This window comes from Streptomyces sp. NBC_00691, from assembly GCF_036226665.1.
Classification (GTDB): Bacteria; Actinomycetota; Actinomycetes; order Streptomycetales; family Streptomycetaceae; genus Streptomyces.
Genome location: NZ_CP109007.1, coordinates 1,149,173 through 1,373,059 on the forward strand (window position 1 = coordinate 1,149,173; position 223,887 = coordinate 1,373,059).

The window sequence follows — 223,887 nt, forward strand, 5'->3', positions numbered from 1 at the left end:
ACGGCGGCCGAACTGCTCCTCGAGCACGGTCAGCCGGCGCCAGTACTCGTCCTCGTCGATCTCCCCGGCGGCGAAGCGGTGGCCGAGGAGGGCGATGGGCGAGCTGTCGTCGGGGCCCTCGGTCCGGCCGGGGCCGACGTCGCGCCACGGGCTGCGGCCGCGGCGCCATCCGGCGCGGCGGGCGACCGTGACGGCGCCGACGATCACCGCCGCCCAGACGAGGGGGAAGAGGAGGACCCACGGGCCGGGGCCCGCGTGGGCGAGTGTGTTCATGGGATTCAGCTCCTTCGTCAGTGGTTCGAGACTCCCTCCGGAGGGGGGCCGGGCGCGTCGTACGGGCAGCGGCATCGCACGTACGACGGCGGGAGTACGTGGTGGCTCCGCCCCTCCTTCCGTTCTGTACCTACTGGTATGTACAGTGCGGTCATGAACACCTCCGAGCGGCTGATCGAGGCGACCCGCGAGCTCCTGTGGGAGCGCGGGTACGTGGGCACCAGCCCGAAGGCCGTGCAGCAGGCGGCGGGGGCGGGCCAGGGCAGCATGTACCACCACTTCGCGGGCAAACCCGACCTGGCGCTCGCCGCGATCCGGCGGACGGCCGAGGAGCTGGGTGCCGCCGCCGAGGCCGTCCTGGGCGGCGACGGCACGGCGTACTCCCGCATCGAGGCCTATCTGCTGCGCGAGCGGGACGTCCTGCGGGGCTGCCCGGTGGGACGGCTGACGATGGATCCCGAGGTCGTCGCCGATCCCGTGCTGCGCGCACCGGTCGACGAGGTGCTCGGACGCCTGCGGACGCGCCTCGCGGAGGTTGCCCGGGAGGGCCTGGAGAAGGGCGAGCTGAGCACCGCCCTCGACGCGGAGGACATCGCCGCGACGGTCCTGGCGACCGTGCAGGGCGGATACGTGCTGGCGCGCGCGACGGGGACGCGGGAGCCCTTCGACAGCGCGGTCCGCGGACTGTTGAGCCTGCTCGCCCCCGGTACCGGCACCGGCTGAACAGATCTTCCGCGAGGGGAGAGAGGAGCCTTCCGTGCACGCCATGCAGTACGAGATCACGCTGCCCGCCGACTACGACATGGGGATCATCCACGAGCGGGTGGCGACGAGGGGCCATCTGCTCGACGCCTTCCCCGGACTCGGTCTGAAGGCGTACCTGGTGCGGGAGCGCGGGGACGCGTCGCCGGTCAACCAGTACGCGCCGTTCTATCTCTGGGCCACCCCCGAGGGCGTGAACTCCTTCCTCTGGGGCCCGGGCTTCCAGGGCATCGTGAACGACTTCGGCCGGCCCGTGGTGCAGCACTGGACGGGCCTGTCGTACGAGGAGGGGCCCGCGTCCGGCGCGGTGCCGGGAACCGCGACGCGGCGCAGGACACCGCTCGGGGAAGCCGGGGAAGGGGTCCCGCCCGGCGAGGCCGTGGCGGACGCGGTGGCCCGGCACGCGCGCGAGGCGCGGCGGGAGGGGGTGGTGGCCTCCTCCCTGGCGATCGATCCGCGCCACTGGGAGCTGCTCACATTCACCCTGTGGGCCGGTGCGGAAGGGCCCGACGGTGCGGAAGTGGCCACCGAGGCGGAAGCGCCCGCCGGTGAGGGCGAGCGCTTCCGGTCCTGTATGTCTCCGCGCCGGAGCGGGGGCGGTTGGGGGCGGGACGGCAGTGGTGAGCCGGGACCCGACGGCCCCGGCTCGGCCGGTCCATGGGCCGTCGGCCCCGCGCCCGAGGAATCAGGCGACGGCGACGAGCGTCAGGTAGGCCATGCCGAGCACGCGCCGGTAGCCGTTCACCCACGTCGAGCGCTGCCGGTCGACGCGCTCGCGGGTCTCGGCGGCGAGCGGGTGACCGGGGTGGGCGGCGAGCCAGAGTTCGGTGTCGTACCGGTAGCCCGACTCGAACTCCTCCCACTCCTCCGCGGTAGCCGTCTCGATCCACGCGGGACGGAATCCCGCCTCGACCGCGAGGTCGACGAGCGTACCGAGGGACGTGTGCTCCCCCTCGTTCGCGCCCGGCCACATCCCGGCCAGTTCCTCGTCCGTGGGCGTGCGGTCCCAGAAGCACTCCCCGAGCACCACATGTCCTCCGGGCCTGACGAGGCGGCGGAGTTCGCGCAGCGCGGCGGAGAGGTCGTGCGGCTGCTCGGGGTCCAGGAGAGCCTGGCTCGATCCGTGGCAGAGGACCACGTCGACCGGTCCCCGGCCGGTAGCGAACGCCGACTCCTCGACGAACTCGACACGGTCGGCGAGGCCACGGGCCTCGGCCAGGGCCCGGCCGCGGGCCAGGTCCTCACCGTTGATGTCGATCCCCGCACCCTTGGCCGCCGGTGCGGCCTCGACGACGCGGAGCAGCAACTCGCCCCAGCCGCAACCGATGTCGAGCACATCGGCGGGCTCGACGGCGGCGAGCCGCGCGACCATACGGGTCGCCCGGGCCTCGGAGAGCGGGCTGTGGAAGGTGAGGCTGCCGAGACGCGGAGGAAGGTCGGATTCAGAAGTGATCATGAGGGGGAACGGTACGTCGTACGACCTGCGGGGGCCAGAGGGTTCCGGCCGCCCGGGGAGCACCGGGGGGTCGTCCCCTCGGCGTCGCGACGGCGACACCGGGCTCTCGACTCGTCGGCGTCGTGGTGACACCGGGCCTCCGTCCTGTCGGCGTCGTGGTGACACCGGGCCTTGCACCCGTCGGCGTCGTGGTGATTTCGGCAAGAAGCCGTCACCGAGCCGTGAACTTTCTTCGGGACCCTGGGATTCGGACCGGCCGAGCCCGGCCCGGGGCAGATCGGATCGATGAGATCCGGTCGGTTCGTTCGGCACCGCGCCGTGCGCGCGCTTCTCATCGGGGGACACCATCATGAGCACCGTCCGCAGATCCGCCGTCGTTCTCGTCGCGCTCGCCGCCGTCACGCTCACCGCCTGCGGGCCCGGCGACGACGGAGCGGCAGCCGGTCCCGAGGCGCCGTCGGCGACTCCTTCGAAGCCCGTGACGCCGACGGGGGCGCCGACGGCGGCCCCCACGGGCACGCCGACCAAGGCTCCGACGAGCACTCCCGCGAAGCCCCCGGCCCCCTCGAAGCCGGCGTCGCCGTCGGTCGACCCCGACTACGACGTGTTCCCGTGCAGCACGTTCGACCTGACCTTCACCGCGACCCTGGCGGAGCCCACCACCAGCAGCTATCTGCTGAAGATCACCAACAAGGGCAGCAAGCCCTGCCGGGCCCTGGGACACCCCGTCGTCACCTTCGGCGACCTCGACGGGCACGCCGTCGAGCGCGGTCCGGCCCCCGGCATCGAGGACGCGATCCGGCTCGCGCCGGGACAGTCGGCGTACGCGGGGCTCATGGGCGGCCTCAAGGACGGCAAGGGCACGACCGTCCCCTCGATCGCGATGACGATGACCACCGACTCCGACCTGGAGCAGAAGCCGCTCAAGGCCTCGACCCCCGGCCTGTACGTGTCGCCCGGCAAGAACTCGGTGACCGCGTGGATGACGAACGCGGAGGACGCGCTCAGCCTCTAGCCTGGAAGACGTGTACACCACGCGCGTGTCCCAGCATGTCGACGCCCCGCCCTCGGCCGTCTACCGGGCCCTGCTCGATCCGGAGGCCGTCGCGCGCTGGCGCGTGCCGTACGGGATGACCTGCGAGGTGCACGAGTTCGACGCGCGTGAGGGGGGCGCCTTCCGGGTCTCCCTCACGTACGACACCGCGGACGGCACCGGCAAGTCGGGAGCCCGGACGGACACGTACCACGGGCGCTTCGTGGAGCTGCTTCCGGACGAACGCGTCGTCGAGATCACCGAGTTCGAGACCTCGGAACCGGGGCTCCAGGGCCCCATGACCCTCACCACGACCCTGATCGCCCTGGCGGGCGGCACGGAGGTGGTCCTCGTCCACGAGGGAGTGCCCGACGGCGTTGCCGCCGCCGACAACGAGGCCGGTACGCGGATGGCCCTGGAGCGGTTGGCCGCGCTGGCCGAGGGGCGGCCCGACCCGCAGGCGTGACGTCTGCCGGTGGAGCGCCCGGGTGCGTGACGCCCGCGGCGCCGACCGTCAGACGCGCTCGCGGGTCAGCGCCGCCAGCGGGTCGTCCAGGACCGGCTGCCACGCCAGCTCGGCGGCACCGACGAGGCTGTTGTGGTCCAGGGTGCAGGGGAGGATCGGCACCCCGCCGCTGCGGCCCCAGAGGCTGCGGTCGGCGACGACCGCGCGGAGGCGCTCCGGGTCCGCGTCGAGGAGCTCGCGGTGGAGGCCGCCGAGGATGATCCGGTCCGGGTTCAGGATGTTCACCAGGCCCGCGAGGCCGAGGCCCAGACGGTCGATCAGCTCCCCGACGGCGACCCGTACGCCCGGGTCGTCCGGGCTCGTGCGCAGCAGGTCGCGGGCCTGCTGGAGCAGGGACAGCTCGGGGCCCGGGGCGCGGCCCGCCGCCGTGAGGAAGGCGAGCGGGTCGGTCTCCACGTCCAGGCAGCCGCGGCTGCCGCAGTGACACGCGCGGCCCTCCGGGTTCACCGTGAGGTGGCCGACCTCCAGGGCGAGGCCGGCGCTTCCGGTGTGCAGGCGGCCGTCCAGGACGAGCGCGCCGCCGACGCCCCGGTGACCGGTGGCCACGCAGAGCAGGTCGCGGGCGCCGCGGCCCGCGCCGTGGCGGTGCTCGGCCAGGGCCGCGAGGTTCACGTCGTTGCCGGTGAAGGCGGGTCCGTCGATGCCGGCGGCCCGTACCCGCTCGGCGAAGATCTCCCGGACCTGCGCACCGGCGGGCCAGGCGAGGTGCAGCGGGTTCAGCGCGGTGCCCTCGGGCTCCGCCACCGCCGAGGGGGCGGCGAGTCCGGCGCCGACGCAGCGGCGGCCGCTCTCCCTGAGCAGGGTGACTCCGGCTTCGACGACCTCGCCGAGGACCTGGGCCGGGTCGGCGGAGACGGTGACGCAGCCGGGGACGGTGGCCACGATGGTGCCGCCGAGGCCGACGAGCGCTGCGCGGAAGCCGTCGGCGTGCACCTGGGCGGCGAGGGCGACGGGGCCCTTCTCGTCGACGGCGAGACGGTGGGAGGGGCGGCCCTGGGAGCCCGCGGCGGCACCGGGGTTGGAGTCCACGCGGATCAGGCCGAGGGCCTCCAGTTCGGCGGCGACCGCGCCGGCGGTGGCACGGGTGACGCCGAGTTCGGCGGTGAGGACGGCCCTGGTGGGAGCCCTGCCGGTGTGCACCAGCTCCAGTGCGGGGCCGAGCGCGTTGCGCCCCCTGTCCAGCCGTGTCCGGGTCGTCGTCGCCTTGCCGTTCATGGGGGCGAGTCTCCCATGATCGGAGGGTGGGGTGTTCCCCTGGGCGGCCCGCCCCGGAGGTCCGGGGCGTTCGCCGGGCGAGCGGCGTCCGCAGCCGCCGGACGGCGAGGCGAGGCCCCCGGCCTCACGGCTGGGGGACGCCCCGGGGCCGCCGTACGGCCGCGGCGTCATCGAGGGACAGCTCGGGCGAGGGCTGCGTCCTCGCCCGAGCCGGGTGGCATCAGGTCAGTGGGCGCCGAGGAAGGCACCCTCCGGGCCCTTCTCCCAGCCCTTCTCGTGACACGAGCCGGTGAAGATCGTTCCGTAGACGGCCGGAACGCCGGCCACCGAGCAGTGCGAGCTGAAGCCCGCGCCACCGGCGGAGAAGTACCCCGCCCCGAATCCGTCGTCGGCGAGCGCGGAACCGGCGCCGCCCAGCAGGATGCCCACGGCCAGGACGGAAGCGGCGAGAGAACGCATAGCTACTCCTCAAGATCTCGGAATGACGTGCCAGAAGGTGCCCGTCTGCCGGTCAAACGCCTTCGGAAAAGGCGAGACACGGCGTCTCACTCCAATGCCGAATCACCGGATCGCGGGGTCACGCCGACGCAGAAACGATGCTTTCCCGTAGCCCCTTGGGGAGCGGCCTCACTGCGATGACCTGGCGTTTGTCACCCGTACAGCGTCCTCGGCATCACCCTTCGGGGGTACGCCACCGAGGTGGGAGCGGTCGTCCCGGACGCCGGGCCGGACCGTGGCCGTGGGCGGCTTCGCGGGCGCGGCCGTTCGGTGGGCCGGGTGCCACGAGGCCGACGAGCCGGAGCTGCCCGCGGGGGCGACCGCCGCTCGCTTGATTACGGCCGGGAGATCCCCCTATCCTGAGTTTGTGCCGCTACTAAACAAAGTACGGACGGCCGTTCCGGGGGGCTCCGGCGGAGACACCGCCACCCACTCCCTGTCCCGCCTCCGCGTCGCCCTGACCCTCTTCTTCGCTCTCGACGGTTTCCTGTTCGCCGGCTGGGTCGTCCGGATCCCCGCCGTCAAGCAGCAGACCGGCGCCTCGGCCGGCGACCTCGGCCTCGCCCTGCTCGGGGTGTCCGCCGGCGCCGTCGTCACCATGACACTGACCGGGCGGCTCTGCCGTCGGTACGGCCCCCATGTCGTCACCGTCGCCACCGCCGTACTCCTGTCGCTGTCGGTGGCCCTGCCGGCCCTCACCCGGTCGCCGCTCGCCCTCGGTCTCGTCCTGCTCGTGTTCGGCGCCGCGTACGGCGGGATCAACGTCGCCATGAACAGCGCCGCCGTGGATCTCGTGACCGCGCTCCGGCGGCCCGTGATGCCCAGCTTCCACGCGGCGTTCAGCCTCGGCGGCATGATCGGGGCGGGGCTCGGCGGACTGCTCGCCGGCGGACTGCCCCCGACCACCCATCTGCTGGGGCTGACCGTGGTGGGACTGGCGCTCACCGCTGTCGCCGGGCCCGTCCTCCTGCGTCACCCCTCCCCCGCCCCGGCACCCGAATCCCTGGCACCCGTGGCCAGGACGAAGGGCGGGCCGTCCGGCGGGTCCCGGCGCGTCGTCCTCGTCTTCGGCGTGATCGCGCTGTGCACCGCGTACGGCGAAGGGGCACTCGCCGACTGGGGCGCCCTCCACCTGGAGCAGGACCTCGGCGCGCACCCGGGGGTGGCCGCCGCCGGGTACTCCGTGTTCGCGCTGACCATGACCGCCGGGCGCCTCTCCGGCACCGCCCTCCTCGAACGGCTCGGCCAGACCCGGACCCTGGTCCTCGGCGGCGCCACGGCCGCCGCCGGCATGGTGCTCGGCGCGCTCGCACCGAGCGTCTGGGCCACGCTGCTCGGCTTCGCGATCACCGGTCTCGGGCTCGCCAACATCTTCCCCGTCGCCGTGGCCCGCGCCGGTGCCGTCGCCGGTCCCGGCGGGGTGGCGACCGCGTCCACGCTCGGATACGGCGGCATGCTGCTCGGCCCGCCGTCGATCGGGTTCCTCGCCGACTGGTTCTCGCTGCCGGTGGCGCTCACCACCGTCGCCGCACTGGCCGCGGGTGCCGCGGCCATGGGCTACTGGGCGCGGAACGCCGGTTCTTCCCGGGCGAGTTGAGCCCCCGGCGCGTCCACGGCTGCGAGAATGCGCCCATGGACGCGTCGCATGCGGGAACGCCGAAGGTCGCCGAGTACATCGACGCCCTGGAGATCGCCGGCCGGCGCCTCGCCGCGGCGGCGGCCGAGGCCGGGCCGGACGCGGAGGTGCCGACCTGCCCCGGGTGGCGGATCCGGGACCTCCTCCGGCACACCTCGATGGTGCACCTCTGGGCCACGGATCTCGTGGTCCAGGCGCACACCACGTACCAGCCGGGCGGCGGCGAGACCTCGCTCGACGGCGAGGAGCTCCTGACCCACTTCCGCGAGGGGCACGCGGGCCTGGTCGCGGCCCTCCGGGAGGCGCCGGAGTCCCTGGAGTGCTGGACCTTCCTGCCCACCTCCTCGCCGCTCGCCTTCTGGGCTCGGCGTCAGGCGCACGAGACCACCGTCCACCGCGCGGACGCCGAGTCGGCGCTCACGGCGGGGCCGGGGGCGGTGGAGCCGTCCCTCGCGGTCGACGGCATCGACGAGCTGCTGTTCGGTTTCCACGGACGGGGCCGCAGCCGGGTGCGGACGGCCGAGCCGCGGATCCTGAGGCTGCGGGCGACCGACACGGGCGACGCGTGGACCGTGCGACTCTCGGCCACCGAGCCGCCGCGGACCGAGCGGGACGACCGGGCGGCGGGGCCGGGGGACACCGAACTCGCCGGGGCCGCCGGCCGGCTGTACCTCGTGCTGTGGAACAGGCTGCCCGTCGACGCCGTGACCCTCACCGGCGACGAGGAACTCGCACGGGTGTGGCGCGAGACCTCCGGGATCACCTGGTCCTGAACCCGGTGCGGTTCAGGTCGCCCCGTCCAGCATCCGGATCAGCACGTCGCGCTGGAGGGGCCTGACCTCGGCGTGCCGGGCGAGGCCCTTCTCTGTGAGTCTCACCTGGACGCCGCGCCGGTCCTCGGCGCACATCCCCCGGACGACCAGGCCGTCCTTCTCCAGACGCGCGACCAGCCGGGACAGGGCGCTCTGGCTGAGATGGACCCGCCCGGCCAGCTCCTGGACGCGCCATGAGCAGGGGCCGCCCTCGGTCGCGCCCTCCGCGAGCACGTCGAGGACCTCGAAGTCGCTGGCGCCGAGGCCGTACGGATGGAGCGCCCGGTCGAGCTCACAGGTCGTACGGGCGTGCAGGGCGAGGACGTCACGCCACTCGTCCACGAGCGCGCGTTCGGACTTGTTCGCTGCCCTGGCCATCTACACCACCTGCGCCGCCACCGGCTTCTCGATGGGCCTGGTCCTGTCCGGGCTCCTCACCGAGCTGAGCTGGCGCTGGACGATGCTGCTCCCCGCCCCCGTCGCCCTGGTCGCCCTGGTCTTCGCGCTCCGCCTCATCCCGCACAGCCCCCGCGAGAACTCCTCCGGCGGCTACGACCTGCCGGGCGCCGTCACCGGCACGGCCGCGATGCTGCTGCTCGTCTTCACCGTCGTCCAGGCCCCCGAGGCGGGCTGGACCTCCGTGCGCACCCTGCTGTCCTTCGTGGTGGCCGCGGCCCTGCTCGTCTCCTTCGTCCTGATCGAGCGCCGCAGCGCGAGTCCCCTCGTACGCCTCGGAGTGCTGCGCTCCGGCTCACAGGTACGGGCCCAGCTCGGCGCGGCGGCGTTCTTCGGCTCGTACGTCGCCTTCCAGTTCATCGTGACCCAGTACATGCAGTCACTGCTCCACTGGTCCGCGCTCCAGACCGCGCTCGCCTTCCTGCCGGCGGGTGTGCTCGTGGCACTCTCCTCCACGAAGATCGGCGGCATCGTGGACCGCTTCGGTACCCCCCGGGTGATCGCCGTCGGCTTCACGCTGCTCGTCGTGGCGTACGCGCTGTTCCTGCGGATCTCCCTCACCCCGCAGTACGCCGCCGTCATCCTGCCGTCGATGCTGCTGCTCGGCGCGGCCTGCGCGCTGGTGTTCCCCTCGCTCAACATCCAGGCCACCAACGGGGTCGACGACCACGAGCAGGGCATGGTGTCGGGACTGCTCAACACCTCGATCCAGGTCGGCGGCGCGCTGTTCCTCGCCGTCGTCACCGCCGTCATCACCGCGGACGGCGGCGAGGGCACCGCCTCGCCGCAGGCGGTCCTGGACCACTTCCGTCCGGGACTGGCCGTGGTGACGGTCATCGCCCTGGCCGGGCTCCTCATCACCCTGCCGGGCCTCCGCGGGCGGCGGAGGCAGGACGGCGAGCCGTCGGTCGTCGTCGCCCGCTCCACACCGACGGGGTCGAGCGCCACGACCACCGGGACCGGTACGGCGGCCGAGAGCGCCCCGGCGAAGGTCGCGGTCCGCGACTAGGACCTGTCGTCCGCAGGTCCGGGCGGGGACGTTCGCGCCGAACCGGCTGTGCTCCGGCGGGCTCGCGGGGTCAGTCGAGCCATCCGGGGCGCACAAGGCCCGACTCATAGGCCAGCACGACGAGTTGGGCACGGTCGCGGGCGCCGAGTTTCACCATGGCACGGCTGACATGGGTCTTGGCGGTGAGGGGGCTGACGACCAGTCGGCGGGCGATCTCCTCGTTCGACAGGCCGATGCCCACCAGGGCCATCACCTCCCGTTCCCGCTCGGTCAGGGCACCGAGGGACTCCGTCGCCCCCGGAGCCTTGGAGCGGGCCGCGAACTCCTCGATCAGGCGGCGGGTCACGCCCGGGGAGAGCAGGGCGTCCCCGTGGACGACGGCGCGCACGGCCCGCAGCAGTTCCTCCGGCTCGGTGTCCTTGACCAGGAAGCCGGACGCGCCCGCGCGGATCGCCTCGAAGACGTACTCGTCGAGCTCGAAGGTGGTCAGCATGACGACGCGGACCTCGGCGAGGTCCGCGTCGTCCGTGATGCGGCGGGTCGCTTCGAGACCGTCGAGCCGCGGCATCCGGATGTCCATGAGGACGACGTCGGGCCGCAGGGCGCGCACCTGCTCCACGGCCTCGCCGCCGTCGGCGGCCTCCCCCGCGACCTCGATGTCCGGCTGGGCGTCGAGCAGCGCGCGGAACCCCGCCCGGACCAGCGACTGGTCGTCGGCGAGCAGCACTCGGATCACGGGGTCTCCTGCGGTGACGGGGGCTCTTCCTTGGGGGACGGGAGTACGGCGTGGACGCGGAAGCCGCCGTCGGGGCGGGCGCCCGCCTCGATGGTGCCACCGAGGGCCGCGGCCCGCTCCCGCATGCCGGCGAGTCCGTTGCCGCTGCCGCCCGCCTCGGTGCCGGTGGCCGGGCCGTCGTCGTCGACCGTCAGGTCCAGCTGCCCGGAGCCGTACCCGATCCGTACCCGGGCCGTACGCGAACCGGAGTGGCGCACCACGTTGGTGAGCGCCTCCTGCACGATCCGGAAGGCGGCGAGGTCCGCGCCGGGCGGCAGGCCGACACGCGGTCCGGCGGTCGCGACGGTGACGGTGAGGCCCGCGGCGCCGGCCTGCTCGACCAGTTCGGAGAGCCGGCCGAGTCCGGGGGCGGGCGCGCGCGGCGCGTCGCCGCGGGCACGGAGGGTGTCGAGGACCTGACGCACCTCGCCGAGCGCCTCCTTGCTGGCCGCCTTGATGGTGGTCAGCGCGGTGCGGGCCTGCTCGGGGTCGGAGTCAAGCAGGGCGAGGCCGACCCCGGCCTGCACGTTGATCACGGAGATCGAGTGGGCGAGCACGTCGTGGAGCTCCCGGGCGATGCGGAGCCGCTCCTCGTCGGCGCGCCGCCGCTCGGCGGCGGCCCGGTCGGCCCGTAGCTGCGCCCGCTGTTCGCGGCGGACGCGAACCGTCTCGGAGGCCGCCAGGACGGCGACGGCGAACGCGGCGGCGGGAAGCTCCTGCCCCCAGGGCGCCGGCCCGTCGCCCGCCGGGGGCAGCCAGCGGTAGAGCCAGTGCGAGAGCGCCAGATGGCCAGCCCAGAGCAGACCGAGGGCCCAGGCCGCCGCGGTCCGGTGCCCGTGCACGACGGCGGCGAAGCAGGCGACGGCGATCAGGACGAACACCGGGCCGTACGGGTAACCGGCCAGCAGATAGCCGAGGGTGACGGCCGCGACGCCGAACACCACGGGCACCGGCCACCGGTGACGGAACACCAGGGGGGCCGCTCCGAGGAGCAGCAGGACGCGACCGAGCGCGTCGAGGGCCTCCCGGTCGGGCTGGTTCCTCGCGGCGAACCCGGTCCCCGCCATGACGACCACGGCGATCAGCAGCGTCGACCGCCAGGGCAGGCCGCCGCCGGCATCTCCGCGCTGCCACCGGCCCCAGGCGCGGCCGGCCGGCCGCCCCGGGAGCTCGTCCGTCCGGAGCCGGTCGGTGCGGCGTTCGTCCGCGGGGTGCTCGTCCGTCCGATGGCCGTGCGACCGGCGCTCGCGCGACCGCCGCTCCCCCGGCCCGCGCGCCGGCCTCGCGTCGCCGCGCCCGCGCCCCTGTCCGCGCACGTGCCCGCGCCTCCGCTCCTGGTCCATGTCCGCCACGCTAACCGTGAGGGCCCGGCGGAGACGTCAGCCCGGCGGGGTGGTCACCCGTACTCCCGGCGGAGTAGGCCGCTCCCGTCCGTACGGGTGGGGCGGCGCTCCCGTCCGTACGGGTGGGGCGGCGCCCCCGTCGTACGGGTGGGGCGGCGCCCCCGTCGTACGGGTGCGGCCGTGGGTCAGCGACCGACCGTCCCGCCGGGGCGGGTGGGGGGCTCAGCCGCGCGGCAGCAGGCCCACGTCCTGGCCGAGGCGGCGGGCCGCGGTGGCGAAGAACGCGTCGCGGTCCTCGACGATGTTGTGGAAGTGGCCGAACACCTCGAAGGAGATCAGCCCGAAGAGCTGCGACCAGGCGGCCACCAGGGTGACCGCGAGGGCGGGCGGGAGGTCCGGGGCGATGTCGGCGGCCAGCCGGGCGGCCTCGGGACGGAGTCCTTCCGGGAGCGGGGGCAGGGCGACGCCCTCGCCGGCGTGGGCGCCGCGCACGGTCTCGATGAGGACGAGGCCGACGCGGGAGGCGGGGACGATCGTGTCCTGCGGCGCGCTGTAGCCGGGGACGGGGGAACCGTAGATCAGGGCGTACTCGTGGGGGTGGGCGACGGCCCAGGCGCGAACGGCCCGGCAGACGGCGGTCCACCGGTCGAGGGGGCGCTGCCCGGCCGCCTCGGCGGCGGCCTTCTCCGCCGTGGCGCCGATCGCGTCGTACGCGTCGACGATGAGGGCGGTGAGCAGGTCGTCGCGGCTCGGGAAGTAGCGGTAGAGCGCGGAGGAGACCATGCCCAGCTCGCGGGCGACCGCCCGCAGGGACAGCTTGGCGGCGCCCTCGGCGGCGAGCTGGGTGCGGGCCTCGTCCTTGATGGCGGCGGTGATCTCGATACGGGCGCGGGCGCGGGCTCCTCGAACGGTCGTCATGGAGAGCAGTGTGCCACTTTCAGATCGGCGATACGAAATGAGAGCAGTGCTCTTGCTTGCGAGCACCGATTCCGGCACACTCGAATCAAGCGAGAGCAGTGCTCACACTTTGCTCCCGCCGGCCACCGCACGGCACCGCCCCATCCCACAGGAGGAACCCATGTCCGCACGGCCCACCGGCTCCGGTCCCGCCGCCCACGTCATGAAGCCCGGCTGGTTCACCGTGAACGTCCTCAACCCCTCCGTCGCCTGGGCGACCCGCCGCGGCGTCAGCGTCTGGGGCTCCCGCGTGCTCGCCGTCCGCGGCCGCAAGAGCGGCGAGTGGCGCCGCACCCCCGTCAACCTCCTGACGGTGGACGGCGTGCGCTACCTCGTGGCCCCGCGCGGCCACGTCCAGTGGACCCACAACATGCGGGCCGCCGGCGGCGGGCAGCTGATCCTCGGCAAGGCCGTGCAGGACTTCACCGCCGTCGAGATCGCCGACGACGAGAAGCCCGCGCTGCTGCGCGCCTACCTCAAGCGCTGGAAGGCAGAGGTCGGCGTCTTCTTCGGGGGCGTCGGTCCCGACTCCACCGACGCGGAGCTGCGCGCCATCGCGCCGAAGCACCCCGTCTTCCGCGTCACGCCGACGGGCCCCACCACTCCCGCCGCGTGAAACCGGCCGGAGCGGCGGAGCCCGTCCGCTGCGCTCACTCCATGGATGTCCGGCGCGCCGGGCGCGCCGGTCCGAGGGGTCAGACCACTCCCGGGGACTCGGGCGCCTCCGGCTTCACGGAAGTGCCGGTCTCCGGGACGTCCTTCGCGTCGTCCCGCGCCTCCGCCCGCATGTCGGGCTTCGCCACCGCCCGCACCTCGGCCTGCGCCTCCGTGTCCGCGTCGGCCTCGGGCGCCGAGCGCTCGCCCTTGCCGACACCCCGGCCCGCCGGGCCGACGCCCGACGAGGTGTCCATGCGCTTGTCGAGGATCTCCAGGGCCCGCCGGGCCATGCCGTTCGAGCGGACCATGCCGCCGAGCGTCGCCGAACCCCGGGTGATGTCGGCGAACGCGTTCCAGGCGGGACGCAGCCCCGTCAGCGTCGCGTGCAGCAGCCCCGGCCGCCGCTCGAAGACGGCGAGCATCCGCCGGCCGACGGCCATCTCGACACCGAGCCCCGCCTTGATGGCGAAGGCGTAGTTCAGGGCCTGGCGCCGGGCGTCGACCGCGTCGTTGGCCTCGGCGACCCGCACCGCCCACTCGCCGGCCAGCCGGCCCGAGCGGAGCGCGTACGAGATGCCCTCGCGCGTCCACGGCTCCAGGAGTCCCGCCGCGTCACCGCAGACCAGGACCCGGCCGCGGGAGAGCGGCGAGTCGTCGGTGCGGCAGCGCGTCAGATGACCGGACGAGATCGTGGGCTCGAAACCGGACAGGCCGAGCCGGGCGACGAAGTCCTCCATGTACCGCTTGGTGGCGGCGCCCTCGCCGCGCGCCGAGATGACGCCGACCGTCAGGGTGTCCCCCTTGGGGAACACCCAGCCGTAACTGCCGGGCATCGGACCCCAGTCGATGAGGACGCGGCCCTTCCAGTCCTCGGCCACGGACGGCGGCACGGGAATCTCCGCCTCCAGCCCCAGGTCGACCTGGCCGAGCTTCACCCCGACGTGAGCACCTATCCGGCTGGCACTGCCGTCGGCGCCGACGACCGCGCGCGCGAGCACGGTCTCGCCGTCGGCGAGGACGACGGCGACGGTCCGCCGGTCCGGCACCGCCGGGCCGTGCTGCTCCACGCGGGTCACCGTGACCCCGGTCCGCAGCTCCGCGCCGGCCTTCTGGGCGTGCTCGACCAGCTGGGCGTCGAACTCCGGGCGGTTGATGAGCCCGAACAGCATCTTCCGCGAACGGCGGGTACGGGCGAAACGGCCGTCCAGGGAGAAGGTGACGGCGTGCACCCGGTCCTGGAGGGGCAGTTCGAAGCCGGGCGGGAGACAGTCGCGGGAGGGGCCGATGATGCCGCCGCCGCAGGTCTTGTACCGGGGCAGCTCGGACTTCTCCAGGAGCAGCACCCGTCGCCCCGCCACCGCAGCCGCGTAGGCCGCGGACGCGCCGCCGGGCCCGGCGCCGACGACCACGACGTCCCACACCTCGGTGTTCTCGCCGTCAGCTCCGTCCACGCCGTGCGGGGCCGTCACGGCCTCGGCGTCGGCGTCCGCGGTGTCCGAGGCCTCCTCCGACGGCGCTCCGTCGTGCGATACGTGGGACGCTCCGGCGCCCGTGACCTCGTCCGACATCTCGTCCGACACCGCGGCCGGCACCCCCTCCGTGATGCGCTCAGGAGCCGCGCCTTCGGGCGCGGTGTTCTCCGGACCGGCGTTCTCCGCTTGCTCGCTGCTCACGATGTGCTTCTGCTCCTGATCCGACCGGTGGTCTGCTCCTGACGCATCCTACGGCGCGGTAGCCAGAGGCCCGCGCCGTAGGATCGGCGGTGCGTTCGCCGTACCACGACATACGCCGAACGCCGTCCTTACGTCGTAAACGTCGCACCCATCAGGAGCGTGCCCATGACCTCGAATCCGATCGCCGAGACCGTCCGGTCCCTGATGCCCCGCGCCAAGGCCGAGCTCACGGAGCTGGTGGCCTTCGAGTCGGTGGCGGACGAGGCCGTGGCGCCCCGCGGCGAGTGCGAGGGCGCCGCGAACTGGGTCGCGGACGCGCTGCGCGCCGAGGACTTCCAGGACGTGGCGCTGCTCGACACCCCGGACGGCTCGCAGTCCGTGTACGGCGTCCTGCCCGGTCCGGCCGGCGCGCCCACCGTCCTTCTCTACGCGCACTACGACGTGCAGCCGAAGCTGGACGAGTCCGCCTGGCTGACCCCGCCGTTCGAGCTGACGGAGCGGAACGGTCGCTGGTACGGGCGTGGCGCGGCCGACTGCAAGGGCGGCTTCATCCTCCACCTGCTCGCGCTGCGCGCCCTCAAGGCGAACGGCGGCGTCCCCGTGACGGTCAAGATGATCGTCGAGGGTTCGGAGGAGCAGGGCACCGGCGGTCTCGAGCGGTACGCGGAGCAGCACCCCGAACTGCTCGTCTCCGACGCGATCGTGATCGGTGACGCGGGCAACTTCCGCGTGGGGCTGCCGACCGTGACCGCGACCCTGCGCGGCATGACGATGATCCGGGTGGCGATCGACACCCTGGAGGGCAACCTGCACTCCGGTCAGTTCGGCGGCGCCGCGCCGGACGCGCTGGCCGCGCTGATCCGCGTACTGGACTCGCTGCGCGGCCCGGACGGTTCCACCGTCATCGACGGGCTGCCGGGCGACCAGGTGTGGGAGGGGCTGCAGTACCCGGAGGAGGACTTCCGCCAGGACGCCAAGGTCCTCAGCGGAGTGGCCCTGCCGGGTGCCGGTACGGTCGCCGACCGGATCTGGGCGCGTCCCGCCGTCACCGTCATCGGCATCGACTGCCACCCGGTGGCCGGGGCGACCCCTTCGATCCCGTCGTCGGCACGCGCCCAGCTCAGCCTGCGGGTGCCGCCGGGCATGGACTCGGCCGAGGTGACGAAGCTGCTCTTCGCGCACGTCGAGAAGCACACGCCGTGGAACGCCCGGGTCTCCCTCGAGCAGGTCGGCCAGGGGCAGCCGTTCCAGGCGGACACGTCGAGCCCGGCGTACGCGTCGATGGCCGAGGCGATGCGGATCGCGTACCCCGGCCAGGAGATGCAGACGGCGGGCATGGGCGGCTCGATCCCGCTGTGCAACACGCTGGCCTCGCTGTACCCGGAGTCGGAGATCCTGCTGATCGGTCTGAGCGAGCCGGAGGCGCAGATCCACGCGCCCAACGAGTCCGTCTCGCCGGAGGAGCTGGAGCGGCTCTCGGTGGCGGAGGCGCTCTTCCTCCTCAACTACGCCCGCTCGAAGCAGAACTGACGTCCGGGCGCGTTCAGCGTTCGGCGAAGCTCGCCGAGAGCGTAGAAGCATGCGGCGGACCTGCGGAGATCCGTAGGTTCGCCGTATGGCATCCATCGAGCTCACCAGGGTCACCCCGCGACTGCACCTCCTCGACTACTCCATCGGCCAGGCCTACCTCTGGCAGGACGAGGAGGACCTGACCCTGATCGACGCAGGCTGGGCCGGCATGGCGGACGAGACGGCGGCGGCGATACGGTCCACCGGCCTGGACCCGGACCGGCTGGGCCGGATCGTGCTGACCCACTGCCACCGGGACCACGTGGGCGCGGCGCAGGAGCTGGCGGACCGGCACGGGGCCGAGATCCTCGCCCACCGGCTCGACGCGCCGGTGATCCGGGGCGTGGCGCCGGTGCCGGAACCGCACCTCCTGGACTGGGAGATCCCCCTCTTCGAGCACGGCGTGACCGCGCCCGAGGCGCCGCCGACCCGGGTCGACCGGGAGGTCGAGGACGGTGAAGTGCTCGACTTCGGCGGCGGCGCGGTGGTGGTGCACACCCCGGGCCACACGCCCGGTTCGATCGGCGTCCATCTGCCCCGCCACGGTGTGCTGTTCACCGGGGACACGGTGGCGTCGGTGCCGGACGTGATGTTCGGCGTGTTCCATGTCGACCGGGCGCTCGCGCGGGACTCGATGCGGCTGCTCGCGAAGCTGGGTCCTTCGGTGCTGTGCTGCGGTCACGGGGCGCCGGTGACCTCGGACACGGCGGCGCGGCTGACCGGGGCGGCGGCGACGGCCACGGCCTGAGGCGGGCGGCGACGGTGCGGCGGCAGGCCGGCGGACGTGGCCGGGTGTCGCCGTCAGCCCACCGGGTCCCCGGCCTCCAGGTTGAGCACCGTGCCGCGCTCGCGGGCGCGCAGGGCCCAGCGGAGGCGGCGGTAGCGGACCGGGGGCAGGAGGTCGGCCGCCTCCTCCTCGGTGACGAAGCGCCAGTCGCGGAGTTCGGCGCCGGGGAGGTGGAGGCGTTCGGTGTCGGCGGGGCCGAGCGTGCCTCCGTCGAAGAGGAGACGGAGTCCGCCGTAGCCGGGCGGCACCGGGCGTTCCCAGTCGACGAGCAGGAGGCGTGGTACGGCGTCGAGTGCGAGGCCTATCTCCTCGGCCACCTCGCGCACTCCGGCGCGGGCCGGGGGTTCGCCCGCCTCGACGACACCGCCGGGGAACTCCCAGCCCGGCTTGTAGGTGGGGTCGACCAGGAGGAACCGATCCCGCTCGTCGAAGAGCAGGACTCCCGCGGCGACGGTCTCGCCGGTGGGTTCGGGGGTCTGGACGATGCCGCAGGGGGCGGCGTGGCCGGCCTTGACCGCGTCGGCGACGGTCCGGGCGGCCCCGGCCACGGTGAGTGCCGAGGTGTCGACCACGAACGCGTCCTCGGCGAGCCAGTCGAGCGCGGCCCGGTACGGCGCGAGATGGCCGTGACACCACTCCCGGACGCGGGCGTCGACGTCGGGGTCGTCGTACTCGGACCGGTCGTCGATGCGCTGCCGCAGGATCGTTTCCTCCGGTGCGAGCAGCACATGGCGGACATCGATGCGACGGGCGGCGAGCCCGCCGAAGATCTCGTCCCGGTAATCCTGGCGCAACAGGGTCATGGGAACGACCAGGACGCCGCCGAGTTCGGCGAGCAGGGCGGCGGCGGTGTCGACCACCAGACGCCGCCAGATCGGCAGGTCCTGGTAGTCCTCGACCTCGGCGAGCCGCTTGGCCGGCAGCAGGCCGCGAAGGCCGCCGCCGGTGACCTCGGGGTCGTACAGCGTGCTGTTCGGGATCAGATCGACCAGCTCGCGCGCGGTGCTGGACTTCCCCGCGCCGAACGCACCGTTGACCCAGACGATCACGATTCCCCCTCTTCGACAGCCCCCTGTGGATTGCCCCCAACACCCTGCCACGAAAACCACGAACGCATGTCCTGGCATATGCGTCCCCTTGGGCATGAGCGTGACACTTCCGCCCGGGGGTCGTTGAGAACGGCAGGCACGAGGGGGTGCGGAGAGATGAGTCGTAGGGTTCTCGAACGTTTTCCGGCCGGCGGCCCGCGGGGCAGCTGGCCGGCGGAGGAGTTCGCCGGGGCGCGACGGGACGAGGGGGTGCCGGCCCGGGTCGTCATGGACCTGGAGTCCGACGCCTTCCTGGTGATCGTCGAACAACGGACGGCCGAGCGGGCACGGGAGGAGTGAGCCGTGGGGCCTCCCCGTCGGCCGGTGGCGTCAGGCCACCGCCGCCGCGGCGGCGCCCAGGAGGCCCGCGTCGGTTCCGGTGAGGGCCGGGACGACCGTCAGGTTCCGGACGAAGTCGAGGGTGGCGTACGTGGCGAGGCCGCGGCGCAGCGGGGCGAAGAGGACCTCCCCGGCGCCCGCCACCCCGCCGCCGACGACGGCGATGTCGATCTCGACGAGGGTCGCCGTCGCGGCGATGCCCGCCGCGAGGGCCTGGGCCGCCCGCTCGAACGAGGCGACGGCGACCGGGTCCCCCGCGCGCGCCGAGGCGGCCACGGCGGCCGCGGAGGCGTCGCCGTCGGGCCCCGGGCGCCAGCCGTTCTCCAGGGCGCGGCGGGCGATGTGCGGGCCGCTGGCGAGGCGTTCGACACAGCCGCGTCCGCCGCAGGCGCAGGGCTCGCCGTCCATGTCCACCACCATGTGGCCGATGTGACCGGCGTTGCCGGTGGGGCCCGGGTGCAGTCGGCCGCCGAGCACGAGGCCGCCGCCGACACCCGTGGAGACCACGAGGCAGAGGGCGTTGTCGTGGCCGCGGGCGGCGCCGAGCCAGTGCTCGGCCGCCGTCATGGCGACGCCGTCGCCGACCAGGGTGACGGGCCGTCCGCCGGTGGCCCTGTGGACCCGCTCGACGAGCGGGAAGTCGCGCCAGCCGGGCACGTTGACCGGGCTGACGGTCCCCCGGTACGCGTCGACCGGGCCCGCGCTGCCGACGCCGACGGCCCCGGCGGCCTCCCAGAGGGGCGAGCCCGCGAGTTCGGTGAGCACGTCCCCGACCGCGCCCATCACCGTCTCGCCGTCCTCACGCGCGGGCGTGGGCCGCTGGGAGCGGACGCGGATGCGTCCCTCTCCGTCGACCAGGGCGCCTGCGATCTTGGTGCCCCCGATGTCGAGGGCGACGACGAGACCGTCGAGGGGGCCCGTGGCGGGATCGGTCTGCATGGGCGCGGGATCTCCAGTCGGGGGCGTGCGGACGGAACGGTGTCTATGGTGTCCCGTTCCGTACAGTCTCCCCTCCGGTGACAACGTTGTCCAGGCCCTATGATTTCGGCAGGAGTCCCCCAGACACCGCTGTACGACCGGCCGCAACCGCGCTCCGGCCGGACGACCCGATCTCCGACGGAGGAACCGCGCACCGTGGCCGACATCGCCCGCCGCACCGAGCACCGTTACGGCAACCGGCCCACGATGAAGGACGTCGCCGCACGCGCGGGCGTCGGCCTGAAAACGGTGTCCCGGGTCGTGAACGGCGAGCCAGGAGTCACCCCGGACACCGAGCGACGGGTCCAGGAGGCCATCGAGGTCCTCGGCTTCCGGCGCAACGACAGCGCGCGGGTTCTGCGCAAGGGCAGGACGGCGACGGTCGGTCTCGTGCTCGAGGATCTCGCCGACCCGTTCTACGGGCCGCTCAGCCGGGCGGTCGAAGAGGTCGCGCGGGCGCACGGGGCCCTGCTCATCAACGGGTCCAGCGCCGAGGACCCGGCCCGTGAGCAGGAGTTGGCGCTCGCCCTCTGCGCGCGCCGGGTCGACGGCCTGATCGTCATCCCCGCCGGCGACGACCACCGGTATCTGGAGCCGGAGATCAGGGCGGGCGTCGCCACCGTCTTCGTCGACCGCCCCGCCGGGCTGATCGACGCCGACGCCGTGCTGTCCGACAGCTTCGGCGGGGCGCGCGACGGGGTGGCCCATCTGATCGCCCACGGTCACAGCCGGATCGGCTTCATCGGCGACCGGCCCGGTATCCACACCGCGTCCGAGCGGCTGCGCGGCTACCGCGCGGCGATGGAGGACGCGGGCCTGCCGGTCGAGGACGCCTGGGTCTCGCCGGGCTCCACGGAGCCGGAGCGGGTACGGACGGCGGTACGGGAGATGCTGGATGCGCCGGAGCCCGTCACGGCGCTCTTCGCGGGGAACAACCGGGTGATGGTCACGGTGGTCCGCGCCCTCGCGGGGCACGCGCGACCGGTGGCTCTGGTCGGTTTCGACGACATGGAACTGGCCGACCTGCTCGGCATCACGGTCATCGCGCAGGACGCGGCCGCGCTGGGGCGGACGGCCGCCGAGCGTCTGTTCCGGCGTCTCGACGGGGTCGACGACGCTCCGGAGCGGGTGGTGCTCGGCACCACGCTGCTGGCCCGCGGTTCGGGCGAGATCCCGCCGGCCGTCTGAGCACCGGCCGTTCGCCCGGGGCACCGTCCGGAGCGCGGCCGGTCGGAGCGGCGGGCATCCGCGCGTCGGCGGCCGGGAGCGGCTGACCTCAGGGCGGCGCCCTCCCGGGCGAACGGTCGTCCTCGGGGCCGCCGGCACGGCGGCCCCGATCGTGTCCGCCCGCTACTCGGCCGAGGCCGTCAGGTCGCCTCGGCGGGGAGCCGCGAAGCGGTCCAGGGCCGCGCGGTTCATGCCGGTGAGCGCGTCGACCTCGGCGGTGTCGAGGGCTCCGCAGTCGATGCCGCGCAGCAGGTAGGAGCTGAGGGCCTTGGCGGTCGCCGGCTCGTCCATCACGTCGCCGCCCGCGTGGTTGGCGTACGCGGAGAGGCGCTTGGCGGCGGCCTCGAAGCCCTCGCGGTAGAAGGCGAAGACGGCGGCGTACCGGGTGGGGATGTGGCCCGGGTGCATGTCCCAGCCCTGGTAGTACGCGCGGGCGAGCGCACGGCGGGTGAGGCCGTAGTGGAGGCGCCAGGCCTCGTGGACGTGCTCGGTGGAGCCGACCGGGAGGACGTTGGTCGAGCCGTCGGAGACCCGTACGCCCGTGCCCGCGGCGGCGACCTGCATGATCGCCTTGGCGTGGTCGGCGGCCGGGTGGTCGCTGGCCTGGTAGGCGGCGGAGACGCCGAGGCAGGCGCTGTAGTCGAAGGTGCCGTAGTGCAGTCCGGTGGCGCGGCCCTCGGCGGCACCGATCATGCGGGCGACGGCGGCGGTGCCGTCGGTGGCGAGGATGGACTGGCTGGTCTCGATCTGGATCTCGAAGCCGAGACGGCCGGCGTCGAGCCCGTGGGCCTTCTCGAAGGCCTCCAGGAGGCGGACGAAGGCGGAGACCTGCTCGGGGTAGGTGACCTTGGGGAGGGTGAGGACGAGCCCGTCGGGCAGGCCGCCGTTCTCCAGGAGGCCGGTGAGGAAGACGTCGGTGGTGCGGATGCCCCGGTCGCGTACCGCGGACTCCATGCACTTCATCCGGACGCCCATGTACGGGGCGGCGGTCCCGTCGGCGTACGCCCGCGTGATCAGCCGGGCGGCGCGGGCGGCGTCCTGGTCCTCGTCCGCGCCCGCGTAACCGTCCTCGAAGTCGACCCGGAGGTCCTCGATCGGCTCGCGCTCCAGCTTCGCGCGCACGCGGCCGTAGACATCCTCGGCGAGGTCGTCCGAGAGGCCGAGCACGGCGGCGAAGGACGCGGCGTCGGGGGCGTGCTCGTCGAGGGCGGCGAGGGCCTGGTCGCCCCAGGAGCGGATGGTGCCGGCCTCGAAGACGTTGCCGGGGACGTAGACGGTGTGGACGGGCTGGCGGGTGCCGGGGTCTCCCGGGTAGCGGCGGTCCAGCTCGGCGTCCACCGCTGCGAGGGAGGCGCTGATGCCCTCGCTGACCGCGCCCGCGAGGCTCGTCGACACCTTCTCCTGCTGACCCATCCCACATCCTCCTATTTTCCGCTTCACGGAATCAACAATCCGTATGGCGAAGTTAGTAGCCCCTCGGGACCTGAGTCAATGGTTGTCCGAAACGACCGGGGGCCGCGCGGTGATCATCACCACGCGGCCCCCGGGCCGTACAGAAGCGCAGGTCACGCCTGCACCGCGAGATCAGCCCTTGCGGGACTTGACCTCTTCGGTCAGCTGCGGGACGACATCGAAGAGATCGCCCACGACGCCGTAGTCGACCAGGTCGAAGATCGGCGCCTCGGCGTCCTTGTTGATCGCGACGATCGTCTTCGAGGTCTGCATGCCCGCGCGGTGCTGGATCGCGCCGGAGATGCCGGAGGCGATGTACAGCTGCGGCGAGACCGACTTGCCGGTCTGGCCCACCTGGTTGGAGTGCGGGTACCAGCCGGCGTCGACGGCGGCACGCGAGGCGCCGACGGCGGCACCGAGCGAGTCGGCGAGCGCCTCGATGATGCCGAAGTTCTCGGCACCGTTGACGCCACGGCCACCGGAGACCACGATCGCGGCCTCGGTGAGCTCCGGGCGGCCGGTCGACTCGCGCGGGGTGCGGGCGGTCACCTTGGTGCCGGTGGCCAGCGCGCCGAAGGAGACCGCGAGGGCCTCGACGGCACCTGCGGCCGGGGCGGCCTCGACCGGGGCCGAGTTCGGCTTGACGGTGATGACCGGGGTGCCCTTGGAGACACGGGACTTGGTGGTGAAGGAGGCCGCGAACGCGGACTGCGTCGCGACCGGGCCCTCGTCACCGGCCTCCAGGTCCACGGCGTCCGTGATGAGGCCGGAGCCGATGCGGACCGCGAGGCGGGCCGCGATCTCCTTGCCCTCGGCGGAGGACGGGACGAGCACGGCGGCCAGCGAGCCGGCGGCGGACACCGAATCGTGGGCGGCCTGGAGGGCGTCGACCTTCGGGACCACGAGGTACTCGGTGAACTCGGGGGCGTCGGCCGTGAGGACCTTCACCGCGCCGTGCTCGGCGAGGACGGCCGCGGTGTCGGCGGCGCCGTTGCCCAGCGCGACGGCGACCGGGTCGCCGATGCGGCGGGCGAGGGTCAGCAGCTCCAGGGTGGGCTTGCGGACGGCTCCGTCGACGTGGTCGACGTAGACGAGAATCTCAGCCATGGGACTTCAATCTCCTGCGAACGAAAGGGGCGGTCTGAGCGGCTCGCGCGAGCCTTAGATGAACTTCTGGCCCGCGAGGAACTCGGCGAGCTGCTTGCCGCCCTCGCCCTCGTCCTTGACGATCGTGCCGGCGGTGCGCGCCGGACGCTCGGCGGCGGAGTCGACCGCGGTCCAGGCGCCGGCGAGGCCGACCTCGTCCGCGTCGATGTCCAGGTCGTCCAGCTCCAGGGACTCCACAGGCTTCTTCTTGGCGGCCATGATGCCCTTGAAGGACGGGTAGCGCGCCTCGCCGGACTGGTCGGTCACGGAGACGACGGCCGGCAGGGAGGCCTCGAGCTGCTCCGAGGCGGTGTCGCCGTCACGGCGGCCCTTGACGACGCCGTCCTCGACGGAGACCTCGGAGAGCAGCGTGACCTGCGGGACGCCCAGACGCTCGGCGAGGATGGCCGGGAGGACACCCATGGTGCCGTCGGTGGAGGCCATACCGGCGATGACGATGTCGTAGCCGGTCTTCTCGATCGCCTTGGCGAGCACCAGCGAGGTGCCCATGACGTCGGTGCCGTGCAGGTCGTCGTCCTCGACGTGGACGGCCTTGTCGGCGCCCATGGAGAGCGCCTTGCGGAGCGCGTCCTTGGCGTCCTCGGGTCCGACCGTCAGCACGGTGACCTCGGCGTCGTCCGCCTCTTCGGCGATCTGCAGTGCCTGCTCGACGGCGTACTCGTCGAGCTCCGACAGCAGGCCGTCGACGTCGTCGCGGTCGACCGTCAGGTCGTCCGCGAACTTACGGTCTCCGGTCGCGTCGGGCACGTACTTCACACAGACAACGATCCTCAAGCTCACGCCGGCTCTCCTACTGCATCGTCATAACTGGGCTGCCTTGTTGCTCGCAGCATAGGCGCCTGAAGGGCGGGTTTCCGGTCGGGGCGCCGGACGCCCCGACCAAAATATTACTCGCCAGTACACCCAGTCCGTTACCAGTAAGCAAGCGCTCAGCGATGTGATCTGCCCAACGCGCGGAGAGCGGCGCGCACGGGAACTCTCAGTCGCGCAGCGCGTTGAAGCGGCCGTGGTGGTAGAGGAGCGGCCGGCCGGCCCCGTCCGGGTCCCCCGCGACGGCCTGCGCGATCACGATCCGGTGGTCCCCGGCGGGCACGCGGGCGACCACGCGGCAGACCAGCCAGGCGAGAACGCCGTCGAGGACGGGCACGCCCTCGGGTCCCACGCTCCAGCGGGTCTCCTCGCCGAAGCGGTCGGCGCCGCTGCGGGCGAAGGTGGCGGCGAGGTCCTGCTGGTGCTCCCCGAGTATGTGGACGCCGATGTGCTCGGCCTCGGCCAGCACGGGCCAGCTGGAGGAGGAGGTCCCCACCCCGAAGGAGACGAGCGGGGGTTCGGCGGCGACGGAGTTGAGCGAGGTCGCGGTGAATCCGACGGGTCGCTCCCCGTGCGCGGTGACCACCGCGACACCGGCCGCGTGCCGGCGGAAGACGGAGCGGAGCAGATCCGGGGATGCCTGGCGGGGTGCGCCGATGGTGGGAACGGTGCCGGGTCGGAGGTCGGGCGTGACCGTCATGGAGTTGTCCTTCTGCGAGGGCGGCATGAGAGGGGTCCGGGGGTTGTCAGACACCCGGACAGCGCGCGCTCGCGTTGCGGGCCAGGTCCACATGGGTCCGGCCGTAGAGAAGGAGTTCTTGGGGCACCCCGTCAGAGTGGCGATCGTTGCCGCGTGCAGTCAAGTGCGTACCGGGATGTGGGAGAAGTGTCACCGCGTCAGACCGCCCGCCCCAGGGCGGCGATGACATCCGCCTTGCGGGGCTGTCCCGCGGCCCGCCGGACGACCCGCCCCGTCCGGTCGAGGACGAGGACGGTGGGGGTCCTGGCGATGCCGAGGGCGCGTACGAGATCGAGCCTTTCCTCGGCGTCGATCTCCACGTGCCCGACGCCCGGCACCATCGCGGCGACCTCGGCGAGGGTGCGCCGGGTGGCCCGGCAGGGCTGACAGAACGCGGTGGAGAACTGCACGAGGGTGGCGCGCTCCCCCAGTGCGACGCCGAGCGCCTCGGCTCCCAGCGTGTCGGTACCGGGTATCCCGGGTATCTCGGTCACCCCTGTTTCCCTTCTCTCTCGGCCGTCCCACCTGGTGCAGCGTCGCACGGAAGGGTTCGATTCCCGCCACGACCACCGCGAGTGACGAGAATCTCCCTGTACGAAGCCGCCTGGACTGGTCACGGCGGCCCACATGGGGCACGATCTGCCCAAAGCCGAAAACCTACGGCTGCGTAACTTCGCCGGGAGAACCCTCCCCAGGCACAGAAGAAGGGTTCCTCTCCGATGGCAGAACTCGTGTATCGGCCGGTCATCGGCGCCGCTCTGACCATGTTCAAGGCGCTCGACCTGAAGATCGACACGCAGGGTTCGGAGCACATCCCGCGCACGGGTGGCGCGGTGCTCGTCTCCAATCACATCAGCTATCTGGACTTCATCTTCACAGGCCTGGCCGCGCTCCCGCAGAAGCGTCTCGTGCGCTTCATGGCGAAGGACTCGGTCTTCCGGCACAAGGTCTCGGGGCCGCTGATGCGCGGCATGAAGCACATCCCGGTGGACCGCTCGGCGGGCGAGCACGCCTACAAGCACGCGCTGGAGTCGCTGCGGGCCGGCGAGATCATCGGCGTCTTCCCCGAGGCGACCATCTCCCAGTCGTTCACGCTCAAGGGCTTCAAGACGGGTGCGGCGCGGCTCGCCCAGGAGGCCGGGGTACCGCTGATCCCGATGGCTCTCTGGGGTACGCAGCGCGTCTGGACCAAGGGCCGTCCGCGCAACTTCAAGCGCAGCCACATCCCGGTGACGATCCGCGTCGGCGAGCCCCTGGAGGCCCCCGCCGACCAGTACGCGGGCGCGATCACCCGCCGGCTGCGCGAGCGCGTCCAGGAACTCCTGGAGGCCGCGCAGCGCGCCTACCCGGTGCGCCCCAAGGACGCGAACGACACCTGGTGGGTGCCCGCGCACCTCGGGGGTACGGCTCCGACGCCCGCCCAGGTCAAGGACGCCGGCTGACGGCGGGGCGCAGCCCGGCGACACCCCGCCGAATCGTCACTCCGGGTCGCGGACGGCCCCGTCCCGTCCGGGCCGCGGACGGCCCGTCATTCCGGGTCGCGGACCGTGATCCGGGCTCCCGGGCTGAGCTTCTCCAGCGACTCCGCCAGTTCGGTGCCCGCCGCGAGTAGCTCCTCCCGGGTCATCGGGGCGAGCGATTCGAGCAGGAAGAACGCGTCGACGGTGTCGTCGTCGATGCGGGTACGGGGGCCCTGGCGCCAGTTCCAGCGGCGACACGTCACGCCTTCCTCGTCGCACCAGACGACCTCCCCGGCCTCGGGGTGCTCCACCGTCTCCGCCCCGCCCGCCATGGTGACGAAGGGCTCGTCACCGAGGGCCCGGACGAGGCGCATGGCGCCCCGGATCCTGCCCAGGTCCTCGCCGCCGACCGGGATGAGGTGGGCGACGCTCACCGCGTTGTAGGCGTCGACGAGCCTGTTGATACGGGGCAGGCCGCCGTCCGCGAGCGCCCGCCTGGCGAGCGCCTCCGCGGAGTTGCGGGTACGGGAGGGCTTGGCGCCGAACGCGGAGTAGGCGGCGCGCCAGGCGGCGATGTGCGGGTCCTGGTCCGGCGTCCGGCCGTCGAGCCGCTCGGCGAGCCGGCGCGCGGCGTCGTCGAGGAGGGCCGAACCGGCTTCGTCACTGGGCCCGTTGACCAGGCCGTGGGCCTCGATCACCAGGGCGGTGAAGCCGGGTACGAGGGTGCGCACCTCGTCGGAGACGGTGAGCGTGAGGTTCATGGTCCGCCGTTCGCTGATGTCCGGGGTCAGAGCTCCGTGGGGAGCGTCCGCCAGAGGGACGGCCGGTCGGGCGCGGCGCGCAGCGCGTCCAGAACAGCCGCAGGTGGTTCAGTGTAGAGCACTGGATAATCCACTTCATTGAACTCTGGGCGTACGGTCCAGGCCAGCCGCTCCTCTCCCAGGGAGAAGTGGGCGTCGACGCCGGGCTTGTTCCCGCGCACGTCCTGACGGGCCCAGGCATGCTCCCCGGGCAGCAGCACGGCCACGAGACCATGGATCACCGGGTTCGAGCCGTCGTCGTCGGCGAGCCGCTGGTAACAGAGGGCGGCCGGGATGCCGTGCGCCCGCAGGAGTGCGGCGTACGCGATCGACTTGGCGTAACAGATGCCGGTGCGCCGCTCCAGGACGTCGGAGGCGCGCCAGGTCACGCGCGGATCGTCGGCGTCGGCGGAGTGAGGGACGGTGTCGCGGACATGGCGGTAAGCCGCTTCGGCGTATGCGTATGCGCCGGGGTGTGCGTCGGCGAGGCGGCGCGCGACCGACCGGACCACCGGGTGGTCATGGTCGACGGCCTCGCTCGCGGCCAGATAGGCGGCGATGTCCGGGTTCTGCTGGATGAGTTCCCTGCGTTCCATGCACGGGGAGCGTACGGATACGGCCGGACGGAAGTCAATGACTTTCCGTCCGGCCGTATATTTATGCAGAGCCTGTGCGGCAAGGGCTAGCGGGCCAGCTCTTCCTTCAGGGCCTGGAGGAAGGCGTCCACGTCGTCCTCCGTGGTGTCGAACGCGCACATCCAGCGCACGTCGCCGGCCGACTCGTCCCAGAAGTAGAAGCGGAACCGCTCCTGGAGCCGCCGGGTGACCTCCTGCGGGAGCCGGGCGAAGACCGCGTTGGCCTGCACCGGGTAGAGGATCTCCACCCCGTCCAGCTCGCGCACGCCGGCCGCGAGGCGCTGGGCCATCGCGTTGGAGTGGCGGGCGTTGCGCAGCCACAGGTCCTTCGCGAGGAGGGCCTCCAGCTGCACCGACACGAAGCGCATCTTCGACGCGAGCTGCATGGACAGCTTGCGCAGGTGCTTCATGTGGCTGACGGCGTCGGGGTTGAGGACGACGATCGCCTCGCCGAAGAGCATGCCGTTCTTCGTGCCGCCGTACGAGATGACGTCGACGCCCACGGCGTTGGTGAACGCGCGCATCGGTACGTCGAGCGAGGCCGCGGCGTTCGCTATCCGGGCCCCGTCGAGGTGCACCTTCATGCCCTTGGCGTGGGAGTGCTCGACGATCGCGCGGATCTCGTCCACCGTGTAGACGGTGCCCAGCTCGGTGTTCTGGGTGATCGAGACGACCTGCGGCATCGCCCGGTGTTCGTCCTCCCAGCCCCAGGCCTGCCGGTCGATGAGCTCGGGGGTGAGCTTGCCGTCCGGGGTGGGCACGGTGAGCAGCTTGAGGCCGCCCATGCGCTCCGGCGCTCCGCCCTCGTCCACGTTGATGTGCGCGGACTCGGCGCAGATGACGGCGCCCCAGCGGTCGGTGAGCGCCTGGAGGGCGGTCACGTTCGCCCCGGTCCCGTTGAACACCGGGAAGGCCTCGGCCGTGGGGCCGAAGTGGCTGTGCATGATCCGCTGGAGGTGGTCGGTGTACTGGTCCTCCCCGTAGGCGACCTGGTGGCCGTCGTTGGCGAGGGCGAGGGCCGCGAGGATCTCGGGGTGGGCGCCGGCGTAGTTGTCGCTGGCGAAGCCCCGGACCGACGGGTCGTGGTGACGACGTGCGTCGGTCCTGGGGCCGAGGGCCGCGGTCACGGCTTGGGGGTCAGCCACAGACGCTGTCCATTCACTTCCTGGGCGGGCCTGCTCCACAGCCCGGCGACCTCGTCGGCCAGGACGGTGACGTCGGTGAAGCCCGCGAACTTCGCGTTGGGGCGTTCGGCGCGCATCGCGTCGTGCACCAATGCCTTGATCACCAGGATGGCAGCCGCCGCCTGCGGACCGTCGTCGCCCCCCAGCTTGCGGAACGAGTCGGCCATGGCGAGGGTCCACGCCTCGGCCGCCGCCTTGCCCGCGTTGTACGCGGCGTTGTTGGCGAGCGGCTTGTGCGCGCCGACCTGGCTGATCAGGGCGTAGCGGCCCCGGCCGCCGGCCCGCAGCAGCCCGTCGTGGAAGGCGAGCGAGGTGTGCTGAACCGTGCGGATGAGGAGCTTCTCCAGGAAGTCCCAGTCCGCGAGGTCGGTCTCCATGAACGAGGAGCTGCCGCGCCAGCCGCCGACGAGGTGGACCAGGCCGTCGATCCGGCCGAACTCCTTCTCGGTCTTCGCGGCCCAGTCGCGCGTGGCGGCCAGGTCGAGCAGGTCGACGGTGTCACCGACGACCTTGGCGCCACCGTGGGCGTAGCGGGCGGCGTCGACGGCCTCCGCGAGGCGCACCGGGTCGGCGTCGGAGCCGACGACGGTCGCGCCCGCCTCGGCGAGGCGCATCAGGGTCGCGCGGCCGGCCGGGCCGGCCGCACCGGCGACCGCGATGACGGCGCCGTCGAGCGGCCCGCCGTTTCCGTTGGCGGTCATGGGCGACGCCTCCTCCGTGTCGTCGGTACGAGCGCTCACGCGGCAGCCCGCTCGGCCTGCTCGGTCCGAGAGACGCCGGCGGCGGTGATCCCCTTGGTGTCGGCGATCACTCCCTTGAGCTTCTTGGCGAGGGCCTCAAAGAACATGCTGAGCGGAAACTCGTCCGGAAGCACGTCGTCGACGAGCTTGCGGGGCGGGAGGGAGAGGTCGAGGGCGTCGGGACCCTTGGCCCACTTCGAGCCCGGGTGCGGGGCGAGGTAGGCGGAGACGAGCTCGTACGCCTTGAACCAGTGGACGAGCTTGGGGCGGTCGATGCCGTCGCGGTAGAGCTTCTCGATGTCGGCGCAGAGCTGGTTGGTGACCTCGGGGGCCCGCTGCCAGTCGATCTTGAGGGTGTTGTCCGTCCAGCGCACCACGTCGTTCTTGTGGAGGTACGCGAAGAGGAGCTGGCCGCCGAGACCGTCGTAGTTGCGGTTGCGGTCGCCGGAGAGCGGGAAGCGGAACATCCGGTCGAAGAGGACCGCGTACTGCACGTCACGGCCGTGGGTGTTGCCCTCGGCCTCCAGCTTCACGGCCTCCTTGAAGGCGGTGAGGTCGCAGCGGAGCTCCTCCAGGCCGTACATCCAGAAGGGCTGGCGCTGCTTGATCATGAAGGGGTCGAAGGGCAGGTCGCCGTGGCTGTGGGTGCGGTCGTGGACCATGTCCCAGAGAACGAAGGCCTTCTCGCAGCGCTCCTGGTCGTCGATCATCGCGGCGATGTCGGCGGGCAGCTGGATGCCGAGGGTGTCGACGGCGGCCTCGGTGACCTTGCGGAAGCGGGCGGCCTCGCGGTCGCAGAAGATGCCGCCCCAGGTGAAGCGCTCGGGGGCCTCGCGGACGGCGATGGTCTCCGGGAAGAGGACGGCCGAGTTGGTGTCGTACCCGGCGGTGAAGTCCTCGAAGGTGATCCCGCAGAACAGCGGGTTGTCGTAGCGGGTGCGCTCCAGCTCGGCGAGCCACTCCGGCCACACCATGCGGAGCACGACGGCCTCGAGGTTGCGGTCGGGGTTGCCGTTCTGCGTGTACATCGGGAACAGCACGAGGTGCTGGAGCCCGTCCACGCGGTCGGCGGCCGGCTGGAAGGCGAGCAGCGAGTCCAGGAAGTCCGGGACGGTGAAGCCGCTCTCGGCCCACTTGCGCAGGTCGGAGACGAGCGCGCGGTGGTAGGCGCCGTCGTGCGGGACAAGCGGGGAGAGCTGCTCGACCGCGGCGACGACCCGGTCGAGGGTCAGCTCGGCCAGGGCCCTGGCGGGCGCGTCGTCGCGCTCGAAGTCGATGGAGCCGTCCGTGCTCTGCCAGGCGCGGATCTCCTCCACGGCATTCTTGAGCTCGGGCCAGGCGGGGTGGTCGATCACCCGGGCGGCGGTGGATATCCCCCCACCAGTCACGTCCTGCACAAGAATTTCCGTCATGCCTCTTCCTTCACAGGAGAACCTCGCGTCAAGACACCGTAACCATGGACGGTTCTCGGCCACAAGAGGGGGCAAGGGAAATTATCCTGCGCGACCCCCCTGATCGCAGAAGTTTTTCCTGTCACGCAGGGGGGAAGCCACCCTTCCGTCGCGTTGTTCAGCTCAGCGGCTTGACCAGGAGCTCGAACTCCAGGTCGTCGCGCTGAGGCAGGCCGAAGCGCTCGTCGCCGTACGGGAAGGGGGTCATCCGTCCGGTGCGCCGGTAGCCGCGGCGCTCGTACCAGGCGACGAGCTCCTCCCGTACGGAGATCACCGTCATGTGCATCTCGCGGACGTCCCACAGCTCGCGCACCCGGCGCTCGGCCTCCGCGATGATCTGCTTGCCGAGACCCGCCCCCTGGAGTTCGGGGCGGACGGCGAACATCCCGAAGTAGGCCGCCTCGCCCCGGTGCTCCAGCTGGCAGCAGGCGACGATCGCACCGTCGCGCTCCACGACCAGGAGGCGGCTGTCCGGCGTGGTGATCACGGCGGCGACGCCGTCGGGGTCGGTGCGCTGCCCCTGGAGGATGTCCGCCTCGGTGGTCCAGCCGCCCCGGCTGGAGTCGCCCCGGTAGGCCGACTCGACGAGCGGGACGAGGGCCGGGACATCGTCCAGGACCGCCTCGCGGTAGCTGATCCGGCCGGTCTCCTGCGACGTGGCGGTGTCCATGTGAACGGGGCTCCCCTCAGGTGCTGACGATCGTCGTGCGCGATCGTCCCGAGCCTAACGCCCGTCCCTTTCACTCCCCCTCGTACGCCTCTGCGCGCCCGTGCGCCTGCGTGTGCCCGGCCGGACGCGGGCATCCTCCGGGGAGGGGACGGCGTCGAGGGGGTGGTGTGCCGTGCACGGACCGGCCCTGTCCGGGTGGCTGATGGTCGCGCTCTGCGCGGTGACGGGCGTGTACTGCCTGCTGCGCATGCGCGCGTGCACCGGGGAGGAGCGGCGGGCGGCGGGCCGTGAGGCGGTGATGGCCTTCGGGATGGCGTCGATGGCGCTGCCCGCGGCGGCGCTGACACCGCCGGCGTGGAGCTGGGCGGTGTACGCGGCGGTGTTCGGCGTCGCGGCGCTGCACGGGCTCGCGTCGGTCCGGCGCGGCGGACACCATCTGCACCACCTCGTCGGCTCGCTCGCCATGGTCTACATGGCGGTGTCGATGGCCGCCCCCGGCACGGGGGCGCACGCGGGGCACACGGCGGGCACGGCGGGCGGTGTGCCCGTCCTCACGACCGGCCTGCTCCTCTACTACATGGCGTACGTGCTGCACGCGGGCACGAGACTCGTCCCGGCCCCGGCCCCGGCCCCGGTCCCGGCCCCGGCCCCGGCCCCGGTCCCGGCCCCGGCCCCGGCCCCGGCGGCGGTGACGGCGGGCGGCCCGGGCCCCGGGCCGCGGTCCTCCTGGGCGGCCCGCCCGGAGCCCGCCCTGGCGTGCCGGCTGTCGATGGCGCTCGCGATGCTGGCCATGCTGGTGACGCTGTGAGCTCCGTCCGGCGCCCGGCCGGGCGGTGAGGGCCGGCGGGCCCGGCTCAACCAAACCGTGGCGTACGTCACTTGCCGTCCCTATGCATACCCCCGACCAGTACCGCGCTCATAGGCTGGCGCCATGTGGGTCTCCCTCGCGCTGTTCCTGCTCGGCGTTCTGACCGCCCTCGCGGCCCCCCGGCTGCTGTCGCGGGCGGACTGGGTCGAGCGAGAACCCGTGGTGGCCCTCTGGGTGTGGCAGTGCGTGATCGCCGCCGTCCTGCTGAGCTTCGCGCTCTCCATGACGTTCAGCGCGTCGACCGCCTGGCAGGCCGTCCGGGGGCAGATCTTCGCGCCCGCGCCCCGCGCGGTGATCGACGCGTACCAGCTGGGGACGACCGGGCCGTGGTCCGCGGTGCTCGCGGTGGCCCTGGCGGCCGGCGGGGTGTGGACCGGGGCGATGCTGGGCCGGGAGTTCAGCCACGCCAGGTCGCGGCGCAGACAGCGCCGCTGCGATCTGCTCGTCCGCGCACCCCTGCTCCCCGGCGAGCAGCCGGGCGGTGAGCGCCTCGTGGTCCTGGAGGGCGAGCGGGCGAACGCCTGGTGGCTGCCGGGGAGCACTCCCCAGCTGGTCATCACGACGGCGGCGCTGCGGCGCTTGAAGGGGCGTCAGCTGGACGCGGTCCTCGCGCACGAGCAGGGCCACGCGCGCGCCCGGCACGACTGGCTGCTGCACTCGTCGGCGGCGTTGGCCGCCGGGTTCCCGGGGATCCCGGTCTTCGCCGCCTTCCGCGAGGAGATGCACCGGCTGGTGGAGCTGGCCGCCGACGATGTGGCCTCGCGCCGGTTCGGGCGGCTGACGATCGCGCTCGCGCTGGTCGAACTGAACGAGGACCGGGGTGTGTTCGGTCCGCACCAGGGCCCGTACGGCGATCTGCCGCGCAGGGTGAACCGGCTGCTGACCGCGGCGCCCCGGCTGACCGCGGGCCGCAGGCTCCGGCTCACCGCGGCCGCTTCCCTGGTGCCGGTGGTCCCGGTGCTGGTGGCCTTCGTCCCGGCGCTCAGCGCGCTGGGACAGAGGTGACGGCAGACGCACCGGTCCGGTCGCGCGCGGCGCGCGCGGGGGGCGGGAAGGATCACGCGCGGCCGATCCTGGGGCAGGATCGACGCATGCGCTCCTCCGCCGTGATCTCCGGCGCCCTGGCCGTTCTCCTGCTGGTCCTCGTGGCCGTGGGGTGGACCCCTCTGATCTCCTTCGACCGGTCGGTGGCCGAGGCACTCCACCGTGACGCGGTGGCCGAACCCGGGCTGACCCAGGTGCACCGGTTCCTCAGCGACTGGGTGTGGGACCCGTGGACGATGCGCGCGCTGGCCGCCGCGACGGTGGTGCTGCTGTGGTGGGGGCGGGAGCGCCGCCTCGCCCTGTGGGTGACAGTGACGAGCCTGGCGGCCGTGGGGCTCCAGCAGGGCCTCAAGACGCTCGTGGGGCGGGACCGGCCGGAGTGGACCGATCCGGTCGACTCGGCACGCTTCGCCGCCTTCCCGTCCGGGCACGCGATGACGGCCATGGTCACCTGCGGGCTGCTGCTCTGGGTCCTCGCGCTGCGGTGGCGCGGCGAGTGGCGCGGCTGGGGTGCGCTCACGGGCCTGGCGGTCGTCTCGGTCCTCGGCGTGGGGTGGACGCGGGTCTACCTCGGCGTGCACTGGCCGTCGGACGTGGTCGGGGGCTGGCTGCTCGGCTGGTTCTGTGTGGCCGTGGCCGTCCTGACGTACCGCTGGAGCGAGCGGCGCTTCCCCCGGACCGGCCCGGCGGACGCGGCCGGCCGGGAGAACAGAAGCGGAGAGACGGAATGAAGCCGCCTGTTCTGGACGATCCCCCGTGTCGCCCAGAACAGACGGCATTCCCGGCGGCCTGCCACACGGGCACGCCGACGGGATGCGCCGAGTATACTGGCTGGCAGCCAGTCAACGCAGGAGTCCAGCATGTCCCCGCGTAGCCCATCGGTCAATGAAGAGCTTCGGCGCAGGTCACGTGAGCGCATTCTGCAGGCCACGGTGGAGCTGGTCGACACACGTGGTTACGAGGCGACGACGCTCGGCGACATCGCGGAGCGGGCCGGCTCCGCGCGGGGGCTGATCTCGTACTACTTCCCGGGCAAGCGGCAGCTGCTGCAGGCCGCGGTGCACCGGCTGATGCACCTGACCCTGGAAGGGGCGCTGGAGCGCGAGCCGCGCTCGGAGGACGGCCGCGAGCGCATGGCGCGCGCGATCGACGCGATCCTGGGGCTCGCCGCGACGCGCCCCACCCTGATGCGCACCCATATGGCGGGCATTCTGCAGGCCGAGGGGTTCGTGCAGTGCGAGGAGCAGCAGCGGCTGGCATTCCTGCTGCGCGACACGGTCACGCGCTACGGCTCCGCGGACGTCGACACGGACTATCCGATGCTGCGCGCCCTGCTGATGGGCGCGGTGGTGGCGGTGCTGCTCCCGGGCGCCAAGATGCCGCTGGCGCGGCTGCGTTCGGAGCTGTTCCACCGCTACGGTCTGGACTGGGAGGCCGGCACGCCGCCGGACGGGGGTCCGCCCGACGGCACGCCGGTGGTCAGACCGTCAGCCGGCCGTCGTGCACCGACGGCCGGCGGTCAGGACTCCGGTCAGTCGTCGAAGTCGAAGTAGTCCGGCTGGGTCTGGACGTTGAGCTCGTCCATCCGGATCCGCTTCGCGGGGTCGGTACGGCGGTCGGAGAGCTTCAGGACGTCGAAGCCCTTGGCGATGTCGTTCGAGTAGATGTAGCCGTTGTAGTAGTACGCGGACCACGAGCCGCCGGTGGCGATGGTGGTCGCGGACAGAGGGCCGCGCTCGAAGTAGGCGATCTCCTTGGGCTTGCGTGAGTCGGTGAAGTCCCAGACGGAGATGCCGCCCTGGTACCAGGCCTGGACCATGATGTCCTTGCCCTTGACCGGGATCAGAGAGCCGTTGTGGGCGACGCAGTTCTCGGTGTCGGCCTGGTGGCGCGGGATCTTGAAGTAGCTGCGGAAGACGAGCTTGCTCCGCTTGCCCTTGCCGACGATGTCGTAGATGCCGTCGGCACCGCGGTTCGGGCCGACCTCGGCGTTGCAGGTGGCCGCGCCGCCGCCGCCGAGCTCGTCGGTGAAGACGACCTTGTTGGCCTTCTGGTTGAAGGTCGCGGAGTGCCAGAACGCGAAGTTGACGTTGTCCTGGACGCGGTCGATCACCCGCGGGTGCTCGGGGTCCTCGATGTCGAAGAGGATGCCGTCACCCATGCAGGCGCCGGCCGCGAGGTCCTCGTCGGGGAGCACGGTGATGTCGTGGCAGCCCGTGGTCTTGGAGACGCCCGGGTTGGTCGGGCCACCCGGGTTGCCGCCGCCGTCCGGGCCCTCGCCCGGGAAGAGGACGGGGAAGCCGACGAGCGCGGCCTTCTCGGGCGCCTTGCGGGACACCTTGATGACCGAGATGCCGTCGTGCGGGGGCTGGCAGTCCGGGAAGGCGGCGTTGGGCGAGTACGACGAGACGTAGATGTAGACGTCCCGCTTCTTGGGAACCAGCGTGTGGGTGTGCGAGCCGCACGCGGTCTCGACGGCGGCGACGTACTTCGGGTTGCGGACGTCGCTGATGTCGAAGATCTTCATGCCCTCCCAGGATTCCTTCACCGAGGCGGGCTGCGTCGTGCTGGCGCACGAGTTGTCGCTCCGGGAGGAGTCCGTCGAGAGGAACAGCAGGTCCCCGGAGACGGAGATGTCGTTCTGGGAGCCCGGGCAGAGGACCTGCGCGACGGTCTTCGGGGACTTCGGGTTGCTGATGTCGAAGATCCGGAAGCCGTCGTAGTTGCCGGCGAAGGCGTACTTGCCCTGGAAGGCGAGGTCCGAGTTGGTGCCCGGGAGGGCGTCCTTGGGGATGTTGGCGAGGTGCTCGATGTTCGAGCTGTGGACGATCTCGTCCACGCCGGGTATCTCGCCGCTCTGTATCGCGGCGCGCGCCTCGGCCGCCTGCGCCGAGGAGACCTTGCCCTGCGCGGGGGCGTCTCCCGGGTCGGGGGTCGCGGTGGCGGGGCCCGCCATGAGCATGGTGGCCATCAGTCCGGCCGCGGCGGATGCCACGCCAAGGCGTCTGAGCCTGGCACGCGGGTCGCGCGTGATGGACGTGGTACGCGGGGTACGCAACGAAGTCACTCCGTCCTCCCTGGTATCCGTTCAGCGTTGAACGGGTGTTGGACCCCGGCAGTATCTTCCTTGCCGTGCACATCTCAACAGATGGCAACACAGACGTAATGAAGGTTTTTGATCGGTAGCCCCGAGAAAAGTGCTAGGAACGGTCACTGTCCCCGCAAGAACATCTGGAGGTCGCGTTGTTGATCCGCCGTCAGCGTGCCGTCGTCGCCGTGGCCCTGTCCGCCGTCGCCGTACTCGCCCTGAGCGCCTGCGAGTCGGGGCCCGACAAGGGCGCACCGGAGGCCGGGGGATCGGCCGGGACCGTGGTCGCGCCGGGAAAGCCCGGCGAACCGGCCAGGCGGATATCGCCCGAGGAAGCCGCGAAGCTGCTTCCCGACCAGAGCCCGAACAGCGCCGACTTCGCCTACGCGCAGATGATGATCGTGCACCACCGGCAGGCCCTGACCATGACCGCGCTGGCCCCGCGGCGAGCGGCCTCGGCTCAGGTGAAGGGGGTCGCCGAGCGGATCGCGGCGGCGCAGAAGCCGGAGATCGGCGCGATGGAAGGTTGGCTGAAAAACAACGGTGGTCCGCGCGAACAGGCGGGCCACGACCATCATTCGATGCCGGGGATGGCGAGCGAGGCGCAGCTGAAGGAACTCGCCGACGCGAAGGGCAAGGCCTTCGACGAACTCTTCCTGAAGCTGATGATCACGCATCACGAGGGAGCGGTGACGATGGCCGCCGAGGTGCTGACCGAGGGCAACAACGTCCTCGTGGAGGAGATGGCGAACGACGTGATCGCCCAGCAGTCGGCGGAGATCGGGAGGATGCGGTCCCTGTAGCCCGAGGTGCGCCCAGGTCCGTCCGGGCCGGTGCCGGCCGTCCCCTCCCCGTGGGGGCTGAGCGCCGAGTTCGTGGTCGCGGACGGCCCGGGCTCCGGGCGCACCTCTCAGGCGGCCGGGGGCTCGGGGGCGTTCTCCCGTACGGCCTGGGCGGCCGCCGCCGTGAGGACCGTGGCGAGCAGGCCCGGGAAGAGGGCTTCGAGGTCTTCCTCGCGCAGGGCGTTGAGCTTGGCCGTACCGCGGTACGTCTGCCGGATGACTCCGCCCTCGCGCAGCACCCGGAAGTGGTGCGTCGTCGTGGACTTGGTCACCGGCAGGTCGAAGTACGAGCAGCTCAGTTCGGCGCGCTCGCGCGCCATGTCCCGCACGATCCGCAGCCGTACCGGGTCCGCGAGCGCGTGCAGCACCGCCTCCAGGCGGATCTGGTCGCGCGTGGGGTGTTCGAGGGCGCGTGGGCTGGTGGCGGTCGTCATGGCGGCGGCTCCACTTCATCCGGGGTACGGGCCATTGTACGAGAACCCTCGTAGTTTGACAGATGCCGTACTACGATGGTTACCGTACTAGCGTCCTTCGAGGCACCCCGAAACGGAGTCCGTCATGAGCGTCGCCCTGTTCGAGCCCTACACCCTGCGGTCGCTGACCGTCCCCAACCGGGTCTGGATGGCGCCCATGTGCCAGTACTCGGCGGAGATGACCGGACCGAACGCGGGCGTCGCCACGGACTGGCACTTCGCCCACTACGCCTCCCGGGCCACCGGCGGCACCGGACTGATCCTGGTCGAGGCGACCGCCGTCAGCGCCGAGGGCCGGATCAGCCCGGCGGACCTCGGCCTCTGGAACGACACCCAGACCGAGGCCCTCCGCCGGATCGCCGGCTTCCTCAAGGACCACGGCACCGTCCCCGGCATTCAGATCGGGCACGCGGGACGCAAGGCATCGACCAACCGCCCCTGGGAGGGCCGCGGGCCCGTCCCCGAGGGCGGTCCCGGCTGGCAGCCCGTCGCGCCGAGCCCGGTCGGGTTCGCCGAGGGCTACCCGGTGCCGACCGAGCTGACCGTCGAGAAGATCCGGGAGATCACCGGACAGTTCGCGGACGCGGCCCGCCGCGCGCTCGACGCCGGCTTCCAGGTCATCGAGGTGCACGGCGCCCACGGATATCTGATCGGCGAGTTCCTCTCCCCGCACAGCAACCACCGCACCGACGCGTACGGCGGCTCCTTCGAGAACCGGACCCGGCTCGCCCTGGAGATCGTCGACGCCGTACGGTCCGTGTGGCCCGAGGAGCTGCCCGTCTTCTTCCGGATCTCCGCCACCGACTGGCTGGAGGAGCAGGGCTGGACGGTCGACGAGACCGTACGGTTCGCCGCGCTCCTCCGCGAGCACGGCGTCGACCTCCTCGACGTCTCCAGCGGCGGCAACGGCGGGCCGGCCGAGATCCCGGTCGGCCCCGGCTACCAGGTGCCCTTCGCGGCCCGCGTCAAGGCCGAGACCGGGCTGCCGGTGGCCGCCGTCGGTCTGATCACCGAGAGCGGGCAGGCCGAGAAGATCGTCGCCAACGGTGAGGCCGACGCGGTCCTCCTCGGCCGCGAGCTGCTGCGCGACGCCTCCTGGGCCCGCCGCGCCGCCCGTGACCTGGGCGCGCCGACCCACCCGGCGCCGCCGCAGTACGCCTGGGCGATCTGAGGATCGCGCGGCGCCCGCCGCCGCCTGGCACGCGGGCGTACGGCAGGGGCGCGGGTGTCTCCGGGAGTGTCCGGGAGCCGTTGTCAGTGGCCGGGTGCAGACTGGCCCGTATCCGCGACAACGGCGTCCTGGAGGTAGGCAGCCATGTCCGACGTACTCCTCACCGTAGGCACCCGCAAGGGGCTCTTCATCGGCCGCAGGCACGACGGCCGATGGGAGTTCGGCGATCCGGCCTTCCCCGCGCAGGCCGTCTACTCGGTCGCCATCGACACCCGCGGGCCGACCCCGCGGCTGCTCGTGGGCGGGGACAGCGCCCACTGGGGGCCGTCCGTCTTCCACTCCGACGACCTCGGCACGTCCTGGACCGAACCGGCGCGGCCGGCCGTCAGGTTCCCCGAGGACACCGGCGCCTCCCTGGAGCGCGTCTGGCAGCTGCACCCGGCACCCGAGCACTCCCCCGGCGTCGTGTACGCGGGGACGGAGCCGGCCGCGCTCTTCCGGTCCGGGGACGGCGGTGAGTCCTTCGAGCTCGTCCGGCCGCTGTGGGAGCACCCGACCCGCTCCCAGTGGGTGCCGGGCGGGGGCGGCGAGGCCGTGCACACGGTGGTGACCGACCGGCGCGACCCGGCGGCCGTCACCGTCGCCGTGTCCACCGCCGGGGTGTTCCGCTCGCAGGACGGCGGGGCCGCCTGGGAGCCCTCCAACGAGGGCGTGTCGGCGGTGTTCCTCCCGGATCCGCACCCGGTGTTCGGGCAGTGCGTCCACAAGATCGCCCAGGACGCGGGCAATCTCGACCGCCTCTATCTGCAGAACCACTGGGGCGTCTTCCGCAGCGACGACGCGGGCGGCAGCTGGACGGACATCGGTTCCGGCCTGCCGTCCGACTTCGGCTTCGCCGTCGCCGCGCACCCGCACCGCCCGGACACCGCCTATGTCTTCCCCATCACCGCGGACTCCGACCGGGTCCCGGCCGGCCGCCGGTGCCGGGTCTACCGCACGACCGACGCCGGAGCCACCTGGGAGCCGCTGAGCCGGGGACTGCCCGAGGGCGACCACTACGGCACGGTGCTCAGGGACGCGCTGTGCACGGACGACGCGGACCCGGCGGGCGTGTACTTCGGCAACCGCAACGGCGAGGTGTACGGGAGCGCCGACGACGGCGACAGCTGGCGACTCCTCGCCGAACACCTGCCGGACGTGCTGTGCGTGAGGGCGGCGGTGGTCTGACCCGGCCGGCGGCCTGCGGGGCCCCCAGGGTCAGGGCAGGCGCCAGTCCACCGGCTGGGCGCCCTGCTCCAGGAGGAGTTCGTTCGCGCGGCTGAAGGGGCGGGAGCCGAAGAAGCCGCGGTCCGCCGACATCGGGGACGGGTGCGCGGACTCGATCGCCGGCAGGTTCCCGAGGAGCGGGCGGGCGTTGCGCGCGTCGCGGCCCCAGAGGATCGACACCAGGGGCTTGCCCCGGGCGGCGAGCGCGCGGATCGCCTGCTCGGTCACCTCTTCCCAGCCCTTGCCGCGGTGGGCGGCCGGCTTGCGCGGGGCGGTGGTCAGCGCCCTGTTGAGGAGGAGGACGCCCTGCCGGGTCCACGGGGTCAGATCGCCGTTCGACGGCCGGGGCATCCCGAGGTCGGTGTGCAGCTCCCGGAAGATGTTCTCCAGGCTGCCCGGCAGCTGACGGACCTCGGGCGCGACCGCGAAGCTCAGCCCGATCGCCATGCCCGGTGTCGGATAGGGGTCCTGTCCCACGATCAGGACCCGCACGTCGTCGAAGGGCTGCTGGAACGCCCGCAGTACGTGCTGTCCGGCCGGCAGATAGGTCCGGCCCGCGGCGATCTCCGCCCGCAGGAAGTCACCCATCTCCGCCACCCGGCCCGCCACGGGACCGAGAGCCTCCGCCCAGCCGGGCTCCACCAGTTCCTTCAAAGGTCGCGCTGTCACGGTCCGTCACTCTACCGGCCTACTGTGACACCCCGGTGCGGGCGCCTTCACGGGCCGCCCCCTAGACTCCGCCCACTCCCCCGCCCCACTCGTCACGAGGACGGTGCACCGTGACCCCGGTCGACTCCGCGGCATCCGTGAACGACTCTTCCGGCGCTCTGGTCGTCGGCATCGACTCCGGTGGTTCGGGACTCCGGATCGCACTGGCCGAGGCGGCGGGCGGGACCGTGCTCGGCACCCGCTCGTCGCGCGAACCGGTGCGGACCGGCCCCGGTGGCATCTCCGCCCGGCACTTCCTCGACCAGGTCCTGCCTGCCGTCCGGGCCCTGACGGAGCACCACGGCCCGCGGCCGATCACCGCCGCGGCCGTGGGAGCCGCCGGGATGGCGACGCTCGGGGAGGAACTGCGGGCCGAGCTGCCGAGCGCCTTCGCCGAGGCCTGGGGCGTCCGACGGCTCGCGCTGGCGGCCGACGCCGTCACCGCGTACGCCGGTGCGCTCGGGCAGCGACCGGGCTCCGTCGTCGCCGGCGGCACCGGGATGATCGCGCTGGGCACGGATCTGACGTCCTGGCGGCGGGCGGACGGCTGGGGGCATCTCCTCGGCGACTGCGGCAGCGGCGCCTGGATCGGCGGGGCGGGGCTGGAGGCGGCCATGCGCGCGCACGACGGCCGGCGCGGCGGGTCGACGGCGCTCCTGGCCCGGGCGGAGAAGCTGTTCGGTCCGGCGTCCGGCCTGCCGGGCGTGCTCTACCCCCGTACCGACCGGCCCGCCGTGCTCGCCTCCTTCGCCCCCGAGGTGGGCCGGTGCGCCTCCGGGGACCCGGTGGCGGCGGAGATCCTGGCGCGGGCGGCCCGGCACATCGCCGAGGCCGCCGAGGCGGCGTGCCCGGCCGGGCCGGGGGCGCTGGTGGCGCTGACGGGCGGCCTGTTCAAGATGGGCGACCCCCTCCTCGTACCGCTGCGCGCGGCCCTCGGGGAGCTCGTCCCACACGCCCGGACGGCGGCCCCCGCGGGAGATCCACTGGCCGGGGCCGTCGCGCTCGCTGCGGCACTCGCCACCGGGACGCTGCGACTGCCGGAGGACCCCGCGCTGCTGCGCGTGTTCGAGGAAGGTGCCCCGAAGGCGACCTCATCCGCCCAGGTGGGAGGCGGTGCGTCGACCTCCGCCGAGACCGGGAACCGCATTCCGGACGCTTCCCAGGGGGGACATAGAGGGGCAGAAGGCGCATGATCGTACCTCAGCCGACGCCGCCCCGGGCGAAACCAGTAGCATGCGGCGCCATGAGCTCCCCCACTGGGCCTGCTTCCGGCCTGCCTGTACGAATGCCTCGACCCCGTCAGTCCGGGCGGCACCGTCGCCCCGAACCCGCGGCGGCGCCCGAGGGCGCTCCCGCACTGGTTCTCGCTGTGCCCGGCGTGCCGTCCGCCGCCATACGCTCGCTGGCCGAAGAGGTCGTGAGCATCGCCCGTTCCGAGCTGCCCGGCCTCGACGCCCTGATCGGCTTCGTCGAGGGCGACGACAGCGAGTACCCCTCGCTCGCGGCCGTGCTGACGGCCGCAGCCACGCTGCGCGCCGAGCGGTACGAGCTGGCCGTGGCCGCCGGCCGCGAGGTCAGCGCCCCCACGGGCCCCGCCTCGGTCGTCGTGCCGCTGCTCGCGGGTCCCGACAGCGCCCAGACGCGCCAGGTCCGCCAGACCGTCATGGACGCCGGCAACACCGCCGAGCTCACCGACGTCCTCGGCCCGCACCCGCTGCTCGCCGAGGCGCTCCACGTGCGCCTTTCCGAGGCGGGGCTGGCGCGCGCCGACCGCGCCCGGCTGTTCACGGTCGCGACGGCCGCCGACGGCATCATCCTCGCCACGGTCGGCGGCGAGGAGGCCGTGCAGGCCGCGGGGATCACCGGCATGCTGCTGGCCGCGCGCCTCGCCGTGCCGGTCATCGCCGCCGCGCTCGACCAGGAGGGCTCGATCGCCTCCGTCGCCGAGCAGCTGCGCGGCTCCGGTTCGGAGCAGCTCGCGCTCGCCCCGTACCTGATCGGCCCGGAGCTGGCCGACGGTCTCCTCGACGAGGCCTCGAAGGAGGCCGGCTGCGCCGCCGCCGAGCCGCTGGGCGCCTACCCGGCGATCGGCAAGCTCGTGCTGTCCCAGTACACGGCCGCGCTCGGCATCCCGCCGCAGCAGCCGCAGGGCGCGCCCTCGCTCTGAGGCCCGCCACCCCGCCCGTACGCCGAAGGGCCCGCACCGGATGTCCGGTGCGGGCCCTTCGGCGTATCGGCGCTTAGGTGCACGGCCTCCCGGGGGTCTCGCGGGGGCTCAGCCGAAGACGACGCAGGAGGCGGCGGGGGCCTCGATGGCGCCCGCGCGCACGGGGATCCCGGTCTCGGGGTCGAGGCCGAACCAGGTGACGTCGCCGGAACGCTCGTTGGCGGCGTACAGATGCCGACCGGAGGGGGCGAGCGTCAGGTCGCGGGGCCAGACGCCGCCACAGGGCACGGAGGCGACCAGGTCGGCCTTGGTCCCGTCGGGGTCGAGGGCGAGCACGGCGAGGGTGTCGTCCCCGCGCACGGCGGCCCAGAGGAAGCGGCCGTCGGGGGCGACGACGACCTCGGAGGGGTAGCTGGGGCCGGAGGTGCCCTCGGGGACGACGGGGGTCTCGCCGAGAGGTTCGAGGACACCGGCCTCGGCGTCCCAGCGGCAGACGGTGAGGGTGGGTTCCAGCTCGTTCAGGACGTACGCGTGCGTGCCGGCCGGATGGAACACCAGATGCCGCGGCCCGGTGCCGGGGCGCAGTGCGGCCTCGCCGTGGAGGGTGAGGGCCCCGCTGCCGGGGTCGAGCAGGCAGACGCGTACGGAGTCCGTGCCGAGGTCCACGCTGACGATCCAGCGGCCACTGGGGTCGGGCACCACCTGATGGGCGTGCGGCCCGGCCTGCCGGGAGGCCACGGGGCCGCTGCCCTCGTGCCGGAGGACGCTCGCGGCGGGCCGGGCGGTGCCGTCCTCGCCCAGCGGCAGGGCGGTGACGCTGCCCGAGGTGTAGTTGGCGGTGAGGAGGTGTCCCGCGGCGAGGGAGAGATGGGTGGGCGCCGCGCCGTCCACGGGGACGGGCACGCCGAGGAGCCGGGGTGCGGCCCCGCTGACGTCGAAGGCGGCGACGGCCCCCGCCCCGGTCTCGGACACGGCGTGCAGCACGGGGCCCGCGACCGCGAGGAACGAGGGGTCGACGAGGGCCTCGCTGCCGCCGGTGACGGTCAGCCCTCCCGTCTCCTCGTCCACATCGGCGGCGAGGACACCGCGCCCGCCCGCCGAGGTGAAGGAGCCGATGTACGCACGTACGGCGCTCCGGTCCCGAACCGTCCCTGTGCCGCCCACGGTGCCTCCCCTGTCCCCGCGGCCGGTCGCGGTCGACCGGCCTGCGTCCGGCCGACGGTAGCAGGCGGTCTAGACCAAAGAGACGGGTGGGCCGACGAGGCGGCCCGGGCGGGCAGGACCGGACGGTCAGGAGCGGACGAGCAAGGAGCCCGGCGGCGTCCGCAGCGGCTCGTCGAGCGCGGCGAGGAGCTTCTCCAGACCGCTGACGTGACCGAGCGCCGCCTGACCGCCGGCCGGGGCGAGCGCACCGTCCGCCGCCACGCGCTCCCCGGCCTCGCGGCCGCCCTGGGGTGAGGTCAGCCGCTCCACCGCGGCCTCGACGCGCCAGCAGGCCGCGGCCAGGCGGGCGTCGTGGCTCGCGGCGGGGTCGGCCGCCACGGCGGCGAGCCCCCGCACCTCGTCGGCGCACTCGTCGAGGAGCGCCAGGACCCGCCGCGCGCGGGCCTTCCGGCCGCGGAACGGGCTCAGCGGGTGGACCAGAGGAGCGAGGGAGAGCCGCACGCGTCCGAGCAGCAGCTCCAGCTCGGCGGCGTGCGGGGTCGGGTCGGCGTCCTCGTCGCCGGACAGGCGCCGCAGCGACGCGGAGGTCGCCGACCGCACGCCCCGGAGCGCCCGCTGGATCCAGGCGTCGTTGATCGCGTGCGTGGTGACCGGGAGGATCAGCAGCACGGCCAGCGCCGCGCTCGCCGCGCCCACGGCGGTCTCCTCGAGACGGAGCACCAGCAGCGCCGGGTCGAGCACCCCGAGGAGCCCGTAGAGCAGACCCGCCATCACGGTCACGGCCAGCATCATCCAGCTGTACGAGACGGGCGCGGTGTAGAAGATCCCGAAGACGCAGAGGGCCACCAGGGCGGCCGTGGGGACCACGGCCCCGTCGAGCGGGATGGCGACGACCATGCCGACGGCGATCCCGATCACCGTGCCGAGGACCCGGCGGAAGCCGCGAACCAGCGTCTCGCCGCGGGACACGGTGTTGACGAAGATCCACCACGTCGTGCCGACGGCCCAGTACCAGCGGTCCTCGGAGAGCACCTGGCCGATCGCGAGCGCCACGGCGCACGCGGCCGCGGCCTGGATCGCCTGCCGGGTGGTCACACGCGAGAGCCCGGTGCCGGGCAGCGGGGCCGGCGCGGCGGGCGGAGGGGTACGGCGTTCCAGCGGCCAGAGGAGGAAGCGCACGGCGCCGGCGGCGGCGAGGGCAATGCCGACGGCCGCGTACAGCTCGGGGAGCTGGCCGGGGACGGCGTGCAGGAACTGGGTGGTGAAGAAGTTCATGAACGCGAAGATCCCCAGCGCGTGCCCGCGCGGGCCCCAGCGCCGCGCGTACACCCCGCAGAAGACCACCGCGAGGAAGGCCATGTCCCGCAGCAGGGTGATGTCGTGCAGCGCGGTGGCGAGGGCGAGGACGGGGAAGCCAGCGGCCGGGAGGAGCAGGGTGGTGACGGCCTGCGCGCGGACGGTGGAGTCCATCACGGTGAAGAGCGCGAGCAGCGCGGCCAGACCGCCGGTGATCGACGCGGTCAGCGAGAGGCCGGCGAGCTCCGCGAGCGCGACGGCGAGCGCGATGCCCATGACGGCGCGCAGCGAGTTCTTCAACCTGACGTGCCCCGGATCCGGTGCCACGAACATCCTCTTCACGGCTGTGAACCGCCCCCTCGTCTTGCCTTCCGCCCTGCCTCGCGGCGTCCCGGGGTGGTGGGAGCTCGCGGACATGACGAAGGCGCCGCGGTCCGGACCGGCCTCGTCGCCGCCCCGGCGCTGCGCGGCGCCGAAAGTACCTGGATACGCCAAGGAAACCATCCGGGGTGCCTCTGGCTCAACTCAAGACCCATCGGGTGGGCCATTGGCCCAGTGGAGGACGGTGACCGTCGGCCGCCGGGCGGCCAACGGACCACCGCTCCACTCCGGTACGCGGCGCCCCGGCCGGGCCGGCACCGGCCTCGCGCGTGTGGCGCCGTCCCCGGTGCGTGGCACCGTGTGCGTACGGACCGGTCAGGCCTTGCTCGTGCGCTCCAGGTCCCGAACGGCCCGGGCCGCCTGTGCGGCGGCGCCGCGGGCCTCGCGCAGGGCGTCTTCGGCCGTCGTCACCGCCTTGCCCGCCGCCGCGGACGCCGTCCGCGCCTCCTGCCTGGCCTGCCGGCCGTCGTGCAGGTCGCGCTCCAGACGGCTGACCAGTTCGGTCGCCTCGTCGGCCGCCTCTGCGGCGGCCTGGCGCGCGTCGCGTGCCTCGGCGAGCTCCCGCTCGCGCAGGGCGACCTCGCCGTCGGCCGCCTCCGCCGCCGTCCGGGCGTGGTCGAGCTCGCGCAGACGGGCACGTTCCTCGCGCAGCCTCCGCGCGTCCTCGCCGCGGACCGGCTTCTTCCTCGGCGCCCGCTCTGCGGCGACTCCGGCCGCCTCGGTGCCGTGGGAGGCCTCGGCGGTCCCGGTGTTCTCGGCCGCTCCGGCGGCCTGGGCTGCGCCTGTCGCTTCGGTGGCCGGGCCCCGGCGGGCGGGTACCGCCTCCGGCGCGACCGCGGGAAATCCGACCGCCGCTTCGGGCGTCTTGACGAGCCGGCCCCTCGACCACTGTTTCGCGACGACCTGGTCGGCGAGAACACCGTGCAGGGTCTGCTCGATCTCGTGCAGCACCGTGTCGCTCACCGACAGCCCGGCCTCGCCCGCGAGCCCGGCGGCCGTGCGGGCGAGCGCGGCGATCAGCTGCTGCCGTTGCCCGCCCGCCGCCCGCAGCTGCTCGGCGTCGAGCGTCCGGTGGGCCTCCCTCAGAGTCTCCCCCAGGGCCAGGAACTGCTCGGCCTCCCGCCGGCGCTGCCTGGCCAGCCGGTTCGCCGCCCACGCGGCGAGCGACGGGCGCCGCAGGGCGGCGATGGCCTTCGCCGACCTCGCGTCCTTCGCCGCGCGCGCCCGGGCGACGTACGTGTCCCGGGCGGCCACGAACTCCGCCGGCCTCAGCCCGTACAACTCCTCGGCGACTTCCTCGACATCCACGCCGCCCACTCTGCGCCGACCGCACGCGGGGACCGGGATCCCGCTCGCGGCCTCCGCCGGATGCCCGCTCCGATCACCCGCACGGGCGCCCCGGTAAGAGCGGTGCGGCCCTTCGTCCGGCGCCTCTTCCGGTTCTTACCCGGAGCCATCGGGCGCAGTCGCCTTCCGGTCCGCCGGGCCGCGCGGGCGAGGCGACCCCGGAGGGGCGGATTCCGTACCGGAATGAAACGATTCCGAACCCGGGGACACCCGTGCCCGAACCCGGGGACCGTGGCAAACCGGGCGGCACGCAGGCAGAGCAGAGGCAGAGGAGGCCCGCGGAGCATGGCCGTGGACGAACTCGACACCAGGATCCTGCGGCTGCTCATCGAGCAGCCGAGGACGAGCGTGCGCGAGTACGCGCGGATCCTGGGCGTGGCGCGGGGCACCGTACAGGCCAGGATCGACCGGCTGGAGCGCGACGGAGTGATCACCGCGACCGGTCCGGTCCTCTCTCCGGCCGCGCTGGGCCACCCGGTCCTCGCCTTCGTCCATGTCGAGGTGACCCAGGGGCACCTCGACGAGGTCGGCGACGCGCTCGCGGCCGTGCCCGAGATCGTGGAGGCCTTCTCCATCACGGGCGGCGGCGATCTGCTCACCCGGGTGGTCGCGCGCGACGCCGGACACCTGGAGGACGTCATCCAGCGGCTCATCCAGCTGCCCGGGGTGGTCCGCACCCGTACCGAGATCGCACTGCGGGAGCGGGTGGCCCACCGGCTGCTGCCGCTGGTCGAGGCGGTCGGACGGCGGTCGGCTTCCATGTGAAGTGAGAAACTTGCCCCACGGTACGAGATATGCGCCTTTTCCTTGCATATGCGAGCCGTGGGGGCCTAATCTCTCGCACATGCAGTCCTACACCATCGGGCAGGCGGCGCGCCTGCTGGGCGTGAGCCCCGACACCGCACGCCGCTGGGCCGACGGCGGCCGGTTCGTCACCCATCGCGACGAGAACGGCCGGCGACTCGTCGCCGGCCCCGATCTGGCCGCCTTCTCCGTCGAGGTCGCACAGAGCGGCCAGGGCGACGACGACGTGGCCCACACCTCGGTGCGCAACGCGTTCCCCGGCATCGTCACGGCCGTCAAACTCGGCGACATCGCCGCGCAGGTGGAGATCCAGGCGGGTCCGCACCGGCTCGTCTCCCTCCTCACCCGGGAGGCCGTGGAGGAGCTGGGGCTCGAGGTCGGCATGCAGGCCACCGCACGCGTGAAGTCGACCAGCGTGCACATCGACCGGATCTGATCCCGCTCGGCCCCGCACCCGTACACCGGCGGCGGCCGATTCGCCGGCCGCCGGACCACGATCGGTCCGCCCCGCCCCTCCCCCTGCGATCCGGAGCCCTCGATGGCGACACCCGCACGACTCGCCCCTCTCCTCGACCAGTTCGACTTCGCCCGGCGTCGGTTGACCGACCGCATGGCGGGGCCCGTGATGGACAGCGGGAACGGCACGGACGTCGAGGTGGGGCCGATGACCGACGCGGAGTTCCTCTGGGAGCCCGGGCCAGGCTGCTGGTCCGTCCGCCGCCGCGCCGACGGTCCGGGGCCGCGCGCCACCGTGCTGACCGGCTCCGGCGCCTGGGGCCGGGACGCGACTCCGGCACCGCACCCGACGCCGCCGCCGTTCACGACGATCGCCTGGCGGCTGAGCCACCTCAGTGAGCTGCTCGCCCTCAGGGCCGACCACACGAACGGCAGCCACGGCCTCACCCGCGACGACTACGAGAGCACCGGCGACGTCACGTCGGCCGTCGCCGCGTTCGACACCGCCGCAGGTGCCTGGCGCGACGCGCTGCTGTCCGCCGACGACGCGGCACTCGACACCGTCGGATACAGCACCTACCCGCACGGCAGCGACCCGGAGGATCCCTTCCTGGAGACCGTCTGGTGGGTGAACCAGGAACTCCTGCACCACGGGGCGGAGATCGCCCTCCTCCGCGACCTGTACCGGATCCGGCAGAGCGGAGCGGCCTGAACCCGGCCCGTCCCTACCGGCCCGACCGGCCACGCCTGCCGATCCGCGGAGAACCCCGTTCCCCGTGCGGGAATTCAGCTGGTCGTACGGGCGAGCAGCATCGCCACGTCGTCCTGCGCCGGCGCCGCGAGCAGCTGGTCCAGGATGTCGTCGCACAGCTCGTCCAGCGGGCGGTCGAGGCGCCGGAGCGCCCGGGCGAGCCGGCGCATCCCCTCGTCGAGGTCGCGGTCGCGGGCCTCGACGAGGCCGTCCGTGTAGAGGACGAGCAGCCCGCCCGCGGGCAGGGTGAACTCCTCGGTGCCGAAGTCGTGGACGCCCGTGCCCAGCGGGGTTCCCGGCGGGCCGTCGAGGAAGGTGACGGCCCCGTCCGGGGTGGCCACGGCCGGCGGCGGATGACCGGCGCGCGCGATGACCCAGCCGTCGGTGGCCGGGTCGTGGACGGCGTACACGCACGTCGCCATCGTGTCCTCGCCGAGGTCGGCGACGACGGCGTCGAGGGAGCTGAGCATCTCGACCGGCGGAATGTCGTGGCTGGCCAGGGTCCTCACGGCCGTGCGCAGCTGGCCCATCACCGCGGCCGCGTGGATGCCGTGGCCCATGACGTCACCGATGACGAGGCCCGTCCGGCCGCCGGGCACGGCGATGACGTCGAACCAGTCGCCGCCGACGTCATGGGCGCTCGCGGGCAGGTAGCGGCCGGTGAGTTCCAGCCCGGTGACGGCGGGCAGCGCGCTGTTGGTGAGGCTGCGCTGGAGGGTGAGGGCGGCCTCCCGCTGGGTGGTGTAGAGGCGCGCGTTGTCGATGTTGAGGGCCGCCCGGGCCACGACCTCGTCGATGAGGACGCAGTCCTGCGCGTCGAAGGGCTCGCGGGTCCGCAGCCGGGTCACCGTGACCGTGCCGAGCACCTGGCCTCGGGCCACCATGGGGATGAGCCGGGCCGAGCCGATGCGGCTGGCGAAGTAGCCGCGGAGCGCCTCGGTGCGCGGGTCGGTGAAGAGTTCCGGCAGATCGGACGTGAAGAGGTTCGTGGGCCGGCCGCGGGCGACGACCTCCTCGTACGCGGAGTCCAGCGGGATCTGGAAGGTCTGCCCGGGTGCGAGCAGCGACGTCGGAGCCGTCGGGTCCGGGAAGCGGGCCGCGAGCCGTCGCAGCACCCCGCGCGTGGAGGCGACCGGGTCGTCGGGAGCGAGGACGGACTCCAGCATCTGCACGTCCGCCGAGTCGGCCAGCTGGGGGACGAGGAAACGCACCGCCTCCTCGGCCGTCTGTTTCAGATCCAGGGTCGTGCCGATCCGTGCCCCGGCCTCGGCGAGCAGGGCGAATCGGTGGCGGGCGCGTTCGACCTCGGTGTGCGCCTCCTGGCTCTCGGTGATGTCCACGAGGGACGCGATGAGTCCCAGGGACCGCCGGTCGGTGCGGTCGATGAGCGGGGCGTACGAGCAGGACCAGATGTGGTCGCGATCGGGGTCGGCGGGTGTACGGCCGACCCGGCGGGCGTCGACGACGGCGTGGCCGCTCTCCATGACCTGGAGCATCAGGGATTCGAGGGAGGCGGCGTTGACCCCGGGCACGACGTCGGTGAGGCGATGGCCCAAGTGCTCGGCCGCCGCCACCCCGTTCATCCGGGCCAGGGCGTCGTTGACCCGGAGGAACCGCAGGTCCGGTCCGAGCAGGGCGAGACCGATGGGCGACTGGGTGAAGAGGCTCTCCATCGCCGCCAGGTTCTCCCGCATGCGGAGGACCTCGGAGGTCTCCACGGCGATGAGCAGGGCGCCCGGGCGGCCCTCCGGGTCCGCGGCGGGCACGATCCACATCTCCATGTCGATCGAGTGCCCGTCGCGATGCCGGACCGGGAGGGTGCCGACCATGGTCTCGCCGGCCTGGACGCGATGGGTGAGCCGTTCGGCGAGCTCGCGGTTGGCGTCGGGGACGAGCAGCGGCGTGGCGAGCCGTCCGAGCACGTGCTCGGGACGGTGGCCGAGCAGGTCCTGCGCGGCGAGCGACCACTCGACGATGTGCCCTTCGGCGTCCTCCCGCCAGAGGGCGATCGGCAGCAGCTCCCGGAGCACACCCGCGTCACCGACGGCCGCCCGGGGCGGCTGCGGAAACCTGCTCGACGACTGGTCAGTCTCCAACGCATCGACCTACGCATCGGCCCGGCCCCGGGGGGCATTCCCTGTCGAATCACCCTATCCGAGTACTTGGAGGCGGGCTCTGCTCAGTGCGGCCGATCGATGCGACGGGGACGCACGGGGAGGGGGAGGGGCCGGAGCGGAGCGGGAGTACCAGGGCCGCGGATTCCGTAGTTCTACGGATGTGCGGGCGGCCCGGGGCTGCGAAAGTCGGTCCGACCTTTGTGTTCGCGGGTTCCGCCGGGTGTGCAGTGCCCGCTCCGCGCCTCCTCCCCTTCTCCCCGGAGCACCCCCCGCATGAGCAGCCGCTCGCCCGACGAGTTCCGCCTCGGTGTGCGTCCGTACGACCGGGGGGCCGGCGGCGACGACGAACCGGAGGATCCGCACGAGCTGCTCCACCGGGCCCGCCGGCTCACCGCCCAGGGGCATCCCCGGGCCGGCAGCGCGTGGGAGCGGGCGGCGACGGCCCTGCGGCGTGCGGGCGGGGCCCTCACCCCCGGGGATCACGCCGACGCCCTGGACGCGACCGCGCTCGACTGCCGGGGTGCGGCCCGGCCCGCCGCGGGGCCGCTCTTCTTCCGGGCCGCCGACCTGCACGAGCAGGCCGGGCAGCGGGGCAAGGCCCTGGTCTCGCGGGCACGTGCCCTCGTCGCCGGGCCCGGCGCCGGAGCGACGGCCCGCGTCCGGCTCGCGGAGCTGTGCGAGCGGGCCGCGGCCCTCCACCGGATCGGGCAGGCCGGGGTCGCCGAGACCGCGACGGTGCGGCTGCTGCACGGTGCCGCCCGCGCCGATCTGCTCGACACGGCGCCCGACCCGGCGGCCGAGGCGGCCGCCCTGCGCGAGGAACTCACCGGTCTGATCGCCTTCGCCGCCCCGCACCGGGCGGATCCCGCCGTACTCGGCGTGCTCGCCGACACGCGCGCGCTGCTCGGCCGGATCACCGCGCCCGACGATCCGGCCGCCGCACTGGCCCAGCTGAGGACGGCCCTCGAGGACCACCGGGCCGGGGGCCGGCGGTGGCCCGCCACCGAACATCAACTCCTCCTCGCCGGACTGCTGCGGGCCGCCGGCGCGCACGAGGAGGCGGCCGCACTCCTCCGAGGCGCCCTCGCCTCCATGGCCACGGGCACGCCGCCGCGGGCCACCGACCGGGCCCGCCTCTGCCTGGCCCTGGCCCGGACGGTCTCGGGGGCCGGCGAGCAGGGGCGTGCGCCCGGGGGCACGAATGGGGTCGTGGAGGACGACGACGAGCGGCTGCGGCTGCTCGCCGAGGCCGTCCGTCACAGCGGCGGGCCGACCCAGGACGCCCTGGTGGGCGCTCTCGCCCGGCACCTGCTCGGTGTCGCGCACGCGGAGCGCGGACACTACGGCAAGGCCCTCGGCCTCCTCGAACAGGCGCTGCCCCGGTTCATGGAGGACGGCGACACGGCGGCGCGCGTGGGGGCCAGGGCCTGGCGCGCCGAGTGCCTGCTGCACCTGGGCGAACCCGGCCGGGCGGCGCGGGAGTACGCGCTCGCCGCGGCGGAGGCCGGGCCGTGGGACGACCGGAGCCATGGCGCTGCCCTGGACCGGCGGGGGGCGTACGCGCTCGGCCTGGCCGGTGAGTCCGTGAAGACGGGCCACGCGTACGACCGGACGGCCCGCGGCGACGCCTCCGACATGGGCGCCGCGGAGGCCCGCCCGGTGCCGGACGTCCCCCGCGCGGGCGGTACGGTCGACGCCGACACGAAGGCCGGGACCGAGGCCGGGGCGGATGTCGGCGCCCCGGGCGGGGACGCGCAGGGGCCGTGGCCGGGCCTGCGCGCGCTGCCGGAGCCGTGCGGACCGCCGGGGCTTTACCAGGTCGACGTGTACGGCGAAGTGGGCGGGGCCGGGCCGCAGGCCGCCACCGCCCGGGGGACCCGAGTACAGGGGTGCGAGTGAACAGAGTGATCGACGGCCGTTTCGAGCTGGTGGAGCGGCTGGGCGGTGGTGGGATGGGAACGGTCTGGCGCGCCCGCGACCTGGTCCTCCACCGTGACGTGGCGGTCAAGGAGGTGCGTCCGCCGGACCCCGCGCTCGCCGAGCACGACGTCGAGGGCGCCCGGACCCTGCGCGAGCGCGTCCTGCGCGAGGCACGCGCCCTCGCCCGGATCGACCACCCCAACGTGGTGACCATCCATCACATCGTCGACGCCGGCGAGGGCACCTATCCCTGGCTCGTGATGGAGCTGGTGACCGGCGGTTCCCTCCAGGACCGGCTCGACCGCGGCCCGATGACCGCGGTCGAGGCGGCCGTACTGGGCCGCGAGCTGCTCTCGGCCCTGCGGGCCGCCCACGAGCGGGACATCGAGCACCGTGACGTCAAACCCGCCAACGTCCTGCTGCGCCCCGACGGGCGGCCCGTGCTCACCGACTTCGGCATCGCCGCGATCCGCGAGTCCACCGTCCTGACGGCCTCGGGCTCGATCATCGGCTCGCCCGACTACATGGCGCCCGAGCGGATCCGCGGCGGTGGCGGCAGCAGTCCGGCCGCCGACCTGTGGTCGCTCGGCATGGTGCTGTACGTGGCGGTCGAGGGCCATCACCCGCTGCGCCGGGAGAACACCCTCGCGACACTGGCGGCCGTCCTCTCCGACGACGTACCGCCGCCGCGGCACGCCGGCGCGCTCACCGGCGTGCTGACCGGGCTGCTCGTGCGGGAGCCGTCCGACCGCCCGGACGCGGAGGAACTCGACCGCGCGCTCGCCGCCCTCGTGTCACCGGACCGGTCCTCCCGGCCGGCCTTCCCTCAGGACGCCGACGCGGTACGGGATCAGGCGGCGGCTCCCGGGTACGGAGCCGGCGCGGGGGCCTTCGGCGGACCGGGCACCGGAGCCTTCGGCGCGCCGACCGCGGCCAACGGCGGCGAGGGCGGGGCGACGTCGTTCCACCTGGCACCCCCGACGGCCGCACCTTCCGGCACGACCGCGGCGGGTGCCGCGACGGCGTCGCAGGGCGGCCCGCCCTCGGGCGCCTCCCCGTGGGCCGCTCCGCCCGCCGCCGGGTTCGCCCCCTCCGGGGCCTCCTCCTCCACCGCTCCTTCCTCCGCCGCCGCGGCCCGTGCCGGCGGCCGAGGGCGGAGTCGTAGCGCCCGGTTCCTGGGTTCCGCCGCCGTCGTGGTGCTCGCCGTGGGGATCCCCGTCGCCGCCATGTCGTGGGACTGGCGGCCGGGCGACCCGGGAAGCGGGCCGAGCAGCGCGCCTCCGTCGCAGCGGGGCCCGGTCGCCCAGGGACCCGACGCGTCGGGCACCCCCACAGCGACGCCGACGCCGTCCCAGGTGCCTTCGAAGGGCGCCGAACCGGTGAAGGGCAGTCTGCTGACGCCGGCCGGGGTCCGGTCCGCCGTCGCCGCGATCAAGGAGGCCTCGGGCGGGACCGTCGTCACCAGCTTCGTCGTGTACCCCGACTACGCGATCGCCGAGTCGGTCGTGAAGGGCAGCACGAAGCTGTACGACCGGTACATCTACCGGGGCGAGGACGCCGCCGTCCGCCAGGGATCCGGCACCGCCTTCCCCGGCTCGGTACCGACCGACCTGAACGACTTCGACTGGGACGCCCTGCCCGCCCTGATGCGGCGCGCGGACAAGGAACTGGGTGTCGACAAGCCGACCAGCCGCTACCTCGTGCTCACCATGCCCTCGTCGATCTTCGGGACCGAGGCGGGCATGAGCGTCTACCTGTCCGACAGCTACGGCTCCGCCTATCTGACCGCGGACGCGAAGGGCCGGGTGACGAAGACCTATCCCCGCGAGAGGTGACCCTCCCCGACGCCGTCCCTGACCACGAGGGAGGCGAGGGCCGCCCGGGTCTCCACGCCCGTCTTGCGGTAGACCCGGGCGACATGGCTCTCGACCGTCCGCGGGCTGAGACAGAGCCGGTCGGCCACGGCCTGGTTGGTGAGGCCTTCGGCGACCAGGACCGAGATCTCCCGTTCCCTCGGGGTGAGGACGGCGAGCCGTCCCCCGGCCGCGCCCTCCGGAGGGGCGGGACGGGTGCGGTCGGCCAGATCGACCAGCATCCGGGCGCCTCCCTCGACGGCCAGCCGCCGGCCTCTGCGCCACTGGGCGGCGGCCCGGGTGCCGTCGCCCGCCGCGTGGGTCTGCGGCGCGGCGAGGAGGAGGCTGTGGGCCTCCCGCAGGACAGCCCCCGAGCGGGCGCTCTCCCGTGCCGCGTCGGTGAACGCCCGTGCGGCGGAGGCCGATTCGCCGCGCCGGGCCAGGACCTGCCCCCAGGCGCGCAGTGCCGCGGCACGCTGGACGGGCAGCCCGAGCGGCTCCGCCTCGGCGAGGGCCCGGCGCGCGACCCGCTCGGCCTCCGCCGGGTCCCCGGTGGCGAGGGCGGCGCCCACGAGCAGTTCGAGATATCCGGGGCGCAGCGAGGGCTGGAGCCGGGAGAGGTTCCGGTCGCCGCCCGCCCGCACGAGCACCTCGCGCACCCGGTGCGGGTCCATGGGGAGCGGCAGGGCGTAGCCGAGCAGGGACCGGGTCTGGGTGGCCCACCACCCCTCGGCGGTCCCCACCGTGGCCGCTGCCTCCTCGGCGGCGGCCGACGGCTCGGGGTCGCCCAGGGGCCGGGCGTGGAGGAGGACGACGGCCCGCATCGCCCCGCTGAAGCCGACGAGTTCGGCACCGCCCAAGGCGCGGGCGACGGCGAGCGACTCCTCGGCCAGGTCGAGCGCGGGACCGACCCTGCCGGTGAGGAAGTGGACGTACGCCGAGCAGAGCAGCAGTTGCGAGAGCGCGAAGGGCCGTCCGGCGCGCCGGGCCATCCCGATGCCGCGGGTGGCGTGGCGCTCGGCCTTCCCGTACTCCTCCAGGAAGACCTCGGTCCAGCCGAGGCGCACCAATGACTCCGGGTGGGCGGCCAGTTCGCCGTCGGTGAAGGTGTCGGTGAGCGCCGCCGCCTCCGCCGCGTGGCCGCGTGCCGCGGCGGTCTCGCCCTCGTACACCTCACCGAGCGCGGCCAGCGTGAGGACTTCCGCCGTGCCCGGCTCGTCGCGCCGTCGCCGGGCCTCTTCGAGGGTCCGGGCGACGACGGGACGGACCTCGGGGTAGCGGGCGGCGAAGAGGGCCCGGCAGCCCCACTCGACGACGAGCCAGGTCCGCAGGTCGGGGCGGGGTCCGGGGGTGCGCTCCAGCTCGCGGCGGAGCAGTGCGTCCGCCTCCGGGTAGCGGCCGAGATGACGCTCCATGAAGGCGCAGAGCAGGACGGCGGAGGTCCGCAGCTCGGCCGTGTCCGGCGCGCGGCAGGTGTCGATGAGGTGGTGGAGGAGGTCCCGGCTCTCCGCCACCCGGCCGGCGGACCCGAGGGCCTCGGCCCGTCGGAGCGTCAGGTCGCGCCAGGTGGCGCGGTGCCCGGGGGTGTCGGGAAGCAGAGCGAGGACCGCGCCCAGCCAGTCGGCGGCGCGCGCGGGGTCGGCCACGCCGATCCGCTCGGCGGCCTCGACCAGTTCGGCGGCGACATCCGGGTCCCAGGCCGTCACGGCGCGGACCAGGTGCGGAGCACGTTCGGTCACGGGTGCCCCGGCGGCGGCGAGCGCGTCGGCCGCCCGCCGGTGCAGTTCGCGGCGGCGCCAGGGGTCGAGCGTGCCCCGGAGGAGTTCGGGCAGGGCGGGGTGGCGCAGCACGAGGATCCGTCCGTCCTCGTCGGGCCGGACGAGGTCGCGGTGGGCCAGCTCCCGCAGGACCCCGTCCAGGGCCAGGGGGTCCGTCGCGCGGAGGCGGTGCGTCGGGTGCGGGGCGCTCCGGTGCGGGGTGTCGGTCGGGTGCGGAGAGGACGGCGGGTGCGGGGAGGCCGTCGGGTGCGGGGCTGTCGGGTGCGGGCCGGTGGGGGGCATGGCCGCGGTGGCGGCGAGCAGTTCGGCGGTGGCGCGGCCGTCGAGTACGGCGAGCGCCTCGACGACCGCCCGCTGCGCGCTGTCGAGCGGGGCGAGTTCGTCCAGCACGACCGCGACGGGCCCGGTGCCGGGCGCCCCTCCCCCGCGGGTGCGCGCGTGGGCCAGGGCGCGGTGGTAGAGCGGGTTGCCGAGGCCGGCTGCGTGGATCTCGCGGGCGAGGCCGGGCGGCAGTCCGGGGACGAGCCGTTCGGCGCAGTCGTCCGGGGTCAGGGGCCCGAGGGCGACCCGGGCGAGGTCGCCCGAGTCGGCGGCACGGGCGAGGACGGCGGCGAGCGCGGGAGCGGTCTGACGCTCGCGGCGGGCGAGGACGAGCAGGACGGGCGCCCGGAACGGATGCCGGAGGAGATGGTCGACGAGCGCCACGGAGGCGGGGTCGGCGACGTGGAAGTCGTCGAGGGCGAGGACGAGCACGGGTCCGTCCGCCGGAACGCGTCCGAGCGCCGACGCGATGCGCCGCACCTGGCCGGCGTCACCGCCACCGGACCGCACGGTCCCCGCCCCGGACGCCCCGCCGGAGGCGTGGAGGTCGTCCGGGGCAGCGCCCACGCCGTCCGCAGGGTCCGTCCGCGCCGATGTGCCGCCCGGAGCGACCGCGGGGATCGGCGTCGTCGAGCCGGTCGTGGGCGCCGTAGCGGCTGCGGAACCCGCCCCGCCGTCCGCGCCGGGCGCCTGTGGCGGCTCGACGAGTTCCGCGAGGGCGGACAGGGCCGGGGAGAGCACGCGATCGTGAGGGTCCAGGTCGGCGAAGGCGTCCGCGAAGGCCTGGAAGGCCGGGCTCGGTTCCCGGCCGACGGGGGCGGCGGTGCGGCCGGATCCTGCGGGGAGGACGGACACCGCAGCGCCGACGGGGACGGCTGAGGCGGTGGGTCCTGCGCGGCCGCGCAGGACCGTCGCCCCGTGCCGCCGCGCCCGCGCCGCGAACTCGGCGAGGAGCCGGGACTTGCCGATGCCCGGCTCGCCCACGACCTCCACGACCAGCGGACCCGTGCCTTCGGCACGGTGGCGCAGGGGCACGTCGAGCCGGTCCAGTTCGCGGGTCCGTCCGACGAAGGGCGACCGCCCGACGAGGGGCGCCCGCCCGGCACTCGCCGGATCCGCGAAAGTGTCCACGTGCCGTCCCCCTCGTGCGGTCGTCCTCTTCCCCGCTCCCAGTTGTACGGCACGCCGCCGACATCGGTGTGTCAGCCGGTGGACAAGGGCCTTGAAGGCATGGGTCCTCCCGGGGCCGCTCAGGGGCTCCCGGGAGCTCCCGGGTCGGTCAGGGGTGCATCCGGGCGCCCTTGAGCACCTTGTCGACGGCGTTTCGCGGCCCGTACACCGCGAGGCCCGCCAGATCCAGCCCGTCGGTCCCGACGGCCCGTACGGCCGCTCGGTTGTCGCGGTCGTTGCCGGTGGTGAACAGCTCGGTGGTGAACACCGCCCGCGGGAGAGCGCGGGAGAGCGCACGTGCGTGCGCCGCCTTCACGGTCTCCCCCGTCCCCTCGAAGACGAGCACGGGCTGCCGGAACATCGGCAGGTACGGGGTGCCGTCGGCGTCCGCGTACGGTTCGCCGATCACCTCGGGCAGCTCCGAGCCGAGGCCGCTGACCAGGAACGCGGTGACGTTCAGGCGCTGCCAGGTCTCCAGGTCCTCCCGCAGGAGTACGGCGATCTTGGTGTCGAAGCGGACGGGGGCGGTGTCGGTGGTCGTCATGGTCCGAGACTGCCGTCCGGCCCTCGGTGCCGTCTTGTACATTCCTTGCATGGTGGCAGGTCAGCGGGTTTCGGCATGGCGCCCGCACGTGCCGGGAGTCGTGGAGGTCTTCCACGCCCACTTCACCGCGCACGCGTACCCGATGCACGTCCACGACGTGTGGACCCTGCTCATCGTCGACGACGGGGCCGTCCGCTACGACCTCGAACGGCGTCGGCACGGCACTCCGGGCGACACGGTGTCGCTGCTCCCGCCGCAGGTGCCGCACAACGGCTCGCCGGCGACCCCGCAGGGCTTCCGCAAGCGGGTCCTCTACCTGGATCTGACCCAGCTGGACGAGAGCTTCATCGGAGCCGCGGTGGACGGGCCCGATCTCGTCGATCCCCTGCTGCGGCGTCGCGTCGGTCAGCTGCACGCGGCGCTCGCGGACCGGGGCGGCGAGCTGGAGGCGCAGAGCCGGCTCGCCCTGATCCGCGAACGGCTCCGCGCCCACCTGCGGCCCCAGGCGATGGCACGCGTGCGACCCGCCGACCCCGGGGTGGCCCACCGGCTCCGCGAGCTCCTCGACGCCCGGCTGCTCGACGGGGTGACCCTGGAGGAGGCCGCGCGGCTCCTGCACGCCCATCCCACCCATCTGGTACGTGCGTTCAGCGGTGCCTTCGGTATCGCCCCGCACCAGTACCTCACCGCGCGCCGGCTCGACCGGGCCCGTCGGCTGCTGCTGGACGGACTGCCGCCGGGGGAGGTGGCGACGGCGACCGGCTTCTACGACCAGTCGCATCTGAGCCGCTCGTTCAAACGGCTCGTCGGCACGACCCCGGGGCGCTTCGCCCGGAGGCCTTCCGGGAACGTCTCCACCCCAGCGCTCGTTATACCCCCCACGGGTATGACGAGGAGACATGATGACCGTGAGAAGACTGACCGCGCTCACCCCCGAGCAGGCACCGGGCCGGGCGGGTGAGCTGCTGACCGACATCGCCCGACGGCACGGATCCGTCGGCGAGATGGTGTCGACGATGGCGCACTCACCGGCATTGCTGGACGGCTATCTGAACCTCTCCCGGGCGATGAAGCGGGTGAAGATCCCCCGCGCCCTGAGCGAGAAGCTGTCCCTCGCCGTGCAGGAGTGGATCGGCTGCGGCACCTGCGCCGAGGCGCACCGCGCGGCCGGCCGGGCGGCGGGCCTGAGCGAGACGGACATCGAACTGGCCCGCCAGGGCACGTCCACCGACCCGCGCGAGGCCGCCCTGATCGGCCTGGCCCTCCGGGTCCTGGCCGAACCGGGGTCCCTGTCGGACGAGGACGTGACCGAGGTACGGGCACACGGCTGGAGCGACCGGGTGATCGCGGAGGTGGTCGGCGTGGTCACCCTCAACCTCCTGACCGGAGCGTTCAACCTCCTGGCGGGCATCCAGCCGGACACCGAGGCCGGAGCCCGCACCTGAGCCACGGGGTCGCGTCCCCGTGGGGACGCGACCGCCGCGCCTGTCCGGGCGTGGGTGTGTCCGGGCGGGCGGGGACGTCCGGGGGCGCGCGGGGACGTCCGGCAATGGGGATGCGGGAAGGGGGTGTTCGCGGCTCAGGAAGGGGTGTTCCCACGGTCCGAGTCGCTGCGGAGGACGCAGAACTCGTTGCCCTCCGGGTCGGTGAGGACCGCCCAGCCCGAGCCGTCGGGGTTGCGGTGGTCGCCGGCCAGGGCGGCGCCGAGGGCCAGGAGGCGCTCGATCTCCTCCTCGCGCGAGGTCGTCGGGCGCAGGCACAGGTGGAGGCGGTTCTTGAGCGTCTTCCGCTCCGGGACCTCGGCGAAGTAGAGCACCGGGCCGTCCTTGAGGATCACCTGCGTCTCCGGGTCGCCCGGGCCGCTCCCGGGATCCAGCGGGCTGCCGGTCACCTCGCTCCAGAACCGCGCCAGCCCATAGGCGTCCGCACAGTCGATCGCCACGTTCTGCACCACTGCATACATGCGGCTCAGCCTGCCGGAGGAGCGGACGGAACGCCACCATGATCCCGGCGGGGGCGGCGGGGCGGGGGACCCACGCCGCGAGCCCGGCCTGGTCGACAAGACCCCCTAGTGCTCTGACCGGATCGGTTCGCCGGGTTTCTGTTCGCGTCGGGGCTGGGGCCGGTTGGATGGGCGTCGCAGCCGATCCAAGTTGGCGCAACGCCAACGCCCGCCACCCGGACGTCCTGGCAGCCCAGCGCAAGGAACGCGCCCGCATCCGCAGCGAGAAGGCCACCCGATGGGGCGGACGCCCTTGGTGCGGCGTGAACGGTCGTCCGGCAAAGCCGGGCCGGTCAGACTGACGAGGTCATCTCCGTCGGGCCATAGAGGGCCGCGGTCTCACCGGTGATCAGAGCCCAGTATCGGTCGCCGAAGGACCAGTGCCACCACTCGGTGGGGTAGTTCACCAGCCCCGCGGCGGTGAGCACGGAACCCAGCAGTTTCCGGTTGGCGCGGGCCTCCGTGCCGATGTTGGCGGCGTGGGTGTAGCAGGCACCCTCGCTCTCCTCGGGGTCCGCGTTCATCCGGGTGCCCAGGTCCAGCTCGCCCCCCTCTGCATCGGCCAGGGTGAGGTCGACGGCCGCGCCGGCGCTGTGCGGAGCGACGTCGGGCGGTGATACGTACCGACTCGCCGCCGAGTGGATCTGCTCGGCGGACCAATCGGCATGGACGGCCCGCAGCTGGCTGGCGTACTCCTCGAAGTACGCGCGCTGGAGCGAGGGTGGCCGGTATCCCTCAACGAACAGCAGTCGCAAGCCCTGCGGGAGCAGCGCCTGGGCCTTCATCAGCCGCTCCAGTACACCGATCCGCAGGTATGCGAAGGCATCTACCGGATCCCGCTTGCGCGAGTCGACCAGCAACCAGCCGTCCCGGCGGACGTCTACGAGACGTTCGCCGCACTCCGCGACGGGTATAGCGGCAACGTTCGGATCTGACATCAAGACGATCTCACTCATGACGCGATCATCTCGCAGGACTCACCCGGTGAACCTTCCCGGTCACAGCACTAGGGCCTGTCGTCAAACTCCCGTCGTCGCCCGGAGGGCGGCCCCGCGGCGTCTGGTGCGTGCTCTCGGTGTGCCGGGAGGAAGCCCTCGTACTGGACGTACTCGGGCTTTCGCCCGGTGCGGCGAGAGTGCGTGCCAGGCGTCGCGGGGCAGACGGGAGTTTGACGACAGGCCCTAGAGGCGTGTCGCGGTGCGGACGAGGTCGGCGACGGCTCTGGACCGGCTGTGCGGTGGCCAGGCGATGACGGTCGTGACGGCCGGTGCGTCCGGCACCGGCACCGTCGCGTGGTCGTCGCGCAGATGGGCTCGGAGGGACTCGGGCACGACCGCGCAGGCCCGTCCGAGCGCGATCAGCTGGAACAGCTGGGTGTGGTCGCGCACCTGCGGGCCAGGTCCGTCCGGACAGCTCCCGTCCCGTCGGGGCCAGCGGGGCAGGGGCAGGCCGGTCAGGGTGGTGACCTCGGCCATGGTCAGATGGGGCCGGTCGGCCAAGGGGTGCCCCGCGGGCAGGACCACGACCTGCTGTTCGGTGTGCAGGTCCTCGGTGTCGAGTCCGGCCGTCGTGTCGAAGGGCCGCTGGAGCAGGGCGACATCGGCCCGCCCGTCGCGCAGCCGCCCCTCCTGCTCGCCGGGACCGCAGAGCATCACCTCGACGGCGACCGCGCCGGGCTCGGCGGCGTAGGCGTCCAGCAGCTTCGACAGCAGTTCGCCGGCCGCTCCGGCCTTCGTGGCCAGTACCACACCGGGCGGCCCGGCGGCCGCACGGCGGGTGCGGCGCTCGGCGGCTTCGACGGCGTCGAGTGCGGCCCGGCCCTCCCGCAGAAGCACCGACCCGGCCTCGGTCAAGGCGACCGCGCGGGCGGTGCGGTGCAGCAGGGCCACTCCGAGCCGCCGCTCGAGCTGCTGGATCGCCCGCGACAGCGGTGGTTGGGCCATGGCGAGCCGCTGCGCCGCCCGCCCGAAGTGCAACTCCTCCGCGACGGCGACGAAGTACCGTAGCTCCCGCGTCTCCACCGCGTCATCGTATCCGGCGCTCACCACGGGCCATATCCGTGCGGTATCGCCGCCCACCCAGTCGGTCTTGGACGTCCCACCCGGGTCCGCACCAGGCTGGACGGCATGAGTGAACAGACGATCGCGCTGGTGACCGGCGCGAACAAGGGAATCGGATACGAGATCGCGGCGGGCCTGGGCGCCCTCGGCTGGCGGGTCGGCGTGGGCGCGCGGGACCGACAGCGCCGTGACGCCGCGGTGGAGAAGCTGCGCGCGGCCGGGACGGACGCGTTCGGCGTTCCGCTCGACGTGGCGGACGACGCGAGTGCGGCCGCCGCGGCCGAGTTGATCGCCGACCGCGCCGGAGGGCTCGACGTCCTGGTCAACAACGCCGGGATCACCGGCGGTTCGCCGCAGACGCCCACCACGGTCGATCCCGCGACCGTTCGCGCCGTCGTGGAAACCAACGTGATCGGGGTCATCCGCGTCACCAACGCGATGCTGCCCCTGCTGCGCGGCTCGGCATCGCCGCGGATCGTGAACATGTCCAGCAGCGTCGGCTCGCTCGTCCTGCAGACCACGCCCGGCATCGACATGGGGCCTGTTCCCGCCGCCTACCTGGCGTCCAAGACCTTCCTCAACGCCGTCACCGTCCAATACGCCAAGGAGCTGAGCGACACCGGCATCCTGATCAACTCCGGCTGCCCCGGCTTCACCGCCACCGACCTCAACGGCTTCCGGGGCGTCCGCACTCCCCGGCAGGGCGCGGCGGTCGCGATCCGCCTCGCGACCCTGCCCGCCGACGGACCGACCGGCGGGTTCTTCGACGACGACGGAACCGTGCCCTGGTAATGGGCCCCCCACTAGGGCCTGTCGTCAAACTCCCGTCGTCGCCCGGAGGGCGGCCCCGCGGCGTCTGGTGCGTGCTCTCGGTGTGCCGGGAGGAAGCCCTCGTACTGGACGTACTCGGGCTTTCGCCCGGTGCGGCGAGAGTGCGTGCCAGGCGTCGCGGGGCAGACGGGAGTTTGACGACAGGCCCTAGGGGGTCTTCTCCCGGGGCGCCACGGTCCGGAGGCCGGACTGCATGTCCGCCTGTCCCGCGGGGACGCCGGCGAGGATCGAGCGGGCGATCAACAGCAGTTCGGTCACCTGATGGCTCGTCAGGGCGTAGTACACGGCCGTACCCTCGCGCCGGGCGACGACCATGCTCGCCCGGCGGAGCACCGCCAACTGCTGGGAGAGGTAGGCCGGTTCCACACCCGTGTCGCGGAGCATCTCGGCGACCCCGTGTTCGCGTTCGCTCAGCAGCTCCAGGACGCGGATACGGACGGGGTGTCCCAGTGTCTTGAAGAACTCGGCCTTCAGTCGGTGGAGGGGCGTGCTCATCGCACCCACCCCGCGCGTCGCGTCGACCCGGCACTCAGCAGCATGCCCCCATCCTCGCGCCTGCCCGGACGGAAACGCACCGGGGACGGGTCAGGGGCCGATCATGGCCGGAACCTGCCAGGGCGGTCCGGCACTTGGGCCGCACACGGACCGTACGAGGGCGGTACGTGAGCGGTACTGGCCCCGCAGGAGGATCAGGTGGTCGGCCAGGCGTCGCTGCGCCAGGCGCGCTGCTCCTCGCCGGCGTCGCGGTGCGCGGCGAGCGCCGCGGCGAGGTCGCGGTGGATCGGCACCGGGGGGCCTTCGCCCGCCGGGACGAGGGAGCCGTCGGCGGGGATCGCGGCCAGTTCGAGGGCGCGGCCGGCGGCCCGCAGCCGCAGCGCCGCCTCCGCGACGGCGAGCTGACCGCCGACGGACCAGCCCCGCAGCCGGGTCAGGTCGAGGACGACGGGCCCCGTGCCCCGCGCCACGGCCCACCCCACGGCCCCGGTGAACCGTCCCACGGCGTCGGCTCCGAGGAACCCGGCCAGGGACAGTACGCCCAGGTCCTGCTGGACGGTGTAGCGCCATTCGATGGTCATGTGCGTCGTCATCCTTCTCGTACGGCGATCACTGCGGAAGCACGGGCTGCGGAAGCACGGGTGGGAGGCAGGACTGCGGGCCGGAGATCTCGGTGAGGATCCTCCGTGCGGCCTGCATCAGCTGGGTGACGTCGCCGCCGGCGAGCGTGTAGACGACGGTGGTTCCTTCACGGGTGGCGGTCACGATCCCGAAGCGGCGGAGCACCGCGAGCTGCTGCGAGAGGGCCGCCGGCTCGATCTCGATCCGCGCGAGCAGTTCCCGTACCGGCGTCGGCCCGTGCTGAAGCAACTCCAGGACCCGGACGCGTACGGGATGGCCCAGCATGCGGAAGAGCTCGGCCTTGGCCTGGTGCAGCGGGACCGGCACGGTCTGTCCTCCGGGGGCGCGGGTGCGCGGGGCGGGTCGCCGCGGCCCGGTGGACACTCATGGGCACGGCCTGACCAGGATGTATCGAATTGCAGAAATGTGCAATTTCCCTATTTGCTTATTTCACCCTCTGAGACGGCGCCCCACGCACCCCTCGCAGCTCGTTCTCGCCACGCGTCACGGAGCCCGCTCCCGAGCCCGCTCCAGAGGTCGTTCCCGAGGCCGGTCCCGAGGCCGGTCCCGAGCCCGGTCCCGGACAGCGGGAACAGACTCCGGGTTCAGGCGGCTGCAACAGACAGCTCGAAGCGACAGCCGGAACGGACAGAAGGAAGCACCATGAAGATCGGCATCATCGGCGCCGGCCACATCGGCGGCAATCTGACCCGCCGCCTCACCGCCCTCGGTCACGACGTGTCCGTGGCCAACTCCCGCGGCCCGGAGACCCTCGCGGCGCTCGTCGAGGAGACCGGCGCCACCGCCGTCACCGCCTCGGAGGCCGCGCGGGGCGCCGAGATCGTCGTCGTGACCGTCCCGCTGAAGAACGTCCCCGACCTGCCGGCCGGGTTCCTCGACGGCGCGGCGGACGGCTTCGCCGTCATCGACACCGGCAACTACTACCCGCGCGAGCGCGACGGCCGGATCGCCGCGATCGAGGACGAGGGTTTGACGGAGAGCCGCTGGACCGAGCTCCGGATCGGCCACCCGGTGATCAAGGCCTTCAACGGCACCTACGCGCAGGACATCCTCGACCGGCCGCGCCCGGCGGGCGACCCGGAGCGCCTCGCCCTGCCCGTGGCGGGTGACGACGCGGGGGCGAAGGAGAAGGTACGGCTCCTCATCGACCAGCTGGGCTTCGACTCCGTGGACGCGGGCGGGATCGACGACTCCTGGCGCCAGCAGCCCGACACTCCGGTCTACGGCCTCCGGGAGGGCGTGGAGGCGGTGACGAAGGCGCTGGGCGCGGCCTCCCCCGAGCGTCCCGAGGGCTTCCGGGGCTGACCCGGTCGGCACGGCGGCCACCCACCCGGCCCCGCTCCCCGGCCGTGCCGCGGCCCGGCCGGCCCGGCCGGCCCGGGCGGTCGGCCCCCGAGCGTCAGTCGCGGGCCGGGGCCGTGAACGTGACCTCGGAGGCTCGTACGGTGACCTCCGCGTCGCTCCCCAGGGCGTACGCCGCGACCCGGGAGACCGTGGCGGCCGGGACGGCCTCGCTGATCCCGGGCGCCGCCGGGACGTCCTGGGTGGCATGGGCGTCGTGCGGCACGACGACGCGGTAGCCGCGTGCCAGGGCCGTACGCGCCGTCGCCTGCACACACATCTCGGACATCACGCCGCAGACGGCGACCGCACGCACGCCCGCTCCGGTGAGCACGCCGCCGAGCCGGGTCTCCGCGAATCCGTCGTCCTGCGGCTTGCGGATGACGAACTCCCGCGGCCCGGACTCGACGGCGTGGTGGAGCTCCCAGCCGGGCGTGTGCGGTTCGTCCTCCGCGCCGGGCGGTCCGTCGTTCTGGAGGTGCACGACGAGCGCGCCGTCCCGCCGGGCCCGCGCGAGGAGGTCCGTCGTGCGGTCGACGAGCCGCGCGGCCGCGGGCACGGCCCCCTCACCGGTGACGAAGGCCGACTGCACGTCCACGACGATCAGCGCGTCCACGGGCGGGAGGGCCGGGACGCCCACGGCGGGCGGGGCGGTCACGACGGTCGAGGTGTTCCCTGCGGGCGGGGCGGTCTCCGCGTGCTGGCTCATCCGACCATGATCCCGCCCGCCCCACCTCGGCTGCCAGGGGATTTCGGACCGCAGGGCGGCCGGTTCGCGGCGCCGGTGTCCATGCGCCCGTGCGCCCGTGTCTCCTCCCGCCACGCCTCCCGTCCGCCCCCACGCGCGTCCGTGTATCGCGGGCGTATCGAAAATCCCATACGCCCTGGGAACCGGCCTTTCCCTTCAATGAGGGCATGACAGCCCGCGCACCCCTGCCCTCGTCGCTCCGCCGCACACGAAGGATCGTGCTCATCGGCCTCGCGGTCCTCGCAACGGCGGGTGCGCTGTACGTCGTGCGCATGCCGCTCATGATGTCCGCTCCGCGGTGCGTGGCCGGGCGGTGGCACGGCTGCTTCGACACGTTCAACGGCGTGGTGCTCATGACGCTGGTCGCGGTGCCGCTGTCCCTGCTCGTGGCGGGGGCCCTGACGCTCCGGCGGCGGGCCGCCGGTGTCCCGTCCGCGTGGCGGAGGTCGCTGGCCGAGGTGGGCATGGTCCACGGGACGGTGCCGTTCCTGTGGCTGACCCTGATGCCGGGCGCGGCGCCCGGCATCGCCCCCGCCCGGGTGAGCCTGGTGCCGCTGCGGGACCTGGTCACGATGGGGACGCTCGGGATCGTGGGCAATCTTCTGGTCTTCGCCTCGCTGGGCTTCTTCGCCCCGATGCGGTTCAGGGCGCTGGCGTCCGTGCCACGCGTCGCGGCGCTCGGCGCCGCCTGTTCCCTCCTCGTCGAGACCGCCCAGTACGTGTTCCGGCTCGACCGGGTGTCCTCCGTGGACGACGTCCTGGTCAACACCACCGGTGCCGCACTGGCCGCCCTGGCCTCACGGCACTGGTGGCGCACCACGGCGGACGCGCCGACGGACCGGCCCCGCCCCGCCATGGCGTCGGCGGCCTGAACCGTGAGTGCGGTGCGCCCCCGACCGCGCGTGCGCCGGCGCCGAGGTCCGCTGCTTAGGCTTCAGCCATGCGCGTACTGATCGTGGAGGACGAGCCCTACCTGGCCGAAGCCGTCCGTGACGGGCTGCGGCTCGAGGCGATCGCCGCCGACATCGCCGGGGACGGCGACTCCGCCCTGGAGCTGCTCAGCGTCCACTCCTACGACCTCGCGGTCCTCGACCGCGACATCCCCGGCCCCTCCGGTGACGAGGTGGCCCGGCGCATCGTCGCCTCCGGGAGCGGCATCCCGATCCTCATGCTCACGGCAGCCGACCGGATCGACGACAAGGCCTCCGGCTTCGAGCTCGGCGCCGACGACTACCTCACCAAGCCGTTCGAACTGCGGGAGCTCGTCCTGCGGCTGCGGGCTCTCGACCGCAGACGCGCGTACGCCCGGCCGCCGGTCCGCGAGCTCGCGGGCCTGCGGGTCGACCCCTTCCGCCGGGAGGTCTTCCGGGACGGGCGGTACGTCGCGCTCACCCGGAAACAGTTCGCCGTCCTCGAAGTCCTCGTCGCCGCCGAGGGCGGGGTCGTCAGTGCCGAGGAACTGCTCGAACGGGCCTGGGACGAGAACGTCGACCCCCTCACCAACGCCGTACGCATCACCGTGTCCGCACTGCGCAAACGGCTCGGCGAACCATGGATCATCGCCACCGTGCCGGGCGTCGGCTACCGCATCGGGACCGGCCCGGACACGCGCCCCGGCCTGACGCGTGGATAGACGCCGAGGGCTCAGCGCCCGACTGAAACTGACCCTGAGCTACGCCGGGTTCCTCGCCGTCGCCGGCGCCCTGCTGCTCGCCGTGGTGTGGGGCTACCTGCTGCGGTACGTCCCCGACAACTCGCAGGGCCTGCTGGGGATCTCGCCCAACCGTTATCTCCTGACCCGGACCTTCCTCCCGCCGGCCGCCGTGGCGATGGGCTTCCTCCTCGTGTTCGGGCTCGTCGGGGGATGGCTCCTCGCCGGCCGGATGCTCGCACCGCTCACCCAGATCAGGGAGGCGGCGCGCAGGGCCGGGGACGGGTCGCTGTCCCACCGGATCCGGATGAAGGGCCGCCAGGACGAGTTCCGTGAACTCTCCGACGCGTTCGACTCGATGCTCCGGAGACTCGAGTCGCACGTCGACGAACAGCGGATGTTCGCCGCGAACGCCTCCCACGAACTGCGCACCCCCCTGGCGATCTCGCGGGCGCTCCTCGACGTCGCCCGCAAGGATCCCACCCTCGACCGGGAGGAGCTCGTCGAACGACTGCAGGCGGTCAACACGCGGGCGATCGATCTCACCGAGGCCCTGCTCCTGCTCAGCCGCGGCGACACCGGCACCTTCACCCGCGAGGGCGTCGACCTCTCCCTCCTCGCCGAGGAGGCCGCGGAAACGCTGCTCCCCCTCGCGGAACAGCGCCGGATCACGCTCGCCGTCTCCGGCGACGCTGCCCGGACCAGCGGCTCCGAGGAGCTCCTGCTGCGGATGGTGACGAACCTCGTCCAGAACGCGGTCGTCCACAACGTCCCCACCGGCGGAACGGTGACGGTCCACACCGAGACGGTCCGCACCGAGTCCGTCCGTACCGGGACGGGCGGCGCCGCGAGCGTGCTGCGGGTGGAGAACACGGGCCCTCCGCTCCCCCCGGAACTGGTACCGACCCTGACCGAGGCGTTCCGGCGGGGAGCGGACCGCGTACGCACCGACGAACACGCCGGCGTGGGGCTCGGGCTGGCCATCGTGCAGAGCGTCGTCCGCGCCCACGACGGCTCCCTCGACCTCACCCCCAGGCCCGGCGGCGGCCTCCTCGTCACGGTCCGGCTCCCCGGCGCACCCTAGGGCCTGTCGTCAAACTCCCGTCTGCCCCGCGACGCCTGGCACGTACTCTCGCCGCACCGGGCGAAAGCCCGAGTACGTCCAGTACGAGGGCTTCCTCCCGGCACACCGAGAGCACGCACCAGACGCCGCGGGGCCGCCCTCCGGGCGACGACGGGAGTTTGACGACAGGCCCTAGCCGCCGTTCGCCGCCCGCCCGGCCCGAGGCTGGGCGGGCCGGCGGTCGGGCGGGCCGGCGGTCGGGCGGTCGGGCGCCGCGAGCAGGCGGGCGCGGCGCGCAAGGCGGCGTCCCGTCTCGCGCGACATGCGGACTACTCCTGGGCCAGTTCCGCAATTCTGAGATCTACGTATTCCACGGCGAAGTCCGCCTGCAGTCCGCTTCCTCCGACGTGGAGATCCAGGAAGTGCATGACTCCACCGCTTATGACCCCCTGAAGGTCGTTGACCTTGGCCTTCTTGGCCTTCACGAGACTCTCCCTGATCTCCTGAAGCTGGGCCGGTCCGAGATTCCGGATCTCGTTCTTGAAGATCGTGTCCCCTCCCGGCTTTCCGATCTGCCAGCGCGTTCCGGTGACGAAGTCCATTCTGACGGCCCAGCCGAGTTTGTCCTGCCCGCCTGCGGAGTAGGTGAGGCGCCCCGCCGCCTGGGCACCGGCAATCTGGTCGCCCAGGCCCTGCTTTCTGAATTCTTCCAGAGCCTTCACTGCCTTGGTGTATCCCGGCGGGGGTTTAATCGGGGAGCCTCCGCCGAATATCTTGTAGACGTGATCGCCCACCTTGTGCACTCCCAGTGACGCCTCTCGCGAGTCGTATGTCTCGCCGATCACCTGCGGCTGCTCGTCGGGGAATTTGATCGTCTTCACGGAGGGAGTGGTGACGGCGGGGGTCCGTTCGGCTGCTTTGCTCTTCTTCCCGCCTTTTCCGCCTGCTCGCTGAATCGATGAGGCCGAGGCTTCCGGTGAGTCCCCGGTCGACCGCACCGCCGAGGGGCCACCTGCCATGACTCTCGTCGCATTGGCTTCGGCTTCGCGTTCGAACCGGTCGCCGGGGTCGGAGATGCTGAGGCCGCTGCCGTTGTCGGTTCCGGAGACGGGGCCCTGGCGCTGCTGGACGACATGGGTGAGTTCGTGGGCGAGGGTGTGTTTGTCTCCTCCGCCGTCGCCGATGACCACGTTGCTGCCGCTGGTGTAAGCGCGAGCGCCGACTTCGGCGGCGGATGCGCGGGCGGCGCTGTCGTCGTGGATGCGGACGTCGGAGAAGTCGGCGCCGAGGCGGGCTTCCATCTCCTCGCGGAGCGGGGCGTCCATGGGGCGGCCGCTTCCGGCGAGGACCTCGTGGACGGCGGAACGCTGCACGGCGGGCCGGCCGGGGGAGGTCTCCTGGTGGCCGCAGCCCGCGCCGTGGACGTGTTGTTCCCGCGCTCGGTCCTCGCGCTGGACGGAAGGCTGGGCATAAGGGTGACCGGAGCGCTGGAGCGTCCGCAGAACGGCGGTGTTGCCCGCGATCCGCTGAAGCGCCTGGAGGCCGGCGGCATCCACCGGCTCGGGCTTCCGGGGGCCGGGGGCCGGGGCGGCGGCCGCCTGATCGGAGCGGCGTTCATGCTGTACCAACTGAAGCACCTTTCAGCGAAGTGACAGGCCCACAACACCCTGCCGCATCCCCTGTCGCCAGGTCTGGAAGGGCAGTCGCCCGGGCACATGTCCCCGCCGTCCGAACACCCGGCGCATCCCTTGCACACGTTCCGGACGACGGCGCCCGGAGCAGGTCGACGGCCGCCCCGCGGGCGGGCCGCGGCGGATCGCCCTCAGCCGGCTCCGGTCTCGGGCACGGCACCTCCCTGGGTATCGATCTCGGGCACGGCAGCACGCGCGGTCTCGGGAGCGGCGGAGTCGCCGCGGTCGGCCCGGGAGAGCAGCCAGTGGCCCGAGGCTCCCGTCGCGAAGAGGCCGACGACGAGCGCGAGGAGTGAGACGCCCGGGCCCGAGACCCAGTCGACCGACCGGAAGTGGACCGCGAGGACGACCGCCGTGGCGAGCGCGATCAGCGGGACGGCCCGCAGCGCCGGGCGGATGCGGGTCAGGTCGTCCTCGGCCAGCGCGCCGAGGACGCCCACGCCCAGCGCGAGCGCCCACACGCCGAGGCCCTGCGCGTCCGCGCGGTTCACCGTCCACGGCACGAGCGAGCCCCAGAAGCCGGGGAAGGTGATCAGCCCCGCGCCGATGCCGAGCCATCCCGAACCGACGACGGCGAGCGGCGGCTTCGACCAGCCGGGCAGTGGAACGGCCGGCTGCCGCGGCGCCGTGCCCACGCGTCCCGCCGGCCTCCGGTACTGCGCGACGAGACAGCCCGCCGCGCCGAGGGCGAGCAGTCCCAGCGTGGCGACCCAGCCGAGGCTGAAGAGGGCGAGGAACAGCGGGCCGCCCTCGACGACCTGGAGGGAGCCGCCGTTCAGCAGGCTCACCGTGAACAGGCCGGCCAGCACGATCACCAGCGGCAGCACCAGACTCCGCACGTCCTCCCAGAGGCGCGCCCGTCCGATCGTGAACAGCGCCGGGGCCACTCCGGCCATCGCCGCTCCGATGAGCCCGGGGCTCAGCGCCTCGGGCGAGACCCAGGCGCCCGCCGCGTACCCGAACAGGCTGGTCACGGTCAGCAGAGCGCCGGTGGTGAGGCTGATGCCGCCCACGACGGCGCTCAGGACGACGACGCCGGGCGACAACTCCTTCGTGCCGGCCATCAGTTGCTCCCGTCCGCTCCGATGAACTCCCGCTGCCGTGCGAGGACTTCGCGTCCGTGCAGGATCCGCAGACTCACCAACGCGACCGCCGCGTACGACAGCATTCCGGCTCCGACGCCGACTCCCGCGATGAGGGAGGTGATCCGGTCCAGGCCCATGGTCCGCTCCAGTACGGGCACGGTCGCCGCCGAGAACGCGGGCGCCAGGCACTGGGCCGCCAGGTGCAGCCGCCACTCCTCGCGCGCCCAGACCGCCCCCCGCTCGCGGGCGCGCCGCGCGCGGACCGCGACGACGGCGTAGGTCAGCACGTACGGGACGAGGTACGCGAGGAACAGCCGCCGTCCCTGCGCCCCCTGGTCCAGCAGGGCGCCCGTGGTCCAGCCCAGGCCCGCGGCGCCCAGGACGTGGGCGGCGACGAGGACCGGGGCCGGGACCCAGGTGCCGGTCAGGCCGGGAACCTCGGTCCGGCGGTCGAGGGCACGGGAGGCCAGGAGCGCGCCGAAGGCGACGAGGGCCCCGAGGTGCATGATCGCGACACGGTTGACGTCCTGGAGGGAGAGGCCGGGGTACAGCGCGGGCAGGACGCCCCATTCGATCCGCAGCAGCGGAGCGGTCATCAGGAAGCCGTAGCAGAGCAGCAGCCAGCGCTGGTGCAGGTCGGGGAAGCCGCGCACGGCGGCGAGGACTCCGAAGGTCACGCTGCCGACCGTGCCCACCAGGATCGTCGCGAGGACGATCCAGAACGCGGCCCCGCTGAACGCCTCCGCCGGCGGGGTGCGCAGGAGGTAGAGCGCGGCGCCGGCCATCGACACGTACACCGTGACGGCGAAGACGGTTCCGAGGACGCGGTGCAGCCGGATGCGGCGGCGAACCGCGGAGAGCAGCTGCACCGGACCGAGCAGCATCAGGAGGCCGCCCAGGACCGAGTGGACGATCAGCGGGATCAGGCTGCGGGTGTACGGCCCCATCCGGTCGCGGACGGCGTCGGCCACGAACTCCGCGGAGACGGACCGGCCGAGGAGCCACTCGCCGATGGCGGGCGCTCCGGGCGTGGCGTACGGCCAGAGTTCGGTCATGGCGATCGGCGCGTACACGAGGCACACCACCGTCACGGCGAGGGCGGACACCCGCCCCCACCTGATGCCGCGACCCGCGCCGGTGCCGATGACGGTGGGCGCCCCCGGATCCTGACGGCTGCCCTCGCCGGTCACCGAGCCCGTGCTCGTGTCCGTGCTCGTCGTACGTCCCACGGCGCATCCCCCGTCCACCGTCCACGGCACCCGTCGGCCGCGATAGTCCTTTCTGGACTATGGAGGAAGGTAGGGCGGGGCACCGCCGGGGTCAACCGGTCAGTAACAGGAATCAGGACTCGGAGAAGGAGAATCAGGATTCGCGGCTCTCGACCCAGTGCCAGAAATCGACCATCATCCGCTCGTACCGGATGCCGAACTCCAGGGCCTCGCGCTGTCCGCGCGTCAGCGACTCGCCGACTTCGCCCGCGAGTTCCTCGTACTCGTCGAGGGTCCGCCGGTGCTCCTCGATCTGCACCGGGGCGTGGACGCGCGGACTCGCCCCGAACCACAGCTTGAGGATGCCTCGTTCGCGCGCCTCGACCGGGACGAAGGCGGGGTCGGCCAGCCAGCCGCGGAGCGCCTCCGTGCCCGCGTCGGTGAGCTTCATCAGGCGACGGTTCCGGCCGCCGGACTGCCTGACCTCCGAGAGCAGCCCCGCCTCCAGGAGCCGGTCGCACTGGGCGTACACCTGCGCGTGCGGCATGGACCAGAACGGCGCCACGGTCCGCGCGGCCTCGCCCTTCACGTCGTACGGGCTGGCCTCGCCCAACTTGTCGATGATGCCCAGCACGAGGAAGGAGGGCGTGGTCAACCGGACGTCAGACATACGTCCGACGGTATCGCGCGGGCCCCGCCCCGCCCCCTCCCTCCGCGGCCCTACTCCGCCCGCAGGGCCCGCGCCGTCGCCGCCCCGGCCGCCCAGCCCGCCGGGAGCAGAGCGCCGGCCGTCGCGATGACCACGCCGGCGGCCGCGAGGAGCACCAGCAGGGGTGCGCCGTAGACGTCGATGTCCGCGGCCGGGATCGTGGTGCCGACCGCCCGGCCCATGGCCGGCATGACCTGGCGGTGGAGTGCCACGCCGAGCGGCACGCCGACCGCGCCCGCCACCAGGCCGATGGCGCCGACGGAGGCGAGGACCTGCGTGACGGTCTGCCGCGGGGTCATCCCGAGGGCCTTGTACACACCCAGGTCCCGGACGCGGTCGCGGGTGTCGAGAACGACCGTGGTGAGCACTCCGAGGCAGGCGACGACGACGAGCATCAGCGTGAGCATCACGATCAGCGCCTGCATGGCGCGGATGACGCTCGACCTGCCCGCCTCCGTGACCGCCGCCTCCGCGCCGAGGGGGGAGACGACGGCGTCGAGCCGCTCGGCGTAGCCGGCGGCGTCCGCTCCCGGTGCGAGGGTGACGGCGAAATCCGCCGGCAGGTACGGGGGGCGCAGCGCGGCCACGGACGCGGCGGTGCTGCGCAGGGTCATGCCGTCTCCGCCCAGGTCGAAGACCTCCCCCACGATCCGTACCCGGACGGTGCGCCGCTGCTCGGACAGGGTGACCGTGTCCCCCACGCTTACCCCCGTGGCCCGGAGGAAGCGGGTCGGGGCGACCGCCTCGCCCGCGGCCTCGAACCAGCGGCCGGAGACCATCGTGTGGGGGCTGCCGGCGGTGTTCCCCTCGTACGCGACGAGCGGCGCGCCGCCCTTGAGTCCCGCCACCTCCACCTGGGTCCGGGCCGTCCGGTACACGGAGTCGGCCCCCGGGAGCGCGGCGATCGCCGCCGCCACGGCCGCCGGGTCGGCGGGCTTGCCCGGCAGGGGCACGCCCGCTCCACCGTCCCCGGCGCCCGGCTGCCCCGGCGGCGGGTCGTCCGGCCGTGCCACCGTGCGGACGGTGACGTCGCCGCCCTTGTCCGGATCCCCGTCGGTCTTCACCGCGACCAGCGTGCTCCCGAGTCCCACCGCGAACGTCACCGCGAGGGCCCCGAAGGCCACCGCGGCGGCCGTGCCCGCCGTTCGCGCCGGGCGTGCGAAGGGCGCGGCAAGGCCCAGGGTCACGGGGCGGGGCAGCGGCAACCGTCCGATCAGGCCGCGGACGGCGGACACCCGGACGCGGCTCCCCCGCCCGTCCCCGGCGGCCGCGCCCAGCCGGAGCACCGCGGCGGTGGGCATCCGGGCGGCACGCAGCGCGGGGCCGAAGGCGGCTCCGGCCACCACCGCGAGGGCGGCCGCGGGGACCGTCACGTCCACCCAGAGCGGGATGAGGACGGCGGTCGTGTCGTAGGCCTCCGCCACCTCCGCCATGAGGGGTACGGCGAGCGCGTTGCCGAGGGCGACGCCGAGGAGCGCCCCCACGGAGCACGGGATCAGGGCCTGCGCCACGTACACCCGTCCGATCTGCAGCGGGGTGAGGCCGAGGGCCTTCAGGATGCCGATCCGGCGGGTCGCGGCGCCCACGGCGCCGCTCACCACGATGCCGATCACGAGGACCGACATCGCGAGTCCGAGGAGGGCGAAGGCGGTCACGAAGGGCACGAAGGCCGCGGTGTTCTCCTGGGCTGTCTCACGGACGTCGAGGAAGGACCGGGTGCCGACGACCGCACCCGCCGGGGCGGCGGCGGCGATCGCGTCGCGGCCCGCCGCGACCTGCGCGCGCGTGTCGGCGGCGGTGAGCCGGTAGAGCATCTGGAACGCGGCGGGCCGCTCCCCCGCGAGCGCTGTGAGCTGTGACGGTACGACCCAGGCGTCGGCGCTCTCCCCCGCGGACCCGGCGACGCCGACCACGGTGAGGGCGACGTTCCCGGCGGTCAGGCGTGTCCCCACGCCGGCGCCCGGCGGGCGGGACCTCCGTTCCAGGACGACCTCGCCGGGAGCCGCCGCCCACCGGCCCGTCACCAGGGTCACCGCGTCCACGCGCCCGGCGGCGGACGCCCGGCCGACCATCGTCAGCGGCGGTGGCTCGAACCCGGGCGGCGTGGCGCCGTCCGTACGGAGTCGTACGGAGACGAGGGCGAACGGCCCGGCGGCCGCGGCGACTCCGGGCGCGTGCGCCGTCGCGGCGAGCCGGTCGGGGTCGCTCCCCGCCGACCCGTCGAACCGCACGGTGAGATGCGCCCCGCGCTGCTGGGCGAAGGCCCGGTCGAACGGGGCGCCCGAGGCGACGAGGAGACCGACCGCCAGGACGGCCGAGGCGACGGTCAGCAGCGCGGTCAGCACCATCACCGCGGTCTGGGTACGCCGCCGCGCGACCCCCGCGCGCACGACCCGGCCGAGAGCACCACCGGACGACCGGCCGGGGAACCCACCGGACGGCTCGCCCGAGGTCCCGTCGGACGGCCTGCCCCCGGTGCCGCCGCGCGGCGCGCTTCCTCCCGGGCCACGGCCGCGCTTCGCGCCGCCCTCGCTCATCGGGTCGCCGTTCGTCCGGTCGCCGCTCATCGGGTCATCGCTCATCGGGTCGCCGCCAGGACGTCCCGGGCGACGCGGCCGTCGACGAGTTCGAGCGTGCGGGTCGCGCAGGCCTCGGCGAGCGCCAGGTCGTGGGTCACGAGCACGATGGTCTGTCCCTCGGCGTTCAACTCCCGGAGGAGGTCGCGGACGTCCGCCCCGGACGCGGAGTCCAGTGCCCCGGTCGGTTCGTCGGCGAGGAGCAGCGGCGGCCGGTTCATCAGGGCCCGTGCGACGGCGACGCGTTGCCGTTCGCCGCCGGAGAGGCGACCCGGATGCACGCGCGCGTGGCGGGCGACACCGAGCCGGTCCAGGAGTTCGGCGGCCCGCGCCGCCGCGCGGGCCCGCGGCATCCCGGCCAGCTGGGCCGGGAGCAGCACGTTGTCGGTGACGGTGAGGTCGTCCAGGAGGTTGAAGAACTGGAACACCATCCCGATCCGGTCGCGCCGGTAGCCGGCGGAGGCGGTCTCGTTCATCCGGTCGACGCGCAGCCCGTCCACCGTCACCCGACCGGTGGTGGGCCGGTCGAGGCCGGCGAGGAGGTTGAGCAGGGTCGACTTGCCGCTGCCGGAGGGGCCGAGGACGGCGAGCGCCTCGCCGCGCCCCACGTGCAGCGTCAGCTCCGAGAGCGCGGCACGGCCGTCCTCGTACGTCCTCCCGACATCGCTCAGTTCGATCAGGGGATCGGATGCGGACACGGGCCCTCCAGGGTTCGGCTCCCCTCGGGGACGAGGGATGCGGCGGGGTGTGTCCCGACGCTAGGAGGGGCACCGCCGCGCACGCGTCGGCCCTGGTGGCGAAGATCCGTACCGTCCGCGGTGGAGGCACGCGCGCGTCATCCGCGCGATGTACTCCTCCGGAGCGGCGTCCTGGTCCCACGGGTTGATCCGCCGGTGGCGGGCCGTTGGCACACTGCAGCGGTGAGCAGGTACGAAGAACTCGTCGACCGCATGCGCGGGCCCCGGACCCTGGGCGCGCCGCCCCCGATGTCGCGCTGGGCGGGGGTGGCCGACGGGCTGCTCGCCCTGGCGCTGGTGGTCGCCACGATCGCCGGTGATCTGAACCGCTCGTACGTGGAGGTCCGGCCGGAGCTCGACGGCGCGCCGTTTCCGCTGCCCTTCCCGCCCGGGCTTCCGGCACCGGCGGGGCCTCCTCCGGTCCTCGACGCTTGGCCGTATCCCCCGTCGGCCGTGGAGCACGTGCTGCCGCCGGTGGAGGCCTGGGAGCTGATGGCGGCCACGCTGACGGCGTTGCCGCTGGTGCTGCGCCGGCGCTTCCCGCTCGCCGTCTACTGGGTGGTGACGGCGGCCGCGGTGCTGCTGCACCTCGGCGAGGTCGCCGCGGACGCGACGACGGTCACGTTCGCCTCGGGTCTGGTCGCGGCGTACAGCGCGGCGATGTACAGCCCGCACCGCAGGGCCGTGGCGGTCTCCCTCGCGGCGGGCGTGGCGCTGTACGCCGTCTTCCCGCTGGTTCCGGACGTGGACAGCGGTCTCGTCCCGGTCCTCGTCCTGCTGCCGGTCGCCCTCGCCTCGCACGGCGTCCATCTGTGGCGACAGCGGGAGCGGGCGCTGCGCGCCGAGCGGGACTCCGAGCTGCGGCGCGCCGTGGAGGCGGAGCGGTCCCGGATCGCGCGGGAGCTGCATGACGTGGTCACCCACAACGTCAGCATGATGACGATCCAGGCCGGTGCGGCGCGCACGGTCCTCGCCACCTCCCCCGACCTGGCCCGCGAGGCGATGCTCGCGGTGGAGGCGGCGGGGCGGACGGCGATGTCGGAGCTGCGGCACGTGATGGGGCTGCTCACGATGGCGGCGGACGGCGACGACCCGGCCGTCGACGTGGACCTCGCCCCGCAGCCGGGCCTGGAGCGGCTGACGGAACTGACGGAGCGGGTGCGGGCTTCGGGGGTGCCCGTGGAGCTGGCGGTGGCGGGCGAGCGCGTCGCGCTGACGGCCGGTGTGGACCTCGCCGCCTACCGGGTGGTGCAGGAGGCGCTGACGAACGTCGTGAAGCACGCGCCGGGCGCGCGGGTCTCGGTCACCGTGGCGTACGAACCGGAGCGGCTCCGTGTGGAGGTCTCCGACACGGGCGCTCCGCGCGGCGGCGCCTCCCGGGACCGTGGTCCCGGGAGGCGGTCGCCGTTCCCCACGGGCGGGCACGGCCTGCTCGGACTGCGGGAACGGCTGGCGGTCTACGGCGGTACGCTGCGGGCGGGTCCGGTCCCGGACGGCGGGTACCGGATCCGGGCGGTGATTCCGTGGGAGGCTCCGTGACCGACGCTCCGCGTACGACCGACGCGCCGCGGGTGGTGATCGTCGACGACCAGGCCCTGGTGCGGACCGGTTTCCGGATGATCCTCGCCGCCGACGGCGTCGACGTGGTCGGGGAGGCCGGCGACGGGGACGCGGCGGTGGCCGTCGTGCGGCGGACCCGGCCGGACGTGGTGCTGATGGACATCCGGATGCCCGGCACCGACGGTCTGGAGGCCACGCGCCGCATTCTCGCGGACGGGGCCGGGACGGCGGGCGGGCCCCGCGTACCGGCGCCGCCCAGGATCGTCGTCCTCACCACCTACGACCTCGACCAGTACGTGTACGCGGCGCTCGGCGCGGGGGCGAGCGGCTTCCTGCTCAAGGACGTGACCCCCGAGCATCTGACGGCGGCGGTACGGCTCGTCCGGTCCGGGGACGCGCTGCTCGCGCCGTCGATCACCCGTCGTCTGGTCGAGCGCTTCGCGACGGCCGGTGGGCGGTCCGCCGCTCCGCACCGCGAACTCGCCACGCTGACCCCGCGAGAGCTGGAGGTGCTGGAGGCCTTGGCCCGCGGCCACAGCAACGCCGAGCTGGCCGAGCGGTTCCGCCTGAGCGAGGCGACGGTGAAGACGCATGTCGCGCGGATCCTGTCGAAGCTGCGGCTGCGCGACCGGGCGCAGGCCGTGATCGCCGCCTACGAGACGGGTCTTGTCACCCCGGGTTCCGACCGCGGGGGGCCCGCCGGGTCCCAGTGAGGGGCTACCCCGTCCGGCGGCGCGCCCGACGGCACCGCGTCCCACCCTTCCGGGAACTCACCCTCCGGGTCCCCCGCCGATTCCGCGTCCGGCTCCCTCTCCGGGCGCAGGACGTCGTCGAGTTCCGTGAGCCGGATGAGCCGGAGGATCCACGGCTGGTCGCAGACGAGCCGCCAGCGTGCGCCGCGCTGCCGGGTGCAGCGGGCGCAGTGGGCGAGGAGGCCGAGCCCGGTGGCGTCGCAGAAGGTGAGGCGCCGGATGTCGACGGTCAGGGCGTCGGACTCGCGCACGAGGGCGTCGAGCTCGGGCCGCAGGTGCCGTACGAGGACGAGGTCGAGTTCACCCCGGAGGGCGGCGATCGTGACGCCGCCGGCCGAGCGGACGGCCAGGTAGGGGTCATGACGGGGGATCAGCTGCATCGGGCGCTCCACAGGGTGGCTCCATGTGTCGCTTCGAGCGTGGACGCCCCCCTTCCGGGAGGGACGTTTCGCCTCGGCCGCTGTCACCTGAATCGGTGAATGTTCGAGCCATTGCCCCTCGTACGGACGACCGATGTGTGTACGTACGACCACGCCCTCCGGTCGCCGCTTCCTCTCATACGTCCAGTTCCACGTCCGTCAGGGGATACGCGACGCACGCGTGCGCGTACCCCGAGTCCGGGTCGGAGAGCCGGAGCCGGGCCTCCTCCGCGTGGTGGACCTCGCCCTTGAGCACGCGGACCCGGCACAGGCCGCACTCGCCGGAGCGGCAGGCGGACTCGGGGCGGATGCCGGCGTCCTCCAGGGCGTCCAGGAGGGGGCGGCCCCGCGGGGTGCGGAAGGCCGTGGCGCGGGTGGCGACCGTGACCCGCTCCGCCGGGTCGGCGCCGGTCGGCCAGTGCGGCTGCCGGGTGGGATCGGCGGGGGCGCCGTTGGCCTCGAAGCGGATCCGGCGGCGCGGGTGTCCGAGCCCCTCGGTGAGCTGGCCGAGGGCGTACGGGTAGAGCGCCTGGGGCCCGCACACGTACACCATCCGCCCGGCGAGGGACCCGGCGAGCTCGGTGACGCGTGCGGCGGTCAGCAGTCCGGTGGGACCCGGCCACCGCGGGTCCGGTTCCTGGAGGACGTGGTGGACGCGGATGCCGGGGTGGTCGTCGGCGAGCGCGTCGAGTTCCGCGCGGAACAGGATGTCGTCGAGGGACCGGGAGCCGTAGAGAAGGTGGAAGCGCCGGTCGAGGCCCCGGTCGGCGATCTCCCGGACCATGCTCATCGCGGGTGCGACGCCGGAGCCGCCCGCGAGGAAGACGACGTCCTCGCCGTGGAAGAGGGGGTTGTGGTGGAAGGTGCCCTGGGGGCCGGTGGTCGTCAGGGTGTGACCGGTGGCGAGGGTGTCGAGCAGATGGTTGCTGATCCGCCCGCCGGGCACGCGGCGCACGGTCAGGTCGTAGTGGCTCAGGTCGGCCGGGCTGGAGGAGAGGGCGTACGGGCGGTTCGTGCCGTCCGCGAACACGCCGACGTACTGCCCGGCGAGGAAGGGCGGCAGATCGGTGCCGTCGGGGCGGCGAAGCCGGAAGGTGCGGGTGCTCGGCGTCTCGTAGACGACGCGGTCGACCCGGAGGTCGAGCCGGCGCGGGTGGTACGTGTCGACGGTGCGGCGGGTCCGCGCGGCGTGGTCGACGGTGTCGGCGGGGCGGCCCGCGATCTCGTCGCGGATACGGTCCGCGCCGGCGAAACGCGCGGTGAGGTCATGAGGCGTCACAGGTGTCTCCCGGGTCTGTTCAGGCGGCCTTGGACCGCAGCAGGCGCCGGGCCACGCGCGCGCCCGCTTCGAGGGTGGGCTGGAAGCCGCCCATGCCGGACCAGGATCCGGCGAGGTGGAGGCCCGGCACGTGCGGGCGGAGTTCGCTGTCGCGGAACTGCCAGCTCTCGGTGGCGTCCTGCTCGTAGCCGTAGATCGCCCCGCCGGGGTGGCCCAGGTAGCGGCTCATGGTGAGGGGGGTGGCGACGTCCACCTCCTCGATGACGCCCCGGATGCCGGGGGTCACGGCCTCGACGAGGTCGAGCAGTGTCTCGGCGTAGGCGAACTTCTCCCGGGCGTACGCGGCCGGTTCGACGCCGTCCCAGGCGGAGCCGTACTGGAGGGTCATGAGGCTGACGTGGGTGGCCCCGCGGGGCGCGAAGCCGATCGGCTCGACGTCGTACGAGGTGACGCAGATGCCCCGGGCCGGTTCGCGGGTGCGCCAGGAGGCGGACGTGCGGTCGGCGTCCAGATCGGTGTTGACGAAGGTGGTGCTCGTGGTGAAGCCGAGCTCCGCCGGGGTGGCGTCGAGGCCCATGTGCAGGACGAAGCCGGAGACGCCGATCCGGCGGGAGGCGAGGTCGGCGCGGACGGCGCCGGGGACTTCGAGGCCGTCGAGCATGCCGTAGGTGAGGGGCAGGGAGGCGTTGGAGACGACGTCGGCCGCGCTCACCTCCTGGCCGTCGTCGAGGCGGACGCCGACGACCTTGCCGCCGCGCGTCAGGATCGCGTCGACGGCGGTGTGGAACCGCACCTCGCCGCCGGCCGCCAGGAACGCGTCGAGGATCGCGCCGGACATGGCCTGCGAACCGCCGCGGAGGTGCCAGGGTTTGAACTCCAGGTACGCGAAGAGGACCAGCGCCAGGTCCTGGAAGGGCAGCCGGGACGGGGGCTGGCCGAGGTAGCCCCAGTAGGAGGCGAGGACCGCCTTGAGGCGCTCGTCCTCGAAGTGCTCGTCGAGGACGTCCCGCGCGGGCCGCAGTCCGTGCCGGAAGAGGAGCTCGTCCACCTGGTCGGCGGGAGTGCCGCGCATCGCGGCGATCTGCCAGAAGGTGAGGTCCCGCACGAGGGCGAAGAACCGTTCCACGCGGGCGCGGTTGCCGGGGAAGTGCGCCTCCAGCGTCGCGGTCGCGCCCTGCCAGTCGGCCGGGAGGGTCACGTCGAAGGAGCCGGGCACGACCGTGCGGTAGAGGTCGGGTTCCCTGACCCAGGTCAGCCGGTCGCCGATGCCCAGGTCGTCGAAGAGGGGCCGCAGCGTGAACGCCTGCCCCTCCGCGCCGATGCCGGAAAGCTGGTGCAGCGCCACCTCGAACTCGAACCGCCCCCGGCGGAAGGAGGTCGCGCAGCCGCCGGGCACGCTGTGGCGCTCGACGAGCAGCGTGCGGGCGCCGGCGCGCTGGAGGGTGGCGGCGGCGGTGAGCCCGGCGTTGCCCGCGCCGACGACGACGGCGTCGTAGTCCGCGCCGCTCACCGCTCGCCCTCGGCGGACGGTCCCGTGTCCGCCCCGGCGAAGGCCTCGGCCTTGATGCGGTCGAACTGGGCGCCCATGGCGGCGGAGAGCGCCTGCGCGGCGGAGAGCGGCCGGACCATGACCATGAAGTCGTCGATCCTTCCCTCCTCGTCGAAGTGGAGGAAGTCGCAGCCGTTGATCTCCATGTCGCCGACCTTCGCGGTGAAGACGAGGGCGTGGTCCCGGCCGTCGTCGCTCCCGATCTCGCGGACGTACGTGAAGTCGGTGAAGACGCGCATGACCCCGCGCAGGATCGCGGCGGTGATGGCCTTGCCGGGGTAGGGGCGGAAGGCCACCGGGCTGGTGAAGACCACGTCCTCGGCGAGCAGGTCCTCGATGGCGGCGTGGTCCCGGTTCTCGACGGCGGCACGGAACGGATGCATGACGGCTCCATATGCAACTTGTTGATTAGGTGCAAGTGCAGCTAACCGCATCCCCCGGGAGACGTCCAGGGGCCACCCGCACTCCCCCGCCCCTGCCTCCTCACCCCTCGAACCCCTGCCGCCTCCCGCACATGATCGACAGGACGCTCCCCAGGGCCCGTCACCGCGGACAGCGGGACGCGGCGGAACTCCACCGTCTCGTACGCGCTCCCGGTGCCGGTCTCGTGGAGGAGTCCGATCGTCGCCGCGTCCACCCGCACGAGGTCCGAGTACGCCGCCTTCCGCACGGACACGGTCAGCCTCCTCGCGAAGGTGCGACCGCCGTCCTCGCTGCTCCAGAGGGCCGGCTCGGCGCGGGCGGTCGGGACCGACGGGGCCGAGAGCACCAGGCTGCCGCCGGCTTCGGCCACGTACAGCACACTGCCCTGGACCACGGGGACGCCGTCCAGGCCGGGTTGGGGCGCGAAGGGCCTCAGCAGTCGCGTCCCGCCCCGGACGGCGAGGGCGCCGGCACGGTTGCCGAGGCTGGTGCCGAGCTGGTCGCGTGCACTGAAGTACAGCCTGCCGTCGGGAAGTTCGGCTGCCGTCGACTCGTTGGCGTTGACCACGCCGTCGTACGTGTCGTCCACGAAGCCCACCCGCCAGGACCGGCCGCCGTCGTCGCTGTAGAGCGCGTGCGCCCCGTAGTACCGGGGCTCGCGGCCGGTGTCGCCCGAACCTTCGGGGGGCGCGGCCGAGTGGTTGGCGGGGACGACGAGCCGGCCGGCGTAGGGAGGGCGGGTCAGGGCGACGGCATGGCCGGGGCCCGTGGCGTACCAGCGCCACTCGGGGCGCTTGACCGTCTCCGTGATCTCCCGCGGCGCCGAGAACGTCCACCCGTCGTCGCCGCTCCGCTGGACGAACACCCGCCGGCTCCGCGCCGCGGGGACCTCGCCGCCCAGGATCTGCGCCTCGGTGGCCCCGCCGCCGTTGTACGAGCTCAGCAGGACCACCTCGCCGGAGCGCGGGTCGACGACGGGTGCGGGGTTGCCGCGGGTGTCGCCGTGCCCGGCGGCGGCCACACGCGTCGGCCCCCAGGTGCACCCGCCGTCCTCCGACCGCCGCACCACGAGGTCGATGTCACCGCTGTCCCCGGCGCCGCCGACCCGCCCCTCGGCGAAGGCCAGCAGGGTCCCGGCCGGGGTCCGTACGACAGCCGGGATGCGGTAGGACGCGTACCCGCCGACGCCCGCCGTGTACGGGACGGAGGTCTCGCACAGGACCCCGTCCGCGGGTTCACCCGCCGTCCGGACGACGCGTTCCGGGACCCTCTCGCGCGCGGCGGCCGACGAGCCGGGCGCCCAGCCGGCGGCGCCCAGCCCCGTTACGGCCACGACAAGCCCCGCCACGGTCCCTGCGGTCACACGTCTCACGGGGGTCTCCTCCGGTGCCGCTCACCACCGACGCCCTCGCCCGGCCGGACAGCACCGGGGGCGAACTCCGGTCGCCGACTGTAGCCCCGCGGACTCCCGTCCCCCGGGCCGCACCGCCGGGCCGTGCCGCCGCGTCAGCCGGCGAAGCGGGCCATCCAGGACTCGACCTCGGCCGAGGAGCGCGGGAGGCCCGCCGACAGGTTCTCGTGGCCGTCGTCGGTGACGACCAGGTCGTCCTCGATCCGGACGCCGATACCCCGCCACTCCTCCGGCACGGTCAGGTCGTCGGGCTGGAAGTACAGCCCGGGCTCGACCGTGAGCACCATGCCCGGTTCGAGGACGCCGTCGACGTACTCCTCCGTGCGGGCCTGCGCGCAGTCGTGGACGTCCAGGCCGAGCATGTGCCCGGTGCCGGCCATCGTGAAGCGACGCTGGAGACCCAGGGCGTACGCGCGGTCGACGGGGCCCTCGATGAAGCCCCACTCGACCAGCCGCGCCGCCAGGTGCCGCTGGGACGCCTCATGGAAGTCCCGGTACGGGGCCCCCGGCTTGACCGTGGCCATGCCGGCCTCCTGCGCCTCGTACACCGCGTCGTACACCTGCCGCTGGACCGGCGAGAACGTGCCGCTGATCGGCAGCGTGCGGGTGACGTCGGCCGTGTAGAGGGAGCGGGTCTCCACGCCGGCGTCGAGCAGGAGCAGCTCACCGGGCCTGACCGGGCCGTCGTTCTCCGTCCAGTGCATGATCGTGGCGTGCTCGCCGGCGGCGCAGATGGAGCCGTATCCGACGGCGTTGCCCTCCAGGCGCGCCCGGCGGAAGAAGGTGCCCTCGATCCACCGTTCGGAGGAGGCGACGGCCCTCGACAGCTCGCCGACGCAGTCGGTGAACCCGCGGACGGTCGAGTCGACCGCCTTGCGCATCTCGCCGATCTCCCAGGCGTCCTTGACGAGCCGGAGTCCGGAGAGCGCCGATTCCAGCTCCTCGTCGCGCTCCTCGTCCGTGGTGACCGCGGCTTCGAGGGCGGGGTCGACGCCGCGGACGATCCGGGTGGGCGCGCCGGTAGCGGCGGCCAGGTCGTCGACGGCGGTCCGGACGTCGCGGCAGGGCAGCCCGAGAACGACCTCGGCCTCGGCGAGCGAGCGGCGCCGGCCCATCCAGAGCTCGGCCGTGTAGCCGATCCAGAACTCGTCGTTGTCGCGGCTGTCGCGGGGCAGCTGGTAGCAGTAGGCGTCGTGGCCGCCGTCCGCGCGGGGTTCGAGCACGAGGGCGCCGTCGCGCGCCTGGTCGCCCGTCATGTGCACGTATCCCGTGTACGGACGGAAGGGGTACGTGTCGTCGTTGGAGCGGGTCTTGAGGTTGCCGGAGGGGATCACGAGGCGCTCGCCGGGGAAGAGCGCGGAGAGCGCGGCGCGGCGGCGGGCCGCGTACGGGGCCTGCTCGTCGGGCGCCAGCCCGTGCCGCTCGGTGTCCGCCCACCCCGACCTCATCAGGGTGGAGAGCTCCTCGGAGACGCCTTCGTAGAGGCCGTTCTTGCGACCCTTCGCCACGTCCTGCACCTTCTTCCGGATGTGTTTCCTCGACCGCCGTGGGCCGGCGACGTCCGGAAGGTACTCCGCGACGCGGGCGCCGGTTGCCGAAGACCGCCAGTGGCACGGATCGGCCAACCGGACAGCGTCCGGCGCCGTGCGTCCGTCGGCGCCCGGCGCTCACGAGCGGCGCGGACCGACGGCCTCGAACCGACGACGCCGATAATCGGTCCATGGCGAACGAGAGACTCAGCGAGGCACTCCGGCTTCTGGGCATCGGAGAGGAGGGCGCCCGGGTCTACCGGACGCTCCTGGAGTGCGGGCCGGCGCCGCTGCGTGCGATCGGCGCCGAGGCCGGACTCGGGAAGGAGGCGCTGGCGGAGGCGTACCGCGAGCTGGTCGACTGCGGTCTGGCGAGCACCGCGGAGGAGGGTTCCGACGTCGTGGCGCCGGTGCCGCCCACCGCGGGTCTGGAGATCCTCGGGCGGCGCCGGGCGGCCGAGCTGGACGCGTCCAGGATCACCGTGGGGGGCGCGTTCGAGTCGTTCCGGCGGCATCGGCTCGCCGGGTACCACGACCCGCTGGTGGAGGTCGTGACCGGTGACGCCATCGGGCTCCGGATGCGTCAGGCGTGGACGAGCGCCCGGCACCAGATCCGGCAGTTCGACTCGCCGCCGTACTTCCCTCTGGTCGGCGCCACGGACGACGCGCTGGCCACGCTCGCGCGGGGGGTGACCCAGCGGGTCGTCTACTCCCGGGAGTCCCTCGAACATCCCGGGCGGTTGGAGCACTCGATCGAGCCGTGCATCGAGGCCGGTGAGCAGGCGCGGGTGCTGCCGTCGGTGCCGGTCAAGCTGGTGCTCATCGACGACGCGTACGCCCTGGTCGCCCTGTCGATCAAGGAGACGGACGTGTACAACACGATGCTGGTCGTGCAGCCGTGCGGCCTGCTCTCCGCGCTCGTGGCGCTGTTCGAGCAGGCTTGGCAGAACGCGCTGCCGTTCCACGGCCGTTCGGCCCGGCCGGCGGGACTGCTGCCCGCCGACCGGCGTCTCCTCCGGCTGCTCGCGGCCGGTGCGAGCGACGAGGTGATCGCCCGGGAGATCGGTGTGAGCCGTCGTACGCTCTTCCGCCGCGTGCAGGTCCTGATGGCCCGGCTCGGCGCTACGAGCCGGTTCCAGATGGCGCTGCAGGCGCAGCGGTCGGGGTGGCTGTGAGCGGTCCGGGGATGGTGGGCGCCTTCCCTCCCGCTCCCGTGAGCTGCTGCCACAGATAGGTGTGGACGAGCGCGCTGTTGTGGGCGGCCTGTTCGTTGTCGCCCGCGCCCGCGTGCCCGCCGCCGGTGTTCTCGTGGAAGAGGACCCGGTGGCCGAGTTCCCGGAGCCGGGCCGCCGTCTTCCGGGCGTGCCCGGGGTGGACGCGGTCGTCGCGTGTCGAGGTCATCAGGAGGACCGGCGGGTAGTCCCGGTCCGCTTCGAGCCGGTGGTACGGGGAGAGGTCGAGCAGGTGGGGGCGGTCGGCCTCGTCGTCGGGGTCGCCGTACTCGGCGATCCAGGACGCGCCGGCGAGGAGTCGGTGGAAGCGGGTCATGTCGAGGAGCGGCACCTGGGCGACGATCGCGCCGAAGAGCTCGGGGTGGCGGGTGAGCATGGCGCCCATGAGGAGCCCGCCGTTGCTGCCGCCCTTGGCCCCCAGCATGGCCGGGGTGGTGATGCCCCGGGTGACGAGGTCCTCGGCGACGGCGGCGAAGTCCTCGAAGGCCCGGGGCCGTTCGGCGCCGAGCGCGGCCTGGTGCCAGTCGGGGCCGTACTCGCCGCCGCCTCGGATGTTCGCGATGACGTAGGTGCCGCCGCGTTCCAGCCAGGCCCGGCCGGTGACCCCGCCGTAGAAGGGGGTGAGGGAGACCTCGAAGCCGCCGTAGCCGTAGAGCAGGGTGGGACCGGGGCCGGGCGCGGTGGTGCGGTCGGGGCCGACGACGAAGTACGGGACGCGGGTGCCGTCCCGGGAGGTCGCGAAGTGCTGGTCCACGGTGAGGCCGGTGGGGTCGAAGTGGTGCGGGGCCTGTTTGAGGGGCTCCGAGCCGGCGCCGATCCGCCCGTGGTGGAGGGTGGACGGCTGAAGGAACCCGGACACGTCGAGGAAGTACTCGTCGGACACGTCGGGGTCGGTGTCGACGACGCTGACGGCGGACAGGGCGGGGACGCCGACGAGGGGCTCGCGCGTCCAGCCGCCGCCGTCGCGGGCGGGGGTGAGGACCTCGATGTGGGTGCTGACGTCCCGCATGGTCTCCAGGAGGAGGTGGTTGCGGGTCCATCTGTGTCCGGCGAGGGCGGAACGGGGATCGGGCGTGAACAGCACCTCGGGTGTCCGGTCGCCGGCGAGGAAGGCGTCGAAGTCGAAGGCGAGCAGCGAGCCCGTCGGCTGCCCGAGCCACGCGGACTTGAGGGTGACGATCAGATACCGGCGATGGGCGTAGACGCTCGCGTCGTCGGGCACGTCGATCCGTACCCGGGTGCCGTCGGGCCGCAGGAGGTACGTCTCGCTGTGGAAGAAGTCCAGGGAGCGGCCGACGAACTCGCGCTCGAACCCGGGCGTGCTGTCCCGGTAGCCCCAGGCGGCCACGTCCGCCGGGTCGGCCTCGTAGACGAGGGTGGAGTCCTCCACGGGTGTGCCGCGCCGCCATCGGCGGACGGTCCGCGGATAGCCGGAGTCGGTGAGCGAGCCCGGGCCCAGATCGGTACCGACGAGGAGGGTGTCGTCGTCGGCCCATCCGATCCGGGTCTTCGCCTCGGGCAGCCGGAATCCGTCCTCGACGAACTCCTTTGTGCCGAGGTCGAATTCACGGACGACGACGGCGTCCCCGCCGTCGCGGGAGAGCCGCACCAGGGCCCGGTCGTGCTCCGGGCGGCGCACCCGCGCCCCGTCCCAGACCCACTTCTCGCCCTCGGCGGCGGCGAGCGCGTCGACGTCGAGGAGCACCTCCCACTCGGGGTCGTCCCGGCGGTACTGCTCCAGGGTCGTCCGCCGCCACACTCCGCGCAGGTGGTTCGCGTCCCGCCAGAAGTTGTACAGGTGGTCACCGCGCCGCACGGTGTACGGGATCCGGTCAGAGGCGTCGAGCACCTGCCGCAGCCGGGTCTTCAGGACTCCGAACCCGTCGCCCTCGGTCACCGCTCCCGCCGTCTCGGCGTTCCGCTCGGCCACCCAGGCCAGCGCGGCCTCTCCGGAGACGTCCTCGAGCCACAGGTACGGGTCGTCGTCGTGCGGGTTCCCCATGGGTCTACTTCCCGTCCTCGCGTCGCAGGTGTACCGAGAGGTGGTGCTGGAGCCGCTGCCCCACGGCCGCCAGGTCGTGGACGAACTCCAGGGTGCCGGCGTCCGTGAGGGTGTAGCGGCGGCGGGTGGCCTCGACGTGCTTGGCGGTGGGGGCGAGGGCGACGGTGTGGGTGGTGAGGTCGATCGCTCCGTGCTCCACGCGGCCGACCATGATCTCCACGATCCCGGTGGGCTGGGTGATCAGCGCCTCGATCGTGCCCTCGGGCTTGAGGCGCCACCAGCCGCTCTCACGGGCCGCCGGGCGCAGCGGGGTGCCGTCGTCGTCGATCAGCCAGGCACGGGCCTCGTAGTGGAGGAAGGGGCGCCCGTCGTGGCTGAAGGTGACCTCCTGCGCGTACGTGAAGTCCTCGTCGAGCGTCGGGTACCCGCCCCGGCCCTCGCCGGTCCAGGTGCCGAGCAGTGCCGTGACGGGCGCGAGGAACTCGTGCGGGGCGGGTGCCGCGTCCGGCCGGAGGGAGTCGGGGTACGGATACTGCCGGTCGCGGTCGGTCATGGTGCGTGCTCCTGGGTCGAAACCTGTGCCGGAGGGCAGCTTAGGGGGTGCCCCGTCGATCGGGCCGGACCAGGGAGCGGCGTCCAGGCGCGGGGCGGGATGCCGAGGGCCCGGCCGGTCGACCGGACACCCCGTGGGTCGTCCGCCGTCCGGCCGGGCCTCGTGGCGCTCCTGGCACTCCTCAGCCGCGGCGGCTCCGCACCAGCAGGTACAGGAAGTACGGCGTGCCGATCACCGCGGTCATCAGGCCCGCTCCGAGCTGCGCCGGGGCGATCACCGTGCGGCCGAAGAGGTCGGCGGTGCAGACGAGGACCGCGCCGAGGATCACCGAGACGGGCACCACGCGCGCGTGCTGACGGCCGACCAGGGCGCGGGCCGCGTGGGGTGCGACGAGGCCCACGAAACCGATCGTGCCGGCGGCGGCGACGGCGGTGGCGCTGAGGAGGACGGCGAGGGCGAGGAAGCCGAGGCGGCCGCGGCCCAGGTTCAGGCCGAGCAGGCGCGGGGTGTCCTCGTCGAGCGACACCAGGTCCAGTTCGGTGCGCCGGACCGCCGCGACGACCACGCCCACGGCGAGGACCGCCGCGAGGGGCACGACGTCGGGCGTGGTCCGCCCGTACGTGGAGCCCGAGAGCCAGGTCAGCGCCTTGATCGCGTTGAACGGGTCGGTGAGGATGACGAGCAGGCTGATCAGCGCGGACGCTCCGGTGGCGACGCCGAAGCCGACGAGGACGAGCCGGTTCTGCCGGAAACCGCCCTTCGCCGCGAGGCCGAAGACGAGGACGGAGCTGACGGCGGCACCGGCGAAGGCGGCGCCGGCCACGCCCCACGATCCGGCCGCCGGGACGGTGGTGACCAGGAGGACCGCGCCGAGCGCGGCTCCGTTGGAGACGCCCAGGATGCCGGGTTCGGCGAGCGGGTTGCGGGTCACGGCCTGGACGAGCGTGCCGGCCAGGGCGAGCGCGGCTCCCGCGAGCAGGGCGGCGAGGACACGGGGCACGCGGGTGTCGAGGACGAACGCGGTGGTCCGGCCGGCCTTGCCCTGGGCCCAGTTGAGGACGTCGCCGAACAACAGCTTGGCGTCGCCGAGGAGCAGGGCCGCGATCACCACGCCGACGAGGACGACGACCAGGACGGCGGTGGTGGTGAGGAAGACACTCCGGCTGCGGATCCGCAGCCGGTCGGGCGCGGCGGCCGCCGCGGTGTCCCGGGTCCGGGTGGCGATGACGACGAGGAAGAGCGCGCCGACGAGGCTCGTGACGACTCCGGTGGGGACGGCGACGGCCACGTCCGCGGGGACGAGGACCCGCAGGACCACGTCGGAGCCGAGGACCAGGGCCGCGCCGGTGAGGCCGGCGAGAGGCAGGCTGCCCCGGGTGCGGGTGAAGCCTCGGAAGCGCCGGGCGAGCGGCCGGACGAGCGCGGGCGCGCACAGGCCGACGAAGCCGATGGGTCCGGCGAGGGTGACCGCGGCCGTGGAGAGCAGGGCGGCGAGGACGACGGCGGTGAGCCGGGTGGCGCGGACGGGGACGCCGAGGCCGCGGGCGGCGTCGTCGCCGAGGGCGAGGGCGTCGATCCGGCGGGCGAGGAGCAGCAGTCCGACGAGGCCGACGACGGCGAGCGGCAGCATCTGGAGGACGCCGTCGAAGCCGTTCTGGGCGATGCTGCCCTGGTTCCAGTGGCGCAGGCCGTCGGTCTGCAGGGGGAACAGCAGGAGCAGGCCCTCGGTGACGGCGGTGAGGCCGAGGGTGAGGGCGCTGCCGGCGAGGACGAGCCGGACGGTGCCGGTGCCGAGGCCGGAGAGGCCGAGGACGACGGCGGCCGCCGCGAGGCCACCGGCGAACGCGATGCCGGAGGAGGCGAAGAGCGGCAGCGAGACACCGGTGACGGTGACCACGCCGAGGGCGAAGTACGAGCCCGCGTTGACCGCGAGGGTGTCGGGCGAGGCGAGGACGTTGCGGCTGACGGTCTGGAGGGCGGCGCCCGCCATGCCGAGCACGGCGCCGACGAGCAGACCGGCGGCCATCCGGGGCAGCCGGGAGGCGACGACGACGGACGCGTCCGCCGGGTCGGCCCGGCCGGTGAGCGCCTTCCACACCTCCGGGACGCCGACCGAGGCCGTGCCCTGGGTGATGTCCACGACCGCGAGTGCGACGACGAGAAGGAGGAGGGCGGCCGTCACCGGGGCCGCGCCCGTCCGGGACGTGGCCGCCGGCGGACGGGTGGCGGGGGTGGTTGCGGTGACGGCCATGGCGCTACTTCGTCAGGGCGGCGACGACGGAGTCGACGTACTTGCTCATCGAACCGGGACCGCCGAACATCCAGACGCCGTCGGGCAGACGGTGGACGTCGCCCTTCTTGACGAACGGCAGCGAGGTCCACACCTGGTCCTTGGCGAGGACGCCCGCGAACGGGTTGCTGGAGGCGTCGCCGTCGTTGCCGATGTAGGCGAACTGCACGTCGCCGATCGTGGTGAGGCCCTCGACGTCGGTGGTGCCGAGGCCGTAGGCGGGGTCGCCCTTGACCGTCCAGGCGTTCTTCAGGCCGAGCTTCTCGTTGACGGCGCCGATGAGCGAACCGCTGGTGTAGGGGCGGATCGAGACCTGGTTGGAGACGACGTACCCGTCGGCGAAGGCGTACTTGGCACCGGCGAGCTTGGCGTCGGCCAGGGCCTTCCTGCCCTCCTCGAGCTTCGTCTCGAACTGCTTCTTGAGCTCCGTGGCCTTGTCCGTGGTGCCGGTGGCCTTGGCGATCAGGTCGAGGTTCTCGGTCATCCGGCCGATCGGGTCGGCGGCGTCGGCGGCCTTCACCTCGAGGACCGGGGCGATCTTGCGCAGCTGCTTGACGGCGGCCGGCGGCAGGTCGGAGGTGGCGAGGATGAGGTCGGGCTTGAGGGCCGCGACGGTCTCCATGCTCGGCTCGCCGCGCGTGCCGATGTCCTTGGGCTCGTTCTTCAGCGGGACGGCCGTGTCCCAGGTCTTGTAGCCCTTGACGTCGGAGACGCCCACCGGGTCGACACCGAGCTCGATGAGGTGCTCGACGACGTTCCACTCGGTTCCGATGACCTTCTTGGCGGGGCCGTCGAGCTCCACCTTGGTGCCCGTGGCATCGGTGAGGGTGATGCGCTCGGTGGTCTTCTTCGCGTCGTCGGCGGCCGGCTCGGTGGTGCCGCAGGCGGTGAGGGTGAGGGCCGCGGTGGTGGCGACCGCCGTGGTGAGGAGGAGGCGTCTCATGAGGTGGTGCTGAGCCTTTCGCTTCGCGAGTGGTGCCGGCCCATCGCACGGGTGCGGAGCCGGCCGGTGAGGGGATCGGTGTCGACCTCGATGCGGATGCCGTACGTCTCGGTCAGCCGCTCGGGCGTCAGGACGTCCGAGGGGCTGCCGTCGGCGACGACGCGTCCCGTGTCGAGCAGGACGATCCGGTCGGCGACGGCCGCCGCCTGGTCGAGGTCGTGGAGGACGGCGCCGACGGCGATGCCGTGGTCGTCCGCCAGGTCACGCATGAGGTCGAGGAGTTCGACCTGGTAGCGCAGGTCGAGGTAGGTGGTGGGCTCGTCGAGCAGCAGCACGCCCGTCTGCTGGGCGAGGCAGCCGGCGAGCCAGACGCGCTGGAGCTGGCCGCCGGAGAGGTGCTCGGCGCCGCGTCCTGCGAGTTCGGTGACGCCCGTCATGGCGAGCGCGTGGTCCACCGCCGCCCTGCCGTCCGGGTCGGCCTTGCCCCAGCGTCCCCGGTAGGGGTAGCGGCCGAATTCGACCAGGTCCCGGACCGTCAGCCCACTGGGGGTGGGGCGTCCCTGGGTGAGCAGGGCGACATGGCGCGAGAACTCACGGGGGCTCAGCGCGAGGCCGTCGACGGCCCCGTCGAGCAGGAGCGTGGCGGTGCGCGGCTGCTGGAGCCGTGCGAGGGTGCGCAGCAGCGTCGACTTGCCGCTGCCGTTGGGTCCGACGAGGACGGTCACTTCGCTGGGGCGCAGCGTCATGGAGGCGTCGTGGACGACATCGACGCCTTCGTACGCCACGGTGACACCCGTGGCCGAGAATTCATGACCGCGGGGACGGTGAGTCGCGTCGGTCTGTTCACCTGCTTCTTGCACGAAGCAGAGGTTAGCCTAACCTTACCGATGCGCAAAAGGGGGTCCTGAGACGCGGACACAAGATGCAATCCGGCCAAGCTGATCCGCCGATACCGCCTCCCCTCCACCCGCCTTTCCCGCTCCGCCTCCTTCACTCCCGGAGCACCTCCGAACGACCCGAAGCCCGTCCACGCTCCGAGACACCGTTGACCCGGGGCGTGAGCGTCGCTACCTTCGCGCCATGTTGCGTACAGCCCTGCTCACCACGCGCGGTCACATCGACCTGCTGCGGGTGGCCTCCGCCGCGTGTCGCCGCGGCTGCTGACGCCCTTTCACGTCTCCGACGCGCCGCCGCCCCTCCGACGCCGCGCGCCGTACCCGTACCCCCACTGACGCCCTGATCGCCGTGTGCCCGCGCTCACCCCGCGCCGCCCGCGGTCGCTGACGCGTACCCGCACGCCCTCTCCCACCCCACTCCCCCGGAGTTCCGCCATGACGGTCGGCCATGCCCCACCCCAATCCGCGCCCGACATATCGCCTTTGCCGGATGTCGAACCCCTCACCCCCGACCGCGGCCCCGGCCGCGCCCCCGCCGTCCCGCGCTGGCTGCGCCGCACGGTGGGACCCGTCCTGCTCCTGGCCCTGTGGCAGGCCCTCAGTACGACAGGGGTGCTGCCGGCCGAGGCGCTCGCCTCGCCGGGGACCATCGCCCGCGCCGGTGGCGAGCTGATCGGCGACGGGACTCTCCCCACCGCGATGGGCGTCTCCCTGCGCCGGGTCGCCGCCGGTCTGCTCATCGGCGGGATCGCCGGCATCGCGCTCGCCCTGCTGTCCGGGCTCTCCCGGCTCGGCGAGGACCTCGTCGACGCCCCCGTCCAGATGCTGCGGACCGTGCCCTGGGTCGGCCTGATCCCGCTCCTCATCATCTGGCTCGGTATCGGTGAGGCCCCCAAGGTCGCGCTGATCGCGCTCGGCGTCGCCTTCCACCTGTATCTGAACGTGTACGCGGGGATCCGCGGCGTCGACGCCCAACTCGTCGAAGCAGGACAGTCCTTGGGGCTCGGCCGCTGGGGTCTCGTCCGGCACGTCGTACTGCCGGGCGCGCTCCCGGGAGCGATGACCGGGCTGCGGTACTCCCTCGCGACCGCCTGGCTGGCGCTGGTCTTCGGCGAGTCCATCAACGCCGACGCCGGCATCGGCTTCCTCATGAACCAGGCGCGGGAGTTCTTCCGCACGGACGTGATCGTCGTCTGCCTGGTCGTCTACGCCTTCCTCGGCCTGCTCGCCGACGCCCTCGTCCGTACTCTCGAAAGGCTGCTGCTGCAATGGCGACCGACCTTCACCGGGCAGTGACCGTCCAGGGCCTGACCCGTTCCTTCGACGGGCGACCGGTCGTCGACGGCCTCGATCTCACCCTGTACGCAGGGCAGTTCACGGCACTTCTCGGTCACAGCGGCTGCGGCAAGTCGACCCTCCTCCGGGTCCTCGCCGGGCTCGACCGGGAGATCTCCGGCTCCGTCCTCGTCCCGCGCCGGCGTGCCGTCGCCTTCCAGGCTCCGCGTCTCATGCCGTGGAAGCGGGTCTGGCGCAATGTGCTCCTCGGGCTCCCGGGGAAGCCGGGCCGCGCGGTGGCCGAGAAGGCCCTGGCGGAGGTCGGACTCGGCCACCGCTCGGGCGCCTGGCCGAAGACCCTCTCCGGCGGCGAGGCCCAACGGGCCTCCCTCGCCCGCGCCTTGGTACGGGACCCGGATCTGCTGCTGCTCGACGAGCCGTTCGGCGCGCTCGACGCGCTGACCCGGATCAAGGCGCAGCGGCTCGTGGCCGAGCTGTGGCAGCGGCGCGGCTGCACGGTGCTGCTCGTCACCCACGACGTGGACGAGGCGCTGCAGCTCGCGGACCGCGTCCTGGTGATGCGGGACGGCGTCATCGGGTACGACACCGCCGTCGGCCTGGACCGGCCCCGCGCCGCCGGCGAGCCCGCCCTGGCCGCACTCCGGACCCGCCTGCTCACCGAACTGGGCGTCGGCGAAGGCACGTTCGCCGAACAGGCTGCCTGACCCACGGACCCTGCCGAACCCCCCGCCCCGCAGCGGCCCCCGACTCCTGTCGGCCCGCTCTCCCCGCCATCTCCCTTCCCCCCGCCATCTCCCCAAGGAGCTGTCAACTGTGAAGTCCTTCCGACTGTCCACCGCGGCCCTGCTCGTGCCGCTCGCGCTGCTCGCCTCCGCCTGCTCCGGCGCCTCCGCGGCCGGTTCGTCCTCGAACTCCGACGGCAAGGGCTCCCTCGTCCTGAACGTCGGCGACCAGAAGGGCGGCGCCGAGGCGCTGCTGCGAGCCGCCGGCGAGCTGGACGACCTGCCGTACCGGGTCACATGGTCGACGTTCACGTCAGGACCACCCCTGCTGGAGGCGGTGAACGCCAAAGCCGTCGACATCGGCTCGGTCGGAAACACACCGCCCGTCTTCGCCGCGGGCGCCGACTCGAAGATCACCGTGGTCGCCGCGACGCACGGCGACTCCGCGGGCGAGACGATCCTCGTCGCGAAGGACTCGCCCCTGCGCTCCGTGGCGGAGCTGAGGGGAAAGCGGGTCGCGGTCGCCCAGGGCAGCTCCGCCCACTTCCAGCTGATCACCTCGCTGGCCAAGGCCGGTCTGAAGCCGAGCGACGTCCGGGTGACGCTGCTCCAGCCGGCCGACGCCCTGGCCGCGTTCACCAGCGGCAAGGTGGACGCCTGGGCGGTCTGGGACCCGTACACCTCACAGGTCCTGCTGAGCGGCAAGGGCCGGGTCCTCGCCGACGGCCGCGGCCTCGTCAACGGCCTCGGCTTCCAGGTCGCCGCCCCCTCGGCGCTCGCCGACCCCGCGAAGGCCAAGGCCGTCGCCGACTTCGTCGAGCGCCTCCGGCGCGCCCAGGACTGGGTGTTCGACCACCCCGAGGACTGGGCGAAGGTCTGGGCGAAGGAGACCGGGCTGCCGTACGACGTGGCGCTCGCCGCCGTGAAGCGCAGCAACGGCACCCGTATCCCGGTCGCCATCGACGACGCGGCCATCGCCTCCGAGCAGAAGATCGCCGACACCTTCGCCGCCCTGGGGCTCATCCCGCGCACGTTCCGCTTCGCCGACTACGTCGACACCCGTTTCAACAAGGACCTGCCGCCGTCCACCACTCCGGCGCGCAGCTACGGAAAGGGCTCCTCCTCATGACCGTCCATCTGCACTGGTTCCTGCCCACCGGCGGCGACGGCCGGACCCTCGTCGACCGGCACGCCTACACCGACGGAGGGATCACCCGCGACCGCGCCGTCTCCGGGGTACGCGCGCCCGACATCGACTATCTGATCCAGATCGCCAAGGCGGCCGAACAGCTGGGGTTCGAGGCCGTGCTGACCCCGACCGGTACATGGTGCGAGGACGCCTGGCTCACCACGGTCGCGCTCGCCCAGCACACCGAACGGCTCAAGTTCCTGGTGGCGTTCCGGCCGGGAGTGATCTCGCCGGTCCTCGCGGCCCAGATGGCGTCCACGTACCAGCGGATCACCCGCGGCCGACTCCTTCTCAACGTGGTGACCGGCGGGGACTCCACCGAGCAGCGCCGCTTCGGCGACCATCTGGACCACGACCGGCGGTACGCGCGCACGGCCGAGTTCCTGTCGGTCGTACGGGGGGCCTGGAGCGGGCGGCCGTTCGACTACGAGGGGGAGCACTTCCGGATCGAGGGCGGGCTCACGGCGCTGCCGCCGGACCCGCTGCCCGAGATCTTCTTCGGCGGTTCGTCCGCCGCGGCCGGTCCGGTGGCGGCCGAGCACGCGGACGTCTATCTGACCTGGGGCGAGCCGCCGTGGCAGGTCAAGGAGAAGATCGACTGGATCCGGGGCCTCGCGGCGGAGCGCGGCCGCACGGTCCGCTTCGGCATCCGGCTGCACACGATCTCCCGTGACTCCTCGCGCGAGGCCTGGGCGACCGCCGACCGGCTGCTGGCCGATCTCGACGCCGAGACGGTCGCCGCCGCGCAGCAGGTGCTGGGCCGGAGCGAGTCGGTCGGCCAGCAGCGGATGCTGGCGCTGCACGAGGGCGGCTCACTCGGCCGTGACCGGCTGGAGATCTCGCCGAACCTGTGGGCGGGGGTCGGTCTCGTGCGGGGCGGGGCGGGCACCGCGCTCGTCGGCAGCCACGCCGAGGTCGCGGACCGGATCGAGGAGTACCACGACCTGGGCGTGGAGCACTTCGTCCTGTCCGGCTACCCGCATCTGGAGGAGGCGTACTGGTTCGGCGAGGGCGTGCGGCCGGAGCTGGCGGCACGCGGTCTGCTCCCGACGGCCCTGCCCTCCCCGCTGCTCGGGGTCCCCGCCGCGAACGGCCGCCCGGCCTCGGCGCCGGGGGGTGCCCCGCTGCTGGTGGCCGGCGGGCGGTAGGACGCCGCCGGCCCACCGGCCGCGGGGGCGGGGGTGCGGGAAGATCCGCGCCCCCGCCTCGGTTGGTAGAACCGTGAACGATTTCGGGGTCGAAGAGACAGGGACCGGGGCGGCGGCCGGGCGGCCCACGCCGGTGGACGTCGTCGTCATCGGGGCGGGACAGGCCGGGCTCTCGGCCGCGTTCCACCTGCGCCGCACCGGCCTGGAGCCGGACCGGGACTTCGTGGTCCTCGACCACGCCCCGCGGCCGGGCGGCGCCTGGCAGTTCCGCTGGCCGTCGCTCACGTACGGCAAGGTGCACGGGATGCACGCGCTGCCCGGCATGGAGCTGACCGGCGCCGACCCCGCGCGTCCGTCGTCCGAGGTGATCGGCGCGTACTTCGACGCGTACGAGCAGACCTTCGGCCTGCGGATCCACCGTCCCGTCGACGTCACGGCCGTCCGCGAGGACGCCGGCGGACGGGAAGGCGAGGCCGGGCGGGAAGGCGAGGCCGGGCGGGAGGGCGAGGCCGGGCGGCTCCTCGTCGAGACCTCCGAGGGCGTGTACGCCACGCGGGCCCTGATCAACGCCACCGGCACCTGGGACCGCCCCTTCTGGCCCCGCTACCCGGGCCAGGAGACCTTCCGGGGCCGTCAGCTGCACACCGCCGGGTACCCGGGCCCGGAGGAGTTCACCGGGAAGCGGGTCCTCGTCGTCGGCGGTGGAGCCTCCGGCACCCAGCACCTCATGGAGATCGCGGACGTCGCCGCCGACACCTTCTGGGTGACCCGACGCGAGCCGGTCTGGCGCGAGGGGCCGTTCGGGGAGATGGAGGGCCGGGCCGCCGTCGCCATGGTCGAGGAACGGGTACGGCAGGGGCTGCCGCCGCAGAGTGTCGTCTCGGTCACCGGGCTCCCCCTCAACGACGCGATCCGCGCGGCACGCGCGCGCGGGATCCTGGACCGGCTCCCGATGTTCGACCGGATCACCCCGACCGGGGTGGCCTGGGACGACGGCCGGACCGTCGACGTGGACGTGATCCTCTGGGCGACCGGTTTCCGGGCGGCGATCGACCATCTCACCCCGCTGCGGCTGCGCGAGCCGGGCGGCGGCATCCGGGTCGAGGGCACGCGCGCCGTACGGGACGAGCGCGTCCATCTCGTGGGATACGGGCCGTCGGCGTCGACGATCGGCGCCAACCGGGCCGGACGGGCGGCGGCCTCGGACATCCGGCGCCTGCTGGGCCGCGAGACGGCGTCCGCGGCGACCGTGACGGGATCGGCCCCTGCGGCCCTCACGGCGACCGCCCCCACGGCCGACCCGGTGTCCGCCCCCGCGCCGGTCGCCGCCTCCGTGTGATCCGGCTCAGCCCTTCTCGGCACCCCGGTTGGCGTTGAACTCGGCCACGTTCGTCCGGTGGACCGCGTAGTCGGCGGTGAACCGCGTGTCCCCGGGGGCCACGGTGACGAAGTAGAGCCAGTCGCCGTCCGCCGGACGGATGACCGCGTCCATCGCCTCGTCCCCCGGATTGCCGATGGGTGTCGGCGGAAGGCCCTTGCGCTCGTAGGTGTTGTACGGGCTCTTGAGCCGGGTGTCCTCCGCCGTGGTGTCCACGGTGCTGCGTCCGAGCGCGTAGTTGAGGGTCGAGTCCATCTGGAGGGCCATGCCCCGGGCGAGCCGGTTGTGGACGACCCGGGCGACCTTGGCCATGTCCTCCGGGTTGTCGGCCTCGGCCTGGACGATGCTGGCCGCGATCACCGTCTCGTACACGCTCATGCCGTGCGCCCGCGCGCCCTCGACGATCCGGGCCGCCCCGAAGCGCTTCCCGGCCGTGTCGACCATGAAGCGGAGCAGCTCCTCGGGGGTCGTGGCGTCGAGCACGGGATACGTGGCCGGGAACAGGTAGCCCTCGGGGTTGCCTCCGGCGGCCGCGGGCAGCGGGAGGGCGGACGCGGACGCGGCCTTCCGTGCGGCGCCTTCCGGCAGGCCGAGCGCCCGGTCGACCGCCGTGTAGACCTGGCGGGCCCGCCAGCCCTCGGGGACGAGGAACGCGCGCGGCTGCTCGACGGCCGGTTCGTCGCGTGTCAGGAACAGCGGCACGGTGACGGCGACGGCCACGGCGACCAGCGCGCCGAGGAGGAGGGCGAGGCGGCCGCGCCGGGTGAGCCGGGGACGGCGTCGGGACGGACGGAGGCGCGGCGGGAGGGAAGGGCGGCGGTGCGGGGGTGCGTACGGGGAGGGAGGCCGGTACGTCATGGCCGCACGCTAACCCGCCGCCCCCGGGAATCCCGGGAGCCCGCGCACGCGGCGGCGCCGCCGCTTCCCTGGGACGGGGAACCGACGGCGCCGGGGCACTGCGATCGTCAGACGAGCCAGCCCAGGAAGTGGACGACGCCGGCGAGCAGGTTGGTGATGACGTTCATGGTGGTGCTTCTCCTCGTACAGGTACGCCGGTGGGACCGACGCTTGAGTGGGACCGCGCGGTCACGGTCTGCAGCCCGTCGATCGCGCACCGCAATCATCTGACGCCGTAGGGGAGTTGAGCAACGAATCCCGGAACGATCACACGTTCTGGGGAACAACCGCTCCCGCGTTCGTCTGTTCGGTGGGCCCGGTCGATCCCGTCGCACCCGTCGACGCCCGCGGCGCCCCGGCACCCGCGACTGCCGCGCTCCGCGCGTCCCGCCGGACCAGGGCCGCGTACTTCCCGTCCCGGGCGAGCAGCTCGTCATGCGTGCCGCGCTCCGCGATCCGGCCCGCCTCCAGGACGACGATCTGGTCGGCGTCGCGGACGGTGGAGAGCCGGTGGGCGATGGTGATCGTGGTCCGGCCGGCCGACAGGGCGTCGATGGCCTGCTGCACGGCGTGCTCCGTACGGGTGTCGAGGGCGCTGGTGGCCTCGTCGAGGATCAGTACGGGCGGGTCGCGCAGGATGGTGCGGGCGATGGCCAGGCGCTGCTTCTCGCCGCCCGAGAAGCGGTAGCCCCGCTCGCCGACCAGGGTGTCGTACCCCTCGGGCAACGAGGCGATGTGGTCGTGGATCTGGGCGGCGCGGGCGGCCGCCTCGATCTCCTCGTCGGTGGCCTCCGGCTTGGCGAAGCGGAGGTTGTCGGCGACGGAGGCGTGGAAGAGGTAGGTCTCCTGGGAGACGACGCCGACCGCGCGGGCCAGCGTGTCGAAGTCCAGGTCGCGCACGTCGACCCCGTCGAGGGTGACGCGGCCGCCGGTGACGTCGTAGAGCCGCGGCACCAGGTAGCTGAGGGTGGACTTGCCGGAGCCGGTGGGGCCGACGACGGCCAGACTGCCCCCGGCGGGCACGGTCAGGTCGACGTCGTCGAGCGTCGGACGGCCGGCGCCTTCGGGGTCGTAGCGGAACGCGACCTTCTCGAAGGCGACCTCGCCGCGCACCTCGGCGATCCGGACGGGCTCGGCGGGCTCGGTGATGTCCACCGGCAGATCGAGGTACTCGAAGATGCGCTGGAAGAGCGCGAGGGACGTCTGCATCTGCACGCCGGTGGAGAGCAGGCTGACGGCGGGCCGGAAGAGGCCCTGCTGGAGCGAGACGAAGGCGACGAGGGTGCCGAGCGAGATGGCCGCCCCGCCGGAGCCCAGGGCGATGCCGGCGGCCCAGTAGATCAGGGCGGGCATGGCGGCCATGACGATCCCGATGGTGGACATCCGCCACCGTCCGGCCATGGAGGAGCGCACTTCGAGGTCGACGAGGCGCTCGGACTCCTCGGCGAAGGACCTGGTCAGGGAGTCGGCGCGGCCCATGGTCCGGCCGAGCAGGATGCCGCTGACCGAGAGGGACTCGGTGACGGTCGCGGCCATGGCGGCCATCTGCTTCTGACGCTGGGTGGTGATCCGCTTGCGCTCGTTGCCCACGCGGCGGCTGATCCAGACGAAGACCGGCAGCAGGAGCAGGGAGACGAGGGTGAGCCGCCAGTCGAGGGCGAGCATCGCGGCGACGGTCGCGACGACGGCGGTGAGGTTGGAGACGAGCGAGGTGGCCGTGGAGGTCACGGTCGCCTGCATGCCGCCGATGTCGTTGGCGATGCGGGACTGCACCTCGCCCGTACGCGTGCGCGTGAAGAAGGCGAGCGGCATCCGCTGGAGCTGCTCGTAGACCCCGGTGCGCAGGTCGTGCATGACGCGCTGGCCGACGGTGGTGGAGATGAGGGTCTGGAGCACGCCGAAGACGCTGGTCAGCACGGCGGTGGCGATCATGCCGAGGGCGAGCAGGCTGAGCAGCCCGGTGCGCCCCTGGGGGATCGCGGTGTCGAGGATCTCCTTGAGCAGGAAGGGGGAGGCGACGGTGACGAGCGAGGCGGCGCCGACCAGCAGGCCGACGAGCACGAGGCGGGCACGGTAGGGGCGGAAGAGCCGCAGGATGCGCCCCAGCTGCGCGGGCTCCTTCGGCTGCGAGGAGTCGCGGGGCGGGGGCGTCCAGTCGGACTGGTCGTGGGGGCGCATGGGCTCCTTCGAGGGTTCGGCGATGTCGACGAGAGCTTAGCTCATTGTTACCTATACTCACAATGAACAAGGTCCTGATATTGTTCCCGCATGAGCACCTCCGCCGTCCCGACCGGACCCGGCCGTTCGAGGGAACCCGACACCGAGGGCGCCGACGGCCTCCTCGCCGAGCAGCTGCTGCGCCTCACCCGGCGTCTGCACCGCATCCAGAAGCACCACCTGGAGCCGGTCGGCATCACGCCCGCCCAGTCCAGGCTGCTCCGCACGGTCGCGCACTTCGGGGAGCCGCCCCGGATGGCCGATCTCGCGGCCCGGCTCGAGGTCGTCCCGCGTGCGGTGACCAGTCTCGTCGACGGCCTCGAGGCCGTCGACCGGGTGCGCCGGGTGCCCGACCCGGGCAACCGCCGGGTGGTGCGCATCGAGCTCACCGACGCGGGCCGCGCCACGCTGCGGGAGCTGCGCAGCGCGCGCCGGGCGGCCGCAGAGGACATCCTTGCTCCATTGACCGCCGCACAGCGCGAGGTGCTCGGAGGTCTGCTGACCGCCCTGGTCGACCCCGGCCCGGAGGGCGGCTGCTGACCCCCGGAGGCGCGGACGCGCGAAGGGGAGCCGTGACATGCCGCTGTTCGAGCCGAACCCGCAGGCCCTACGCCCCGGTACGAAGCGGAGTCCGTCCCCGGACCGCGTGCCGGAGCTCCAGGCCCGGGGGACGCCGAGGCGGCTGCGCGAGGAGCTGACCGAGTTCCTCGGCCCGGAGAAGGTCCTCTCGAAGATCTCCGACCTGGTGCGGTACGCCTCCGACGCCAGCCCGTACCGCTTCGTCCCACAGGTCGTCGTGGTCGCCGAGGACATCGACGACATCTCCACGATCCTGTCGTACGCGCACGGCAAGGGCCGCGAGGTCGTCTTCCGGGCGGCGGGGACCAGCCTCAACGGGCAGGCGCAGGGCGAGGACATCCTGGTCGACGTGCGCCGCCACTGGGCGGGCGTCGAGGTCCTGGACGGCGGTGCGCGGGCCAGGATCCGCCCCGGCACCACCGTCGTCCGGGCCAACGCGGCGCTCGCCCCGTACGGACGGGTCCTGGGGCCTGATCCGGCCAGCGCCATCGCCTGCACGATCGGCGGGGTCGTCGCCAACAACGCTTCCGGCATGACGGCCGGGACGACGAGGAACTCGTACCGGACGGTCGCCTCGCTCACCTTCGTCCTGCCCAGCGGGACCGTGGTCGACACGGCCGACCCGGCCGCCGACGAGGAGCTGGCGCGCGCCGAGCCGAGGCTGTGCGCCGAGCTGATGCGGCTCAAGGCGGAGATCGAGGCGGACACCGCGCTCACCGAGCGGATCCGCGCCAAGTACGCCATCAAGAACACCAACGGCTACCGGCTGGACGCCTTCCTCGACGGGGACACCCCCGTGCGCATCCTGCGGGGGCTCATGGTGGGCTCCGAGGGCACCTTCGGTTTCATCTCCGAGGTCGTCTTCGACACGCTGCCGCTGGACCGCGAGGTGTCCTCGGCCCTGCTCTTCTTCCCCTCGCTGCCGGCGGCGGCCGAGGCCGTCCCCCGCTTCAACGCGGCGGGGGCGCTCGCCGTCGAGCTGATGGACGGCAACACCCTGCGGGCCTCGGTGAGCGTGGCGGGCGTCCCGGCGGACTGGGCGGAGCTGCCCAGGGAGACGGCGGCGCTCCTGGTCGAGTTCCGGGCGCCGCACGCGACGGAGCGGGAGGCGTACGAGCGGGCGGCGGAGGAGGTCCTCGCCGGTCTCGACCTGGTGGCCCCGGTGGCCTCCGTGGAGAATGCGTTCACCACGGACCCGAAGCGGATCGCCGGCTACTGGAAGGCCCGCAAGGCCTTCGTCACGGCGGTCGGCGGCTCACGCCCCTCCGGTACGACCCTGATCACCGAGGACTTCGCGGTGCCCCCGGCCCGGCTCGCGGAGGCCTGCGAGGCGCTGCTCGACCTGCAGTCCCGGCACGGCTTCGACGCCGCCGTGGCCGGTCACGCCGCGCACGGCAACCTCCACTTCCTGCTCGCCTTCGACGCGGGCGACCCCACCGACGTCGAGCGGTACGCGGCCTTCATGGACGAGTTCTGCAAGCTGACCGTGGAGCGCTTCGACGGCTCCCTCAAGGCGGAGCACGCCACCGGCCGCAACATCGCGCCGTTCCTGGAGCTGGAGTGGGGGACGCGGGCGACCGACCTGATGTGGCGGGTGAAGGAGGCCATCGACCCCGACGGGGTGCTCGCCCCGCGGATCGTCCTGGACCGCGATCCGCACGCCCATCTGCGGGGCCTCAAGACGATCCCGACCGTGGAGCGCATCGCCGATCCCTGCATCGAGTGCGGATTCTGCGAACCCACCTGTCCGAGCGGTGATCTGACGACCACTCCGCGCCAGCGGATCGTGCTGCGCCGGGAGATGATGCGGCAGCGCGACGGCTCGCCGGTCGAGGCGCGTCTCCTGGAGTCGTACGGCTACGACGCCGTCGACACCTGCGCCGGCGACTCCACCTGCAAGCTGGCCTGCCCGGTCGGGATCGACACGGGCGCGCTGATGAAGGACTTCCGGCACGAGCGGCACACCTCGGGCGAGGAGCGGGTCGCCGCCCTGGCCGCGAGGAACTTCCGGGCGGCGGAGGCCTCCGCGCGGCTCGCGGTCGCCGCGGCCGACCGGATCGGCGACCGCGTCCTGAAGTCGGTGACGGGCCTGGCCCGCCGGGCGGTCAGCACCGACCTCGTACCGGAGTGGCTGCCGGAGATCCCGGGCGCGGCGGCGCGGCGGCTGCCCCGCACCCACCGTCCGGCGGCGGTCGCCGTCTACTACCCGGCCTGTGTGAACCGGATCTTCGGGAACCCGGACGGCGAGCGGGGTCCCTCCCTCCCGGAGGCCGTGGTCGCGCTGTCTGCGCGGGCGGGGAAGCCGGTGTGGATCCCCGACGACGTGGCCGGGACCTGCTGCGCGACGATCTGGCACTCCAAGGGGTACCAGCGGGGCAACGAGGTGATGGCGAACCGGATCGTCGAGGCGGCCTGGGGGTGGACCGCGGGCGGAACGCTGCCGCTGGTGGTGGACGCGTCCTCGTGCACGCTGGGCATCGCGCACGAGGTCGTGCCGTACCTGACGGAGGACAACCGGACGCTGCACGCCGAGATGACGGTGGTCGACTCGCTGGTGTGGGCTGCGGACGAGCTGCTCCCCCGGCTGGACGTCCGCCGCCGGGTCGGCTCCGCCGTGGTCCATCCGACCTGCTCGATGCGGCACCTGGGCGATGAGGAGAAGCTGACGGAACTCGCGCGGGCCTGCGCGGATGAGGTCGTCGTCCCCACCGACGCGGGCTGCTGCGCCTTCGCGGGCGACCGGGGCATGCTGCACCCGGAGCTGACGGCCTCGGCGACGGCGCGGGAGGCGGCCGAGGTGACGGCACGGCCCTTCGACGTGCATCTCTCGGCCAACCGGATGTGCGAGATCGGGATGGACCGGGCGACGGGCCGCAGGTACGGATCGGTGCTCCTCGCCCTGGAGCACGCGACACGGCCCTGACGCCCTGCCCGTTCCTGACGGCCCCTCACCCCCTGGGGTGGGGGGCCTTTCGTACGTTCGGGTGAGGCTGGGTGCCCGGTACGGCTCGGTCCGAGATCCGGAACAGTACAGTCCAACCACCCCTCACAGGTGACCCATCGGCGCCCTTGCGCACCGTCGGTCACCGGGGCCGGGTTCCTGAGCGGGATTCATGAGACAGCCGTGCCCACAGCTCCGGGAGGTTCCATGAACGAGCAGCCACCGCACGACCCGAGCCGCCGCAAGGTCCTCAGGACCACCGCCGCCGTGGCCGGGACGGGAATCGGTCTCGGCGCCCTCGGCGTCCCGGCCGCGGAGGCGGCGACCCCGGCGGCCGCTCCGGCCGCCGCCCCCGCCGCGGCGGCGCCGAAACGCCTCGGCGCCACCATGGCCGGGGTCCCCTTCGAGGGCCGCTCCACCGTCCGGGTCGGCATCGTCGGTTTCGGCAACCGGGGCGCCGGCATGATCGGCCACTTCCTCTCGCTCCCCGGTGTCCGGGTCAACGCCGTCTGCGACCCGGTGCGCGACAAGGCCGAGCGGGCGGCCGCGACGGTCGTCGCCGCGGGGCAGCCCGCCCCCGCCGTCTACGCGAACGGCGAGAACGACTACGAGAACCTCTGCGCCCGCACCGACCTCGACCTCGTGTACGTGGCCACCCCCTGGGAGACCCACTTCCCGATCGCCCGCGCGGCGATGCTGGGCGGCAAGCACGTCGGCGTGGAGTGTCCGGTCGCGATGCGGCTCGAGGAACTCTGGGAACTCGTCGACCTGTCGGAGCGGACCCGCCGCCACTGCATGCAGCTGGAGAACTGCTGCTACGGCCGGAACGAGATGCGTGTGCTGCGGATGGCGCACGCCGGGAAGTTCGGCCGGCTCCTGCACGGAGCGGGGGCGTACAACCACGACCTGCGCGGTCTGATGTTCTCCCCGACGTACTACGAGGGGCCCTGGCGGCGGCGCTGGCACACGCAGTTGAAGGGCGACCTCTACCCCAATCACGGCTTCGGTCCCGTCGCCAACTACATGGACGTCAACCGGGGCGACCGGGCGGTGAGCATCAGCAGCTTCGGGACGCCGGCGCTCGGCCTCGCCGAGTACCGCGAGGAGCACATGCCGGCCGGCGACCCCAGCTGGAAGGAGACGTACATCGGGAGCGACCGGACGATCAGCCTGATCCAGACCGACCAGGGCCGGGTCATCCGCCTGGAGCACGACGTCTCCACCCCGCACCCGTACAGCAGGATCAACAGTCTCGGCGGCACCCGGGGCGTCTTCGAGGACTATCCGGCGCGGATCTACCTGGAGCCGGACCACAAGGACGACGAGTGGGCCGACTTCTCGGCGTACGCGGGCGCGTTCGACCACTGGCTCTGGAAGGACCACGCCGACCCGCCGGGCGGTCACGGCGGCATGGACTACATCATGGTCTACCGGCTGATGCAGTGCATGCGGCTCGGGCTGCCACCGGACTTCGACGTCTACGACGCCGCCACCTGGACGGCGCCCGTGCCGCTGAGCCACGCCTCCATCAAGGCGAAGGGCGCGCCGCAGGAGATTCCCGACTTCACGCGCGGGGAGTGGCGCAAGGCCCGCTCGGGCGTGGACTCGGTGAGACCGGCCTGACGTCGGCTCTCCCGGCGTCGCGACGACCGGCCTCCCCGTGCATGGGGGCCGGTCGTCGCGCACGGGCCGGGCATCGCGCACCGGGGCCGGGCCCGCCCCGTTCAGCAGCGGCGGAGGTCCTGGGTGAGCGTGCCCTGAGCGGTGGTCAAGGTCCGGTCGTGGCAGCCCCCGGAGCCGTACAGCCGGTAGCGCTCGCGCGTGGTGCCGACCGCGTGCCGCTGATCGCGCGGGACGCCGGCGGTGTACGTGGCGTCCCCGGTGTACGTGTCGTCGAGCCGGGACCAGGACAGGCGCCGTCCGTCGCGCAGCACGACGGTGTCGGCGCGGTCCCCGAGGGTGAGGACGGTCCGCAGCCGGTCGCCCGCGCCGATCGTGGTCTCGCCGTCCATCGTGTACGTCCGGTCCGCGTGGGTGACGGTCCGGCCGCTGGTCACGGTCTCGCGGTCGGTCCAGCGCGCGGTGAACGCGTCCGGGTTCTCCCCCTCGCCCCAGCGGTGCGCGGAGGTGTGGGCGACGGTCCGGTCGACGGTGGTGGCGACCCGGCCGTGCGAGGTGTTCAGGTGTCCGGCGACGGTGAGCCGGTGGCCGGCGTCGGTGTCGACCCGGTGGAGGGAGTCCGGGGTGCCCGGCGTGTGGACGGAGGAGTTGCGCGGGGTGGTCTCCTCGTGGCGGTCGAGTCCGCCGGTGACGACCCGGCTGCCCTCGTCCTGCCAGAGGAGCACGTTGGCGGGGGTGGACCAGCCCGACTGTCCGGCCGGGACCCCGGCGACGGCCACCTCCACGCGGTGGGCGCGTCCGTCGTTGAGGACGGCGGCGAAGGGGGTCAGGTCGTACAGGATCGGCTGGACGTCGAAGGCGCGCGGCCCGGGGGTGACGTACCAGAGGAAGGGGTTCGACCAGCCGCCGGTCCAGACCGTGGGGAAGGGGGCGGCGATGCCGGCGAGGCGTCCGTCGACCGAGACGCGGACCTCCCGGTGAGGTCCGTCGGTGGCCCGGCAGGAGTAGGGCGCACCGTCGGGGACGGAGAGGTACCAGTACTCCTCGCAGCCGCCGCCGGAGCCGGTGGCGTACACCTCGGCGAGGACGCGCTCGGTGTTGCGCGGGGTCGTGAGGGTGGGTCCGGTGAGGGGGATCACCCGGTCGGGCGTACCGGCGGCGGGCTTCACCCGGCCCTGGGCGGTGTGGAAGGTGAGGGTCACGCGGACGTCGAGGACACCGGTGTAGGTCTCGTTCACGACATTGCCGATGAGCATCTCGACGGCGCCGGGGCGGCTGAGGGTGTCGCGGTACCGGGTGACGTCCTTCTCGACCGACCAGGTGATGCCGTCGGGTGAGGGCTGCGGTGTGGAGGTGCGGAGGATCTCCACACCGCCGACGGTGAGGTGTCCGAGGCGGTCGTACTGGCGGCCCTTCACGTTTCCTTCGAGGCGCAGGACGACCTTGTTCCAGCGGGTGCCGCACTCCTTCGGCGGAGCGTATCGGCCCTGGTAGGGCGTGAAGTCGCGGAACTGGGCGGCGGCTAGGGTGACCTGACAGCTGCGGGTGCCGGGGGTCTCGACGGGCGGGGCGGCGGTGACCGGGTCGTGCCAGTCGTTCGCGAACTCGGCGGGGGGCGTCGGGCCGTTCGGACCCTCGGCGGCGGCCGGTTGGGCGGTGAGGAGCGCGCCCGCGGCGAGGACCAGACCGCTGAGCATGCTCATGATCTTGAGTGATCTCATGGGGCTGGAGTGAAGCGCGCCCGGAGCCGTGCGGTCCAGAGGACGATGAGCGGACATGGCGCGATCTGTTCCCCTGTGGGGAAAATCGATTGCCGCTCCTGGGGGAAGACGCGAGCCTTGCACGGCCTTCCCCGCCGTCGCACACCCCCGGCGCGCGTTCCCCCCGACGAGACCCGGAGACCCTGGGACGCCATGCAGATTCGAGATCTTCCCTACGCCGACCCAGGGGTCCCCGACGTCCGCTCGGGCACCCGCTTCCTCGTGTGGCTCGGCCGTCAACAGCTCGGCGGACAGGTGAAGTCCATGCTGTGGGGGCTTCTGCACCACCTGGGCATCGCCGGACTGCCCCTCGGCATCGGCATCGCCGTGCAGTCGGTCGTGGACCGCGACGGCGGGCGCCTCGGGCTCGCCGGTGTGCTGCTCGTGGTGCTCGGCGCCGCGATCTCGGTCGGTGACGTGATGCTGCACCGCACCGCCGTCACCAACTGGATCACGGCCGCCGCCCGTGTCCAGCAGCTCCTCGCCCGCAAGACCGCCGAGCTGGGCTCGGTCCTCACCCGGCGGGTCGCAGCGGGCGAGGTCGTCGCCGTGTCCACCGGCGACGTCGAGAAGATCGGCTGGTTCGTCGAGGCCCTGTCGCGGTTCGCCGCGGGCGCCGTCGTGCTCGTCGTCATCTGCGTCGGCCTCGTCGTCTACCAGCCCGCCCTGGGCGTCGTCGTGGCCGTCGGCATCCCGGTCCTCGCCCTCGCCGTGCTGCCGCTGCTCCCCCGCGCCACGCGCCGGGCGGACGTCCAGCGCGAGAAGGCGGGCAGAGCCACCGAGCTCGCCTCCGACACCGTCGCCGGGCTCCGTGTGCTGCGCGGCATCGGCGGCGAGGAGCTGTTCCTCGGCCGCTACCGCGCCGCCTCCCAGGAGGTCCGCGCGGCCGCCGTCCGCAGTGCCCGCATGTGGGCGCTGATCTCGGCGATCCAGGTCGTGCTGCCCGGCATCCTGCTCATCGTGGTGGTGGCGTACGGCGCGCGGCTCGCGTTCGACGGGCGGATCACCGTCGGCGAACTGGTCACCGTCTACAGCGCGGTGGCCCTGACCTACCACCCGCTGCGCAACTTCGAGGAGATCGCCATGGCCTTCTCCTTCTCCCGGCCGTCCGCGAAGCGGGCCGCCCGGGTCCTGGCACTGGCCCGCACGACCGGCACCACCACCGGCGAGGTCGGGGCCGGGGACCGCGAGGCCACCGGCGACCTGTACGACCCGCTGACCGGGCTGCTCGCCCCGGCCGGTCGCTTCACCGCGGTCGTCTGCGGCGACCCGGACGTGGCCGGACGGCTCGCGGACCGGCTCGGCGGCCACCCCGCCGAGCCGGGTGAGGACCACACCTCGGTGCTGCTCGGCGGAGTCCCTCTCGACGAACTGCCGCTGGACACCGCCCGTACGGCCGTCCTCGTCCAGGACAAGGAGCCGGTGCTGCTCTCGGGCACCCTCCACGAGCTGCTCGACGTGCCCCGCTCCGGCGAGGTGCTGCCGGACCGGGCCCTGGCCGCCGCCCGGTGCGACGACGTCCTCGACGCGCTCGCCCAGGCGTCCGTGGACACCGACGGCGATCCGATGCGCACTCGCATCACCGAGCGGGGCCGGTCGCTCTCCGGCGGCCAGCGTCAGCGGCTCGCCCTCGCACGCTCCCTGGTGACCGACCCGGAGGTGCTCGTCCTCGACGAGCCCACCTCGGCGGTCGACGCGCACACCGAGGCCCGGGTCGCCACCGGCATCGGCACCTTGCGCGCGGGCCGGACCACCGTGGTCCTGGCCTCCTCGCCGCTGCTCCTGGACCGCGCCGACCGGGTGGTCCTGGTCCACGAGGGCCAGGCCGTCGCCGTCGGCACCCACCGTGAACTGCTCGCCCGTGAGCCCCGCTACCGCGCGGTCGTCACCCGCGAGACCGATGACGAACTCGCCGCGGCGACACCGTCCGCCGACGTGCCCGGCCCGCTCGACGCGGTCACCGGTGGCGGTCCGGCCGACGCGCTCGACGCGGCCGATGAGCTCGAAGCACTGGAAGGGGAATCGGCATGATCGGCCTGGCGCCACCGGAGTACGACCCGGCGGCCCCCACGACGGCGACGACACTGCCCGTCGCCGCCGACGCGACCGTCCGCGGCTACGTACGCGAACTGCTGCGCCGCCACCGCAGGGCGTTCGCGCTGCTCGTCGGGGTGAACGCGGTCGCCGTGGTCGCCTCGATGGCCGGCCCCTACCTGCTCGGATCGGTGGTGGACGGGCTGGCCACGGGCGCGCGTGAACTCCATCTGGAGCGCACGATCGCCCTGTTCGCCGCCGCGCTGCTCGTCCAGACCCTCTTCGTCCGGCTCGTCCGGCTGCGCGGGGCCATGCTCGGCGAGGAGATGCTCGCCGACCTGCGGGAGGACTTCCTCGTCCGCGCGGTCGGCCTGCCGCCCGGCGTCCTGGAACGGGCCGGTACGGGTGACCTGCTCTCCCGTATCACCACGGACGTCGACCGGCTCTCCAACGCGATGCGCGAGGCCGTGCCCCAGCTGGCCATCGGCGTCGTGTGGGCCGGACTGCTGCTCGGTGGCCTCGCGGTCACGGCGCCGCCGCTGGCGCTCGCCGCGCTGCTCGCCGCGCCGCTGCTCATCGTGGTCTCCCGGTGGTACTTCCGGCGGGCGCCGGCCGCGTACCGGTCGGAGTCCGCGGGGTACGCGGCGGTGGCCGCGGCCCTCGCCGAGACGGTCGACGCGGGTCGCACGGTCGAGTCGCACCGCCTCGGCGCGCGCCGGATCGCGCTGTCGAACCGGCGGATCTCGGAGTGGGTCGCCTGGGAGAGGTACACGCTCTTCCTGCGCTCGGTGCTCTTCCCCGCCGTCAACCTCACCCATACGACGGTGCTGCTCGCCGTGCTCCTCCTCGGCGGGGTGTTCGTCCTCCAGGGCTGGATCGACGTCGGGCAGCTGACGACGGGAGCACTGCTCTCCCAGATGCTGGTGGACCCGATCGGCATCGTGCTCCGCTGGTACGACGAGCTCCAGGTCGCGCAGGTGTCCCTGGCCCGGCTCGTCGGCGTCCGCGACATCGAGCCGGAGGCGGGCGACACGGAGGTACGGCCCGAGGGCCGGGCCGTCCGGGCGGACGACGTCCGGTTCGGCTACCGCGAGGGGGTCGACGTGCTGCACGAGGTGTCCCTGAAGGTGGCACCGGGCACCCGGCTGGCCCTGGTCGGCCCGTCCGGCGCGGGCAAGTCGACCCTCGGCCGCCTCCTCGCGGGCATCTACGCCCCGCGGACCGGCTCGGTCACCCTCGGCGCGGCCGAGCTGGCGCGGATGCCCGCCGAGCGGATCCGTGAGCACGTGGCCCTGGTCAATCAGGAGCACCACGTCTTCGTGGGCTCGCTCCGCGACAATCTGCTCCTGGCCCGGACCGGGGCCACGGACACCGAGCTGTGGGCGGCACTCACGGCGGTGGACGCGGAGGGCTGGGCGCGGGGCCTCGACGAGGGCCTGGACACCGAGGTCGGCTCGGGCGGCCGGGCGCTGACGCCGGCGCAGGCCCAGCAGATCGCCCTGGCCCGACTCGTCCTGGCGGATCCGCACACCCTGGTCCTGGACGAGGCGACCTCGTTGCTCGACCCCCGGGCGGCCCGGCATCTGGAGCGGTCCCTCGGCCGGGTCCTGGACGGCCGGACGGTCGTGGCCATCGCGCACCGGCTGCACACCGCGCACGACGCCGACCTGATCGCGGTGGTCGAGTCCGGCCGGATCAGCGAGCTGGGCAGCCACGCGGAACTGGTGGCGGCGGACGGGGCGTACGCGGCGCTGTGGAGGTCCTGGCACGGGTGACACCGAACGGGAGGGGGCCGGGCCGGGGCGTCGGAAGACGTACCGCCCGGCACCCTCCCGTCGGCTCCGGTTCAGTAGCCGATCGTGAACCGGCGCTGGACGAAACGGGGCAGTTCCGCCTCGTCGACGAGGGCCACGGCCGCGTCCTCCGCGGAGACGCGGCTGCGTCCTTCGGCGTCGCGGACCGGCTGGTCCTCGCCGACGCGGAAGCGGCCGGTGCGCTCGCCGGGCGCGATGTCCTCGGCGGGGCTGAAGTAGGTCCAGCGGCGGTTGGAGGTGCGCAGCACGTTCAGGGCGTCGCGGTGGCCGCGTACCGCCGCCGCGTAGGCGCGGGGCAGGCCGACGCCGTCGAGGGTCTCGTGGAGACGGTCCTCCGCGTCGGCGAGCACCACGCCGGGCTCGATCTCCAGGCTGCCGGCGCCGCCGATCACGATGAGCCGGGTCCTGGGGTGGCTTTCGAGGGCCTTGAGCAGGGCGCGGGCCGCGGTGGCGTAGACCCCGGCGTCGGCGATCGAACGCCGGACGGTGTCCGCCATGTCCTGGGCGGCGTTCCCGGGCTGGAAGGCGCTGATGAGGACGTCCAGTCCGGGCAGGACGGCGGCGACGGCGGCCGGGTCGAGGACGTCGAGGCTCTGCCAGGTGATGTTCTCCCGGGCCTCCCGGGCCGCCGCCTCCGTGGCGTCGCGGCTGAATGCCCTGATGTGGTGCCCGCGTCCCAGTGCCTCCGCGACGACGCGGCTGCCGATGGTGCCGGTGGCTCCGACGACTCCGATGTGCATGGCTCTCCCCTGTGCTCGCACGCTTCGGCGCGTCACTGACGTAACGCCGTGCGAAAACTATACGCCGTGAAGTTCACGGCGTGCAGTTTCCGTACGGCCACCAAGGGAGGGATAGGCTGCCCGCATGACCGGGACATCAGGAACACGGACGGGGGCCACCCCGGCCGGGCGGGGCCGTCGTGAGCGGCTGCGGGCCGAGACCACGGCCGAGATCAAGGACACGGCCCTGCGCCTGATGGCCTCGGGCGGCCCCGACGCGATCACCCTGCGGGCCATCGCCCGGGAGATGGGGATGACGGCCAACGCGATCTACGGCTACTTCGCCACCCGCGACGACCTGGTCACCACGCTCATCGACGACGTGTACTCGGCGCTGGCCGACGCCGTGGAAGCGGCCTGGGCCGAAGCGGCCGACCGGGGCCCCGCCGACGCGGCGCCCCCGAGCCCCGCCGGAGCCTCCGTCCGAGCCCCGGCCGAATTCTCCTCCGAAGCCCCCGCCGGGGACCCGGCCGCGCGGATCCTCGCCTGGGCCCGCGCCTTCCGCGGCTGGGCCCTGAACCACCCCGAGGGCTTCCGGCTGGTCTACGGCGACCCCGTGCCCGGCTACCGGGCCCCGGCAGAGGGCCCCGCGCCGGACGCGGCCCGCCGGGTCTGCACCGGCCTCGCCGGACTCGCCGCGGCGGCCTGGCCGTACGCCGAACCGCTCTACCGGGACAGCGCGTTCACCTGGGACGACTTCGACGCCGGGCTGCTCGACAAGGTGCGCCCGGCCTTCCCCGACCTGCCGCCGGCCGGCGTCGCCCTCGCGCTACGGCTCTGGGGGCACCTGCACGGACTCGTGGCCCTGGAGGTGTACGGGCATCTCGGCCGGCAGACCACGAGCCCGGACAAGCTCTTCCAGGAGGAGCTGACCCGGCTCGTGACGACGCTGGGCGTCCCCCGCACCGCCTGAACGCCGCGATCCCGGCCTGATCGACGGGACAGCTCCTAGAAGAAGCCGAGCGCCGAGGCTCCGCCCACCCCGCCGAGCACCATGAAGGCGGGCATCAGGACCTTCAGCTCGACCCAGCTGCCGGCCCGGAAGCGCATGGCCTTCGGCGGGCCGATCGGGTACCAGCGCTTCCGGCCGACCGGGATGGGCCAGAGGATCGGGCAGCCGGAGACGGTGAGCGCGTCGCCGATGTCGTGGACGAGGGCACCGACCACGATCGGCAGCCCGAGCCACAGGTACTCCTGACCGGGGCCCGTGAAGAACCAGTCCGAGCCGTTGCCCGGCTTGTCGAGGACGCCCGCGAGGATCCACGCGCTGGTCGCGCCGAGCAGCCAGACCAGCACGTCGCTGGACATCCGGGCGGCCCGCCACAGCAGGCCTTCCACGGCCAGGACCAGGTGCACGAAGAGGATCGCGAGCACCGCCCACCGGCCCCCGGTGACCGCCGCGACGGACGCGCCGCCGCCGATCAGGACCGCCCAGAGCCAGGTGTGGGTGAGGGTCCGGTGACCGCCGGACCTGCGGGGGTCGGCGGTGGAGCGGGTCGCCTTGTAGACGGCGTACGACAGCTTGTCGACGATCTCGCACAGGAGCTTGGAGACCGGTCCGAAGGCCCGCGAGATGGTGGCCGACTTGTGGTCCAGGTCGGGGGCCAGCGCCGCGCCCGCGCAGATGAGGGCGCCGACGACGAGAACCGGCCATGGCATCGGGCGGTCGAAGGCCGCGGCGGCCGCTCCGACACCCAGCCAGGCCGCCGCTCCGGACAGCGAGTGTGCCGGTCCCATCATGGTTGGCCCGCCCCGTTTCTCCCCTGCCGGCGCTCAGTTGACGACCGGTCGACGGACGAGCCTATCGTCCGTGATCTTCGAACCGGTGGCCGGTTCCCTCATCCGAGCGGAATCCAGGCAAGATGGGGGGCGTGACCCTTATCGATCAGCTGCCGCCGACCGCCGACCCCGACGCCCTCTTCGAGGCCTTCTCCTCCTGGGCCGAGGACCGGGGCATCACGCTCTACCCGGCCCAGGAAGAGGCGCTGATCGAGGTCGTCTCCGGGGCCAACGTGATCCTCTCCACGCCCACCGGATCGGGAAAGTCGCTGGTCGCCGCGGCTGCCCACTTCACCGCGCTCGCGAACGACCAGGTGACCTTCTACACCGCGCCGATCAAGGCGCTGGTGTCCGAGAAGTTCTTCGACCTGTGCAAGATCTTCGGCACCGAGAACGTCGGCATGCTGACCGGCGACGCCTCCGTGAACGCGGACGCCCCGGTGATCTGCTGTACCGCCGAGGTGCTGGCCTCCATCGCGCTGCGGGACGGCAAGTACGCCGACATCGGCCAGGTCGTCATGGACGAGTTCCACTTCTACGCCGAGCAGGACCGCGGCTGGGCGTGGCAGATCCCGATCCTGGAACTCCCCCAGGCGCAGTTCGTCCTCATGTCGGCGACGCTCGGCGACGTGTCGATGTTCGAGAAGGACCTGACCCGGCGCACGGGCAAGCCGACCTCGGTGGTCCGCTCGGCGACCCGGCCGGTGCCGCTCTCGTACGAGTACGTGCTCACGCCGATCACGGAAACCCTGACCGAGCTCCTGGAGACCAGGCAGGCTCCGGTGTACATCGTGCACTTCACGCAGGCGCAGGCCGTCGAGCGGGCCCAGTCGCTGATGAGCATCAACATGTGCACGCGCGAGGAGAAGGACAAGATCGCCGAGCTGATCGGCAACTTCCGCTTCACCACCAAGTTCGGCCAGAACCTGTCGCGTTACGTGCGCCACGGCATCGGCGTGCACCACGCGGGCATGCTGCCGAAGTACCGGCGGCTCGTCGAGAAGCTGGCGCAGGCCGGTCTCCTGAAGGTGATCTGCGGGACGGACACGCTCGGCGTGGGCGTGAACGTTCCCATCCGCACGGTCCTCTTCACCGCCCTCACGAAGTACGACGGCAACCGGGTGCGGACCCTGCGCGCGCGTGAGTTCCACCAGATCGCGGGCCGCGCCGGCCGGGCCGGCTTCGACACCGCCGGTTACGTGGTCGCCCAGGCCCCCGAGCACGTCATCGAGAACGAGAAGGCGCTCGCCAAGGCCGGCGACGACCCCAAGAAGCGCCGCAAGGTCGTCCGCAAGAAGGCACCGGAGGGCTTCGTCGCCTGGAGCGACACCACCTTCGACCGGCTCATCGACGCCGAGCCCGAGCCGCTGACCTCGCGCTTCAAGGTCACCAACATCATGCTGCTCTCGGTGATCGCCCGCCCGGGCAACGCCTTCGAGGCGATGCGCAAGCTCCTGGAGGACAACCACGAGCCGCGCAAGGCGCAGCTGCGGCACATCCGCCGCGCCATCGCGATCTACCGCTCCCTGCTCGACGGCGGTGTCGTCGAGCAGCTGGACACGCCGGACGCCGAGGGCCGCACGATCCGTCTGACGGTCGACCTGCAGCAGGACTTCGCACTGAACCAGCCGCTGTCGACGTTCGCGCTCGCCGCCTTCGACCTGCTGGACCCGGAATCCCCCTCGTACGCCCTGGACATGGTCTCGGTCGTCGAGTCGACGCTGGACGACCCGCGCCAGATCCTCGCCGCCATGCAGAACAAGGCGCGCGGCGAGGCCGTCGGGCAGATGAAGGCGGACGGCGTCGAGTACGAGGAGCGGATGGAGCGGCTCCAGGACATCTCGTACCCGAAGCCGCTCGAAGAGCTGCTCTGGCACGCGTACAACGTCTACCGGACGTCGCACCCGTGGGTCGGCGACCACCCGGTGTCGCCGAAGTCGGTCATCCGTGACATGTACGAACGGGCGCTGACCTTCACCGAGTTCACCTCCTGGTACGAGCTGGCGCGGACCGAGGGCATCGTCCTGAGGTACCTCGCGAGCGCGTACAAGGCGCTCGACCACACCATCCCGGACGACCTCAAGACCGAGGACCTGGAGGACCTGATCGCCTGGCTGGGCGAGATGGTGCGCCAGGTGGACTCCTCGCTGCTCGACGAGTGGGAGCAGCTCGCCAACCCCGAGGTGCAGACCGCCGAGGAGGCCCAGGAGAAGGCCGACCAGGTCAAGCCGGTCACGGCCAACGCCCGCGCCTTCCGGGTCCTGGTGCGCAACGCCATGTTCCGCCGGGTGGAGCTCGCGGCCCTCGACAACGTGAGCGCGCTCGGCGAGATGGACGCCGAGGCGGGCTGGGACGCGGACGCGTGGGGCGAGGCGATGGACGCGTACTGGGACGAGTACGAGGACCTCGGTACCGGCCCCGACGCCCGTGGCCCGAAGCTGCTCTCCATCGAGGAGGACGCGGCCCACGGCCTGTGGCGCGTCCGGCAGACCTTCGCCGACCCGAACAACGACCATGACTGGGGCATCAGCGCGGAGGTGGATCTCGCGGCCTCCGACGAGGAGGGCCGCGCGGTCGTCCGCGTGACGTCCGTCGGACAGCTGTAGAGGAGAGGGCTGACGTGACCAATCCCGCCGAGAGGCTCGTCGATCTGCTCGACCTGGAGCAGATCGAGGTCAACATCTTCCGCGGGCGGAGCCCGCAGGAGTCGCTGCAGCGGGTCTTCGGCGGGCAGGTCGCCGGGCAGGCCCTCGTCGCGGCCGGCCGCACCACCGGGGGCGACCGGCCGGTGCACTCGCTGCACGCCTACTTCCTGCGGCCGGGGCGGCCCGGGGTGCCGATCGTCTACCAGGTGGAGCGGGTGCGGGACGGGCGGTCCTTCACGACCCGCCGCGTCACGGCGGTCCAGGAGGGCCGGACGATCTTCAACCTCACGGCCTCCTTCCATCTCCCGGAGGAGGGCGGCTTCGAGCACCAGCTGCCGCCGAGGCACCTGACGGACCCGGAGAGCCTGCCGAACCTCGCGGACGAGATCCGCGAGCACCTGGGGGCGCTGCCGGAGGCCCTGGAGCGGATGGCCCGTCGCCAGCCCTTCGACATCCGGTACGTGGACCGGCTGCGCTGGACCCGGGACGAGGTCAAGGGCGCGGACCCGCGCAGCGCGGTGTGGATGCGGGCCGTGGGGCCGCTCGGCGACGACCCGCTGATCCACACCTGCGCCCTGACGTACGCCTCGGACATGACGCTCCTGGACGCGGTGCGCATCCCGATCGAGCCGCTGTGGGGCCCGCGAGGCTTCGACATGGCGTCGCTGGACCACGCGATGTGGTTCCACCGGCCGTTCCGCGCGGACGAGTGGTTCCTGTACGACCAGGAGTCCCCGATCGCCACGGGCGGCCGGGGACTCGCGCGGGGCCGGATCTACGACCGCGAGGGACAGCTCCTGGTGTCGGTGGTCCAGGAGGGCCTGTTCAGAAAGCTCTGAGCGGGAGGGCGGGGGCGGGCCGGACCGCTCCCCCGGCCGGCTTCCTCGGCCCGTTCCCCCGGCCCGGTCACTCGTACTCGGTGCCGCCCTTGCGCGTCAGGTAGGCCGGGCTGACCGCCTTGGCGATGGCCCGGCCGCCGAGGACCGGGCTGTACCGCTCGGTCGCGGGCCGGATCACGACGCCCTCCCGCAGGTGGGCCTCCCGCCCGGAGACGGTCTCGCGGCCGCTCGCGTGGGCGAGGACCGTGTCCAGGTCGTACGGGCCGGAGTACAGCCGCGGGACGAGCGGGACCTCGCCCGCCTCCAGGACCTCGGCCGGGTCCAGCCACCGGACCCGGCCGTCGATCTCGGCCGAGACGTCGAACAGCGCGTAGCCGACGGTCTGTGAGCGGGCGTCGGCACCGTAGGCCAGGTCCTGCACCCCGGAGCCGTAGACCTCGCCGAAGAAGCCGACCCGGCGGGCGCCGAGACGTTTCGCCAGCCGCTCGGCGACGGCGGGCAGGCCATGGCCGTGGACGGCCCGCCAGTACAGATTGCGCGGGTCCTCCTGGAGGGCCAGGCCCTTCGACCCGAAGCCCTTGGACGAGACCTGGACGCGTCCCTCCTCGGCGAGGAAGGTCAGCAGGCAGGCCGAGCCGTGGAGCTTCTCCGTCAGGACGACGGGCTCGCCGGGCTCGAAGATCTCCGGATAACGCTGGAGGTTCTCGATGTCGACCCAGGGCAGCAGGTCGGGCGCGACCTCCACGTCACCGCTCATGGTCGGCGGTATCGGCGGCACCCACTTGGTGATCCCCAGCGTCTCGGCGAAGTCGGCCCCCTCGGCCGCCGCCCGCACCAGATCGGTGCCGGCGAGCGCGCCGGGCCGGCACACGATGCCCTGCGACAGCTCCCCGCGCAGCCGCACGGCCTTGACCCGGTCCGCCTTCCCGCCGGCGAGCCGTCCGGTCAGGCCGAGCTCCTCGATGAGCGCGGCCGGCAGCACGGCCTGCTCGGGGATGTAGACGGCGGCCTCCCCGGTCCGATACGCCCCCTTGGCGACGACGGCCCGGTAGAGGCCCACCTGGGCCAGCTCCAGGGCGTCGGCGTTCGGATGGGGATGGACGGTCAGGACTTCGGCGGTGACGCGCAGGGTCGACATTCTCAGGACTCCGGTTGCTCGGGTTTCGGTCTCATCGGGCCCACTGTGCCGACCCGGGAATCGGCTGGGCCAATGATTTGCCGCCTGATAGCGTCGTGATCTTCGCCGGATCGGTGCCCTGGTCCGAGCCCCGTCGGGCCGGCTCAGCCGGTGGCCGACGGGTCCATGCCCGGAAGGGTGTCCTGGTCGACCTCATGGCGCCGGGTGCGGATGTCCGGGGCCGGAGGATGCAGTTTCGCGTCGCAGGTGGGGCCCAGGCCCGTGCGGCGGGAGTCGGCCCCGGTGAGGGGTCGGCCGCAGAGACGGCAGGCGATCCGGCGCGGTCGGGCCCCCGGTTCTGCCTCCGGCGCGGAATCGATCGGGATTGCCAGTGGTTCGTCTCCCATGCTGAGATCAAACCCTATTCCGACGAGGAGCAGTCCATGAGCCTGTACGACATCCCGCTGAAGACCCTGACCGGCCAGCCGGTCTCCCTTGCCGACTACCGGGACCGCGCGGTCCTGGTCGTGAACGTCGCCTCCAAGTGCGGACTGACCCCGCAGTACGAGGGGCTGGAGAAGCTGCAGAAGGAGTACGGCGATCGCGGCTTCACCGTGCTCGGCGTGCCCTGCAACCAGTTCGCGGGCCAGGAGCCCGGCAGCGCCGACGAGATCCAGACCTTCTGCTCGACGACGTACGGCGTCTCCTTCCCGCTCCTGGAGAAGACCGACGTCAACGGCGAGGACCGCCACCCGCTCTACACGGAGCTGGTGAAGGCCGCCGACGCCGAGGGCGCGGCCGGTGACGTCCAGTGGAACTTCGAGAAGTTCCTGATCGGCCGCGACGGCCAGGTCACGCGCTTCCGTCCGCGCACCGAGCCCGACGCCCCCGAGATCGTCGCCGCGATCGAGTCTCAGCTTGTCTGACGTCGCGAACGGCATGGGGGTCGTCGAGCGGCTGCGGGCCGCGGGCTGCGTCTTCGCCGAGGAGGAGGCGGAGATGCTCCTCGCGGCCGCGGCCGGGCCCGCCGAGCTCGACCTGATGGTCGAGCGGCGCGCCTCGGGCCTGCCCCTGGAGCACGTCGTGGGCTGGGCCGCGTTCGCCGGGCTGCGCGTCGTGGTGGACGGCGGGGTGTTCGTCCCCCGGCGCCGTACGGAGTTCCTGATCGAGCACGCCGTGGACCTGGCCCGGCCGGGCGCCGTCTGCGTCGACCTGTGCTGCGGCTCCGGCGCGGCGGCCGCGGTCCTGCTCGACCGGGTCGAGGGCGCGGAGGTGCACGCCTCGGACATCGAGCCGGCGGCCGTGCGCTGCGCCCGCCGGAACGTCGAGCCGCGCGGCGGCCGGGTGTACGGGGGCGACCTCTTCGCCCCGCTGCCCCGGGAACTGCGGGGCCGGGTAGAGATCCTGGTCGCCAACGTGCCTTACGTCCCCACCGGGGACATCGGGCTGCTGCCCCCGGAGGCCCGCGACCACGAGCCGCTCGTCACCCTCGACGGCGGTCCTGACGGCCTCGACGTGCTGCGCCGGGTCGCCGCCGAGGCCCCGGAGTGGCTTGCGCCGGGCGGGCGGCTGCTGGTCGAGACGAGCGAGCGGCAGGCCGAGCGGGCGGTGGCCGCGGTCACCGCTCACGGAATGGAGGCCCGCGTCCTGAGCTGCGAGGAGCGGTACGCGACGGTGCTCGTCGCGACCTGGGCGGGCTGACGGGCTGACGGGCTGACGGGCTGACGGGCTGACGGGCTGAGTCCACCGAGGGGCTCGGCCGCCCGGACGTCCGGGCTCTCGCCGACGCCGGCCGGTTCCCTGCCTCAAGCGCCCCGGCGCCCGCCCGGATCCTCAGCGGCCGAAGGTGTCGATGTTCTCCACGAGCCAGCGACCGTCTCGGCGCACGACGTCGACGGCGAACATCGCGCCCGCGTAGACACCCTGGTCCTTGGCCTTGGCCGCCTTGTCCTTCGACGACCCGCCGGCCGTGCTCACGCTGCTCTGGTCGGCGTAGACCAGGACGCGGGCGCGGTCCCCGTCGATCCGCTCCACCGCGCTGTCGGTGACGGTCGTGGTGATCACCGTCTTCTGCTGGGCCGCCTGGGCGAGCACCCCGCCGAGCAGGGTCCGGTGCTGGGCGACGGCCTTGCCCGTCAGGAGCGTCTTGCCGGCCCGGTCGAAGGGGCCGGTGTCGGCGTGGTCGTACGAGAAGAGCGCGGCGACGGCGGCGCCCGTCTGCCCCTTGATCTCGCTGGTGCGGGCGAGATCCGTGAGGGCCGTGTTGCCGCGCGCGGGGTCGTCACGGAGTTCGCTCGCCCTGCTGTACGCCCATCCGGCGAAGCCGCCGAGCAGGAGCGTCAGGACGCAGAGGACGGCGAGGGGGACGCGGCCGGAGTTCCCTGCGCCCGTCTTCTCGCGGCCGGTGTTCCCGGCGCCGGCCTTCGCACTGCCGGAGTCCCCGGCGCCGGCCTTCGCACTGCCGGTCTTCTCGCCGCCGGGCCTCTCTCTGCCCCTGGGTTCCCCCTTCGGCTCCGCGGCCGTGTCCCGTACGGGCTCCACCGCCGGTCGTTCACCGGTGCGCGGGGCGGGTTCCGTGAGCAATCCCGCGGGCGTGCGGGACCTGCCGCCGGGTGCCTGCTGTTCGGCGAGAGCGGCCCGGCGGCGGCGCTGGCGGTTGAGGTGGTGGCGGGGCGTGGGCATCGTGCGTGTCCTTTCGGGTGCGGGCGGCTGTTCGCGGTACGGCCCGGTCAGCCGGCCGCCGTGCCGCCCACCGGGGCCTGCCCCAGCGCACTGAGCTTCCACTGGCCGTCGGTGCGGGTGAGTTCGCCGAGCATGCGGCTGTCCTTCTCCGTGCTCTTGCTGTCGGGCGTCGTGACGGTGATGCGCAGGGCGACGAGCAACCGGGCCCGTCCCGCCCGGTCGTCCAGTTCCGTGACGGCCCCGGACAGCACCCGGGCCGTGGTCACCGTCCGTGCGGTCCGCACCTGCCCGGTGAACTCCTCGCGTCCCTCCACCAGTTGTTTGTGGAGGTCACCGGTCGTGGAGGACTCCCAGAGGTCGAGGCCCTGCTCCACCCGCTGGTGGTCCAGGGTGTTGAGGTTCTGCACGGCCTGCTCCCCGGCGGCGAGCGCCTCGTCACGCTGCACGGCGTACGCGGCGGAGTCGTCGTGGGCGGCCGCGTACCAGTCCTGGCCGGCCCAGGCCGCGGAGGCCCCCGCGGCGAGGGTCAGCACGAGGGCCACGGCCAGGGCCGGGCGGATGCCCGCCGTGGTGCGGACCGGGCGTGTCATGGGGTGCTCCCGTCTCCCGCTCATGGTCAGCGGGCCTTGATGTCGACGATCAGCCACCGGTCGCCCTGGAACGTCGCGGTGACGGTGAGCTGGGCCGCGGCGGACGTGGCGGTGGTCTCGTCCTGACCCGCCTTGTCCTGACGCGCCTTGTCCTGGCCCGCGCCGGACCGACCGGTGCCCTCCCGGCGCGAGGTCTGGTCGAGGAACACGAGGAGACGGGCGGTGTTCCCGTCGAGTTCGATCACTCCGGTGCGGACGGTCTGGGTGCTGAGGGTGATCCGCTGCTCTACCAGCTTGGCGCGGACCTGGGCGAACAGGTCCGTGTACTGGCGGGCGGCGCGTCCGGCGAGGATCGTTCCGGCGGAGCGCTCGACGCCGTCGTTGTTCGCGGGCGTGTACGAGAAGATCCGGGCGAGGCCCTCTCCGACGTCGCCGCCGACGCGGGCGGTGGCCCCTGCGTCGGTGAGCGCCGTGTTGCGCGCCGAGGGGGTGGACCGGAGCTGGTGGGCGGCGTGGAAGAAGGCGCTCCCGGCGAGGAGCAGGACGGCGACGGCCGCGGCGAGGGCGGCCCTCCGCCAGGTCGCGGGGAAGGACCGGGTGGCGGGACCCGCCGGGACCTCGCCGTCCCCATCCCCGTCCGCGCCCGCGCCCGCCGGCTCCCGGTCCCCGTCCCCGTCCGCTGCCCCCGGCTCGCCCGCGCCCTCGGTGTCGGAGGCCGCGTCGGGCGCGGCTTCCGGCGTCGCGTCGGCCGCGGCTTCCGGCGTCGCGTCCGCCGTGGGTTCGGCCGTCGCCTCCGGACGCTCCGGTGCCTCTCCCCCGTCCGTCGCGGGTACGGGGGCCCGGCCCGCCGTCGTCCCGCGCAAGAGTCGCGTCATTCGCCCTCGCCCTCCTCGGCACCGGCGACGGGGACCGCGCTCAGCGCCGCGACCTTCCAGGTGTCCTCGCCGGTGCGCGTCAGGACCGCCTCCAGGCGCTTGCGGTCGGTGGTCGCGACGCCGCCTCCGCGCGGGGTGACGTCGACGCGGACGGTCGCGATGAGTTTCGCCGTACCGGCTCTCGCGTCGAGCGCCGTCAGGGCGGCCTCGGTCACCGTGGCGCGCGCCGAGGCGCCCACCGCGGGTGCGGTGCGCCCCAGTTCGGAGCGGAGCGGTCCGGTGGACGCGTCGCGCCAGGCCAGGATGCCCGCCTCGGCCTGTTCGCGGGTCGAGGCGTCGAGGGAGTTGAGGACGGTGAGACGGGACCGGCCCTCGGCGAGTGCCGTGTCCCGCTCACGGCCGAAGGCGAGGCCGTCGTCGGTACGGGCCTGCGCGTAGGTCCAGGCCCCGGTGCCGCAGAAGCCCAGGGCGACGACGAGGGCGCCCGCGCCGAGGATCCGGCCGCGCCTCATCGGGTGGCCCCGGTGTCCAGGCCGAGGAGACCGGCCATGTCCGTCGGTCCGCCGTTCTGGCCGGGGAGCGCGAGCGCGCCGGGCAGTGCCTGTCGCGTGTCCGTGGCGGTGGGCGCGCTGCCCGAGGGCAGGGACCCGGGCCGGGCCGGTACGGGGACGGCGCCGCCCTTCGGCGCGTGGGCCGAACCGCGGACGTTGACCCCGGCCGCCGCGGAGCCCGTACAGGAGGCGCCGGTGTTGAGGGCGGGCGCGGTGCCCAGGTCGAGGCCGTTGCGGTAGCGCGTCGCGCCGTATCCCGAGGTGCAGGGCAGTGGTGTGAAGAAGGTGACGGCCATGCCGAAGTTCATGCGGCCCCCTTCGACGGTGGTGGCTCCGGCCGAGACGGCCGCCGGGTACTTCACGAACAGTTCCTCCATGCCGCGCTGCCGGGTGACGGCGATCTCCGAGGTGGTCAGGAGGTTGGCGAGGACGACGCTCAGGCTCGGGTCGAGGTCCCGCAGGAGCCCGCTGACCTGTCCGGTCGCGTCGGGGGTGACGGCGAGGAGGCGGCGGAGGTCGCCGTCGGAACCCTTGAGGGTGGTGGCCAGGGTGCGCGCGCCGGTGGCGAAGTCGCGGATGGCGCGGCTCTCCTGGGCCTGGGTGCGCAGGACGACCTCTCCGTCGTTGATGAGCCGGGTGGTGGCCGGCATCGAGGTGTCGGCGGCCTGGACGAAGCGGCTGCCGCTGTCGAGGAGGACCTGGAGGTCGTCGCCGTGTCCCTGGAAGGCCTTGCCGAGTTCGTCGACGACCGTGCGCAGGGACTCCAGGGGTACGGAGCCGGTCAGGTCGTTCATGCTCGCGAGGACGTCGGTGACCGGTGCCGGGACCTGGGTGTCGGACTGTTCGATGCGGGCGCCGTCGGCGAGGAAGGGGCCGTCGTCGCTCTCGGGGCGGAGGTCGATGTACTGCTCGCCGACGGCGGAGAGTCCGGCGACCACGGCCCGCGCGTCGGCGGGGATCTTCGGGGCGGACCTCTTGATGCGCAGGTCGGCCACGACGCCTTCGGCGGTCAGACCGATGTCGCCGACCCGCCCCACGGAGACGCCCCGGTAGGTGACGTCGGAGTGGGTGAACAGACCTCCGGTGCGGGCGAGATGGACCTTCACGGTGTAGTGGTCGGCGACGCCGGCGTAGCGGCCGAGGTCGGCGTAGCGGACGCCGACGAAGCCGAGGACGAGGACGGCGATGACGAGGAAGGCGAGGTTCTTGAGCCGTACGGTACGGGTGATCACCGGGTCTCGCCTCCGTCCTTCGGCGGGGTGGCCGGGGGCAGCGGCAGCGGCGGGTTCGGGCTCGGGCTCCCGCTGCTCGTCCCGGTTCCCCGGCGCGCGGCGGGGCCCGGGTCGGTCGGGGTGGGCGTGGGGGTGGGCGTGGGCTCGGCCTTGGGGATGAGCGGCGGGATGACCTCGGTTCCGGGGGCGGCCGCGAGGTGCAGATAGGTGTTGAGGTAGTCGCCCTTGATGCCCCGCAGCACCTCGTCGGTGAAGGGGTAGGTGAGCAGCACCTGGAGCGATTCGGGCAGGTCGGCACCGGCGTCCGCGAGTGCCGTGAGGGTGGGCGCGAGGGCCTTGAGGTCGGCGACCATGTCCTTCTTGCTCGCGTCGATGGTGGTGACGGCGACCCCGGACAGGGTGTCCAGGGCGCGCAGCATGGTCAGCAGGGAACCCCGTTGGTTCTCCAGCGTCTTGAGGCCGGGCGAGAGTCCGGTGAGGACCGTCTCGACGTCCTTCTTTCGGCCGGCGAGGGTGGCGGAGAGCCGGTTGAGGCCGTCGAGGGCGCGGGTGATGTCGCCGCGGTGGGCGTCGAGGGTCGTGACGAGGGTGTTGACGCGCCGGAGCATCGAGCGGACCTCGGGTTCGCGTCCGCCGAGTGCCGCGTTGAGCTCGCGGGTGATGGTCTTGAGCTGGTTGACGCCGCCGCCGTTGAGCAGCAGGGACAGGGCGCCGAAGACCTCCTCGACCTCGGTGTTGCGGCTGGTGCGGGCGAGCGGGATGACGCTGCCGTCGGTGAGCCGGCCGCCGGTGTCCTTGGGCGGGGCGACGAGCTGGATGTACTTCTCGCCCAGGAGGCTCGACTGTTCCAGGCGGGCGCCCGCGTCGGCGGGCAGCCGGACGTCGCCGTTGATCTTCAGGGTGACGCGGGCGGACCAGGTGTCGGTCCCGAGGTCGATGGCGGTGACGCGGCCGACGGCGACGTCGTTGACCTTGACCGCTGACTGCGGCACGAGGCTGAGCACGTCGTCGAGTTCGGCGGTGACCGTGTAGGGGTGGGAGCCGAGGTCGGCGCCGCCGGGCAGGGGCAGGTCCTCGATGCCGTCGAACCGGAAGGGGTTCCCGGGGGTCACGCCGAGGACGACGGCGAGTCCGACTCCGAGCGCCACCACTCCGACGGCTCCGGCTCCGGCCGCCCGCCGGGCGGGCAGCGTGGGGCGTCTCATCGCTTCTCCTCCCCGGTGGTCGCGGAGTGGGTACCGGTCGGCGAGGAACCGCCGGGGCCCATCGGGCCGCCGGCGCCCGCGGGTCCGCCGGTCGAGGCACCGCCGCCGGTCACCGGCAGCGGGAGCAGCGGTCCGCCCATGCTGATCTCGTTGAGGTTGGCGCGGCCGTCGAGGGTGCGGGTGTCCTTGTTGTAGGCGTTGACGACGTTGCCGGCGGCGAGCGGGGCCACGTCGAGGGCTTCGGCGAGGGAGGCGCGCTGGTCGACGAGGGTCTGGGTCAGGGGGACGAGCCGGTCGACGTTCTTCTTGAGTTCGCCGCGGTTGTCCTTGATGAACGCCTTGACCTGGACGAGGGCCTTGCCGAGTTCCTTGAGGGCTCCGGCGAGGTCGTCCTTGTTCTCCGCGAAGTAGCCGACGACCTCGTCGAGGCGCTCCTGCGCGGTGCGGACGTCGCCGTCCTTGTCCTTGAGCATGGTGGTGAAGGTCTGGAGCCGGCCGAGGGTGGTGAAGAGGTCCTCGCTGCTGCCGTCGAGGGTCTTGGCCGCCTTGCCGAACTCCTTGATGGAGGTGCCGATGGAGGTGCCGTTTCCCTTGAGGTTCTTCGCGCCGGTGTCGAGGAGTTCGGACAGGGCGCCGGTGGAGTTGGCGCCGTTCGGTCCGAGGGCTCGGCTCAGTTCGGTGATCGAGTCGTAGAGCTGGTCGATCTCGACGGGGGTGCGGTTGCGGGCGGCGGGCAGTTCGGCGCCGTCGGCGAGGGCGGGGCCGGTGCTGTAGGCGGGGGTGAGCTGCACGTACCGGTCGGCGACGATGCTCGGGGCGACCACGAGGGCCCGGGCGTCGGCGGGGACGCGGACGCCCTCGTCGAGGAGGAGCCGGACGCGTACCCGGGTGCCCTGCGGCTCCACGGATTCGACCTCGCCGACGCGTACGCCGAGGACGCGCAGGTCGGAGCCCGCGTAGATGCCGACGGTACGGTCGAACCAGGCGGTGATGCGGGTGCCGTCGTCGTCGAGGACGCGGACGGCGACGAGACCGCAGGCGGCGAGCAGCGCGAGGGCGAGCCCGGCGGCGAGGGGTTTTCCGGGTCTGGTCATCATTCACCGCTCCCCTTGGCCGTCGCCTTCTGTTTCGGCGGCAGGCATCCGGTCGTGGGCTGCGAGGTCTCGGGCAGATAGGCGCGGGGCACCACGCCGCACAGGTAGCTGTCGAACCAGCGGCCGCTGCCGAGGGTGTTGCCGACGAGCCGGTAGTACGGGCCGATGAGTGCGAGGGTCTTGTCGAGCTGGCCGCTGTTCTTCTCCAGGACTCCGGTGACGCGGCTGAGGGCCTTGAGGGTGGGGCCGAGCTGCCGGTCGTTGTCGCCGACGACTCCGCTGAGTTCGGTGCCGAGCGCCCTGCTGCCCTTGAGGAGGGCGCGGATGGCGTCGCGGCGCTTCTGTAGTTCGCCGAGCAGGGAGCCGCCGTCCTCGATGAGGGTCTCGAAGCTGGACTTCTTGTTCTCCAGGGTCTTGGTGAACTTCGCGCTGTTCGCCAGGAGCCGGGCGAGTTCGGTGTCGCGCTTGGAGACGGACTTCGACAGTTCGGAGAGGCCGGTGGCGGCGTTGCGGACGTGCGGGGGCGAGTTCTTGAAGGTGTCGGAGATCGTCTCGAAGCTCTCCGCGAGCTGGGCGGTGTCGATGGCGTCGACGGTGCCGCTGAGGTCCTGGAAGGCCTGGGTGACGTCGTACGGGGAGGTGGTGCGCGACTGCGGGATGCGGGTTCCCGGGTCCTGCCGGCCGGAGCCCAGCGGGTCGAGCGCCAGGTACTTCTCACCGAGGAGGGTCTTGATGGCGATGGCGGCGGTGGACCGGTCGCCGACCCAGGCGTCGCCGACCTCGAACGTCACCTTGACCTTGGCGCCGTCGAGGGAGACCTCGGTGACCTGGCCGACCTTGACGCCGGCGATACGGACCTCGTCGCCGGTGTCGAGTCCGGCGGCCTCGGAGAAGTCGGCGCTGTAGCTGGTGCCGTCGCCGACGAGGGGCAGCCGTTCCACGTTGAACGCCAGGGCGGCGAGCAGGGCGAGGAGGACCAGTCCGGCGACGGCGACCGGGTTGCGGTCCTTGACCGGCTTGAGCCGGGGGCGGGGGCTCATCCGCGGCACCTCGGTTCGGTCACGGCGATCCCGGTCGGCGGCTTCGAGCCGTCGGAGGTTCCCACGCCGGTCACGCGCGCCTCGCAGAGGTAGAGGTTGAACCATGATCCGTACGAGGAGAGCCGGGCCAGGGCGGTCATCTTGGCGGGGGTGTTGGCGAGGAAGGACTCGATGGCGGGGGTGTGCTCGCCGAGGGTCCCGGAGAGCCGGCCGAGTTCGCGGATGTCCTTCTTGAGGGGGGCCCGCGCCTCCTGGAAGAGGCCCGCGGTCGTCGTGGTGAGGGCGCCGATGGCCTGGACGGCCTCACCGAGGGGCTTGCGGTCGGTGTTGAAGCCGGTGACGAGTTTCTGGAGGGTGACGACGAGGTCGTCGAAGGCGGCCTCGCGGTTGTTGAGGGTGGTGAGGACGGTGTTGAGGTGGGTGACGACCTGGCCGATGACCTCGTCCTTGGCGGCGACCGTCCGGGTGAGCGAGCCGATGTGGCGCATGAGGCTGTCGACGGTGCCGCTCTCGCCCTGGAGGACCTGCACGAGCGATCCGGCGAGGTCGTTGACGTCGGCGGGCGAGAGCCCCTCGAAGAGCGGCTTGAATCCGTTGAAGAGCAGGGTCAGGTCGAGGGCGGGGGTGGTGCGGTCGAGCGGGATGGTGGCCCCCTCCGCCAGGCTTCCCGCCAGGTCGCCGCTGCCCCGGCCGAGGGAGACGTAGCGCTGTCCGACCATGTTGAGGTACTTCACCGCGGCGGTCGCCGAGCGGGGCACGGAGCGGTCGTCGCGGACCGAGAAGGTGACCTGGGCGGTGCGCCGTTCGACGACGCGGACGTCGGTCACCTCGCCCACCTTCACTCCGGCGATGCGCACCGAGTCGCCCTTGACGAGCCCGGTGACGTCGGTGAACAGCGCCTTGTACGAGTGGGTGGCGGAGCCGACCCCGGTGTTCGCGATGCTGAGGCCGAGGAGGGTGGTGGCCAGCGCCGTGACCAGGACGAACGCGAGGGACTTCAGGAGCGTGCCGGTCAGTCCGCGCCGGCGCGTGTGGGTGGGCCGCTTCGTCATCGGAGGGTCACCTCCGCGCCGCGGAACGCCGGGCCGACCAGCGTGCTGCTCCAGTCGGGCAGGTCGCCGGGCCGCTTCTTCGCCCCGGGGGCGAGGAGTTCGTTGAGGAGGTCGTTCTCCTGCGGGGAGTTGGCGGGGCCGAGGTCCTGGTCGGCCGCGGCGGAGGCCCGTGCGGCGGGTGCGACCGGGATGCCGAGGTAGGGCACGGGGTAGCAGCGCGGGCCGCCGCCGGAGCCGTACGACGGTGTGTCACGGCCGGGGACGTACGCGCCGCGCGCGGGCACGGTGGTGACGTCGACGTGGAGTCCCGGCTGGTTCGTGCCCTTGCCGAGGGCCTTGTCCATGGCGGGTACGAACTGGGCGAGGGTGCGCAGGGTGCAGGGGAAGGACGGCGCGTACTCGGCGAGCAGTTCCACGGTGGGACGGCTGGTGGCGCTGAGCCGGATGATGTTGTTCTTGTTCTGGCGCAGGAAGGCGGTCAGGTCCTGGGCCGTCCTCGTGGTGGAGCCGAGGGTGCCGGCGAGGTCGGCCTCCTTCTCGGCGAGGGTGCCGCTGGTGGTGGTGAAGTCGGTGAGCGCCGTGACGATGTCCGGGGCGGCGTCGGCGTAGAGGTGGCTGACCTTCACGAGTTCTTTCAGGTCGCGGGTGAGGGCGGGCAGTTGGGGGTTGAACTCCCGGAGGTGGGCGTCGAGCAGGGTGAGGGTGTCACCGAGCTTGTCGCCGCGCCCCTCCAGGGCCTGGGAGACGGCCGACAGGGTCGCCGAGAGCTTCTGCGGCTGGACGGCGGTGAGCAGGGGCAGGACGTTGTCGAGGACCTGCTGCAGTTCGACGGCGTTGCTGGAGCGGTCCTCGGGGATGACGGCGCCGGGGCCCAGCGGGCCGGCGGTGGAGTCGCCCGGCGGTACGAGGGCGACGAACCGTTCGCCGAAGAGGGTCGTGGGCAGCATCTGGGCGCGCACGTCGGACGGCACGTGGCGCAGGGTGCCGGGCCGCATGGCGAGGGTGAGGCGGGCTCCGCCGTCGATGGCGTCGATGGCGCGGACCTCGCCGAGGACGACGCCGCGGAGCTTCACCTCGGCACCGAGGTGCATCTCGTTGCCGACGCTTCCGGTCTCGACGACGATCGGGTCGGAGTCGGTGAACTTCTTGTCGTAGACGGCGACCGCGAGCCAGGCGAGCAGGGCGGGCACCAGCAGGAAGACGACGCCGGCGAACCGGCGGCGCAGGGTCTCGGCACGTGAGTCGCTCATCTCACCCCGCCACCTTCACGGTCGTGGTCGCGCCCCAGAGGGCCAGCGACAGGAAGAAGTCGGTGACGCTGATCAGGACGATGGCGTTGCGTACGGAACGGCCGACCGCGATGCCGACGCCGGCGGGGCCGCCGGAGGCCCGGAAGCCGTAGTAGCAGTGGGCGACGATCACCATCACGCTGAAGATCAGCACTTTCAGCACCGAGAGCAGGACGTCCGTCGGTGACAGGAAGAGGTTGAAGTAGTGGTCGTACGTGCCCTGGGACTGGCCGTTGAACAGGACCGTCACATAGCGCGAGGCCAGGTAGGAGGAGAGCAGGCCGATCGCGTACAGGGGGACGATGGCGACGACGCCGGCGATGATGCGGGTGGTGACCAGGTACGGCATGGAGCGGATGCCCATGCCTTCGAGGGCGTCGACCTCCTCGTTGATGCGCATGGCGCCGAGCTGTGCGGTGAATCCGGCGCCGACGGTGGCGGAGAGGGCGAGCCCGGCGACGAGCGGCGCGATCTCGCGGGTGTTGAAGTAGGCGGAGACGAAGCCGGTGAACGCCGCGGTGCCGATCTGTTCCAGGGCGGCGTAGCCCTGGAGCCCGACGACGGTGCCGGTGAAGAGCGTCATCGCGATCATGACGCCGATGGTGCCGCCGATGACACCGAGGCCGCCGGAGCCGAAGGCGACCTCGGCCAGCAGCCGTTGCACCTCCCTGAGGTAGCGGCGCAGGGTCCGCGGGACCCAGAGCAGGGCCTTGACGTAGAACAGGAGCTGGTCACCGGACCGGTCGAGCCAGACGAACGGGGAGGCCATCGGTCTCAGCCTCCCTTCGGCGGGACGATCTGCAGGTAGATGCCCGTCAGCACCATGTTCACGAAGAACAGCAGCATGAAGGTGATGACGACGGACTGGTTGACGGCGTCGCCGACCCCCTTGGGGCCGCCGCGGGGGTTGAGTCCCCGGTAGGCGGCGACGATGCCGGCGATGAACCCGAAGATCAGGGCCTTGAGTTCGCTGATGTAGAGGTCGGGCAGCTGGGCGAGGGCGGAGAAGCTGGAGAGGTAGGCGCCGGGGGTACCGCCCTGGAGGATGATGTTGAAGAAGTAGCCGCCGAGCGTGCCGACGACGGAGACCATCCCGTTGAGCAGGACGGCGACCGCCATGGTGGCGAGGACGCGTGGGACGACCAGCCGCTGCACGGGCGAGACACCCATGACCTCCATCGCGTCCAGCTCCTCCCGGATCTTGCGGGAGCCGAGGTCGGCGCAGATGGCGGAGCCGCCGGCGCCGGCGATCAGGAGGGCCACGATGAGGGGGCTGGCCTGCTGGATGACGGCGAGGACGCTGGCACCGCCGGTGAACGACTGGGCCCCCAGCTGCTGGGTGAGCGAGCCGACCTGGAGGGCGATCACGGCGCCGAACGGGATGGAGACGAGCGCGGCCGGCAGGATGGTGACGCTGGCGACGAACCAGAACTGCTCGACGAACTCCCGGAACTGGAAGGGTCGCCGGAAGACGGCCCTGGTCACTTCGGCGGCGAGGGCGAAGAGCCGGCCGGTCTGCCGCAGCGCACCGGTGATCACGAGCCGCTCCCGGTGAGCCGCTGCCGCTGGGGCAGGGTGTACGCCGCGTCCCTGGCGTAGGTGTCGCGGATGGCGGCCTGGGCGGCGTGCGGCAGCCGGTCGAGCATGCCGAGGACGCGCTCGCGGCGGCGTCCGACCGCGGCGCGCGGCGGGAGGCCGGGCGAGGGTTCCAGCTGCGGGACGATGACGCGGGGCGCCGCCGGGAGGGTGGCGGGGTTGTCCAGCTCGGCGGCGAGCAGGGCGGCGTCCTTCTCCTCGGACATGCCGATCGGGCCCTCGCGGCGGCCGGCGAGGAACTGGGTGACGACCGGTTCGTCGCTCGTGAGGAGGACCTCGCGCGGCCCGAAGGTGACCAGGTTGCGCCGGAAGAACATCCCCATGTTGTCGGGGACCGTGGCGGCGATGTCCAGGTTGTGGGTGACGATCAGCATCGTCGCGTCGATGCGCGCGTTGAGGTCGATCAGGAGCTGCGACAGGTAGGCGGTGCGGACGGGGTCGAGGCCGGAGTCCGGTTCGTCGCAGAGGACGATCTGCGGGTCGAGCACCAGGGCCCGGGCCAGGCCGGCGCGCTTGCGCATGCCGCCGCTGATCTCGCCCGGCAGCTTCCCCTCCGCGCCCAGCAGGCCGACGAGTTCGATGCGCTCCATCACAATGCGCCGGATCTCGGACTCCCGCTTGCGGGTGTGCTCGCGCAGCGGGAAGGCGATGTTGTCGAACAGCGTCATGGAGCCGAAGAGAGCGCCGTCCTGGAACATGAGGCCGAAGAGTTTCCGGGTCTCGTAGATGTCCCGTTCCGGGCTGCTCACCATGTCGACGCCATTGATGAGAACACGGCCCTGCTGGGGTTTCAGCAGCCCGATGAGTGATTTCAGGAAGACCGTCTTCCCGGTTCCGGAGGGGCCGAGCATCACGCTCACCTCTCCGGCCGGCAAGGTCAGGTTCACGTCCTGCCAGATATTCTGCTTGCCGAAGGACATGGTCAGACCCTCAACGACTACTTCGATTCCCATCCCACCTCCAGCAAGCGTGCGTCGGGGGTGCGCCGCGGGCGCACGTTAAGTCGGTGCGGATCACTTGGACAAGAGGCGTGGCGCAAAATCCTTGATCCGCTTCTGTATTTGTCACCACGGAGACAAAGACTGGGTTCGACTTTGTCTGCTCGGAGACACACGGATGGGCCGACCTGCGACTCTGATCGTCGCCACGGGAACGTTACGGCCGAGTAACCTCCCCCGGCAATACCGGATCCGGAGTTTTCGGGGACAGCGGCGAGGCGGCCCGGCGTTTATCAGGCGGGAGACAATCTCATTCCGCCGCTTGTCACCGGCGAGAGTAATGCAGAATCCAGCCATCCCTGATCGATCATTATTGTCGACATTGCGCACCGTGGAACCAAGGCGATTCCGGCCACCGCTCACCCGCTTGACAGGCGATGAGGCTTCTTCAAAGAATCATGGACTGCGGCATTGTTCAGCTAAGTTTCTCGCAAGTAACGTCAGGTTTCGCGGCCGAGAAATACCGGGCCGCCGGCCGCTACCCCCACCGCGGCCGCACCCTCAGCTGGTCAATCCTCAAGGAGAGTCCGGGACCCATGAAGAAGCAGATCAGAAACTTCGCCGTCGTCGCCGGGGCGGCCACCGCCGCGTTCGCCCTCGCCGCCGGCCCGGCCTCGGCCGTGCCCTCGACGGTCTGGACCGTCAACCCGACGCCCGCCAGCTTCACCGCGGCCAACAGCGGCAACGTCGTCCTGAGCGTCAACGGCATCGCCATGACGTGTACGAACTCGAAGGCCTCGGGCACCATGGCGAGCGCCACCGGCAACCCGGCGACCGTCGCCTCCATCAGCGCCATCGCCTTCGGCGCCACCGGCGCGCCCTGCACCAGCGTCCTCGGCAACGTGACCACCGTCGCGACCACCCCGTGGACCCTCGTGGCACAGGACTACACCGCCGCGACCGGGGTCACCAAGGGCTACGTCGGCAACGTCGACGCCAAGGTGACGGTCGGCGCCTGCGTCTTCCGCGTGACGGGCAAGGCCTCCGGCACGTACACCAACTCGACGGGCAAGCTGGCGGTCAACAGCGTCACCGGCGAGCTCACCGTCGTCTCCTCGACCAACTGCGGCTCCGCCGTACCGGTCGGCGCCAAGCCGCTCTTCAAGGGCGACTACCTGGTCAAGGTGGCCAACACGACCACCATCCCGACGATCGTCGGCTCCAACCCGTAGGGCGCGAGAGCCCGCGTCCGCACCCCCGACGGCCTTCCTTTCGCGCCCGCGCACCCGACGCTCGCGCGCACGATCCGAGCGGAGCACCAGATGAGAGGCCAGCGAGCCGCCCTGCGGCCCTCCCGCGCCCAGACGCGCGGCGCGGCGATCGCCGCACTCGTGGCACTCGCCCCCCTTCTCCCCGCGGCTGCCGTGGCCCTGGGCTCACACGAGGTCGACACCCGGCTCCCCTACCTGTGCACCCTGCCCTCGGGCCCCCAGACCGCGACGGTACGGATCAGGGCGACCGTCCCCGACCGGGCGACCGTCGGCGAGACGATCGTGGCCGCCGACGTCAGCACGACCCTGGAACTCCCGGCCGCGGTCGCGGCCGAGCTCACCGCCCTCGGGGCCGCGACGGTACGGGCGGAGACGACGCTCACGGTCGGCGTGGGCCAGAACGGCGCGCGTACGGACGTCACTTGGCTCGGCACGGCCCAACCCGCCGCCGTCCCCGCCGAAGGCCCGCTCACGCTCACCGGCACCGGCGACGTCCCCGCCCTCACGACGGGCACCGCCGGCGACCTGACCCTCACCGCCGGAAACCTCGCTGTCGGCCTCGCCCCGAGCAAGGCCGACGGCACGCCCACCACTCCGGCGTCCCTCTCCGTCAGCTGCGTCCCCGCGCCGGACGCGGAAGGCCGGACGGCGCTCGCCGCGATCCCCGTGACGCCGGGCTCCGCCGCCACCACGAGCCCCGGCACGCCGTCCGTTCCCCCGACCGCCCCGTCCTCCTCCGCGCCTTCCTCCCCCTCGTCCTCGGCCGCCCCCTCCGGACAGCCGTCGTCGACTCCGGCGGGCCGGGAGACCGCGGGCGGGACAACGGGAGCACCGCCGGACCCGGCGTCCGTCACGGACGCGGGCAAGGGCCCGAGGGTGGCCACCAAGAACCCGCCCGGCACCGCCGGACGCCCGAAGGCACCGCCCTGCGTCACCGAGAAGCCGACCTCCACCTCGCTCTCCGCGTACATCACCGGCTACTCCAACGTGCGCAAGCTCGACGGGGCCTCGCTCATCCCGGTGTCCTGCGTCCAGCTCGAACAGGGCGAGCCGGTGATCGACTTCCGCCCGGACGGCACCCTGCACCTGCTCCAGAAGTCGGAGGGCTCACTCCGGTACCAGGGGCGCAAGCAGACCCCGCCCTTCACGTCCACCTTCCTGACCTTCGGCTTCGCGCCCACCACGGCGACCCTGGTGCTGGAGCAGGCGGGACCCCTGGTCGTCGAGTCGGACGTCCTCCTCGTCTTCCCCGACAACATCGCGGAGACCTACACCCGGGTCCCGCTCGTCCTGCGCGTTCTCGACGTCGAGGTCAACGGCACCCCGCTGGACGTCGGCCCCGACTGCCGCACGGTCACACCGCTCAGCTCCCCCGAGCCCCAGCCCTCCAAGTACCCCGGCGATCACCTGGTGCTGCTCGGCAAGGGACAGCTCCTCAACGGCACCGACGCCACCGGCTACGTCCTCACCAGTGGCGGCCCGCTCACCGGCGAGGTCACGGTCCCCGCGTTCAAGGGCTGCGGCACCGGCGGCGAGAACCTCGACCGCCTCCTCACCGCCTCCATCTCCGGCCCCGGCAACCACATCCGGCAGATCCAGGGCCAGACCTGCGCGGTGGGCGTGGAGGTGCCCACCGAGGGCCAGTGCACCGCGGACCGCCAGCCGTACGTGGTGCCCAAGCCGGAGCGCTGAGCCCGTACGCCCGCACCCCCGTACGTCCGCACTCCCCGTACGCCCTTGCCCCCCGTACGCCCGGCACCCTCCCGCGTTCCCACCCGTCGCACCCCCTCAACGGAAGGCATCGTCATGCCCCTCGTCTCCTCCCGCACGCGCCTCGCCACGCTCTCCGCCCTGACGGCGCTCGGCGCCTTCGCCTCCATCGGATCGGCGACGGCCGCCGACCCGCAGCTGAACGGCGGTTGGGGGCCGTCCACCCGCTGTCCCGTCGACGCCGGGGCCATGCTCGCCGCGGACGGTCTCGACACCTCGCCCCAGTGCGTCGCCTCCTCCTCCGCCAGCGGCTCCATCAAGCTGGGCAACACCGTCGTGCCCACCGGGAGCACCAACCTCCAGATCGGCGTCGTCCAGAACCCCGACGGCACCAGCACCGTCGCCGCCCCCGCCGGCGGCGCGCTCATCGCCGCCCCCGCCAACGTCCCCGGCGGCCTCCTCGGGCTGATGTGCCCCAGTGACATCCCGTTCATCTCCGACATCTGCCGGCAGCTGACCGACGCCAAGCTCAACAAGATCACCGCCACCATGGAGTCGGTCGGCACCCCCTCCGACTTCGACCAGATCGCGGGCGTCCTCACCGACAAGCCGATCGTGTCCATCCCGGTCCGCATCCACCTGGAGAACCCGTTCCTCGGCAGCAACTGCTACATCGGGACGAAGGCCAACCCGATCATCCTGCGCCCGAGCAACCTCACGTCGCCCGACTTCGGCGTCGAGCGCTTCAACGGCGACGGCTCCCCGAACGAGGAGGGCGACATGAGCCGTCTCAACCTCCTCGGCTCCACCCAGAGCGACAAGACCTTCGCCGTCCCCGGCGCCAGCGGCTGCGGCCTCGGCTGGTTCGGCCTGATCGACGCCGCCGTCAACCTCAAGACCGGGCTGCCCTCCGCCGCAGGGAAGAACAGCCTCACCCTCAACAACACCCGGACCCACCTGACGGGCCTCTTCGCCCCCGGTCTCGCCGCCCCCGACGCCGGCAAGGTCCTCTCCCGGAACTGGCACTCCGCGGTCCGGTAACAGCCACCCAGGGTCGATTCCCGGCCTACTAGGTAAGCGCGTACCCCTCCGGCACGCCAACTCTTGCTCAACGTGTGTACAGCACACAGCGGTTGACTTAGCTTCATCAGTCCACGTAGGTACGCACCTGACGACCACGGCGGCGCCCACCACGCCAGGCTGGGCTCCGCACCGTCGCTCCCCCACCGGTCGCGTAGGAGAGCAAGGGATCGGTTCATGCCCGCAATCGCCCATTCACCGGACATCGGTGAACCGCTCGAACCGCTCCCCAGGGAGTTCGCCGCCCTGATGAGGCCGGAGATCCCCGGCCTCATCAAGGAGATCGGCATGGAGGTCCAGCGGACCTATCCCGTGTACGCCCATCTCTTCAACGGGCCGCACTCGGACGCGATCCGCCAGGGTGTGGAGCAGGCGCTCGCCGCCTTCGTGGAACGGGTCGCCGACCCCGGGACCAACTCGGCCCTCAGGGACGAACTGCTCCGCAAGTTCGGCCGGGTGGAGGCCTACGAGGGGCGCGACCTCGACACGCTGCTGGGCGCCTACCGCCTGGGCGCGCGCGTCGCCCTGCGCCGGGCCAAGATCATCGGACGTACGTACAACCTCTCCCCCACCCTGATCCTCGCCTTCGCGGACGCCCTCTTCGCCTACGTCGACGAGCTGGAGGCCCTGTCCCGCGAGGGCTACGTCATGGTCCAGACCCGCGCGGTGTCCGATGTCGCCGCGCTGCGAAGACAGTTACTCCACCTGGTCGTCGCAGGGCCGCCGCTGCCCCGGGCGACGATCGCCGAGCTGTGCCGGGACGCCTCCTGGCAGCTCCCCGCGGAATGCACCCTGGTCGCCCTGCGCCCGCCGCTCGCCGAACTCGTCCAGGCGGGGCTCGACCGGGACGTCCTCGCCGACCTCACCCTTCCCCAGCCGTATCTGCTCATCCCCGGCCCCCTGACCGCCGACCGTCTCACGATGCTCGGCTCCGCCCTGGCCGGCACCTCGGCCGTCGTCGGACTGACCGTGCCGCCCTCGCAGGCCGCCCACTCGATCCGCTGGGCCCGGCGCGTCCTCCAGCTCATCGACGACGGCATCGTCGCCGACGCGCCCCTCGTGCACTGCGAGGACCACCTGACAACGTTGTGGCTGCTGTCCGACCCGGCCCTGGTGACCCAGCTCGCCCAGCGTGAACTCGCCCCGCTCGACGAGCTGTCCGGCACCCGGCGCGACCGGCTGATCGAGACCCTGCGCGTCCACGTCTCCACCCGCGCACCCGCCGAGCAGGTCGGCGAGATGCTGGGCGTGCACGCCCAGACGGTCCGCTACCGGCTGCGGAACCTGGACAGCCACTTCGGCGACCGGCTCGTCGACCCCGACCACCGCTTCGCGCTCGAAGCGGCCCTGCGCGCGCTCCACCTCGGCCGGAGACGGACGGACTGACCCGGGCACGCACGCGTTCCTCCCGCGTCGCGGCCCCGGCGGTACGTGCGCCCGCCTACGCCGTCCTGGGTGTGAGACGGCAGCGGGCCGGGCCCGCCGCCTGCAGGGTGATCGCGGGCGCGACGGGCACCACGGTGTCGACGGCCTCGAGGTCATAGCGCTGGAGGAGCATCGCCAGGGCGATCACCGACTCCAGCATCGAGAAGTGCTGACCGATGCACGCGCGCGGGCCGCCGCCGAAGGGGAACCAGGCGTAGCGCGGACGGGCGGCCTCCGCCTCGGGCGTGAAGCGGTCGGGGTCGAAGCGCTCCGCGTCCTCCCAGTAGTCCGGGTGACGGTGGGTGACCCAGGGGGCGACGATCACGTCCGCGCCCGCCGGGATGTCGACGCCGTCGATCCGGGTCGCCTCGACCGCCCGGCGCCCGATGACCGCGGCCGCCGGGAAGAGCCTCATGGCCTCCTTGAGCACCTGGGTCACGTACGGCAGCGCGTCGAGGTCGGCGGCGCCGGGGGTACGGCCGGCGAGGACCCGGTCGACCTCCTCGTGGGCCCTCTTCCGCTCCTCCGGGTGGAGGGCGAGCAGATGGAGGGCGAAGCCGAGGGAGGTGGCGGTGGTCTCGTGGCCGGCGAGCAGGAAGACGAGGACCTGCTCGCGCAGCTCGGTCGCGTCGAAGCTGCCGTCCTCGGCGCTCTCGGCCTCGACGAGCAGCGTCAGCAGGTCCTGGCCGTCGCCGGGGGCGGCCGCGCCGGAGCCGCGCCGCTCGGCGATGATGCGGTCGCAGACCTCGTACAGCGCCCGGTGGACGGCGGCCGCGCGGCGGTTGCCGGGGGTGGGCCAGTCCCGGGGGACGTTGAGCGGGGAGTAGCCGCGCCGGAGCACGTACGCGCCGACCTCGGGGAAGGCGGTCGCGACGATCTCCACGGCCGCGTCGACGTCCGTACCGAAGAGGATGCGGGCGACGGCGCGCAGGGCGAGGCGGGCCATGTCCTCGAGGACGTCGACGGGCTCGGTGCCGGCGTCCCGCCACTCGTCGGCGAGGGTGGCGACCTCGGCGGCGACGGCGGCGGCGTAGCCGTCGACGCGGCGGCGGGTGAAGAGGGGCTGGACGAGCCGGCGCTGGCGGAGGTAGTCCTCGTCCTGGCTGGTGAGCAGCCCGTTGCCGAAGGACTCGCGGACCTCCTGGTAGAAGGCGTTGTCCTTGCGGAAGTTGGCGGAGTCCCCGGCGAGGACCTGCTGCGCCCCGGCGGCGGAGAAGACGCCGTACATCGTGGCGCGGACGCCGGGCGGTCCCGCGGTGATCCGTACGACGTCGCCGTGCTCGCGGCGGGCACGGAGGAAGGTGTCCAGCGAGTCCTTCTTGAGGTCGAGCAGGGAACCGAGCAGGGGCAGTCCCGCGAGTTCGGGTGCTTCGGTGCCGCTGTGGGCCATGGACGGTTCCCCCTCGGTCGTCGGTCGCGGGGCGATTGTCCCGCAGGAGGTGACTCACGGGTAGGGATGCCCGAACGCGCGACCGGATCTGGCCTGTTGGCTTGATCCGGGCGACTGTCAGTGGGGTCTGAGAGGCTCGTCCCATGGAGCGACCCGAGATGACCCTGCAACTGACCATCGACTGCGCGGACCCGCAGCGCCTGGTGCCGTTCTGGCTGGAGGCCCTGCGGTACATCCCGGACCCGCCGCCCGAGGGCCACGCCAGCTGGCGGGCGTACTGGGAGGCGATCGGGGTCCCGGAGGACGAGCTGGGCGAGGACGCAGGGGAGCTCCCGGAGTCGATCGTGGACCCGAAGGGCATGGGTCCCCGGGTCTGGTTCCAGCGGGTCCCGGAGCCGAAGACGGTCAAGAACCGCGTCCATCTGGACCTGAAGGTCGGCGGAGGCCGCGGGGTGCCGCTCGCGCTGCGCCGCGAGCGGGTGGACGGCGAGGTGACACGGCTCACGGCCCTCGGCGCGACGATCCTGTACGCGATGGACGAGCCGAACGGCATGGACTACTACGCGGTGGTCCTCCAGGACCCCGAGGGCAACGAGTTCTGTCTCGTCTGACGCCCCGGCCGGGAGGGCGTGGCGGGGGCGGGGGGGGAAGCCGGCAGACCGCTTCGCGCGGACGACGAGGAACAGGAGGCCGAGGTGGCCGAGACGACGGTGGCCGAGGTGATGGCCGAGCTGGCCGCGCTGGAGGACCCGAAGGCGCGCGCGGTGAACGAGAGGCACGGTGACGACCACGGGGTGAACCTCGGCAAGCTGCGCACGGTCGCTAAGCGGCTCAGGACGCAGCAGGACCTCGCGGAGCGGCTCTGGGAGACGGAAGACAGCGCGGCGCGGCTGCTGGCGCTGCTGATCTGCCGGCCGAAGGCCTTCGGCCGGGACGAGCTGGACGCCATGCTCCGCGGGGCGCGCACGCCCAAGGTGCACGACTGGCTCGTGAACTACGTGGTGAGGAAGAGCACCCACGCCGAGGAGCTGCGGGTGGCGTGGACGGGCGACCCGGATCCGGTGGTCGCGAGCGCCGGCTGGGCCCTGACCACCGAGCGGGTCGGGAAGCGGCCCGAGGGGCTCGACCTCGACGGGCTGCTCGATGTCGTCGAGGCGGAGATGAAGGACGCCCCGGACCGTCTGCAGTGGGCGATGAACCACTGTCTGGCCCAGATCGGGATCGAGCGCCCCGAGCTGCGTGCCCGGGCGCTGGACATCGGTGAGCGCCTTGAGGTCCTCAAGGACTATCCGACGCCGCCGGGCTGCACGTCTCCCTTCGCGCCCGTGTGGATCACGGAGATGGTGCGCCGCCGGGAGGGGACGTAGAACGTAGAACACAGCCCTCCGACCCGAGAGCGTGGCGCAACGCACGCCCGAACCGTGCCCGCTGTGTCAGACCCGGGCCCTAGCCTTGGACACATGTCCCATCACCACAGAGAGACCCTCAGCGCCGAAGCCCTGAACGATGCCATTCGCACCTTGTGGGTGCGCGCAGGCGAGCAGCAGCGCTCCCTGACAGCCGACGAGCAGCGGATCTACCAGGTACTTGTGACGGCGTGGGCCGAGGCGACGCCGCCCGAGCAGAGGCTCGCCGCCTGAGCTACGGCCGCCACTCGGCGCGGTAGTCGGGGTGCCCGGCGTAAGGCAGAGCCAGGACCCGGATCGTCCACTCAGGCGTCACCGGCGGAGCCGTGAACCGGGCGCCGGTGTCGTCGTGGACCCAGCGCTCGCCGTCGGCTTCCGTGACCGGCCCCATCCGGCGGAGGGCACACGACCCGGTGAAGGCGTGCTCGCCGCCGGGGCCGCACACGGGCGGGCAGGTGACAGCAGAGGCTTCGAGCAGCTGCCGCTTCGACATGACCTCGGTCACCACCCGCGCCTTGGCGATCCGCAGGTGCGGATCGCCGCCGATCTCCCACGGGCGGAGGATGCCGTCGGCGTCGCCGAGCCGGACCGCGGTCGCGATCTCCTCCTCGTAGCGGGCCTTGAGAAATGCGATCAGGTCGTCCACGGGGCTCTCCAGAGGGCGTCCCGCCCCCTGCGTCACGACGGGGCGGGACCGACTGCCGCGTCAACCGGCAGGGGCGGATGGTCGGCTTCACTGTACGAGCATCCGCCGGCGGTCCGGGGGCGTTCCGCGAGGCACGGGGAGGGGCCCGCACCGGCGCGGTGCGAGCCCCTTTCCCGTGCCTCGCGGATGCGAGCCTCTTGCCGTGCCTCGCGGGTGCGGGCCTTCTTCCTCGGCCGTCCTCCGTGCGCGTCCCGCCGGGAGTGCCGGCCGCGCACCCGCCTACTTCGCGATGGCCCGGCTGATCACCATGCGCTGGATCTCGCTGGTGCCTTCGAAGATCGTGTAGATGGCCGCGTCGCGGTGCATGCGCTCCACCGGGTACTCGCGGGTGTAGCCGTTGCCGCCGAGGATCTGGATGGCCTGGGCGGTCACCGTCTTGGCGACCTCGCTCGCGTACAGCTTGGACATGGAGCCCTCGGCCGCGGTGAAGGGCTTGCCCGCCGTCGCCATCCAGGAGGCGCGCCAGACCAGGAGGCGGGCCGCGTCGATCTGGGTGGCCATGTCGGCGAGCTGGAAGGCGACGCCCTGGTTCTCGATGATCGGGCGACCGAACTGGACGCGGGTCCTGGCGTAGTCGAGGGCGACCTCGTACGCGGCGCGGGCCGTGCCGACGGCCATGGCGCCGACCGCCGGCCGGGAGGCCTCGAAGGTGGCCATGGCGGCGTTCTTCACGCGCTCGCCGCCGCCGGCCCTGGCCTTCTCACGGGCCCTGGCCAGGCGCTCGTCCAGCTTCTCCTTGCCCCCGAGGAGGCAGTGCCCGGGGATCCTGACGTCCTCCAGGACCACCTCGGCGGTGTGGGAGGCGCGGATGCCGTGCTTCTGGAACTTCTGGCCCTGCGAGAGGCCGGGGGTGTTCGGCGGCACGATGAAGGAGGCGTGGCCCTTCGAGCCGAGTTCCGGGTCGACGACCGCGACGACGACGTGGACGTTGGCGATGCCGCCGTTGGTCGCCCAGGTCTTGGTGCCGTTGAGCACCCACTCGCCGGTGGCCTCGTCGTACACGGCGCGGGTGCGCATCGAGGCGACGTCCGATCCGGCGTCGGGCTCGGACGAGCAGAACGCGGCGACCTTGACGTCGTTCGCGTCGCCGTACATCTGCGGGACCCAGGTGCCGATCTGCTCCTCGGTGCCGTTGGCGAGGACGCCTACGGCGGCGAGGCCCGTGCCGACGATGGAGAGGGCGATGCCCGCGTCGCCCCAGAAGAGCTCCTCCATCGCCATGGGGATGCCGAGACCGGTCGGGTCGAAGAACTGCTGGGCGTAGAAATCGAGCGAGTAGATGCCTATCTTGGCCGCTTCCTGGATGATCGGCCAGGGAGTCTCCTCACGCTCGTCCCATTCGGCGGCCGCGGGGCGCATCACGTCGGCGGCGAAGCCGTGGAGCCAGTCGCGGACCTGCTTCTGGTCATCGTTGAGTTCGAGCGTGAACTCGCCCATATTCCCTCCCAGCCGTACGTTACTTGCGGTAACACCAGTCTGTTACCGGTGGGTATGGGCTGTCAACCTGCAGTGGAGCGGTTCGGCCCGACCGGCATCGGACACCGGCCGGGTGTTACGTTGCGACAGCCTCACGAATCGCACGGGCGGGGAGACACGCTTATGGACATCGCACACCGGACCACCGGCCAGCAGACGCCCGCCGAGCAGCGGCGACGCGAGTTGCTGGAGGCGGCGGACCGGGTGGTGCTCCGGGACGGCCCCAAGGCGTCCATGAACGCGATCGCGGCGGAGGCGGGCATCACCAAGCCGATCCTCTACCGCCACTTCGGCGACAAGGGCGGCCTCTACCGCGCCCTCGCCATCCGGCACACGGACGCCCTCCTCGCCGCCCTGCGGGCCGCGCTCGACGCGCCGTCCGACCGCCGCCGCCGCGTCGAATCCACCCTCGACACCTACCTCGCCTCGATCGAGGCGATGCCCCAGGTCTACCGCTTCCTCATGCACCCGGCGGAGGAGTCGCACCAGACCGAGCAGGGCTTCGACGTCGGCCGCCACTCCGCGCCGCTCCTCCGGCGGATGGGCGAGGAGCTCGGCCAGGTCATCGCCGAGCGCGTCGACCTGGGCCCCGGCGCCGAGGCCCAGGCCCGGATCTGGGGGCACGGCATCGTCGGCATGATGCACGCGGCCGGCGACTGGTGGCTCGGCGAGCGCCCCTGCTCCCGCGCGGACCTCGTCCGCAGCCTGGCCGACCTCCTGTGGGGTCGCCTCGCCCAGGCACCGGACCGTCCCGGCGGCCCGGGGTTCTAGACCTTCCGCCGGGGCCGCGCGGCCCCGGCGCCCTCGGGACGCCGGTCCCGGAAGCCACGGCCCCGCCCTTCGGGACGCCGATGGCCCCGCTGCCGCCCCGCTGCCCCGAGCGGCCTCCGGGCCCCTCGGGGCAGCGGCTCGTCAGCCCTCCAGCACCCCGGCCCCGCTCCCCCACGGCTGCTTGCGGATCGCGCGGATCAGACGTGACTTGCGCCACCCCGTGACGTGGTCCGCGTAGACCCCGCCGTCCAGGTGGTCGGCCTCGTGCTGGAGGCAGCGGGCGAAGAAACCCGTCCCCTCCACCCGTACCGGCGTCCCGTCCAGCCGTACGCCCTCCACCACCGCGCGGTCGTGACGGGGCGTCGGAGCCTCCAGGCCCGGCAGCGAGAGGCAGCCCTCGGGCCCCCGGAAGACATCGCCGTCCGCCTCGACCAGGCGCGGGTTCACGACATGTCCCAGGTGGCGGGTCTCCTCGTCGTCGGGGCAGTCGTACACGAAGACCCGCAGGCCCACGCCCACCTGGTTCGCCGCCAGGCCGACGCCGTTCGCCGCGTACATCGTGGCGAACATGTCCTCGACGAGCCGGGCGAGTTCGGGCCCGAAGTCGGTGACGGGCGCGCAGGGTGTGTGCAGCACGGGGTCGCCGAGCAGGGTCATCGCTCGGACCTGGCCGGAACTGCCGGGGATGGGGCGGTTTCGCATGGCGGTAAGGGTACGGTCCGCCGTGACCTGGCTGTTTCGCGCGGCCGCTCGGCGGTGCCGCTGTTCGGGCTGCTGGCCGGATCTCGATAGGCTGAGCCCGGACCGACGCAAGGAGGAACAAGAACGATGTCAGGACACCCCGGTAATCCAGAGCCGCTGTCGCCGCGCGCCAAGCTGGCCGTGACGGCGGGCAGGGCCGCGGCCGCGGTGTCGCGTGCGGCGGGACGCGGCAGCGGATCGGTGATCGGCGGCAAGGTGGCGCTGAAGCTCGACCCCGACCTGCTGGGCCGGCTCGCACAGCATCTGGACGTCGTCCTGGTGTCGGCGACCAACGGCAAGACGACCACGACCCGGCTGATCGCGGAGGCCCTGCGCGCCGCCGGCCCCGTCGTGTCGAACGCCCTCGGCGCCAACATGCCCGCCGGCATCACCTCGGCACTGGCCGGCGGCTCGGAGTCCAAGTACGGAGTCATCGAGGTCGACGAGAAGTACCTCGCCGGCGTCGCCCGCGACACCACGCCCAAGGTGATCGCGCTGCTCAACCTCTCCCGCGACCAGCTCGACCGCGCCGCCGAGACCCGGATGCTCGCCGAGAAGTGGCGCGAGGGCCTCAACGGCACGAAGGCCGTCGTCGTCGCGAACGCCGACGACCCGCTCATCGTGTGGGCCGCCTCCTCCTCGCCGAACGTGGTGTGGGTCGCCGCCGGCCAGGAGTGGAAGGACGACGCCTGGTCCTGCCCCGCCTGCGGCGGTGTGATGCAGCGTCCGGGCGACGACTGGTTCTGCGGCGAGTGCGGCTTCCGCCGTCCCGCGCCGAGCTGGGCGCTCAGCGGCGACCACGTGCTCGACCCGCACGGTTCGGCCTGGCCGATCCGGCTCCAGCTGCCCGGCCGCGCCAACAAGGCGAACGCCGCGACCTCGGCCGCCGTCGCGGCCGTCTTCGGAGTGCCGCCGCAGGTGGCCCTGGAGCGCATGTACCAGGTGCAGGCCGTCGCCGGACGCTACGACGTCGTGTCCTTCCAGGGCCGTGAGCTGCGACTGCTGCTCGCGAAGAACCCGGCGGGCTGGCTCGAGACGTTCTCCCTCATCGACGGACCGCCCGCCCCGGTCATCCTCTCCGTCAACGCCCGCGGCGCCGACGGCACGGACACCTCCTGGCTGTGGGACGTGGACTACGGCCGGCTCGCCGGGCACCCGATCATGGTGATCGGCGACCGGAAGCTGGACCTCGCGGTCCGCCTGGAGGTCGCGGGTGTGGACTTCCGCGTCTGCGAGACGCTGGACGAGGCCGTCACGATGGCCCCGCCCGGGCAGATCGAGCTGATCGCCAACTACACCGCCTTCCAGGACGTCCGCCGCCGCGTCGGCAACTGACCCGTAGAGGACTTGCAGCATGAGTGACAGCAGCCTGCGCCTGGTCTGGGTCTACCCGGACCTGCTCAGCACCTACGGCGACCAGGGCAACGTCCTCGTCGTCCAGCGCCGTGCCGAACAGCGCGGCCTCAGCGTCGAGCGCGTCGACGTCCGCAGCGACCAGCCGATCCCGACCTCGGGCGACATCTATCTGATCGGCGGCGGTGAGGACCGTCCGCAGCGGCTCGCGGCCGAGCGGCTCCTCCGGGACGGCGGCCTGAGCCGCGCCGCCTCGAACGGCGCGATCATCTTCTCGGTCTGCGCCGGCTACCAGATCCTGGGCCACGAGTTCGTCAACGACGTCGGCGAGCGCCAGCCCGGCCTGGGCCTGCTCGACGTGATCACGACCCGCGGCGAGGGCGCCCGGTGCGTCGGCGACGTCCTCGGGGACATCGACCCGCGGCTCGGCCTGCCCCAGCTGACGGGCTTCGAGAACCACCAGGGCATCACCCATCTCGGCCCCACGGCCCGGCCGTTCGCGCGGACGGTGTTCGGCAAGGGCAACGGGACCGGCGACGGCACCGAGGGCGCGTACAACGACACCGTCTTCGGTACGTACATGCACGGCCCCGTCATGGCCCGCAACCCGCAGATCGCGGACCTGCTCCTGAAGCTGGCCCTCGACGTGAACGCGCTGCCGCCGACGGACGACCGCTGGTACGAGGCGCTGCGCGCCGAGCGCATCGCGTCCGCCACGCAGCCCGCGTAGCGGTACCGCTGCCCGTCCGGGACGGGCCAGGAGGGCGACACGCGCGCCGTCGCCGGTCCCTCGTACGAACGTACGTTGTCCACTGTGCGGACATCCGGTTCGGCCCCGCCACCCTGCGACGATAGGGTGGCGGGGATCCAGCCGGACGACGTGGTCCGGGAGTCGGCCCACGTTGCAAAGGTTTTTGGGCTATGCGCATTGGCGTGCTCACCTCCGGCGGAGACTGCCCCGGTCTGAACGCTGTCATCCGTTCCGTCGTGCACCGCGCCGTCGTCGACCACGGCGACGAGGTCATCGGCTTCCACGACGGGTGGAAGGGCCTCCTGGAGTGCGACTACCGCAAGCTCGACCTCGAGGCGGTGGGCGGCATCCTGGCCCGCGGCGGCACCATCCTCGGCTCCTCGCGGGTCCAGCCCGCGCACCTGGTCGACGGCGTCGAGCGCGCCCGCGGCCATGTGGCCGACCTGGGGCTCGACGCGATCATCCCGATCGGCGGCGAGGGCACCCTCAAGGCCGCGAACCTGCTCTCCGAGGCGGGTCTCCCGATCGTCGGCGTCCCGAAGACGATCGACAACGACATCGCCTCCACCGACGTCACCTTCGGCTTCGACACGGCCGTGACCGTCGCCACCGAGGCCCTCGACCGGCTCAAGACCACCGCCGAGTCGCACCAGCGCGTCCTCGTCGTCGAGGTCATGGGCCGTCACACCGGCTGGATAGCGCTGCACTCCGGCATGGCCGCCGGCGCGCACGCCGTGGTCGTCCCGGAGCGCCCCTTCGACATCGACGAGCTGACCGCACGGGTCGGCGAGCGCTTCGAGGCCGGCAAGCGGTTCGCGATCGTGGTCGTCGCCGAGGGCGCGAAGCCGCGCGAGGGCTCGATGGACTTCAAGACCGCCGGCACCGACATCTACGGCCACGAGCGGTTCACCGGGATCGCCAACCAGCTCTCCGTGGAGCTGGAGCGGCGCCTGGGCAAGGAGGCCCGTCCGGTGATCCTGGGTCATGTGCAGCGCGGCGGCACCCCCACCGCGTACGACCGCGTCCTCGCGACCCGCTTCGGCTGGCACGCGGTCGAGGCGGCGCACCGCGGCGAGTTCGGCATGCTGACGGCCCTGCGCGGCACGGACATCACCATGGTCCCGCTGGCCCGCGCCGTGGAGAGCCTCAAGACGGTCCCCGCCGAGCGCTATGCCGAGGCGGAGTGCGTGATCTGACGCTCGTCCGCGCGGACGCGTTCGCGTGACACCGCCCCCGGTCGCAGTCGCGGCCGGGGGCGGTTCTAGTCTGGTGCGGACAACAAGCGCGAATCGGGCTCCAGGAGTGCACACGATGGATCACAGCGGGCACGGCATGACCACGGATCTGCCGCCGTTCACGCTGGGGCGGGGCCTGGAGTTCTCTCCCGACCTGTTCTTCCTGATCGGCTGCCTCGCGGCGCTCGGTCTGTACGGCTGGGGCGTGGCGCGGCTGCGGCGGCGCGGGGACGCGTGGCCGGTGAGCCGGACGGTGTTCTTCACGGTCGGCGTGCTGACCATCGCGCTCGTGATGTGCACCAGGCTCAACGACTACGGCATGGTCATGTTCAGCGTGCACATGGTGCAGCACATGGTGATCTCCATGCTGTCGCCGATCCTGCTCCTTCTCGGCGCTCCGGTGACGCTGGCCCTGCGGGCGCTGCCGGTGGCGGGCCGGGGCTCGACGGGGCCGCGCGAGCTGCTGCTGAAGCTGCTGCACAGCCGGTACATGAAGGTGATCACGCACCCCGGCTTCACGATCCCGATGTTCATCGCGAGCCTGTACGCGCTCTACTTCACGCCGCTCTTCGACTTCCTGATGGGCTCCAAGCCGGGCCACATCGGGATGATGGTCCACTTCCTGATGGTGGGCGTGGTCTTCTTCTGGCCGATCATGGGCGTCGACCCGGGCCCGCACCGGCCGGGCTATGTGATGCGGATGCTGGAGCTGTTCGCGGGGATGCCGTTCCACGCCTTCTTCGGCATCGCGCTGATGATGGCCTCGGAGCCCATGGTCAAGGCGTACGAGAACCCGCCGGCCTCGCTGGGGATCGACGTGCTCACCGACCAGAACGCGGCGGGCGGCATCGCCTGGGCGTTCAGCGAGATTCCGTCGGTGCTGGTGCTGATCGCGCTGGTCTACCAGTGGTACCACTCCGAGCAGCGGCAGGCGGTCCGCCAGGACCGGGCCGCCGACCGGAACGGGGACAAGGAGCTGGAGGCGTACAACGCGTACCTCGCCTCGCTCCAGACCCGTCGGTGACGCTCGGCGTGCGGTGAGCCGTGCCCTTCCGGGCCCGGCGCGGGACCTCGTACGGGGTCCGGCGCCGGGCCCGGCCCCGTTTCCGGCGTACGCCGGAGCGTCCGGGGAGTAGCGCGCGCCCCGCTCGGGGGGTCACGATGGGCTGGACGGCTTCCACGACCTCGGTCGGAAGGAGGGCGGACTGATGTCCGGTGGCACGAAGACGATGGCGGTGCTGACCTGCGCCGCGGTGGTGCTCACGACGGCGTACACGGTGGCGCTCGGCAGCAGCGGCTGGCTCTGGTTCGGCTCGGTGGTGCTCGGTGTGGCGACGATCGGCCTGGCCGCGTCGGACAGCGCGACCCCGGCCGGCCCACGCGGTCGGCCCCCGGCCGGTCCGGGCCCGGCAAACCCCTGAGCCGCCCCGGCCGACCCGCCCCGCGCTCAGCTCCGCGGAGCGAGGACCACCCAGACCTGCCCCGGTGCGAAGGCCAGCGGCTCACCGCCCGGGGTCGTGAACGTGGTGCCCGACGTGGACGACGTCCGGGACCAGCGGGCCTCGTGCGCGCGCCCGTCGCGCAGGACCGTCGCGGTGCCCCTCCCGACGGTCTCGGTGTACGGGGAGACGGCGCCGGTCACGTCGTGGAACCGGGAGGGACGGACGGTGACGCGCTGGATCACCACGGTCGACGGGGCCACGGGTCCCGTGTCGGTGGCCCGTGCCGCGCGGCCGTCCATCGCCACCCGCCAGGTCCGGTCGGAGGCGGACCAGGTGAAGGTGTAGCGGGCCGCCGGGTAGCGGACGGTCTCGGCGTCGGTCGGGGTGCCGCCCGCCGGGGCGGGGCCGAAGCGGAAGCCGATGTCCCGGGCGTCCTGGGGCTCGGAGACGGTGGCCAGCGCCCGCTCGGGGCGCAGATAGAGGTTGTGCGGGGCGGCCCGGTCCGGGGAGCGCCGGAAGGCGCCGGGGTCGGTGGTCTCGGTGACGGGGTGCAGCGGCGCGGCGTTCAGCAGGGGGTTCAGGGCGGACTGGGCCCCGGAGTAGGCGAGGACGGGGCGGCCGAAGGCGCCGAGCAGCTCCAGGTCGGATTCGCGGGCGCTGCGGACGGGTCCGACCAGCTCGGGGAGCCGGGACGCGTACACGGCGAGGAGGCGGGTCGCGCCGCCCTCGACCTGTTCGACGTAGACGAGATCGGCGGCGCCGAGACCGGTCTGGGGACGGGCCGCCGCCACGTTGTCGATCTTGACGGCGAGGACGGGCGCCGGCCGTGCCGGGAGCCCGGTGAACGGGGAGAGGCCGGTCGGCGCGGGCGCCGTCGTGGCGGGCGCGGGCGTCGTCGGGGCGGGCGTCGGCGTGGGCTCCGGCGGGCCGGAGTCGGAGCAGCCGTACAGCCCGGCCGCCGCCACCGCGCACAGCAGGGCGGTGAGGACGCGGCCGGGGCGCCTGGCTCCGCGCTCGCGTGTCATGGTGACGCTCCCCCACCAGTGGACCACGGGGCCGCACACGGATACAACGGGCTTGACGGACGACGAACGGGGGTCACGGGTGTTCTACCACCTGATGAAGTACGTACTGCTGGGGCCGCTCCTGAGGCTGCTCTTCCGGCCGCGCATCGAGGGTCTCGAGCACATCCCCGAGGAGGGTGCGGCGATCGTCGCGGGCAATCACCTCTCCTTCTCCGACCACTTCCTGATGCCGGTCGTGCTCGACCGGCGGATCACGTTCCTGGCGAAGCAGGAGTACTTCACGGGGCCGGGGATCAAGGGCCGGCTGACGGCCGCCTTCTTCCGTGCGGCCGGTCAGATCCCGGTGGACCGCTCGGGCAAGGAGGCCGGGAAGGCGGCGATCCGGGAGGGCCTCGGCGTGCTCGAACGGGGTGAGCTGCTCGGCATCTACCCGGAGGGCACGCGCTCGCACGACGGGCGGCTCTACAAGGGCAAGGTGGGCGTGGCGGTGATGGCGCTGACGGCCGGGGTGCCGGTGGTGCCCTGCGCGATGGTGGGCACCTTCGAGATCCAGCCGCCGGGGAAGGTCGTGCCGAGGATCCGCCGGGTCACCATCCGGTTCGGGACGCCGCTGGACTTCTCCCGCTTCGCCGGGTCGGCGGGCGAGAAGGCGGTGGTCCGCGCGGTGACGGACGAGATCATGTACGAGATCCTCCGGCTGTCCGGGCAGGAGTACGTGGACGACTACGCGGCGGTGGTGAAGGCGGCGGAGCCGGGGACCGACGGCTGAGCCCCGGTGGAGGGTTCCCCCGCGGGGAACGCTGTGAGCGGATCCGCGCTCGGCGCAAACCCCTGGGCGGTCGCGTCGGGCGGCCGTAGCGTCACGATCATGACCAAGGGAACCGCGTTCGTACTGGGTGGATCGGGACAGGTGGGGCGGGCGGCCGTGCGGGCGCTCGTCGCGGACGGCTGGGAGGTGACGGCCGCCTCGCGGGGCGGCGGCAGGGACGGGAGGTGGCCGGCCGAGGTCCGGTCGGTGGCGCTCGACCGGACCGAGGAGGGCGCGCTCGCGGCCGGCCTGGGCGAGGGATGCGATGTGCTGGTGGACATCGTGGCGTACGACGCCGGGCACGGACGGCAGCTCACGGGGCTCGCGGACCGGATCGGCTCCGCGGTGGTGGTGTCCAGCGGCGCCGTCTACGAGGACGAGCGGGGACGCAGCTTCGACACCCAGGACCGGCCGGACGGCTTCCCCGCCTACCCGCTGCCGATCCCGGAGGACTGCCGGACGGTGGCGCCCGGCGAGGGCACGTACGGCACACGGAAGGTGGCGCTGGAGCGGGAGTTGCTCGCGGCGGGCGACTCGCTGCCGACGACGCTGCTGCGGGCGGGCGCGATCCACGGGCCGTACTCCCCGGGTCCGCGCGAACTGTGGTTCGTGAAGCGGGCGCTCGACGGGCGGCCGGTGCGCCTCCTCGCGTACGGCGGTGCCTCGCGGTTCCACCCGGTGCACGTGGACAACCTCGCGGAGCTGGTCCGGCTGGCGGCGGCGAACCCGGGCAGCCGGGTGCTGAACGGCGGTGACCCGGAGGCGCCGACGGTGGCGGAGATCGGGGCGGCGATCGACGCGGTCATGGGCGTCGTGAGCGAGACGGTGCTGATCGAGGGCGCACCGCCGCAGGACATCGTGGGGGCCACCCCGTGGACGGCCCCGCGGCCGGTGGTCTACGACATGACGGCGGCGGAGCGGGAGCTGGGGTACCGGCCGGTGGTGTCGTACGCCGGTTCGCTTCCGGAGACGGTCGCGTGGCTGACCGAGCGGGTGGCGGGCCGGGAGTGGCGGGAGGCCTTCCCCGGTCTCGCCAAGTACGGGGTGGACTTCTTCGACTACGCGGCGGAGGACGCCTGGCTGGCGTCGCGGGGGTGACGCGAGTGAGGGGAGGGACGGCTGTCCCTCCCCTCACCGGGCCGTCAGCGTGTTACGGCTTCGGGGTGGCGTGCGGGGCGCAGGTCTGGTCCCTGGCGTCCAGCTTGCCGGTCAGGAGGTAGGCCTCGACCTTGGTGTTGAGGCACGGGTTGACCAGGCCGGTGATGCCGTGCGAGCCGGCGTCCTTCTCGGTGATCAGACGCGAGCCCTTGAACCGCTTGTGCAGCTCGACGGCGCCGGCGTACGGGGTGGCGGCGTCGCGCTCGGACTGGGCGATGAGCACCGGCGGCAGGCCCTTGCCCGTCTTCACCTCGGTCGGGCGCTGGCGCGGTGCGGACCAGGTGGCGCACGGCAGGTTCATCCATGCGTTGGCCCAGGTCATGAAGGGGTACTGCTGGTGGAGCCGGCTGTTGTCCCGGTCCCACTTCTTCCAGCTGGTGGGCCAGGGGGCGTCGGCGCACTCGACCGCGGTGTACACGGCGTTGCCGTTCTCCGAGGCGGCGTTGCCGGCGGTGTCGGTCGGGTCCGAGGCCGCGTTGTCGATGAGCGGCTGCGGGTCACCCGCGGCGTACGCGCTCCAGGCCTCGGCCACCGGGGCCCACATGGAGTCGTAGTAGGGGGCGTTCTGGAAGAAGCCGATGAGCTCGGCCGGGCCGACCTTGCCGCCGAGGGGCGCCTTCTTGGCGGCGGCGCGCAGCGTCACCCACTGCTGCTGGACCTCCGCCAGGGTGTCGCCGAGGTGGTAGGTGGCGTCGTTCTGGGCGACCCAGGTCATCCAGTCCTTGAGCCGGCCCTCGAAGGCGATGTCCTGGTCGAGGTTGACCTCGTACCAGACCTTGCGCGTCGACGGGTTCACGACGCTGTCGAGGACCATGCGGCGGACGTGGTCCGGGAAGAGGGTGCCGTAGACCGCGCCCAGGTAGGTGCCGTAGGAGACGCCGACGAAGTTGAGCTTCCGCTCGCCGAGGGCGGCGCGGATGACGTCGAGGTCACGCGCGGTGTTGGGCGTGTTCATGAAGGGCAGCATGTCGCCGCTCTTCTCGGCGCAGCCCTCGGCGTACTCGGCGGCGAGCTTGCGCTGCGCGCGCTTGTCGGCCTCGCTGTCGGGGACCGGGTCGGGCTTGGGGCCCTTGACGAACTCGCTCGGGTCGACGCAGGAGATGGGGGCCGACTTGCCGACGCCGCGCGGGTCGAAGCCCACGAAGTCGTAGGCCTTGGCGGCGCCCGCCCAGATCGCGTTCTTGGTGGTGACCCGGCGCGGGAAGCGCAGGCCGGAGCCGCCGGGGCCGCCCGGGTTGTAGAGGAGCGCGCCCTGGCGCTCGGCGGGGGTGCCGGTGGCGTTGATCCGGTCGACCGCGATCTTGATCTTCTTGCCGTTGGGCTTGGCGTAGTCGACGGGGACGGTGACCCAGCCGCACTGGATCGGCTTCTCCAGGCCCCAGTCGGCCGGACAGTCCTGCCAGTCGATGCCCGCCTGGGCGGCCCGCGCCGCGGCGACGGCGACGCCGATCGACTCGGCGTCACGCAGGTGGCGGTTGCTGTCGGCGCTGGCGGCCGGGGCCGCGAGCGCGCCCGCGACGAGCGTGCCCGCTATCAGGGTGCCGGCCGAGCCGAGCACTGCCGTACGTCTCAACGTGTACTCCCCCAAGATGAGCGCCACCCCCCGTGGCGGCGCTGTGTGTTGGCTGTCCGGGGGATCCTTTCGTCCCGGGGGCACTCGATGAAAGGGCGAACACACGTTTCTTTGCCGAACCAATAACCGGTGAACGGTGTACCGCTGAGCGGTGACCTCCCTGACGGCCGCACAAGAACCGGCCAGAAATCGTCAGAAAGGGGCGAGTTCGGACAGAGCGGTATCGAGCAGACGCCGGAGCGCGAGGGCGTCCGGGGCGACAGCGGTGACGAGGGCCGCGGGCCCGGCGAGCGGAGCGACGGCGGCGTGCTCGCCGAGCAGCCGTGACCGCACCGGCTTCTCCGCGAACGCCGGGTCGACGACGAGGAGTTGCCCGGTGGCCCGCCCGCCGCCGAGGACCGCGCCGCCGTCCCAGCCACCGGGGGATCCCGGCCCGAAGGCCAGCTCCTGGTCGAGCAGCGGGCGCCCGGCACGGCGGACGGTGAGCCGGGTGGCGAGGGTGCCGGGCGGTTCGCCGTGCCGCCCGAGGATCTGCTCCTCGCGCAGAACGAGCCGGGCCGAGGCGGCGAGCTCGACGACCGTCCGCATCCGCAGACCGGAGCCGTCCACCGACACCACCTGCTCGGGCAGCCAGCGGAGCACGCCGTCCTCGCCGACGGTGATCCGGACGTCGTACGCGGCCGGCTCGGCGCCCCGGCCCGGCAGGGCGAGGGTGGCGGCGGCCGAGTCCACCAGGAGCCTGGCCCCGTCCCGCACCTCGGTCTCGACGGCGAGCCGGTCACCGCCGAGCGGCGCGCTCATCGCCCCGACGACGGTGACCCGGGTGTACGGGCCGACGGCCCTGGTCCGGCGCAGGGCGAGGGGCCCGTCGCTCACGAGCAGCGGCAGACCGCCGTCGGCGTCGGCGGCGATCCGGGCGGTGGCGCGCAGGCTCACGCGGTCCATGCCCCGAGCTGGGCCCGGACCCAGTCGGCGACCGGGGCGACGCCGTTCTCGGCGCGCAGCGAGGTGAAGGCGACGGGCAGCTCGCCGCGCTGCTCCTTCGCGTCACGCGCCATCCGCTCCAGGTCGGAGCCCACGTACGGGGCGAGGTCGGTCTTGTTGACGACGAGGAGGTCGGCGGTGGTGACCCCGGGGCCGCCCTTACGGGGGATGTCGTCGCCGCCGGCCACGTCGATGACGAAGATCTGGGCGTCGACGAGTCCCTTGGAGAAGGTGGCGGTGAGGTTGTCGCCGCCGGACTCCACGAGGATGAGGTCGAGCGGACCGACGGTGTCCTCCAGCTCCTCGACGGCTTCGAGGTTGGCGGAGATGTCGTCGCGGATGGCGGTGTGCGGGCAGGCGCCGGTCTCCACGGCCTGGATCCGCTCGGGCGGCAGGACGGCGTTGCGGAGCAGGAACTCGGCGTCCTCGCGGGTGTAGATGTCGTTGGTGACGACCGCGAGGGAGAGGGTGTCACGCAGGATCCGGCAGAGGGCGGCGACAGTGGCGGTCTTGCCCGAGCCGACCGGCCCGCCGAGCCCGATGCGCAGGGCACGTCGGGTGCCGTCCGGGCGGTGGGCGTCGGCGGAGACGGCACCGTGGTGGGTGTGACCGTGATCGAGGTGCATGGGACGGCTCCAGATGTTCAGGATGCGAAGAGGCGGACGGGCCAGGACGCGTGCTGCTCGGCGGTGATGTCGAGGAGGGGCGCGGAGGCCGCGGGCAGGGCGTCGACGCCCTGCCGGGCGGCACGCGCGGCCTCCTCGGCGACCAGGTCCATGGCGGGGGCGAGCCGGGCGAGGACCGCGGTGGCCTGGAAGGGATCCAGACTCAGCAGCCGGACCGTGGCGGTGGCCGGACCGCTGACGGTCTCGTACACGACGCAGTGCGCGGCGTCCTCGGGGCCGAGGCCGGCGGCGCGGGCGGCGACGCCGAGGACGAGGGGCTGATGGGCGCCGCGCGGGAACGCGGCCGCGAGCGCGTCGAGTTCGGGGCTGGGCCAGGCGGCGCGCGCCGCCCGCATCATCTGCCGGCCGAGTTTCCGGGCGGCGGCACGCAGGGCGGGCGAGGGGGTGCGGGCGTCGGCGGCGGCGTCGAGTTCGCCCGGGTCGAGGCCGAGGGCGGCACCGGCGGCGAGTGCGGCGGAGGTGAGTCCGGTGGTGTGCAGCCGGCCCCGGCAGAAGGCCTCCAGTCCGGCCGCGTCCTGGACGCGACCGGCCTTGACGGCGGCCTCGGCGCCGCCGGAGTGGGCGTGCCCGCCGGCGGGGAACCGCCCGTCGGCGAGCACCAGGAGTGCGGCGCGGCTCGTCATCAGAAGAGGAAGTAGCGCTGGGCCATGGGCAGTTCGGCGGCGGGAGCGGGTTCGACCGCTTCGCCGTCGATCGTGACCGTGAAGGTGTCGGCGTCGACCTCGACCCGGGGCATCGCGTCGTTCTCCCGCATGTCCGCCTTGGACACCCGGCGGGTGCTGCCGATCGCCGCGAACTCCTTGTGCACGCCGAGCCGTTGCGCGATGTCGTCCTCGATCGCCGCCTGGGCGACGAAGTTGACCGAACCGGCCGCCGCCGCCTTGCCGAGCGCGCCGAACATCGGCCGGGGAAGGACGGGCTGCGGGGTGGGGATGGAGGCGTTGGCGTCGCCCATCTGCGCGTAGGCGATCTGGCCGCCCTTCAGGACGGTGAGCGGTTTCACCCCGAAGAAGGCGGGCTCCCACAACACCAGGTCCGCGAGCTTTCCGGGTTCGACGGAGCCGATGAGGTGGTCCATGCCCTGGGCGACGGCCGGGTTGATCGTGTACTTGGCGACGTAGCGGCGCGCGCGGTGGTTGTCGGCGCGGCCGTCCCCGGGCAGGGCGCCGCGTCTCTTCTTCATGACGTGGGCGGTCTGCCAGGTGCGCATGACCACCTCGCCGATGCGGCCCATGGCCTGGGAGTCGGAGGAGATGATCGAGATGGCGCCGAGGTCGTGGAGGATGTCCTCCGCGGCGATGGTGGAGGGCCGGATCCGCGACTCGGCGAAGGCGAGGTCCTCGGGGACGGCCGGGTTGAGGTGGTGGCAGACCATCAGCATGTCGAGGTGTTCCTCGATGGTGTTGACGGTGTGCGGCCGGGTCGGGTTGGTGGAGCTGGGCAGGATGTACGGCTCCGAGACCACCGTGATGATGTCGGGCGCGTGCCCGCCGCCGGCGCCCTCCGTGTGGTACGCGTGGACGGTCCGACCTGCGATGGCGGCGAGGGTGTCGCCGACGAAGCCGGCCTCGTTCAGGGTGTCGGTGTGGATGGCGAGCTGGGCGCCCGTCTCCTCGCACACGCCCAGGCAGGCGTCGATGACGGCGGGGGTGGCGCCCCAGTCCTCGTGGATCTTGAATCCGAGGGCTCCGCCGCGTAGTTGGGAGTGCATGGCCTCCCGGGACATGGTGTTGCCCTTGCCGAGCAGACCGATGTTGACGGGGAAGGTGTCCAGGGCCTCGAACATCCTGGCGGTGTGCCAGGGGCCGGGGGTGACCGTGGTCGCCTTGGTGCCCTCGGCCGGTCCCGTGCCGCCGCCGACCAGGGTGGTGACGCCGGTGGCGAGGGCCTGTTCGACGACGGTCGGCGAGATGAAGTGGACATGGGCGTCGACGGCACCGGCGGTGACGATCCGGCCGTTGCCGACGATGATCTCGGTCTCGGGGCCGATGACGAGGTCGGGGTGGACGCCGTCCATGGTGTCGGGGTTGCCGGCCTTGCCGAGGGCGGTGATCCGGCCGTCCCGGATGCCGATGTCGGCCTTGACGATGCCCCAGTGGTCGATGATCACGGCGCCGGTGATCACGGTGTCGGGGGCGCCCTCGGCGCGGGTGGTGCGCGCCTGCCCCATGGACTCGCGGATCACCTTGCCGCCGCCGAAGACGGCCTCGTCGCCCGCCCGCCCGGGGCCGCCGCTGCGGTCCTCCTCGATCTCGACGAGGAGGTCGGTGTCGGCGAGCCGGACGCGGTCGCCGGTGGTGGGGCCGAACAGGTCGGCGTAGACGGCGCGATGCAGGTCAGGCACGGTCGGCCCCCTCGGTCTCGTCGGCTTCGCGGGGCGCGTCGACGACGCCGTCGGCCTCGGTGTCGGTCGGGTCCAGCGGGCCCGCCGTCGCGCCGCGCAGGCCGGGCACGATCCGGCGCCCGGCGAGCGGGACGAGTTCGACCTCGACGGGGATGCCGGGCTCGAAGCGGACGGCGGTGCCGGCGGCGATGTGCAGCCGTCGGCCGTGCGCGGCGGCACGGTCGAAGTCGAGGCCGGGGTTGACCTCGGCGAAGTGGTAGTGGGAGCCGACCTGGACGGGCCGGTCGGCGGCGTTGAGCACGGTCAGACGCGTGACGGGGCGCCCCTCGTTGAGGGCGACGGGGCCGTCCGCGTACAGGATCTCTCCGGGGATCATCGGCGCGGCCCGTTCAGACGATGGGGTCGTGGACGGTGACGAGCTTGGTGCCGTCGGGGAAGGTGGCCTCGACCTGGACGTCGTGGATCATCTCGGGGATGCCGTCCATGACCTCGTCGCGGGTGAGCACCTTGCGTCCCGAGGCCATGAGTTCGGCGACGGTGCGGCCGTCCCGGGCGCCTTCGAGGATGTGGGAGGTGAGGAGGGCGACAGCCTCGGGGTGGTTGAGGCGCACACCCCGGGCCAGTCGCTTGGCGGCCACGTCCGCGGCCACATGAATGAGCAGGCGTTCCTGTTCGTGCGGGCTCAGTTGCACTCTTCCACCTCACAGTCGTCGACCGGGACACCCGGACAGCTGCGGACCCTACCGACGTTCAACACCTTGTTGAACTGCGGAGATGCGGCTCGCGGCCAGACATTGCACGTTAGGGCGGAAGTTTTTCCGGCTCGTTAACTGCGCCTTTGCTCTTTCATGATCGTCAGACCGGATCGACCGACATGGACATCAGACCCCGGAGCCCGTCCTCCAGGACGTCCACGGCCACGTCGCCGAAGAGCGCCTGCTGGGCGATGAAGCCCTGCGCGACGGCGATCAGGGTGCGGGCCACGTGATCGGCGGGGACGTCGGCGTGCAGGAGCCCGCCCTCGCGGTAGGCGGCGACCAGGGCGGTCCAGGCGACGCGCATCCCGTGGTAGCCCTCCGCGAGCGTCTTCTCCAGCTCCTCGTTCCGCAGGGTCTCGGTCCACACCTGGATGATCAGGCGCGCGAAGGCCTGCCGGTCGCCTCCGGGGATCCGCTCCTCAAGGAAGAGGCGGAGCACCGCGCCGAGGAGGACGTCGGGCGTGGGTGGCGGTGTGGCCCTGGAGGCCTCCTCGAAGGCGCCCCGGATGCCGGTGAAAGCCTCCGCGGCGATGGCCGCGATGAGCTCGTCCTTGCCCCGGAAGTACCGGTAGACCGCGCCGGCCGACAGGCCGACCTCGCCGAGCACGTCCTGCATCGAGGTGGCGTGGAAGCCGTTGCGGGCGAAGCAGCGCGCCGCCCCGTCGAGGATCTGGCGCCGCCGGGCGTCGAGGTGTTCCTGGGAGACACGAGCCATACCCCTGAACCTAAAACGAATATTCATTCTTGACAAGCGTCCGGGCCCGCAGGACAGTGGGGATCCATAAAAACGAACGATCCTTCTCTTTGAATCGAGGACACCATGTCCGCCGACACCGCCGCCTTCGGCGCGGGGCGCAGGGCCATCGCGGTGATCGTGCTGGTCCCCGTCGTCGTCGCCCTGACCCTCTGGGCCTTCGCGTGGCCCGCCGCCCGGACAGCACCCCGCGACCTGCCGATCGGTGTCGCGGGCCCCGCCACGGTGGTCACCGCCCTGGAACAGGACCTCGCCCGCCACGAAGGAGCCTTCGAGGTCCACCGTTACGCGGACGGAGCCGCGGCCCGCGCCGCGATAGAGGACCGCGATGTATACGGAGCGGTCGTCGTGACCCCGGGCGGTACGGAGCTCCTGACCGCCTCGGCCGCGAGCCCCGTGGTGGCCGGACTCCTCCGGGAGGCCTTGACCGCCCAGGTCCCGGCGGGCACGAACGTCCAGGTCACGGATGTGGTCGCCGCTCCGGCGGGCGACCCGCGCGGGGCCGTCCTCGTCTCCAGCCTGCTGCCGCTCGCCCTGGCCGGGGCGGCGGCGGGGGCCGTCACGACCCTTCTCGGCCTGCGCGGCGGGCGCGCCGTGGCCGCCCTCGCCGGCGCCGCGGCGCTCGCGGGCGTCGCCGGCGCGGCCCTCGCCCACAGCTGGCTCGGCGCGCTCGGCGGCGACTGGTGGGCCGAGGCCGGGGTCCTCGGTCTCACCGTGCTGGCGATCGGCTCGACGTTCGCCGGGTTCGCGGCCCTCGTCGGAAAGCCGGGCCTCGGGCTCGGGGCCCTGCTGATGATCCTGCTCGGCAACCCGTTCTCAGGCGTGTCGAGCGCGCCGGAGCTCCTGCCGACCGCCGTGGGCACCCTCGGCCAGTGGCTGCCGCCGGGCGCCGCCGGCTCGGCCCTCCGGTCCGTCTCCTCCTTCGAGGGCGCGGGGGCGGGCGGACCGCTCCTCGTCCTCTCCCTCTGGGCGGCGGCGGGGCTGACGGCGACCGCGCTCGGGGCCAGGCGGCGGAGCACGGAACCCGCGGAGCCCGCGGCCGCGGCGTCGGCCCCGGTTCCGGCGCGCGCGGGCTGATCCCGGCCCACCGAGACCGTACGCGCGAGAAGACGGCCGCGTGCCCCCGCTGTAGCGGACGGGGGCACGCGGCTTTTCGGCATGCGCCGGGGCGGCCGGAGTGGCCGGGGGCAGAGCAACTGGGGGCGGAGCGACTGGGGGCGGAGGGGGCTGCGGCGGAGGCGACTGGTGGCGGCCGGGCCCGCTAGGAGACGCCGGGCTCGCGGTGGTGGGCGGCGATGCCGAAGCGGCGCTGTTCGCCGGTAGCGGAGTCCAGGGAGTGGAGCCCGGAGACCGAGCTGATCACCTGCTCGTCGACGGGCTTCTCGGCCGCTTCGAGTTCCTCCAGGTCAGCGGCGGAGACCAGGGCGACCAGCGGCTTCCCGTGGCGGGTGACGACCACGCGCTCGCCGCCGTACACGACGCGGTTGATCAGGTCGGCGAGCTCGGCTCGCGCTTGCGTCACCGGGATCTCGTAGGTCATGCTCCCCATCTTACGGGCTGTACGTCCTGTACATTTTTTACAGATGGAGGTTCCCGCCATGGATGCTCGCCACGTCCTGCCCGAGTTCACGGAGCGCACCAGCTACGGAACCCGGACCCTCGACCCCTACTCGAAGCTCCTCTCGTCCCGGATCGTCTTCCTCGGGACGCCGATCGACGAGACATCGGCCAACGACGTCATCGCCCAGTTCCTGTATCTCGACCACGCGGGCCCCGAGCAGGACGTCTCGCTCTACATCAACTCCCCCGGCGGCTCCATCAGCGCCATGACCGCGATCTACGACACGATGCGCTCGCTCCACTGCGACGTGGAGACCACCTGCCTGGGACAGGCCGTCTCCACCGCCGCGGTGCTGCTCGCCGCCGGCACCCCGGGCAAGCGCATGATGCTGCCGGGCGCCCGGGTCACGCTCCGGCAGCCCGCCATGGACGAGCCGCTCCAGGGCCAGCCGAGCGACCTCGACATCCACGCCCGCGAACTGCTCCGCCTGCGCGCGCTGATGACAGGGATGCTCACCGAGCATTCGGGACAGGAGCGCGGACGCGTCGACGCCGACCTCGACCGGCTCACGGTCCTCGACGCGCCCGCGGCGGTCGCGTACGGCCTGGTGGACCACGTGATCACGAGCCGGGCCGCGGGCGCCGGCGGCACGGCGGGATGAGCCGGCCGTGGTTCCCGAGCTGCCGCCGCTGCCCGCCCTGACCCGCGCCGAGAGCGAACTCGTCGACGCCTACCTCGAAGTCGTCGACCTGCTCGGGAAGATCAATCCGTCCAGGGGTACGCACACCTATGGCGCCCTGCGCGCGGCACAAGCCCTGGTGGGACGGTCGGAGGCGCTCCTCCAGGCACTGACGCTCATGCATGCGCGGGGTGAGAGCGAGGTGCACGCGGACACATTGGCCCGTGCGCTCCGGGTGTTGGACGGAGAGCGCCGGGCCGACCGCGTCACTGTCCCGCGCACTCGCGCGAGTTGACATTTCCGCGTGTCGTGTCGAGACCCGGACGGCCGACGCGCATCGCAGAATCGCTCCCCCGTTCGGCGTAGTCGACGAGTCGACATATGTCCCGGGTGAGTTGCACAACAGGTGTACGCATTTGGCGGAATGAGCCGTTCCGGTGCTGGTGCGAGGCTCGTAGGCCAAACCTCCGAAGATCACAAAGGCTGTCTGTCCACCCGAACGGATCAGTCGTGAGGAGCCTCACATATCGCCGTTTCAGCTCGGATTTCGACCTGTCCGTGGGTCAAGATCCCTGTCGACGACAAGCCCCCGCCACCACGGCGGGGCGGTCCGGGCGGACGCCGAGTCCTGCCGCTGTCCCGGACGTCTGGTCGACAGGATTGGATCGGCAGGAGTGGAGGACCCGATTTTTACGGGGCGTACGCGCTGTTTCGGCAGCGGGGCCGCCCCTTGGGGTGAAGCCGCGTCAGCGGCCGGGCATCTTCGCCAGCCCGAACCCGACAGGTCATCCTTCGCAGGCGGCTGACGAAGGGTTGCGCATGACCGCGCAGATGCACGTCCCGTCCCTGCTGTCCCGGGCCGGAGCCGTCTCGGCTCTCACCCTCGCCGCCGTCGGCGGCACGCTGTTCGCACCCGGTGCGGCATCGGAGGCCCAGGCAGCCACCACGCACGCGAACAAGGCACTGAGCGTCGCCGCGTCCAAGAAGGGAGCTCCGTACCGGTACGGGAGCACCGGACCCTCCAGGTTCGACTGCTCCGGTCTGACGCTCTACGCGTACAAGCAGGCGGGCAAGTCGCTGCCCCGCACCGCGCAGCAGCAGTACAACAAGACCCGGCACATCCCCGCCTCCACCAGACAGCAGGGGGATCTGGTCTTCTTCCACTCCGGCGGGAGGGTCTACCACGTGGGCATCTACGCCGGCAGCGGCAGGATCTGGCACTCGCCCAAGACGGGTTCCTGGGTGAAGCTCGACAAGATCTGGTCGTCGAAGGTCTCCTACGGCCGCGTCCGCTGATCAGGCGGCGGTAGCGGCTCGTCCGTGGGGGGGGTGCGGTGGCGCCGCCGTGCCCCTGACCGCCGGGACGGGACCTAACAGCTGGCCACGGGGGCCACGGTCCAGGGAAGAGTGATCCAGACCGTCTTGCCGCCGTCGTCGGTCGGCGTGACCGACAGACGGCCGCCGGCTTCGGCGGCCAGGACGCGGATGATGACCATGCCGCGGCCGTTGTCCTGCTGGACCGCCGCCGGGAGGCGGCGCGGCCGGCGCGGATGGCTGTCGGTGACACCGATGTGCAGCCGCTCCTCGCGCTCCAGGCGGACGTCGACCGTGAAGGTGGGCGACTGGCCGAGGGTGTGCAGCACGGCGTTGGTGGCCAGTTCGGAGACGATCACCCGGATCGAGTCCGCGATCTCCGCGGCCTCGTCGAGGCCCCACTCCATGAGGACGTCCGCGACGTACCGCCGGGCCGTGGGGACCGAGGCGGGATCGCTCGGCAGCGTGACGGATGCTTCCTGGTGATCGGCCATGGCGACGCTGTCCCTTTCCCACCGGGGCCACCGCCCCGGATTGCGCTTCGCGTCAGAGTGCCACCGATCGTGCCGCGCCGTGCGGCGTTCCACCAAGATATGTCCCCATCTGTCGCCCGAAGCGGTGAACTCTGCTGTCCGGGAACGCTCTTGGGGACTACCCGGCGTCGGGCGCGGTGCGCAGGATCGTCCGCACCGCGTTCTCGATCTGCGCGTCGGTCAGATCGGCGCGGGCCGTGAGCCGCAGCCGCGAGATGCCGTCGGGGACCGACGGGGGCCGGAAGCAGCCGACCGCCAGACCCTGGTCGCGGCAGTCCGCCGCCCAGCCCAGGGCCGCCTCCGGCGAGGGCGCGCGCACCGAGACGACGGCCGCGTCGGGCCGGGCCGCCGTGAGACCGGCCTCGGTGAGCAGCCGGTACAGCGTGGTCGCGACGGTACGGGCCCGCTCGGCCAGGCCCGGTTCGGCCCTGATCAGACGCAGGCTCGCGAGCGCGCCGCCCGCGGCGGCCGGGGCGAGACCCGTGTCGAAGATGAAGGTGCGGGCCGCGTTCACCAGGTGCTCGATCACCCGGGCCGGACCGAGGACGGCTCCGCCCTGGCTGCCCAGGGACTTGGAGAGGGTCAAGGTGGCGACGACGTCCTCGCCGCCCGCGAGCCCCACCTCGTGGAGGGCTCCCCGGCCGCCTTCGCCGAGGACGCCGAACCCGTGGGCGTCGTCCACCACGAGTCCGGCGCCGTGCGCACGGCAGGCCTCCGCGAGCTCCGGCAGCGGGGCCTTGTCGCCGTCGACGGAGAAGACCGAGTCGCTGACGACCAGGGCCCGCCGCCCGGGATGGGCGGCGAGGGTCTTGCGTACGGCCTCGGGATCGGTGTGCGGCACGACGGCCGTCTCGGCGCGGGCCAGACGGCAGCCGTCCACGATCGAGGCGTGGTTGGAGGTGTCGGAGACGATCAGCGAGTCGCGGCCGCCGAGCGCGGTGAGCGCGGCCAGGTTGGCGGTGTAGCCGGAGGAGAAGACGAGGGCCGCCTCGAATCCGCAGAACTCGGCGAGCTCGCGCTCCAGCCGGGTGTGCAGCCGGGTCGTGCCGGTGACGAGCCGCGAACCCGTGGAGCCGGCGCCCCAGCGCCGCGCCGCGTCGGCCGCCGCCTCGGTGACGTCCGCGCGGCGGGTGAGCCCCAGATAGTCGTTGCTCGCCAGATCGAGCAGGTCCGACTCGGCGGCCCGGGGCCGCAGCGTACGGACCAGACCGGCGTCCGCACGGCGGCGCGCCTCGGCGTCGGTCCAGTCGAACGCGGTACGGCGGGGGCCCGCGGCCCGTGCGTCCTCGGCCTGTGGCATTCGGCGATCCTTTTGTAGGCAGCGCACAGACCCTAACCGGAGGATGCCGAGGTCGGGATGTGGTCATCCACACACCTCTATCGGGGGCGTTTGTTCAGATCCTCCTTGGCCCGGGGGCGGCCGGTAGGCGAGGATCAGCGCTTATGGACCTGCTGAACACGCTGGTGGAGAAGGGGCTGCGGCGCGAGCTGCCGACCCGTGAAGAAGCGCTCGCCGTCCTGGCGACCTCCGACGACGAACTGCTCGATGTGGTGGCGGCGGCCGGCAAGGTGCGCCGTCAGTGGTTCGGGCGGCGGGTGAAGCTCAACTATCTGGTGAACCTGAAGTCGGGCCTGTGCCCCGAGGACTGCTCGTACTGCTCGCAGCGGCTCGGCTCCAAGGCCGAGATCCTCAAGTACACCTGGCTGAAGCCGGACGAGGCCTCGCAGGCCGCCGCCGCGGGTGTCGCGGGCGGAGCCAAGCGCGTCTGCCTGGTCGCGAGCGGCCGCGGTCCGACGGACCGGGACGTCGAGCGGGTCGGCAGGACCATCGAGGCCATCAAGGAGCAGAACGAGGGCGTCGAGGTGTGCGCCTGTCTGGGGCTGCTCTCGGACGGCCAGGCCGAGCGGCTGCGGGACGCCGGCGCCGACGCGTACAACCACAACCTGAACACGTCCGAGGCGACGTACGCCGGGATCACCAAGACCCACACGTACGCGGACCGGGTGGACACCGTGCAGAAGGCGCACGCCGCCGGTCTGTCGGCCTGCTCGGGTCTCATCGCGGGCATGGGCGAGACGGACGAGGACCTCGTCGACGTCGTGTACGCGCTGCGCGAGCTCGACTCGGACTCGGTGCCGGTCAACTTCCTCATCCCCTTCGAGGGGACGCCGCTGGCCAAGGAGTGGAACCTCACCCCGCAGCGCTGCCTGCGGATCCTGGCGATGGTGCGGTTCGTCTGCCCCGACGTCGAGGTGCGGATCGCGGGCGGCCGTGAGGTGCACCTGCGCTCGATGCAGCCGCTCGCGCTGAACATCGCGAACTCGATCTTCCTCGGCGACTACCTCACGAGCGAGGGCCAGGCCGGCCAGGCCGACCTGGACATGATCGCGGACGCGGGCTTCGAGGTGGAGGGCGCGGGCACGACGACGCTCCCGAAGCACCGTGCCGACGCGCTCGCCGCGGCGGGCGGCGGCTGTGGCTCCCAGGCGTCGGCGGGCTGCGGCTCGCACGACGCGGCGGAGGGCGCGGGCTGCGGCTCGCACGCCGGGGCCGGTGGCGGCTGCGGTCCGTGCGGCGGTCACGCGGCGCCGGAGCCCGCCGCGTCCGTCGACGCGGCGGAGCCGGTCGACGCAGCCGCGAACCAGGCCCGGACGGACCTGGTCGCCGTGCGCCGCCGGGGCGCCGGCACGGACCTCGCGCCGAACGCGTGACGGCCGTGCGCGACAACGGGGAGATCCTCGCCCTCGACCGGGCGCACGTGTGGCACCCGTACGGCCCCATGCCGGGCCGTACGGACCCGCTGGTCGTGGAGTCCGCCTCCGGGGTGCGCCTCCGGCTCGCCGAACCCACCGAGGGCCAGGCCGAGTTGATCGACGGCATGTCCTCCTGGTGGTCCGCCGTCCACGGGTACAACCACCCCGTGCTCAACGAGGCGGTCACCGATCAGCTGGGCCGGATGAGCCACGTCATGTTCGGCGGGCTGACCCACGAACCGGCCGTGCGGCTCGCCGCACGGCTCGTCGAGATCACCCCCGAGCCGCTGCGGCACGTCTTCCTCAGCGACTCGGGCTCCGTGGCCGTCGAGGTCGCCGTCAAGATGTGCCTGCAGTACTGGCGTTCGCTCGGCCGCCCCGAGAAGCACCGCATGTTCACCTGGCGCGGCGGCTACCACGGGGACACCTGGCAGCCGATGTCCGTGTGCGACCCCGACGGCGGGATGCACGAGCTGTGGACCGGGGTGCTCCAGCCGCAGGTCTTCGTGGACGCCCCGCCGGCCACGTACGAGGAGTCCTACGCCGAGCTGCTGCGGACCGAGATCGCGCAGCACGCGCACGAACTGGCCGCGGTGATCGTGGAGCCGGTGGTGCAGGGCGCGGGCGGCATGCGCTTCCACCACCCGGAGTACCTGCGGGTGCTGCGCGAGGCCTGCGACGCGCACGACGTGCTGCTGGTCCTCGACGAGATCGCCACCGGATTCGGGCGTACGGGAACGCTGTTCGCCGCCGACCAGGTGGGGATCTCCCCCGATGTGATGTGCCTGGGCAAGGCGCTGACCGGCGGCTATCTGTCGATGGCGGCGACGCTCTGCACGAGCCGGGTCGCCGACGGGATCTCGCAGGGCGAGGTCCCGGTACTGGCCCACGGTCCGACGTTCATGGGCAATCCGCTGGCCTCGGCGGTGGCCTGCGCCTCCATCGACCTGCTGCTCTCGCAGGACTGGCGGGTCGAGGTCAAGCGCATCGAGGCGGGTCTGCGCGAGGGGCTCGCCCCCGCCGCGGAACTCCCCGGGGTGCGCGAGGTGCGGGTGCTGGGCGCGATCGGCGTCGTCCAGCTCGACCACCCGGTCGACATGGCGGCGGCGACGCGCGCGGCGGTCCGGGCGGGCGTGTGGGTACGCCCGTTCCGCGACCTGATCTACACCATGCCGCCGTACGTGACCGGCGACGAGGACCTGGCCCGCATCTGCGCCGCGGTGTGCGCGGCGGCGGCCGCGGGCTGACCGGAAGAGCGGGGAGAACAGTGGGAATCATCGTCGTCAGCGGTACGGGCACGGAGATCGGCAAGACCGTCGTCACCGCCGCCGTCGCCGCGATCGCCACGGCCGCCGGCCGCACGGTCGCCGTCCTCAAGCCCGCGCAGACGGGTGTCGGGCCGGACGAACGCGGTGACGCGGACGAGGTCGTCCGGCTCTCGGGCGCCGTGGGCTCCGCCGAGCTGGGCCGTTTCCCGGAGCCGCTGGCCCCGGGGACGGCGGCCCGGCGGGCCGGGCTCGCCCCGGTCGGGCCCGCGGAGGTCGCCGAGGCTGCGCGGAAGCTGGCCGCCGCACACGACCTGGTGCTCGTGGAGGGGGCGGGCGGGCTGCTCGTCCGCTTCGACGAGGAGGGCGGCACGCTCGCGGACGCGGCGGCACTGCTCGGCGCGCCCGTCCTCGTGGTCGTCCCCGCCGGTCTGGGGACGCTCAACTCCGCGACCCTGACGGCCGAGGCCCTCCGGGCGCGCGGGATCGAGCAGCTGGGCGTGGTGATCGGCAGCTGGCCGGACGCGCCGGACCTGGCGATGCGCTGCAACCTGGCGGACCTGCCACGGGAGGCGGACGCCTCGCTCCTCGGCGCCGTACCGGAGGGGTCCGGCTCGCTCGGCCCGGCGGAGTTCCGAGCGGCGGCGGGCGGCTGGCTGGGACCGGAGCTCGGCGGCACGTGGGACGCGGAGGCGTTCCGGGAGCGGTTCGCGGAGCCGTACGCGGGGACCCCGTAGCGCGTGACACGCAACCGGGCCCCCGTGGCGCGTGACGCGGTGGCTCGGGGAAAGCGTGACGCGGGCCCCGTGGCGCGTGACGCGGGAACCCGGTTCCCGGGGGACGTCGGTGACCCTGTTCCGGGGGACGCGGGAGCCCTGTTTCGCGGGACGCGCGTGTCTTCGCTCCGTAGGCTGGAGGTATGCGCGCTCACGTTCAGGAGATCGTCTTCGACTGTGCCGATCCGGCCGCTCTGGTCCGGTTCTGGGGAGGGCTCCTCGGCGGTGCTCCGGTCGACCGGAGCGCCGACTGGTCGTACGTGGACCCGCCGGACTTCGTCCGGCTCGCCTTCCAGCGGGTGCCGGAGGGCAAGTCCGTGAAGAACCGCGTCCATCTCGACCTGGAGGTCGACGACCCGGTCCTGGCCGCCGACGGGGCACTGCCCGCCGGCGCGTCCCGGGTCGGCGGCCTCGTGACCGACGAGCAGGGCTCCTTCCAGGTGATGCGGGATCCGGAGGGCAACGAGTTCTGCTTCGTGACGGGCTGAGGAGGCTCCGATGACCCCGCCGCACACTCCGTCGCACCCCTCGCCCGTCTCACCCGGCGTGCACCATCCGCTGTTCGCCCGCTTCTACGCCCGGTTCAGCGTGTCCGCCGACGCCAAGGGCGGGCTCGGCGCACTGCGGGCCGAGCTGCTCGACGGGCTCTCCGGCCGGGTGATCGAGATCGGGGCGGGCAACGGGCTGAACTTCGCGCACTACCCGGCCGGTGTCACCGAGGTGGTGGCGCTCGAACCGGAGTCCCGGCTCCGGCGGCTGGCCCAGGAGGCCGCGCTCCGGGCCCCGGTCCCGGTGACCGTGCTCCCGGACACCGCCGAGGCACTGCCGCTGGAGGACGCCTCCTTCGACGCGGGGGTCGCCTCCCTGGTGCTCTGTACGGTACGGAACCTCCCGCAGGCCCTCGCCGAGCTGCACCGGGTGCTGCGCCCCGGCGCCGAGCTGCGGTTCTTCGAGCACGGCGCGGCGGACACGCCCGGACTCGCCCGTGTGCAGCGGGGTCTCGACCGGACGGTCTGGCCGCTGCTCTTCGGCGGCTGCCACACCTCCCGCGCCCCGCTCGCGGCGATCGAGGCGGCCGGTTTCACGCTGGGCCCGTACCGCTCGTTCGACGTGCCGGAGAAGGGGCCTCGGCTGCCTTCCTCGCCCTGCGTCCTGGGCTCGGCCCGCCGGTAGCGGCGCCGTTCCCGCAGGACGGAAATCCTGGCACCGGCCCGGCCCCGCGTGATGGGATCGGGGCCATGATCGATCTGCAGATACGTCCCGCCGCCGCCGAGGACGCCGAGGCCGTGCTGGCCTTCTGGAAGGAGTCCGCCGAGGGGACCTCCGTCTCGGACGACGTGGACGGGGTGACCCGGCTCGTCGAGCGCGACCCCGAGGCACTCCTCCTGGCCGTCGCCGACGGACGGATCGTGGGATCCGTCATCGCCGGCTGGGACGGCTGGCGGGCCTCCCTCTACCGCCTGGCGGTCCTCCCCCCGTACCGTCGCCGGGGCATCTCCACCGCGTTGCTCCGCGCGGCCGACGAGCGCTTCCTCGCGCTGGGCGGACGGCGGGTGGACGCCATGGTCCTGGAGGCGAACGGGACGGGACAGCGGCTCTGGACGGCGGCCGGGTACGAGCGCCAGGACCACTGGCGCCGCTGGGTGCGGCCGCTCACCCGCTGACCTGCGTCGACCGGCCGGGGCCGGTCACGCCGCCGCTTTGCCGATCCTTTACCATGGTCTCTCATCCAGACGACCCGACGACCGAAAGGTGTGAGCGTCCGCCCATGGGCGAGCCTCCCAGTAGTACCGATCTGCGTACTGCTCCCGAAAGCACCGGCCGCGCCGGCCGACATCGAGCGTTCCTCCTCCCCCTGACTGATCATGGGACGGAGGTGAACCGATGACCGAAGTGCTTCTGCTCCTCCTGGCGCTCCTCCTCGCCGTCGCGTGCGGCGCGTTCGTCGCGGCCGAGTTCTCGCTGACGACGGTCGAGCGCCGTGAACTCGAGGACGCCGCGGAGCGCGGCGAGCGCGGCGCGGCGGGAGCGCTCAAGGCCGTCAGGTCGCTGACCTTCCAGCTCTCCGGCGCCCAGCTGGGCATCACCGTCACCAACCTGGTCGTCGGCATGCTGTCCGAGCCGTCGATCTCCAAGCTGATCCGTGGTCCCCTCGAGGACCTCGGCCTCTCCTCGTCGGTCGCCTCGTCGGTGGCGCTGGTCCTGGGCACCGCCCTGTCGACCGTCGTCCTGATGGTGGTCGGCGAGCTGGTCCCCAAGAACTGGGCGATCTCCTCGCCCCTCGCGGTCGCGAAGGTGGTCGCCACCCCGCAGCGGATGTTCACCGCCGCCTTCAAGCCGCTGATCAGCCACCTCAACAACACCGCGAACCGGATCCTGCGCCGCATCGGCATGGAGCCGACCGAGGAACTGGCGTCGGCGCGCTCCCCGCAGGAGCTGGTGGCGCTCGCCCGCCACTCGGCGAAGGAGGGTGCCCTTGAGGCGGACACGGCCGAGCTGTTCGTCCGTACCCTCAACCTGGCGGAGCTCACCGCGGAGAACGTGATGACGCCCCGTGTGCAGGTCACCGCGCTCGACGTGCAGGCCACCGCCGAGGACGTCGCCAACGCGACCCGGGCCACCGGCCTCTCCCGCTTCCCCGTCTACCGGGGCAGCCTCGACGCGGTCGTCGGCATCGCCCACATCAAGGACGTCCTGGCCATACCGGCCGAGGAGCGGCGCCATCGCCGGATCGGCGAGCTGCTGCGCGAGCCGCTGCTCGTGCCCGAGACGCTGACCGTGGACCGGCTCCTCGACCGGCTGTCCGGGAAGCAGACGATGGCCGTCGTCATCGACGAGTACGGCGGTACCGCCGGGGTCGCCACCCTGGAGGACATCGTCGAGGAGGTCGTCGGCGAGGTGCGCGACGAGCACGACCCGCACGAGACGCCGGACCTGGCGCGGGCGGGCGAGGACACGGAAGGGCGTGAGCTCTGGTCCGCCGACGGCGCCGCCCGTACCGACCAGGTGGAGGTCATCGGCCTCCGGGTGCCGGACGGTCCGTACGAGACGCTCGCGGGCTTCGTCGCCCATGAGCTGGGCCGCATCCCGGACGTCGGCGACAGCGCGGAGCTGGACGGCTGGCGGCTCGACGTCGTGGACGCCTCGGGCCGGCGCGCGGCGCGCGTGCTGCTGCACGCGCCCATGCCGCGGGAGCACCAGGACGAGACCGGGGAGGCCGGCCGATGATCGTGATCCAGCTGTTGATCGGTCTGCTGACCCTGGTCGTCAACGCCTTCTTCGTCGGCGCCGAGTTCGCCCTGATCTCGGTACGCCGCAGCCAGATCGAGCCGCTGGCCGAGGAGGGGAACCGGCGGGCGCGCAGCGTCATCTGGGGCCTCGAGCACGTCTCCGCGCTGCTCGCCGCGGCACAGCTCGGCATCACGCTCTGCACCCTGGTGCTGGGCATCGTCGCCGAGCCGGCCATCGCGCACCTGCTCGAACCGGTCTTCGACGCGGTGGGCGTACCGCACGGCCTGGTCCACCCGATCTCGTTCGTGATCGCGCTCAGCGTGGCCACGTATCTGCACATGCTGCTCGGCGAGATGGTGCCGAAGAACATCGCCCTCGCCGAGCCGACACGGACGGCGCTGCTGCTCGGCCCGCCGCTCGTGAGCGTCGCGCGGGCGCTGCGTCCGGTGATCTTCGCGATCAACGCCTTCGCCAACACCCTGCTCAAGCTGTTGCGCGTGGAGGTCAAGGACGAGGTCGCCGCGACGTTCTCGGACGACGAGCTGGCCCGGATGGTCACCGACGCCGGTGACGCGGGACTGCTCGACGACCGGGCCGCCGAGCGGCTGCACGACGCCCTGGAGCTGGGCCGCCGTCCCGTACGGGACGTCGTGATGCCGGCGGAGAAGGTCGTGTACGCGCAGGTCGGCACCACTCCCGGGGAGCTGGAGACCCTGTCGGCGCGGACCGGCTACTCGCGCTTCCCGGTGGTCGACGAGGAGCGCAGGATCCTGGGCTATCTGCACGTCAAGGACGCCCTGGACGCCGCGCCGCGCGACGAGCCGTTCCCGGTGTCCGCGCTGCGTCCGATCGCCCGGGTCCGGGCGGCCACGCCGCTGGACGACGTCCTGACGGCGATGCGCCGCAGCCGGACGCACCTGGCGGCGGTGCTCGACGAGGACGACAAGCCGGCCGGTCTCGTGGCGATGGAGGACGTCCTGCGAGAACTGGTGGGCCGCCCGGCGGCCCCGTAGCACCGGATTCGGCACGGAGGGCCCCGGGAACGCAGGTTCCCGGGGCCCTCCCGCGTTCCTCGGCCGCGTCTCCCCGGCTCCTCGGCCGCGTCACCGCGTGTTCCCGGCCGTGCGGCCGGCGCTCCGGCGGAGAGTCCCGCATACCGCGCGGTATGATCTCTCCGCCATGGAGATCAATGCCACGTACAACAGTTTCGTCGCCCTCGGCGACAGTTTCACCGAGGGCATGTCGGACCGGAAGCCCGACGGTTCCTACCGGGGCTGGGCCGACGTCCTCGCGGACCGGCTGGCCGCCCGCACCCCCGACTTCCGGTACGCCAACCTCGCCGTGCGCGGCAAGCTCATCGGCCAGATCGTCGAGGAGCAGGTCGAGACGGCCGCCGCGATGAAGGCGGACGTCGTGACGCTCGTCGGCGGGCTGAACGACACCCTGCGGCCCAAGGTCGACATGGGGCGGGTACGCGGGCTGCTCACCGAGGCCGTCGAGCGGCTCACCCCGGCCTGCGGGCAGCTGGTCCTGATGCGCAGCCCCGGCCGGAACGGGCCGGTCCTGGAGCGCTTCCGTCCCCGGATGGAGGAGCTGTTCGCGCACGTCGACGACCTCGCCGCCCGGCACGGCGCCCTGGTCGTCGACCTGTACAGCGCCCCCTCGCTCGCCGACCCCCGGCTGTGGGACGTGGACCGGCTCCACCTCACCGCCGAAGGGCACCGGCGGGTCGCCGAAGCCGTGTGGCAGACGCTCGGCCTGGCTCCCGAGGAGGACTGGCGGTCGGCGCCGGCGCCGACCCCGCGACCGGGCTGGACGAGCCGCCGGGCGGCGGACGCCCGCTTCGCCAGGGAACACCTGGGCCCGTGGATCGGGCGGCGCCTCACCGGCCGCTCGTCCGGCGACGGCCTGGCGCCCAAGCGCCCCGAGCTGCTCCCGTACGAGCCGTCGACGGAGCCGTAGCCCCGCCGGGGGACGTGGTGCGGGAGCGGCGACCGTGAGCTGCGTCTCGTAGCAACCTCCAGCTGGAACCGTGGCGCTGGCCTGCAGAAATCGCCAGTAAACTCTGTCCACGTGACTGCTGTGACTGCGAAGCCCCGCATCCCCAACGTTCTGGCCGGCCGCTACGCCTCCGCGGAGCTCGCCGTCCTCTGGTCCCCCGAGCAGAAGGTGAAGCTGGAGCGTCAGCTCTGGCTCGCCGTGCTCCGCGCGCAGAAGGACCTCGGGATCGAGGTTCCGGACGCCGCCCTCACCGACTACGAGCGCGTGCTCGACCAGGTCGACCTCGGCTCCATCGCCGAGCGCGAGAAGGTCACCCGGCACGACGTGAAGGCCCGGATCGAGGAGTTCAACGCCCTCGCCGGCCACGAGCACGTCCACAAGGGCATGACCTCGCGCGACCTCACCGAGAACGTCGAGCAGCTGCAGATCCGGCTCTCCCTGGAGCTGATGCGGGACCGTACGGTCGCCGTCCTCGGCCGTCTCGGCAAGCTCTCCGCCGAGTACGCGGAGCTGGTCATGGCGGGCCGCTCGCACAACGTCGCCGCCCAGGCGACCACCCTCGGCAAGCGCTTCGCGACGGCGGCCGACGAGCTGCTCGTGGCGTACGGCCGCCTGGAGGAGCTGCTCGGCCGCTACCCGCTGCGCGGCATCAAGGGCCCGGTCGGCACCGCACAGGACATGCTGGACCTGCTCGGCGGCGACGCCGGCAAGCTGGCCGACCTGGAGCAGCGGATCGCCGGTCACCTCGGCTTCGCCCACGCCTTCGCCTCGGTCGGCCAGGTCTACCCGCGCTCGCTCGACTACGACGTGGTCACCTCGCTGGTGCAGCTGGCCGCCGCCCCGTCGTCGATCGCCAAGACGATCCGCCTGATGGCCGGCCACGAGCTGGTCACCGAGGGCTTCAAGCCCGGCCAGGTCGGCTCCTCGGCGATGCCGCACAAGATGAACACCCGCTCCTGCGAGCGCGTCAACGGCCTCATGGTCATCCTGCGCGGTTACGCCTCGATGACCGGCGAGCTGGCGGGCGACCAGTGGAACGAGGGCGACGTCTCCTGCTCGGTGGTCCGCCGGGTCGCGCTGCCCGACGCGTTCTTCGCGCTCGACGGTCTCCTGGAGACCTTCCTCACCGTGCTCGACGAGTTCGGCGCCTTCCCGGCCGTCGTCGCCCGTGAGCTCGATCGCTACCTCCCCTTCCTGGCGACCACCAAGGTCCTCATGGGCGCCGTGCGGGCCGGGGTCGGCCGCGAGGTCGCCCACGAGGCCATCAAGGAGAACGCCGTCGCCTCGGCCCTCGCCATGCGCGAGCAGGGCGCCGAGCGCAACGAGCTGCTCGACAAGCTGGCCGCCGACGCGCGCATCCCGCTGAACCGGGCGCAGCTCGACGAGCTGATGGCGGACAAGCTGTCCTTCACCGGCGCCGCCGCCGACCAGGTCGCGTCCGTGGTCTCCCGGATCGAGGAGATCCTCAAGCAGCACCCGGAGGCCGCCGTCTACGCCCCCGGAGCGATCCTCTGACCGGGAGCCCCCGGTTCACCCAGGAGCAGCTGGAGGCCGCCCGTGACCGCGTCGTTCCCGACGTGGTGGCGGGCGGCCTCTCGGTGTTGTTCTGCGGGATCAATCCGGGTCTCATGACGGCCGCGACGGGACACCACTTCGCCCGTCCCGGCAACCGGTTCTGGCCGGTGCTCCACCTGTCCGGGTTCACCCCGCGGCAGCTGCGGCCGGACGAGCAGGAGGAGCTCCTGACGTACGGCCTCGGGATCACCAACGTCGTGGCGCGGGCGACCGCGCGCGCCGACGAGCTGACCCGCGAGGAGTACCGGGAGGGCGGGCGGATCCTGGCCGGGAAGGTGGAGCGGCTTGCGCCGCGCTGGCTCGCGGTCGTCGGCGTCACCGCGTACCGCACGGCCTTCGGCGAGCCGAAGGCCGCCATCGGGCCGCAGGAGCGCGTGATCGGAACCACCCGGATCTGGGCGCTGCCCAACCCGAGCGGTCTCAACGCGCACTGGACGGCGGCGACGATGGCCGCGGAGTACGCCCGTCTCCGGGAGGCCGCCGAGGGGCCCGGCGGGTGAGGTGAGGGGCCGCGGCCCGGCACGGTCGGCCAGGCTGCGGCGCGCTCTCACAGTGGCGGGTCGACCGTGGTGACCACGGCGAGCAGCTGGAACGGCAGTTCCTTGTCCCACTGGGAGACGCCCAGTCCGATCCACATTCCGTCGGCACGCCACAGACGCAGGTTCGGGGTGTGGCAGCTGAGGGTGGACCAGGGCTCGGGTATCGGCTCGCCCTCCATGCTCCGCTCCAGGACCGGCCAGAGGTCGAGCTCCCGGGGCTCGCCCCAGCGCGCGGCGAGCAGGGCGCCGAGCCCGTCCCGTTCCGCTTCGTACTGGTCCTCGACGACCGGGCGGCGCGTGCCGTCGTCCTCCCAGAAGTCCTCGCTGGTCGCGAGCTCCGCGAGGTGGTGGTCCGGGCCGCCGTCGAATCCCCGGGCCCTGAGCAAGTCGATCGCCGCCAGACGGTCCGCCGTGGTCATGTCTCCAGTAAAGCTCCCGCCACTGACAGTTGGCGCCGCGTCAGGAACCGCGGCGGCCGGCGGGCCGGGCCTCCGCGCGGCGGCGGTGCCGTCCCGGGCCGCGGGCGAATCCAAAGCGTCATGGGGGCGGCACTCGCCGCGACCGGGCCCATTGAGTACCATCCGCCGAAGAGGTGCACGAGCTGGGAGGACACACTGTGGGGCGGCTGACCGGCGGGGATCCGTCTCTGCTGCGGCGGATCAACTCCGCGGTGGTACTCCATGCGCTGCGCGGCGCCGACGCGCCGACGCTCACGGATCTGACCCGGATCACGGGCCTCTCGCGGCCCACCGTCGAAGGGGTCGTCGAGGGACTCATGGAGGGCGGTCTCGTCGTCGAGGCGGCGCCCGAGGAGGGCGAGGCCCGGCGCCAGGGGCGTCCCGCGCGGAGGTTCCGCTTCCGCGCGGAGGCCGGTCATCTGCTCGGCATCGAGATCGGCCCGCACCGGGTGGCCGCGCTGCTCTCCGGTCTGGACGGGCGGATCATCGGCGCGGGTTCGCGCCAGGTGTCGGAGACGGCCCCCGAGGACGAGCGCCTGGACCGGGTCCGTACGGTCGTGGCCGACGTGCTGCGCAGGGCCGGGGTCGCCCGGTCGAATCTGCGGGCCGTCGGCGTCGGCACCCCGGGCATCGTGGAGGCCGACGGGACCGTCCGCCTCGGTACGGCACTGCCGGGCTGGACGGGGCTCGCGCTCGGCGAGCGGTTGCGGCGCTCCTTCAAGTGCCCTGTCATCGTGGAGAACGACGCGAACGCGGCGGCCGTCGCCGAGCACTGGAAGGGTGCCGCGACCGATTCCGACGACATCGTCTTCGTCCTCGCCGGGCTGAGCCCGGGCGCGGGTTCACTGATCGGCGGCCGGCTGCACCGTGGTTTCGGCGGGGCGGCCGGGGAGATCGGCGCCCTGCACCTGCTCGGCCGGGGCGTCACCCCCGAGCATCTGCTGTCGACCACGGACGAGCCGCTGCACCCGCTCGACGAGCAGGCGGTCGCCGAGGTCTTCGCGCTGGCCCGCAAGGGCGACGCGCGCGCCGAGGCGGCGGTGGAGCGGTTCATCCAGCGGCTCGTGCACGACGTGGCGGCGCTGGTCCTGGCGATCGACCCCGAGCTGGTGGTGGTTGGCGGCTGGGCGGCCGGCCTGGACGGCGTGCTCCAGCCGCTCCGTGAGGAGCTGGCCCGGTTCTGTCTGCGGCCGCCGCGGGTGGTGCTGTCGCTGCTCGGCGAGGCCGCCGTGGGCACGGGTGCGCTGCGACTCGCCCTCGACCATGTCGAGGAGCAGCTCTTCGCGGTCGACGGCACGGTGACGGCCCGCCGCTAGGAGAGTCCTCGCGACGGGCCGCCGGCCGGTGTTCGTGGGAGCGGCGCTACGAGGCCATGACCAGGTCCACCGAGTCGCCGAAGGTGAGGCGGCAGGTGTCGGCGCGGTAGGTGGCCACGGAGACGGCCGCGGTCCGCCCGCCGGAGAGGTAGCGGGTCGTCACGACGAGCACGGGTGCGCCCGGCAGACGGTCGAGCTCCTTGGCGTCGTCGGCGCGGGCGGATCCGAGCTCCACGGAGCGGTCCTGGCCGTCCAGGGCGAGGTGCTGGAGCTCCCGGAGCACCGCGCGGGCGCGGGCGGGACCGGCGGGGGCGTCGATGGCGCTGAGGCCGGCGACGGAGCCGACGGGCACGTAGAGCAGTTCGGCGGCGACGGGCTGGCCCTGGCTGACGCGGATGCGGCGGACGACGTGCACCGACTCCTCGGCGCCGCTCTCCAGGACGCGCGCGACGGCGGCAGGGGCCACGTCGGCGGCGGAGTCCAGGGACTGCCAGGCCTCGTCACCCACGCCCGGCCAGGTGTGCTGGGTGGTGGAGACGTCGACGCCGACACGCGGCGGGGCGACGGTGGTGCCGACACCGCGGCGGCGCTGCAGCCGGCCTTCGAGCTCCAGCTGCTCCAGGGCCTGGCGGAGCGTGGCACGGGCGACGCCGAAGCGTGCCGCGAGATCGCGCTCGTTGGGGAGGATCTCCCCGACGGCGAAGTCCGAGTCGAGCGCTTCGCCGATGACTGTCTTGAGGTGCTGATACTTCGGTTCCGGTACCGATGCCAGCTGCGTGGTCCCCACCCTGATCCTCCGCAATTCGCCGTGTCCCGCGGCGTTTTTCCGCGCCCTTGTTTATTAAAGGTTCCTGCACTAACTCTGCGACCATAAGGCGAGCCCACCCCTTGGTCAAGACCAATCCTCTGCCGAACGCCCCCGAATGTGACCCTCTGACCTAGATCGTTCACAGGACGTTCGCGCCCCCGTGCGCCTCGCGCAGCAAAACACCCCGCCTCCCTGGTGGGAGACGGGGTGAAGTTCCGGCCGATCGGCGCGATCGGTCCGCTTCTTCGCGCGGGGTGCGCCCGCGCGCGTCAGCGGCCGACGAGCGCCTGGAGCTTGTCCGGGTTGCGGATGATGTAGACGCATTGGACGCGCCCGTCCAGCACCTCGATCTGGAAGACGGAGTCCGGCCTGCCGTCGAGGAGGGCGAGCAGGGCGGGGGCGCCGTTGAGTTCGAGGAGGCGGATCTCGAAGGTCTCGCCCGCGCCCTGGGCGGTGGCGTGCAGGAAACGGCCGACCTTGTCGGCGCTCTCGATGATCCGCAGCGGGGCCTTGGACTTGCCGCCGCTGTCGCCGACGAGCCGCACGTCGGGGGCGAGCAGGGCGAGGAGCTCGCCGAGGTCGCCGCCGGCCGCCGCGGTGAGGAAGCGCTCGGTGAGGTCCCGGCGCTCGGCCGGGTCGACGTCGTAGCGCGGCCTGCCCTCGTCGACGTGACGCCGGGCGCGCCCCGCGAGCTGCCGTACGGCCGCCTCGGAGCGGTCGAGCGCGGTGGCGATCTCGGCGTACGGGAAGCCGAAGGCCTCGCGCAGCACGAAGACGGCCCGTTCCAGCGGGGAGAGGGATTCGAGGACGACGAGGACGGCGAGCGAGACGGAGTCGGCGAGCAGGGCGCGCTCGGCGGTGTCGGGCACGGTCGGCCCGAAGTCGGTGACGACGGGCTCGGGCAGCCACGGGCCGACGTAGGACTCGCGGCGGACCTGGGCCTGCCGGAGCCGGTCGATGGCGAGGCGGGTCGTGATCCGTACGAGGAAGGCCCGGGGTTCGCGGACCTCCGCCCGGTCCTCCGCGGTCCAGCGCAGCCAGGCCTCCTGGACGACGTCCTCGGCGTCGGCGGCGCGGCCGAGCATCCGGTAGGCGACGCCGAGGAGCATCGGGCGGTGCTCCTCGAAGCACTCGGTCAGGGTGTCGGTCGGGATGTCGGTGGGCACCCGCCCATCCCAGCCCACGGCGGTCGCGCTGTCCAGTTTCGGACGGGGGCTTGAACTCCAGGCTACTGATCGGTAATTCTCACTGACAGGACGTCTGACAAGCCTCAGGACAGGGAGTCCGCATGCCCGAACGGATCGCGTTCACGATCGAGACCCCGGCGGGCCCCCGCACGGCGTCCCTCACGTACGAACGCCGGGGTGCGGGGGAACCGCTGCTGCTCCTGCACGGCATCGGGCACCACTGGCAGGCCTGGGAGCCGGTCCTGGACATCCTCGCCGCGGAGCGCGACGTGATCGCCGTCGACCTGCCCGGCTTCGGCGACTCCGACGAACTGCCCGAGGGCTGCCCGTACGACCTGTCCACCGTCGGCACCGTGCTCGGCGCCTTCTGCGAGGCCGTCGGCGCCGAGCGTCCGCACGTGGCGGGGAACTCGCTCGGCGGACTGCTCGCCCTGGAGCTGGCACGGGGGAAGCGGGTGCGCTCGGTCACCGCCCTCTCCCCCGCCGGCTTCTGGTCGGAAGGCGAGCGGCGGTACGCCTTCGTGACGCTGCGGGCGATGCGGGGCGCGGCGAGGTCGCTGCCCGTGCCGGTGATCGACCGCCTCTCCCGGACGTCCGCCGGGCGCACCGTGCTCACGAGCACCATCTACGCCCGCCCGGGGCGCCGTTCACCCGCGGCCGCCTACGCCGAAACGCTCGCGCTGCGCGGGGCCACCGGATTCCGCCAGACCCTGGCCGCCGGCGGGAGCGTGCGTTTCCGTGACGACGTCGCCGAGGTCCCCGTCACCGTCGCCTGGGGTGCCCGCGACCGGCTGCTCCTTCCCCGGCAGGGCGTCCGCGCGAAGCACACCATCCCCGGCGCGCGGCTCGTCCGGCTGCCCGGCTGCGGTCATGTGCCCATGAACGACGACCCCGCGCTCGTCGCACGCGTGATCCTGGACGGCAGCGGCGGCTGAGGCCTCCCGCGGGGCCGGCCCGGTCACCCGGGTCCTCCGTGCGAACAGGCCGGTGCCCACGGCGGCGCCGGCCCCCACGAGCAGGCTGCCCGCCGCCTGCGGCAGGCCGAAGGCGGCGCCCCCGACCAGGGCGGCGCTCAGGGCTGCGGCGACCGGGATCGCGCCGGTGAAGAGGGTGGCCCGCTCCATGCCGACCCGCTGGACACCCATGTAGAACAGGACGAACCCGACGACGGTGGCGAGCGCCGCCTGCCAGACCAGGGCGCCCGCCTCCGCACCCGTCGGCATCCGGACGAGACCGGCTCCGTCCACGACCAGGCCCACGAGCGCCGCCTCGGCCGCGCCGACCCCGCAGACGGCCGCCGTGAGCAGCTTCGGACCGAGCAGGCGCAGGACGGGGACGGCCAGCACCGTGAAGCCGACCTCGCCCGCGAGCGCGGCCACCGACCAGCCGATGCCGGCCAGGTCCGTACGCCCCCAGCCCTGGACCGTGAAGGCTCCCGCGGCGACGAGCAGTGCCCCGTACAGCACGGCGGGGGCGGGCCTGCGGCCCTCGGTCAGCGGGACGAGGACGGCGACGACGACCGGGGCGCAGCCGACGAGGACGCCGGGCACCGCCGGCTCGGCGGTCCGTTCGGCGGCGAGGACCGCCAGGTTGAAGCCGACCATGCCGACCCCCGCGAGGGCGGCGAGCCGCAGCCGGTGACGGGGGGTCAGGGTCCGCAGCGGGGCGAGCCCGCCACGGCCGAGCAGGGGCAGCAGGAGCAGGCAGGCGGCGCCGTAGCGCAGGGCCTGCCCGCCCGCGTACGGGTAGTCGCCGAGCAGGCTGTTCGCGGTGAAGGAGGCGCCGACGAGGGCGTAGGCGAGGGTCACGAGGAGGACCCCGCGGAGGGCGTTCGCGTTCATGCCTCCGACGCTAGGAAGACGGGCGGCCCCGGTTAAGGTCCACTTCTGTCACGCCATCGGGGACCACTTCGCACCGCTGTCCTCGCCCGGGCCGGTGCGGGTGGCCCAGCCGGTGCCGGCGTCCGGGCCGGAGTGCGTGTCCGGGCCGGTGCGGGCGCGCGCCCGGAAGGTGCGGCGGTAGGCGTCCGGCGGCACGCCGACGGTGCGGTTGAAGTGTCGGCGCAGGGTCGTGGCGGTGCCCATGCCGGTGGCGGTCGCGATGCCCTCGACGCTCTCGTCGGTGGACTCCAGCAACTCCTGCGCGTGGCGGATCCGTTGGGTCAGCAGCCACTGCAGCGGGGTCGTACCGGTCACGGACCGGAAGTGGCGGCCCAGATTGCGCGAGCTCATCCGCGCCCGGCGGGCCAGGTCGTCCACGGTCAGCGGCTGGTCGAGCCGCTCCATCACCCAGGGGAGCAGATCGCCGAGCGGGTGGTCGTCGCGCGCGGGGACGGGAGTGGTGACGAACTGGGCCTGGCCGCCCGCCCGGTGCGGGGGTACGACCAGGCTGCGGGCGACCGTGTTGGCGACGGCCGAGCCGTGGTCGAGGCGGACCAGGTGCAGGCAGAGGTCCATCGCGGCGGCCTTGCCCGCGGAGGTGAGGACCCGGCCGCCGTCCACGTAGAGCACGTCCGGGTCGACCTCCACCCGGGGGTGACGGGCGGCGAGTTCCTCGGTGTGGGCCCAGTGGGTGGTCGCGCGCCTGCCGTCGAGCAGGCCGGCGGCGGCCAGTACGAACGCGCCCGTGCAGAGGGAGGCCACCCGCGCGCCCGCCTCGTGGGCCGCGCGCACCGCGTCGACCAGTGCGGCGGGCGGGGCCTCGTCGGTCTCGGCGAGGGCGGGGACGATCACGGTGTCGGCGCGCGCCAGCCGGTCGAAGCCGCCGTCGGGCTCCAGCCGGAACCGGCCGACGCGGACGGTGGCCGGGCCGCAGAGCGCGACGTCGTACCAGGGGCCGGTCACCCCGGACGGCGGCGGGCCGAAGACCTCGTACGCCACGGACAGTTCGAACTGCCGCATTCCCTCGGTGACGGCGAGCGCCACGGTGTGCGGGTCCGCGCCCGGCTTCGCCGTCGGGTGCGTGCTCCGGTCGGTGCCCAGGTCCGTGTCCACGTCCGTAATTGTACGCATGATGTCGTTCCGGACACTCGTGCGCGACGGCCGCCGGGGCCAGGATTGAGCCATCAGAACGGTTCGGGTCGTACGAGAGCAGGGAGAAGTCATGGAAACGGGGCTCACGGTCGCGGTGTTCGGCGCCTACGGACACACGGGACGGTTCGTGGTCGCGGAGCTGCTCGCCCGCGGGTACGTCCCGGTGGCGATCGGCCGGGACGCCGCCAAGCTCCGGGCCCTCGCCGGGTCCCGCCCGGAACTCGACACGCGGCCGGCGTCGGTCGACGACCCGGCCTCGCTCGACCGCGCGCTGGCCGGTACGGCGGCCGTGATCAACTGCGCCGGGCCGTTCGCCGTGACCGGCGCGCCCGTGATCGAGGCGGCCCTGCGGGCCGGGATCCCGTACGTGGACGTGGCGGCCGAGATCGAGGCCAACCTCGACACGTTCGAGCGGTTCACGGACCGGGCCCGCGCCGCGGGAACGGTGATCGTCCCCGCGATGGCCTTCTACGGCGGCCTGGGCGACCTGCTCGCCACCGCCGCCATGGACGACTGGACGTCGGCCGACGAGGCACACATCGCGTACGGGCTGAGCAGCTGGCACCCCACCGCGGGCACCCTCGCCGCCGGCAAGGTCTCCCGGGAGCGGCGCGACGGCCGCCACGTCCGCTTCACCGAGGGGCGACTGGAGTACCACGACGACGAGTTCACGGTGCAGGAGTGGCCCTTCCCGGCCCCGATGGGTCCCCGGCCCGTCATCGGCGAGTTCACGATGGCCGACGTGGTCACCGTCCCGAGCCACCTGAAGGTGCCCGAGGTCCGTACCTACATGGCGGTCGAAGCGGCCCAGGACCTGTCGGCGCCCGACGCGTCGGCGCCGGCCGCGGTCGACGAGCGGGGCCGGTCGGACCAGACCTTCCTCGTGGACGTCGTCGTCCGCTCGGGCGACGCGGAGCGGAGGGCCGTGGCCGTCGGCCAGGACATCTACGCCGTCACCGCGCCGCTCGCCGTGGAGGCCGTCAAGCGGATCCTCACGGGCCGGACCAGGACGACCGGCGTCGCCTCGGCCGGCGAGATCTTCGACGCCCCGGACTTCCTCCGCGCGCTCGCCCCGCACATCTCCTTCGAACTGCACCGGTGACGGGCCCGCAGCCGGATCCGGCCGCTCCCGATCCGTGCGGGGCGGCATCATGGGCCACGGCAGGGACCGCCGGCGCGCGGCGGGACGGGGAGAAGGGCCACACGGACATGAGGAGCCAGGGACAGGCGGCCTGGGAAGTGCTCCTGCCGGCCGCCGCCGCCCCGGCGCGGCGGCGCGGCCGGGCGCTCCAGGAGGCGCTGCGCGAGGCGGTGCGCTCGGGCCGGCTCGCGGCCGGGACCCGAATGCCGTCGACCCGCGCGCTCGCGGGCGACCTGGGCGTCTCACGGGGCCTGGTCACGGAGGCGTACGAACAGCTCACCGCCGAGGGCTATCTGCGCAGCGACCGGGGCGCGGGCACATGGGTGGGCGACGCGGCGAGGAGCCGACACGGCGGCACGCACGCCAGGTGGGCGGGTGCGAGTGCGCCCGAGGTCCGGGTGGACTTCCGGCCCGGGACACCCGATCTGTCGCTCTTCCCGCGATCGGCCTGGTCGGCGGCCCAACGGGCCGTCCTCGCGCGTCTCCCCCACCCCGCCCTCGGGTATCCGGATCCGCGTGGACTGCCCGAACTGCGGCAGGCGCTGGCCGCGATGCTGACCCGGCGCCGGGGCGTGGTGGCCGATCCCGAGCGGCTCGTGGTGTGTTCGGGGGTGGCGCAGGCGTCGACCCTGCTCGGTTTCGTGCTGCGGGCGCGGGGGCTCGCCGCGGTCGGCATCGAGGATCCGGGCAGCCCGGAGCACGGGCGGCTGTTCGCCTCGACCGGTCTGGACACGGTGTGGCTGCCGCTCGACGAGGAGGGGCTGCGGCCGGAGCCGCTCGCCGCCTCCGGGGTACGGGCGGTGGTCGTGACGCCCTCGCACCAGTTCCCGTCCGGGATCAGCTGGTCGGCGGAGCGCCGTGCCGCGCTCCTCGACTGGGCGCGGGCGGTGGACGGTTACGTCCTGGAGGACGACTACGACGGCGACTTCCGGTACGACCGGGCTCCCGTCGGCGCGCTCCAGGGGCTCGACCCGGAGCGGGTCGTCTATGCCGGCTCGGTCAGCAAGTCGCTCGCGCCCGGTCTGCGGCTCGGCTGGACGCTCGTCCCCGAGGCGCTGCTCGCCGAGGTCGTCGAGCGCAAGCGGACGATGGACCTGGGGAACCCCGTGCTGGACCAGGCGGTGCTCGCCGAGTTCGTGACGCGCGGCGCGTACGACCGGCAGCTGCGCCACTGCCAACGCGCCTACCGGGAGCGCCGGGACGCCCTCCTTTCAGCGCTCGCGGAGCACCTGCCGGGCACCGTCGTGAGCGGCATCGCCGCCGGACTGCACGTCATCGCGCGCGTACCCGGGCACTACGGGCCACCGGAGCGGTTCCTCGCCCGGGCCGCCGAGGCGGGGGTGGCGCTGCGGCCCCTGGAGGAGTACGGCACGGCGCGCCCCGGGGACGGGGAGGTGCGTCTCGTGATCGGCTACGCGCACCTGGCGCCGACCGTCGTGTCGGACGGGATACGCAGGGTGGCGGAGGCGGTCGGCCGGGAATGAGGCGACCCGTTCCCCCGCCCCGCCCCGGAGGCCCTCGGCGGCCCTCCCGCGAGTGTTCACGCGGGGTTCGTGTGGGCGCCGCCCCCGGCCGTTAGGCATGGGGCGACGCACCGCCCCCGCCCGGACACCCTCGGAGGCCCTTCCATGTCCCAGCCCGTACCCGGCAGTTCCCCCTCTCCCGCCCGGCGCAGCGTGCTGCGCGGCTCACTCGCCGCGTCGGCGGCGCTCACCCTCGGCGGGACCGGCCTCGCCGCCCCGGCGTTCGCGCTGTCGGGCCGGCCCCGGGCCGAGTGGGGGGTGCAGACGGGCGACGTCACGACGTCCTCGGGGCTGGTGTGGGTGCGCTCGGACCGGCCGGCCCGCATGCTCGTGGAGACCTCGGCGAGCGAGTCGTTCCGGCGGGCGCGCCGCCACCACGGCCCGCTGATCGGCGCGGGCACGGACTTCACCGGCACCACCGCGCTGCGCGGGCTGCCCGCCGGAGAGCAGATCCACTACCGCGTCACCCTGACCGACCCGGACGACCCGCGCCGGACGGGCGAGCGGATCACCGGCACCTTCCGTACCGCCCCGGAGCGGCGTCGGGACGGGGTCCGCTTCCTCTGGTCGGGCGACATCGCCGGGCAGGGCTGGGGCATCAACCCGGACATCGGCGGTTTCCGCGCGTACGAGGAGATGCGCCGGCTCGACCCGGACTTCTTCCTGTGCAGCGGCGACTCGATCTACGCCGACGGACCGCTCCAGCCGAGCGTGACGCTGCCCGACGGACGGATCTGGCGGAACGTCACGACGCCGGAGAAGTCGAAGGTCGCGGAGACCCTCGACGAGTACCGGGGCAACTTCCGCTACAACCTCCTCGACCACAACGTCCGGGCGTTCAACGCGCAGGTGCCCACGGTGACGCAGTGGGACGACCACGAGGTGCGCAACAACTGGTACCCGGGCCAGATCCTGGACGACGCGCGCTACACGGAGAAGGACGTGGACGTCCTCGCCTCGCGCGCGCTGCGCGCGTTCGGCGAGTACACGCCGGTGTCCACCCTCCACGCGCGCGGGGGCGGTGGCGAGCGCCGGATGCACCGGGTGGTGCGGTACGGGCCGCTGCTCGACGTGTTCGTGCTCGACATGCGCTCGTTCCGGAACGCCAACTCGCCCGGGCGGCAGGCCGACGACACCACCGGCATCCTCGGCGCCGAGCAGCTCGCCTGGCTCAAGCGGGAGCTGGCCGCCTCCACCGCGGTGTGGAAGGTGCTCGCCGCGGACATGCCGATCGGGCTGGTCGTCCCGGACGGCACGAACATCGAGGCGATCGCGCAGGGCGACCCGGGGACGCCGCTGGGCCGTGAGCTGCAGATCGCGGAGCTTCTGCGGTTCGTCAAGCACCGGCGGATCACGGGCACGCTGTGGCTGACGGCGGACGTCCACTACACCTCGGCGCAGCACTACGCGCCGGAGCGGGCCGCCTTCCAGGACTTCGCGCCGTTCTGGGAGTTCGTGTCCGGCCCACTGGCCGCGGGCGGCTTCCCGGCGAACGCGCTGGACGCGACGTTCGGCCCGGAGCGGGTGTTCGTCCGGGCGCCCGAGCGGGCCAATCTGTCCCCGATGGAGAGCCCGCAGTACTTCGGAGAGGTCGACATCGACGGCCACAGCGGGGAGCTGACGGTCCGTCTGCGGGCGGAGGGCGGGACGGTGCTGTTCAGCAAGGTACTGCGGCCGGGTCGCGTCGGGCAGTGACGCCTGGTCGGGCAGGGTGCGGGAGCGGGTCCCGCCGGGTAGTGACGCCTGGTCGGACGTGGTGCGGGAGCGGTTCCCGCCGGTCGTGGGTCTCGGCTCCCCCGTGATTGTCAGTGCCTGGTCCTAACGTCGTTCCCATGACGCGATCCGTACAGGCACTCGCCTATGTCCGCCCTTCCGCGCTGGAGTCGACCGGCTCAGGCCGGCTGCTCGGTCTGGAGACGGCGGGGGGTCTCACGCCCCGGGGGGCAGAGGCCCATCCCCGCTTCTTCGCCGGCTTCCTGGCCTCGCCCCAGGTCGCCGCCCGCGGTCTGCTCGCGGTCGCCGACGTGGCCGCGGCCCGCTACCACCAGCGGATACGGCCGGGATCGCTCGACCCGGTGGTGACGGGGAACGGGGACCGGCTGCGGTTCGAGTCGTTCTCCGGCTGCGGCGGGGTGTACGCGCGCCTGGACGTGCTCGACGAGGGTCTGGGCGGGACGGAGACGGGGCACGGGACGACCAACGTCGACGTCAACAACCCACTGCGCGAAGCGCTGTCGCGGATGACGGGCGACGATCCGCTGCATCTCCGGGTGGGTCCGGAGGAGATGGCGGTGACCACGCTCGCGGGGGCGGTCGTGGAGAAGAAGGTCCCGCTGCCGGACCGCTGGCTGCGGGGCTTCGCCGAGGCGCAGGTCGCCTCGGCCCGGTTCGATCTGCGGGCCGAGCTGAGCGGGGCCGAGGCCGTGCGATTCCTCCGGTCCCTGCCCCGCAACCAGGCCCGTGGGCGCGGTCCGATGTGGATCACGCAGTCCGGCGCGACCCTCCGGCCGACGACCCGGCCGGGAGCCGGCGCGGTGTGTCTGCCGGGGCCCGACCGGCTCGTCGCCCTGGAGCGGGTGCTGCGGCACGCGACGGGGCTCCGGGTGTACGGGCCGGTACCCGACGGCACCCTGGCCACGGCGAGCGCCTGGGAGGTGGTCCTGCCCGGCATGCGGCTCACGCTGACGCTGTCGCCGGATTCCGCGCGGGGGTTCTCCGGCGAGGGCGGGGTTCTGGAGGCCCTCGCGACGGAGGAGGCCGCGCAGGACGCCGAGCTGGTCGCGGTCCTCCTCGCCTGGGAGCCGCGGATCGACCCGGCCGATCTGGCGGCGCAGGCAGGGCTCACGATCGACCGGGTGCGGGCGGCGCTGACCCGGCTCGGCACGGCCGGGCGCGTGGGGTACGACGTGGCGGACGCGGCGTACTTCCACCGGGAGCTGCCGTACGACGCGGACCGTGCCGAGCGGCACAACCCCCGCCTGGTCAGTGCCCGTCGGCTGGTCGCGGAGGGGGCGGTGACCGTGGAAGGCGATCTGGCGACGGTGGCCTCGGGCGAACGGCGCTACCGGGTACGGGAGTCGGACGGGGTGCTGAGCTGCACCTGCCAGTGGTGGGCCGACTACCGGGGCCGGCGCGGCCCGTGCAAGCACGCGCTCGCGGTCCGGATGGTGCGGCGGGGCGCGACGCCCGAGCCCACGGATGCCGCGGGTGACGGCGCGGCGGTCGCCGGGGCCGCGCGATGACGGGGAGCGCCGCGGACACGGGGAGTGGGGGGACCGAGGTGGGGACCGGCCTGGTGAACAGGGTGATGGACAGCATGATGACCAAGGTGAGGAGCGCCGTGGTGCGCGGGGCGGGGAACGACGTGGTGAGCGACGCGGGAAGCGCGGGCGGTACGGCGGGGGGCACGGGCGGTCCGGAGGCCGGCACCCCTGTCGAGCAGCTGCTCGCGACGGTGCGCGCGGGGCGCGCCCACAAGGTGCCGGCACTCCTGGAGCCGCTGGACGCCGCCGACCGGAAGACCGCCCTCGGACAGCTGAAGTCCCTGCGCTCCGAGGTGCGCGCCTGGGACTGGAAGCGGTGGAACGAGGCGACCGCCGTGCGGCGCGCGCTGTACGTGGCGGGCGCCGGCTGCCAGACCGGCGCGGCCGCGACGGCGACCTGGCTCGGCGGACGCGACCTGCTGAGCTGGCGCTCCGAGGACGGCACCCTGGTCCTGTCGGTGCTCGCAGGGCGGGACCCGGCGTGGGCGGGGGACGTGGCGCAGCGGCTCGCGGCGCGGCCGGCCGTGGCGGAGAGCAGTTACGGTCTGATCCGCGGACTCGTGGAGCGCTCGGGGTGCGCGGTACCGGCGACCGACGGCTATGTTCTCGCGTGGACGCGGGAGATCACCGACGCGCGCCTTCTGGAGCGGCTCCGGGAGGACTCGCACACGCGGGTGCTCGTGCCGCACGCGCTCGCCATGGCCGAGACGCCCGACCGGCTGACCTGGTCGGTCGGCCCCGAGGCGCCGACGCACTGGCCGACCGCGCTCGCCACTCTCGTCACGGAGGGTGTGCTCGACCGGGCGCAGGTCGTGGACCTGTGCGTCTCCCGGCTGCTGCGCGGCGGCCGGGCCCGGGACCTGCGGTTCCCGCTGGAGATGCTGCGGCTCGTGGAGCCGAGCGGGGCCGAGCGCCGGGAGCGTGTCCCGGACTGGATCGGGATGACCGCCGATGCGCCGTCCCCGGTCGCGGGGTACGCGCAGGAGGTTCTCGCGGGCCTCGCCGCCGAGGGCGCGCTGTCGGCCGGGGCCCTGGCCGAGATGACGGGCGGGGTGCTGTTCCGTACCGAGAAGAAGCTGGTGCGGGCCCAGTTGACGTTGGTCGGCAAGGTGCTGGCGCGGGAGCCTGGCGCGGTGGGTGAGTTGCTTCCGGCCGTGGCCGAGGCCTTCGGGCACGAGGACACCACGATCCAGGAGCGGGCCCTGAAGCTGGTGGGCCGTCATGCGGCGGCGGTGGACGCCTCCGTACGCCGTGACCTCGCCGAGCAGGCCGCTCTGCTGAGTCCGGTGCACCGTCCGGCGGCGGTCGCGCTGTTCGGGACCGACCTGGAGGCGGACGCCGGGGTCCCGTACGAGGAGATCCTGCCCCCGGTCCCGGAGCGGGAGACGGTGGCTCCCCCGGCGACGTCGGTCGAGGCACTGGTGGAGGAGCTGCTGACGAGGGGCCGGTACCAGGACCCGACGGAGTTCGAGCGGACGCTCGACGGTCTGGTGCGGCTCGCGCGACAGGACCGGGCGGGGCTGGAGGCGGCGGTGCGCGAGGCCTTCCCTGCGGAGCACTGGGAGAACCCGCACTACTTCACCCACTACACCCACGGGGCCGAGGTGGTTCTCGCGGGGCTGCTGGGCGTGCTGCCGGGGCGGCGCGTCGACTCCGCGCGGGCGAGGGGGAACGACCGGAAGGCCTGCCACCACGAGGCGCTGTCGGGGATCCTCGACGCGCGCCTGTGGGAGGCCGCCGGCCTGATCGGCACGGACGCGCTGCCTTTCCTGCTCGCCGCACCGACCGTGCACACCGGTGAGATCGACCCGCTGGTGCTGGTGGAGCGGTTGCGCGGCTACCGGGAGGCGGGCGTCGAGCCGGCCCCGGCCGACTTCGCCCAGGCGCTGCTCCGGGTCGGGCGCGGGGATCCGTCGGCCGGGCCGGCGGCCGAGCAGGCCGAGGCGCTCGGGACGCGGGCGGGACGCCGGCTCGCCGCATGGCTGCGGGCGGGGGAAGCCCTCGGGACGAAGGTGCGGTTCCTCCCCAGGGGCAAGGACCGGGCCTCGCAGAAGTGGTGGCTGACGGACCGGATCGTCGTGGAGATCGACGAGCGGTCCGACCTGCGCAAGGAGTTCCCGGCGGCCTTCCGGTGGCTGGGCGGCGAGCTGCGGGCCGCTCCCCGTCGCTGCTACCACTGGCTGGACACGCGGGCGCACTGGGCCGCGGCGCTGCCCGTGGACCGTGAGTTCGTGGCGGCGTGCGTCCTCGCCTCCCTCGCCTCGGGGGCCGACGCGGACCAGCGCGGGGTGACCGAACCGCTCACCGCGCTCGCCGAGGCGGGCGGCCCGGTCGGCCGGGCCGTCCATCTCGCCCTGGCGTTCGGTCTGGGCTGTCAGGACGCCGACGACCGGCTGCGCGCGGTGGACGCGCTGCTCGTCCTGGCGTCGCGGGGCGACCTGGACGCCCGGCGGCTCGGGACGGAGCTGGCGTGGCTGGTCGTGGAGGGCTCGGTGAAGCCGAACCGGCTGGCGGACGCGCTGCGGACGACGGCGGCCACGGGCGCGTACGGCACGGTCTGGGCGGTCCTGGAGCCGATGCTGCCGGAGCTGCTCGGCGGGGAGAAGCCGGTGCGCGGTCTGGGTGAGGTGCTCGCGGTCGCGGCGGACTGTGTGGAGCGGTGCGGGGCACGGGGTGAGGTGGCCGGGCTCGACGCGACGGCCTCGGCGAGGAGTGCCTCGCAGTTCGTCGTCCAGGCGAAGCGGCTGTCGGGCGCACTCCGTCGGGGGGCCGATCAGCCTCTGACAGAAACGGTCTGAATCGTTCTTTAAGCCGCTAGATGGGCGCTTAACCCGTCAGTCACAAAGCGTTCGTGATCACGCAACACCACTGGGTCACAGTGAGGTCATGACCGATGTGACGTCTTCGAAGAGTGCTCGCCGTCCGCACCACTGGCGGCACGACCTGATCGAGCTGGCCGCCCTGTTCACCGCGGTGGTGGTGGCCGACACGATCGCCAAGAGCATCGTGAAGGGGCCCGACGGACCCTATCTCCTGGTGTTCTCGGCGATCGCGCTGGTCGCCACCGCCGGCTTCCACACCTGGTGGGCGCGGAGGCACAGTCATGCGAGCCATGCCCCGCCCCCCGCCCCCACGGTGGCCGCCCCCGCCGGTCCAGCCCCCGAGGAGCAGCAGGAGACGGGGCCCGTGGTGCCCGTCGAGACCGCGCTGTGGCGGATGCGGACCACCGTCGCCGACACGCCGGGCAGCCTCGCCGCCCTGTGCACGGTCCTCGCCCGCCTGGGCGTGGACATCCTCACCCTCCAGACGCATCCGCTCGCCGACGGCACGGTCGACGAGTTCCTGCTGCGGGCCCCCGCCGATCTCTCCGCCCACGCCCTCTCCCGCGAGACCGCGGCGGCCGGCGGCCGCGACACCTGGACCGAGCGGGCCGACGCCCACGACCTGGTGGACACCCCCACCCGGGTCCTCGGCCTGGCCACCCGGACGGCCCTCGACGCCGCCGAGCTGCCGCTCGCGCTGCGCCAGCTCCTGGGCCGCTGCACCCTGCACACCGTGCCCGCCGTCTCCCTCACCGGCCGCCCCACGGGCGAACACGCCCCGGTCGAGGGCGTCCTGGAGGAGACCGTGATGCGGCTGCGCGACCCCAACGGCGGCACGCTCATCGTGGAGCGGCCCTATCTGCCCTTCACCCCGACCGAGTTCGCCCGGGCCCGCGCCCTCGTGGAGCTCGACGCCCGGCTCGGCCCCCGCCTCCCGCGCAGCCAGGACGTCCTGACCCTCCCCGAGGGCAACGAGATCACCGTCCGCCGCGCCGACCAGCGCGACCTGCCCGCCGCCCGCGCCATGCACGACCGGTGCTCGGCACGCACCCTCGGCCTGCGCTACCACGGCCCCGTCGGCGACGCCGACCGCTACCTCGACCATCTCCTGAGCCCCCGCTTCGGACGCACCCTCGCCGTACAGACGACCTCCGGCCGGCTCGTCGCCCTCGGGCATCTGCTCTGGGACGGCGACGAGACCGAGGTGGCGCTGATGGTGGAGGACGACTGGCAGCGGCGCGGCATCGGCTCCGAGCTCCTCGGCCGGCTGGTGGCGATGGCCGAGGAGGCCGGCTGCGCGAGCGTGTACGCGGTGACGCAGTCGTCCAACACCGGGATGGTGGCCGCGATGCGGGCGCTCAGCCTCCCCCTCGACTACCAGATCGAGGAGGGCACCCTGGTGATCACAGCCCGGCTGGCCTCGGCACCGCGGCCGGCCGCCCGGCCGCAGCACCGGGAGACGCAGCAGGAACAGCCGCACGAAGGGGTGCGGCGGGCGGAGCGCTGAGCGCCCAGGTCAGATCCCGCCAGAGGTCCTCGACGTCCTCGAGGCCGACGGACATCCGCAGCAGGCGGTCGCTGACGCCCGCCGAGCGCCGGTCGCCCTCGGCCACGATGCGGTGGCTGATGGAGGCCGGGTGCTGGATGAGGGTGTCGACGCTGCCGAGGCTGACGGCGGGGGTGATGAGCCGGACGCCGGCGATCACGTCGTGCGGGTCGCCGTACACCTCGAACGCGATCATGGCACCGCCGATCCGCGGGTAGTGGACCCGTGCGATCCGCGGGTCGGTGGCGAGTCGCCGTACCAGCTCGGCCGCCGTGCCCGACGCGGCCCGCACCCGGACCGGCAGGGTGGAGAGACCGCGCAGCAGCAGGTAGCCGGCGAGGGGGTGCAGCACTCCGCCGGTGGCGAAGCGGACCTGGCGGAGGGTACGGGCGAACTCCTCGTCGCAGGCGACGACGCCGCCCATCACGTCACCGTGGCCGCCGAGGTACTTGGTCGCGCTGTGCAGCACGATGCGGGCACCCTGCTCGACCGGGCGCTGGAGCACCGGCGTGGCGAAGGTGTTGTCGACCAGGAGCGGCACGGAGCCGCAGGAGTGGGCGAGGGCGCGGATGTCCGCCTCGGCCAGGGTGGGGTTGGCGGGCGACTCCACCATGACCAGGCCGGTGTCGGGCCGGATGGCGTCCGCCACGCCCGCGGGGTCGGTCCAGGTCACCTCGGTGCCCAGCAGGCCGGCGTCGAGCAGGTGGTCGCTGCAGCCGTACAGCGGACGAACCGCGACGACATGGCGCAGGCCCTGGCCGGCCCGGGCGAGCAGGACGGCGGTCAGGGCGGCCATGCCGCTGGCGAACGCGACGCCGGCCTCGGCTCCCTCCAGACGGGCGAGTGCCTCCTCGAAGCGGGCAACCGTGGGGTTGTCGAGCCGGGCGTAGACCGGCGGCCCGTCGAGCCGGGCTCCGGTGGTGGCGAACTCGTCGATCCGGGCCGCCTCGGCACGGGCGTCGTACGAGGGGTAGGTGGTGGACAGGTCGATCGGCGGGGCGTGCAGACCGAGCGAGGCGAGGTCTTCGCGGCCGGCGTGCACTGCTTCGGTGGCGAGGGCTCTCGGGGTGTCCGAGGGGCCGTAGTCCATGGCGTCCATGGCGGCACTGTGAACGGATACCGGGAAGTAGCGGGAAATCGCCGTGCTACGTTCGCCAGATGGCCGATTCTGTCGTACTGGACACGGTCGATCTGCACATTCTTCGCCTGCTGCAGAACGACGCCCGGACCACCTACCGCGAACTCGCCGCCGAGGTCGGAGTGGCACCGTCCACCTGCCTCGACCGGGTGGCGCGACTTCGTCGTACGGGCGTGATCCTCGGACACCAGCTACGACTGGATCCGGCCAAACTCGGCCGAGGGCTTGAAGCGCTCCTTCTCGTCCAGGTCCGGCCGCACCGGCGGGAACTGATCGGTCCGTTCGTCGACCGGATCCGGGCCCTGCCGGAGTCCCGGGCGCTGTTCCATCTGACGGGACCCGACGACTACCTGGTGCACGTGGCCGTGGCGGACCCCGCCGACCTGCAACGACTCGTGCTCGACGAGTTCACGTCACGCCGCGAGGTGGCACGCGTCGAGACCCGGCTGATCTTCCAGGAGTGGGAGTGCGGCCCGCTTCTGCCGCCTTCTCCGAGCCCCTCCTTGTCAGCCGACTGAGCCCCGACGAGGGTGACGCGGGCCCCGCGGAGGCGCCAGGATGGCCCCCATGCCAGAGACTTCCAGCAGCCCGCTGCCCCGCCAGGTCGCCGACGAACACGTCGACGCACTCATCGCCCTCGACCCGATCACCGGTACGTACCTGGGAGTCAAGGAGAGCGCCGGACTGCTGCCCGACTTCTCGCCGGCCGGCCAGCGGGCCGTGGCCGACCTCGCGCGCCGGACGCTCGCCCGGCTCGACGCGGCGGAGCGCGTCCCGGGTGCGGAGAGCGAGGCCGAGCAGCGGTGCGCCCGTCTGCTGCGGGAGCGACTGACGGCGGAACTCGCCATGTTCGAGGCCGAGGAGGGCCTCTGCACGGTGAGCAACATGCGCTCGCCGGCGCACAGCGTCCGCATCGTCTTCACGGTGATGCCGACGGATACCGAGGAGGACTGGGCCGCGGTCGCCGCCCGGCTGCGGGCCGTCCCGGCCGCGCTGGAGGGCTACCGCTCCGCGCTCGCGCTCGGGCTCGAGCGCAAGCTCCTCGGCGGGCCGCGCCCCACCGCCACCTTCGTCGACCAGCTCACCGAGTGGGCGGGCGCGGAGAGCGGGAAGCCGGGCTGGTTCGAGGAGTTCGCCGCCGCGGCCCCCGACGCCCTGCCCGAGGATCTGCGCGCCGCGCTCGCGAAGGCGGGCCGGGGCGCCACCGAGGCCGTCGTGGCCCTGCGGGACTGGATGCGGGACGTGTACGCCCCGGCCGTCGCCGACGCACCGAACACGGTGGGCCGCGAGCGCTACCAGCGCTGGACCCGCTACTTCAACGGCACCGACCTGGACCTCGACCAGGCGTACGCGTACGGCTGGACCGAGTACCACCGGCTGCTCGGCGAGATGCGGACCGAGGCCGAGCGGATCCTGCCGGGCGCCGGCCCCTGGGAGGCGCTCGCCCACCTCGACGAACACGGCACCCACGTCGAAGGGGTCGACGAGGTCCGGGTCTGGCTCCAGCGGCTCATGGACGAGGCGATCGAGGCGCTCGACGGCACCCACTTCGAACTCGCCGAGCGGGTACGGCGGGTGGAGTCCCGCATCGCCCCGGCGGGCGGCGCCGCGGCTCCGTACTACACCGGCCCGTCCGAGGACTTCTCGCGGCCCGGCCGCACCTGGCTCCCGGTGGACGGCACGACGCGCTTCCCGGTGTACGACCTGGTGTCGACCTGGTACCACGAGGGCGTACCCGGCCATCACCTCCAGCTCGCCCAGTGGGTGCACGTCGCCGACCGGCTCTCCCGCTACCAGGCGACCATCGGCAAGGTCAGCGCCAACTGCGAGGGCTGGGCGCTCTACGCGGAGCGCCTGATGGACGAACTCGGCTTCCTGCCCGACGCGGAGCGCCGCCTCGGCTACCTCGACGGGCAGATGATGCGCGCGTGCCGGGTGATCGTGGACATCGGCATGCACCTGGGTCTGGAGATCCCGGCGGAGTCGCCGTTCCACCCGGGCGAGCGGTGGACGCCCGAGCTGGCGCAGGAGTTCTTCCAGCGGCACAGCAGCCGCCCGCCGTCCTTCGTGGAGAGCGAGCTGACCCGCTATCTGTCGATGCCGGGGCAGGCCATCGGTTACAAGCTGGGCGAGCGCGCCTGGCTGCTCGGCCGCGCCAACGCGCGGGCGGCGCACGGCGAGGCGTTCGACGCGAAGGCCTGGCACATGGCCGCCCTCTCACAGGGGCCGCTGGGCCTGGACGACCTGGTCGACGAGCTCTCGCGCCTGTGAGGACCGATCCCTGAGATCCCCGGTCGATCGCTTGATCGACCGGGGAATCCCCTGCTATCTCTCGTACATGACCACCGAGTACACCCCCGACGCCACAGACTGGCGCATCCTCGAAGCCCTCCAGTCCGAGGGCCGTGCCAGTTTCGCCGAGCTCGCCCGCACGGTGTCGATGTCGCCGTCCGCGGTGACCGAGCGGGTGCGGCGGCTCGAGGACGCCGGGGTGATCTCCGGGTACACGGCGATCGTCGACCAGGACCGGCTCGGGCTGCCGATCCTGGCGTTCGTACGGCTCCGCTACCCCCACGGCAACTACAAGCCGTTCCACGACCTGCTGGGCACCACGCCGGAGGTCCTGGAGGCGCACCACGTCACCGGCGACGACTGCTTCGTGCTCAAGGTCGCCGCGCGGTCCATGCGGCACCTGGAGGAGATCACCGGGAAGATCGCCACGCTCGGCGCGGTGACCACCAGCGTGGTGTACTCCTCGCCGCTGCCGAGGCGTTCGCTCAGCCGCTGAGCGCGTCCCCGCCGGTGCGGAGCCGTACGGCCGAGCCGTGCCGCGCCTTGACGACCTCCAGCTGGGCCGGGATCCGGCGGCGCAGGTCGCCGACGTGGCTGACGATGCCGACGCTCCGGTCGCGCTCGCGCAGCGAGTCGAGGACGTCGAGGACCTCGTCGAGCGTCTGCTCGTCGAGGCTGCCGAAGCCCTCGTCGATGAAGAGGGTGTCGAGCCGTACGCCGCCCGCCTCGTCCGTGACGACATCGGCGAGGCCGAGGGCGAGCGCGAGCGAGGCGAAGAAGGTCTCGCCGCCGCTGAGGGTGGCGGTGTCGCGCTCGTTGCCGGTCCAGGAGTCGACGACGTGCAGGCCGAGGCCGGCCCGCTTGCCGCCGGAACGCGCGTCGGAGTGGACCAGGGTGTAGCGGCCGGAGGACATCCGCTGGAGCCGGGCGGTCGCGGCGGCCGCGACCTGTTCGAGGCGGGCGGCCAGGACGTACGACTCCAGGCGCATCCGGCGCTCGTTCTCGGCCGAGGTGCCGGCGGTGAGGGCGGCCAGGCGGGCCACCCGGTCGTACTCCTCGCGGAGCGGGCCGAGGCGGCGGACCTCGGTCAGGGCCTGCCGGGAGAGGCCGGTCAGGCCGGTGGCGCGTTCCCGCGCCGCGGCCAGGACCGAGTCGGCCTCGCGGAGCGCGCGTTCGGCGGCGGTGTGGGCGGCGCCCGCGGCGGCGGGGTCGGCCGGCGGAAGCGCGGCGGCGGCCGCGGTGCCGGGCTCGGCGAGCCGGTCCGCGACGGCGGCGGCCTCGGCCTGCCAGGCGTCCACGCGCTGCTGGTGGTCGCGGCGCTCACCCTCGCGCAGGAGCGCGGCGGCGGCCTCGGCCGGGGTGGCGAAGCCCGCGCGGTAGGCGGCGTCCGCGAGCCGGTCGTCGGCCTCCTTGAGACGCTGGGCGGCGAGTTCGGCGTCCCGTACGGTGCCGGTGGCGTCGACCAGGAGGGCGATCCGCCGCTCCAGGCGGCCGGCGTGCTCGGCCACGGTGGCGAACGCGCCGCGGCCCCGGGCGAGTTCCTCGTCGAGGGCGAGCTGCTCGCGGTCCAGGGCCTCGCGCCGCGAGGTCCGCGCGGCGACCCGCCGCTCGGCCTCCCGCTGCGCGGCGACCCGCTCCTCGTGCTCGCGCTCGGCCCGTGCGAGCCTCTCCCGTGCGCTGTGGGTCTGTCTGGCGAGCGCGTGCGCCTCGGCGTGCAGACCTGTCAACTCGTCGACTTCATGGGCGAGTTCGTCGACGGTGGGCTCGGGCGCCCCGGTCGGGGCGCCCGCCTGCACCTCCGCGCGGGCCGTGGACCAGGACTCGTGGGTGACGGCGAGCGCACGCTCGGCGGCCGTACGGGTCTCCTCGGCGCCGGTGTAGACGGCGTAGGCGGCGTCCTCGGCGGCGCGGTCGACGTGGTCGGCGGTGGTGCGGGCCGGGGCCGGGTGGGCGGTGGAGCCGCAGACCTGGCAGGGGTCGCCCGGGGCGAGGGTGACCGCGAGTTCGGCGGCGATGCCCTCCAGGCGGCGGGACTTGACGTCGAGCCAGCGCTCGTGGGCGGTGTTCCGGCGCTCCCGGGCGTCCGCGAGGCGGGCCTCGGCCGCCCGGGTGTCCTCGGCGAGGGCGTCACGGCGGCGGGCCGCGTCGCGCCGGCGGCGGGCGGGTTCGAGGCGGCCGGCGAGGTGCTCGGCACGGGCGGCGGCGTCGCGGGCGGCCTCGACACGCTCTCCGAGCGCGGCGCGGCGCGGCGCCCAGCCGTCGAGCCAGTCGGCGGTGTCTCGGAGGACGTCGTCGTCGGCGCGCGCCTCGCGCGCGAGGGCGGCGCGTTCGTCGGCGATCGTGGCGGCGCGTCGTTCGGCGCGGCGGGCGGCTTCCAGGCCGCCGAGCTCCCCGCGGAGCCGGTGTTCGAGAGCGGAGAGGTGCTCGGCCCCGGCGTCGGCGAGGTCGGCGGGCAGTTGGGCGCGGGAGCGCGCGCGGGCGGCGTGCGCGGCGGTGTGCTCGCGCTCGGCGTCCTGGCGCAGTCCGAGCGCGGGGGCCACCCGGTCGGCCTTCAGACTGCGGTCGAGGGCGGCCTGGAGCCGGTCCCGCTCGGGGGCCCGGGCGGTGAGCCGCTCGTGGCGGAGCAGCGCGTCGGCGTGCCGGGCCTGGCGGGCGGCCAGGTCGTTCTCGGCGTCGAGAGCGGCGCGCGCCGCGTCCTGCCGGGCCTCGGCGGCGTCGAGCCGTACGCGCGCGATGTCGAGCGTCTCGCGGGCCTCCGCGCGGGCGACGGCGGCCCAGGTGAGGACGGCGTCGGCGACGCCGGGGTCGCCGGGCCGTCCGTCGACGGCGGTTCGGGCGACGGCGAGGCCGCCGGCGGCCTGGCCCATCCGGTGGGCGAGCGCGAGGAGCCGCTCGTCGCCCTCCTCGACCTGCTGCTGTGCGGCACGCCGCAGTTCGGCGAGCCGCTCCTCGACGGCGGCGAAGCGACGGGTGTCGAAGAGCCGGCCGAGGAGCTTGCCGCGGGCCTCGGCGTCGGCGCGCAGGAAGCGGGCGAAGTCGCCCTGCGGGAGGAGCACCACCTGGCAGAACTGCTCGCGGCTCATGCCGACGAGCTGGGTGATCTCCTCCCCTATCTCCTGGTGGGAGCGGCTGAGGCCGTTCCACGCGCGCGTGGCGGGGTCGTACTCGCGCAGCCAGGTCTGGGCCTTCTCGGTGGTGAAGCCGCCGCCGCGCTTCTTGGGGCGCTGCTGGGCCGGGCGCCGGGTGATCTCCAGGCGCCGCTCCCCCACGGTCAGTTCGAGGACGACCTCCGTGGAGGTGCCGACGGGGGCGTGGTCGCTGCGCAGCGATGCGCCGGGGGTCTGCCGGACGCCGGGCACGCTCCCGTAGAGGGCGAAGCAGACGGCGTCGAGGACGGAGGTCTTGCCGGCACCGGTCGGTCCGTGGAGGAGGAAGAGCCCGGCGGCGGAGAGTGCGTCGAAGTCGACGCTCTGCGTGCCGCCGAAGGGGCCGAAGGCGGTGATCTCCAGACGGTGCAGCCTCACCGGCCCACCTCGCGCTCGGCCGTGTCGACCCGTACGTCGTCGAACGCGCCGTGGAGGACCGTCCGCTCGGCGCCGTCGAGGGCCGAGCCGCCGCGCACATGGGCCACGAAGTCCTCCGCGATCTGCTGGTCGGTGCGGTCCCTGAGGCGCTGGGCGTAGGAGGCGCCGGGGTCGTCGCCCGTCCGCTCGGGGTCGAAGACGAGGTTCAGGGTGTGGGGGAAGCGGGCGGTGAGGCGGGCCATCGGCTCGGCCGGGCGCACCGGGTCGGTGAGCGTGGCCTCGACCCAGGACTGCTCGTGGCGCGTGTGGGCGGAGTCGGCGAGGAGGTCTTCCAGCCGGCCCCTGAGCCGGGCGAGGGGGCGCGGGACGGGGCAGTCGAGCCGCTCGGCGCCGGTGATCGCCCCGTCGGGGCCGCTCGGTCCCAGGTCGACGAGCCACATGGTCTTGCGGTGGTCGGCCTCGGAGAAGGAGTAGGCGAGGGGGGAGCCGGAGTAGCGGACGCGCGGGGTGACGGTCTGGCTGCCGTGGAGGTGGCCGAGGGCGACGTAGTCGACGCCGTCGAAGATCCCGGTGGGCACGGCCGCGACGCCGCCGACGGTGATGTCCCGCTCGCTGTCGCTGGGCGCGCCGCCCGCGACGAAGGCGTGGGCGAGGACGACGGACCGGGTGCCGGCGGGCCGGCCGGCGAGGTCGGCGCGGACCCGGTCCATGGCGGCGGCGAGCACGGCCTCGTGCCCGGCCTTCTCGGCTCCGAGCCGTTCCCGGACGAGGGCCGGTTCGAGGTAGGGCAGTCCGTAGAGCGCGACGTCGCCGTGGGGGTCGGTGAGGAGGACGGGGGTGCCGATTCCCGCCGGGTCGGTCCGGAGATGGATACCGGCGCGCTCCATGAGTCCGGCGCCGACGCCGAGGCGGCGGGCCGAGTCGTGGTTGCCGGAGATCATCACCGTGGGCACACCGGCCTCGGCGAGACGGTGCAGCGCGGTGTCGAACAGCTCGACGGCGGGCAGCGGGGGCACGGCCCGGTCGTAGACGTCGCCGGCGACGAGCACGGCGTCGACCTCGTACGCGTGGACGGTGGCCACGAGGTGGTCGAGGAAGGCCGCCTGGGCGTCGAGGAGGCCGACGCGGTGGAAGGACCGGCCGAGATGCCAGTCCGAGGTGTGCAGGAGCCTCACGATGCCGTCCCACCCCGCATGTGCGCCGCTCCTCGCCGCTGGTTCCCGTCCGTGTGCGCCCACCACGCTATCCCGCCGTGGGGTGTGGTCGGGGCCGTACGGACGCCGCCGTCGGAGGACACCGGGTGAGGCTCCGCCCGTCAGGGTCCACGCGCGCCCGTACGCCCGGCCGCCCCGGTCGCTCACGAGTCCCGGCCACCCCGCCGGTTCACGCGCGCCCGTACGGCTCCCTCACGGTTCACCCATCCCGTGGGGACGGTTCGCCAGACCCGTGGGGACGGTGCACCCGTCCCCCGTGGGCGTCCGTCACGGCTCACGCGTCCCCGTACGCCTCGCCGCCCGGCTCGAAGGTGGCTGTGCCCGCGGTGGCGTCCGCCAGCCAGGCGCGGAAGGCGGGGACGTCCGAGTCCGGGAGCCCGATCTCGATCGTGACGGCGTCGGTGTAGCGCACGTCACGGACGGCGCGCCCGGTCGCCCGCAGGTCGTTCTCCAGCTTGCCCGCGCGCTGGTGGTCGACGGTGACGGTGACGAGCCGGAAGCGCTGCCGGGTCACCGTGCCGACCGCGTCGAGGGCCTCGCCGACCACCCCGCCGTACGCGCGGATGAGACCGCCCGCGCCGAGCTTCACCCCGCCGTAGTAGCGGGTGACGACGGCGACGACGTACCGCATCTCGCGGCGCAGCAGCATCTGCAGCATCGGGACCCCGGCCGTGCCGCCGGGCTCTCCGTCGTCGCTCGCCTTCTGGACGGAGGCGTCGGCTCCGAGGACGTAGGCGAAGCAGTTGTGGCTTGCGGTCGGGTGCTCCTTGCGGATGCGCGCGACGAACTCCTGCGCCTCCCGCTCGTCGGCGACGGGCGCGAGCGCGCAGAGGAAGCGCGAGCGGTTGATCTCGGTCTCGTGCACACCCTCGCGGGCCAACGTGCGGTACTGCTCCTGCATCCGGCCAGCCTACGTTCCATGGCCGCCGTCCCCTCCGGCGGTCGCGGCGGCCCCGCTACAGCGCCTCCGGCTCACGCTCCCCGGCGGCCGGTTCGGTCGGTGTCGCGAGGCCGGCGTACGGCAGGGCGCGCAGGGCGAGGGCCCAGCCGAGCCGGGCCTCACCCGACTCGCTGGAGCGGCCGGTGAGCTCGGAGATGCGGCCGATCCGGTTGAGGACGGTGTTGCGGTGGCAGTAGAGCTGGTCGGCGGCCCGCGAGGCCGAGCAGCCGTGGTCCAGCCAGGCGCGCAGGGTGGTGAGCAGGGCGGCCCGCTCGCCACCGGTCGCGAGCACCGGTCCGAGGTGGACGGCGACGATCCGCTCGGCGATGTCGGTGCGCCCGCTGAGGAGCACCTGGGCGAGCCGGTCGTCGAAGACGCCGACCTCGCCACTTCCGGCGGGGAGGGTACGGAGGGTCTGCTCGGCGAGCCGCAGCGCCCGCCCCGCCTGGGAGAGGCGGTCGAACTCCGGCGACACCCCGGCGGTCGCCCCGGCCCGCTCGCGCAGGGCGGCGAGGAGCGCGCGCGTGGCCGGGTCGGTGCCGCCGAGCGGCGCGGCCGCCGTGGCCCGCCCGGTGGGCGTGTCGCGCCGGGGCAGCCGGACGATCCCGGCGTACCGGCCGGAGCGGGGCCGCCAGTACGACCACATGCCCCGGGTCTCGAGGACCGGCGAGAGGTGCGGCGGGGCGGCCGGGTCCTGGGCGGCGACCACGACGACGTACCGGTCGACCGCGGGGACGCCGAGCGCGGCCGCGGCGGCGGAGGCGACGGCCGGGTCGTCGGCGCGCCCGTCGAGGAGCGCCTCGAAGAGGGCGACCCGCCGGGTGTCCTGGCGGCTCTGGAGTTCCAGCTGGGCGATCCGGTACGCGTCGGCCATCGCGACCGAGAAGCGGTCGATGGTCTCCCAGACGCCGCTCGCCATGTCGAGCTCGACGTCCCGGCTGTCGGAGTCCCGACCGGCCCGGACCCGGAGGTACTCGGCCATGACCTGCCACAGGACCCGGCCGCCGCGCCGGTAGGCCTGGAGCACGGTGTCGAGCGGCACGCCCTGCTCGGCGCGGCGGCGGCCGGTCTCGCGGGCCGCCCACTCGAAGTCGCCGCCGGTCGCGGCGAGCCCGCCGAAGTCCTCCAGTGCGCGCAGCAGGTTGTCGCGGCAGATCTCCCAGAGGTCCTCGCGGGTGACGGGCGCACCCGAGGCGTACGTACCGGAGTGGGCGCGGATGTCCTCGACGGCGCGGTCGGTGAGCCGGTCGATGTCGGCGAGCATCGTCGTGGCGAGCGCGCGTCGCAGTGCTCCGGAGCCGCCGGAGCCGCTCAGGGGCGGGTGGAGTCCGCCGGAGCGGGAGCCGGGTCCGGACGGGCCGGCGGGGCCGGAACCGGCGGGGGGCAGGGGCGGGCGCGGTCCCCCGTGGCCCGTCGCGGGCGCCCCGGAGCCGCCCGTGCGCGCCGGGGCCGTACGGCCTCCACCGGGGCGCGGCCCCGTGGGCCCTCCGGGTGCGGCCGAGCTGTGCGTCATGCCTCGCACCGTAGCGCCGGAATTTGGCGAATGCCACGGGTCGGGCGGGACACCGGGGCCGCTGCCCAACCTCGGCGCCCCACATGGTGGGCATCTGCACATGGCGTCCGGGCGGGGTCGCGGCGGATTCTGTGCCGTGTCACCGATCGTCAACAGAGCTGTTGACTCCGCGTACCTGGAGCGTGCCATGTCACTGAGCGTCGCCGGCGTCCTCGGCGAGTCCGCCCGCCACTTCCCCGACCGGATCGCGGTCGTGGAGGGCGCGACCCGGCTCACCTACGGCGAGCTGTGGACGGAGGCGCTGCACTGCGCCGCCGGGCTGCGCGAGGCCGGGGTGAAGCCGGGCGACCGGCTGGCCGTACTGCTGCCGAACACGATCGAGTTCCTGCGGGTGTACTACGGCGCGCTCGCCGCCGGCGCGACGGTCGTCCCGGTGCACGCACTGCTCGTCGCCGACGAGGTGCGGTACGTCCTGGAGCACAGCGGCGCGGTCGGCATCGTCAGCGGCGGGCCGCTCTGGGCGGTCGCCGACGAGGCGGCGCGCGCGGCCGGGGTCCGCGCCTTCCAGGGGGCGCCCTCGGCGGCACGGCCGTCGGCCGCCGCCGAGCCGGCGGAGCCCTCGGACACCGCGGTGATCCTCTACACGAGCGGCACGACGGGCCGCCCGAAGGGGGCCCTGCTCACCCATCTCAACATCGTCATGAACGCCTCGGTGACCTCGCAGGACCTGCTCGGGCTCGGCGCGGGCGACGTGGTCCTCGGCTGTCTGCCGCTCTTCCACAGTTACGGCCAGACCTGCGCGATGAACGGGACGCTCCGGCAGGGCGCGACGCTCGTCCTGATGCCCCGGTTCAGCGGCCCGGCCGCCCTGCGGGTGCTGGCCGACGAGGGCGTGACGGTCTTCATGGGCGTCCCGACGATGTACCACGCCCTGGTGGAGGCGGCTGCCGGTTCCGAGGTCCGGCCGGAGGCGCTGCGCGCCGCCGTGTCGGGCGGCGCGGCGCTGCCGGTCGCCGTCCTGGAGCGCTTCGAGGAGACCTTCCGTACGCAGGTCCTCGAGGGGTACGGCCTGACGGAGACCTCGCCGGTCGCGACCTTCAACCAGCCGCACATCGGCCGCCGTCCCGGCACCGTCGGGCACCCCGTCTGGGGTGTCGAGGTGGGCGTCGCGGACGCGGCCGTGGACGGCGAGATCCTGCTGCTCGCGGACGGCGGGATCGGGGAGGTCGTGGTGCGCGGGCACAACGTATTCGCCGGCTACCTGGACGACCCGGAGGCGACCGCGGCGGCGGTCGTGGACGGCTGGTTCCGGACGGGTGACCTGGGCGTACGGGACGAGGACGGCTTCCTGCGGATCGTGGACCGGAAGAAGGACCTGGTCATCCGCGGCGGATTCAACATCTACCCGCGCGAGGTCGAGGAGGTGCTCGTGCGCCACCCCGCGGTCTCCGAGGTCGCGGTGATCGGCGTCCCCGACGAAGCGAAGGGCGAGGAGGTCTGCGCGGTGGTGGTGCGCCGCGAGGGCACGGCCCCGCTCTCCGAGGACGAGCTGGTCGACTGGTCGCGGGAGCGGCTCGGCCGTCACAAGTACCCCCGGATCGTGCGCTTCGTCGAGGAGCTGCCGCTGGGTCCGACCGGCAAGGTCCTCAAGAGGGCTCTGGCGTCGGGGGGTTGACCGCGGACCCTGCTCTGCCCGCATGATCGGGACGGTGCGTCACCGTCGACGGAGGAAAGGGTGAATCGATGTCTGAGTACATCGCGGAACACGTCCAGGACGGCCCCGGAGTCCGCACGAGGAACGGCGTTCTGCGCGGCGCTCTGAAGGACGGCGTGGCGTCCTTCCTCGGGGTCCCCTACGCGCAGGCCCCCGTCGGGGCGCTGCGGTTCCGCGCACCGGAGCCGGCCCGGGCCTGGGACGGGGTACGGGAGGCCACGGCCTTCGGGCCGACGGCACCCAAGCGCTCCTACGCCCCGCCGCTCGACGCTCTGCTCCCCGACCCCGAGGTGGCGGGCGACGACTGCCTCAACCTCAACGTCTGGGCGCCGTGGCCGGCTTCCCAGGAGGGGCCCGACGACGGCGGGCGCCCCGTCATGGTCTGGATCCACGGCGGGTCGCTGAAACACGGCTCCTCGGCGGTCCCCGTCTACGACGGCACCGCGTTCGCCCGGGACGGCGTGGTCCTCGTCTCCCTCAACTACCGGCTCGGCGTCGAGGGGTTCGGGGTCTTCCCCGACGCGCCGACCAACCTCGGTCTGCGTGACCAGATCGCCGCACTGACCTGGGTACGGGAGAACATCGCGGCCTTCGGCGGAGACCCCGACCGGGTCACCGTCTTCGGCGAGTCCGCGGGGGCGATCTCGATCGCGGCCCTGATGGCCTCGCCTCTCGCGAAGGGGCTGTTCCGGCGGGCCGTGATGCAGAGCGGGGCGCCGAGCGCCCGGTCGCTCGACATCGCACGGAGGACCACGGAGGCGATGGCCGCACGGCTCAAGGTGCCGGCGACGGCGGAGGCGTTCGCCCGGGTGGACCCGGAGCGGCTGCTCGCGGCGCAGACCGCGGTGACGGGCAAGGGCAATCCGGTGCTCAGCGGCCACGCCTTCCACATCACCGTGGACGGCGACGTCCTGCCGGACCACCCGGGGGACCTGCTCGTCGACGGCGCCTCGGCTGATGTGGAGCTGCTGATGGGCACGAACACGGACGAGTACCGGCTGTGGTTCGTGCCGGGCGGACACACCGAGAAGGTGGGGTCCTTGGGGCAGCGGCTCCTGCTCCGGAAGGGGCGGATATCGCCGAATGTGGCGAAGGTCTACCGCGCGGGCCGGTCGAAGGAGAAGCCGGGCGAGGTCCTGGGCGTACTCGCGGCGGACAAGCTGCTGTGGATGCCGCTGAACATGTTGGCGGACGCCCGGCTGAACACCGGCGGGGCCGCCGCGACCTACATGTACGAGTTCGGCTGGCCCTCCCCCGTCCTCGACCTTCGCGCCTGTCACGCGCTGGAACTCGGCTTCGTCTTCGACACGCTCGACCTGCCGGAGACCCGCGCCCTGACCGGCCCGGACGCGCCCCGCGACCTCGCGGCGGCGATGCACGCGGCCTGGGTGTCCTTCGCCGCGACGGGCGACCCGGGCTGGCGTCGATGGGATCCGGCACGCCCGGTGATGACCTTCGGCCCGGGCCTCCCGTCGCTGGTCGAGGCCCCGCGTGAGGCCGAACGGCGCGCTTGGCACGTCTGAGGCCGATGGCGGGAATCAGGGCAGGTGATGGCCGGTTGTGGAGGTTGACGGGCCACACCGAAGAGAGGCAGCGAGCGCGATGAGCGTCGAGCACACGACCGCGGGACCGACCGGCTACTCCGCGGAGGAGACCGTACGGCGGATCCTCACCTCCACCGGCGACACCTGGGCGGTGGTCGGCCTCTCCACGAACACGCGGCGGGCCGCGTACGGCGTGGCGGCCGTCCTCCAGCGCTTCGGGAAGCGGATCGTCCCGGTCCACCCGAAGGCGGAGACCGTCCACGGAGAGCAGGGGTACGCCACCCTCGCCGACATCCCGTTCCCGGTCGACGTCGTCGACGTCTTCGTCAACAGCGAGCAGGCAGGCGGAATCGCCGACGAGGCGGTCGCGGTCGGTGCGAAGGCGGTCTGGTTCCAGCTGGACGTCGTCGACGAGTCCGCCTTCGCCCGCACGCGCGCGGCGGGCCTGGACATGGTCATGGACCGCTGCCCCGCGATCGAGATCCCCCGCCTGGGCTGAGGCACTGGGGGCGTCCGGGGGGGGCCTCAGCCGACGGGGACGCCGAGCCCCTCCAGGACGACGGCGCCCGGGAGTTGGGCGAAGGCCTTGCCGGGGAGGATGAGCTTGCCGCGCCTGCGGCCGCTGCCGACCAGGACCCACTCGGTGTCCAGTACGGCGGCGTCCACGAGGAGGGGCCAGTCGGCCGGGAGGCCGACGGGGGTGATGCCGCCGTACTCCATGCCGGTCTCGCCGGTCGCGGTGTCCATCGGCGCGAACGAGGCCTTGCGGGCGCCGAGATGCTTGCGCACCACGCCGTTGACGTCGACCCGTGTCGCCGACTTCACGACGCACGCGGCCAGGGTCGCGCTCTCGCCGCGCCTGCCCGCGACGACGACGCAGTTCGCGGAGGCGTCGAGCAGCTCGGGCCCGTAGTGCTCGACGAAGACCGCGGTGTCGGCGATCTCCGGGTCGGTGTCCACGTAGAGCAGCTGATCGGCCGGTACGGGCCCGGTCCAGGCCCGGACGGCGGCGGCGACGGGGCCGGTCAGCAGGTCCAGGCAGTCGGGGGCGGCCGTGGCGTCGTCGAAGGATCCGATGGGTGCGCGCATACGCCTCACGCTAACAACGTCCGCCCGGGAGCCGGACACACGTCTCAGCGTACGGGCGGGATGGAGACGGCCATCGTCATCTCGGCGGGCTCGTCGCCGTCGTTGCGGTATTCGTGCCCCGTGTTGGCCTCGAAGACGGCGGAGGTGCCGGCCGGCAGGAGGTGCTCCTCTCCGTCGACGACCAGGGTGAGGACTCCCGCTGTGACGTTGAGGAGTTCGACCGTCCCGTCGGGGTGCGGGTCGGAGGCGCTGCCGTCGCCAGGCATGAGGATCCAGGACCACAGCTCCAGGGGACCGCGGGCCTCCGTGCCGACGAGCAGGGTCGTATGGCTGCCGGTGGAGGTGGACCACATGCGGACGGCCTGCTCCGGCGGGACGATCCGGACCTGGGGGCCCTGCTCGTAGTCGAGCAGCGTCGTGATGGAGACACCGAGCGCGTCGGCGAGCTTCACCGTGGTCCCGACGCTGGGGTTGGTCCGGGCCTGCTCGATCTGGATGATCATGCCGCGGCTGACGCCCGCCCGTGCGGCGAGGGCGTCCAGGGTGAGTCCCCGCTCCTTGCGCCAGCGCTTCAGGTTCCGGGCGAGCGACTGCGTGAGCTGATCGAGGTCCGACACATTCCGTCCAATATTTTGGATGACAGAGTTCAATGCACTGAACTACGGTGGGGTGCACCCGATTGTTCACTGCACTGTACTGCCGTCCGTGACTGCGAGGACTCATGACCGCCCTGTTCGCCCTGGCCACCAGCCTTCTCTGGGGCCTCGCCGACTTCGGCGGCGGGCTCCTCACGCGCCGGATCCCCGCCCTCACGGTCGTCGTGGTCTCCCAGCTGCTCGCGGTCGTCGTGCTCGGCGCCGTCGTCCTCACGACCGGCGCGTGGACCGAGGCGGGGCCGCAGCTCTGGTACGCGGTCGGGGCGGGCGTCGTCGGCCCGGCGGCCATGCTCGCCTTCTACAAGGCGCTCGCGCTCGGCCCGATGGGCGTGGTCTCGCCGCTGGGCTCGCTCGGCGTCGTCGTCCCCGTCTCGGTCGGCCTGCTCGTCGGCGACCGGCCGGGGCTCGTCCAGTTCGCCGGGATCGGGGTGGCGGTCCTCGGCGTGGTCCTGGCCGGCGGACCGGAGCTGCGCGGGGCGCCCGTCCAGCGCCAGGCGGTCCTGCTCACCCTCGTCGCGGCCTTCGGATTCGGCTCGGTGATGGCGCTGATCGCCGAGGCCTCCACGACGGTCACCGGCCTGTTCCTGGCCCTCTTCGTCCAGCGGGTCACCAACGTCCTGGTGGGCGGCGGAGCCCTCTACGCCTCGGTGAAGCGCGGGGGCAGGGCCCTGCCCGAGGGCGGCCCGCAGGTGATCCGCGCGGCCCTGCCGGCCCTCGCGTTCGTCGGCCTCGCCGACGTCGCCGCGAACGGTACGTACGCGATCGCCGCCCAGCAGGGCCCGGTCACGGTCGCCGCCGTCCTCGCCAGCCTCTACCCGGTGGTCACGGCCCTCGCCGCCTACGGTGTCCTCAAGGAACGCCTCCGCGCGATCCAGGCGGCGGGCGCGGGCCTCGCCCTGGTGGGCACGGTCCTGCTGGCGACGGGCTAGGAGCCGCTCCCTGATCCCGCCTGACCGACGAGACAGGCCTCAGCGCGCCTGCTCGACCTCCCACGCCGCGAGCGCCGCGAGCTGTTCCGAGGTCACGTGGTCGGGGATCGGTACCGGGGCCGGGGTGCGCAGCGGGGGCTGCCAGCCGTTCTCCTCGTCCCAGCTGCGGACGACCTTCGCCGGGGCGCCCGCGACCACCGAGTGGTCGGGCACCTCGCCGCGTACCACCGCGCCCGCGGCGACGACCACGTTCCGGCCGAGGCGGGCGCCGGGCAGGATCACCGAGCCCGTGCCGAGCCAGCAGCCGGGGCCGATCACGACGGGCTCCGAGCGGGGCCACTGTCGGCCGACCGGCTCCTCCGGGTCGTCGTAACTGTGATTGGTCGAGGTGATGTAGACGTACGGACCGCAGTACGTGTCCGAGCCGATGGTCACCTTCGCGTCGGCGATCACATGGCTGCCCCGGCCGAGGACGACGCCGTCGCCGAGCGTCAGCACCGTGTCCCTGCCGAGGTCCAGGCCCGGCAGCATCCCGGCCGTCAGCGTGACCTGCTCGGCGACGATGCAGCACTCGCCGATCTCGATCCACCGCTCGCCGAAGACCGTGCCCTGCGGGAACGCGAGCCGGGTGCCCGCGCCGAGCCGGCGGAAACGCAGCTTCCCGGGGTGCTCGGCCGTGACGGATCCGGTCTCCTGCACCCAGCGCCAGCCGCCCTGCACGGCACGGTTGAGCATCCGGCGCCGCCAGGCGGCAAGGGACGAGAACGTGTTTCTGTTCCTGGGCACCCGGACACCGTAGTCGGCACCGTCGTGCCTGATCACCGCAGTGCGCTGTGATGTCCGTCATGGGCACGGCATAGGCTGCGGCCGGGGGCACCCCCGGGCGTGACATGACGGCTGACGATCAGGAGCGAACCATGACAGAGGCGTTGATCAAGGGTGTGGGCGGCAAGGAGCCGCAGATCGACCCGACCGCCTTCACCGCCCCGACCTCCGTGGTGCTCGGCGAGGTGACGCTCGGCGCCCGCGCCAGCGTCTGGTACCACGCGGTGCTGCGCGCGGACTGCGGCCCCATCGCGATCGGCGAGGACTCCAACATCCAGGACAACTGCACGGTCCACGTCGATCCGGGCTTCCCCGTCTCGATCGGCGACCGCGTGACCGTCGGTCACAACGCGACCGTGCACGGCTGTGTCATCGAGGACGACGTGCTCGTGGGCATGGGCGCGACCGTCCTCAACGGTGCGCGGATCGGTGCCGGTTCGCTGATCGCCGCGCAGGCGCTCGTCCCCCAGGGGATGGACGTCCCGCCGGGCTCGCTCGTCGCGGGCGTCCCCGCGAAGGTCCGCCGTCCGCTGACCGAGGAGGAGCAGGCGGGCATCCGGCTCAACGCCGAGATGTATCTGCACCTCGCCAAGGGCCACGCCGAGGCCTTCGGGGCGTGAGCCGTACACCGTCCGGTACGTGAGGGAGGGCGGCACCCGTCGACGGGTGCCGCCCTCCTCGCCCAGGTCCTGGTGCGTGCGGCCTCAGTCGGCGACGGCGACCGGTGCCGGCTCCGAGGCCTCGGCCCGCTCCGCCGCGGCCTTCTTGGCGCGGTTCTTGATGATCAGCATCGAGGCGACTCCGATCAGCACGGCGAGGACGAGGCCCAGCCAGGAGAAGCGCTTGAGCCAGGCCTCCGCGACGATGCCGACCGAGTAGATGACGGCCGTCGTGCCGCCGGCCCACAGGATGCCGCCGAAGACGTTGGCGATCAGGAACTTCCAGTACGGCATGTGCAGGACGCCCGCGAGCGGTCCGGCGAAGATGCGGAGCAGGGCGATGAAGCGGCCGAAGAAGACGGCCCACATGCCCCACTTCTGGAAGGAGCGCTCGGCCAGCCCGATGTTGGCCTCGCTGAAGTGCTTGGGGAACTTCTTCCCCAGCCAGGCGAGCAGCGGCCGGCCGCCCTTGCGGCCGATCGCGTAACCGATCGAGTCGCCGATGATCGCGCCGGCGGTGGCGCAGGCGCCGAGGACGTACGGGTTGATGTCGCCGTGCTGCGAGGCCAGCAGCGCCGAACTCACGAGCACGATCTCGCCGGGCAGCGGGATGCCCAGGCTCTCCAGCCCGATCACCACGCCGACGAGGACGTAGACCGCGATCGCGGGGATCGTCTCCAGCCACTCCTGGACGTGCAACGCGGCTTCCTCCCGTTTCGACTGCTGCCGCGCCCGGCCCCTGGTCGGGGGCCCGTGGCGCCGGCGTGCACCGCGGCGGGCACGCCGGGGCAGCCTACCCGGTCGGGGCGGACGGCCCGCGCCGCCGACGACCGGGAACGCGGCCGCCCCCGCACCCAGGAAAGGGGTGCGGGGGCGGTTCGCGGCGCGCCTTGGTCAGGCGTTCGGGCGCAGGGTCCACACGACGGTCATCTCGCCGGTGACGGCGCCGTCCTCGCGGGTGATCTCGATCCGCACCGGGAATTCCGGCCGCTCACCGGCGTCGAGTTCGGCGACGACCTCGGCGGCCGGGCGGCCCAGCGTGGCGGTCGCCGTGACGACGCCCATCGCGAGCTTCTTGTAGCCGATCTCGGCCTTGACGGCGAGCGGTACGGCACGGCTCAGCTGGTCGCCGAAGGCGGCGAGCACGATGGCACCGCTGGCGGACTCGGCGAGCGTGAACATCGCTCCGGCGTGCGGGCCGCCGACGTGGTTGTGGTAGGCGGGCTGGTCCGGCAGGCGCACGACGGCGCGCTCGGCGGTGGTCTCCAGGAACTCCAGGTTCAGGGTTCCGGCCATGGGCACCGTGGCGGCGAGCATCTCGCCGACGGTCATCTGGTCTGCGCTCATGGCGGTGATGTTACCCACCAGTAGTAGGCTTGGCCATCCCTCCGCGCGCACGCTGTGCGGGGGCGGGCGTGGTCGAGCAGCCTCCGCACCTCTATGGTTACTGGCCATGTGGCCAGGACAGCAGCCGCCCGGGGGCGAGCAGAACCCGCAGGACCAGAATCAGAACCCCTATCAGCAGTCGGGGTACCAGCAGCCGAACCCGTATCAGCAGCCGCCTGCCCAGCCCGGGTATCCGCAGCCGCCGACGCAGCCCGGCCATCCGCAGCAGCCGCCGACGCAGCCGGGCTACCCGCAGCAGCCGCCGACGCAGCCCGGATACCCGCAGCAGGGATACGGCCAGCAGCCGGGATACGGCCAGCCGAACCCGTACCAGCAGCCGACCGTCCCGCAGCAGTACGCGGTGCCGGGACCGGCGCAGCCCGGCGGGCCGGACGGCGGGAAGAAGAAGACGGCACTCGTGGCGATCGTCGCCGCGACCGCCGTGGTCGTCGCCGCCGGTGTCACCGGCTTCCTCGTGCTCGGCAAGGACGACGACAAGAAGACGACCGCCGACGACCAGAAGCCGACGCCGACGGCCAGCGCACCGGTGGACCCGTCCGCCGACCCGTCGACGATCCCCTCCACGGATCCGAGCGAGAGCGCGTCCGGCGGGATCGCCAACCCGCGTGACGGCGCCGCCCAGCAGCCGACGATCCCCGGCTGGAAGGTCGTCTACAACCCGAAGTACGGCACCCTCTTCGACGTACCGCCGGAGTGGGAGGTGCTGAAGCCCGGCATGATCACCTTCTTCGAGGACGAGAAGAAGAACGACGGCAGCCCGCTCGTCACCATGTCGTCGCCGACGCGCCTCAAGAGCGAGTGGTGCACCTACGACACCGACAAGAACGGCACCAAGGAGACCTGGGGCCTGAGCACCGCCGGCACCAAGGGCGGCCAGGGCGCCAAGAACACCTCGGACGCCGCGCGCAGCGAAGCCGGCACCTGGGTATGGGGCGGCTACGCCCAGCACATGCCGCAGAGCACCATCAAGATCACCAAGCCGGTGCCCTACACGACGAAGTCGGGTCTCACCGGCCACATGGCGACGGCGACGGCGCCGGGCGTCAAGAAGCGCAACAAGTGCGAGACGGACGGCAAGTCGATCGCCTTCACCTTCAAGAACGCCAAGGGCGACTTCTCGACCTGGGTGCTCTACGGGGCGGACGGCGTCGCGGACGAACTGCCGGACGCCACGATCCGGCAGATCCTCTCGACGGTCCGGCTCGCTCCGGCGTCCTGACCGGACGGTTCTCCGAGCTCCGGCCCCGGCACGTGGTCCTTCCACGCGCCGGGGCCTGCCCGTCCCCGGCCCGACCCGGGCCCGGAGTCGCCGCCGGACCTCCGTCCGGCGCCCAGGGCGGCCCGTCCGGATATCGGGTTGGCATACGGACGGTCCGCCAGGGATAGTCCCGGGGTGAACAGTCCCGCCGCCGCCCCCCACCGCTCCCGCCGACCCGAGTGGGCCGGGCGCAACTACGTCCTCCTGACCGCCGCCACCATCGTGACCAACCTCGGTACGCACGGCGCGCTGATCGCCACGACCTGGGCGGTGTTCGAGACCGGAGGCGACGCCGGTGACGTGGGGCTCGTGGCGATGGCACGGTTCCTGCCGCTGGTCCTCTTCCTGCTGATCGGCGGCGCGGTCGCCGACCGGGTGCCCCGGCACCGGGTGATGGTCGCGGCGAACGTCCTCAACTGCGTCTCGCAGGCCGTCTTCGCCGCGCTCGTGCTCTCGGGTTCCGCCCAGATCTGGCAGATGATGGTGCTCACCGCGCTCTGCGGCACCGGTCAGGCCTTCTTCAACCCGGCCGCCGAGGGCATGCTGATGTCCAGCGTCACCGGTGAGCAGGCGAGCCGGGCCTTCGCCGTCTACCGGATGGCCATGCACGGCGCGTCCATCGGCGGCGCGGCGCTCGGCGGGGCGCTCGTCGCGTTCGTCGGCCCCGGCTGGGTCCTCCTGATCGACGCGATCGCCTTCGCGGTCGCGGGCGGGCTCCGCGCGTTCCTGGACGTGAGCGGTATCCCCGAGCGCGCGCCCGGCGGCGGTCTCTTCTCCGATCTGAGGGAGGGCTGGCACGAGTTCATCGGGCGGCCTTGGCTCTGGTCGATCGTCGCCCAGTTCTCCGTCGTGGTCGGTCTGATCGGGGCGGTCGAGTCGGTGTACGGGCCGCTGGTCGCCAAGGCCGAGCTGGGCGGCGCGCGTCCCTGGGGCATCGCGCTCGCCGCGTACGGGGTGGGAACGCTCGCAGGCGCCTTCCTGATGGCCCGCTGGAAGCCGCGCCGGCTGCTGTTCGTGGGCACGCTCTGCGTCTTCCCGATCGCGCTGCCGTCGGCGGCGCTCGCCGTACCGCTCGACGCGGTGGGCCTCACGACGGCGATGTTCGTCAGCGGTGTGGCCATCGAGGTCTTCGGCGTCTCGTGGATGACGACGATGCACCAGGAGATCCCCGAGGAGAAGCTCTCCCGGGTGTCGGCCTACGACTGGTTCGGCTCGACGGCCCTGTTGCCGCTGACGACGGCGCTGGCGGGCCCGGCGGAGACCTCGTTCGGCCGGAGCACGGCGCTGTGGGGCGCGGCGGGGCTGATGGTGCTGGTCACCGCGCTCGTACTGCTGGTGCCGGACGTACGGAATCTGACCCGGCGTCCGCACACGAAGGAGCCGGTCCTCGCGACGACGCCGACCGCGGGATCCGACTCCGTGCCGGTTCCGACGGCCGCGCCTCTCGCCGCCGCCCTCGCCGTGTCCGACACTTCGGCCGACGTCCCGGCAGGTACTGCGGCAGGTGTCTCTGCCGACGTCTCAGCAGATGTCTCAGCAGATGTCTCAGCCGATGCCGAAGGCGCCCTCCGGCGGAACGGGTGACGGGACGGCACCGGCGTCGAGGACCGGTGCCGCGGCGCCGGTGAACCGGACGAGGGTGTCCCCGTGCTCCACGCGCGCGGGGAAGGCGTCCGCGGCGGCCCGGCGGGCGAGGTGCGCGATGTCGATCTCACGGCCGGAGGCCACCAGGACCGCGTTCCCGAAGCGGCGGCCGCGCAGCACGGCCGGTTCGGCGACCAGCGCCAGCTCGGGGAAGACGGCCGCGAAGGTGGCGAGCTGGGAGCGGAGGAAGGTGAACGGCGCCCCGTCGGCCAGATTGGCCGCGTAGACGCCGTCGGGTCGCAGGACGCGCCGGACCTCGCGCGCGTACTCCACGGACGTGAGGTGGGCGGGCACGCGGGAGCCGCCGAAGACATCGCCGACGACGAGGTCGGCCGAAGCGGCGGGGGCCTCCTCGAGCCAGCGCCGGGCGTCCGCACCGTGCACGGTGATCCCGGACCCCTCGGGCAGCGGCAGGTGTTCGGCGACGAGCGCGAGCAGCCCCAGGTCGGCCTCGACCACGTCCTGGCGCGAGCCGGGCCGGCAGACGGCCACGTACCGCGGCAGGGAGAGCGCCCCGCCACCGAGGTGCAGGACGTCCAGCGGCTCGCCGTCGGCGGCGGCGCCGTCCACGACATGGGCGAGCCGGCGCGCGTACTCGAACTCCAGGTACGCCGGGTCGTCGAGGTCGACGTACGACTGCGGTGCGCCGTCGACCGTGAGGAGCCAGGCCCGCTCCCGGTCCACATCGGGCATGAGGCGCGCGGTGCCCTGGTCGACCTCACGGATGACGGGAATCTGCTCGTTCACGCTCTCATTGTGCAGGGGGTCGCCGCGGGGACCGTCAGAGGTGCTTGAGGGCCTCGCGGACAGAGAGCGGCGAGAGCCGGGCCGTGTGCGCGGCGACGAACGAGCGGACCTCGGCCGGGGCCGTCTTGCCGTACTCGCGCAGGCTCCAGCCGATGGCCTTGCGGAGGAAGAAGTCGGTGTCGGCGGCGCGGCGCAGACAGTGGGCGAAGAGCCGGTCCGCGTCGGTGGCGTCCTTGAACCGCAGCTGGTGGAGGATCGCCGTCCGGGCCACCCACGGGTCCTCGTCCTCGATCCACTCGTCCATGCGGTCGCCCAGGGCGGGATCGGCCGCGACCAGACCGCCCACGACATGCGCGGCGAGGTGGTCGACCGTGTCCCACCAGGAGACGGTGGTGACGAGCCGGCGGGCCACGGGCAGGAACCCGGACGAGCAGCGCTTCACATGGCGGCGCAGATAGTCGACGGCGAAGTAGTGGTACTCCCGCTCGGGCAGCTCGAAGCAGCGCAGGGCGACGGCGGCGCAGTCCTGCTCGTCCGGGCGGGGGGTGCCGTCGAGGACGGTGCGGGACAGGGCCCGGCGCTCGGGGGTGCGCAGCCCGAGGAAGGGGGCGACCCCCTTCATGTACGCGACCATCTCCTGCGCCCGGAAGGGGTTCCCCGCGGCCGGGTAGACGGCGGTGAGCCGCTCCAGGAGGGTGTCGGCGAGGGCGCTGTCCGGGATACCGGCGAGGGCGCTGTCGGGGGTGCCGACGAGCGCCCGGTCCGGAGGTCCGGCGGAGGCAGGGTCCGGAGTGCCGGTGGGGCCGCCGGCCGGTGACGCGGTCTCGGTCATGGGGCCCTCCCTGTCATGGACTCTCCGCCCGGGATGTCGAGGCGCCCGCCGAGGCCACGGCCTGTCCGCCCGGCGGGACATGACGCACATTACGGCGATCATACGGACGCGTCCGTTACTCTCCCCGAATGCTCGCTCCCGTGCCCCGGCCGCCGGGCTCCCTCGCCCTCCGCTGCTCCCGGGCCCTGCTCGCGCCCCGCGCACGGCTCTCGGTGCTCGCGCTCCTGCTGCTCACCGCCGCGGCCCTCGTCGTGCTGTACGAGCCGCAGCGGCTGCTCTCCTCGGGCTGGCCGCGGCAGACGGACGGCGCGGGCGCGGTGATGCTCTTCGGTCTGGCGTACGGCGTGTGCACGGCGGCGTTCGTCCCGCGTCCGGTGCTGAATCTGGCGGCGGGCGCGCTCTTCGGCTCGGCCTTCGGCCTGACGGCGGCGATCGCGGGGACGGTGCTCGGCGCCGGGATCTCCTTCACCCTCGGCCGCTTCCTGGGGCAGGACGCGCTGCGTCCGATGCTGCGGGGGCGCTGGCTGACGGCGGCGGACGGGCAGCTCAGCCGGCACGGGTTCCGTTCGATGCTGGCGATCCGGCTGTTCCCGGGGGTGCCGTTCGCGGCGGCCAACTACTGCGCCGCCGTCTCCCGGATGGGGTACGTGCCGTTCCTGGTGGCGACGGCGATCGGCTCGGTGCCCAACACGGCGGCGTACGTCGTCGCGGGCGCGCAGGCGGACGAACCCGGTTCCCCGGCGTTCCTCTTCTCGGCCGGCTTCATCGCCCTGTCCGCCCTCGCGGCCGCCGTGGTCGCCTGGCGCAAGCGGCACCACCTGCGGGCTCCGGCCCCGGCCGTGGCACCGGAGCCGGGGCAGACGCGGGAGACGGTGGGCAGCCCCCGCTGACCGGCCGGGGTCAGAGGGCCTCGACGATCATCGCGTTGGCCAGGCCGCCCGCCTCGCACATCGCCTGGAGCCCGTAGCGGGCGCCCCGGGCCCGCAGCGCGTGGACGAGCGTGGCGGTGAGGCGGGTGCCGCTGGCGCCGAGGGGGTGGCCGAGGGCGATCGCACCGCCGTGGACGTTGACCTTGGAGGGGTCGGCGCCGGTCTCCTGCTGCCAGGCGAGGACGACACTGGCGAAGGCCTCGTTGATCTCGAAAAGGTCGATGTCGGCGAGGGAGAGTCCGGAGCGGCGCAGCACCTTCTCCGTGGCGGGGATGACGCCGGTGAGCATGAGCAGCGGGTCGGAGCCGGTGACGGCGAAGCTGTGCAGCCGGGCGAGGGGGCGCAGTCCGAGGCGCTCGGCGGTGTCGGCGGCCATGACGAGCACGGCCGAGGCACCGTCGTTGACCGGGCTGCTGTTGCCCGCGGTGACGGACCAGTCGATCTGCGGGAAGCGCTCGGCGAAGCCGGGATCCTCGAAGGAGGGCCGGAGCCCGGCGAGGATCCCGGGGGTGGTCGCCGGGCGCACCGACTCGTCGCGGCGGACGTCCTCGTACGGGGCGACCTCGGCGTCGAAGAGTCCGGCCTCCCAGGCGCGCGCGGCCTTGGTGTGCGACGAGGTGGCGAACGCGTCCATCGCCTCGCGGCCGATCGACCACTTCGCGGCGATGAGTTCGGCGCTGATGCCCTGCGGAACGAGTCCCTCGGGATAGCGCTCGGCGACGCCGGGGCCGAAGGGGTCGGCGCCGGGCGGCACGTTGGACCACATGGGGACCCGGCTCATGGACTCGACACCGCAGGCGACGGCGATGTCGTACGCCCCGGAGAGCACGCCCTGCGCGGCGAAGTGCACGGCCTGCTGGGAGGAGCCGCACTGCCGGTCGACGGTGGTGGCGGGCACGGACTCGGGGAATCCGGCACCCAGCCAGGCGTAGCGGGTGGTGTTCATGGCCTGCTCGCCGACCTGGTCGACGGTGCCGCCGATCACGTCGTCGACGAGGGCGGGGTCGATGCCGCTGCGCTCGATCAGTGCACGGAGGGTGTGCGAGAGCAGGGCGACCGGGTGGACGTGGGAGAGGGCTCCGCCCGTCCTGCCCTTCCCTATCGGCGTCCGGACGGCTTCGACGATGACGGCGTCGCGCATGACAGGCTCCTGAGTTGGAAAGATGGACCAACACTCATCGGTAACATAGCCCAGTGAGTTGGGTTTTCAAACCCATCAGGAGCTGTTCATTGGATTTCCAAACTCACCGCGCCCGCGCTGCCCTACCCTTGACCCATGAAGGCCGCCCCCCGCCCCTGTTCGATCGCCGACACCCTGGCGCTCGTGGGCGAGAAGTACTCCCTGCTCGTGCTCCGCGAGGTCTCCCTCGGCGTGCGACGCTTCGACCGGATCGCCCGCAACACCGGTGCGCCCCGGGACATCCTCACCACACGGCTCAAGAGGCTCGTCGAGGCCGGAATCCTGGAGAAGGCGCAGTACAGCGAACGCCCCCCGCGCTTCGAATACCGGGCCACGGCGGCCGGAGAGGAACTCCAGCCGGTCCTGGTGACCCTGATGGCCTGGGGCGACCGCCACCTCAACGCCGACGACCGCCCGGTCGTCCTCGAACACCGGTGCGGCGAGGTGCTCAGCCCCCGGATCGTCTGCGCGCACTGCGGGGACGAGGCCGATCGCGACAGCCTCACCGCCCACGTCCGGGCACCCGGCTGGACCACGGCGGGTCCGACGGCCCCTCAGGAGGCCTGAGGGCGGGCCCGTCATCTGGGGACGGTACGCTGCGCACGACCTTCTGACCGCACACGTACATAACGGGACGGCCCTAGCCCCATGAGTTGGTTCGAATCGTTCATCCTCGGACTCGTCCAGGGGCTGACGGAGTTCCTTCCCATCTCCTCCAGTGCGCACCTCCGTCTCACGGCGGCGTTCGCGGGCTGGGAAGACCCGGGTGCGGCCTTCACCGCCATCACCCAGATCGGCACGGAGACCGCGGTACTGATCTACTTCCGCAAGGACATCGCCCGGATCGTCTCGGCCTGGTTCCGCTCCCTCACCGACAAGTCGATGCGTTCCGACCACGACGCCCAGATGGGCTGGCTGGTGATCATCGGCTCGATCCCGATCGGCGTCCTCGGCATCACGCTCAAGGACCAGATCGAGGGCCCCTTCCGCGATCTGCGGCTGATCGCCACCACCCTGATCGTCATGGGCATCGTCCTCGGCGTCGCGGACCGGCTCGCCGCCCGCGACGAGATCGGCGGCCGCCACCGGGCGATCCGCGAGCGCAAGACGCTCAAGGAACTCAGCGTGAAGGACGGCCTGATCTTCGGCGTCTGCCAGGCGATGGCCCTGATCCCGGGCGTCTCCCGCTCGGGCGCGACGATCTCCGGCGGTCTGCTCATGGGCTACACCCGCGAGGCGGCCGCCCGCTACTCCTTCCTCCTCGCGATCCCGGCGGTACTCGCCTCGGGCGCGTACGAACTGAAGGACGCGGGCGAGGGACACGTCTCCTGGGGGCCGACGATCTTCGCCACGATCATCGCCTTCGCGGTCGGGTACGCGGTGATCGCCTGGTTCATGAAG

Annotated in this window: 211 protein-coding genes, 3 pseudogenes and 1 riboswitch (2 of these 215 only partly in view); of the genes and pseudogenes, 105 read left to right on the forward strand and 109 right to left on the reverse strand. The window is 73.2% G+C overall.

From position 1 onward, the window contains the following. Positions 1-273, reverse strand: partial view of an SHOCT domain-containing protein gene (locus OG392_RS04965; protein ID WP_329276025.1) — the 5' portion only. The gene continues 27 nt to the left of window position 1, outside the view; only the first 273 of its 300 coding nucleotides appear in the window; its start codon is at positions 271-273; the stop codon falls past the left edge of the window. Between the two features lie 138 nt (positions 274-411). Between OG392_RS04965 and OG392_RS04970 the strand changes: the two genes are divergently transcribed. Together OG392_RS04970 and OG392_RS04975 are read left to right on the forward strand one after the other, a co-directional pair. After that, positions 412-996 carry a TetR/AcrR family transcriptional regulator gene (locus OG392_RS04970; RefSeq protein WP_329276028.1) on the forward strand — a complete coding sequence of 195 codons (585 nt, stop codon included), beginning with the start codon at positions 412-414 and terminating at the stop codon, positions 994-996. Between the two features lie 34 nt (positions 997-1,030). Further along, positions 1,031-1,659 (forward strand): annotated as a pseudogene (locus OG392_RS04975) (DUF4865 family protein). A gap of 61 nt (positions 1,660-1,720) precedes the next feature. Here the strand turns inward: OG392_RS04975 and OG392_RS04980 are convergent. Continuing rightward, positions 1,721-2,491: an SAM-dependent methyltransferase gene (locus tag OG392_RS04980; RefSeq protein ID WP_329276031.1), complete on the reverse strand. Its 771-nt coding sequence runs from the start codon at positions 2,489-2,491 to the stop codon at positions 1,721-1,723. A gap of 349 nt (positions 2,492-2,840) precedes the next feature. On the opposite strand from OG392_RS04980, the gene OG392_RS04985 reads away from it, so the two are divergent. Both OG392_RS04985 and OG392_RS04990 read left to right on the forward strand, forming a co-directional pair. Then, positions 2,841-3,506 carry a DUF4232 domain-containing protein gene (locus OG392_RS04985; RefSeq protein WP_329276035.1) on the forward strand — a complete coding sequence of 222 codons (666 nt, stop codon included), beginning with the start codon at positions 2,841-2,843 and terminating at the stop codon, positions 3,504-3,506. Between the two features lie 10 nt (positions 3,507-3,516). After that, complete coding sequence (locus OG392_RS04990; RefSeq protein WP_329276038.1) at positions 3,517-3,990, forward strand: SRPBCC family protein; 474 nt, start codon at positions 3,517-3,519, stop codon at positions 3,988-3,990. 48 nt (positions 3,991-4,038) lie between these two features. Here the strand turns inward: OG392_RS04990 and OG392_RS04995 are convergent, their stop codons facing one another. Together OG392_RS04995 and OG392_RS05000 are read right to left on the reverse strand one after the other, a co-directional pair. Then, a complete protein-coding gene (locus OG392_RS04995) occupies positions 4,039-5,265 on the reverse strand; it encodes an ROK family protein (RefSeq protein ID WP_329276041.1) in 1,227 nt (408 codons plus the stop codon). 225 nt (positions 5,266-5,490) lie between these two features. After that, positions 5,491-5,724: a hypothetical protein gene (locus OG392_RS05000; protein ID WP_055599491.1), complete on the reverse strand. Its 234-nt coding sequence runs from the start codon at positions 5,722-5,724 to the stop codon at positions 5,491-5,493. 406 nt (positions 5,725-6,130) lie between these two features. On the opposite strand from OG392_RS05000, the gene OG392_RS05005 reads away from it, so the two are divergent. Together OG392_RS05005 and OG392_RS05010 are read left to right on the forward strand one after the other, a co-directional pair. After that, positions 6,131-7,360 carry an MFS transporter gene (locus OG392_RS05005; protein WP_329276044.1) on the forward strand — a complete coding sequence of 410 codons (1,230 nt, stop codon included), beginning with the start codon at positions 6,131-6,133 and terminating at the stop codon, positions 7,358-7,360. A 35-nt stretch (positions 7,361-7,395) separates the two neighbouring features. Beyond that, complete coding sequence (locus OG392_RS05010) at positions 7,396-8,172, forward strand: maleylpyruvate isomerase family mycothiol-dependent enzyme (protein ID WP_329276046.1); 777 nt, start codon at positions 7,396-7,398, stop codon at positions 8,170-8,172. Between the two features lie 12 nt (positions 8,173-8,184). On the opposite strand, the gene OG392_RS05015 is transcribed toward OG392_RS05010, so the two are convergent. After that, positions 8,185-8,589, reverse strand: coding sequence for a MarR family winged helix-turn-helix transcriptional regulator (locus OG392_RS05015; RefSeq protein WP_329276048.1), 405 nt, complete (start codon positions 8,587-8,589; stop codon positions 8,185-8,187). Between OG392_RS05015 and OG392_RS05020 the strand changes: the two are divergent. Then, a pseudogene (locus OG392_RS05020) lies at positions 8,579-9,676 on the forward strand (MFS transporter); the annotation flags it as partial. The gene OG392_RS05015 and the pseudogene OG392_RS05020 sit on opposite strands and share 11 nt — an antisense overlap. Positions 9,677-9,746: 70 nt before the next feature. Here OG392_RS05020 and OG392_RS05025 read toward each other — a convergent pair. The 3 genes from OG392_RS05025 to OG392_RS05035 all read right to left on the reverse strand — a co-directional run bounded on the left by OG392_RS05025 (position 9,747) and on the right by OG392_RS05035 (position 12,712). Next, entirely contained in the window at positions 9,747-10,412 is a 666-nt protein-coding gene (locus tag OG392_RS05025) for a response regulator transcription factor (RefSeq protein WP_329276049.1), read from the reverse strand. Continuing rightward, on the reverse strand, positions 10,409-11,803 hold the full coding sequence (locus OG392_RS05030) for a histidine kinase (RefSeq protein WP_443054677.1): 1,395 nt from the start codon (positions 11,801-11,803) through the stop codon (positions 10,409-10,411). Before OG392_RS05030 ends, OG392_RS05025 begins: the two co-directional genes overlap by 4 nt. A 213-nt stretch (positions 11,804-12,016) precedes the next feature. Beyond that, positions 12,017-12,712: a TetR/AcrR family transcriptional regulator gene (locus tag OG392_RS05035; protein ID WP_329276051.1), complete on the reverse strand. Its 696-nt coding sequence runs from the start codon at positions 12,710-12,712 to the stop codon at positions 12,017-12,019. Positions 12,713-12,872: 160 nt separating this feature from the next. On the opposite strand from OG392_RS05035, the gene OG392_RS05040 reads away from it, so the two are divergent. After that, complete coding sequence (locus OG392_RS05040; protein ID WP_329276054.1) at positions 12,873-13,367, forward strand: nitroreductase family deazaflavin-dependent oxidoreductase; 495 nt, start codon at positions 12,873-12,875, stop codon at positions 13,365-13,367. Between the two features lie 79 nt (positions 13,368-13,446). Here OG392_RS05040 and OG392_RS05045 read toward each other — a convergent pair whose 3' ends face one another. After that, a complete protein-coding gene (locus tag OG392_RS05045) occupies positions 13,447-15,081 on the reverse strand; it encodes a geranylgeranyl reductase family protein (protein WP_329276055.1) in 1,635 nt (544 codons plus the stop codon). A gap of 165 nt (positions 15,082-15,246) precedes the next feature. Between OG392_RS05045 and OG392_RS05050 the strand changes: the two genes are divergently transcribed. Together OG392_RS05050 and OG392_RS05055 are read left to right on the forward strand one after the other, a co-directional pair. After that, on the forward strand, positions 15,247-16,611 hold the full coding sequence (locus OG392_RS05050) for a dipeptidase (protein ID WP_329276057.1): 1,365 nt from the start codon (positions 15,247-15,249) through the stop codon (positions 16,609-16,611). Positions 16,612-16,696: 85 nt separating this feature from the next. Next, positions 16,697-17,398, forward strand: coding sequence for an MBL fold metallo-hydrolase (locus tag OG392_RS05055; protein ID WP_443054678.1), 702 nt, complete (start codon positions 16,697-16,699; stop codon positions 17,396-17,398). Positions 17,399-17,451: 53 nt separating this feature from the next. On the opposite strand, the gene OG392_RS05060 is transcribed toward OG392_RS05055, so the two are convergent. Continuing rightward, positions 17,452-18,486, reverse strand: a complete 1,035-nt coding sequence (locus tag OG392_RS05060; RefSeq protein WP_329276060.1) for an NUDIX hydrolase — start codon at positions 18,484-18,486, stop codon at positions 17,452-17,454. 156 nt (positions 18,487-18,642) lie between these two features. On the opposite strand from OG392_RS05060, the gene OG392_RS05065 reads away from it, so the two are divergent. Next, a complete protein-coding gene (locus tag OG392_RS05065; RefSeq protein WP_329276061.1) occupies positions 18,643-18,825 on the forward strand; it encodes a hypothetical protein in 183 nt (60 codons plus the stop codon). A gap of 30 nt (positions 18,826-18,855) precedes the next feature. On the opposite strand, the gene OG392_RS05070 is transcribed toward OG392_RS05065, so the two are convergent. Continuing rightward, positions 18,856-19,803, reverse strand: coding sequence for an ROK family protein (locus OG392_RS05070; protein WP_329276062.1), 948 nt, complete (start codon positions 19,801-19,803; stop codon positions 18,856-18,858). A gap of 195 nt (positions 19,804-19,998) precedes the next feature. Here OG392_RS05070 and OG392_RS05075 point away from each other — a divergent pair, with 195 nt between their 5' ends. Continuing rightward, positions 19,999-21,030: a LacI family DNA-binding transcriptional regulator gene (locus tag OG392_RS05075; RefSeq protein ID WP_329276064.1), complete on the forward strand. Its 1,032-nt coding sequence runs from the start codon at positions 19,999-20,001 to the stop codon at positions 21,028-21,030. Positions 21,031-21,192: 162 nt separating this feature from the next. Here the strand turns inward: OG392_RS05075 and OG392_RS05080 are convergent, their stop codons facing one another. The 5 genes from OG392_RS05080 to OG392_RS05100 all read right to left on the reverse strand — a co-directional run bounded on the left by OG392_RS05080 (position 21,193) and on the right by OG392_RS05100 (position 25,731). After that, on the reverse strand, positions 21,193-22,482 hold the full coding sequence (locus tag OG392_RS05080) for a DUF6986 family protein (protein ID WP_329276066.1): 1,290 nt from the start codon (positions 22,480-22,482) through the stop codon (positions 21,193-21,195). Between the two features lie 171 nt (positions 22,483-22,653). After that, entirely contained in the window at positions 22,654-23,628 is a 975-nt protein-coding gene (locus OG392_RS05085; protein WP_329276068.1) for an electron transfer flavoprotein subunit alpha/FixB family protein, read from the reverse strand. A gap of 54 nt (positions 23,629-23,682) precedes the next feature. Next, entirely contained in the window at positions 23,683-24,468 is a 786-nt protein-coding gene (locus OG392_RS05090) for an electron transfer flavoprotein subunit beta/FixA family protein (RefSeq protein ID WP_329276070.1), read from the reverse strand. A gap of 199 nt (positions 24,469-24,667) precedes the next feature. After that, positions 24,668-25,198, reverse strand: coding sequence for a flavin reductase family protein (locus OG392_RS05095; RefSeq protein WP_329276072.1), 531 nt, complete (start codon positions 25,196-25,198; stop codon positions 24,668-24,670). Positions 25,199-25,395: 197 nt separating this feature from the next. Further along, on the reverse strand, positions 25,396-25,731 hold the full coding sequence (locus OG392_RS05100; RefSeq protein ID WP_443054679.1) for a TlpA family protein disulfide reductase: 336 nt from the start codon (positions 25,729-25,731) through the stop codon (positions 25,396-25,398). 225 nt (positions 25,732-25,956) lie between these two features. Here OG392_RS05100 and OG392_RS05105 point away from each other — a divergent pair, with 225 nt between their 5' ends. Beyond that, positions 25,957-26,679 carry a lysophospholipid acyltransferase family protein gene (locus OG392_RS05105; RefSeq protein ID WP_329276074.1) on the forward strand — a complete coding sequence of 241 codons (723 nt, stop codon included), beginning with the start codon at positions 25,957-25,959 and terminating at the stop codon, positions 26,677-26,679. Positions 26,680-26,765: 86 nt separating this feature from the next. Here the strand turns inward: OG392_RS05105 and OG392_RS05110 are convergent, their stop codons facing one another. The 6 genes from OG392_RS05110 to OG392_RS05135 form a co-directional block, all read right to left on the reverse strand. Beyond that, positions 26,766-27,458, reverse strand: coding sequence for a B3/B4 domain-containing protein (locus tag OG392_RS05110; RefSeq protein WP_329276076.1), 693 nt, complete (start codon positions 27,456-27,458; stop codon positions 26,766-26,768). Positions 27,459-27,484: 26 nt separating this feature from the next. Further along, positions 27,485-28,093: a transglutaminase-like domain-containing protein gene (locus OG392_RS05115; protein ID WP_329276078.1), complete on the reverse strand. Its 609-nt coding sequence runs from the start codon at positions 28,091-28,093 to the stop codon at positions 27,485-27,487. Between the two features lie 86 nt (positions 28,094-28,179). Beyond that, the gene (locus OG392_RS05120) at positions 28,180-29,259 is read right to left on the reverse strand and encodes a threonine aldolase family protein (protein WP_329287076.1); all 1,080 of its coding nucleotides are present in this window, start codon (positions 29,257-29,259) and stop codon (positions 28,180-28,182) included. After that, positions 29,256-30,017: an SDR family oxidoreductase gene (locus OG392_RS05125; protein WP_329276080.1), complete on the reverse strand. Its 762-nt coding sequence runs from the start codon at positions 30,015-30,017 to the stop codon at positions 29,256-29,258. Before OG392_RS05125 ends, OG392_RS05120 begins: the two co-directional genes overlap by 4 nt. 35 nt (positions 30,018-30,052) lie before the next feature. Further along, positions 30,053-31,468, reverse strand: coding sequence for a DUF6421 family protein (locus OG392_RS05130; RefSeq protein WP_329276082.1), 1,416 nt, complete (start codon positions 31,466-31,468; stop codon positions 30,053-30,055). 157 nt (positions 31,469-31,625) lie between these two features. Next, a complete protein-coding gene (locus tag OG392_RS05135) occupies positions 31,626-32,177 on the reverse strand; it encodes a GNAT family N-acetyltransferase (RefSeq protein WP_329276084.1) in 552 nt (183 codons plus the stop codon). A 172-nt stretch (positions 32,178-32,349) separates the two neighbouring features. Between OG392_RS05135 and OG392_RS05140 the strand changes: the two genes are divergently transcribed. The 4 genes from OG392_RS05140 to OG392_RS05155 all read left to right on the forward strand — a co-directional run bounded on the left by OG392_RS05140 (position 32,350) and on the right by OG392_RS05155 (position 35,642). Further along, positions 32,350-32,985, forward strand: a complete 636-nt coding sequence (locus tag OG392_RS05140) for a DUF5134 domain-containing protein (RefSeq protein WP_329276086.1) — start codon at positions 32,350-32,352, stop codon at positions 32,983-32,985. A gap of 123 nt (positions 32,986-33,108) precedes the next feature. Further along, positions 33,109-34,050, forward strand: coding sequence for a M56 family metallopeptidase (locus tag OG392_RS05145; protein WP_329276088.1), 942 nt, complete (start codon positions 33,109-33,111; stop codon positions 34,048-34,050). 86 nt (positions 34,051-34,136) lie between these two features. Beyond that, entirely contained in the window at positions 34,137-34,820 is a 684-nt protein-coding gene (locus tag OG392_RS05150; protein WP_329276090.1) for a phosphatase PAP2 family protein, read from the forward strand. A 129-nt stretch (positions 34,821-34,949) separates the two neighbouring features. Next, the gene (locus tag OG392_RS05155) at positions 34,950-35,642 is read left to right on the forward strand and encodes a TetR/AcrR family transcriptional regulator (protein WP_329276092.1); all 693 of its coding nucleotides are present in this window, start codon (positions 34,950-34,952) and stop codon (positions 35,640-35,642) included. Here OG392_RS05155 and OG392_RS05160 read toward each other — a convergent pair. Further along, on the reverse strand, positions 35,621-37,060 hold the full coding sequence (locus tag OG392_RS05160; RefSeq protein ID WP_329287078.1) for an LVIVD repeat-containing protein: 1,440 nt from the start codon (positions 37,058-37,060) through the stop codon (positions 35,621-35,623). The genes OG392_RS05155 and OG392_RS05160 overlap by 22 nt on opposite strands. A gap of 272 nt (positions 37,061-37,332) precedes the next feature. Here OG392_RS05160 and OG392_RS05165 point away from each other — a divergent pair, with 272 nt between their 5' ends. Further along, entirely contained in the window at positions 37,333-37,980 is a 648-nt protein-coding gene (locus tag OG392_RS05165; protein ID WP_329276094.1) for a DUF305 domain-containing protein, read from the forward strand. Between the two features lie 107 nt (positions 37,981-38,087). Here the strand turns inward: OG392_RS05165 and OG392_RS05170 are convergent, their stop codons facing one another. After that, positions 38,088-38,453 carry an ArsR/SmtB family transcription factor gene (locus OG392_RS05170; protein ID WP_329276096.1) on the reverse strand — a complete coding sequence of 122 codons (366 nt, stop codon included), beginning with the start codon at positions 38,451-38,453 and terminating at the stop codon, positions 38,088-38,090. 124 nt (positions 38,454-38,577) lie between these two features. Here OG392_RS05170 and OG392_RS05175 point away from each other — a divergent pair, with 124 nt between their 5' ends. Both OG392_RS05175 and OG392_RS05180 read left to right on the forward strand, forming a co-directional pair. Beyond that, positions 38,578-39,663, forward strand: coding sequence for an NADH:flavin oxidoreductase/NADH oxidase (locus tag OG392_RS05175; RefSeq protein ID WP_329276098.1), 1,086 nt, complete (start codon positions 38,578-38,580; stop codon positions 39,661-39,663). Positions 39,664-39,807: 144 nt separating this feature from the next. Next, positions 39,808-40,890 (forward strand): WD40/YVTN/BNR-like repeat-containing protein, encoded by a 1,083-nt coding sequence (locus OG392_RS05180; RefSeq protein WP_329276100.1) that lies wholly within the window; start codon positions 39,808-39,810, stop codon positions 40,888-40,890. A gap of 30 nt (positions 40,891-40,920) precedes the next feature. On the opposite strand, the gene OG392_RS05185 is transcribed toward OG392_RS05180, so the two are convergent. Next, positions 40,921-41,598, reverse strand: coding sequence for a uracil-DNA glycosylase (locus OG392_RS05185; protein WP_329276101.1), 678 nt, complete (start codon positions 41,596-41,598; stop codon positions 40,921-40,923). 110 nt (positions 41,599-41,708) lie between these two features. On the opposite strand from OG392_RS05185, the gene OG392_RS05190 reads away from it, so the two are divergent. Then, positions 41,709-42,830 carry an N-acetylglucosamine kinase gene (locus OG392_RS05190; RefSeq protein WP_329276103.1) on the forward strand — a complete coding sequence of 374 codons (1,122 nt, stop codon included), beginning with the start codon at positions 41,709-41,711 and terminating at the stop codon, positions 42,828-42,830. A gap of 50 nt (positions 42,831-42,880) precedes the next feature. After that, positions 42,881-43,804, forward strand: a complete 924-nt coding sequence (locus OG392_RS05195; RefSeq protein WP_329276105.1) for a sirohydrochlorin chelatase — start codon at positions 42,881-42,883, stop codon at positions 43,802-43,804. Between the two features lie 108 nt (positions 43,805-43,912). Here OG392_RS05195 and OG392_RS05200 read toward each other — a convergent pair whose 3' ends face one another. The 3 genes from OG392_RS05200 to OG392_RS05210 form a co-directional block, all read right to left on the reverse strand. Then, complete coding sequence (locus tag OG392_RS05200) at positions 43,913-44,968, reverse strand: lactonase family protein (protein WP_329276106.1); 1,056 nt, start codon at positions 44,966-44,968, stop codon at positions 43,913-43,915. A gap of 126 nt (positions 44,969-45,094) precedes the next feature. Next, complete coding sequence (locus OG392_RS05205) at positions 45,095-46,597, reverse strand: FUSC family protein (RefSeq protein ID WP_329287080.1); 1,503 nt, start codon at positions 46,595-46,597, stop codon at positions 45,095-45,097. A gap of 363 nt (positions 46,598-46,960) precedes the next feature. Continuing rightward, positions 46,961-47,953 carry a hypothetical protein gene (locus OG392_RS05210; protein WP_329276108.1) on the reverse strand — a complete coding sequence of 331 codons (993 nt, stop codon included), beginning with the start codon at positions 47,951-47,953 and terminating at the stop codon, positions 46,961-46,963. Between the two features lie 324 nt (positions 47,954-48,277). Between OG392_RS05210 and OG392_RS05215 the strand changes: the two genes are divergently transcribed. From OG392_RS05215 to OG392_RS05225, 3 genes are all read left to right on the forward strand, one after another. Next, on the forward strand, positions 48,278-48,757 hold the full coding sequence (locus OG392_RS05215; protein ID WP_329276110.1) for an Lrp/AsnC family transcriptional regulator: 480 nt from the start codon (positions 48,278-48,280) through the stop codon (positions 48,755-48,757). A 79-nt stretch (positions 48,758-48,836) separates the two neighbouring features. After that, a complete protein-coding gene (locus tag OG392_RS05220; RefSeq protein ID WP_329276112.1) occupies positions 48,837-49,232 on the forward strand; it encodes a TOBE domain-containing protein in 396 nt (131 codons plus the stop codon). A gap of 102 nt (positions 49,233-49,334) precedes the next feature. Continuing rightward, positions 49,335-49,964 (forward strand): DinB family protein, encoded by a 630-nt coding sequence (locus OG392_RS05225; RefSeq protein ID WP_329276114.1) that lies wholly within the window; start codon positions 49,335-49,337, stop codon positions 49,962-49,964. Between the two features lie 74 nt (positions 49,965-50,038). Here OG392_RS05225 and OG392_RS05230 read toward each other — a convergent pair whose 3' ends face one another. Then, the gene (locus tag OG392_RS05230) at positions 50,039-52,099 is read right to left on the reverse strand and encodes a SpoIIE family protein phosphatase (protein ID WP_329276115.1); all 2,061 of its coding nucleotides are present in this window, start codon (positions 52,097-52,099) and stop codon (positions 50,039-50,041) included. A gap of 294 nt (positions 52,100-52,393) precedes the next feature. Here OG392_RS05230 and OG392_RS05235 point away from each other — a divergent pair, with 294 nt between their 5' ends. Together OG392_RS05235 and OG392_RS05240 are read left to right on the forward strand one after the other, a co-directional pair. Beyond that, entirely contained in the window at positions 52,394-54,019 is a 1,626-nt protein-coding gene (locus tag OG392_RS05235; protein WP_329276117.1) for a hypothetical protein, read from the forward strand. Continuing rightward, positions 54,016-55,875, forward strand: coding sequence for a serine/threonine-protein kinase (locus OG392_RS05240; protein WP_329276118.1), 1,860 nt, complete (start codon positions 54,016-54,018; stop codon positions 55,873-55,875). The genes OG392_RS05235 and OG392_RS05240 overlap by 4 nt, the downstream gene beginning before the upstream one ends. Here the strand turns inward: OG392_RS05240 and OG392_RS05245 are convergent. Continuing rightward, positions 55,857-59,123 (reverse strand): helix-turn-helix transcriptional regulator, encoded by a 3,267-nt coding sequence (locus OG392_RS05245; RefSeq protein ID WP_329276119.1) that lies wholly within the window; start codon positions 59,121-59,123, stop codon positions 55,857-55,859. The genes OG392_RS05240 and OG392_RS05245 overlap by 19 nt on opposite strands. Before the next feature lie 148 nt (positions 59,124-59,271). Next, a complete protein-coding gene (locus OG392_RS05250; RefSeq protein ID WP_329276120.1) occupies positions 59,272-59,706 on the reverse strand; it encodes a DUF2000 domain-containing protein in 435 nt (144 codons plus the stop codon). A 49-nt stretch (positions 59,707-59,755) separates the two neighbouring features. Between OG392_RS05250 and OG392_RS05255 the strand changes: the two genes are divergently transcribed. Together OG392_RS05255 and OG392_RS05260 are read left to right on the forward strand one after the other, a co-directional pair. Continuing rightward, the gene (locus tag OG392_RS05255; RefSeq protein ID WP_329276121.1) at positions 59,756-60,667 is read left to right on the forward strand and encodes an AraC family transcriptional regulator; all 912 of its coding nucleotides are present in this window, start codon (positions 59,756-59,758) and stop codon (positions 60,665-60,667) included. Next, complete coding sequence (locus OG392_RS05260) at positions 60,615-61,151, forward strand: carboxymuconolactone decarboxylase family protein (RefSeq protein WP_329276122.1); 537 nt, start codon at positions 60,615-60,617, stop codon at positions 61,149-61,151. Before OG392_RS05255 ends, OG392_RS05260 begins: the two co-directional genes overlap by 53 nt. Before the next feature lie 134 nt (positions 61,152-61,285). Here the strand turns inward: OG392_RS05260 and OG392_RS05265 are convergent, their stop codons facing one another. The 3 genes from OG392_RS05265 to OG392_RS05275 form a co-directional block, all read right to left on the reverse strand. Next, positions 61,286-61,669 carry a VOC family protein gene (locus OG392_RS05265; protein WP_329276123.1) on the reverse strand — a complete coding sequence of 128 codons (384 nt, stop codon included), beginning with the start codon at positions 61,667-61,669 and terminating at the stop codon, positions 61,286-61,288. 332 nt (positions 61,670-62,001) lie between these two features. Continuing rightward, positions 62,002-62,664 carry a M15 family metallopeptidase gene (locus OG392_RS05270; protein ID WP_329276124.1) on the reverse strand — a complete coding sequence of 221 codons (663 nt, stop codon included), beginning with the start codon at positions 62,662-62,664 and terminating at the stop codon, positions 62,002-62,004. A gap of 225 nt (positions 62,665-62,889) precedes the next feature. Next, a complete protein-coding gene (locus OG392_RS05275) occupies positions 62,890-63,729 on the reverse strand; it encodes a LysR family transcriptional regulator (RefSeq protein ID WP_329276125.1) in 840 nt (279 codons plus the stop codon). 105 nt (positions 63,730-63,834) lie between these two features. On the opposite strand from OG392_RS05275, the gene OG392_RS05280 reads away from it, so the two are divergent. Next, the gene (locus tag OG392_RS05280) at positions 63,835-64,560 is read left to right on the forward strand and encodes an SDR family NAD(P)-dependent oxidoreductase (RefSeq protein WP_329276127.1); all 726 of its coding nucleotides are present in this window, start codon (positions 63,835-63,837) and stop codon (positions 64,558-64,560) included. Positions 64,561-64,746: 186 nt separating this feature from the next. Here OG392_RS05280 and OG392_RS05285 read toward each other — a convergent pair whose 3' ends face one another. The 3 genes from OG392_RS05285 to OG392_RS05295 all read right to left on the reverse strand — a co-directional run bounded on the left by OG392_RS05285 (position 64,747) and on the right by OG392_RS05295 (position 66,042). Then, entirely contained in the window at positions 64,747-65,094 is a 348-nt protein-coding gene (locus OG392_RS05285) for an ArsR/SmtB family transcription factor (RefSeq protein ID WP_329276129.1), read from the reverse strand. Between the two features lie 194 nt (positions 65,095-65,288). Beyond that, positions 65,289-65,675 (reverse strand): anti-sigma factor antagonist, encoded by a 387-nt coding sequence (locus OG392_RS05290; protein WP_329276131.1) that lies wholly within the window; start codon positions 65,673-65,675, stop codon positions 65,289-65,291. A 28-nt stretch (positions 65,676-65,703) separates the two neighbouring features. Next, the gene (locus OG392_RS05295) at positions 65,704-66,042 is read right to left on the reverse strand and encodes an ArsR/SmtB family transcription factor (RefSeq protein ID WP_329276133.1); all 339 of its coding nucleotides are present in this window, start codon (positions 66,040-66,042) and stop codon (positions 65,704-65,706) included. Between OG392_RS05295 and OG392_RS05300 the strand changes: the two genes are divergently transcribed. Then, positions 65,989-67,041 (forward strand): NADPH-dependent F420 reductase, encoded by a 1,053-nt coding sequence (locus OG392_RS05300; RefSeq protein WP_329276134.1) that lies wholly within the window; start codon positions 65,989-65,991, stop codon positions 67,039-67,041. The genes OG392_RS05295 and OG392_RS05300 overlap by 54 nt on opposite strands. Before the next feature lie 94 nt (positions 67,042-67,135). Here the strand turns inward: OG392_RS05300 and OG392_RS05305 are convergent, their stop codons facing one another. Then, a complete protein-coding gene (locus tag OG392_RS05305) occupies positions 67,136-67,786 on the reverse strand; it encodes an isochorismatase family protein (protein ID WP_329276136.1) in 651 nt (216 codons plus the stop codon). 206 nt (positions 67,787-67,992) lie between these two features. Between OG392_RS05305 and OG392_RS05310 the strand changes: the two genes are divergently transcribed. The 3 genes from OG392_RS05310 (at position 67,993) to OG392_RS05320 (ending at position 70,560) form a co-directional block, all read left to right on the forward strand. Beyond that, positions 67,993-68,697: a VanZ family protein gene (locus tag OG392_RS05310; RefSeq protein ID WP_329276138.1), complete on the forward strand. Its 705-nt coding sequence runs from the start codon at positions 67,993-67,995 to the stop codon at positions 68,695-68,697. Between the two features lie 68 nt (positions 68,698-68,765). Continuing rightward, positions 68,766-69,458, forward strand: a complete 693-nt coding sequence (locus OG392_RS05315; RefSeq protein ID WP_329276140.1) for a response regulator transcription factor — start codon at positions 68,766-68,768, stop codon at positions 69,456-69,458. Next, positions 69,451-70,560 (forward strand): sensor histidine kinase, encoded by a 1,110-nt coding sequence (locus tag OG392_RS05320; protein WP_329276142.1) that lies wholly within the window; start codon positions 69,451-69,453, stop codon positions 70,558-70,560. The genes OG392_RS05315 and OG392_RS05320 overlap by 8 nt, the downstream gene beginning before the upstream one ends. Before the next feature lie 171 nt (positions 70,561-70,731). Here the strand turns inward: OG392_RS05320 and OG392_RS05325 are convergent, their stop codons facing one another. Both OG392_RS05325 and OG392_RS05330 read right to left on the reverse strand, forming a co-directional pair. Next, complete coding sequence (locus tag OG392_RS05325) at positions 70,732-70,863, reverse strand: hypothetical protein (RefSeq protein WP_329276143.1); 132 nt, start codon at positions 70,861-70,863, stop codon at positions 70,732-70,734. A 680-nt stretch (positions 70,864-71,543) separates the two neighbouring features. Beyond that, positions 71,544-72,041: pseudogene (locus OG392_RS05330) on the reverse strand (eCIS core domain-containing protein); the annotation flags it as partial. On the opposite strand from OG392_RS05330, the gene OG392_RS05335 reads away from it, so the two are divergent. Then, positions 71,940-72,191, forward strand: a complete 252-nt coding sequence (locus OG392_RS05335; RefSeq protein ID WP_329287692.1) for a hypothetical protein — start codon at positions 71,940-71,942, stop codon at positions 72,189-72,191. The pseudogene OG392_RS05330 and the gene OG392_RS05335 sit on opposite strands and share 102 nt — an antisense overlap. Before the next feature lie 170 nt (positions 72,192-72,361). On the opposite strand, the gene OG392_RS05340 is transcribed toward OG392_RS05335, so the two are convergent. The 5 genes from OG392_RS05340 to OG392_RS05360 all read right to left on the reverse strand — a co-directional run bounded on the left by OG392_RS05340 (position 72,362) and on the right by OG392_RS05360 (position 78,506). Next, on the reverse strand, positions 72,362-73,294 hold the full coding sequence (locus OG392_RS05340) for a hypothetical protein (RefSeq protein ID WP_329276145.1): 933 nt from the start codon (positions 73,292-73,294) through the stop codon (positions 72,362-72,364). Next, positions 73,294-74,544 (reverse strand): DUF2306 domain-containing protein, encoded by a 1,251-nt coding sequence (locus OG392_RS05345; protein ID WP_329276147.1) that lies wholly within the window; start codon positions 74,542-74,544, stop codon positions 73,294-73,296. Before OG392_RS05345 ends, OG392_RS05340 begins: the two co-directional genes overlap by 1 nt. A gap of 133 nt (positions 74,545-74,677) precedes the next feature. After that, on the reverse strand, positions 74,678-75,193 hold the full coding sequence (locus tag OG392_RS05350) for a helix-turn-helix transcriptional regulator (protein WP_329276149.1): 516 nt from the start codon (positions 75,191-75,193) through the stop codon (positions 74,678-74,680). Between the two features lie 50 nt (positions 75,194-75,243). Beyond that, complete coding sequence (locus tag OG392_RS05355) at positions 75,244-77,814, reverse strand: ABC transporter permease (protein WP_329276150.1); 2,571 nt, start codon at positions 77,812-77,814, stop codon at positions 75,244-75,246. Then, positions 77,811-78,506 (reverse strand): ABC transporter ATP-binding protein, encoded by a 696-nt coding sequence (locus OG392_RS05360; RefSeq protein ID WP_329276152.1) that lies wholly within the window; start codon positions 78,504-78,506, stop codon positions 77,811-77,813. Before OG392_RS05360 ends, OG392_RS05355 begins: the two co-directional genes overlap by 4 nt. Before the next feature lie 222 nt (positions 78,507-78,728). Between OG392_RS05360 and OG392_RS05365 the strand changes: the two genes are divergently transcribed. Together OG392_RS05365 and OG392_RS05370 are read left to right on the forward strand one after the other, a co-directional pair. Continuing rightward, on the forward strand, positions 78,729-80,084 hold the full coding sequence (locus OG392_RS05365; RefSeq protein WP_329276154.1) for a sensor histidine kinase: 1,356 nt from the start codon (positions 78,729-78,731) through the stop codon (positions 80,082-80,084). After that, on the forward strand, positions 80,081-80,818 hold the full coding sequence (locus OG392_RS05370) for a response regulator transcription factor (protein ID WP_329276156.1): 738 nt from the start codon (positions 80,081-80,083) through the stop codon (positions 80,816-80,818). Before OG392_RS05365 ends, OG392_RS05370 begins: the two co-directional genes overlap by 4 nt. On the opposite strand, the gene OG392_RS05375 is transcribed toward OG392_RS05370, so the two are convergent. From OG392_RS05375 to OG392_RS05400, 6 genes are all read right to left on the reverse strand, one after another. After that, entirely contained in the window at positions 80,758-81,237 is a 480-nt protein-coding gene (locus OG392_RS05375; RefSeq protein WP_329276159.1) for an STAS domain-containing protein, read from the reverse strand. The genes OG392_RS05370 and OG392_RS05375 overlap by 61 nt on opposite strands. A gap of 175 nt (positions 81,238-81,412) precedes the next feature. After that, entirely contained in the window at positions 81,413-82,555 is a 1,143-nt protein-coding gene (locus OG392_RS05380; protein WP_329276160.1) for a 2Fe-2S iron-sulfur cluster-binding protein, read from the reverse strand. A gap of 19 nt (positions 82,556-82,574) precedes the next feature. Then, entirely contained in the window at positions 82,575-84,065 is a 1,491-nt protein-coding gene (locus OG392_RS05385; RefSeq protein ID WP_329276163.1) for a phytoene desaturase family protein, read from the reverse strand. Further along, positions 84,062-84,487 carry a nuclear transport factor 2 family protein gene (locus OG392_RS05390; protein ID WP_329276165.1) on the reverse strand — a complete coding sequence of 142 codons (426 nt, stop codon included), beginning with the start codon at positions 84,485-84,487 and terminating at the stop codon, positions 84,062-84,064. The genes OG392_RS05385 and OG392_RS05390 overlap by 4 nt, the downstream gene beginning before the upstream one ends. A 41-nt stretch (positions 84,488-84,528) precedes the next feature. Then, on the reverse strand, positions 84,529-85,899 hold the full coding sequence (locus tag OG392_RS05395; RefSeq protein WP_329276167.1) for a sialidase family protein: 1,371 nt from the start codon (positions 85,897-85,899) through the stop codon (positions 84,529-84,531). A gap of 134 nt (positions 85,900-86,033) precedes the next feature. Next, a complete protein-coding gene (locus tag OG392_RS05400) occupies positions 86,034-87,446 on the reverse strand; it encodes an aminopeptidase P family protein (RefSeq protein ID WP_329276168.1) in 1,413 nt (470 codons plus the stop codon). Positions 87,447-87,658: 212 nt separating this feature from the next. On the opposite strand from OG392_RS05400, the gene OG392_RS05405 reads away from it, so the two are divergent. After that, positions 87,659-88,642, forward strand: coding sequence for a LuxR C-terminal-related transcriptional regulator (locus tag OG392_RS05405; RefSeq protein ID WP_329276170.1), 984 nt, complete (start codon positions 87,659-87,661; stop codon positions 88,640-88,642). Here the strand turns inward: OG392_RS05405 and OG392_RS05410 are convergent. The 5 genes from OG392_RS05410 to OG392_RS05430 form a co-directional block, all read right to left on the reverse strand. Beyond that, positions 88,590-90,701 carry a prolyl oligopeptidase family serine peptidase gene (locus OG392_RS05410; RefSeq protein WP_329276172.1) on the reverse strand — a complete coding sequence of 704 codons (2,112 nt, stop codon included), beginning with the start codon at positions 90,699-90,701 and terminating at the stop codon, positions 88,590-88,592. The genes OG392_RS05405 and OG392_RS05410 overlap by 53 nt on opposite strands. A 4-nt stretch (positions 90,702-90,705) precedes the next feature. Then, positions 90,706-91,254, reverse strand: coding sequence for an FABP family protein (locus OG392_RS05415; protein WP_329276174.1), 549 nt, complete (start codon positions 91,252-91,254; stop codon positions 90,706-90,708). A 181-nt stretch (positions 91,255-91,435) separates the two neighbouring features. Then, positions 91,436-93,505 carry an iron ABC transporter permease gene (locus OG392_RS05420; protein ID WP_329276176.1) on the reverse strand — a complete coding sequence of 690 codons (2,070 nt, stop codon included), beginning with the start codon at positions 93,503-93,505 and terminating at the stop codon, positions 91,436-91,438. Positions 93,506-93,509: 4 nt separating this feature from the next. Next, positions 93,510-94,487, reverse strand: coding sequence for an iron-siderophore ABC transporter substrate-binding protein (locus OG392_RS05425; protein WP_329276178.1), 978 nt, complete (start codon positions 94,485-94,487; stop codon positions 93,510-93,512). Continuing rightward, positions 94,484-95,272 carry an ABC transporter ATP-binding protein gene (locus OG392_RS05430; RefSeq protein ID WP_443054682.1) on the reverse strand — a complete coding sequence of 263 codons (789 nt, stop codon included), beginning with the start codon at positions 95,270-95,272 and terminating at the stop codon, positions 94,484-94,486. Before OG392_RS05430 ends, OG392_RS05425 begins: the two co-directional genes overlap by 4 nt. A gap of 295 nt (positions 95,273-95,567) precedes the next feature. On the opposite strand from OG392_RS05430, the gene OG392_RS37515 reads away from it, so the two are divergent. The 6 genes from OG392_RS37515 (at position 95,568) to OG392_RS05455 (ending at position 101,077) form a co-directional block, all read left to right on the forward strand. Continuing rightward, on the forward strand, positions 95,568-95,651 hold the full coding sequence (locus OG392_RS37515; RefSeq protein WP_351816447.1) for a putative leader peptide: 84 nt from the start codon (positions 95,568-95,570) through the stop codon (positions 95,649-95,651). Between the two features lie 167 nt (positions 95,652-95,818). Then, entirely contained in the window at positions 95,819-96,679 is an 861-nt protein-coding gene (locus OG392_RS05435; protein ID WP_329276182.1) for an ABC transporter permease, read from the forward strand. Continuing rightward, on the forward strand, positions 96,652-97,383 hold the full coding sequence (locus OG392_RS05440) for an ABC transporter ATP-binding protein (RefSeq protein ID WP_329276184.1): 732 nt from the start codon (positions 96,652-96,654) through the stop codon (positions 97,381-97,383). Before OG392_RS05435 ends, OG392_RS05440 begins: the two co-directional genes overlap by 28 nt. 109 nt (positions 97,384-97,492) lie before the next feature. Then, positions 97,493-98,530, forward strand: a complete 1,038-nt coding sequence (locus OG392_RS05445; protein WP_329276186.1) for an ABC transporter substrate-binding protein — start codon at positions 97,493-97,495, stop codon at positions 98,528-98,530. Beyond that, entirely contained in the window at positions 98,527-99,738 is a 1,212-nt protein-coding gene (locus tag OG392_RS05450; protein WP_329276188.1) for an LLM class flavin-dependent oxidoreductase, read from the forward strand. The genes OG392_RS05445 and OG392_RS05450 overlap by 4 nt, the downstream gene beginning before the upstream one ends. Before the next feature lie 73 nt (positions 99,739-99,811). Beyond that, positions 99,812-101,077, forward strand: a complete 1,266-nt coding sequence (locus tag OG392_RS05455) for an NAD(P)-binding domain-containing protein (RefSeq protein WP_443054685.1) — start codon at positions 99,812-99,814, stop codon at positions 101,075-101,077. Positions 101,078-101,083: 6 nt separating this feature from the next. Here OG392_RS05455 and mltG read toward each other — a convergent pair whose 3' ends face one another. Both mltG and OG392_RS05465 read right to left on the reverse strand, forming a co-directional pair. Next, the gene (gene mltG / locus OG392_RS05460) at positions 101,084-101,974 is read right to left on the reverse strand and encodes an endolytic transglycosylase MltG (protein ID WP_329276190.1); all 891 of its coding nucleotides are present in this window, start codon (positions 101,972-101,974) and stop codon (positions 101,084-101,086) included. Positions 101,975-102,280: 306 nt separating this feature from the next. Next, positions 102,281-104,191 carry an ABC transporter ATP-binding protein gene (locus OG392_RS05465; RefSeq protein WP_329276191.1) on the reverse strand — a complete coding sequence of 637 codons (1,911 nt, stop codon included), beginning with the start codon at positions 104,189-104,191 and terminating at the stop codon, positions 102,281-102,283. Between the two features lie 90 nt (positions 104,192-104,281). Between OG392_RS05465 and OG392_RS05470 the strand changes: the two genes are divergently transcribed. From OG392_RS05470 to OG392_RS05480, 3 genes are all read left to right on the forward strand, one after another. Then, complete coding sequence (locus OG392_RS05470; protein WP_329276192.1) at positions 104,282-104,770, forward strand: MarR family winged helix-turn-helix transcriptional regulator; 489 nt, start codon at positions 104,282-104,284, stop codon at positions 104,768-104,770. Between the two features lie 37 nt (positions 104,771-104,807). Next, a complete protein-coding gene (locus tag OG392_RS05475; protein WP_329276194.1) occupies positions 104,808-107,732 on the forward strand; it encodes an FAD-binding and (Fe-S)-binding domain-containing protein in 2,925 nt (974 codons plus the stop codon). A 225-nt stretch (positions 107,733-107,957) separates the two neighbouring features. Next, complete coding sequence (locus tag OG392_RS05480) at positions 107,958-109,373, forward strand: Gfo/Idh/MocA family protein (RefSeq protein ID WP_329276196.1); 1,416 nt, start codon at positions 107,958-107,960, stop codon at positions 109,371-109,373. A 101-nt stretch (positions 109,374-109,474) separates the two neighbouring features. Here the strand turns inward: OG392_RS05480 and OG392_RS05485 are convergent, their stop codons facing one another. Then, the gene (locus OG392_RS05485; RefSeq protein WP_329276198.1) at positions 109,475-111,091 is read right to left on the reverse strand and encodes a peptide-N4-asparagine amidase; all 1,617 of its coding nucleotides are present in this window, start codon (positions 111,089-111,091) and stop codon (positions 109,475-109,477) included. Between the two features lie 192 nt (positions 111,092-111,283). Here OG392_RS05485 and OG392_RS05490 point away from each other — a divergent pair, with 192 nt between their 5' ends. Continuing rightward, on the forward strand, positions 111,284-113,161 hold the full coding sequence (locus tag OG392_RS05490) for an ABC transporter ATP-binding protein (protein WP_329276199.1): 1,878 nt from the start codon (positions 111,284-111,286) through the stop codon (positions 113,159-113,161). Further along, entirely contained in the window at positions 113,158-114,939 is a 1,782-nt protein-coding gene (locus OG392_RS05495; protein WP_329276200.1) for an ABC transporter ATP-binding protein, read from the forward strand. The genes OG392_RS05490 and OG392_RS05495 overlap by 4 nt, the downstream gene beginning before the upstream one ends. A gap of 71 nt (positions 114,940-115,010) precedes the next feature. Here OG392_RS05495 and OG392_RS05500 read toward each other — a convergent pair whose 3' ends face one another. Further along, positions 115,011-115,718: an NAD(P)-dependent oxidoreductase gene (locus tag OG392_RS05500; RefSeq protein WP_329276202.1), complete on the reverse strand. Its 708-nt coding sequence runs from the start codon at positions 115,716-115,718 to the stop codon at positions 115,011-115,013. A gap of 124 nt (positions 115,719-115,842) precedes the next feature. On the opposite strand from OG392_RS05500, the gene OG392_RS05505 reads away from it, so the two are divergent. After that, entirely contained in the window at positions 115,843-116,670 is an 828-nt protein-coding gene (locus OG392_RS05505) for a TetR/AcrR family transcriptional regulator (RefSeq protein WP_329276203.1), read from the forward strand. Between the two features lie 35 nt (positions 116,671-116,705). On the opposite strand, the gene OG392_RS05510 is transcribed toward OG392_RS05505, so the two are convergent. Further along, positions 116,706-117,497: a metal-dependent hydrolase gene (locus OG392_RS05510; protein ID WP_329276205.1), complete on the reverse strand. Its 792-nt coding sequence runs from the start codon at positions 117,495-117,497 to the stop codon at positions 116,706-116,708. 131 nt (positions 117,498-117,628) lie between these two features. Here OG392_RS05510 and OG392_RS05515 point away from each other — a divergent pair, with 131 nt between their 5' ends. Next, positions 117,629-120,142 (forward strand): DEAD/DEAH box helicase, encoded by a 2,514-nt coding sequence (locus OG392_RS05515; protein ID WP_329276207.1) that lies wholly within the window; start codon positions 117,629-117,631, stop codon positions 120,140-120,142. 14 nt (positions 120,143-120,156) lie between these two features. Next, positions 120,157-121,020 (forward strand): acyl-CoA thioesterase, encoded by an 864-nt coding sequence (locus tag OG392_RS05520; protein ID WP_329276208.1) that lies wholly within the window; start codon positions 120,157-120,159, stop codon positions 121,018-121,020. A 67-nt stretch (positions 121,021-121,087) separates the two neighbouring features. Here the strand turns inward: OG392_RS05520 and OG392_RS05525 are convergent, their stop codons facing one another. Beyond that, positions 121,088-122,158, reverse strand: a complete 1,071-nt coding sequence (locus OG392_RS05525; RefSeq protein WP_329276210.1) for an RNA ligase (ATP) — start codon at positions 122,156-122,158, stop codon at positions 121,088-121,090. Between the two features lie 143 nt (positions 122,159-122,301). After that, on the reverse strand, positions 122,302-122,544 hold the full coding sequence (locus OG392_RS05530; RefSeq protein WP_329276212.1) for a DUF6011 domain-containing protein: 243 nt from the start codon (positions 122,542-122,544) through the stop codon (positions 122,302-122,304). Positions 122,545-122,580: 36 nt separating this feature from the next. Here OG392_RS05530 and OG392_RS05535 point away from each other — a divergent pair, with 36 nt between their 5' ends. Further along, the gene (locus OG392_RS05535) at positions 122,581-123,063 is read left to right on the forward strand and encodes a glutathione peroxidase (RefSeq protein ID WP_329276215.1); all 483 of its coding nucleotides are present in this window, start codon (positions 122,581-122,583) and stop codon (positions 123,061-123,063) included. Between the two features lie 13 nt (positions 123,064-123,076). Further along, entirely contained in the window at positions 123,077-123,838 is a 762-nt protein-coding gene (locus OG392_RS05540) for a putative protein N(5)-glutamine methyltransferase (protein ID WP_329287083.1), read from the forward strand. A 132-nt stretch (positions 123,839-123,970) separates the two neighbouring features. On the opposite strand, the gene OG392_RS05545 is transcribed toward OG392_RS05540, so the two are convergent. The 13 genes from OG392_RS05545 to OG392_RS05605 are packed head-to-tail and all read right to left on the reverse strand — an operon-like array spanning position 123,971 to position 136,296. Further along, positions 123,971-124,819, reverse strand: a complete 849-nt coding sequence (locus OG392_RS05545) for a hypothetical protein (RefSeq protein ID WP_329276217.1) — start codon at positions 124,817-124,819, stop codon at positions 123,971-123,973. A gap of 47 nt (positions 124,820-124,866) precedes the next feature. Further along, positions 124,867-125,409, reverse strand: coding sequence for a nuclear transport factor 2 family protein (locus OG392_RS05550; RefSeq protein ID WP_329276219.1), 543 nt, complete (start codon positions 125,407-125,409; stop codon positions 124,867-124,869). 26 nt (positions 125,410-125,435) lie between these two features. After that, complete coding sequence (locus OG392_RS05555) at positions 125,436-126,284, reverse strand: hypothetical protein (RefSeq protein ID WP_329276221.1); 849 nt, start codon at positions 126,282-126,284, stop codon at positions 125,436-125,438. Next, complete coding sequence (locus OG392_RS05560) at positions 126,281-126,796, reverse strand: hypothetical protein (RefSeq protein WP_329276223.1); 516 nt, start codon at positions 126,794-126,796, stop codon at positions 126,281-126,283. Before OG392_RS05560 ends, OG392_RS05555 begins: the two co-directional genes overlap by 4 nt. Further along, the gene (locus OG392_RS05565; RefSeq protein ID WP_329276225.1) at positions 126,793-128,067 is read right to left on the reverse strand and encodes an MlaD family protein; all 1,275 of its coding nucleotides are present in this window, start codon (positions 128,065-128,067) and stop codon (positions 126,793-126,795) included. Before OG392_RS05565 ends, OG392_RS05560 begins: the two co-directional genes overlap by 4 nt. Further along, a complete protein-coding gene (locus tag OG392_RS05570; RefSeq protein ID WP_329276227.1) occupies positions 128,064-129,272 on the reverse strand; it encodes an MCE family protein in 1,209 nt (402 codons plus the stop codon). Before OG392_RS05570 ends, OG392_RS05565 begins: the two co-directional genes overlap by 4 nt. Further along, positions 129,269-130,366 (reverse strand): MCE family protein, encoded by a 1,098-nt coding sequence (locus tag OG392_RS05575; protein WP_329287084.1) that lies wholly within the window; start codon positions 130,364-130,366, stop codon positions 129,269-129,271. The genes OG392_RS05570 and OG392_RS05575 overlap by 4 nt, the downstream gene beginning before the upstream one ends. Next, positions 130,366-131,406 carry an MCE family protein gene (locus tag OG392_RS05580; protein WP_329276229.1) on the reverse strand — a complete coding sequence of 347 codons (1,041 nt, stop codon included), beginning with the start codon at positions 131,404-131,406 and terminating at the stop codon, positions 130,366-130,368. The genes OG392_RS05575 and OG392_RS05580 overlap by 1 nt, the downstream gene beginning before the upstream one ends. Further along, a complete protein-coding gene (locus tag OG392_RS05585; RefSeq protein WP_329276231.1) occupies positions 131,403-132,458 on the reverse strand; it encodes an MlaD family protein in 1,056 nt (351 codons plus the stop codon). Before OG392_RS05585 ends, OG392_RS05580 begins: the two co-directional genes overlap by 4 nt. Then, the gene (locus OG392_RS05590) at positions 132,455-133,708 is read right to left on the reverse strand and encodes an MCE family protein (protein WP_329276233.1); all 1,254 of its coding nucleotides are present in this window, start codon (positions 133,706-133,708) and stop codon (positions 132,455-132,457) included. The genes OG392_RS05585 and OG392_RS05590 overlap by 4 nt, the downstream gene beginning before the upstream one ends. A 1-nt stretch (position 133,709) precedes the next feature. Further along, the gene (locus OG392_RS05595; protein WP_030316736.1) at positions 133,710-134,516 is read right to left on the reverse strand and encodes an MlaE family ABC transporter permease; all 807 of its coding nucleotides are present in this window, start codon (positions 134,514-134,516) and stop codon (positions 133,710-133,712) included. Positions 134,517-134,521: 5 nt separating this feature from the next. After that, entirely contained in the window at positions 134,522-135,286 is a 765-nt protein-coding gene (locus OG392_RS05600) for an MlaE family ABC transporter permease (protein ID WP_030316734.1), read from the reverse strand. Then, positions 135,283-136,296 carry an ABC transporter ATP-binding protein gene (locus tag OG392_RS05605; RefSeq protein WP_329276238.1) on the reverse strand — a complete coding sequence of 338 codons (1,014 nt, stop codon included), beginning with the start codon at positions 136,294-136,296 and terminating at the stop codon, positions 135,283-135,285. Before OG392_RS05605 ends, OG392_RS05600 begins: the two co-directional genes overlap by 4 nt. Before the next feature lie 581 nt (positions 136,297-136,877). Here OG392_RS05605 and OG392_RS05610 point away from each other — a divergent pair. From OG392_RS05610 to OG392_RS05625, 4 genes are all read left to right on the forward strand, one after another. Beyond that, positions 136,878-137,513, forward strand: coding sequence for a hypothetical protein (locus tag OG392_RS05610; protein WP_329276240.1), 636 nt, complete (start codon positions 136,878-136,880; stop codon positions 137,511-137,513). Between the two features lie 90 nt (positions 137,514-137,603). Beyond that, positions 137,604-139,244, forward strand: coding sequence for a DUF6801 domain-containing protein (locus tag OG392_RS05615; RefSeq protein WP_329276242.1), 1,641 nt, complete (start codon positions 137,604-137,606; stop codon positions 139,242-139,244). Between the two features lie 114 nt (positions 139,245-139,358). Next, entirely contained in the window at positions 139,359-140,303 is a 945-nt protein-coding gene (locus OG392_RS05620) for a hypothetical protein (protein WP_329276244.1), read from the forward strand. 216 nt (positions 140,304-140,519) lie between these two features. After that, entirely contained in the window at positions 140,520-141,728 is a 1,209-nt protein-coding gene (locus OG392_RS05625) for a helix-turn-helix domain-containing protein (RefSeq protein WP_329276246.1), read from the forward strand. Between the two features lie 55 nt (positions 141,729-141,783). On the opposite strand, the gene OG392_RS05630 is transcribed toward OG392_RS05625, so the two are convergent. Further along, complete coding sequence (locus OG392_RS05630) at positions 141,784-143,157, reverse strand: cytochrome P450 (RefSeq protein ID WP_329276248.1); 1,374 nt, start codon at positions 143,155-143,157, stop codon at positions 141,784-141,786. A gap of 143 nt (positions 143,158-143,300) precedes the next feature. On the opposite strand from OG392_RS05630, the gene OG392_RS05635 reads away from it, so the two are divergent. From OG392_RS05635 to OG392_RS05645, 3 genes are all read left to right on the forward strand, one after another. Beyond that, a complete protein-coding gene (locus tag OG392_RS05635; protein ID WP_329276250.1) occupies positions 143,301-143,768 on the forward strand; it encodes a VOC family protein in 468 nt (155 codons plus the stop codon). A 111-nt stretch (positions 143,769-143,879) separates the two neighbouring features. After that, on the forward strand, positions 143,880-144,524 hold the full coding sequence (locus OG392_RS05640; protein ID WP_329287086.1) for a DNA alkylation repair protein: 645 nt from the start codon (positions 143,880-143,882) through the stop codon (positions 144,522-144,524). Between the two features lie 93 nt (positions 144,525-144,617). Then, positions 144,618-144,797 carry a hypothetical protein gene (locus tag OG392_RS05645; RefSeq protein WP_329276252.1) on the forward strand — a complete coding sequence of 60 codons (180 nt, stop codon included), beginning with the start codon at positions 144,618-144,620 and terminating at the stop codon, positions 144,795-144,797. Between the two features lies 1 nt (position 144,798). Here OG392_RS05645 and OG392_RS05650 read toward each other — a convergent pair whose 3' ends face one another. Together OG392_RS05650 and OG392_RS05655 are read right to left on the reverse strand one after the other, a co-directional pair. Then, positions 144,799-145,209 carry a DUF6221 family protein gene (locus OG392_RS05650; protein ID WP_329276254.1) on the reverse strand — a complete coding sequence of 137 codons (411 nt, stop codon included), beginning with the start codon at positions 145,207-145,209 and terminating at the stop codon, positions 144,799-144,801. 279 nt (positions 145,210-145,488) lie between these two features. Further along, on the reverse strand, positions 145,489-146,706 hold the full coding sequence (locus tag OG392_RS05655; protein WP_329276256.1) for an acyl-CoA dehydrogenase family protein: 1,218 nt from the start codon (positions 146,704-146,706) through the stop codon (positions 145,489-145,491). A 162-nt stretch (positions 146,707-146,868) separates the two neighbouring features. Between OG392_RS05655 and OG392_RS05660 the strand changes: the two genes are divergently transcribed. Beyond that, positions 146,869-147,516: a TetR family transcriptional regulator gene (locus OG392_RS05660; RefSeq protein WP_329276258.1), complete on the forward strand. Its 648-nt coding sequence runs from the start codon at positions 146,869-146,871 to the stop codon at positions 147,514-147,516. Between the two features lie 141 nt (positions 147,517-147,657). Here OG392_RS05660 and def read toward each other — a convergent pair whose 3' ends face one another. Continuing rightward, positions 147,658-148,218, reverse strand: coding sequence for a peptide deformylase (def, locus tag OG392_RS05665; RefSeq protein WP_329276260.1), 561 nt, complete (start codon positions 148,216-148,218; stop codon positions 147,658-147,660). Positions 148,219-148,344: 126 nt separating this feature from the next. On the opposite strand from def, the gene OG392_RS05670 reads away from it, so the two are divergent. From OG392_RS05670 to OG392_RS05690, 5 genes are all read left to right on the forward strand, one after another. Continuing rightward, entirely contained in the window at positions 148,345-149,592 is a 1,248-nt protein-coding gene (locus tag OG392_RS05670; RefSeq protein ID WP_329276261.1) for a Mur ligase family protein, read from the forward strand. Between the two features lie 19 nt (positions 149,593-149,611). Next, positions 149,612-150,340 carry a type 1 glutamine amidotransferase gene (locus OG392_RS05675; protein ID WP_329276263.1) on the forward strand — a complete coding sequence of 243 codons (729 nt, stop codon included), beginning with the start codon at positions 149,612-149,614 and terminating at the stop codon, positions 150,338-150,340. A gap of 191 nt (positions 150,341-150,531) precedes the next feature. Next, complete coding sequence (locus tag OG392_RS05680) at positions 150,532-151,557, forward strand: 6-phosphofructokinase (RefSeq protein ID WP_329276265.1); 1,026 nt, start codon at positions 150,532-150,534, stop codon at positions 151,555-151,557. A 115-nt stretch (positions 151,558-151,672) separates the two neighbouring features. Continuing rightward, entirely contained in the window at positions 151,673-152,620 is a 948-nt protein-coding gene (locus tag OG392_RS05685) for a cytochrome c oxidase assembly protein (protein WP_329276267.1), read from the forward strand. A gap of 184 nt (positions 152,621-152,804) precedes the next feature. Next, positions 152,805-153,017, forward strand: a complete 213-nt coding sequence (locus tag OG392_RS05690) for a hypothetical protein (protein WP_329287694.1) — start codon at positions 152,805-152,807, stop codon at positions 153,015-153,017. A gap of 26 nt (positions 153,018-153,043) precedes the next feature. Here the strand turns inward: OG392_RS05690 and OG392_RS05695 are convergent, their stop codons facing one another. Beyond that, entirely contained in the window at positions 153,044-154,063 is a 1,020-nt protein-coding gene (locus OG392_RS05695; RefSeq protein ID WP_329276269.1) for a DUF3048 domain-containing protein, read from the reverse strand. A 79-nt stretch (positions 154,064-154,142) separates the two neighbouring features. Between OG392_RS05695 and OG392_RS05700 the strand changes: the two genes are divergently transcribed. Further along, positions 154,143-154,832 (forward strand): lysophospholipid acyltransferase family protein, encoded by a 690-nt coding sequence (locus tag OG392_RS05700; protein WP_329287088.1) that lies wholly within the window; start codon positions 154,143-154,145, stop codon positions 154,830-154,832. 99 nt (positions 154,833-154,931) lie between these two features. Further along, positions 154,932-155,969: an NAD-dependent epimerase/dehydratase family protein gene (locus OG392_RS05705; protein ID WP_329276271.1), complete on the forward strand. Its 1,038-nt coding sequence runs from the start codon at positions 154,932-154,934 to the stop codon at positions 155,967-155,969. Between the two features lie 52 nt (positions 155,970-156,021). Here the strand turns inward: OG392_RS05705 and OG392_RS05710 are convergent, their stop codons facing one another. The 8 genes from OG392_RS05710 to OG392_RS05745 all read right to left on the reverse strand — a co-directional run bounded on the left by OG392_RS05710 (position 156,022) and on the right by OG392_RS05745 (position 163,089). Beyond that, positions 156,022-157,602, reverse strand: coding sequence for an alpha/beta hydrolase (locus tag OG392_RS05710; protein WP_329276272.1), 1,581 nt, complete (start codon positions 157,600-157,602; stop codon positions 156,022-156,024). Between the two features lie 192 nt (positions 157,603-157,794). Beyond that, complete coding sequence (locus OG392_RS05715; RefSeq protein WP_329287090.1) at positions 157,795-158,538, reverse strand: urease accessory protein UreD; 744 nt, start codon at positions 158,536-158,538, stop codon at positions 157,795-157,797. Beyond that, positions 158,535-159,212 carry an urease accessory protein UreG gene (gene ureG / locus OG392_RS05720; RefSeq protein WP_329276274.1) on the reverse strand — a complete coding sequence of 226 codons (678 nt, stop codon included), beginning with the start codon at positions 159,210-159,212 and terminating at the stop codon, positions 158,535-158,537. Before ureG ends, OG392_RS05715 begins: the two co-directional genes overlap by 4 nt. Positions 159,213-159,229: 17 nt before the next feature. Beyond that, positions 159,230-159,895, reverse strand: coding sequence for an urease accessory protein UreF (locus OG392_RS05725; RefSeq protein WP_329276276.1), 666 nt, complete (start codon positions 159,893-159,895; stop codon positions 159,230-159,232). Further along, complete coding sequence (locus OG392_RS05730; RefSeq protein ID WP_329276278.1) at positions 159,895-161,616, reverse strand: urease subunit alpha; 1,722 nt, start codon at positions 161,614-161,616, stop codon at positions 159,895-159,897. Before OG392_RS05730 ends, OG392_RS05725 begins: the two co-directional genes overlap by 1 nt. Further along, positions 161,609-161,992 (reverse strand): urease subunit beta, encoded by a 384-nt coding sequence (locus tag OG392_RS05735; protein ID WP_329276280.1) that lies wholly within the window; start codon positions 161,990-161,992, stop codon positions 161,609-161,611. The genes OG392_RS05730 and OG392_RS05735 overlap by 8 nt, the downstream gene beginning before the upstream one ends. Before the next feature lie 13 nt (positions 161,993-162,005). Beyond that, complete coding sequence (locus OG392_RS05740; protein WP_030316690.1) at positions 162,006-162,308, reverse strand: urease subunit gamma; 303 nt, start codon at positions 162,306-162,308, stop codon at positions 162,006-162,008. Between the two features lie 163 nt (positions 162,309-162,471). After that, on the reverse strand, positions 162,472-163,089 hold the full coding sequence (locus OG392_RS05745; protein ID WP_329276283.1) for a TetR/AcrR family transcriptional regulator: 618 nt from the start codon (positions 163,087-163,089) through the stop codon (positions 162,472-162,474). A gap of 105 nt (positions 163,090-163,194) precedes the next feature. Here OG392_RS05745 and OG392_RS05750 point away from each other — a divergent pair, with 105 nt between their 5' ends. After that, complete coding sequence (locus OG392_RS05750; protein ID WP_329276286.1) at positions 163,195-164,205, forward strand: ABC transporter permease; 1,011 nt, start codon at positions 163,195-163,197, stop codon at positions 164,203-164,205. Between the two features lie 184 nt (positions 164,206-164,389). On the opposite strand, the gene OG392_RS05755 is transcribed toward OG392_RS05750, so the two are convergent. Then, positions 164,390-164,668 (reverse strand): type II toxin-antitoxin system Phd/YefM family antitoxin, encoded by a 279-nt coding sequence (locus OG392_RS05755; protein ID WP_329276288.1) that lies wholly within the window; start codon positions 164,666-164,668, stop codon positions 164,390-164,392. 58 nt (positions 164,669-164,726) lie between these two features. On the opposite strand from OG392_RS05755, the gene OG392_RS05760 reads away from it, so the two are divergent. From OG392_RS05760 to OG392_RS05770, 3 genes are all read left to right on the forward strand, one after another. Further along, the gene (locus OG392_RS05760) at positions 164,727-165,350 is read left to right on the forward strand and encodes a ClpP family protease (RefSeq protein ID WP_329276290.1); all 624 of its coding nucleotides are present in this window, start codon (positions 164,727-164,729) and stop codon (positions 165,348-165,350) included. A 7-nt stretch (positions 165,351-165,357) separates the two neighbouring features. After that, entirely contained in the window at positions 165,358-165,663 is a 306-nt protein-coding gene (locus tag OG392_RS05765; protein ID WP_329276292.1) for a hypothetical protein, read from the forward strand. Positions 165,664-166,053: 390 nt separating this feature from the next. Continuing rightward, a riboswitch (cyclic di-AMP (ydaO/yuaA leader) is annotated at positions 166,054-166,184 on the forward strand. A gap of 3 nt (positions 166,185-166,187) precedes the next feature. Continuing rightward, on the forward strand, positions 166,188-166,664 hold the full coding sequence (locus tag OG392_RS05770) for a C40 family peptidase (protein WP_329276295.1): 477 nt from the start codon (positions 166,188-166,190) through the stop codon (positions 166,662-166,664). 74 nt (positions 166,665-166,738) lie between these two features. On the opposite strand, the gene OG392_RS05775 is transcribed toward OG392_RS05770, so the two are convergent. Both OG392_RS05775 and OG392_RS05780 read right to left on the reverse strand, forming a co-directional pair. Next, positions 166,739-167,176, reverse strand: coding sequence for an ATP-binding protein (locus tag OG392_RS05775; protein WP_329276297.1), 438 nt, complete (start codon positions 167,174-167,176; stop codon positions 166,739-166,741). 157 nt (positions 167,177-167,333) lie between these two features. Next, on the reverse strand, positions 167,334-168,515 hold the full coding sequence (locus OG392_RS05780) for an 8-amino-7-oxononanoate synthase (protein ID WP_329276299.1): 1,182 nt from the start codon (positions 168,513-168,515) through the stop codon (positions 167,334-167,336). Between the two features lie 143 nt (positions 168,516-168,658). On the opposite strand from OG392_RS05780, the gene bioB reads away from it, so the two are divergent. From bioB to mug, 11 genes are all read left to right on the forward strand, one after another. Then, on the forward strand, positions 168,659-169,927 hold the full coding sequence (gene bioB / locus OG392_RS05785; RefSeq protein WP_329276300.1) for a biotin synthase BioB: 1,269 nt from the start codon (positions 168,659-168,661) through the stop codon (positions 169,925-169,927). Between the two features lie 68 nt (positions 169,928-169,995). Then, on the forward strand, positions 169,996-171,216 hold the full coding sequence (locus OG392_RS05790; RefSeq protein ID WP_329287091.1) for an adenosylmethionine--8-amino-7-oxononanoate transaminase: 1,221 nt from the start codon (positions 169,996-169,998) through the stop codon (positions 171,214-171,216). Positions 171,217-171,236: 20 nt separating this feature from the next. Then, complete coding sequence (bioD, locus tag OG392_RS05795) at positions 171,237-171,971, forward strand: dethiobiotin synthase (RefSeq protein WP_329276301.1); 735 nt, start codon at positions 171,237-171,239, stop codon at positions 171,969-171,971. Positions 171,972-172,153: 182 nt separating this feature from the next. Next, positions 172,154-172,498, forward strand: a complete 345-nt coding sequence (locus OG392_RS05800) for a VOC family protein (RefSeq protein WP_329276302.1) — start codon at positions 172,154-172,156, stop codon at positions 172,496-172,498. Between the two features lie 10 nt (positions 172,499-172,508). Beyond that, positions 172,509-173,183, forward strand: coding sequence for a class I SAM-dependent methyltransferase (locus tag OG392_RS05805; RefSeq protein ID WP_329276304.1), 675 nt, complete (start codon positions 172,509-172,511; stop codon positions 173,181-173,183). A 65-nt stretch (positions 173,184-173,248) separates the two neighbouring features. Continuing rightward, positions 173,249-173,674, forward strand: coding sequence for a GNAT family N-acetyltransferase (locus OG392_RS05810; protein WP_329276306.1), 426 nt, complete (start codon positions 173,249-173,251; stop codon positions 173,672-173,674). A 220-nt stretch (positions 173,675-173,894) separates the two neighbouring features. Beyond that, positions 173,895-175,238 (forward strand): hemolysin family protein, encoded by a 1,344-nt coding sequence (locus tag OG392_RS05815; protein ID WP_329276309.1) that lies wholly within the window; start codon positions 173,895-173,897, stop codon positions 175,236-175,238. Beyond that, positions 175,235-176,254: a hemolysin family protein gene (locus OG392_RS05820; RefSeq protein WP_329276311.1), complete on the forward strand. Its 1,020-nt coding sequence runs from the start codon at positions 175,235-175,237 to the stop codon at positions 176,252-176,254. The genes OG392_RS05815 and OG392_RS05820 overlap by 4 nt, the downstream gene beginning before the upstream one ends. A gap of 166 nt (positions 176,255-176,420) precedes the next feature. Further along, positions 176,421-177,203: an SGNH/GDSL hydrolase family protein gene (locus OG392_RS05825; RefSeq protein WP_329276313.1), complete on the forward strand. Its 783-nt coding sequence runs from the start codon at positions 176,421-176,423 to the stop codon at positions 177,201-177,203. Positions 177,204-177,314: 111 nt separating this feature from the next. Beyond that, positions 177,315-178,757, forward strand: a complete 1,443-nt coding sequence (gene purB, locus OG392_RS05830) for an adenylosuccinate lyase (RefSeq protein WP_329276315.1) — start codon at positions 177,315-177,317, stop codon at positions 178,755-178,757. A 62-nt stretch (positions 178,758-178,819) separates the two neighbouring features. Then, positions 178,820-179,317: a G/U mismatch-specific DNA glycosylase gene (mug, locus tag OG392_RS05835; protein WP_329276317.1), complete on the forward strand. Its 498-nt coding sequence runs from the start codon at positions 178,820-178,822 to the stop codon at positions 179,315-179,317. A gap of 47 nt (positions 179,318-179,364) precedes the next feature. On the opposite strand, the gene OG392_RS05840 is transcribed toward mug, so the two are convergent. Further along, a complete protein-coding gene (locus OG392_RS05840) occupies positions 179,365-179,775 on the reverse strand; it encodes a hypothetical protein (protein WP_329276319.1) in 411 nt (136 codons plus the stop codon). A gap of 197 nt (positions 179,776-179,972) precedes the next feature. Here OG392_RS05840 and OG392_RS05845 point away from each other — a divergent pair, with 197 nt between their 5' ends. Then, positions 179,973-181,130 carry an ROK family transcriptional regulator gene (locus OG392_RS05845; protein ID WP_329276321.1) on the forward strand — a complete coding sequence of 386 codons (1,158 nt, stop codon included), beginning with the start codon at positions 179,973-179,975 and terminating at the stop codon, positions 181,128-181,130. Positions 181,131-181,176: 46 nt separating this feature from the next. Here the strand turns inward: OG392_RS05845 and OG392_RS05850 are convergent, their stop codons facing one another. Both OG392_RS05850 and OG392_RS05855 read right to left on the reverse strand, forming a co-directional pair. Further along, on the reverse strand, positions 181,177-181,917 hold the full coding sequence (locus OG392_RS05850) for a GntR family transcriptional regulator (RefSeq protein WP_329276323.1): 741 nt from the start codon (positions 181,915-181,917) through the stop codon (positions 181,177-181,179). 290 nt (positions 181,918-182,207) lie between these two features. Continuing rightward, the gene (locus OG392_RS05855) at positions 182,208-183,092 is read right to left on the reverse strand and encodes an RNA polymerase sigma-70 factor (RefSeq protein ID WP_329287093.1); all 885 of its coding nucleotides are present in this window, start codon (positions 183,090-183,092) and stop codon (positions 182,208-182,210) included. A gap of 134 nt (positions 183,093-183,226) precedes the next feature. Between OG392_RS05855 and OG392_RS05860 the strand changes: the two genes are divergently transcribed. Continuing rightward, positions 183,227-184,060, forward strand: a complete 834-nt coding sequence (locus OG392_RS05860; RefSeq protein ID WP_329276325.1) for an alpha/beta fold hydrolase — start codon at positions 183,227-183,229, stop codon at positions 184,058-184,060. 954 nt (positions 184,061-185,014) lie between these two features. On the opposite strand, the gene OG392_RS05870 is transcribed toward OG392_RS05860, so the two are convergent. Further along, on the reverse strand, positions 185,015-186,118 hold the full coding sequence (locus OG392_RS05870) for a helix-turn-helix domain-containing protein (protein WP_329276327.1): 1,104 nt from the start codon (positions 186,116-186,118) through the stop codon (positions 185,015-185,017). Positions 186,119-186,227: 109 nt separating this feature from the next. On the opposite strand from OG392_RS05870, the gene OG392_RS05875 reads away from it, so the two are divergent. The 6 genes from OG392_RS05875 to OG392_RS05900 all read left to right on the forward strand — a co-directional run bounded on the left by OG392_RS05875 (position 186,228) and on the right by OG392_RS05900 (position 196,413). Then, on the forward strand, positions 186,228-187,259 hold the full coding sequence (locus OG392_RS05875; RefSeq protein WP_329276329.1) for a saccharopine dehydrogenase family protein: 1,032 nt from the start codon (positions 186,228-186,230) through the stop codon (positions 187,257-187,259). Positions 187,260-187,366: 107 nt separating this feature from the next. Beyond that, entirely contained in the window at positions 187,367-188,782 is a 1,416-nt protein-coding gene (pdxR, locus tag OG392_RS05880; RefSeq protein ID WP_329276331.1) for a MocR-like pyridoxine biosynthesis transcription factor PdxR, read from the forward strand. A 144-nt stretch (positions 188,783-188,926) separates the two neighbouring features. Continuing rightward, the gene (locus OG392_RS05885; RefSeq protein ID WP_329276333.1) at positions 188,927-190,516 is read left to right on the forward strand and encodes an alkaline phosphatase D family protein; all 1,590 of its coding nucleotides are present in this window, start codon (positions 188,927-188,929) and stop codon (positions 190,514-190,516) included. A 137-nt stretch (positions 190,517-190,653) separates the two neighbouring features. Then, positions 190,654-192,063 (forward strand): SWIM zinc finger family protein, encoded by a 1,410-nt coding sequence (locus OG392_RS05890; protein ID WP_329276336.1) that lies wholly within the window; start codon positions 190,654-190,656, stop codon positions 192,061-192,063. Positions 192,064-192,137: 74 nt separating this feature from the next. Then, positions 192,138-194,882, forward strand: coding sequence for a DUF7824 domain-containing protein (locus OG392_RS05895; RefSeq protein WP_329276338.1), 2,745 nt, complete (start codon positions 192,138-192,140; stop codon positions 194,880-194,882). Between the two features lie 88 nt (positions 194,883-194,970). Next, the gene (locus OG392_RS05900) at positions 194,971-196,413 is read left to right on the forward strand and encodes a GNAT family N-acetyltransferase (protein ID WP_329276339.1); all 1,443 of its coding nucleotides are present in this window, start codon (positions 194,971-194,973) and stop codon (positions 196,411-196,413) included. On the opposite strand, the gene OG392_RS05905 is transcribed toward OG392_RS05900, so the two are convergent. Beyond that, positions 196,310-197,551 (reverse strand): trans-sulfuration enzyme family protein, encoded by a 1,242-nt coding sequence (locus OG392_RS05905; RefSeq protein WP_329276341.1) that lies wholly within the window; start codon positions 197,549-197,551, stop codon positions 196,310-196,312. The genes OG392_RS05900 and OG392_RS05905 overlap by 104 nt on opposite strands. A gap of 59 nt (positions 197,552-197,610) precedes the next feature. Here OG392_RS05905 and OG392_RS05910 point away from each other — a divergent pair, with 59 nt between their 5' ends. The 3 genes from OG392_RS05910 (at position 197,611) to OG392_RS05920 (ending at position 200,378) form a co-directional block, all read left to right on the forward strand. Next, complete coding sequence (locus OG392_RS05910) at positions 197,611-198,108, forward strand: Lrp/AsnC family transcriptional regulator (RefSeq protein ID WP_329276343.1); 498 nt, start codon at positions 197,611-197,613, stop codon at positions 198,106-198,108. Positions 198,109-198,157: 49 nt separating this feature from the next. After that, complete coding sequence (locus OG392_RS05915) at positions 198,158-199,861, forward strand: DUF885 domain-containing protein (RefSeq protein ID WP_329276345.1); 1,704 nt, start codon at positions 198,158-198,160, stop codon at positions 199,859-199,861. 67 nt (positions 199,862-199,928) lie between these two features. Beyond that, positions 199,929-200,378 carry an Lrp/AsnC family transcriptional regulator gene (locus tag OG392_RS05920; protein ID WP_329276347.1) on the forward strand — a complete coding sequence of 150 codons (450 nt, stop codon included), beginning with the start codon at positions 199,929-199,931 and terminating at the stop codon, positions 200,376-200,378. Here OG392_RS05920 and OG392_RS05925 read toward each other — a convergent pair. The 4 genes from OG392_RS05925 to OG392_RS05940 form a co-directional block, all read right to left on the reverse strand. Continuing rightward, positions 200,368-203,406, reverse strand: coding sequence for an SMC family ATPase (locus OG392_RS05925; RefSeq protein WP_329276349.1), 3,039 nt, complete (start codon positions 203,404-203,406; stop codon positions 200,368-200,370). The genes OG392_RS05920 and OG392_RS05925 overlap by 11 nt on opposite strands. Then, a complete protein-coding gene (locus tag OG392_RS05930; protein ID WP_329276351.1) occupies positions 203,403-204,581 on the reverse strand; it encodes an exonuclease SbcCD subunit D in 1,179 nt (392 codons plus the stop codon). Before OG392_RS05930 ends, OG392_RS05925 begins: the two co-directional genes overlap by 4 nt. 313 nt (positions 204,582-204,894) lie before the next feature. Then, positions 204,895-205,521, reverse strand: coding sequence for a YigZ family protein (locus tag OG392_RS05935; RefSeq protein WP_329276353.1), 627 nt, complete (start codon positions 205,519-205,521; stop codon positions 204,895-204,897). 55 nt (positions 205,522-205,576) lie between these two features. After that, complete coding sequence (locus OG392_RS05940) at positions 205,577-207,073, reverse strand: PucR family transcriptional regulator (RefSeq protein WP_329276356.1); 1,497 nt, start codon at positions 207,071-207,073, stop codon at positions 205,577-205,579. 187 nt (positions 207,074-207,260) lie between these two features. Between OG392_RS05940 and OG392_RS05945 the strand changes: the two genes are divergently transcribed. The 3 genes from OG392_RS05945 (at position 207,261) to OG392_RS05955 (ending at position 210,830) form a co-directional block, all read left to right on the forward strand. Further along, the gene (locus OG392_RS05945; protein ID WP_329276358.1) at positions 207,261-208,748 is read left to right on the forward strand and encodes a long-chain-fatty-acid--CoA ligase; all 1,488 of its coding nucleotides are present in this window, start codon (positions 207,261-207,263) and stop codon (positions 208,746-208,748) included. Positions 208,749-208,816: 68 nt separating this feature from the next. Then, positions 208,817-210,310 (forward strand): carboxylesterase/lipase family protein, encoded by a 1,494-nt coding sequence (locus tag OG392_RS05950; RefSeq protein WP_329276360.1) that lies wholly within the window; start codon positions 208,817-208,819, stop codon positions 210,308-210,310. 79 nt (positions 210,311-210,389) lie between these two features. Continuing rightward, positions 210,390-210,830: a CoA-binding protein gene (locus OG392_RS05955; RefSeq protein ID WP_329276362.1), complete on the forward strand. Its 441-nt coding sequence runs from the start codon at positions 210,390-210,392 to the stop codon at positions 210,828-210,830. Between the two features lie 26 nt (positions 210,831-210,856). Here OG392_RS05955 and OG392_RS05960 read toward each other — a convergent pair whose 3' ends face one another. Both OG392_RS05960 and OG392_RS05965 read right to left on the reverse strand, forming a co-directional pair. Beyond that, complete coding sequence (locus tag OG392_RS05960) at positions 210,857-211,420, reverse strand: YbaK/EbsC family protein (protein WP_329276364.1); 564 nt, start codon at positions 211,418-211,420, stop codon at positions 210,857-210,859. Between the two features lie 44 nt (positions 211,421-211,464). Continuing rightward, positions 211,465-212,037, reverse strand: a complete 573-nt coding sequence (locus OG392_RS05965; protein ID WP_329276366.1) for a helix-turn-helix domain-containing protein — start codon at positions 212,035-212,037, stop codon at positions 211,465-211,467. Between the two features lie 104 nt (positions 212,038-212,141). On the opposite strand from OG392_RS05965, the gene OG392_RS05970 reads away from it, so the two are divergent. Further along, positions 212,142-213,005, forward strand: a complete 864-nt coding sequence (locus OG392_RS05970) for a DMT family transporter (RefSeq protein WP_329276368.1) — start codon at positions 212,142-212,144, stop codon at positions 213,003-213,005. 39 nt (positions 213,006-213,044) lie between these two features. Here the strand turns inward: OG392_RS05970 and OG392_RS05975 are convergent, their stop codons facing one another. Next, on the reverse strand, positions 213,045-213,791 hold the full coding sequence (locus tag OG392_RS05975) for an acyltransferase (RefSeq protein ID WP_329276370.1): 747 nt from the start codon (positions 213,789-213,791) through the stop codon (positions 213,045-213,047). A 131-nt stretch (positions 213,792-213,922) separates the two neighbouring features. Here OG392_RS05975 and OG392_RS05980 point away from each other — a divergent pair, with 131 nt between their 5' ends. Beyond that, a complete protein-coding gene (locus OG392_RS05980; RefSeq protein ID WP_329276372.1) occupies positions 213,923-214,450 on the forward strand; it encodes a gamma carbonic anhydrase family protein in 528 nt (175 codons plus the stop codon). An 84-nt stretch (positions 214,451-214,534) separates the two neighbouring features. Here the strand turns inward: OG392_RS05980 and OG392_RS05985 are convergent, their stop codons facing one another. Further along, on the reverse strand, positions 214,535-215,188 hold the full coding sequence (locus OG392_RS05985) for a DedA family protein (RefSeq protein ID WP_329276374.1): 654 nt from the start codon (positions 215,186-215,188) through the stop codon (positions 214,535-214,537). A gap of 195 nt (positions 215,189-215,383) precedes the next feature. Next, the gene (locus tag OG392_RS05990) at positions 215,384-215,821 is read right to left on the reverse strand and encodes a DUF4442 domain-containing protein (protein ID WP_329287095.1); all 438 of its coding nucleotides are present in this window, start codon (positions 215,819-215,821) and stop codon (positions 215,384-215,386) included. 121 nt (positions 215,822-215,942) lie between these two features. Between OG392_RS05990 and OG392_RS05995 the strand changes: the two genes are divergently transcribed. Then, positions 215,943-217,115 (forward strand): hypothetical protein, encoded by a 1,173-nt coding sequence (locus OG392_RS05995; protein WP_329276375.1) that lies wholly within the window; start codon positions 215,943-215,945, stop codon positions 217,113-217,115. Between the two features lie 174 nt (positions 217,116-217,289). Further along, on the forward strand, positions 217,290-218,738 hold the full coding sequence (locus tag OG392_RS06000; RefSeq protein WP_329276377.1) for an MFS transporter: 1,449 nt from the start codon (positions 217,290-217,292) through the stop codon (positions 218,736-218,738). Here the strand turns inward: OG392_RS06000 and OG392_RS06005 are convergent. Further along, positions 218,700-219,545: a spermidine synthase gene (locus OG392_RS06005; protein WP_329276378.1), complete on the reverse strand. Its 846-nt coding sequence runs from the start codon at positions 219,543-219,545 to the stop codon at positions 218,700-218,702. The genes OG392_RS06000 and OG392_RS06005 overlap by 39 nt on opposite strands. A 34-nt stretch (positions 219,546-219,579) precedes the next feature. Next, positions 219,580-220,377: a DNA alkylation repair protein gene (locus OG392_RS06010; RefSeq protein WP_329276380.1), complete on the reverse strand. Its 798-nt coding sequence runs from the start codon at positions 220,375-220,377 to the stop codon at positions 219,580-219,582. A gap of 128 nt (positions 220,378-220,505) precedes the next feature. On the opposite strand from OG392_RS06010, the gene OG392_RS06015 reads away from it, so the two are divergent. Then, complete coding sequence (locus OG392_RS06015) at positions 220,506-221,267, forward strand: TVP38/TMEM64 family protein (protein WP_329276382.1); 762 nt, start codon at positions 220,506-220,508, stop codon at positions 221,265-221,267. A gap of 10 nt (positions 221,268-221,277) precedes the next feature. Here the strand turns inward: OG392_RS06015 and OG392_RS06020 are convergent, their stop codons facing one another. Beyond that, entirely contained in the window at positions 221,278-222,447 is a 1,170-nt protein-coding gene (locus tag OG392_RS06020; protein WP_329276384.1) for a thiolase family protein, read from the reverse strand. Between the two features lie 135 nt (positions 222,448-222,582). Here OG392_RS06020 and OG392_RS06025 point away from each other — a divergent pair, with 135 nt between their 5' ends. Together OG392_RS06025 and OG392_RS06030 are read left to right on the forward strand one after the other, a co-directional pair. Then, positions 222,583-223,053: a winged helix-turn-helix transcriptional regulator gene (locus OG392_RS06025; RefSeq protein WP_329276386.1), complete on the forward strand. Its 471-nt coding sequence runs from the start codon at positions 222,583-222,585 to the stop codon at positions 223,051-223,053. An 81-nt stretch (positions 223,054-223,134) separates the two neighbouring features. Further along, positions 223,135-223,887, forward strand: the 5' portion of a protein-coding gene (locus tag OG392_RS06030; RefSeq protein WP_329276388.1) for an undecaprenyl-diphosphate phosphatase. It continues 120 nt past the right edge of the window; only the first 753 of its 873 coding nucleotides appear in the window; its start codon is at positions 223,135-223,137; its stop codon lies beyond the right edge, outside the window.

Excerpts from the sequence above, each read along its gene's own strand:
- OG392_RS05410 (WP_329276172.1), bottom strand. The coding sequence starts at position 90,701 with ATGGGGAACCCGCACGACGACGACCCGTACCTGTGGCTCGAGGACGTC.
- OG392_RS05540 (WP_329287083.1), top strand. The coding sequence starts at position 123,077 with ATGGGGGTCGTCGAGCGGCTGCGGGCCGCGGGCTGCGTCTTCGCCGAG.
- OG392_RS05440 (WP_329276184.1), top strand. The coding sequence starts at position 96,652 with ATGGCGACCGACCTTCACCGGGCAGTGACCGTCCAGGGCCTGACCCGT.
- OG392_RS05265 (WP_329276123.1), bottom strand. The coding sequence starts at position 61,669 with ATGTATGCAGTGGTGCAGAACGTGGCGATCGACTGTGCGGACGCCTAT.
- OG392_RS05475 (WP_329276194.1), top strand. The coding sequence starts at position 104,808 with ATGCCGCTGTTCGAGCCGAACCCGCAGGCCCTACGCCCCGGTACGAAG.
- OG392_RS06010 (WP_329276380.1), bottom strand. The coding sequence starts at position 220,377 with ATGACCGAGACCGCGTCACCGGCCGGCGGCCCCACCGGCACTCCGGAC.
- OG392_RS05760 (WP_329276290.1), top strand. The coding sequence starts at position 164,727 with ATGGATGCTCGCCACGTCCTGCCCGAGTTCACGGAGCGCACCAGCTAC.
- OG392_RS05070 (WP_329276062.1), bottom strand. The coding sequence starts at position 19,803 with ATGCAGACCGATCCCGCCACGGGCCCCCTCGACGGTCTCGTCGTCGCC.
- OG392_RS05890 (WP_329276336.1), top strand. The coding sequence starts at position 190,654 with ATGACGCGATCCGTACAGGCACTCGCCTATGTCCGCCCTTCCGCGCTG.
- OG392_RS05095 (WP_329276072.1), bottom strand. The coding sequence starts at position 25,198 with ATGACGGTCACGCCCGACCTCCGACCCGGCACCGTTCCCACCATCGGC.
- OG392_RS05625 (WP_329276246.1), top strand. The coding sequence starts at position 140,520 with ATGCCCGCAATCGCCCATTCACCGGACATCGGTGAACCGCTCGAACCG.
- OG392_RS05105 (WP_329276074.1), top strand. The coding sequence starts at position 25,957 with ATGGCAGAACTCGTGTATCGGCCGGTCATCGGCGCCGCTCTGACCATG.
- OG392_RS04995 (WP_329276041.1), bottom strand. The coding sequence starts at position 5,265 with ATGAACGGCAAGGCGACGACGACCCGGACACGGCTGGACAGGGGGCGC.
- OG392_RS05040 (WP_329276054.1), top strand. The coding sequence starts at position 12,873 with ATGTCCGCACGGCCCACCGGCTCCGGTCCCGCCGCCCACGTCATGAAG.
- OG392_RS37515 (WP_351816447.1), top strand. The coding sequence starts at position 95,568 with ATGTTGCGTACAGCCCTGCTCACCACGCGCGGTCACATCGACCTGCTG.
- OG392_RS05135 (WP_329276084.1), bottom strand. The coding sequence starts at position 32,177 with ATGGACACCGCCACGTCGCAGGAGACCGGCCGGATCAGCTACCGCGAG.
- OG392_RS05735 (WP_329276280.1), bottom strand. The coding sequence starts at position 161,992 with ATGATCCCCGGAGAGATCCTGTACGCGGACGGCCCCGTCGCCCTCAAC.
- OG392_RS05250 (WP_329276120.1), bottom strand. The coding sequence starts at position 59,706 with ATGACGACCACCGACACCGCCCCCGTCCGCTTCGACACCAAGATCGCC.
- OG392_RS05215 (WP_329276110.1), top strand. The coding sequence starts at position 48,278 with ATGGCCGTGGACGAACTCGACACCAGGATCCTGCGGCTGCTCATCGAG.
- OG392_RS05325 (WP_329276143.1), bottom strand. The coding sequence starts at position 70,863 with ATGTCGCGCGAGACGGGACGCCGCCTTGCGCGCCGCGCCCGCCTGCTC.
- OG392_RS05010 (WP_329276046.1), top strand. The coding sequence starts at position 7,396 with ATGGACGCGTCGCATGCGGGAACGCCGAAGGTCGCCGAGTACATCGAC.
- OG392_RS05875 (WP_329276329.1), top strand. The coding sequence starts at position 186,228 with ATGGAAACGGGGCTCACGGTCGCGGTGTTCGGCGCCTACGGACACACG.
- OG392_RS05205 (WP_329287080.1), bottom strand. The coding sequence starts at position 46,597 with ATGTTCGTGGCACCGGATCCGGGGCACGTCAGGTTGAAGAACTCGCTG.
- OG392_RS06015 (WP_329276382.1), top strand. The coding sequence starts at position 220,506 with ATGCTCGCTCCCGTGCCCCGGCCGCCGGGCTCCCTCGCCCTCCGCTGC.
- OG392_RS05630 (WP_329276248.1), bottom strand. The coding sequence starts at position 143,157 with ATGGCCCACAGCGGCACCGAAGCACCCGAACTCGCGGGACTGCCCCTG.
- OG392_RS05640 (WP_329287086.1), top strand. The coding sequence starts at position 143,880 with ATGGCCGAGCTGGCCGCGCTGGAGGACCCGAAGGCGCGCGCGGTGAAC.
- OG392_RS05110 (WP_329276076.1), bottom strand. The coding sequence starts at position 27,458 with ATGAACCTCACGCTCACCGTCTCCGACGAGGTGCGCACCCTCGTACCC.
- OG392_RS05585 (WP_329276231.1), bottom strand. The coding sequence starts at position 132,458 with ATGACGAAGCGGCCCACCCACACGCGCCGGCGCGGACTGACCGGCACG.
- pdxR (WP_329276331.1), top strand. The coding sequence starts at position 187,367 with ATGAGGAGCCAGGGACAGGCGGCCTGGGAAGTGCTCCTGCCGGCCGCC.
- OG392_RS05935 (WP_329276353.1), bottom strand. The coding sequence starts at position 205,521 with ATGCAGGAGCAGTACCGCACGTTGGCCCGCGAGGGTGTGCACGAGACC.
- OG392_RS05180 (WP_329276100.1), top strand. The coding sequence starts at position 39,808 with ATGTCCGACGTACTCCTCACCGTAGGCACCCGCAAGGGGCTCTTCATC.
- OG392_RS05115 (WP_329276078.1), bottom strand. The coding sequence starts at position 28,093 with ATGGAACGCAGGGAACTCATCCAGCAGAACCCGGACATCGCCGCCTAT.
- OG392_RS05675 (WP_329276263.1), top strand. The coding sequence starts at position 149,612 with ATGAGTGACAGCAGCCTGCGCCTGGTCTGGGTCTACCCGGACCTGCTC.
- OG392_RS05970 (WP_329276368.1), top strand. The coding sequence starts at position 212,142 with ATGACCGCCCTGTTCGCCCTGGCCACCAGCCTTCTCTGGGGCCTCGCC.
- OG392_RS05175 (WP_329276098.1), top strand. The coding sequence starts at position 38,578 with ATGAGCGTCGCCCTGTTCGAGCCCTACACCCTGCGGTCGCTGACCGTC.
- OG392_RS05900 (WP_329276339.1), top strand. The coding sequence starts at position 194,971 with ATGACCGATGTGACGTCTTCGAAGAGTGCTCGCCGTCCGCACCACTGG.
- OG392_RS05355 (WP_329276150.1), bottom strand. The coding sequence starts at position 77,814 with ATGAGCGATGACCCGATGAGCGGCGACCGGACGAACGGCGACCCGATG.
- OG392_RS05035 (WP_329276051.1), bottom strand. The coding sequence starts at position 12,712 with ATGACGACCGTTCGAGGAGCCCGCGCCCGCGCCCGTATCGAGATCACC.
- OG392_RS05940 (WP_329276356.1), bottom strand. The coding sequence starts at position 207,073 with ATGACGCACAGCTCGGCCGCACCCGGAGGGCCCACGGGGCCGCGCCCC.
- OG392_RS05910 (WP_329276343.1), top strand. The coding sequence starts at position 197,611 with ATGGCCGATTCTGTCGTACTGGACACGGTCGATCTGCACATTCTTCGC.
- OG392_RS05415 (WP_329276174.1), bottom strand. The coding sequence starts at position 91,254 with ATGACCGACCGCGACCGGCAGTATCCGTACCCCGACTCCCTCCGGCCG.
- OG392_RS05695 (WP_329276269.1), bottom strand. The coding sequence starts at position 154,063 with ATGACACGCGAGCGCGGAGCCAGGCGCCCCGGCCGCGTCCTCACCGCC.
- OG392_RS05150 (WP_329276090.1), top strand. The coding sequence starts at position 34,137 with ATGCGCTCCTCCGCCGTGATCTCCGGCGCCCTGGCCGTTCTCCTGCTG.
- OG392_RS05130 (WP_329276082.1), bottom strand. The coding sequence starts at position 31,468 with ATGACGGAAATTCTTGTGCAGGACGTGACTGGTGGGGGGATATCCACC.
- OG392_RS05405 (WP_329276170.1), top strand. The coding sequence starts at position 87,659 with ATGGCGAACGAGAGACTCAGCGAGGCACTCCGGCTTCTGGGCATCGGA.
- OG392_RS05055 (WP_443054678.1), top strand. The coding sequence starts at position 16,697 with ATGGCATCCATCGAGCTCACCAGGGTCACCCCGCGACTGCACCTCCTC.
- OG392_RS05610 (WP_329276240.1), top strand. The coding sequence starts at position 136,878 with ATGAAGAAGCAGATCAGAAACTTCGCCGTCGTCGCCGGGGCGGCCACC.
- OG392_RS05745 (WP_329276283.1), bottom strand. The coding sequence starts at position 163,089 with ATGGCTCGTGTCTCCCAGGAACACCTCGACGCCCGGCGGCGCCAGATC.
- OG392_RS05685 (WP_329276267.1), top strand. The coding sequence starts at position 151,673 with ATGGATCACAGCGGGCACGGCATGACCACGGATCTGCCGCCGTTCACG.
- OG392_RS05420 (WP_329276176.1), bottom strand. The coding sequence starts at position 93,505 with ATGGCCGTCACCGCAACCACCCCCGCCACCCGTCCGCCGGCGGCCACG.
- OG392_RS05080 (WP_329276066.1), bottom strand. The coding sequence starts at position 22,482 with ATGGGTCAGCAGGAGAAGGTGTCGACGAGCCTCGCGGGCGCGGTCAGC.
- OG392_RS05960 (WP_329276364.1), bottom strand. The coding sequence starts at position 211,420 with ATGCGCGCACCCATCGGATCCTTCGACGACGCCACGGCCGCCCCCGAC.
- OG392_RS05660 (WP_329276258.1), top strand. The coding sequence starts at position 146,869 with ATGGACATCGCACACCGGACCACCGGCCAGCAGACGCCCGCCGAGCAG.
- OG392_RS05570 (WP_329276227.1), bottom strand. The coding sequence starts at position 129,272 with ATGAGACGCCCCACGCTGCCCGCCCGGCGGGCGGCCGGAGCCGGAGCC.
- OG392_RS05000 (WP_055599491.1), bottom strand. The coding sequence starts at position 5,724 with ATGCGTTCTCTCGCCGCTTCCGTCCTGGCCGTGGGCATCCTGCTGGGC.
- OG392_RS05955 (WP_329276362.1), top strand. The coding sequence starts at position 210,390 with ATGAGCGTCGAGCACACGACCGCGGGACCGACCGGCTACTCCGCGGAG.
- OG392_RS05530 (WP_329276212.1), bottom strand. The coding sequence starts at position 122,544 with ATGGGAGACGAACCACTGGCAATCCCGATCGATTCCGCGCCGGAGGCA.
- OG392_RS05545 (WP_329276217.1), bottom strand. The coding sequence starts at position 124,819 with ATGCCCACGCCCCGCCACCACCTCAACCGCCAGCGCCGCCGCCGGGCC.
- OG392_RS05750 (WP_329276286.1), top strand. The coding sequence starts at position 163,195 with ATGTCCGCCGACACCGCCGCCTTCGGCGCGGGGCGCAGGGCCATCGCG.
- OG392_RS05255 (WP_329276121.1), top strand. The coding sequence starts at position 59,756 with ATGGTGGCAGGTCAGCGGGTTTCGGCATGGCGCCCGCACGTGCCGGGA.
- OG392_RS05560 (WP_329276223.1), bottom strand. The coding sequence starts at position 126,796 with ATGAGGCGCGGCCGGATCCTCGGCGCGGGCGCCCTCGTCGTCGCCCTG.
- OG392_RS04970 (WP_329276028.1), top strand. The coding sequence starts at position 412 with ATGTACAGTGCGGTCATGAACACCTCCGAGCGGCTGATCGAGGCGACC.
- OG392_RS05305 (WP_329276136.1), bottom strand. The coding sequence starts at position 67,786 with ATGAGCCAGCACGCGGAGACCGCCCCGCCCGCAGGGAACACCTCGACC.
- OG392_RS05595 (WP_030316736.1), bottom strand. The coding sequence starts at position 134,516 with ATGGCCTCCCCGTTCGTCTGGCTCGACCGGTCCGGTGACCAGCTCCTG.
- OG392_RS05525 (WP_329276210.1), bottom strand. The coding sequence starts at position 122,158 with ATGTCGACCCTGCGCGTCACCGCCGAAGTCCTGACCGTCCATCCCCAT.
- OG392_RS05065 (WP_329276061.1), top strand. The coding sequence starts at position 18,643 with ATGAGTCGTAGGGTTCTCGAACGTTTTCCGGCCGGCGGCCCGCGGGGC.
- OG392_RS05495 (WP_329276200.1), top strand. The coding sequence starts at position 113,158 with ATGATCGGCCTGGCGCCACCGGAGTACGACCCGGCGGCCCCCACGACG.
- OG392_RS05450 (WP_329276188.1), top strand. The coding sequence starts at position 98,527 with ATGACCGTCCATCTGCACTGGTTCCTGCCCACCGGCGGCGACGGCCGG.
- OG392_RS05825 (WP_329276313.1), top strand. The coding sequence starts at position 176,421 with ATGGAGATCAATGCCACGTACAACAGTTTCGTCGCCCTCGGCGACAGT.
- OG392_RS05915 (WP_329276345.1), top strand. The coding sequence starts at position 198,158 with ATGCCAGAGACTTCCAGCAGCCCGCTGCCCCGCCAGGTCGCCGACGAA.
- OG392_RS05780 (WP_329276299.1), bottom strand. The coding sequence starts at position 168,515 with ATGCCACAGGCCGAGGACGCACGGGCCGCGGGCCCCCGCCGTACCGCG.
- OG392_RS05805 (WP_329276304.1), top strand. The coding sequence starts at position 172,509 with ATGACCCCGCCGCACACTCCGTCGCACCCCTCGCCCGTCTCACCCGGC.
- OG392_RS05895 (WP_329276338.1), top strand. The coding sequence starts at position 192,138 with ATGATGACCAAGGTGAGGAGCGCCGTGGTGCGCGGGGCGGGGAACGAC.
- OG392_RS05085 (WP_329276068.1), bottom strand. The coding sequence starts at position 23,628 with ATGGCTGAGATTCTCGTCTACGTCGACCACGTCGACGGAGCCGTCCGC.
- OG392_RS05310 (WP_329276138.1), top strand. The coding sequence starts at position 67,993 with ATGACAGCCCGCGCACCCCTGCCCTCGTCGCTCCGCCGCACACGAAGG.
- OG392_RS05535 (WP_329276215.1), top strand. The coding sequence starts at position 122,581 with ATGAGCCTGTACGACATCCCGCTGAAGACCCTGACCGGCCAGCCGGTC.
- OG392_RS05690 (WP_329287694.1), top strand. The coding sequence starts at position 152,805 with ATGTCCGGTGGCACGAAGACGATGGCGGTGCTGACCTGCGCCGCGGTG.
- OG392_RS05125 (WP_329276080.1), bottom strand. The coding sequence starts at position 30,017 with ATGACCGCCAACGGAAACGGCGGGCCGCTCGACGGCGCCGTCATCGCG.
- OG392_RS05480 (WP_329276196.1), top strand. The coding sequence starts at position 107,958 with ATGAACGAGCAGCCACCGCACGACCCGAGCCGCCGCAAGGTCCTCAGG.
- OG392_RS05860 (WP_329276325.1), top strand. The coding sequence starts at position 183,227 with ATGCCCGAACGGATCGCGTTCACGATCGAGACCCCGGCGGGCCCCCGC.
- OG392_RS05235 (WP_329276117.1), top strand. The coding sequence starts at position 52,394 with ATGAGCAGCCGCTCGCCCGACGAGTTCCGCCTCGGTGTGCGTCCGTAC.
- OG392_RS05155 (WP_329276092.1), top strand. The coding sequence starts at position 34,950 with ATGTCCCCGCGTAGCCCATCGGTCAATGAAGAGCTTCGGCGCAGGTCA.
- OG392_RS05465 (WP_329276191.1), bottom strand. The coding sequence starts at position 104,191 with ATGCGCCCCCACGACCAGTCCGACTGGACGCCCCCGCCCCGCGACTCC.
- OG392_RS05995 (WP_329276375.1), top strand. The coding sequence starts at position 215,943 with ATGTGGCCAGGACAGCAGCCGCCCGGGGGCGAGCAGAACCCGCAGGAC.
- OG392_RS05615 (WP_329276242.1), top strand. The coding sequence starts at position 137,604 with ATGAGAGGCCAGCGAGCCGCCCTGCGGCCCTCCCGCGCCCAGACGCGC.
- OG392_RS05555 (WP_329276221.1), bottom strand. The coding sequence starts at position 126,284 with ATGACGCGACTCTTGCGCGGGACGACGGCGGGCCGGGCCCCCGTACCC.
- OG392_RS05435 (WP_329276182.1), top strand. The coding sequence starts at position 95,819 with ATGACGGTCGGCCATGCCCCACCCCAATCCGCGCCCGACATATCGCCT.
- OG392_RS05605 (WP_329276238.1), bottom strand. The coding sequence starts at position 136,296 with ATGGGAATCGAAGTAGTCGTTGAGGGTCTGACCATGTCCTTCGGCAAG.
- OG392_RS05920 (WP_329276347.1), top strand. The coding sequence starts at position 199,929 with ATGACCACCGAGTACACCCCCGACGCCACAGACTGGCGCATCCTCGAA.
- mltG (WP_329276190.1), bottom strand. The coding sequence starts at position 101,974 with ATGACGTACCGGCCTCCCTCCCCGTACGCACCCCCGCACCGCCGCCCT.
- OG392_RS05490 (WP_329276199.1), top strand. The coding sequence starts at position 111,284 with ATGCAGATTCGAGATCTTCCCTACGCCGACCCAGGGGTCCCCGACGTC.
- OG392_RS05195 (WP_329276105.1), top strand. The coding sequence starts at position 42,881 with ATGAGCTCCCCCACTGGGCCTGCTTCCGGCCTGCCTGTACGAATGCCT.
- OG392_RS05425 (WP_329276178.1), bottom strand. The coding sequence starts at position 94,487 with ATGAGACGCCTCCTCCTCACCACGGCGGTCGCCACCACCGCGGCCCTC.
- OG392_RS05840 (WP_329276319.1), bottom strand. The coding sequence starts at position 179,775 with ATGACCACGGCGGACCGTCTGGCGGCGATCGACTTGCTCAGGGCCCGG.
- OG392_RS05220 (WP_329276112.1), top strand. The coding sequence starts at position 48,837 with ATGCAGTCCTACACCATCGGGCAGGCGGCGCGCCTGCTGGGCGTGAGC.
- OG392_RS05170 (WP_329276096.1), bottom strand. The coding sequence starts at position 38,453 with ATGACGACCGCCACCAGCCCACGCGCCCTCGAACACCCCACGCGCGAC.
- OG392_RS05725 (WP_329276276.1), bottom strand. The coding sequence starts at position 159,895 with ATGACGAGCCGCGCCGCACTCCTGGTGCTCGCCGACGGGCGGTTCCCC.
- OG392_RS05270 (WP_329276124.1), bottom strand. The coding sequence starts at position 62,664 with ATGAGTGAGATCGTCTTGATGTCAGATCCGAACGTTGCCGCTATACCC.
- OG392_RS05340 (WP_329276145.1), bottom strand. The coding sequence starts at position 73,294 with ATGGCCGGCACGAAGGAGTTGTCGCCCGGCGTCGTCGTCCTGAGCGCC.
- OG392_RS05680 (WP_329276265.1), top strand. The coding sequence starts at position 150,532 with ATGCGCATTGGCGTGCTCACCTCCGGCGGAGACTGCCCCGGTCTGAAC.
- OG392_RS05800 (WP_329276302.1), top strand. The coding sequence starts at position 172,154 with ATGCGCGCTCACGTTCAGGAGATCGTCTTCGACTGTGCCGATCCGGCC.
- OG392_RS05485 (WP_329276198.1), bottom strand. The coding sequence starts at position 111,091 with ATGAGATCACTCAAGATCATGAGCATGCTCAGCGGTCTGGTCCTCGCC.
- OG392_RS05705 (WP_329276271.1), top strand. The coding sequence starts at position 154,932 with ATGACCAAGGGAACCGCGTTCGTACTGGGTGGATCGGGACAGGTGGGG.
- def (WP_329276260.1), bottom strand. The coding sequence starts at position 148,218 with ATGCGAAACCGCCCCATCCCCGGCAGTTCCGGCCAGGTCCGAGCGATG.
- OG392_RS05590 (WP_329276233.1), bottom strand. The coding sequence starts at position 133,708 with ATGAGCGACTCACGTGCCGAGACCCTGCGCCGCCGGTTCGCCGGCGTC.
- OG392_RS05815 (WP_329276309.1), top strand. The coding sequence starts at position 173,895 with ATGACCGAAGTGCTTCTGCTCCTCCTGGCGCTCCTCCTCGCCGTCGCG.
- ureG (WP_329276274.1), bottom strand. The coding sequence starts at position 159,212 with ATGCACCTCGATCACGGTCACACCCACCACGGTGCCGTCTCCGCCGAC.
- OG392_RS05375 (WP_329276159.1), bottom strand. The coding sequence starts at position 81,237 with ATGCAGCTGATCCCCCGTCATGACCCCTACCTGGCCGTCCGCTCGGCC.
- OG392_RS05580 (WP_329276229.1), bottom strand. The coding sequence starts at position 131,406 with ATGAGCCCCCGCCCCCGGCTCAAGCCGGTCAAGGACCGCAACCCGGTC.
- OG392_RS05770 (WP_329276295.1), top strand. The coding sequence starts at position 166,188 with ATGACCGCGCAGATGCACGTCCCGTCCCTGCTGTCCCGGGCCGGAGCC.
- OG392_RS05510 (WP_329276205.1), bottom strand. The coding sequence starts at position 117,497 with ATGATGGGACCGGCACACTCGCTGTCCGGAGCGGCGGCCTGGCTGGGT.
- OG392_RS05905 (WP_329276341.1), bottom strand. The coding sequence starts at position 197,551 with ATGGACGCCATGGACTACGGCCCCTCGGACACCCCGAGAGCCCTCGCC.
- OG392_RS05670 (WP_329276261.1), top strand. The coding sequence starts at position 148,345 with ATGTCAGGACACCCCGGTAATCCAGAGCCGCTGTCGCCGCGCGCCAAG.
- OG392_RS05470 (WP_329276192.1), top strand. The coding sequence starts at position 104,282 with ATGAGCACCTCCGCCGTCCCGACCGGACCCGGCCGTTCGAGGGAACCC.
- OG392_RS05015 (WP_329276048.1), bottom strand. The coding sequence starts at position 8,589 with ATGGCCAGGGCAGCGAACAAGTCCGAACGCGCGCTCGTGGACGAGTGG.
- OG392_RS05050 (WP_329276057.1), top strand. The coding sequence starts at position 15,247 with ATGACCTCGAATCCGATCGCCGAGACCGTCCGGTCCCTGATGCCCCGC.
- OG392_RS05500 (WP_329276202.1), bottom strand. The coding sequence starts at position 115,718 with ATGCACATCGGAGTCGTCGGAGCCACCGGCACCATCGGCAGCCGCGTC.
- OG392_RS05300 (WP_329276134.1), top strand. The coding sequence starts at position 65,989 with ATGGCCCAGCATGCGGAAGAGCTCGGCCTTGGCCTGGTGCAGCGGGAC.
- OG392_RS05790 (WP_329287091.1), top strand. The coding sequence starts at position 169,996 with ATGCCGGGCCGTACGGACCCGCTGGTCGTGGAGTCCGCCTCCGGGGTG.
- OG392_RS05350 (WP_329276149.1), bottom strand. The coding sequence starts at position 75,193 with ATGTCTGACGTCCGGTTGACCACGCCCTCCTTCCTCGTGCTGGGCATC.
- OG392_RS05810 (WP_329276306.1), top strand. The coding sequence starts at position 173,249 with ATGATCGATCTGCAGATACGTCCCGCCGCCGCCGAGGACGCCGAGGCC.
- OG392_RS05315 (WP_329276140.1), top strand. The coding sequence starts at position 68,766 with ATGCGCGTACTGATCGTGGAGGACGAGCCCTACCTGGCCGAAGCCGTC.
- OG392_RS05885 (WP_329276333.1), top strand. The coding sequence starts at position 188,927 with ATGTCCCAGCCCGTACCCGGCAGTTCCCCCTCTCCCGCCCGGCGCAGC.
- OG392_RS04985 (WP_329276035.1), top strand. The coding sequence starts at position 2,841 with ATGAGCACCGTCCGCAGATCCGCCGTCGTTCTCGTCGCGCTCGCCGCC.
- OG392_RS05280 (WP_329276127.1), top strand. The coding sequence starts at position 63,835 with ATGAGTGAACAGACGATCGCGCTGGTGACCGGCGCGAACAAGGGAATC.
- OG392_RS05390 (WP_329276165.1), bottom strand. The coding sequence starts at position 84,487 with ATGCATCCGTTCCGTGCCGCCGTCGAGAACCGGGACCACGCCGCCATC.
- OG392_RS04980 (WP_329276031.1), bottom strand. The coding sequence starts at position 2,491 with ATGATCACTTCTGAATCCGACCTTCCTCCGCGTCTCGGCAGCCTCACC.
- OG392_RS05950 (WP_329276360.1), top strand. The coding sequence starts at position 208,817 with ATGTCTGAGTACATCGCGGAACACGTCCAGGACGGCCCCGGAGTCCGC.
- OG392_RS05945 (WP_329276358.1), top strand. The coding sequence starts at position 207,261 with ATGTCACTGAGCGTCGCCGGCGTCCTCGGCGAGTCCGCCCGCCACTTC.
- OG392_RS05550 (WP_329276219.1), bottom strand. The coding sequence starts at position 125,409 with ATGACACGCCCGGTCCGCACCACGGCGGGCATCCGCCCGGCCCTGGCC.
- OG392_RS05990 (WP_329287095.1), bottom strand. The coding sequence starts at position 215,821 with ATGACCGTCGGCGAGATGCTCGCCGCCACGGTGCCCATGGCCGGAACC.
- OG392_RS05635 (WP_329276250.1), top strand. The coding sequence starts at position 143,301 with ATGGAGCGACCCGAGATGACCCTGCAACTGACCATCGACTGCGCGGAC.
- OG392_RS05575 (WP_329287084.1), bottom strand. The coding sequence starts at position 130,366 with ATGACCAGACCCGGAAAACCCCTCGCCGCCGGGCTCGCCCTCGCGCTG.
- bioB (WP_329276300.1), top strand. The coding sequence starts at position 168,659 with ATGGACCTGCTGAACACGCTGGTGGAGAAGGGGCTGCGGCGCGAGCTG.
- OG392_RS05505 (WP_329276203.1), top strand. The coding sequence starts at position 115,843 with ATGACCGGGACATCAGGAACACGGACGGGGGCCACCCCGGCCGGGCGG.
- OG392_RS05820 (WP_329276311.1), top strand. The coding sequence starts at position 175,235 with ATGATCGTGATCCAGCTGTTGATCGGTCTGCTGACCCTGGTCGTCAAC.
- OG392_RS05145 (WP_329276088.1), top strand. The coding sequence starts at position 33,109 with ATGTGGGTCTCCCTCGCGCTGTTCCTGCTCGGCGTTCTGACCGCCCTC.
- OG392_RS06020 (WP_329276384.1), bottom strand. The coding sequence starts at position 222,447 with ATGCGCGACGCCGTCATCGTCGAAGCCGTCCGGACGCCGATAGGGAAG.
- OG392_RS05755 (WP_329276288.1), bottom strand. The coding sequence starts at position 164,668 with ATGACCTACGAGATCCCGGTGACGCAAGCGCGAGCCGAGCTCGCCGAC.
- OG392_RS05645 (WP_329276252.1), top strand. The coding sequence starts at position 144,618 with ATGTCCCATCACCACAGAGAGACCCTCAGCGCCGAAGCCCTGAACGAT.
- OG392_RS05290 (WP_329276131.1), bottom strand. The coding sequence starts at position 65,675 with ATGACCATCGAATGGCGCTACACCGTCCAGCAGGACCTGGGCGTACTG.
- OG392_RS05655 (WP_329276256.1), bottom strand. The coding sequence starts at position 146,706 with ATGGGCGAGTTCACGCTCGAACTCAACGATGACCAGAAGCAGGTCCGC.
- OG392_RS05285 (WP_329276129.1), bottom strand. The coding sequence starts at position 65,094 with ATGAGCACGCCCCTCCACCGACTGAAGGCCGAGTTCTTCAAGACACTG.
- OG392_RS05225 (WP_329276114.1), top strand. The coding sequence starts at position 49,335 with ATGGCGACACCCGCACGACTCGCCCCTCTCCTCGACCAGTTCGACTTC.
- OG392_RS06025 (WP_329276386.1), top strand. The coding sequence starts at position 222,583 with ATGAAGGCCGCCCCCCGCCCCTGTTCGATCGCCGACACCCTGGCGCTC.
- OG392_RS05160 (WP_329287078.1), bottom strand. The coding sequence starts at position 37,060 with ATGGCCACCATGCTCATGGCGGGCCCCGCCACCGCGACCCCCGACCCG.
- OG392_RS05775 (WP_329276297.1), bottom strand. The coding sequence starts at position 167,176 with ATGGCCGATCACCAGGAAGCATCCGTCACGCTGCCGAGCGATCCCGCC.
- OG392_RS05980 (WP_329276372.1), top strand. The coding sequence starts at position 213,923 with ATGACAGAGGCGTTGATCAAGGGTGTGGGCGGCAAGGAGCCGCAGATC.
- OG392_RS05620 (WP_329276244.1), top strand. The coding sequence starts at position 139,359 with ATGCCCCTCGTCTCCTCCCGCACGCGCCTCGCCACGCTCTCCGCCCTG.